The sequence below is a fragment of the Enterobacter sp. PL_is514 genome, from assembly GCF_055816715.1.
Genome location: NZ_JBVPGN010000036.1, coordinates 287,063 through 517,748, shown reverse-complemented (window position 1 = coordinate 517,748; position 230,686 = coordinate 287,063). Strand labels below are relative to the sequence as shown.

Sequence of the window (230,686 nt, the reverse complement as noted above, 5' to 3'; positions counted from 1 at the left end):
ACAATCCAGGTGATGACGCTGGCGATAAGCCCGTGCGCCCCGGCCAATAGCCCCACGAGCGCCACGCCGATGCAGAGGGTGATGACCGTCTCTTTGCCGCTGATATGGCCAAGATAGGCGTTTGCCATTCCAGCCCCTTCGCGCGCATAGCGCTGCCGGTACATGGCCAACACCATTGCCGTTCGCCCGACGATCGGCGCGCAGACCAGCAGCGCAAACAGGGTATTAACCGGAAGGTGGGCCAGGGAAATTACCGCAGCGACTTTGATAAGGATGCAGAATACGATGGCCAGACCGCCGTAGGTTCCCAACCGGCTGTCGCGCATAATCTCCAGCATCCGTTCGCGGGTGCGGGCAGAAAAGACGCCATCGCAGGTGTCCGCCAGACCGTCCAGATGAAACCCGCCGGTCAGCAGCACCAGCGCCAGAACCCAGGCGACCGCGCCGATAGAGATCCCCCCGCCGGTCTGGCTCACCGCCAGATAGCCCAGGGCAGCCAGCACGCCAACGATCAGGCCCACTACCGGGAACCAGGGGACGCCACGGCCATACTGCGAAAATTCAACGCCGTCGCTCCACTTTTGCGGCACCGGAATGCGGGTAATGAATCCCAGCGTCGCCCACAACATTTTTAACGGCATTTAATCTTTACTCCAATTCCCGAGACAACCAGCCACACTTCCTGCGCCGCCTGCGCCAGCCTTTGGTTCGCGCGCCCGGCAATATCGACAAAATGACGCGCCAGCCGATTCTCTGGCGTGATGCTCATGCCCAGCTCATTGGTCACAATATAAACCGGCGCCGCCGACTGCTGGCAGGCCGCAATCAGGTCGTCCACCTGCTGTTGCAGCACCGCCTCAAGCGCGGAAAAATCGAGGGTCTCCGGCGACGCGCCGCCGCTGGCGTCATAGAGCAGGTTTGACAGCAGGGTGGTGACGCATTCCAGAACCACACCTTCGCCCGGCTGCACCTGGTGGCGAATCACGTCGCCCAGATCGCGATACCCTTCCCAGGTTCGCCAGTGCGCAGGACGCTGGGCGCGGTGCTTGTCAACGCGCAGCGCCATCTCTTCATCGGTAATCACCGACGTCGCGATATACAGCACGCGCTCGCACTGCTGCGCCGCCAGCTGTTCGACGTGCGCACTTTTCCCGCTGCGCGCGCCTCCGGTGACCAAAATCATGCGCCTTCCTCCTGATGCTCCCGCATTATTTGATAGATCTTTTTAATATCAATATGTTCTCTCATCGCGCTCGCCAGGATATCAAACTGTTGCGCTTTCCAGGCGGCGTAATCTACCGCAACGTCTAAGGGCGCCAGTCCTTTGCGCTGGCGCAAGCCGTCCACCATCGCGCGCGTGAAGGCATCATTATCGAATAGCCCGTGGAGATAGGTCCCTATCACCTGCCCGTCAGCGCTGATGGCACCGTCCGCGATGCGCTCGCCCTCTTTTTCCAGAAACAGCGCCGGGCTACCGTCGGATGTCAGTTGGGTCTCTCCCATATGGATCTCGTAGCCCTGCACCTTAATGCCCGCTGCCGACTTAAGCCACGCCGGGAGCGCCGACGCCATCTGCGCCGAGACCTGCGTCGTGGTTTTTCGCTGCGCGAAGCGGGTCACGGTATGGAGTAGACCCAGCCCCGGCTGGGTTCCCAGCCCCGACTCCACCTCATCAATGATGGTGTCGCCAAGCATCTGGTAGCCGCCGCAAATGCCCATGACGGGCACGTTCTGCTGGTGGGACTGGAGCACCGCGTGCGCCATGCCGCTTTCCCGCAGCCAGGCCAGATCGCCAAGCGTATTTTTACTGCCGGGGAGAATCACGAGATCGGCCCCCGCCAGCTCCTGGGGATAACGGACATAGCGCACGCGAACATCGGGCTGCGCCGCCAGGGCGTTAAAATCGGTGAAGTTGGAGATATGCGGTACCTGCACCACGGCAATGTCGATATCGCGCTGGGCGGTTCGCAGGTATTTTCCCTTTTGCAGCGCCACGCCGTCTTCATCTTCCAGATCCACATCCAGCCATGGCATCACGCCCAGCACCGGCACGCCGGTCAGGTTTTCTATCTGCTCAATACCCGAGTAAAGCAGCGCAACATCGCCACGAAATTTATTGATGATGACCCCTTTCACCCGCGCCCGCTCGCGATCGTGCAAAAGCGCCAGCGTGCCGTAGATGGCGGCAAACACGCCGCCTCTGTCAATGTCCGCCACGAGGATCACCGGGCACTGCGCCATTTCGGCCATCCCCATGTTGACGATATCGCGATCGCGCAGGTTAATCTCCGCCGGGCTGCCCGCGCCTTCCAGCACCACCACGTCATACTCTCCGGCCAGGCTGTTATAGACGTCGCGGATCTGCTCCCGCAGGCGCGGTTTGTACTCGTGGTAGCTGACCGCGTCCATATCGGTTGCCACCTGCCCCATCAGCACCACCTGCGCTTTACGATCGCTGGTCGGTTTTAACAGCACCGGATTCATCCGTACGTCCGGCGTTATCCCCGCCGCCTGAGCCTGAAATATCTGCGCGCGGCCCATCTCTTTTCCCTCCGGCGTAATACCGGAGTTGAGCGCCATATTCTGCGACTTAAACGGTGCGGTACGCAGGCCATCCTGATAAAAAATCCGGCACAGCCCCGCCACCAGGACGCTTTTACCCACGTCAGAAGCGGTGCCCTGCAACATAATTGCCTGCGTCATGAGACCTCCTTCATTGCGTTTTTTTGTCGCATACGGCTGAAAAATTCATCTTCAGTTTTACATAACGGCAGGCCAAGCTGCGCGTGCAGCTTGACGAGCCAGGGCTGCGTTAATCCGGCCCGTTCAATCAGTTCGCCGCGGGCAAAAACCTCACCCGGCGCGCCGTGCGCCAGCACTTCTCCCTGACGCAGCACGTAAACGGCATCGCTCACTTCGTAAATCAGGTCAATATCATGACTGGAGATCACCACGTGGTTCCCCTGCGCCACAATGCGCCTGATGATCTCGATCATCTGCGTGCGTCCTGAAGGATCAAGCCCGGCCGTGGGCTCGTCCAGCAGAAGATAGCGGGCGCCCAGCACCAGCGCCCCGGCAATGGCGACGCGCTTCTTTTGCCCGTGGCTCAGGCACTGGATCGGCTGCTGGCGAAAACGCTGCGCGTCAACCAGCGTCAGCGCATCGTCGACGCGCCGTGCAATCTCCGGTTCCGCCACGCCCAGATTGCGCAGGCTGAAGGCGATGTCGCTATCAATATCGGTATAAAAGATCTGCTGATCGGGATCCTGAAACACCGTTGCCACCTGCTGACGGAGCGCCAGCAGTCCGCGCTTGCTGTAGTCCAGCGGCTTCCCCTGCCACAGCACCGCACCCTGCTGCGGCTTCAGCAGGCCGCTCAGGTTCATAAATAACGTCGACTTTCCGCAGCCGTTAGCTCCGACCAGCCCGGTGACCGGATGGGTCGAAAAATCCAGCGTCAGCCCTTTGAGCACCTGCGCCTCCTGATAGCGAAACCAGAGATCGGCGGTGGTAAGCATGGTGCGATTCCTTACAGGGGAAAATCACCCTGGTAGAGTTTAATATCCAGCGTGGTCGCCATCTGCTGATAGCGAATCAGCACCCGGGTAAACAGCAAACCAACCAGCATCGCCAGCGAGCGATAGCCCTTTGGCAGGCTACGATAGCCAAAACGCAGCGTCTGCGCGCGGTGAATTGCCAGCGCTTCGTCTAACAGAATAAAAATAAAGCGCCAGGTCAGCAGGATCTGCTCGGTAAGCAGGCGCGGCACGCGCGCCCGCTTAAGCAGCACAATCAGCTGCGGAAACGGCAGGTTCAGCACCAGCCAGAAGGTCGCCGCCAGCGCGGCAAGGCTGCGCCAGAAGGTTTCATTGGCGGCAGTCAGCCCGGACGCGGTTATCCCCAGCCAGTAGTGCCCCACCGGGACGCCTGCCGCCAGCGTGTTCGGGTCACGGGTGACGCTAAAGAGGATCGTCAGCACGCCGACCAGCAGAAAGCCAAACGGCAGCGCCATCCAGCGGCACCAGCGCCAGAAGGTCATCCGCAGCAGCCAGCAGGTCAGTCCCGCCGTCAACGCCAGGACGATCCCCTGCCCCAGCGGCGGCAGCGCAAACGCCAGCGTCATCAGCGCCAGCCAGAGCAGAAACTTGCGTTCCGGCGCAACGTGAGCCCAGCGGCTCTGATAGCTTAGCCTGTCAAGCCCGGTCATCACGGCGCTGTCTGCCTTTGGTGTAGCCCAAAATATAGAAAATCACCGCTGCGCCAATGGAGCCCTGGAGCGTAAACAGCAGGCTTTCAATTTCGCCGCTGGCGGGTTCATAGAGCGGCGTGAACCACGGCGTGTAATGCGGCGCCACAACCTGAATTTGATTTTCGGCTTCACCATCCGAGCCGCCAAACTCCCCCCCGTGATCGATAAAAAATGGCAGTACGATCAGAGCAAGCACCATCGCCAACAGCATCAGCGTCTTTTTCATCTCAGTGTCCTTGTGCGGTAATCAGCTGACGTTTGGTCAACTGGTCATAAATCATGACGGTTAACAGTCCCTCCGCGATGGCGATGGGGATCTGCGTCAGGCAGAAAATGCCCATGAATTTCACAATCGAGCCCGCGGCACCCGTCGCCGGGTCCGGGAACGCCGCGCCAAGCTGGACTGAGGTGACAAAATAGGTCACCAGATCCGCCAGCATCGCGCACAAAAATACCCCGACATCACGACGGAGCCCGGCACGGCAGGCCATTTTCCACACCATGTACCCGACAACCGGCCCAATCACCGCCATCGACATGCCGTTCGCGCCAAGCGTGGTTAACCCGCCGTGCGCCAGCAGCAGCGCCTGAAACAGCAGCACGATGGCGCCGAGAATGGCGACGACGCCCGGCCCGAACAGAATCACGGCGAGCCCCACGCCGGTCGGATGCGAGCAACTGCCGGTCACCGAGGGGATCTTCAGCGCCGACAGCACGAAAATAAACGCCCCGCACAGCGCCAGCAGGACTTTCTGGTGGCTATCCTCCTGCACGATACGGCGCAGGCGCACCAGTCCATACCACAGACACGGTAAGAAGATCAGCCACCACGCCAGCGCCCACATGGGCGGTAAAAAGCCTTCCATGATGTGCATCGCGAACGCCTGCTCCGGCACCACCATCAGCAATAGCGCCGCCGCCAGGCCACTTAATGACAGCTGTTTAAGCTGTTGTTCGAGTTTCATTGCGCATACTCCCACTGTTTGTTGACCAGAATGGTCGAGAAATAGGGTAACGGCTGGTCGTCAGCAACCTCATCCAGATGCCGCCAGCACTGCTCGCCGGGGAGCGTGGCTTCTGACATCATCAGCGCGCAGTTCAGCAGCCCGGCCTGCGTCAGCAGCGCTTTGATGCGCGCAAACCGGCCATAGACCTTCATCAGCACCAGGCTGTCGTGCTGCTGCAGCGCCTGCGCAATCTCCGCTTCCGGCGCGGTGCATGCGATCACCGCCAGCGACTGCTGTTCCATCGCCAGCGGCGTTTTGGACCGCGCGGCAATCGCGGCAAACGACGTCACGCCGGGCACAATCTCCAGCCAGTCCGGGCTGCCGATGCGCTGAAGTAAGAACACCCAGGTACTGAACAGCATCGCGTCGCCCAGGGTGATAAAGCCAACCTGTTTTCCATCGTTCACCTCCGTCACTAACGCGTCGGCCACCGCATCCCACACCGCCTCCTTTTCAGCGCTGTCGGCGCTCATGGGAAAGTGGCAGCAGCGGATTTCAGTCTGCTCACCGACATATTCACGAACGATAGAAAGCGCCAGACTGTCGCCCCCTTTTCGTCCCGCCGGGGCGTAGAGAATATCCAGCGAACCGAGGATCCGTGAGGCGCGCACGGTGATAAGGTCCGACGCGCCCGGCCCGGTACTGAGGGCGTACAGTTTGCCGCTCATGCTGCCTCCTCCATCGCCACGCTCAGCGCCTGCTGTAAATGGGCGACGAACATCGCGCGCACCGCCGGGTTTTCGCCCAACCCGCTCAGCCACGGCGTTGCCGGGATCCCGGCAGCGTTAAACAGCGTCTTCCAGGAGTCCTCGTCATCAGAGGCCATATCGTTAATGGCGTGATCGCCCGCCACCAGCATCAGCGGCATCAGATGCACGGCGGTGACGCCTTGTTTACAGAGGCTCTCAATCAGGATGTCGACTTCCGGATAGCTCTCCACCGCGCCGACGCGGGCCGGGAAGCCCTGGGCCATCATCATGTGGTCGAGACAGGCATAGGCCGCAAAGGCGTGATGGCTGGCGCCGTGGCCCATAAATACCACTTTTTCCGTGGCCCCAAGCGTCGGCATCTGCTGTTGTAAGGCGCACATTAGCTGCGCGTAATCGTCGTGGCTGCTCAACAGCGGTACCCCCAGCGTCAGGCGGGTAAAGAGCGGGCGCAGGCTCTGCACTTCACGGACGATTTTCTCGTACTCATCGCCGTTGATGATGTGCAGGGACTGGATCGCCACGTCCTGATATCCCTGAGCCGCAAGCTTTTTCAGCGCCTGCAGCGGCGTATCGATCTCAATGCCGTCACGCTGTTTGAGCTTGCGAATGATCATCCCGGAGGTGAATGCCCGAAACAGCTCGCGGTCAGGGCAGCTTTCCGCCAGCGCACGCTCGCAGGCCACAATGTTTTTCTCGCAGGTATCGTGGTAGCTGGTACCAAAGCTGACCACCAGAAGCGCCTTTTTCATCTCTAACTCCTTAAGCAGCGGCCAGCCAGCGGGCTAAGCGCCCGGCGAATGCGGCCTGACTTTCCAGTAACTCTTCTCCCGTCACCAGCGGCGCCGGGCGTGTAATCACGATGCAGGGGATGCCCGCATCCAGACAGGGTTGAACCTTTTCCCGATAGCCGCCTTCCGCACCGGACGCTTTGGTGATCATCACGTCAGCCCGGCACTGGCGATAAAACGCCGCGTTAAACTCAGCGCTGAATGGCCCGCACATCGCGAAGATCTCGGTAACGCCAAAGCCAAGCCCGGCGCATTGCTCAAGGACCTCGGGCACCGGCAGCACCCGGGCCAGCAGCGTTTTCTCCGGCAGCCCGGCGCGCCAGCGCGCCAGATCTTTACTGCCGGTGGTCAACAGCACGCGTTCGCCCAGCCGCCGCGCGATGTCGCAGGCCTCTTCTATGCCCGGCACGCTGTAGAGCAGCGGATGCGTCAGCTCGCTGAGCTGTTCGGGGCGCTGATAGCGGCTAAGCAACACGCCCACCGTTTCACAGGCCGCCAGGATGTTGCGGCTGACCACCTCAGCGTAGGGATGCGAAGCGTCAATCACCCAGCGGGTCCGGTTTTGCGCAAGCCAGTCAACCATCTGCTGCGGCTCCAGGCGGCCACAGCGCACCCGGCCGTTAATGTCGCCCGCCAGCCGCTGCCCGGTGGCCGTCGCCACCGACAGGGTGTAGGCCACGCCGGCCGCATCCAGCTGCTGGCAGATCGCGCGGGCATCGCTGGTGCCGCCCATGACCAGCACGTCGCCATAGTTCACAGCACATAGCCCCGGGGTGTGATCATCAGCCCCTCCTGAACGTAAGTGGCCTTATTTCCGACGATCACCAGGCTTGTCATATCGACCGGCTCAAAGTCCATGTCGCCCAGCGTGGTCAGCCACTTCTCCTGCTTTTTGCGCCCGGCAGACTTCACTACCCCTACCGGCGTTTGCGGGCTTTTGCTGGCGGACAGCAGCTCAAACGCCCGTGCCAGATGGCCCTCGCGCCCCCGGCTGCGCGGGTTATAGAAACAGATGACGAAGTCCGCTTCTCCCGCAGCAACAATGCGTTTTTCAATGACCGGCCACGGCGTCAGCAGATCGCTTAAGCTGATGTGGCAAAAATCGTGCATCAGCGGCGCGCCAAGCAGAGACGCGGCGGCGATACTGGCCGTCATCCCGGGGATCAGGCGAACCTCAACGTCCAGCTTCTGTTTGCTGACCAGTTCCAGCACCAGCCCCGCCATGCCATAAATACCGGCGTCGCCGCTGCTGATAAGCGCGACGTTATGCCCGGCCTGCGCCAGCTCGATCGCCGCCTGACAGCGTTCAATCTCTTTGCACATCCCGGTTTTGATCACCTGTTTGTCGCCGGTGAAGGCCTTCACCAGATGGGTATAGGTTTTGTAGCCAACGATGATTTCTGCCGCCTGCAGCGCGTCTACGGCTTCCACGGTCATCATGGCCTGCGAGCCCGGGCCGATTCCAATTACGGTTAACATCAGTGTGAAACTCCCAAAGTGATAGTGACGCCCTGTTCGCGCAGGGTTTCTCCTCGTAGTTGCCCATGGCTCAGCAGCCACGCTGCCGGTCCCGAGACGCTCCCCACCCCAACCGTCTGGCGTACAAACGGTGAAGCCGGAAAGCGGTGTTCGTGCTCACGCAGCGCGTCAGCGGTAAAGGTTTCAAACGGCACACCCCAGCAGGCGGCAAGCTGAAGCAGGCCCGCTTCGTCTTTTTTAAGGGAGACGCTGCCAATCGCTTTCAGCGCCAGCGGGTCGAACTGCTGCGCTGCAAGCTGGCGCATCAATAGGGTCGCCAGCAGCGGATACGGCGTGTCGCGTCGACAGCCGATGCCCGCCACGACCCGCTGGGGAACCAGCGTCCAGTGCGGTAACGGCAGTTCCGGCAGCGTGTTGCGCAGCGTAATACACACCAGCGCATCCATTTCCGGGAGGTGCTGCAGGTCGCTCACGGTGATAAACCCGCGCCGATCGCACTGACTGACGTCGTCGTCGAGTTCCGCATCCCACCACAGCCCTACCCGCTGATGGCTCACCAGCATCTGGTTGACGATTTTCACCGTCGTTCGGAAATCGCGCATTCGGGCATTCAGCTGGAAGGCAAGGGTATCCAGCGCGGCCATCTCGTTGACGTCCGTGGCGGTGGTAATCACCGGGTCCGCCCCCAGCATTTCCGCCAGATAGCGGGTCAGCGCATTCGCCCCGCCAGCATGGCCGGAAAGCAGGCTAATCACGTGCTGCCCACGCTCGTCGATCACCACCACCGCCGGGTCGCTCAGCTTGTCGTGGATGAGGGGTGCCAAAACGCGCACCGCAATGCCGGTGGCGCCGATAAAAATCAGCGCCGGATAGCGCGTGAACGCCTCGCGCACCGCCGGGGCAAAGCCGCCATCGAAGGAGATAAAGCCCTCTTCCCGCAGGCCCTCGCTGGTAAAGCAGGTGACCGGCAGCATTGCCGCCAGACGCTTCGCCAGCCGCACGCCGCCCGGCGTCAGGCAAAACAGCGCGATGGGCTCAGGCTTTACGGTATTCATGGCTAAAATCCGCGGCATAGAGTTTTGAGTAGTGATACTCCTCGCCCAGGAACTTCCCAACCAGAATGAGCGCCGTTTTGCGGATCCCCGCCTCGCGTACTTTGTCGGCGATATCCGCCAGCGTGCCGCGGACGGTGTGGCTTTCCGGCCAGGTCGCTTTATAAATGACGGCAACGGGCGTGGTGGCCGGATAACCGCCTTCAATCAGGCGTTCCGCCACCCGGTGAATACGCTGGACCGAGAGATAAATCGCCATCGAGGTCTGATGGCTGGCAAATGACTCCAGCTGTTCACGTTCCGGCACCGGCGTGCGGCCTTCGAGGCGGGTAATAATCAGGCTCTGCGAGACTTCAGGGACGGTGTATTCCACCCCAAGCTCCGCCGCGGCGCCGAGGAAAGCGCTGACGCCGGGCACCACCTGCCAGGCAATGCCGCGTTTGGTCAGCTCTTCGCCCTGCTCGCGAACGGAGCCGTAGAGCGAGACATCGCCGGTCTGTAAACGTACCACCGTTTTTCCGGCCTTCACGCCCGCCGCCATCAGGTCGATTATCTGTTCTAAATGGAGTTCCGCGCTGTCGTGGCATTCGGCTCCCTGCGGGCAATACGCCAGCAGCTCGGTATTGATCAGCGAACCGGCATAGATAACCACCTGCGCCTGCTGCAGCAGCCGGTAGCCCTTGAGCGTGATGAGCTCACGGTCACCAGGACCGGCACCGACAAACCACACGCAACGGGAATCAAACGTCTCAGACATGGTGTTCTTCCTTCTGACAGGCGATAACAAAAACGGGATTATTCGGTTTGAAATAGTGACCGCTGCCGAGCGGGGTCAGCGCGGAGACCTGCATTTGCAGGCAATCAATGTTCTGGACGCCGATCTGCTGCAGATGGGCCAGTGCGGTAGTGAGGTTTTCCTGCAGGATAAACGTCATCACCAGACGTCCACCCGGATGTAGCTGGCGCAGGGACCAGTCGATAAGCGAGGTCAGATGGCCGCCGCTGCCGCCCATAAAGACCGCATCGGCCTTATCCGCCACGGGTAAGGGCGCAACGCCCGGCAAAATCGCGATATTGCGACAGGCAAAATGCTGGCGATTTTCCGCAAGCAGCTGCAGAGCTGCAGGGTTACGCTCTATGGCCGTCACGTGCAGCGAGGGAAACAGCAGCGCCGCCTCTATCGACACGCTCCCGGTTCCCGCACCGACGTCAATCAGGTGGCTGGCGCGATGCAGCTCGAGCTTCGTGAGGGCCAGCGCGCGTACCGCCTCTTTGGTCATCGGCACCGTTTCGCCGCGCAGAAACAGTTCATCTTTCATCGAGGATCACCACCGCATTCATCTCATAGTCGGCACTGACCTCACTGACGGGCAGCCAGTGGATCCGTTCATTTTCCATCGCCAGGTTTTCACCAATCACCATCCAGCGATGGCCCTTCCCGCGCGCCACCAGCTGCGCGGCAATCTCTTTCGGCCCATACTGGCTATCGGTGACCATCGCCACTTTGCGATGCCGTGCCAGCTCGTCAACGTTCACGTTGCGGCCATGGCTGCTGGTGAGCCACATCTCATTCATATCAATGCCCGCCTGCGCGCACAGGTACTGCACCGCGCTGATACCGGGAATAATGCGCACGCGCGCCATACCGAAATGCGCCACCATCCGCGATCCGATGCCGTAAAAGAGCGGATCGCCGGAGGCCACAATCACCACCTTTTTCTCCTGACGTGCCTCAACCCAGGCCAGCAGCGCCGGAATGTTGGCCCCCAGGACAAACGTCTCGCCGCAAAACGCCGGGAACTGCAGCAGATGGCGTTTTCCGCCGACCAGCGCATCGGCGCGATCGATCGCTTCACGCGCGGCGGGCGTCATCAGGCGCAATCCCGCAGGCCCCATTCCCACGACCGTTAACATTGCAGCGCCCGGGCAATCGCCTCGACCGGGCGGTTGCTGCCCAGCACCTGGTTATCAAAGGAAAACAGAATGGCGTCACAGGTCGGCGGATTTTTGGTAAAGCGCAGCATCTGCATTACGCGCAGGCAGATCCGTTCGGCGAGATGGCTGTAAAGCGCCTGAAAACCCCAGGTTTCGATGTGTTCCATCGCCGCTTCGGTGGTATCGCACTCGCTGACGACGGTGAGTAATTCCAGCGGCGCACCGAGCAGCGCCAGATGCGCCACCAGCGTTTCCATGCGCGCATCGGCGATATGGCTGTGGGTGTGGAATATCCCGGCGGCAATTTTGATGAGCTTGCCGGGATGGCCGACCAGCACTATCTGGCGAAACCCCAGCCGCACCGCCTCTTCGATCATGTAGCCGACAAAGTTGCTCATGGTGACCACGACATCTTGATCAATGCCCATCTGCTCGCGCACAAAGCGCTCGCCATGATTGCCCGGCACCAGCACGACCCGCTCCAGCCCGGCCGCGCGTTTAATCTCCAGCTCCAGAGAAAGCGAGCGTTTCCAGCTCTCCTCTGACATCGGCGTGACAATGCCGGTGGTGCCGATGATCGAAATACCGCCCAGGATCCCGAGGCGTGAGTTGTAGGTTTTCTGCGCACGCTCTTCGCCTTCAGGGGCGAAGATTTCCACGTTGGCCCCGCGCGTCGGGCCAATCGCCTCGCGCACGGCGGACTCAATGGTGTGACGCGGCGTGCGGTTGATCGCCGCGCTGCCGATGGGCAGGCCGATGCCTTTGCGCGTCACGGTCCCCACGCCCTCGCCGCCCGCCAGCGTAATCTCGCCGCTGTCGTTGAGCGTCACGCGGGCGAAAATCAGCATGCCGTGGGTGGCGTCAACGTCATCACCGCCGTCTTTGCGGATGGCCGCAATCGCCTGCTGCCCTTCAATGTGCGGCGATTCCACGTTCAGACACAGCGAGACGCCGGAGGGTGTCACAATGGAGACCTGATGAATGAGGTGCTGGCGCAGCACCATCAGTGCGGCGACTTTCGCTGCCGCGGTCGCGCAGGAGCCGGTGGTGTAGCCTTTACGTAATGCCTTCCCGTTATGCCATACCGGGGCATCGAAGGTGGAATCGCTCATCGCGCCCCCTGCAGGTAATAGAGCATGGCGTTTACAATCGCCGCCGCCACATTGCTGCCGCCTTTGCGCCCGAGTGCCGCAATCGCGGGCAAATGGCTGTGCGTCAGCGCCTCTTTCGATTCCGCCGCCCCCACAAACCCCACCGGGACGCCCACCACGCCGCTGACGGCAACATCATGCTCAAGCAGGCGAAACAGCGCCGTGGGCGCATTGCCAAAGACAAAGATCTTCTCGCTCTCTTCCGTCACGGCGATATCCACGGCCGCCATCGAGCGGGTGATTCCCTGGGCCTTTGCCTGCGCCACCACCCGCGGGTCGCTGATATAGCAGCGGCATTCGCCCCCGAACGTGGCCAGCAGCGTTTTGTTGATCCCGGAGAGCGCCATCGTGGTATCGGTATAGATAACGGACGGGCGACGGAGCGCCGCGCAAAGCTGATCCAGCGCGTCATCTGAAAACCAGAGAATATCCAGCCAGTCAAAATCTGCGGTGGTATGGATCACCCGCTTGACGATCGCCTCATGCAGCGGGCTGGCGAACCGGTACTCCGGCCGCGTTTCGCGAATGATTTCGCCAATGATGTCGAAACTTTTGGCTTCAATCGCCTGGGGTTGCTGGATGTATTGCATTGTCTTTTGTCCTCAGGCCGCGCCAGCCATCAGCCAGCGTGCTGCGATAAACAGCGCCAGCGCCAGGGTGGAGGAAACCCACATCAGTCGAATCGTTCGGGAAATGTCGTCTACCGCAATCGGGCGCAGCGCGTCGCCGATCCACGGCTTTTCCACGCGCTGGCCAAAATAGGTGTTGGGTCCGCCAAGCCGGATGCCCAGCGCACCGGCAACCGTCGCTTCAGCCCACGCGCAGTTGGGGCTGCTGTGGTTGTAGCGGTCGCGCCAGCCGACGCGCAGCGCGCGGGAGGGATCCTCGCGGCATAGCCACGCCGCAACGCTCAGCAAGAGCCAGCTCAGGCGCGCGGGGATAGCGTTCGCCACGTCATCCATACGGGCGCTGACCATGCCGATCGCGCGGTATTTTTCATGCTTGTAGCCCACCATTGAATCGAGGGTATTCACCGCCTTATAGGCCATCGCCAGCGGCGCGCCGCCCAGCAGGAGGAAGAACAGCGGGGCGATAACGCCGTCGACCGTGTTCTCCGCGACGGTCTCCACCACCGCCCGGTTGATCTGTTCCGGCTGAAGCTGAGAGGTATCGCGCCCCACTATCCAGGAGAGCTTTTCGCGGCTTTCATCAAGGTCGCCTGCCCGCAGCGGGCGTTCAACGTCCCGCGCGGCGTTTGCCAGACTGCGCCCGGCCAGCACGGTAAATATCATCCACACCTCAATCGCCCAGCCCAGCCAGGGATGCACCCACCGTCCGAACGCCAGCACGCCCCAGGCTATGCCCCAGGTCAGCCCCACGACGGCCAGCCACATGACGCCGCCGCCAATGCGTAACGCCGCGTCGCTATGGCAGCAGCGGCGAACACCCCGCTGCACCGCATTGATCAGGTTGCCTATCCAGCGCACCGGATGCGGCCAGCGTTGCGGGTCGCCGATGATGACATCGAGCAGCCACGCGACGCACCATGCCATCAGGGTCATAGCGCCCCCCTCGCCGCCGTCAGCCAGCGGCTGAGCATCGTGGGGCGTTGGGCAAAGTGGAGGTGCAGGTAGCTTGCGAACGTGTTGCCAACCTGCCAGCCACCCGCCCATTCCTGCATCGTCACGCCATCACGCACTTTGCGGCACGCCAGTACCGCAGGGGTTTGGGGGGAGAAGTCGGAATAGTGAAACTCATGCCCACGCAGCACCTCCCCGCTATCGGCCAGCAGCGTGGGCTGGCGCGCCTGCGCCTCACAATAGCCAAAACGGGTCAGCCGTTTACCCATCCTGCTGTGGCCGGGGATAATATTGGCCATCCGGTGGGTGACCCCCTCGCTATCTTCCAGCGTGCTGCCGAGGTACATCAGCCCACCGCACTCGGCGTAGATCGCCACCCCGCGCCGATGCGCCTCCCGCAGGCTGGCGAGCATCGCGGTGTTTTCCGCAAGCCGTGCCGCATGCAGCTCCGGGTAACCGCCCCCGAGCCAGACCATCTGGCAGTCAGGTAAGCGGCTATCACGCAGCGGGCTAAAGCGGATAATGTCGACCCCGGTACGTTCAAGCAGCGTGATGTTATCCGGGTAATAGAAGTTGAAGGCCTCGTCATCGGCCATCGCGAGCGTTAAACCGCGCCCGGCGTCCCCGTCAGGGCGCGCGGGCCAGGCGCCCTGCGGTAGCGACGCCATCTGGCTGAGCGCGAGAAGTTGTTCGATATCCAGCGTACGTTCAAGAATGGAGGCAAAATTTTGCCAGGTCTGCGGGTCCGCGGCCGACTCCCGGGCGGTGACCAACCCAAGATGGCGTTCGGGCAACCCGACGCCCTCAACGTGCGGCACATAGCCCAGGACGGGTAGCGTGCAGTAGTGCTCAATGGCCGTTTTGAGCAGCTGATAATGTGATTCGCTGTTGACGCGATTGACAATCACCCCGGCAATATTGAGGGTAGAATCGAACCGCTGAAAGCCCATTACGGTCGCGGCAATCGACGTAGAAACCGCCTTGCCGTCCACCAGCAGAACCACCGGACAGCCCAGCTGTTTTGCCATCGCGGCGGTGCTGCAATAGTTCGGATCGGTGCCGTAGCCGTCATACAGCCCCATCACGCCTTCAATGACCGCGATATCCGCCTGCTGCATATGCTCGCAAAACAGCGCGTTGAGTATTGGCTCAGGAAGCATGAAGCTGTCGAGGTTGCGGGAGGAGGTGCCGCTGACTTTGGTATGCCAGCCGGTATCAAGATAGTCAGGGCCCACTTTATACGGCTGGACGCGTAATCCACGCTGTTTTAACAGACTCAACAGGCCAAGCGTCACCGTGGTTTTACCACAACCGCTTCCGGTACCTGCCAGAACAAACGCGTACTGCTTTGCCGCCATGACCCCGATCCTGTCCAGGGTGGTTGGGAGGTATAGATACACGTCGTCCCAGTCTTTCGACTGTATGATGCATCAGTACAACCCACTTCCCACCGAAGTTGTTGAACGTTCCCGACAGGCAGGTCTTCTGGCTTAGCGTCCTCCTCGCCCGTCCTTCCCAATCTCGCGATCAGTGGTCATTACGGGGTCGTCAGCATCACAGCAGCGGGGGCTGCGGGGGATTGTCACCCCCTTCCCTGCCACAAATGTGGCAAAACCTGTCGGCTTACATTATGAGAAAGAGTTCGTTCTCAAAACAGCAATGCTATTTACGGCGTTTCAATTCACCTTAGGCAATTACTTAACCGCAAATGAAAACCATGCTGAGTAAAACGTGGCGCCAGAATAATTGACGCCTTTCTCAATAACTCAACGTTTTATCACAAAAAATAAAAAGCAAAGATAATCACGCTTAAAATCTCAATATTTATTGTTCTATGACAAGTTATTGCACTACTTGATATTTTTTCATTTTATTGTGATCAAAATTCATCAGGATATTAAAGCCCGGCAAAAACATAATATTGCTGCCCAACGTAAGTCAGTGTGATTTCATTGATGCATTACGCGTTCAGCAGGATCGCAAAATAATATGGAGACTATCCAGGTCGGAATTTGCGGTATATCAAGGTAAGAGGAATATCCTCATGACACTATGCTCCAGAAATTTCTGACCAGTAAGGTGGAAACGTGGCTGTTGCGCAATGCCCCGCGTCGTGCGGTGAGCTTATCCAGGGCTGGATTTTGGGCAGTGAGAAGCTGGTCTCCTGCCCTGTCGAATGGTACAGCACCGTTGAGGTGAGCCACGGCTCACCCGTGGCGGATGAACGCCCGCTGTCGCGCGCGATGGTCGAGCGATTGTTGCAGCACTGGCATTATCCGGCGCAGCTAAGCCAGGATATCCGCATTGACGTGCACTCGACCATCCCGGTTGCCAAAGGGATGGCCAGCAGCACCGCGGATATCGCCGCCACCGCCGTCGCCACCGCCCACCATCTGGGGCGTCAGCTCGACGAAAGCACGCTGGCAATGCTTTGTGTTTCGCTCGAACCCACCGACAGCACCGTGTTTCGCCAGTTGACCCTTTTCGATCATAACGACGCTTCCACGCAGATCGCCTGCCACGCCCAGCCCGCTCTCGACCTGCTCGTTCTGGAAAGTCCGCAAACGCTGCGTACGGCAGATTACCACCGCATCCCGCGTCAGGCGGGGCTACTGGCCGGTGCGCCAGCGCTGGAACGCGCGTGGGGTAAAGTCCAGGAGTCCTGCATAACGCAAAACCCTTATCGGATGGGCGAAGCGGCCACCCTCAGCGCCATCGCCAGCCAGACGCTGTTGCCTAAACCGGATTTTGACGCACTGCTCTCACTGGTGGAGGAGTGCGATATTTACGGGGTGAACGTGGCGCACAGCGGCAGCGTCGTGGGTCTGATGCTGGACAGAAATAAAGACGATGTCGATTATGTGAAATGGCTGCTGGTAAAAAAACAGCTCACCCGCCACTGGCCTGAACAACACCTGCTGCGGATGGTAAAAGGCGGCGTGACGCTACTCTGACAGCAGCCTGTGCTGAATGAGCCACTCGACCTGCTGCCTGACCTCTTGCTCGTGCTCCTGCGCTAAAGCCTGCTGCAGCGGAGCATGCCGGAAGAACGCGGCCCAAAATGCACGCTTGCGCTCCCGGTCACCGCATGCGCGATTAATCCGTTCACGAAGCGTCCCCGCCAGCTGCACGCTTTCCCGCATGCCCGGAGGAAGGTGGGCGGCGACATGCGCTTTGAGGATCTTGCTGTACACCGGCGCGTTGCCCCCGCAGCTCAGCGCAATAATGACCGGCGAATGGTCGATTATGGCCGGTGAGATAAAGGTGGCAGCCGAAGGGTCGTCCGTGACATTGCAAAAGATACGCTCCGCGCTGGCGGCCGCGGCGACCTGACGGTTCACCTGCGGATCGCTGGTCGCGGCAATGACCAGCCAGCACGACTGCAGATACTGCGGCGAAAACGTCGCCGGAAACCACTCGATGTCACCGCTCGCGTGCAGGCTGGCGAGTTCCGGCGTCAGGGTGGGCGCAACCAGATGCAGCACCGCCCCGGCCGCCAGCAGCCCCTTCGCCTTATGCGTCGCCACCTGCCCGCCACCGACGATCAGGCAGCGTTTCCCCTTCAGGTTGCAAAAAATCGGGAAATAGTCCATCGCCTTAGCCTTGTAAAACGTGAGTCAGCGCGGCAATAAACCGGCGGTTCTCCGCCTCGGTACGCACGGCAATCCGGTAGTAGTCGCGATCGAGCCCTGGATAGTTTTCGCAGTGGCGGATAAGAATGTGATGGCCGAGCAGCGCCGCCTTCAGGTCGAAACCCGGACGCAGACAGCGGAAGAAAATAAAGTTGGCCTGCGGATTCCAGACCGCCAGCGATGAAAAGCGCGCCATCGCCTGCCACAGGAAATCCCGCTCCCGGGCGATAAAGGCGTGGCTGCGAGCAATATAGTCCTCATCCGACAGCAAATGTTGCCCCACAAGCGCCGAGAAGGCATTCACGGACCAGGGCTCACGGGTGCGTTTCAGCTGGTGAATGGTTTGCGTATTGCCGCTCAGCAGATACCCAAGGCGCAGCCCGGGAATAGCAAAAAACTTGGTCAGGGATCGCAGCAGGTAAAGATAGCGTGACTCCGCCAGCCGCGGCGCCAGCGTGGAGCCCTGCGGCAGAAAATCGATGAACGCCTCATCCACAATCAGCGCAATCTGCAGCGATTCGCACAGCGAGGCCAGCCGGTCGAGAAGACCGGCATCAGGCATGAGTCCGGTAGGGTTGTTTGGCGTCGCGATGAACAGGCAATCGGGCCTGTGCGCGCGAACGGCGTCCAGTATGGAAACATCCACCTGGAACCCGTTCTGCTCACTCAGCGCATGGTCAATTATCTCGCAACCCTGCTGCTGTAATGCCCGGCGATATTCGGCAAAGCCCGGTACCAGCAGCATCGCCCGGCGAGGGGCAAGCGTTCGCACCAGGCCATAGATCAGCTCCGTTTCGCCATTCCCGGCAACCGTCTGGTCATAGTCACACCGGCTGGCGGTGGCCAGCGCCTGATGAAGATGGCGGTATTCAACGTCCGGGTACTGCATGATGATATCCAGATGGGACACAATGAGCGACCTGACGCGATCGGGGAGCCCTAACGGATTGATGTTCGCGCTAAAGTCCAACAGCAGCTCGGGATCGATCCCCAACTGCAGCCCCGTTTCCAGAACGTTACCACCATGCTCACTCATTCGTTTCACTCGTCCATTTCGAAAATGTCAGGATAACATCAGACAACAACCTGATTCAGCGCGATATGTGATGCGGTAAACGCCAGTATCTCCTGCAGGCTGACCACCTCACCGATGACGATAAGCGCTGGAGCATGCAGTTTTTGACGTTCAACCTCGAGGTGAATATCGGTCAGCGTGCCTTTGGCGATCTGCTGACGAGACTGGCTGGCATACATCACCACCGCTACCGGCGTTTCAGCGGACATGCCTCCCTCGATGAGCTGCTGGCAGATTTCCGTCAGCCGCGTCATTCCCATCAGAACGATCAGCGTTCCGTTGATTTGCGCCAGGGCATGCCAGTTTTGCGGGTCGTTCCCCTGGCACATATGACCGGTCACAATATGAAAGCTGGAGGCGTAATGACGGTGCGTGACCGGGATCCCGGCATAGGCCAGTCCGCCAATCGCGGAACTGATCCCCGGCACAATTTCGAACGTCATGCCGGCTTTCGCCAGCTGCTCGGCCTCTTCGCCCCCGCGGCCAAAAACGTAGGGGTCCCCGCCTTTCAGGCGCACCACCTGGCGCCCTTCCCCGGCATGCTTGACCAGCAGGGCATTGATTTGTTCCTGAGGCACCGGATGATGGCTTGGGGTTTTACCGACATCAATAATCAGACAGCCTGCCGGAGCCTGAGCCAGAAGTTCAGGGTTTACCAGGCGATCGTGAACAATCACCTCCGCATGGCGGATGCAGTGCAAACCTTTTACCGTAATCAAAGACGCATCGCCAGGCCCTGCCCCTACAAGCCAAACCTTCCCTTTACTCATCGTTATATCCTCAGATTAATATTTAAAGACGCAAGAAAGCGGGTAATTAAAATTAGTGCTGAATTATACATCCCCTCCACTCATCAAAAATTTGATGTATTTATCACTCTTTCTTAATTTTACGAATGGCGTTTATGACCAATATCAATAAAACAGTGAATACCGCCTTCCCTCTGCCATTACGACATTATTGCTTTGGTCATCATGCTTAAAAAAACATATAAATCGCCTTCAGCAATAAAACAGGCGCGCGATCACAAATATTAAAATGGTTTTGTCAGCGACGTTTACAGATAAATATCAACCCTAAAATAAAGCACGCACAAGCAATTGATACAAAACACTTTTCAATGCAACACCATTACCATCATCATTTTTGGAAGGATTTTTTGAAAATAGATCAATTGCATCCCTTTCGTCTTCAAAACACACTCCAACACCATTAACAGACCCAATGTACATTAACCGTTTTTAATACCCATTTTATTTTCACTATCAGCCCTACAGAGGATTACCCATGAAGAAATCAACACTTGTTATTGGCGTCATTGGTGCTGACTGCCATGCGGTAGGCAATAAAGTTCTGGATCGTGTTTTTACTTCCCATGATTTTCACGTCATCAATCTTGGTGTGATGGTGAGCCAGGATGAATATATTGATGCGGCCATCGAAACGGGTGCTGATGCTATTGTCGTTTCATCCATCTACGGCCATGGCGACATCGACTGCCTGGGGCTGCGCGAGCGCTGCATCGAACGCGGTATCGGCGACATTCTGCTTTTTGTTGGCGGTAACCTGGTCGTGGGTAAGCACGATTTCGCCGATGTCGAAGCCAAATTCAAAGAGATGGGTTTCAACCGCGTGTTCGCTCCGAGCCACGACCTGGAGGACGTCTGTCAGCTGATGGCGAACGATATACAACAGCGTCAGCGCGTTGAAGAGCTCTGTCTTGAAGAGGGCTTCTGATGCAAATCGTCTCAGTCGACATTGGCTCGACGTGGACCAAAGCCGCACTCTTCACGCCGGAGGGTGATGCGCTAACGTTGGTCAACCACGTTCTGACCCCGACGACGACCCACCATCTGGCGGAGGGTTTCTTTACCAGCCTGAACCAGGTGCTAAACGTTGCCGATGCGCGACCGTTGCTGAACAGCGGGGACGTTACGCTGAAATACTCGTCGTCGGCAAAAGGCGGGCTCGCCGTTGCCGCAATGGGTCTGGTGCCGTCAATAACCCTGGAATCAGCCAAAGTCACCGCCCATTCAGCGGGTGCCAAAATTGCCCAGTACTACTCGTACAAACTGAACCGTCACGATATCCAGGCGCTGGAGGACTCCCCGCCGGACATCCTGCTGTTCACGGGCGGTACGGACGGCGGCGAAGAGAGCTACGGACTGGCCAATGCCCGCGCGCTGGCAGCGTCAACGCTGGACTGCGCCATTATTTACGCCGGAAATCGCGATATTCAGGACGACGTGCAGGCCATTCTTGGCCACAAAGATCTGATCGTGGTCGACAACGTTTTGCCTGACCTCGATCACCCGAATCCGTATGCCGCCCGCAAGGCTATCTGCGATGTCTTTCTCTCCCGCATCGTGAAGGGGAAAGGGCTGGACGTTATCGTCGGGGAAACCGGCGAAGAGCCGATGCCTACGCCGTGGACCGTCTACGAGCTGGTGAAAGCGATAAGCGACATCGACAGCGCGTGGAAAGAATTCATGCTGATCGACATGGGCGGAGCCACCACCGACGTCTATTCCGCCAGCGCTAACATGCTCTCCCCGGATACCGTCCTGCACGGCGTGCCTGAGCCGTTTGTGAAACGTACCGTAGAGGGCGACCTCGGCATGCGCGTCTCGGCGGTGGTGGTTGGCGAAAGTACGCAGGAACTGGTGAACGCGGTGTTCGCCCACCAGCCTCAGCGCAGGGAAGCGTTCTATGGCTATCTGCGCCATCTGGTCGCGCATCCGGACTACCTCCCTGCTACCGAAGAAGAAAAGCATTTCGACACGCTGCTGGCCGGGCTGTGCGTGGGGTACGCCAGCGAGCGCCATGCCGGCACCAAAAAACAGGTCTGTACCTGCGTAGGCAACGTCGATTTGCAGATGGGGCGCGATCTGACCACCGTGCGCAAAGTGGTGGGTTCCGGAGGATGGCTCTCCCGCGCCAGCCAGTTCGACATTCACCGCTGGCTGAAGTACCGCGAGCTGGACGACAGCAGCAGACGCGTTCTTTTACCCGGGCAGTTTGACTATTACCGCGATGCAAAAGGTCTGCTTCCTCTGCTGGCGAACGTCGCCAGGCTGGACCCGCAGGCGGCGGCTCGCACCAGTATTCAATGTTTAACCCTATAAAACCTAAGGCAGCAACGAATGGAACTTCGAAATAAAAAGCTAACCCATGACGAATTCATGACTGAGCGGCAACAGGTCTTGCAGACCTGGCAAACCGGCAAGGACGTTGAGAACTTCGAAGATGGCGTGAAGTACCAGCAAACCATTCCTGAGCAAAAACGCTTTTCTCACGCCCTACTGAAGGCGGACCAGGAAGGTAAAACCCTGAGCCAGCCGCGCGCAGGCGTAGCGCTGATGGATGAACATATCGCCCTGCTCAAAACGCTGCAGGAAGATTGCGATTTGCTGCCCAGCACCATCGATGCCTACACCCGTCTGAATCGCTATGAAGAGGCGGCGGTAGGGATCCAAAAATCCATCGAAGCGGGCACCTCCAAACTTAACGGCTTACCGGTCGTCAACCACGGCGTCGCCGCCTGCCGCCGCATGACTGAAGCGCTGGAGAAACCGATTCAGGTACGTCACGGCACGCCGGATGCGCGCCTGCTGGCGGAGATCGCGATGGCCAGCGGCTTTACCAGCTATGAAGGCGGCGGTATCTCCTACAACATTCCGTACGCCAAGCGCGTCACTCTGGAAAAATCTATCCGCGACTGGCAGTACTGCGACCGCCTGATGGGCCTGTACGAGGAGAACGGCATTCGCATTAACCGTGAACCGTTTGGCCCGCTGACCGGCACCCTGATCCCGCCGTTTGTGTCCCACTCGGTGGCGATTATCGAAGGTCTGCTGGCGCTGGAACAGGGCGTGAAGTCAATTACCGTCGGCTACGGCCAGGTCGGTAGCCTGACGCAGGATATCGCCGCGATTCAGGCTCTGCGCGAGCTGTCCCACGAATATTTCCATAACCACGGCTTTGACGATTACGAGCTGAGTACTGTCTTCCACCAGTGGATGGGCGGCTTCCCGGAAGATGAGTCGAAAGCGTTTGCCATTATCTCCTGGGGCGCAGCGGTTGCCGGTATGTCCGGGGCGACCAAAGTGATCACCAAGAGCCCGCACGAGGCGTTCGGTATTCCGACCGCTGCCGCAAACGCCCAGGGGCTGAAAGCCTCGCGTCAGATGCTCAACATGGTCAGCGATCAGAAATTCCCGCCGTGCGCCGCCGTCGAGCAGGAAGTCGAGCTCATTAAGAGCGAAGTCCGCGCCGTGCTGAAGAAAGTCTTCGAACTGGGCAACGGCGATGTCGCACGCGGGACGGTGCTGGCGTTTGAAGCGGGCGTGCTGGACGTACCGTTCGCCCCTGCCTCCTGCAACGCAGGCAAAATTCTGCCGGTGCGTGATAACGCCGGTGCCATTCGCGTGCTGGAAGCCGGTGCGGTTCCGCTGCCGAAAGATATCCTCGCCCTGCATCACGATTACGTCGCCGAGCGCGCGCGTTTTGAAGGCCGTAAGCCCTCATTCCAGATGGTTGTTGATGACATCAACGCGGTATCCCACAGTAAATTAATAGGAAGACCATAATGAAAATTAAGCAGGCCCTTTTCACCGCAGGCTACTCCTCGTTCTATTTCGACGATCAGCAGGCCATCAAAAACGGCGCCGGTCATGACGGGTTTATCTATACCGGCAATCCGGTAACGCCTGGATTTACGTCCGTTCGTCAGGCGGGTGAATGCGTATCCGTACAGCTGATTCTGGAAAACGGCGCGGTGGCGGTGGGCGATTGTGCAGCGGTGCAATATTCAGGGGCAGGCGGTCGTGATCCGCTGTTCCTGGCTGAACACTTCATTCCGTTTCTCAACGATCACATCAAGCCGCTGCTGGAAGGCCGTGACGTTGACCGGTTCCTGACGAATGCCCGTTTCTTTGACGAACTGCGTATAGACGGCCATCTGCTGCATACCGCCGTACGCTATGGTCTGTCGCAGGCGCTGCTCGACGCGGCGGCACTGGCGACCGGCCGCCTGAAAACGGAAGTCGTGTGTGATGAATGGCAGCTGCCGTGCGTTCCGGAGGCCATTCCGTTATTTGGTCAGAGCGGCGACGACCGCTATATCGCCGTCGACAAGATGATCCTCAAAGGCGTTGACGTACTGCCACACGCGCTTATCAACAACGTGGAAGAGAAGCTGGGCCTGAAAGGGGAAAAACTGCGGGAGTATGTGCGCTGGTTATCCGACCGCATCCTGAGCCTGCGCACCAGCCCGCGCTATCGCCCGACGCTGCACATTGACGTGTACGGCACCATCGGTCTGATTTTCGATATGGATCCGGTACGTTGCGCCGCCTATATCGCCAGCCTCGAAAAAGAGGCCCAGGGCCTGCCGCTGTACATTGAAGGGCCGGTGGATGCGGGTAACAAGCCGGATCAGATCCGCCTGCTGACCGCCATCACCCACGAGCTGATGCGTCTGCGTTCCGGCGTAAAAATCGTTGCCGATGAGTGGTGTAACACCTATCAGGACATTGTGGACTTCACCGATGCGGGCAGCTGCCACATGGTGCAGATTAAAACCCCGGACCTGGGCGGTATTCACAACATCGTTGATGCGGTGCTGTATTGCAACAAGCACGGCATGGAAGCCTATCAGGGCGGTACCTGTAACGAAACGGAAATCAGCGCCCGCACCTGCGTGCACGTGGCCCTCGCCGCTCGCCCGATGCGCATGCTGATCAAACCGGGCATGGGCTTCGATGAAGGTCTTAACATCGTGTTTAACGAAATGAACCGCACCATCGCACTGTTGCAGACTAAGGATTAAAAGATGGCACGTACATTTAAGATCTTATCGCCAACGGCTATCCTGGGCTATGGCTTCCCGGAAGAGAGCTTCCGGAAGGCCATGGAAGCGTCGCCGGATCTTATTGCGGTCGACGCAGGCTCTTCCGACCCTGGCCCCCACTACCTGGGGGCAGGTAAGCCTTTCACCGACCGGGCGGGGGTAAAACGCGATCTACGCTATATGATCGTGGCTGGCGTTAAGCACAACATTCCGGTGGTGATCGGTACCGCTGGTGGGTCCGGCGCCGCGCCTCATCTGGAGTGGTGCCGCCAGATAATCCTTGAGATTGCTCAGGAAGAGAAACTCTCATTCTCCATGGCGCTGATCCCGTCGGATGTCGATAAAGCCACCGTGCATCAGGCGCTGGATGACGGGAAAATCACCGCCCTGGATTTCGTCCCGGAACTGACCCACGAGGCTATCGAAGAGAGCACCTATATCGTGGCGCAGATGGGTATCGAGCCTTTCCAGCGGGCGCTGGCGGCCGGGGCGCAGGTGGTGCTGGGCGGACGGGCGTACGATCCGGCCTGCTTTGCCGCGCTGCCCATCATGCAGGGCTTCGATGAAGGTCTGGCGCTGCACTGCGGTAAGATCCTCGAGTGCGCGGCGATTGCCGCTACGCCGGGGTCCGGCTCCGACTGCGCGATGGGCATCATTGACGATAACGGCTTTACGCTGAAAACGTTTAATCCGAAGCGTAAATTCACCGAAACGTCGGCGGCGGCGCACACCCTGTACGAGAAATCTGACCCGTACTTCCTGCCGGGGCCGGGCGGCGTTCTGAACCTGAAAGGGTGCAGCTTCAAAGCGGTCAACGAGGGCGAAGTGTACGTCAGCGGTTCCCGCCACGAAGAAACGCCGTACGCGCTGAAGCTGGAAGGCGCCCGCCGGGTCGGCTTCCGCTGCCTGACCATTGCCGGTACGCGCGACCCGATCATGATTGCCGGGATCGATAATATCCTCGAAGAAGTGCAGGTCAGCGTGAAGCGCAACCTCTCGCTGAATGACGACAGCATCCGCATGACGTTCCACCTGTACGGAAAGAATGGCGTGATGGGCAACCATGAGCCGATGCAGTCCGCCGGGCACGAACTGGGTATTTTGCTGGACGTAGTGGCCCCCACCCAGGATATCGCCAACAGCGTCTGTTCGCTGGTGCGCTCTACCCTGCTGCACTACGGCTATGAAAACCGGATCGCAACAGCGGGCAACCTCGCGTTCCCGTTCTCCCCTTCCGACATTCAGAGCGGCCCGGTGTATGAGTTCTCAATCTACCACCTGATCGAAGCGAGCGACGCGCTGCGTTTTGATTTCCACCTCGAGCAGGTCACGCCAGAAGGAGTTCAGTTATGAAACAGGGTATTTGCTCACTGGCGCAGGTCATTCGTTCTAAAAACGCCGGACCGTATGAGCTGGTTCTGGATATTTTATTTAAAACGCGTGAAGACTATCAGCGGGTAAAAGCCTCGGAGCAATTAACGCCGCAGCTTATTGCCCGTTTATATAACGTTAAGCCTGACTTTATTCATCGCATTATCTGGTTCGATCCGGCCAATGCGGTCAAAATCGTCATGCCTCGCGATATTATCTCCGGCAACGTCGGTGACAATGATGTCTATGGTGCCCAGCAGCATGCACCGTTATTAAGTATCGAGTTTGATCTGTAACACTACAAATACAACAACGTCCATTGGGATATAGATATTTGCTGTATCACTGTATTCCAGATAATTCATGCGGTTGGTCACAACAAACGTGCGTCTGAGCGGTTCATCAGGGCTCAGGCGCACGCGACCCTACACATTAACCAACCTTTATCCGATGGAGTAAACATGAAAAAAATAAGCTTAACGAAAATGATCATATTAGGTTTGATACTCGGCATGATTGCCGGGGTGGTCATTAATAATATGGCATCAGCAGATACAGCAAAAACGTACGCACAGGATATCTCTATTTTCACCACCATATTCTTACGCATGGTGAAAATGATTATCGCCCCGCTGGTCATTTCCACCCTGGTGGTCGGCATAGCCAAAATGGGTGATGCTAAAACGCTTGGCCGTATATTCTCCAAAACCTTTTTCCTCTTTATTTGCGCCTCGCTGCTGTCCATCGCCCTGGGGCTGGTTATCGTCAATATCTTCCAGCCTGGCGCAGGCATTAACTTTGTTCCCCATGACGCCGGGGCCGTTGCGGCCGTTCAGTCCGAGCCGTTCACGCTGAAAGTGTTTATTTCTCACGCGGTACCGACCAGCATCGTTGATGCGATGGCCCGCAACGAGATTCTGCAAATCGTGGTGTTCTCGATTTTCCTCGGCTGCAGCCTGGCAGCTATTGGTGAGAAAGCCGACCCCATCATTAAGGTGCTCGACTCTCTGGTGCACGTGATGCTGAAGCTGACGGGTTACGTCATGCTGTTTGCCCCGCTGACCGTATTTGCCGCGATCTCCGGACTGATTGCCGAACGCGGCCTGGGCGTGATGGTCAGCGCCGGTATTTTCATGGGCGAGTTCTACATGACGCTCGGCCTGCTGTGGGCGATTCTGATTGGCCTGTCCACGATGATTGTCGGTCCGTGCATCAGTCGTCTGACTAAAGCGATTCTCGAACCTGCGCTGCTGGCCTTTACGACCTCAAGTTCAGAAGCGGCTTTCCCGGGCACGCTGAACAAACTGGAAAAATTCGGCGTCTCCTCCAGGATTGCCAGCTTTGTCCTGCCCATCGGCTACTCCTTTAACCTGGTCGGCTCAATGGCCTACTGCTCGTTTGCGACCGTGTTTATCGCCCAGGCGTGCAACATCGAACTGAGCATTGGCGAGCAGATCACTATGCTGCTGATCCTGATGCTGACCTCTAAAGGGATGGCGGGCGTGCCGCGCGCATCGATGGTGGTTATTGCCGCCACCCTCAACCAGTTCAACATTCCGGAAGCGGGTCTGATTCTGCTGATGGGCGTCGATCCGTTCCTCGACATGGGCCGTTCCGCTACCAACGTGATGAGTAACGCAATGGGTGCCGCTATCGTCGGTCGCTGGGAAGGCGAGCACTTCGGCGCCGGCTGCCGCGGCAAGGTTCCGGCCAAAGAAAGCACTGCTTCAGAAACTGAAATCGCCATGTATTGATTACAAAGGCCAACCGTGGTTGGCCTTTCGTCTTCCGATGTACAGGAAAGCCCCATGAAGATAAACATTTTCGGCGTCAGCCTCTTATCCGTCAGCCTGATGTTTAGCGCTGCCACGCTGGCGCAAACCGCGCCGGACTATGCGCAGCTGCTTGAACAGGCTCACCAAAAATTCAAAGGTAATCATGAGGGGAAGGTCGCCGACTACATCCCTGCCCTGGCGACCTATAGCCCCGACAATTTCGCCATCACCCTCGCCACGGTCGACGGCAAGATTTACCAGGTTGGCGACGTGAAAAAAGCGTTTCCAATGGAGTCGCTGAGCAAGGTTTTCACCCTGGCGCTGGCGATGGAGCAGCGCGGTCCGCAGGAGGTGCTGGATAAACTCGGCGCCAGTGCGACCGGTCTGCCCTTCAACTCCGGTTTAGCCATTGAGCTGACCAAAGGTGCGCCGGAAAACCCGCTGGTGAATGCGGGGGCGATGAGCACGGTTAGCCTGATTGAGGCGAAAGATAAGACCGACCGCTGGAACACGATCCTCAATAACCTGAACGCGTGGGCGGATGCCTCGCTGACCGTCAACGAGCCGGTGTTCAAATCGGAAATGGAAACCAATCAGCATAACCAGGCGCTGGCGATGCTGATGGCCTCCTACAACAGCTTTTATGGCGATACCCGTGAAGCCGTCGAAATCTACACCCGCCAGTGTTCCGTAGACATCACCGTTGAGCAGCTCGCCAAAATGGGCGCGGTGCTGGCGAACAAGGGCAAATCGCCTTTCAACGGTAAGCAACTGCTGAATGAACGCTACGTGCCGCAGGTTCTGGCGGAAATGGCGATTGCCGGGCTGTACGACGGCAGCGGCAAATGGCTGTACACCGTTGGGATCCCGGCGAAGAGCGGCGTCGGCGGCGGCATGGTTGCCATCGTGCCCGGTCAATACGCCATCGCGGTCTACTCGCCACCGCTGGATGCCGCCGGGAATAGCGTCCGCGCCCAGCAGACGATTGCGTATGTTGCCGGGGCGACGCAGGCCAGCCTCTTTTTAGCCCATTGACTGTGATTTTGTCAGCCGGGCGCGGCAACTGCGCCAGCGCCCGGCAAAAACAACCACAAAGTGAGAAGTACTATGTCTAAACCATTTGTCTGGCAGGAACTGTTTGTTCAGAGTAACGATACGACGGAATATGAACTCCTCAGCACGCAACACGTTACGGTGACGGAGTTAGAGGGCGAAGAGGTCATCAAGGTGGCGCCTGAGGCATTGACCCTGTTGGCCCAGCAGGCCTTTTATGAAGCCTCATTCTTCCTGCGCGCCGGACATTTAACGCAGATAGCCAGCATTCTGCACGACCCGCAGGCCAGCAGTAACGATAAGTATGTCGCCCTGCAGCTGCTGCGCAACGCCGAAGTGTCGGCAAAAGGCGTCCTGCCAAACTGTCAGGATACCGGCACGGCCACCGTTGTGGCGAGCAAAGGCCAGCACGTCTGGACCGGCGGTGATGATGCCGAAGCGCTGAGCAAAGGGATTTATACCACCTTTAGCGAGTGTAACCTGCGCTACTCGCAAAACGCACCGCTGGACATGTATACCGAGGTTAATACCCAAACCAACCTGCCGGCGCAGATAGACATCAGCGCGACGCCGGGGAGCGAATATCGCTTCCTGTTTGTCAATAAAGGCGGCGGATCGGCTAACAAAGCCGCGCTGTTCCAGGAAACGAAATCGATTCTGCAGCCGGAGAAGCTCACCGCGTTCCTGATCGAGAAGATGAAGTCGCTCGGTACCGCGGCCTGCCCACCGTATCACATTGCCTTTGTGGTCGGCGGCCTCTCTGCCGACCAGGCGCTGAAGGTGGCGAAGCTGGCCTCAACAAAATATTATGACAACCTGCCCACCAGCGGGAACGAGCTGGGCCAGGCGTTCCGCGATACGGCGCTGGAAGCCACGCTGCTCAACGCCAGCCGCGAATTCGGCATCGGTGCCCAGTTTGGCGGCAAGTATTTCGCGCACGATATTCGCGTCATCCGCCTGCCGCGTCACGGCGGCTCCTGCCCTGTCGCCATGGCGCTCTCCTGCTCCGCCGACCGCAATATCAAAGCGAAAATCAACAAGCACGGTATCTGGCTGGAGAAGCTGGAACATAACCCAGGGAAATACATCCCCGACGCCAGCCGTGAGGAACACGACGCCAGAACCGTACAGATCAACCTGAACCGCCCGCTGCGCGAGATCCTGCGCGATATGTCTGCCCTGCCGATCGGCACCCGGCTGTCGTTAAGCGGCCCGATCGTGGTCGCACGCGATATTGTTCACGCAAAAATCAAAGCCCGGCTGGATAACGGCGAGCCGATGCCGGAGTACATGAAAAACCATATCGTCTATTACGCCGGTCCGGCGAAAACACCGGAGAATCAGGCCTGCGGCTCCCTCGGTCCGACCACCGGCGGGCGCATGGACGGCTACGTCGATGCTTTCCAGGCCGCAGGCGGAAGCCTGATCATGCTTTCCAAGGGCAACCGCAGCCAGCAGGTTACCGATGCCTGCCATAAGCACGGCGGCTTCAACCTCGGCAGCATCGGCGGTGCGGCGGCGCTGCTGGCGCAGCAGTATGTGAAAAGCCTGCGCTGCCTTGAGTATCCCGAACTGGGAATGGAGGCGGTATGGATGATGGAGGTCGAGAATCTGCCCGCCTTTGTGCTGGTTGACGACAAAGGGAATAATTTCTTCAGCCAGTTTGAGCAGCAGCATCGCTGTGCATCCTGCCCTGCCGGACATTAAGGAGCCACTATGGAAGCGCGAGCTAACGCAGAAAAACACCGCCAACGACAGCAAAAGCGCAAAGAGCAGGTTGATATCCGCGTGGCGGCGGCAACAGAGAAGAAAGGCATTCTGATCGTCTTCACCGGCAACGGAAAAGGCAAGTCCACCGCCGCCTTCGGTACGGCGACGCGTGCCGTCGGCCACGGTAAAACCGTTGGCGTCGCGCAGTTTATTAAAGGCCAGTGGGATAATGGTGAATACAACACCCTGCATCCGCTCGGCGTCGAGTTTCACATTATGGGCACCGGCTTTACCTGGGAGACACAAAACCGGGAGACGGATATTCAGGCCGCAGCGGCGGTGTGGCAGGAGAGCAAGCGCATGCTGGCTGACCCGAGCTACGACCTGGTGGTTCTGGATGAGCTCACCTATATGCTGGCTTATCACTATCTGGATACTCAGGAGGTGATCGCGGCAGTTGAGAACCGTCCGGTGCAGCAGACTGTGATCGTCACCGGACGCGGCTGTCACTCGCAGTTACTGGCGCTTGCCGACACGGTCAGCGAAATGCGCCCGGTAAAACACGCATTTGACAGCGGTATTCAGGCGCAGGAGGGCATTGACTGGTAAGCATGTCGGTACCGGATGGCGCGCCGCACTGCCGCCATCCGGTGTTATTACGCGGCCGGCGATACCACTGATTTTTGTAATAGCCACTCGCGGAAGGTTTGTAACGGCAGGGACTGAGCCTTTTCCTCCCGCCACGTCATGATGAAGCGGTTGCCGGTGCGGATAGGAACATCACAGGGGATCACCATCTCGCCGCAGTCCAGGTCATGCTGGATGGCGAAGCGGGGAAGCAGCGCGACCCCAAGATTCGATCGTACTGCAGCAATCAGCATCGAGAGGAGGTCAAAACGCGGGCCAAGATTCACGTCCGGACTGGTGATACCGGACAGCGCAAACCACTCCTGCCAGCCATTGATGCGAGTGCTTTGGTGTAACAGCGGAAACTCACTGAGCAGCTCCTCAACCCCCAGCTTCTGCTCCGCGCTGGGGAGCAAGCTTCGGCTGCAGACCGGCAGGATCTCCTCTTCAAATAAATAATCGACTTCCGACCACGGGGGACAAAAATCGGCACGCATAATAGCTGCATCGTATTCGCGATTTAAAAAATCGCCGATATTGGCCAGCGAGTGAATGTTAACAATAATATCAGGATTTAATTTATTAAACTCCCATAAATTAGGGATCAGCCAATGCGTACTGAAGGTGGGATTTACCGCCAGCTCCACAACCTGAACGGCAGGCTGCCAGGACATTATCATATTTGTATCGCGTTCCAGCTTATTAAGCGTCTCTTTGACGATATTCAAATAATGCTTGCCTGCTGCATTCAGAAAAATCCGCTTTTTGGCATGATTGAATAATGAGGTGTGTAAAAACTCCTCCAGGGCCGTCACCTGTCTGAACACTGCACTCTGCGTTAACGCCAGCTCTTCTGCCGCGCGGGTATAGCTTTCGTGACGCGCCACAACTTCGAACGTCACCAGCAACTCGCTCTTGGGGATTTTTCCTCTCATCATGTCTTCCATTCATGGTGGGTAACAGTAATTTTTTGAAGCGAATAAACCCTGCTTCAGAACGATACCGCCATTATATTTTAGTTATGCTCTGTCGGCAGTGATCCACACCATGATTTAATGAGTTTTGCGCGTCAGGCCAAACTACTTGCAGAAAATGAAATGAAACATGAAAGATTATTAAGAACCTGTTCTCTTTTGTGCCTCGTGTAATGGAGACAGCGTCTTATTATATGAAAAATCATATGGCCATTAAAAACAGGAATAGCATAGGGCTGGACGTTAAAAAATATAAAACAAAACGTTGTGCTAAAAATAGAACAGGGTTCTGTGTACGTCTTTTGATCAGCGGCGCACCCGCGTGACGGATGCCAGAGCACCGTTCCAGCGCCTCTTCAGCACGCAAGCAGAAACCGGCTCAAAACAAAAAACCCAGATCGCATAACGATCTGGGTTTCGAATTTGGCGGAAGCGTAGAGATTCGAACTCTAGAACCCTTTCGGGTCGCCGGTTTTCAAGACCGGTGCCTTCAACCGCTCGGCCACGCTTCCAAAGTGAGGCGCACTATAAACATCTATTAGCGCCTTGTAAAGCAGGAATTTTTCTATTTTTAGCCACCGGCGTTTGACTGCGCAAAAATCACCCAGACGCTTGCCGCGCATCGGTCTCTGCTCCCTTGTACATACCGTTACACAGCAACGCTCATCCTTTTAAATCGCTCTGGTATAGAATGCCACAAAAATAGACGGCCATTTGTTGTGTAATTGTTATAAATCTGAGTACCGACAGATTTTAGAAATTACTGCCATGCAGTGTTACTGGTTGATGATGAAAATCAAAAATACGCTTTGCTTACATATCCTGATGGCGACCCTGGCCATTTTGTTCCTGTGTGTTCACCCGCTGGTGACGAGCTTCGATCCGCCCCTCACCTTCCAGCCGCTGATTAAATCAATGGAGGGCACGCCGAAAGAACAAGCGGAAAAAATTGCGACTATTTCCCATGCCTTACAAGGTAATGCGATTTTCTTCATTGGCGCGTCTGAGGTTGCCACCTCAGAAGATGAACATTACGCTGTATATAATTACTTTAATAAGCAATTGCACACACCCGTTGTGGCGTATGGCGATGCGTTTGTCGATGACGAAACGCAGTTTTTACTGTTCTCGCGTTTTAAAAATAGCCTTAACGCAAACAGTAAAGTTGTTTTACTTCTGGCACCTGACAGCTTTTACTCAAAAGGGCTGCCACCGGCTATCTATGCCGATAATTTCCCCGGTTCTATTTTTAATCCGCTGATGAAGGACCCGCAGGCGCGCCCGCTGCTGGTTAATTATTTAAAGCATATTAATAGTAAAGAGATAAGCCATTTAACCTTTGGCCAAATGCGCGTCTTTGGCTGGCACCCCGATCTGATGTGGGACGAGCTGAGCTTCCAGTTTGCGAACGTCTGCACAATGATAAAAAACGACTGGCTGGCGCTGCTCAACGTCACGCCCCAGACGGTACAGCCGTGGCCGCAGCAGCCCAGCGCCCACATTACCCCTGACTGGGATAAAGAGCTGGCGAACGCGCGCGAGTTAAATAAAAAACGCCAGCAAAGCGCGGCCACGCTGTGGATGGACAAAACGATTTACGAAGAGGACGGTACGCGGCAGCAGTGGGATGACACGCCGGTCGTGCCTGCGCAAATCGCCGCGTTCAGTAAAACCGTCCAGCTGCTGAAGGAACGTCACGTGCAGGTAATTGCTATCGTCGACCCGGTTAACCCCTGGGCGCTTTACAATACCGATACCTTCCGCCCGGTTGATAAGCAAATTAAAACCATTCTGGAAAAGAACCAGATCCCTTATTTAGATATGTACGCCATGCCTTATCAGAATGGCTGGAACTGGGATCGTTTGCACCCTTCCGAACTGGCCTGGGTTCCTATGATTCGCTTTATTGCACAGAGCTTTAAATAATGAAAATCGCGATCCGTCTTTTTTTCCTTTATCTCCTGCTGGCGATCACTATCGTCGCGTGGACCTCTGTCGATGACAGCATGAGTATGCAGCTGCATTTTGAATATCAAAAGTTCTGAGGCCGAATGATGTATAGCTCAGGAATGTTTTTTGTCTATTTGTTTTCATCCGCTCTGGTGTTTGCGCTGGTCAATCGCGTATTACGTCATCGCCTGACTTATTTATCGGCCTTATCTGTCCTGGCTGCATTAGGCTGGGGCTATATTTTTCAGGGTGATTACCGTGTTCCCGCGGTCGTTTTTATCAGTTTTTACCTTGTCGCCGCGTTAAAAGAAAAAGGATGGTTAAAAACCTGGCAAGCTATTGTATTAACGCTGCTTCCTTTATTTTTAGTGAAATTACACGTTAATCATCATCTCGGCATGATCGGCCTCTCTTTTATGACGTTCCGCGCAGTGGACGTGCTGCTCTATCGCAGTAAAAAAGAAGGCCAGAATTTCCTGCACTATTTCTGCTATCTGTTTATGCCCTTTATCATCCTGGCAGGCCCGATGTACCGCTGGCGGACATGGATGAGTGACGTCAGCAAGCCCGTGTTTGCCCTTAACCGTGAACAGTTTTTGGTCGCGTTAGAGCAAATCATTACCGGCATTATCCAGAAGTTCCTGTTTGCCATGCTGGTTGATTCACTTGTCGTCCAGCCCTGGAGCCATAAGCCGTTTACGCTGACCGTGGGCGTGGTGATGTCGATTGCCTATAGCGCCTACCTCTACTTTGATTTTGCGGGCTACAGCAATATGGCCATCGGTACGGGCCGCCTGTTTGGGTTGAACATTCCGGCAAACTTCAATATGCCCCTTCTGGCAAAGAACCCGCAGGACTTCTGGCGCCGCTTCCACATCAGTTTGTCTGAATGGCTGCGCGATGTGGTCTTTATGCCCGTCTATATGAACCTGATGAAGTTCAACTTTTTCCGTCAGAACAAAACGCTGGCGCAAAATATCGGTATTTTTTGCACCCTGTTCTGCATGGGGGCATGGAATGGCCTGGAACGCCATTACGTCATCAGCGGCGCGCTGTTTGGCGCGATTTCCGTTACTCATAACATGCTGCTGTGGTCAGCCAAGCGCAGCCCGGCATTGCACCGCGGTTTGCAGTATCCGGCCGTTGCGTTTTTAGGGAGAATTCTGACGCTGGGAAGCGCCGCGGGATCCCTTTACATCTTTAGTGGAATGTCACCTCTATGAAAAATCACTCCGATCTTCAGGAACTGCAGGATTTCTTACGTACGGCATTATGCGATCCCGCCTCCCCGCAGCAACTGGCCATCAGCGGCAGCGACGAAGCCTTAAGCTGGCTACAGCTTTCTGCTGCCGTGACGGACTGGGCACAGCGCTATCAGCGTTGCCAGCCTGATGCCGGTACGCCGGTCGTCTTGTACGGACACCAGCAGGCCGAGTTCGCCGTGGCGATTTATAGCTGTCTGCTGCACAACATTCCGTACATCCCGGTGGACTGCATCTACCCACAGGAGCGCCTGCGGGAGATCTGCCATCTGGCCAATGCCCCTTACTATTACGACGTCGCGACCCGGCAGTTCATCGCCACGGGTGAACCAGGCAAGGTGCTGGAGGAGCAGGATCTGGCCTATATCATGTTTACCTCAGGCAGCACCGGCAAGCCTAAAGGGGTGCAGATTGGGCGTGAAAGCGTATGGCACTTCATGAAATGGGTCAGCCAGGACTTTTCGCTGCCGGAAAAACCGGTGCTGATGAACCACGCGGTGTTCAGTTTTGACCTCTCCCTGATCCCTTTGCTGGCGAATCTGGCGATGGGCGGACACATTGTGCTGAACGCCAAAGAGGATATTCAGAAAGAGAACTGGCTGGAGCGACTGAAAAGCAACGCGGTCTCCGCCTGGGTTTCCACCCCCTCTTTTGCATACCAGCAGCTGCTTTCCCCGCAGTTCAACAGCGAGTATTTGCCTGCGCTCAACGTCTTTATCTTTATTGGTGAAGTGTTAAATAAGGCGCTGGTTAAACAGCTCCGCCGCCGTTTCCCGCAGGCCAAAATCATCAACTCCTATGGCCCGACGGAAGCGACCATCGCGACGACCGTGGTTGAAATCACGGATGAGATCCTGAACAGCGACAGCGCCGTGCTGCCGGTGGGGGTCATGATGCCTGAGAGCAGAATGGAAATTTCCTCTGAGGGCGAGCTGATTATCTGGGGTAAAAACGTCATGCGCGGCTACCTCGGCCTGCCGCAGGAGAATGCAGAAAAATTACTCCGTCGGGAAAATGAAGCATTTCGCGGCTACCGGACAGGCGATCTGGGCTATGAAGCGGGGCTTATCTATTGCCAGGGCCGCAACGATAGCCAGGTCAAACTGAATGGCTACCGTATTGAAATCAATGAGATTGAAAACCGCCTGCTGGCGATGTCCGGCATCAACGAAGCGGTGGTTCTGCCGCTGATGAAATCCTGCGGCAGCGTGCTGCGCATTGCCGCATTCTGCGTGACGGAGTTGGCGCCGGATACCATCAAAACCTCGCTGTCAAAGGTGGTTCCCCACTATATGGTGCCTTCACAAATTATCGTAAAAGACGCTTTGCCGCTGAATCCTAACGGCAAAATTGACCGCAAGCTGCTGGACGCTTACGCCCGCACAAATTAATGACTCCAGGAAAAATTATGGAACAAGAAATTCTCGCCCTGTTCGAAAAAGTGTTATCCCGTAAGGTGGGCTTTCACGATGAACTGATTGAATCCGACATTCTCGACTCCATCCTGGCAGTCGATATGGTGCTGGAAGTGCAGGACGTTTACGGCTGCATGATCCCGCCAACTGACGTGGCGACAGTGCTGAAAACCCCGGCGGACCTGGCCCGCTATATTGAAGAAAACCGTTAAACGCCCCTGCTGTTAATCCTGTCCTGAAGGCTCTGGCGCATCGCGCCAGAGCCCAGACGCAAAATGAATATCCATCACCGGAATTAAACCAACCGCTTTTGTGATTTCTCCTACACTTTAGGGGGCGTGTTGTTCTTAACAGAGGAGTCTGCGGTATGGCATTCGTAACCACAAAAGACGGCGTCAATATTTACTACAAAGACTGGGGCCCAAAAGAGGCCCAGCCTATTGTCTTCCACCACGGCTGGCCGTTGAGTGCCGATGACTGGGATAACCAGATGCTCTTCTTCCTTGCAGAAGGCTATCGCGTTATCGCTATCGATCGCCGTGGTCATGGGCGTTCGGACCAGGTGAGTGAAGGCCACGATATGGATCATTATGCGGCCGATGCGTCAGCCGTGGTTGAAAGCCTGGATCTGCGTAATGCCGTGCACGTCGGTCACTCTACCGGCGGCGGCCAGGTCGCCCGCTATGTTGCGCGGTATGGCCAACCGCAGGGGCGCGTCGCCAAAGCGGTGCTCGTCAGCGCCGTTCCCCCTCTGATGGTAAAAACCGAAACTAACCCCGGCGGCACGCCTATTGAGGTTTTCGACGGCTTCCGCAAAGCGCTGGCGGCTAACCGCGCCCAGTTTTACCTCGACGTTGCCAGCGGTCCTTTCTACGGTTTTAATCGCGATGGCGCGGACGTTTCACAGGGCACGATCCAGAACTGGTGGCGTCAGGGGATGATCGGGAGCGCTAAGGCCCACTACGAGGGGATTAAGGCGTTTTCAGAGACCGACCAGACGGAAGATTTGAAAACCATCACGGTTCCCGTTCTGGTGTTGCAGGGCGATGACGATCAGGTCGTGCCTTATAAAAATGCTGCCCTGCTGCAGGACAAGCTGCTGGCGAACAGCGTGCTGAAAATTTATCCGGGCTTCCCGCACGGGATGCATACCACCCATGCGGATACCATCAACGCGGACATTCTGGCTTTTATTCGCTCATAACGCCGCGTTTCTTGCCGGGTGGCGCTGCGCTTACCCGGCCTACATTCCTCCACGATATCCCGTTCAATGCATGAACGCCACCCGAGGGTGGCGTTATTTATTCTGCTCAGCGATTATCCAGCTGGGCACGAACGTTGTTCAGCCCGGTGGTGTTGATTCGGTAAGGCTGCCCGTTCACGGAACGGATCAGCTTTTTGGTGCGGAGTTTTTTAAAGACGCTGAGCGTACAGTCGCTCAGCACCAGCCCTTCGCGGGTGTAGCACTCAACGGACGTGACGCGGCCAGAACTGTCGCGGACGTGCACAATACGTCCACCTTTGGCGAGAACGTGTAAGGTACGTTGTTCCTGACGGGATAAATTCATACTGGAAAACCTGTGTAATCATCATGCGTAAAAACGAGCCCACACCCGCAGGTGCGTGCGTAAGGTTTAAGCGCAGCGATAACCAGTCCGTCCTGAAAAGGGCGGGAAGCTGATTATCTGATGAAAACATTCTCCAGCATCAAAGCCTCGGTAAGAGATAAAAAGGTATTTACGGGGTGAATGATAACGCCTGTTTTTTACAGGGGAATAGCGGGAAGTTAAAAGTGTGAACGGGATCGGTCCGTAAAATCGTCTTTCGTCAATTTTACTGCCAGACTGAAACCCTTTACTGAACACCGACTGGAGCTCCTCTTATGCCTGATAACTATACCGTGGTTGAAACCGTCCCCACTGCAGAAGCGTTTTGCCGGCTGCGCGAGATCTCGGGTCTTAGCCCTCGCCCGCTGGAAGCGGCACAAAAAGCGCTGCCCGGCAGCTGCTATGGCATGCATATAGTGTTTCAGGGAAAACCGGTCGGTATGGGGCGCATCGTGGGGGATGGTGCGTTGAATTTTGATATTGTCGACGTCGCGGTTGATCCGCTTCATCAGGGGAAAGGGCTGGGCAGAATCATTATGGAAACGCTTGTTGCCTGGCTGGATAACCACGCCTGTAAAGGAGCGTACGTTTGCTTAATGGCCGATGTTCCTGAGCTTTATGCAAAATTTGGTTTTACGCTCGTTCGCCCGGCAAGCGAAGGGATGGCCAGAGTCTGGTGAAGGGCAAATCCGCGTTAAGACAAAAATAAAAACCCCAGGTTAACGAGTAACCTGGGGTTTATATCTGGCGGAAGCGCAGAGATTCGAACTCTGGAACCCTTTCGGGTCGCCGGTTTTCAAGACCGGTGCCTTCAACCGCTCGGCCACACTTCCTAAGTGAGGCGAACTATAAACACCTCACCGCGTGCTGTAAAGAGTGGTGGCACTCGTTCGCTGTAAAAATAGTCAAAACGTGTTTAATCGGTTGAACTGACGACACATCGACGATTTTATCAGCACAGGCTTAGTGTTTTTTGATGTACATGTCTTTCGTGTAATAGTATCCGAGCTTATCCGGCGTAAATCCACCGACCCACGGTTTAACCAGGTGCGTGCGGACATAGTGATAAACCGGAATGGCAGGCACATCACGACCCAGCAGATCTTCCGCCTGCTGGTAGTACTTACCCCGCTCTTCCGCAGTTTTGGCTTTTGCGGCATTGAGCAGCGCCTGGTCGTATTCCGGATTGCTGTACTGACTGGTGTTTTCGCTGTCGCCGGTGCGGAAGTTGTTCAGGAAGGTCGCCGCATCGTCGTAATCGGCAATCCACGCGTACCGCACCGCGTCAAAATTGTGGGTGTGCATGGTATCCAGCATGGTTTTCCACTCCTGATTTTGCAGCTTCGCGTCCACGCCGAGGTTTTTCTTCCACATGGAGCTGGCCGCAATCGCGATGCGCTGGTGCGATTCAGAGGTGTTATAGAGCAGGTTGAAGCTCAGAGGATGGCTGGCATTATATCCGGCCTCGTTCAGCAGCTTTTTCGCCTCCGCGATGCGCTTGTCCAGCGGCCAGCTGGCGTAATCCTGGTTCTGGAGCTTAACGCCGCCAATATCCGGCTGGCTGATGAGCCACGCCGGGCGCTGCCCCTGCCCTAATACTTTTCCGGCAATGATGTCTTTATCGAGCGCCATGTTCAGCGCCTTGCGCACGCGCGCGTCGTTGAACGGCGGACGGGTGGTATTGAATTCGTAGTAATAGGTCGCAAGCTGAGGTGAAACGTCCAGCTGGCTGCCCAGGGTTTTCTTGAGCTGGGCAAACTGGTTAATCGGCACCGTGTAGACAATGTCAATTTCGCCCGCTTTATAGCGGTTCACATCTGCGGCCTCGGAGGTGATAGGCAGATAGGTGACCTTATTAATCACGGTATGCGCGTTATCCCAGTAGCGCGGGTTACGCTCCGCCACGATGCGTTCGTTGACAACCCACTGGGATAGCTTATAGGCCCCACTGGTGACGATATGTTCAGGCTTGGTCCACTTGTCGCCAAAGCGGCCAATCAGCACTTTATCCACTGGCACCAGCGACGGGTGCGCCAGCATCGCGAGGAACGCCGCGTTAGGCTGCGTCAATGTCACTTCCAGGGTGGTGTCGTTAATGGCTTTCACGCCCAGCGTATCGGGGGCTTTTTTCCCCTGCGCGATGTCCGCACCATTTACGATGTGCATGTTGCCTGGATAGCTGGCATACGGTGAAGCGGTTTTAGGATCAACCAGACGCTGCCAGCTCCAGACCACATCTTCCGCGGTAATGGCAGTGCCGTCGCTCCAGGTGATGCCCGGACGCAAATGGAACGTCCAGACGGTGTTGTCCTTGTTCTCCCATTTTTCCGCCAGCCGTGGCTGAATGTCCCCCGACGGGGAAACGCTGACCAGTCCGTCGAATAAATCACTGATAATATTGAATTCGACGTCGCTTTCGACTTTATGCGGGTCGAGCGAAGCGGGCTCATTACCGTTGTTCCTGACCAGTTCCTGCTTATCGGCCAGCTGCGTTCCTGCCGGCACGTTAGCCGCCCAGGCTGTCGTGCTGGCGCACAGGATCCCGGCGGTTAACAAAGAGAGCGTAAAGCGCGTGCGTGTTTGTGGTTTCATTTCCTTCGCCTTATTGTCTGTTTTTGTGACGATCCGGAAATAACTCTTAGCGGCCTTATGGTAATAACGCAATAATTTTCAGTAACCTATAAGAGGTTGATCTGATTAATCGCGTCAAACCGCTGTTCATACTGGTGAAACGTATTTATGCAGAAGAAACAACCAGCTCCCGCGCTAACCTGCTGAGTAAAGATGGGTAAAACCACTTTGAGAGTGACGCGCCGTTTCCTATTCTTTCCGTTAATTACATCTGTCATAAGAGAGTGACTCATGGATCGTATAATTACTTCCTCACGCGACCGCACATCGCTACTCAGCACCCACAAGGTGCTGCGCAATACCTATTTCATGCTCAGCCTGACGCTGGCGTTTTCCGCGATCACCGCCACCGCCAGCACCGTGCTGATGCTGCCGTCTCCGGGGCTGATCCTGACCCTGGTGGGTATGTATGGTTTGATGTTCCTGACCTACAAAACCGCTGACAAACCGGTCGGTATTCTGTCCGCGTTTGCCTTCACCGGCTTCCTGGGCTACATCCTGGGGCCGATGCTGAACGCATATCTGTCTGCCGGTATGGGCGATCTTATCGGCATGGCGCTGGGCGGTACTGCACTGGTGTTCTTCTGCTGTTCGGCCTACGTGCTGACCACCCGTAAGGACATGTCCTTCCTCGGCGGCATGCTGATGGCGGGTGTTGTGGTGGTGCTGGTGGGTATGGTGGCCAACATCTTCCTGCAACTGCCTGCCCTGCATCTGGCGATCAGCGCCGTGTTTATTCTGATTTCTTCCGGCGCGATCCTGTTTGAAACCAGCAACATCATTCGCGGCGGTGAGACGAACTATATTCGCGCCACCGTGAGCCTGTATGTGTCGCTGTACAACATCTTCGTCAGCCTGTTGAGCATCCTGGGCTTCGCCAGCCGCGATTAAGCCGACCTGCTGAAAGAAAAAGGAGAATGCCCCTGGCATTCTCCTTTTTTTATGCCTTAATCTTCGCGGCAAATATAGGTGGGATAAAGTCGATCCTGAATAAGCCACACAGAAGGGGAAAGTTTAGAGAGGGTAATATAGTAACGCGCTCCCGGACGCGCAAAGCTTCCCCACAGCGCATCGGGCGTATTGTCATTATGTCGACGCAAAGTGTTCTTATAGGTTAACATAATAACATGGTCATTCGTTCGACGCTTCCAGGTAAAATTCACGTCGCGATCCACAATCATCTCTTTCCCTTTTATCTTTGAAGCGCCTTTATAGGTTGTTAAGCCGGTACCATCCGCGCGTACATAGAACTGAGCTATGGCATTTACCTTCACTTCGCTTGGTTTTCCCTCATTTCGGGTAAAATTAAATTCGGTAGTACAAGCCAGGACATCTTGCGTATCGTTTTGGGAAGGAGAGAAAGCCACCACCATTAAGCTTCCGACCATAGCCCCCCCGAGCCCAAACAGGAGTTTTATTTTCATTCTTCGGGACCACTTTTATAACGAATACTTTTGCACGGGCTGCTTTTATTTACCGGACACGCCCCAATAAAAATCTCATCCGCAGCAGAAAGTGTAAGTCGTTCACTAAAATAATAAATATCGTATTCCTCCTGTTGGCACATGACATTATTTTCCTCAAGCATCCTTGATATTTTTGACATTTTTAATGGCCGATCCTGTTCGTTGATAAACCAGAATCTACAGCTTCCGATTTTTTCATTAATTGCTTTAAGTTCTACGGGCGCGATGACGTAATGTAAACGATATAATAAAAACCCAATTCCTATAGTTGCAGCAGTGAGCACGAAAAGACCTGCCCGTCTTGTGAGACGAGCCCGATTCCATATTTTCGATATTTTACTGTTGAACGATACGGGAACCGGTGTAGGCTCCGGGTTGGGTTCGCAAAAAAGCAGCTTTGGGTGGCTAACAACTTCCGCATCAAAACGAAAACCAAAACGAGGCAAGGTAACGATCATCTCCTGACACTCACCCAAAACCTGAAAACTCTTACGTAGTTCACTCACCGCCTTATTAAGATTATTGCCTGATGGGGTAAAGCCATATGCTTCCCAGACACGTGTGATTAACACCTCCCGGCTGAGATCGCATCCTTTATTACGAATGAACTCCTGTAAAAGCCGGGCAGCGGGAGCCGAGAGAATTAATACCGACTCTGGTTGTCCGACCAGGCTAATTGCATGTGTCTCTGGATTAAATAATAACGAATTATTGCATATAAAAAACATATTTAGTTCTCAGGTTATGCCACCTGTCTTTGTTCCACTCGAAAGTACAAAAGACATAAAAACAGCCCTGATTCGATTAATTTTTGAGCAGGTGCGTTTTTTTCCAATATTCACGATGGCGGCATTTAATATTAACTATACATCCTTTAGACCAGAAAATCAGGATAAAAAACTGTATATATCGAGTTAACTAATACAAATTTTCTCAAGATATTGTTCTGGTTAAAGTTTCTCTGCCCTGAAGCGATTCACAAGCAGACGGCCACTGGCAATAAACCACTCAGTAACCAGAGCAGACAGATGTTGAAATTAAAATTTGTAAAGAAAAGGCCCTATGCTTTTTACGCCATTGTACTCTCACTGTCTTTTTTCTCACAAATTTCAGTGGCTAATATGAGCGTGTACCCGATGGAACTTAATGTAGATAGCTCCGGAACGGCGCAAATAACAGTGGCGTCGAAGAGCGATGATATTCAGTTCATTCGGGTGAAGCAAAAGAAAATTCTTAATCCCGGCACAGCCCAGGAAAAAGAGATTGATGTGGCCTCGTGGAAAGAAGGTGGCGTGGTTGTCACGCCGGAAAAATTCGCCCTTGCGGCAGGCGCAATGCGCGTGGTTCGCCTGGTATCGCTTACGCCCCCGGAAAAAGAGACGACCTGGCGCGTCTATTTTGAAGGGGTCAAGCAGCCTGACAGCATTATTCCGGGCAAGGCCGAAAGCCCTGCTGCGATGGCAAGACTGGGCGTCAATGTGATCTGGGGCGCCCTGATCCATCTCGCACCGGAAAAAAGCGTGGTTTCGCTGTCGATTGACCCTCAGAGGGGAACGTTAAAAAACAACGGCACGTTGCGCGTGCCGCTGAGAGAGATCGGTATTTGTGATGCGGATTCGTCGTGCAGATGGATTAAAGAAGACGCGACGATTTATCCGGATACCGAACGGAAATTAAAAACGCTCGCGAAGGCACAAGGCCAGAAATATAAATTCCGCTACTTCAACTGGCTGAATAAAACCGCTGAAGAAGCTGATTTACCCGTCGTGCAATAACACGACGTTACCGTAAAGACCCCAAAGGGTTTGTTTAAAGAGCCAGGGTGCTCATTTGTAAATATGGAGATATCAATGCGTAAGTATTTTAAACCTCTCATGATTGTTGCAGCGATGACCACGTCCGTTAGCGCGCTGGCGATTCAAAAAGATATTACCGTCAACGCCAGCGTTGATTCACAGCTGGATATGACCCAGGCTGATAACACGCCGCTGCCGGCAAGCATCGATATGCAGTACCTGCCTGGCCGTGGCCTGGAAAGCTACCGCCTGAATACCAAGGTGTGGTCTAACTCCGCGACCAGCAACGTAAAAGTCCGTCTGGTTAGCGCCGCGAAGCTGGCGAATGCCGACGGTGCTGAGACCATCCCAATGACGGTGAAGCTGGGCGATAAAACCCTCTCTACCGCAGATGTTGAATACACCGGTACAGAACTGTTCCCGGGGAGCATTGAAAACGGTTCTGCGGTACTGCCGCTGACCATTTCCCAGACCACCAAAGGCATTCTGAAAACCGGTCAGTACAGCGGCGTTGTCAGCCTGATGCTGACGCAGGCGACGACCACGGAAGGCGGTGCGTAACACCACAGCACCTAAGGAATAACGTCAGAGGGTGCTCACCCTCTGACGTCAGGATGATGTCGAGGCTCGTTCATGGCGTTTCACAGAAATACCCTCCTCTTTGTTGCTTTGTTACCCGCTTCCATCCAACTCGCCTGCGCAGGGATGGCCGTCCCGCCAGGTTTTGAAGACCTGGCGAAGACGCAGCGCCTGTGGACAGAGGTGAACCTCTACGGCGAGGCGCTGGGCCTTTTTGAAACGGATATCACGCTTGAAACGGTCAGCTTTGTCGCACCTGAAACCGTGGTAGCGGCCATCAAACGCCGGTTTAATGACGACCCATCCCTCGTTGCCACCGTGTCTGCCGCGCTGGCCGTTCCGCTTGCCCGTAACGGCAACCTGGCCTGCAGCAGCAACGGCTCCGCAACGGGCTGTGATTACATCAATACCGACCGCGCGGCCATTATTTATGACGAGAATAACGCCCGCATTAACCTGTTCCTGGACAAGAAATTTCTGCCTAAGCAGACGGCAGAGAATCAATGGTATCAGCCCACTCAGGGCACCGAAAATGCGCTGATCCATCAGCAGAACATTAACTTCGTTGCCGACAGGGATTATCAGTCGGCAACCGTGCAGGGCAACGGCGCGCTGGCGCTCACCCAGGACGGCTATGTAAATCTCGACTGGACCTGGCTGGGACAGCGTTCACGGCACCAGCAGCAGCAGGAGGTCACCGTCAACAACGCCTGGTTCCGCCAGGATATCCTGCGTCAGTACTATGTCCAGTTAGGTGAGATGGATACCCGCGATCTGTTCAGTAACGCTGGCGGAAATATCAACCTCAGCCAGCTGCCGCTGGGCAAAATTCGTGGCCTGCGCACGGGTTCAACACGGGTATGGATGAACCCGGTTCAGCAGTCGAAGGGAACCCCTGTTACCGTGCTGCTTTCCCATGACGCGCGTATCGATGCCCGCCGGGGAAATCATCTGCTGGCGAGCTTTTATCTGAATGCCGGGGCGCAAACCCTGGACACGCGTTCGTTCCCGGACGGGAGCTACACCGTGACGCTCTCCATCTATGAAAATAACCGGCTGACGCGCACCGAGCAGGTGCCGTTTACCCGAACCGGCATTACGCCATTCGACCGCGTCGAGTGGTTCCTGCAGGCGGGCGAAACCGATAATAGCGATCAAAACGAAGAACGCCGCGCGGTTGCGCAGGCGGGCGTTCGTCTGCCCGTCACCCCCACGCTGGCGCTGACCAGCGGGGCAACGTTCAAGAAAAACCAGCGTTTTCTGGAAAACGCGATCGACTGGAGCCGGGGCTTCAACGCGGGCCCGATCGATGGCGTGCTGAGTACCCGGTTTAGCTACCTCTACGGCAGCGAAGGCCAGCGCGGCAATATTCAGCAAATCAGCTACAACGACGGTTTTTCTTTGAGCGTCTATCGCAACGCGTTATCCGCTGAAAACTGCAACACCCAAAGCGCGGGATTTGATGCCGTGAACGGCTGTTATCGCACCCTCTCGGTGATGTTCTCCGTCCCGGTCGGCGCCTGGTATGCAAGCCTGGGGTATTCGGATAACCGCAACGAAGGCCGGTACGTTTCACGCCGGGAGCTGCCGGACAGTGACGATCGCCACGATGCGGGTCTGCCGTGGGAATCGGTCTATATGACCCGCTCGCGCACGCGGGCCTGGCAGGCTGGCCTGAGCAATGCCTTCAGCACCCATGGCCTGAACATTAACAGCAGCATTAACCTGTTTATGCGTAACGATGACGCCCGCGACGGCAGGGATAAAGGCGGCTACCTGAGCGTGAGCCTGTCCATGGCGCATAACCGTCAGGGTGATGCCTCAAGCTACACCTCTCTGGGCGCGACATGGCAGCACCAGCAGCGTGAAAAAAACCAGCTGAGCTACAGCGTGGCGCATAACTGGTATGCCGATGCCCGCGGTGAAAATGAGTATGGCCTCAGCGCGTCGGGCATTAACAGCGACTCGCTGAATACCTCAGCCTATACGCGCCAGGGCGGGCGATATGGCAACGGAAGCCTGACGGTCAGCGACGCCTGGGATCGTCAGGACCGCCGCCATACGCTGAGCAGCAGCGGCAACTACAGCTCAACGCTCGCGCTGTCCCGTTCTGGCCTGTGGCTGGGCCGCTGGAGCGACGGTCGCCCTGCTTCCGCCGTCGCGGTGAACGTGGCGACGCCGGAAGATGCTCAGGCTTCGCGCGTCGCCGTGTCGCTGGATAATAGCGGGAGCGCAGACATTCCGGGCAATAGCCGCGCCCTCTTCGCGGTACCGGGCTATCAGCAGACGACGTTGACGATTAACGAATCGCTGGACGTTTCCCGGGGAGCCAGCAGTGAAATCACGCAAGGGTCAGGCAGCAGAACGCTGTTTATGGTGCCAGGCAAACTGCTGCGCCGGGACGTGCAAACGACCGCAAGCTACACCTGGCTTGGCCAGTTAACCGACGAGCACCATTCGCCGTTTATCGGCGGCGTGCCGCTGAACGTGAACGGCTGGAGCGACCTTGGCAACGGCGGGTTTAGCGCCCAAAGCGACGCCCTGCTGCATAACCTCTACCTGGTGCGTCAGCAGCAATTTTATCAGTGCGCGCTGAGCGTGAAGAGTATGCGCGACGTCGTGCGTTACGTCGGTTCGATTCCCTGTAAGGAATTAACCTTCTCCGCTCTGCCGGATGCAGTCCAGCAGCAGGCGCAGCTGATGCTGGCCGGACGGTCGGTCCCTGCTGGCCCGACAGCCATGAATACCGATAGCCTCACTAAAGGGAAATGATGTGATTAAACGCCTCTTTATTTTACTGTTATTAAGCCTGTGGGCCGGCCAGACGCTGGCGGGCGCCCCCGCGGGACGAAACTCCAGCGTTGGGATCAGCTTCGATCGTATGGCACCGCCTGCGCGTTTTGACATCTGGTTTCATGAATCGGGTGGTTATGACCCCGCCGATCCTCAAAAGTGGGGACGTAACACCCTGACCTGTGAGTCCCGGACTGACACCACGAACGGCGCCTGCATGAACGCCCCGGTCTGGTGGACGAGTAACCCGGCCGCACCCTATGCCATCAATTTACGTTTTACGCATGCCCTCACCAGCAAGACGGTGGATATCAAGGTGTATGGCGATCATTACATATTTATCAAAAACATAGTGTTTACCTCTGCCAGCTTCGTAGCAAGGGGATCGGACACAATCGCTGACTGGAACAGAGAGCCTTATTTCGATTTCTATATCGTAAAAAGCGAACTGGATAAGCTCGCCCTGCCGGGGATCTGGACCGCCACGCTGAAGCAAAACCTGCGCCAATGGGATAGCGCCGACTGCGGCGGAAACTGGGGTGACGTGAATGTCGGATGTCCGGGTTATCTCACCATCGCCAAATGGCAGGCCAATATTCGCATTGAGGTGGTCGATCCGGGTAATCAGCAGATCTATCTGCCGGCCTTTCCGCACTCCACGCCTATCGTTAACCTCAACCTGACCAACTTCCCGGGGCGCCCCGGGGGGAGCGAGATCCAGGGGGAAAACACGCTGGATATGTGCCTGTACGACGGCAAAAACAGTACCAGCACCCGCGCCTATCTTCGCTTTGAGGACGACGGACTGACGTCAGCGGACCGTGCCGAAGGCGCATTTTCTATCCGGCGGCGCGGCGGTAGCCAGACCGATGCGCGGGACCGTCTCGATTATCGGGTCTCCGTCACCAACCCAATCACAGGCGCAACCGAAACGGTCGCGAACGGTAAAACCGTGGTCTGGCAGGGCACTAACGATCCGCAGTATCTGCGTCAGGTCGTGCTGCCCGGCGGACGCGAGAGCGTACTGTGCATTCCTGCGCCGATTATCCTGAAAACGCCTGCATTTGCTGCCAGCAGCAAAAACGCAGGCGACTATACCGGCACGCTGCGCGTTATCTATACGCCCAGCACGTTATAACGAGGTCACCGTGAGTTACGCCATTCTCGACAATAATCGATTTTACGCCGAAGGGTTGCGCTATGCGCTGCTGCGTCGGGGCGTCCAGCCAGAGGTCATAAGCGATACCGTACAATGGCAGCCAACGCTGCTTACCCGCCGCGTGGTGGTCGTCCGCTGCCGTTTTTCCGTGGCGGCGACGCATCAGGCGCTGATCAACATTTTGCTCAGGCTTGAAGCCGCCCGCTGGAAAGGCAGCCTTTATCTGGTCTGTAACGAAAAGGGGTGGGCGCTGGCGACGCATTTACGCAAGCGTTTCGGTACGCTAACGCTTTATATCATCGACGACAGGATCGCCGTTGCCGATGCGGCGTATTTACTGGCAAAAGAGCCGCGTCGCGTTCGAAGCCTGGACTGTTGCCTGACCGTTCCTGAATTCAACGTGCTCGATCTGATGCTGACCGGGTTGCCGGTCCGCCACATTGCCATCGTGACGCACATGTCGGAGAAACAGGTTTCAACCCATAAATGTAACGCGCTGAAGAAGCTCAATGCCAACAACCTGCTTCAGTTGCTCCTGTAGGTCACGGTTTATCCTGAGCCCGCTTTTTTGCTACACTGTCGCTGATTTTTTACCTACGACAGAAGATTATGTTCATTTTTGCAGGCCAGGAAATTGAGACCGATAGCGAAGGCTATCTGAAAGATACGACGCTCTGGAGCGAACCGCTGGCGGAGAAAATTGCGGAAAACGAAGGGATTACCCTCTCCCCCGAACACTGGGAGGTGGTGCGTTTTGTCCGCGAGTTTTACCTTGAATTCAACACCTCTCCGGCCATCCGCATGCTGGTCAAGGCGATGGCCAATAAGTTCGGTGAAGAGAAAGGCAACAGCCGCTATCTCTATCGTCTGTTCCCGAAAGGCCCGGCAAAACAGGCCACCAAAATTGCCGGCCTGCCAAAACCGGTGAAGTGCATTTAGTAGCGAATACCGAAGTTCATATATTCCCGCCCGGGCTGATGCGGTTCTGTTAAGACCTTATCAACCCGTGCGCTACGCGGCCCACCCGCTTTCAGCCACGCCACCAGCTTGTCGACCTGCTCCGCTTCGCCGCAGGCGACCACCTCAACGCTGCCGTCGTCCATGTTTCGCGCGTATCCCGTTAGCCCAAGCTGAACGGCCTCGCGCTGGGTGCTGTAGCGGAACCCCACGCCCTGAACAACGCCGTGAACCCAGGCAATGGTGCAGACTTTAGACATTTTTCTTCTCCTTAACGTAGCGTTTTCGGCAAACAGCCGTAGTGTTGCCGGAAACGGGCGGTGAAACGAGAGCTGGAAAGATACCCACATTGTAATGCGATTTCGCCAATTGGTAATCGGGTTGACTGTAGCTGTGACAAAGCAACGGCCATCCTCACCTCCTCCACAATCTGGCGAAAACTCTGTGACTCCTCGCGTAACCGCCTGCGCAGCGTCGGTACGCTTAAGGCCAGACGGCTGGCGACGTCCTGCGCGCTCCAGGCTCTGGCGGGCGACAGCATAATGAACTGCCGCACCTGCTCGGTCAGGTTACTGTTTCGCTCAATAAGCAGCGGACCTGCCACGCCGTCATGCAGCAAGGCCAGCAACAGACCGAAGGCCTGATGCTTTTGTAGCGCCTCCGGTAAATCCTGACGCACGGCGTGCAGCAGGTTATCCCACATAAACGCCAGCCCCTCGCTCAGCGGCGCGCAGAGCGAATGCAACGTCGTGCGCGGCCAGGATTTCAGGTAATGCGCTTTAAACTCGGCAACGATCTCCGGAGATAACATGAGCAAGTCCGATCGAAACATGCCGTTCGCGGGCTGATTGATAATCTCCATCACCGTATTGGCAGGGATAATGATGAGTTGATCCCGTGTCGCCTCCAGGCGGTTATCGTCCTGAACAATCACCTTACTGCCGTGAGTGATATGACAAATAGCCGGAAAGAAGAGTTTAACCTGGTGCAGGCGATGCATTTTGCTGGCAGTCACTTCACCCGCAGTAAGATGTTTATGTCGAAAATGGAACTCCTGCACCCTGTCATCCTTATCTGCTGTAGGTTGCTGTTAACTGAGCCTTTGCCAGAGTGTGACTATTGATCATAAAACCGACCAGCGCGCCGCTGGCATTTTTGTCGACGGGCAGTGTATCCACGTCCAGCGCCCAGACTGTAACCTGATAGCGATGAGGTTTATCCCCGGCGGGTGGACATGCGCCGCCGAATCCAGAATAGCCGAAATCATTGCGCCCCTGCACCACGCCGGCAGGTAATTTCTCGCCGTTCGGGTTACCGGCATCAGCGGGCAGCGTCATTGTATTCGCCGGTATATTGGCTACGGTCCAGTGCCACCAGCCACTGCCGGTGGGCGCATCAGGGTCATAGACCGTAACGGCAAAACTTTTTGTACCGGCGGGCGGATTTTTCCATGCCAGCTGGGGAGAGGTATTCCCACCATGGCAGCCAAATCCCTCAAATACCTGCTGCTGCGCCAACCGCCGATCGCCGGAAATATCCTGGCTGGTGATGCCAAAAGGCGTTGCCGCGAAAACCTGAAAACTTATCGCCGCCAGAGCGGCTATTGTGATGACACTGCGCTTTTTCATGGGTGCTTCCTCTGCTGAACTGGAGGCCCTACTGTAAAGCCTGCTGCAATGCCGTAATGTGCCTAAGCGATTCGATTTTGTGCCGAAACGCTCAACGGCATCCGCAGATGATTGCGCCTTGCTGAATGTGGTAATCTACGCGCCATTTCCCTGAAATCGACAGAACAGCAAATTATGAGTGTACGTTTAGTGTTAGCCAAAGGGCGCGAGAAATCATTACTGCGCCGTCATCCCTGGGTCTTTTCCGGCGCGGTTGCCCGTATGGAAGGCAAAGCCAGCCTCGGTGAAACCATTGATATCGTTGACCATCAGGGGAAATGGTTAGCGCGAGGCGCTTACTCGCCAGCGTCCCAAATCCGCGCGCGCGTCTGGACCTTCGATAAAGACGAAACCATCGACATCGACTTCTTCGTGCATCGTCTGCAGCAGGCGCAGCAGTGGCGTGAGTGGCTGGCAAAACGCGACGGGCTGGACAGCTACCGCCTGATTGCTGGTGAGTCCGACGGTCTGCCGGGCGTGACCATCGATCGTTTCGGTAACTTCCTGGTGCTGCAGCTCCTGAGCGCCGGAGCGGAATACCAGCGTGCCGCGCTGATTAGCGCGCTGCAAACGCTGTTCCCACAGTGCGCCATTTACGACCGCAGCGATGTGGCGGTGCGCAAAAAAGAGGGCATGGAGCTGACGCAGGGTCCGGTCACGGGTGAACTGCCGCCTGCCCTGCTGCCGATTGAAGAGCACGGCATGAAGCTGCTGGTGGATATTCAGGGCGGGCACAAAACCGGTTACTACCTCGACCAGCGCGACAGCCGTCTGGCTACGCGTCAGTACGTTGCCGACAAACGCGTGCTGAACTGCTTCTCCTATACCGGCGGTTTTGCCGTTTCGGCACTGATGGGCGGCTGTGCCCAGGTGGTGAGCGTGGACACCTCACAGGAAGCGCTCGACGTGGCAAAACAGAACGTCGAGCTGAATAAGCTGGATCTGAGCAAAGCGGAGTTTGTACGCGATGACGTGTTCAAGCTGCTGCGTAAATATCGCGATCAGGGCGAAAAGTTCGACGTTATCGTGATGGATCCGCCAAAGTTTGTGGAAAACAAAAGCCAGCTGATGGGCGCGTGCCGTGGATATAAAGATATCAACATGCTGGCTATCCAGCTGCTGAACCCGGGCGGGATTCTCCTCACCTTCTCTTGCTCAGGCCTGATGACCACAGATTTATTTCAGAAAATCATCGCCGATGCCGCAATAGATGCTGGCCGTGATGTACAATTTATAGAGCAGTTCCGTCAGGCAGCCGATCACCCCGTGATTGCTACCTACCCGGAAGGACTGTATCTGAAAGGGTTTGCCTGTCGCGTCATGTAACTTGAAAAGAGAAATATTGCCCGCACATAACGTGTAAGTCGTATTTCCCGGGAGGTGACTATGATTGCCAGCAAATTCGGTATCGGCCAGCAGGTCCGCCACACTTTGCTCGGGTATTTGGGTGTGGTCGTGGATATCGACCCGGAGTATTCCCTTGATGAACCGTCAGCAGACGAGCTGGCGGTGAATGCAGAGCTTCGCGCCGCGCCCTGGTACCATGTGGTGATGGAAGGTGATGATGGACAGCCCGTTCACACCTATCTTGCTGAAGCGCAGCTGAGCAGCGAGCTGCAGGAAGAGCATCCGGAGCAACCCACTATGGATGAACTTGCTCAGACTATCCGCAAACAGTTACAGGCTCCGCGCCTGCGGAACTAAGCGTGTAAAAAAAGCCCGATGAACGGGCTTTTTTTTATTATTTCGCCAGCCCCAGACGGGGGATGTCGATCGCCGGACAGCGATCCATGACGACGTTTAACCCCGCATCCCGCGCCAGCACCGCAGCCTGCTCGTTAATCACGCCCAGCTGCATCCACAGCGTTTTCGCCCCGACGGCGATAGCGTCCTGCGCCACTTCCCACGCCGCCTCGGAATTACGAAAGACGTCGACCATATCAATTTTTTCCGGCACGTCAGCGAGCGTGGCGTAACCCTGCTGGCCCAGTAAGGTTTTCCCCGCCACTTTTGGCGAGACCGGGATGACGTGGTAGCCCTGATCGAGAAGGTATTTCATCACCCGATAGCTTGGACGATCGGGTTTATCGCTCGCGCCCACCAGCGCAATGGTACGCGTGGATGTCAGAATCTCGGCAATATCGTTCTCTTTCATGGTTTTTCTCCTGGCTTTTTTAAAAGTGTACGCCAAACCGCACATCTCAACCATCCATCCCATACCGACGCATGAGGGCAAAACGGCGAAATATGTCTATATGTTAGTAAACATGATTCTCGAAAAATTTAGATACATTAATGCGGCGACAGGATTTCTGACGGGAGCCTTCTATGAAAACCGGTATTGCCACTGCTCTGATTGCGTTAGTGATGCCGGTCTGCGTTTTTGCGACCACGCTCCGGCTCTCTACCGATATTGATCTCCTGGTACTGGACGGAAAAAAGGTTTCCAGTTCGTTATTGCGCGGTGCGGACAGCATCGAGCTGGATAACGGGCCGCATCAGCTGGTATTCCGGGTGGAAAAATCGATCGGTCTGGCGAATCACGAGCAAAGGATGTATATCTCCCCGCCGCTGATCGTCAGCTTTAATACCCGGCAAATCAGTCAGGTCAACATTACCCTGCCTCGTATTGAAACGGAGAAAGAATCGGCGGCCTTCGACGCATCTCCCCGCATTGAACTGCTGGACGGAGATGCGATGCCGATTCCGGTGAAGCTGGATATTCTGGCGCTGACGACCTCACCAAAAGGTCCGGATTACGAGGCCGCGACCCAGACCTATAACAAAGCGGGTAAACGCGCGTCGCTTCCTCAGTTTGCCACCATGATGGCTGACGACAGTACGCTGCTTTCCGGCGTCTCTGAACTGGACGTCATTCCTCCCCAGTCACAGACCCTGACGGAACAGCGCCTAAAATTCTGGTTCCAGCAGGCCGATCCCGACACGCGGGCCCGGTTTTTACAGTGGGCAAAACAACAACCTTCATCATAAGCCACATTTTTTACGCCTTTCTCTTGCAGCGTCAGACGGTTCCCGTCATCGTGTAGGCAGTTAACCTGATGGATATGATTATGGAACTGACAACACGCACGCTACCTGAACGCAAACACATTGCGCTGGTGGCGCACGATCACTGTAAACAAATGCTGCTTAACTGGGTTCGCCGCCATCAGTCTTCGCTGGAAAAGCACGATCTGTCGGCGACCGGTACTACCGGTAACCTGATCCAGCGCGAAACGGGTCTGCAGGTGAATGCCATGCTGAGCGGCCCGATGGGCGGCGATCAGCAGGTCGGCGCGCAGATCTCCGAAGGGAAGATTGATGTGCTGATCTTCTTCTGGGACCCGCTGAACGCGGTTCCGCACGACCCGGATGTCAAAGCCCTGCTGCGTCTGGCGACGGTGTGGAATATTCCGGTGGCGACAAACCTGTCGACGGCGGATTTCATCATCGAATCGCCGCAGTTTAATTCGCCGGTTGATATCCTCATTCCGGACTATCAGCGTTATCTTTCCGACAGATTGAAGTAGCTTTTTTGCCGGGTGGCGGCTACGCCTTACCCGGCCTACAAAACCTTCCCTGACGTCGTTATGGTTTACGCGCTACCGGCACATCAATACTCTTCAGGATATCGACAAACACGGATGGCTCCTCTTTATTGAACAGCAGCCACACGCGATGGCGCGCGCGGGTGATAGCCACATACAGCAAACGCCGCTCTTCGGCATCCGGGAAGTCTTCCGGCACCGGCAGCAAGGCCTGTTCCATTACCGACTCGCGGGCCGGAGCCGGGAAACCGTCGCTGCCCTCTTTCAGCCCCATGACAATCACATAGTCGGCCTGCTGCCCTTTGCTGGCGTGAATCGTCATAAATTCAAGCTGCAGCTTCGGCCAGCGGGTGGCCGCCTTTTCCAGCGCCTCGGGTTTGAGGTGATGGTAACGCGCCAGCACCAGGATACGCTCATCGGGCTTCGCATAGCCGCTGAGCTTGTCCAGCAGCGGTTCCAGCTGATCGTCCGCCAGCAGGGTCACGGCTTTTTTATCCCCTGCCCGCAGGCTATTGAGCGGTTTTGCCAGCTGATGCGGGTTCTGCTGGATAAAGCGGTTGGCGATTTCGCCAATCCGTGAATTGAAGCGGTAGGTCGTGTCCAGATCGCTGCGATCGCCTTCGCCAAAATAGTGGTGGAATGCGGTTGTCAGGGAGAGCTGCGCCCCGCTGAAGCGATAGATGGCCTGCCAGTCGTCCCCCACCGCAAACAGCGAGGTATGCTTATTTTGCGCCCGCAGCGCTGAGAGCAACGCTGCACGCTGCGGAGAGATGTCCTGGAACTCATCCACCAGAATATGCTTCCACGGGCTGACAAAACGCCCCTTCTCAAGAATGATGATGGCCTGATGGATCAGGCCGGAGAAATCAACGGCATTTTCCTCTTTCAGCGCGGTTTTCCAGGCTTTCAGTAGCGGAGCCATCAGCTTGACCCGCTTCGAAAACAGATCGCGGATCGCCTCCGGCGCGCTTTCAATCATCTCTGCCTGCGATCCACCGTGCATTCGCATCAGGCTGACCCAGCGGTCAAGTCGCGAACCCAGCCGACGCGCCAGCTTATCATCCTGCCAGAAGCTACCCTCTGGCACTTCCCAGCTGAGCTCCTCCTCCAGCCACTGACGCCACCCTTTTGCCTGCGCCTTTTTCTCACTGCACTGCTGGCGCCACGTTTTGATGAACAGCGCCTGACGCGCCTGCGCGTCGTTTTCCAGCTTACTGATGGAAGGCACTTTTTTACTGCCCTGCTGAATAATATGCAGCGCAAGGGCATGGAAGGTTCTGGCCGTGATATCCCGGGTGTGCAGGCGTTCCTGGATACGTTCGTCCATCTCCTGGGCAGCCTTGCGGCCAAAGGCCAGAAGCAGAATTTGATCGGCTACCGCTTCCCCGGTCGTCAGCAGCCAGCCGGCACGCGCCACCAGCACCGACGTTTTACCGCTACCGGCCCCCGCCAGCACCAGCAGCGACTGCTCGCCGTTAACCACCGCGCGCGCCTGGGCCGGATTGAGCGGTGACGATTCCACCGTACTGAAAAAGTCGGCATATTGGGTGAGCATGGCGTCCGTCCAGGCCTGATTATGGGCGAGACGGCTTTTATCCTTATCATTCAGCCAGGCCTGACACTGGCGCCAGGCGTCGCGACAGTTGTCAAACTCGTCGAGACGCGTCGCGGAGAGCGGCAGCGCCGCGAGTGCCTGTCGGATCTTTTGCTGCAGCCCGGCGGTCTGCTGACGGGTCAGCCACGCGTGTTGCGCGTTGCTTTGCGCGATATCGTCCAGCACCTGCTGGAGCACCTGGGCGGCAATCACGCTCATATCCTGGCTCCACTGCTGCCAGAGCGCGTTCAGGTGATGGTGGAAACGCTGAGTTTCCGCCCACTCGGTGCCGTGAAGACGCACGACTTTATCGTCAGGGAGAACGAACTCCAGCTCGCCCCACACCAGCCCGCGTTTGCAGTGGATAGCCAGAAGCTGATTAAACGGAATAAGGTATTCGTGGCGTTCCCCGGAGACTTTCACCCCGGCATTAAGGAGAACAACCCTGTCGTAAGGGTGTTGCGCCAGGCGTTTGCCTAACGACGTTGCTTTCAGTTCCATGTTCCGCCAAATCCACGAAGAGATAATTTACCTGACAGTTTAACTGCCAGTTTTAAGGTGCTCCAGCCTAAAAAAACGTTACAATCATTGGGCGTTAATTTTATCGAAAGGAAGTGAGGGTTTATGCGTACCGTTCTGAATGTGTTGAATTTTGTGCTGGGCGGTTTTGCCACCACCCTTTCCTGGCTTTTTGCCACGCTGGTGAGCATCGTCCTGATTTTCACGCTTCCCCTGACCCGTTCCTGCTGGGAAATCACAAAACTCTCCTTAATCCCCTACGGGAATGAAGCCATCCACGTTGACGAGCTGAATCCGGAGAACAAAAACGCCCTGATGAATACGGGCGGAACCCTGCTGAACATTCTGTGGCTCATTTTCTTCGGCTGGTGGCTGTGCATCATGCATATTTTTGCCGGTATTGCACAGTGCATCACGATTATTGGTATTCCGGTGGGGATCGCGAACTTTAAGATCGCCGCTATCGCCCTTTGGCCCGTCGGTCGCAGGGTTGTTCCGGTAGAAGTGGCCCAGGCGGCGCGTGAAGCAAACGCTCGTCGTCGTTTTCAGTAAATAAGGACTGGCCGCGTTTATGCTAAGCCCACTGCTTCGCCGTTATACCTGGAACAGCACCTGGCTTTATAACGTCAGGATATTCATCGCGCTTTGCGGCACGGTTGCTCTGCCCTGGTGGCTGAATGATGTCAAACTCACTATTCCGCTCACGCTGGGAGTGGTGGCCGGGGCGCTGGCGGACCTGGACGATCGTCTGGCCGGGCGTTTGCGTAATCTGGTCATTACGCTTGTCTGCTTTTTTATTGCGTCAGCGTCCGTTGAGCTGCTTTTCCCGTGGCCCTGGCTGTTTGCCCTGGGTCTTACCCTCTCAACCAGCGGGTTTATTTTGCTGGGTGGCCTTGGGCAGCGCTATGCCACCATCGCTTTTGGTGCATTGCTGATCGCCATCTACACCATGCTGGGCGTTTCCCTGTACGACCAGTGGTACCAGCAGCCGGTTCTGCTGTTGCTGGGCGCCATCTGGTATAACCTGCTGACGCTAACCGGTCATCTGATCTTCCCGGTTCGCCCTCTACAGGATAACCTTGCCCGCAGCTTTGAGCAGTTAGCCCACTATCTGGAACTGAAATCCCGGCGGTTCGACCCGGATATCGAGGAAGAAAGCCAGGCTCCGCTCTACGATCTGGCGCTGGCAAACGGCCAGCTGGTTGCCACCCTTAACCAGACAAAAGCCTCTCTGCTGACCCGTCTGCGCGGCGATCGCGGTCAGCGCGGAACGCGAAGGACCTTACACTACTATTTTGCCGCCCAGGATATTCATGAACGTGCGAGCTCCTCGCACGTTCAGTATGCCGCCCTGCGCGAGAGGTTCCGCTACAGCGACGTGATGTTCCGCTTCCAGCGCCTGCTCTCCATGCAGTCTCAGGCGTGTCAGCGGCTCTCGCGCTCCATTCTGCTGCGCACGCCCTATCAGCATGATCCCCGCTTTGAACGCGTATTCAGCCACCTTGATGCGGCGCTCGACCGCGTTCAGGCCAGCGGAACGTCACCGGAACACATCAAAGCGCTGGGCTTTCTGCTGAACAACCTGCGGGCTATTGATGCACAGCTGGCAACCATTGAGTCCGAACAGGCGATGGCACTGCCGGGCAGTGAGGTGGAAAACCAGCTTGCTGATGACAGCGTGCACGGCGTTAGCGATATGTGGCTACGCCTGAGCCGCAACTTTACGCCGGAGTCGGCTCTCTTTCGCCACGCGGTGAGAATGTCGCTGGTGCTGTGCGTGGGGTATGCCTTTATCCAGATAACCGGGCTGCACCACGGCTACTGGATCCTGCTCACCAGCCTGTTTGTCTGCCAGCCGAACTATAACGCCACCCGACATCGTCTTGCGCTGCGTATTATCGGTACGCTGGTTGGCGTCGCGATCGGCCTTCCGGTGCTCTATTTCGTGCCTTCCGTCGAAGGTCAATTGATTCTGATCGTGATCACCGGCGTGCTGTTCTTCGCGTTTCGCAACGTGCAGTATGCCCACGCCACCATGTTCATCACGCTGCTGGTGCTGCTCTGCTTTAACCTGCTGGGTGAAGGCTTTGAAGTCGCCCTGCCCCGCGTGATCGATACCCTGATTGGCTGCGCAATTGCCTGGGCCGCGGTCAGCTTTATCTGGCCGGACTGGCGTTTCCGTAATTTACCGCGCGTGGTCGACAGGGCGATGAATGCCAACTGTCGATACCTTGACGCTATCCTGGAGCAGTACCACCAGGGGCGCGATAACCGCCTGGCTTACCGGATAGCACGTCGTGATGCGCACAACAGTGATGCAGAACTGGCCTCCGTTGTCTCTAACATGTCAACGGAGCCTCGCGCCACGGCGGAAATTCGTGAGACTGCGTTCCGCCTGCTCTGCCTGAACCATACGTTTACCAGCTATATTTCGACGCTGGGTGCCCACCGTGAGAAGCTCACCAACCCGGGTATTCTCAACCTGCTCGATGACGCCGTCTGTTATGTCGATGACGCGCTTCATCACCGCCCAGCCGATGAGCCACGCGTGCAACAGGCGCTGAATGAACTGGCGCAACGCATTGCGCATCTTGACCCGGGAAACGACAGCAAAGCGCCGCTGGTCCTTCAGCAGATAGGCCTGCTTATCGCTCTGCTGCCTGAAATTTGCCGGCTGCAACAGCAAATCGCTACCTGGAGGAGTGATTCTCCTGTGGCTCAGGCAGCGCATTAAACCACTCCGTCAGCTCCCGGCGAATGCCTGCCGGGAGTGCCGCCTCATGCAGCCCCTCAATAGCCCCTTCGAGCGCGAAGAGAACTTTAATACTGAGCGCTTTATTTTTCGCCCGCATCTTCAGCCAGCTGGCTCTGGCACCCAGCGCCCGGAGTGTTTCTTCATTGGTAATACCAGCTTCAAAAAGCAAGACTTCAAGCTGAAAGGTCAGGTTTGGCAGATCCTTGAGTCGGTTTCGTTGATGGCGCTGATAGCGCTCTTTTCTTGCCGCACTGAGCGCAAACGAGGAGAGCTGAAGCAACCGCTCCCTGTCCTGCCATAATCCGTCATCCACACGATAATAGTTGAGCAGCACCGGGCGGCCTCGCTTTATCAATGTCAAAAATGAGGAGGCATTCTTTACGCAGTATTTCGCACTCTCCTCACAAGCCCGAAGATAAAGCTCGCCATCAGACACCATGGCAAAAACCGCATCATCCACCGCCAGGGTGTAGCCTCCAAACAGCGCACGATGATGAATCTCACCCAACGGGGAGAGGTATTCCTGGGATTTATAAATCCGTTCATAAGATATCTTTTTCATGATATTTCCCTTCAAAATCATAAAATAACAACGAAATTTCTTACTAGCGGATCCGTTAGCAGGAAAATAGGCAACTTATCGCCGTTGAGCAAGATGATTTTTCCAGGGGCATCAAGATTGAATGAATTTTGCGAGTCGCTTTCCGAAAATGAGGTTGATCTTTATGCATACAGGGGTTACTGTATATCCATACAGTAACTACAGGGCTGGAATGAATATGCACACTTCAGGCTATGCAAATCGCGCAATCTCTCTCTCTTCTGCCGCAGGCAATGTCGCGCAGAATTCCGTCGAGCGTGTTTCCACAGGGCTTATCAGTGAAGTGGTTTATCGTGAAGACCAGCCCCTGTTGACGCAACTTCTGCTGTTGCCGTTATTACAACAGCTTGGTCAGCAATCGCGCTGGCAGCTTTGGCTCACGCCTCAACAAAAACTGAGCCGTGAGTGGGTTCAGTCCGCTGGCCTTCCGCTGACCAAGGTCATGCAGATTAATCAGCTCTCGCCGTGCGATACCGTTGAGTCGATGATCCGCGCGTTACGCACCGGAAATTACAGCGTGGTAATTGGATGGTTACCCGAAGAATTGACGGAAGAGGAACATTTCCGTCTGACTGAAGCCGCTGAAGAAGGGAGTGCGATCGGGTTCATTATGCGTCCGGTTCGATCGGATTCTTACCGCAGAGGACAACTTTCTGGGCTAAAAATTCACTCAAATTTGTATCATTGAGTGAAATTAAGATTTTTCCTGGAATTTTTTTCGACCACAAGATGGCATTAAAGTTCCCGGTCTGAAAATTGCGGCAAGGCTTGTCTGGTGCGGTTCTCCTTCATTTTATTGCACAAAATTCGTTCTAAAAATGTTAAATAATCGGTATACGGAACTTTTTTTTTCATATGCCTGACAGACTTCACACTTGTAAGTTTTCAGCTACGTTGTAGACTTTACATCGCCAGGGGTGCTCGGCCTAAGCCGAAGATATCGGTAGATTTATATTTGACCACGCCCCCCGGTGAAGGATTTAACCGTGATTCTCTCTTGAGACTTTCATGGCGAATTTTGGATGATAACGAGGCGCAAAAAATGAAAAAGACAGCTATCGCGATTGCAGTGGCACTGGCTGGCTTCGCTACCGTAGCGCAGGCCGCTCCGAAAGATAATACCTGGTATGCAGGTGGTAAACTGGGCTGGTCTCAGTTCCACGACACCGGCTGGTACAACAAAGACCTGAACAACGATGGCCCGACTCACGAGAGCCAGCTTGGTGCAGGTGCGTTCGGTGGCTATCAGGTTAACCCGTATGTTGGTTTTGAAATGGGTTACGACTGGTTAGGTCGTATGCCATACAAAGGCGACACCGTAAACGGCGCTTTCAAAGCACAGGGCGTTCAGCTGACCGCTAAACTGGGTTACCCAGTAACTGACGATCTGGACGTGTACACCCGTCTGGGCGGCATGGTATGGCGCGCTGACTCCAGCAACAACCAGGTTGGTAGCGACCATGACACCGGTGTTTCCCCAGTATTCGCTGGTGGCGTTGAGTGGGCTATGACCCGTGACATCGCTACCCGTCTGGAATACCAGTGGGTTAACAACATCGGCGACGGCAACACCGTTGGTGTTCGTCCAGACAACGGCATGCTGAGCGTAGGTGTTTCCTACCGTTTCGGCCAGCAGGAAGAAGCAGCACCAGTTGTTGCTCCAGCGCCGGCTCCAGCTCCAGAAGTACAGACCAAGCACTTCACTCTGAAGTCTGACGTTCTGTTCAACTTCAACAAAGCAACTCTGAAACCAGAAGGTCAGCAGGCACTGGATCAGCTGTACTCTCAGCTGAGCAACCTGGATCCTAAAGACGGTTCTGTAGTGGTTCTGGGCTTCACCGACCGTATCGGTTCTGACGCTTACAACCAGAAACTGTCTGAGAAACGTGCTCAGTCTGTTGTTGATTACCTGATCTCTAAAGGTATCCCAGCTAACAAGATCTCCCCACGTGGTATGGGCGAATCTAACCCAGTTACTGGCAACACCTGTGACAACGTGAAAGCTCGCGCTGCACTGATCGACTGCCTGGCTCCAGATCGTCGCGTAGAGATCGAAGTTAAAGGCATCAAAGACGTTGTAACTCAGCCAGCGGCATAAGTTATCGTCTTATAAAAAAACCCCGCCATGCGGGGTTTTTTATTGTCTGAAGAAAAGTAAAAAATCTACTTTTTACCCAACAACGCCTGAAGGTCGTTCTTCAGCGTCGACATCTGGTTGGCGTATTTCTCTTTATGTTCGGCATCCTCAATCAACTGCACGATGGTTTCCGAAAGCGTTTTACCCCGTCGTTGTGCCAGCCCAGCCAGACGTTGCCAGACAACGAACTCCAGGTCGATTGATTTTTTTCGAGTGTGCTGATGCTCAGCATTAAAATGCCGTTTGCGTCGCGCGCGGATAGTTTGCTTCATCCGGTTTAACAAGGCAGGATTGATGTGTTTCTCAATCCAGCCGTTAACCTGTACCGGTTCATTTTCGAGGGTCAGCAAAATATCCACGGCTTCTTGTGCAGCGCTGGCTTCGATGTAGCAGGTGATCAGCTCCCCTTCACGGTGCTTTTTGACCAGGTACTTCCATTTCCAGCCGCTTTCGAGATTTTCCAGTTGTTGATATTTCATTGCGATCTCAGTGTTACCACGTAACTCTGTTCAGAATATCAGTTTTTTAGCAATCTGCTGAAAAGAAATCATATCCTGTGAGTGAATGCAGCCAATCACCCTGTCGAAATCCCCAATCCTGCTTGGGTACAGCCCCCCGCTTACGGTATACTCCACGCTTTTACATCTGACTAAAAAACATCAACTTTGACCATTACGAAACTTGCATGGCGTGACCTTGTTCCGGATACCGAAAGTTATCAGGAACTGTTTGCACAGCCCGAACTCGCAAAAGAACACGAATTCATCCTTAGCGATACGCAGCCCCGTTTGCATTACGCGCTGGAGCAGGTCTTAAGCCCATGGGCAACTGCGCCTTTCATGCTGCTCAAAGCCCCGGAAGAAGCGGAATACCTGACGTTGTTCGGGGATGCCGTGCGTCAGTTAAAGCCGGAAGCTAACGCCGTTTTTGGCGGCCAGTATCGTATCGCGGGACACGATGTCACTTTCGAACCGGCGGCACAGGCCGACGGCCATTTTGCCGCTAAGGGTGAGGTGATTACCGCTAACTGGGTCGAGGCTGAACAACTCTTTGGTTGTCTGCGCCAGTTTAACGGCGAGCTTTCGCTGCAGCCTGGGCTGGTACATCGCGCAAATGGCGGTGTTCTGATCATCTCACTGCGCACCCTGCTCTCGCAGCCGCTGCTGTGGATGCGTCTGAAAACCATCGTGCACCAGCAGCGTTTCGACTGGGTCGGCTACGATGAGTCTCGTCCTCTGCCCGTCTCTGTTCCCTCTATGCCGCTGTCGCTGACCGTCGTGCTGACGGGCGACCGTGAATCGCTGGCGGACTTCCAGGAAATGGAGCCGGAACTGGCTGAGCAGGCCGTGTATAGCGAATACGAAGACAACATCCAGATTGCTGACGCCGACGATATGGCGCAGTGGTGCCAGTGGGTGATGGCTGTAGCAGAACGTTCTGCGCTGCCAACCCCTGCGGCTGACGCGTGGCCGGGCTTAATCCGCGAAGCGGTACGCTACACCGGTGACCAGGAAACGCTGCCGCTTTGCCCGCTCTGGATCGGCAAACAGCTGCGTGAAGTGGGTGTGATTAGCGGTGACGGGGCGTTCACCGGCGAACAGCTCACTCAGATGCTGGCTCAGCGTGAGTGGCGAGAAGGCTATCTTGCTGACCGCATGCAGGATGAAATTCTGCTCGAACAAATTCTGGTGGAAACCGAAGGCGAACGCGTCGGGCAGATTAACGCCCTGTCTGTGATTGAATTTCCTGGCCATCCGCGCGCATTCGGGGAGCCGTCCCGTATCAGCTGCGTTGTGCACATTGGCGATGGCGAGTTCACCGATATTGAACGGAAAGCCGAGCTGGGCGGAAACATTCACGCCAAAGGCATGATGATCATGCAGGCGTTTTTGATGTCAGAGCTGCAGCTTGAGCAACAGATCCCCTTCTCCGCCTCGCTGACGTTTGAGCAATCCTACAGCGAAGTGGATGGCGACAGCGCCTCTATGGCCGAGCTGTGCGCCTTAATCAGCGCCCTGGCGGAAGTGCCCATCAATCAGAACATCGCGATCACCGGTTCGGTGGACCAGTTCGGCCGCGCCCAGCCAGTGGGAGGCCTCAACGAGAAAATTGAAGGCTTCTTCTCTATCTGTCAGCAGCGCGGTTTAAACGGCAAGCAGGGTGTGATTATCCCGGCTCCCAACGCACGCCATTTAAGCCTCAGTCAGGAGATTCTGGATGCGGTTGAACAAGAGCAGTTCGCTATCTGGGCCATCGAAGGGATTGAGGATGCACTACCCTTACTGACAAACCTGGTATGGGACGGCGAAGGGCAAACCACCCTGATGCAAACTATCCAGGAGCGCATTGCTCAGGCGACACAGCAGGATGCTCGTCATCGTTATCCATGGCCGTTACGCTGGCTGGGCTGGTTTAGTTCGAACTGATCGGACTTGTTCAGCGTACACGTGTTAGCTATCCTGCGTCCTTCACTAAAATAAGGCTTACTGAGAACATGGTAGATAAACGCGAATCCTATACAAAAGAAGATCTTCTTGCCTCTGGTCGCGGTGAACTGTTTGGCGCAAAAGGCCCACAGTTACCGGCCCCGAACATGCTGATGATGGACCGTGTCGTGAAAATGACCGAAACCGGCGGCAACTTCGATAAGGGTTACGTAGAAGCAGAACTCGATATCAACCCGGACCTGTGGTTCTTCGGTTGCCACTTTATTGGCGATCCGGTAATGCCTGGCTGTCTGGGCCTGGATGCGATGTGGCAGCTGGTTGGCTTCTATCTGGGCTGGCTGGGCGGCGAAGGTAAAGGCCGCGCACTGGGCGTGGGCGAAGTCAAATTCACTGGCCAGGTTCTGCCTACAGCGAAGAAAGTGACCTATCGTATTCACTTCAAGCGCATCGTTAACCGCCGCCTGATTATGGGCCTGGCAGATGGCGAAGTGCTGGTAGACGGGCGTCTGATCTATAGCGCAAGCGACCTGAAAGTTGGCCTGTTCCAGGATACTTCTGCGTTCTGATCGTGCTTTTCGCACTCCCGGAAAGGCGAAACCTCCGCATTGCGGAGGTTTCTTTTTTGAAAGAGACGTTATCAGGCTATGAGTGCCCTGTCGCCGATGGCTTCTCGCCAGCCTCCAAGCCATTGTGACCTTTGATTTATCGTCTGATAAGGACACATTTCTTTAGAACGTCCAGCGATGCCGGCCTGATAACCACGTTGATGAGCCCGTTCCAGGCGATCTCGTTTCTGTCTCTTCATGCCTCGTTTCCCTCATTCTTTTGTCTGGTGGAAAGAAAACAGTGTCTGCACTCAATGTACAGGCACAGATAACGAATACCCCGAATTAGCCCCATCGTCAATGTTCAAAATTCATACGGGTGTCATATTTGTGAGCTACCTGGAAGTTCATTTGTACAAAAATTGTGACGCAGCACAAGTAACAAACTGAAGTGAAAACGAAAAAAAAACCGCAATCAGCGAGAGGCCAACTGCGGTTTTTGATGATGAATTTTACTTATGGCAGCCGGGAGATTTCCCTCGCGATGCTGGCCGACTCCTGCGCCCAACCCTGAGCCAGGACTTTCACCATTTCGTCATAGCCATCTTTCTGCTGCTTCAGCTCCAGATGGAAAGGACGCTTAATCAGCTGTCCCTGATGATTCAGCAACCACTCCCCGCTGATCACCACCGCACCATCATAACGACCGTGGAAGCCCGTTACGGTAACGTTCAGCGTATCCTGGTCGTTACCCAACGGCTGCGACGCGACAACCCAACCCGGTAGCTGACTGCCCAGATTGGCCACCAGCGTGTTGCGCAGCTGTTGATCCAACGGGCTGGCCCACAGGTTGTTCGTCGCAATCACGTATTTAACGTCGCTGGTCTGATAGACCACGCCGTTTCCTGCCAGATAATCCGGCACCGCAACCTGCTCAACCCACAGCTGACGGTTTCCCTGGCTGGCCGTGCTTTGCCCACCGCTGTGGGTCGCCACAGGCAGCTGATAGTAGCTTTTATTATCTACTCCTGAACTGCACGCCGTTAACAGCAGAGCACCAACCATCAATAGCCACTTTTTCATTCTTTTGCCCTCTTCGGCTCAGGATCCTTTTTATCTTTCGCTTCGAACACCAGCGCATTGCTCTTCTCGTTGAGCGTTTTCAGCACCGGCTGCAGTTCACGTAAGACCTGATCAAGACGCTGCATATCTGCCACCATCTTGTTGTAGGCCGCTGAACCCGGCTGGAAGCCCTGCATACTGCGGTTCAGCTCACGCAGCGTTTTCTGCATGTCCTGCGGAAGCTGCTGCATGCTCTGGCTCGCCGTAATCTTGTTGATGTTATCCAGCGTGGTTTGCAGACGACGCATCGTTGCCTGGCTTTCGCTCAAAGAGTTCGTCGCCGCTTCAATCATCGGATTCAGTGGCAGATTGTTGATCTTATCCAGCGTCTCCATCAGACGCTGCTGGATCTGCGCCAGGCCGCTACTCACCGTTGGGATGATCTTATATCCACCGAATTCACGGATACCGGTAATCGGCGGTGCTTTCGGGTAGAAGTCCATATCCACATACAGCGCACCGGTCACCAGGTTACCCGTCTTCAACGATCCACGCAGGCCGCGTTCCATCAGTTGAGAGATATGGGCAGCAATATCCTGATTTTCGCCAATCTGGTTTAGCAGACGCTCCGGTTCGATGCGGATCAGCACCGGAATACGATAGTCATCATCCAGCATCTGGCTCAGGCCCGGGACGAAGAACGGAACTTGTCCAACCGTACCGAGACGAATACCGCGGAACTCAACAGGTGCCCCCGGCTGCAGACCGCGGACAGAATCTTTGAAGAACATCAGGAAGTCGACGTGATCGGTATAGAGCGCATCCTGAATACTTTTTTGATCGTCAAAGAGACGGAAAGCGGTGTTCTCTGCGACCGGCTGCCCTAAATCCAGGCCTTCCGGCACGTCAAAACTTACGCCGCCGCCAAACAGCGTGGTCAGCGACCCCATTTCAACGCGCATACCTGCCGAGGTCAGATCCACCGCGATCCCGCTGTCTTTCCAGAAACGGACATTGCTGGTGACCAGCCGATCGTTTGGCGCATTGATAAAGAGCTGATAGCTGATCGCGCGTTTCTGCGGATCAAACGTGCTTTTCTCAACCGATCCCACGCGGTAGCCGCGGAACAGGACCGGGTCGCCCGCCGTAAGCTGACCTGCTTTTTTACTGTCGAGGATCACGCGGATACCCTTGGCATCAGGTGGTGCAAGCGGCGGTGAATCCAGAAGCTGGTATTTGGCTGGCTGGTTACCCTTAGCGCCAGGCTGCAGCTCAATGTAGGCGCCCGAAAGCAACGTCCCTAAGCCGCTGATTCCCTCACGCCCCACCTGCGGCTTAACGACCCAGAAAACGGAATCGCCGTGCAGCAGTTTTTCCATGCCGGCATTAAGGCGCGCCTTGATCTCCACATGGGTTAAATCGTCGGTCAGGGTTGCACTTTCCACCACGCCCACATCCACGCTTCGGCTTTTGATAGTCGTTTTACCGCCCTCAATCCCCTCGGCATTGGTGGTTATCAGCGTGACTTCCGGTCCCTGATGGCTGTAATGATAAAACAGGATCCATGCACCGATCAGCGCAGTCACGATGGGAAAAATCCACACCGGCGACCAGTTTTTGACCTTCTGCACTTTCGCCTCTCCACTCTTATTTTCCATGCTCTTACTCTTCCTCATGGCTTGATTCAGGCTCACGATCCCACGATAAACGAGGGTCGAAGGTCATGGCCGCAAACATGGTCATAATCACGACCAGTGCAAACATTAAAGCCCCCATCGCGGGATAAATACTCATCAAACCGCCCATCCGCACCAGTGCAGAGAGAACGGCGATGACAAACACGTCAATCATTGACCAGCGTCCGACAAACTCGACCACTTCATAAATCAGGTGCATGCGTTCGCTATCGCGTTTTCCATGCCCTTTCGCATCCCAACAGAGCCAGGCAATGGCAATCATTTTTAAGGTGGGCACCATAATACTGGCGATAAAGATGACGCCGGCGACCGGATAAGAACCTTCGCCCCAGAGCAGTATCACCCCGGCGAGGATCGTCGAGGGCATTTTGTCACCGAGCAAATCGGTGATCATGATCGGCAGAATATTGGCTGGCAGATACAGCATGATGGATGTGACCAGCAGCGCCATCGTCCACTGAAGGCTATTTTTACGGCGTACGTGCCCTTTCGTTTCGCAGCGCGGACAAACGTCGAGATCGGCGGGCAGCACGGCGGTGCAGCATGGGCAAGAACGCAGCCCCTGACGAATACCGGGTACGCCGACCTTCACCGTCTGTGCAAGCGTCGGCGCTGGCGCGATATCGTCCCACGCCCAGCGCCTGTCCACGCACTGGAAGGCGCGCAGCTGCAGAACGCAGTACAGACACCAGGGAATAAAGCTGCTGCCAATCCCCACGTCGCCGTATGCCATGAGCTTCACGAAGCTGACCAGAATCCCCGCCAGAAAGATCTCGGCCATCCCCCAGCTTTTGAGCTGAAAAAGGATACGCGCCAGTCGGATTTTCAGCGGTGCCGGCATCCTGACGCGGTTGACCAGCAAAAGGATAACGACCAGGCAAAAAGCCGGGACTATCTGGACAAACAGGAGAAAAAAGGTACCGAGGCTGGCGTAATCTTCCGAGAACATCACGCCCGGAATTTCAAGCAAATCTACCTGGCTGGTGATCCCCCCCACCTTCATATAGATGAAGGGGAAGAGATTGGAGAGCAGCAGCATGAACAATGCTGCCAGAGCGTAAGCAGTGGGACGCTGCCGCGGCGCGTCCCACTCGGTTGTCAACGTCGCACCGCAACGTGGACACAGGGCTTTATGTCCGTGACCAAGCTCTGGCAACGCCACGAGCATATCGCATTGCGAGCATAAAATATGCCTGTCGGCATGGTGCTGGTCACACATATGTTATCCCTGTTTATGCGCCGTTTTTCAGAGACTCAAGGTACTCCCAGCGCTCAAATGCTTCTTCCAGGGCTTTTTCAGCCGCGGACATTTCTGACAGTACTTTCTGAGTATAGTCATGCGATTGAGTAAAGAATGACGCATCAGCAACCTGTTTTTGCAAATCCTCAAGCGCGGCTTCCAGCTCTTCAAGACGCTGCGGTAGCCCCTCCAGTTCGCGCTGCAGGTTATAGCTTAGTTTAGCCGAGGTTTTCTTGACAGTTTCTGCTTTTGTTACAGCAGGTTCAGAACTTATTTTGGACTTTGACTGTTTCTGCGCCTGAGACTGCAATTGCTGCCCTTTTGCATCATGATAACCGCCTACGTATTGTCCAATTCGCCCTTCACCTTCGAAGATCCAGCACTCGGTCACGGTGTTGTCCACGAACTGACGATCGTGGCTGACCAGCATCACGGTACCCTGATAGCCGTCAATCAGCTCTTCAAGCAATTCCAGCGTTTCGACGTCCAGGTCGTTCGTCGGTTCATCGAGGATAAGCAGGTTGCTTGGCTTCAGGAACAGGCGCGCCAGCAGAAGGCGGTTTCGCTCTCCGCCGGACAGCGCGCGCACCGGCGTCATGGCGCGTTTCGGATGGAACAGGAAGTCCTGCAGGTAGCCCAGCACGTGACGCGGCTTACCGTTTACCATCACCTCCTGCTTACCTTCGGCGAGGTTGTCCATCACCGTACGGTCCGGATCCAGCTCCGCGCGGTGCTGGTCGAAGTAGGCGACCTCCAGCTTGGTCCCGCAGTGAATACGTCCGCTGTCGGCCTGCAGCTGGCCCAGCATCAGTTTCAGCAGCGTGGTTTTACCGCAGCCGTTCGGGCCGATGAGCGCAATTTTGTCGCCTCGCTGTACCTGCGCGGAGAAATCGTTCACCAGCACTTTACCGTCGACCTGATAGTTGACGTTTTCCATTTCGAAGACAATCTTGCCGGAACGGGACGCCTCTTCCACCTGCATTTTGGCGCTGCCCATCACTTCACGGCGTTCGCTGCGCTCGCGACGCATCGCCTTCAGGGCACGCACGCGGCCTTCGTTACGGGTACGGCGGGCTTTGATGCCCTGGCGGATCCAGACCTCTTCCTGCGCCAGCTTGCGGTCGAACTCGGCATTCTGCAGCTCTTCCACGCGCAGGTTTTCTTCTTTCTCCAGCAGATACGTATCGTAATCGCCGGGATAGGTCACCAGCTTGCCGCGGTCGAGGTCGACAATGCGCGTCGCCATGTTGCGAATAAACGAACGGTCATGCGAGATAAAGATGATGGTGCCGCTGAAGGTTTTCAGGAAACCTTCCAGCCAGTCGATCGCTTCGATATCCAGGTGGTTGGTCGGTTCGTCCAGCAGCAGCACCTTCGGCCCGCTGACCAGCGCTCGGCCCAGGGCCGCTTTACGCAGCCAGCCGCCGGAGAGCGCCGACAGTTCCATATCGGGTTCCAGACCGAGCTGCGCCAGTACTTCATTAATGCGGTTTTCAAGCTGCCACAGACCGTGGTGATCGAGCATCTCCTGCACTTTCGCCAGTTCGTTGAGATTTTTGTCGCTCGGATCGGTCATCACCAGATGCGAAATCTCGTGATAGCGCTTCAGGTATTCAGCCTGCTCGGAGATCCCTTCCGCCACGAAATCATAAACGCTGCCGGTCACGTGACGCGGTGGATCCTGCTGCAGGCGGGAGACAATCAGATCCTGCTCGTAAACAATACGCCCGTCATCCAGCCCCTGTTCACGGTTAAGGATTTTCATCAGCGTGGATTTACCCGCGCCGTTACGGCCCACCAGACAGACGCGCTCGTTATCTTCGATGTGCAGTTCTGCATTATCGAGAAGCGGTGAGTCGCTGAAAGAGAGCCACGCGCCGTGCATACTAATTAAAGACATTTATTTTTCCTTTCAGACCGCGGTAATCAACCAGCAGTTATGGATTTGACGGTTACGGGCAAAGTCCTGAGACAGCGTTTTTTGGCTGATTTCTTGTGCTTTCAGTCCCAGGGCTGCTAAGCCGTCATGATCCATACGGAAGCCGCGTTTGTTGTTCGAGAACATAATGGTGCCGCCTTTGCGCAGCAGGCGCTTCAGGTCGGTCATCAGGCGCAGGTGATCGCGTTGTACATCAAAGCTATCTTCCATACGCTTGGAGTTGGAGAAGGTCGGCGGATCGATAAAGATCAGATCAAACTGCTCGTCGGTATCGCGCAGCCAGCCCAGCACGTCAGCCTGCATCAGGCGATGCTGACGTCCGGTTAAGCCGTTAAGACGCAGGTTGCGCTCCGCCCACTCCAGATAGGTACGGGACATATCCACCGTGGTGGTGCTGCGCGCGCCGCCCAGACCGGCATGCACGCTGGCGCTGCCGGTATAGGAGAACAGGTTGAGGAAATCTTTGCCTTTACTCATCTGGCCCAGCATGCGGCGGGCGATACGGTGGTCGAGGAACAGACCGGTATCCAGATAGTCGGTCAGGTTGACCCACAGGCGCGCGTTGTATTCGCCCACTTCGATGAAGTCACCCTTCTCGCCCATCTTCTGATACTGGTTTTTCCCTTTCTGACGCTCGCGGGTTTTCAGCACCAGCTTGTTCGGCGCGATACCCAGCACGGCGATGGTGGCGGCAATGACGTCCAGCATGCGCTGACGCGCTTTTTGCGCATCAATGGTTTTCGGTGGCGCATATTCCTGAATCACCACCCAGTCCGCGTAGCGGTCAACCGCCACGTTGTATTCCGGCAGGTCGGCATCGTACAGGCGATAGCATTCAATGCCCTCCTGCTTCGCCCACTTCTCAAATTTCTTCAGGTTCTTGCGAAGGCGGTTGGCGTAATCTTCCGCCACGCCGGACGGCTTGCTGTCGGCCGCCTTCTCCGCCAGATGGTAGTTCTTCTGCACGCAGTCCAGCGGGCCGTTTTTGGCCTTAAACTGGCGATCGGCGCGCAGCTGGAGGCAGCTCAGCAGCTCCGGCGAGGCGCTAAACAGAGACAGGTTCCAGCCGCCGAAGTGGTCCTTCATATTGCGGCCCAACAGGCTGTGCAGGGCAATCAGCGCCGGCTCGCTGTCGAGACGCTCGCCGTATGGCGGGTTGCTGATCACGGTACCGTACGGGCCTTTTGGCAACGGGTTGGTCAGGTTCGCCACGTCTTTCACTTCGAAGGTGACCAGCTCGCCGATACCGGCGCGACGGGCGTTGCTGCGCGCGCGTTCAATGACGCGCGGGTCGCTGTCCGAACCATAAAAGTGGGAGGTGTACTCTGCCAGGCCTTTGCGTGCGCGGGTTTGCGCGTCGTCTTTGACCTCTTTCCAGAGCGCTTCATCGTGCTGTGCCCAGCCTTTAAAGCCCCAGTGACCGCGATGCAGGCCCGGCGCGCGATCGGTTGCCAGCATGGCCGCCTCAATCAGCAACGTACCGGAACCACACATCGGATCGAGCAGCGGCGTACCCGGCTGCCAGCCGGAGCGCATGACAATGGCGGCCGCCAGCGTTTCTTTAATTGGCGCCATACCGGTACGATCGCGGTAGCCGCGAAGATGCAGGCCTGCACCGCTCAGATCAAGAGAAATGCTCGCCGTGTCACCGTTCAGCCAGACGTTAATACGCAGATCGGGGTTTTCACGATCGACGTTCGGACGTTCCTTATTTTTACGCGTGAAGCAGTCCACAATGGCGTCTTTTACGCGCAGGGCACCGTACTGGCTGTTGCGGATCTCGTCGTTCACGCCGTTAAAATGCACCGCAAAGGTGGCATTCGGGGTGAAGATCTCTGTCCAGTCGATCATCTGTACGCCGGTATAGAGGTCAAGGTCGCTATAAACCTTGCACTCCTTCATCGGCAGCATGATGCGCGACGCCAGACGGCTCCACATCAGGCTCTGGTAAATAAGCCGTGTGTCGCCCTCAAAATGGACACCACCCTGAACCACCTGGCACTCTTGTGCGCCCAGGCTTTCCAGTTCAGTTTTTAACAGCTCTTCCAGCCCACGGGCCGTACTGGCAAACAGAGAATTCATATCGTCACTTTTACTCTTAGAAAATTGTCGCGCATTATAGCTAATATGGCGTGTATGTCATAAAGTTGAAGGCTTATTTTCATTTGTGGGAGTGTGCAGTGGCGACGTTATCCAGGCTTTTTATTCATCCGGTGAAATCCATGCGCGGCATCGGCGTCTCTCACGCGCTGGCCGACATGAGCGGATTCGCCTTCGATCGTATTTTTATGGTCACCGAGCCTGACGGTACGTTCATTACCGCACGTCAGTTCCCGCAGATGGTTCGCTTTACCCCTTCCCCACTTCATGACGGTTTGCACCTGACCGCGCCGGACGGTTCCAGCGCGGTGATTCGCTTTGCTGATTTTGCGCTCGTCGATGCGCCAACGGAAGTGTGGGGTAACCATTTTACCGCGCGCATCGCCCCGGATGAGATTAACCGCTGGCTGAGCGGCTTCTTCTCCCGCGACGTTCAACTACGCTGGGTTGGGCCTGAACTGACGCGTCGCGTGAAGCGCCACGACGCCGTTCCCCTCTCCTTCGCCGATGGCTTCCCGTTCCTGCTGACTAACGAAGCCTCGCTGCGTGATTTACAACGCCGCTGCAAAGCCAGCGTTCAGATGGAACAGTTTCGTCCGAACCTGGTGGTGACCGGTGTTGACGCCTGGGACGAAGACACCTGGAAAGTGATCCGCATTGGCAGCGTCATCTTTGATGTCGTAAAACCCTGTAGCCGCTGCATTTTCACCACGGTGAGCCCGGAGAAAGGCCAGAAGCACCCTTCCGGCGAACCGCTGAAGACGCTGCAGTCATTCCGCACCGCGCAGGACAACGGCGATGTGGATTTCGGCCAGAACCTGATCCCGCGCTCCAGCGGTGCAATCCGCGTTGGTGATGAGGTAGAGATCCTTGCCCGAGGGCCTGCAAGAGTGTACGGCTCAGGTCAGGAAGAAGAAATGGTCGACGTTGTGACGAATGTCGCCTCTGCGGTAGATATTCACTGGCAGGGAAACATCATCCGTGGCAACAACCAGCAGGTATTACTGGAGCAACTGGAGCAGGCAGGTATTCGCGTCCCCTATTCCTGTCGCGCAGGCATTTGCGGATGCTGCCGCATCAGGCTGGTGGATGGCGAAGTAAGTGCGTTGAAAAAATCGGCAATTGGAAATGATGGCACAATTCTGTGCTGTAGCTGCATACCGAAAACGTCCGTACAGCTGGAAGCTTAAACCGCCTGTTCGAGGCTGAAAGAATCTACGCGCAGCTGTGGCTTCAGCCTGTCGTTCATCACTTTAATGGCATCGCCAAGCTGCATCGTCCGCCCGGCAATGGTTACGCCGGGCTGGGCCAGCAGGCAGAGCGCAGCATTTTCACCAGGCTCAACCACCAGCAGGCTTACCTCTTCTGCGGTATCGCTCAGATTGACGCTCGCCGCATCACCCGTTGCCGGGGTCCAGCTCATACCGTGCGCAAGAAAATGCCAGCTTTTTGGCATTTGCGGTTTCAGGAAGCGGATAGCCACCAGCGCATTTAATACCAGCTCGGCACGCTGCTCTTTAGAAAGCACCAGATCGCGGCATTTTTCCTCAAAGGAGAAATAAAGCGCCGCATCGTCAACGCAAAAGCCCGACGGGGAAAACGCGTCCGGGGTTAACATTCGGCGGGCGAAACGAGAGCGAAACAACATGCCATTGGCTAAATCGAGCATCATTCGATCATGCTCGTCGCAAAAATACCAGCGCCAGTTATCGTCAGGTTTAATTCGCATGTTTCTCTCCCGTCCCCGAAACGTCCTGTACTAAAAATGTCCTGATCGCCGCTTCGTTTATAACACCATTAATAAAAGACTATAATGTCTAAATAAGCAACAGTGACGGAATATAAAACAACCAGGGCTGGAAATAAAGCCCTGGTTGTCTGATTAAGAGAAAAGATTAGATATGAGTAACGATTTCTTTAATCAGCGGTGGTCCTTTAAAAATAAAGCCGGAATAGATTTGCACCAGTGACGCACCCGCCGCCATCTTCTCGCGCGCAGCAATCACGGAGTCGATGCCACCGACGCCAATAATCGGCAGGCGTCCTTTTAATTCCGCAGACAGGGCGCGAATAATCTCGGTGCTTTTTAATTGTACCGGACGTCCGCTTAACCCACCCGCTTCGTCACAGTTTTTCATTCCCTGCACGAGGGAGCGATCGAGGGTGGTATTGGTTGCAATCACACCATCAATATTATGGCGAACTAAACTGTCGGCAACCTGGATCAATTCTTCGACAGAAAGATCCGGGGCGATCTTAACCGCGACCGGAACATATTTATGGTGGACCGTCTGGAGTTCATTTTGCTTATTTTTAATGGCGCTCAGAAGATCGTCCAGCGCTTCGCCATATTGTAAGGAGCGCAACCCCGGAGTATTGGGTGAAGAAATATTCACCGCAATATAACCGGCATAGGCGTAGACTTTTTCCATACAAATCAGATAGTCATCTTTACCCTGCTCGACCGGTGTGTCTTTATTTTTGCCGATATTGATGCCCAGAATTCCGTCAAAGTGGGCTTTTTTAACGTTCTCAACAAGGTGATCAACGCCAAGGTTATTAAAGCCCATGCGGTTGATCAGCCCTTCGGCTTCAACCAGGCGGAACAGGCGCGGCTTGTCATTTCCCGGCTGCGGGCGCGGCGTGACGGTCCCGATTTCAATAGAGCCAAAGCCCATCGCGCCCAGGGCATCGATACACTCGCCATTTTTGTCCAGACCAGCCGCCAGACCCAGCGGGTTTTTAAAGGTCAGACCCATGCACTGCACAGGTTTTACCGGGACATTCTGACGCACCAGCGCGGCCAGCGGCGTTCCGGTAATACGACGTAATTGCTGCATTGTAAATTCATGAGCGCGCTCAGGGTCGAGCTGGAAAAGAGCTTTACGAACGAAGGGGTAGTACATGAACTCTCCTGGATTCCCGGTGTGCAAACCGGGAGGGGATTATGGGCGATCCACGCGCGAAAGGGAATTGACCTGCGGCAAAAAATCAGCGTAAAACGCAATCGTTTACCTCCCTGTCTATTTCTTATGCACTTTTTCGCATTTTAATTGCAGATAAATCATTTAGTGGAATAACCGCGCGGTGTCACACTCCTGAAAATTGTTATGAATGTTAGATAAAAGCAAACAATTAGTTATAAGGAGGAAGTATGCGCGTCATTACCCTGGCCGGAAGTCCACGATTCCCTTCGCGCTCCAGCGCCCTGCTGGAATATGCCCGCGAAAAACTCAATGCCCTGGATGTGGAAGTGTGCCACTGGAACCTGCATAACTTCGAACCTGAAGATCTGCTTTATGCCCGTTTCGACAGCCCTGCGCTTAAAACGCTCATCGAGCAGCTTAACGGCGCTGACGGCCTAATTGTGGCAACGCCCATTTATAAAGCCTCTTTTTCCGGGGCGCTGAAAACCCTGCTCGATCTGCTTCCGGAACGTGCCCTGGACGGCAAAGTCGTACTGCCGCTGGCAACGGGCGGTACGGTTGCCCATCTACTGGCCGTGGATTATGCCCTGAAGCCGGTGCTGAACGCGCTGAAAGCGCAGGAGATCCTCCACGGCGTTTTCGCCGATGACTCCCAGGTTATCGATTATCAACATAAACCTCATTTTACGCCGAACCTGCAAACCCGCCTCGATACTGCCCTGGAAACCTTCTGGCATGCTCTGCACCGCAGGGATATCCAGGCGCCGGCGTTTGGTCAGGCTCAAGGAGTCGCACATGTTTAAAACATTAACCCGTATCGGCCTGGCAGGTCTGATGGCGCTTTCCTCGCTGGCCCATGCCGCAGAAACGGCTCCGGAAAGTTTACGCATTGGCTATCAGAAAGGCAGCGTCAGCATGGTGCTGGCGAAAAGCCACCAGCTTCTGGAAAAACGCTTCCCGGACACCAAATTCTCCTGGGTGGAGTTCCCGGCTGGCCCGCAGATGCTGGAGGCCCTGAACGTCGGCAGTATCGATCTCGGCAGTACGGGTGATATTCCGCCGATATTCGCCCAGGCGGCGGGAGCGGATCTCATCTATGTTGGCGTTGAGCCGCCCAAGCCGAAGGCCGAGGTGATCCTGGTGCCTGAAAACAGCGATATCAAAAGCGTCGCCGATCTTAAAGGGCATAAGGTCGCATTCCAGAAGGGTTCCAGCTCACACAACCTGCTGCTGCGTGCCCTGCAAGAAGCCGGACTCAAGTTCACTGACATTCAACCTGTTTACCTGACGCCTGCCGACGCGCGCGCCGCGTTCCAGCAGAAGAACGTTGATGCCTGGGCCATCTGGGATCCGTACTACTCCGCCGCATTGCTGCAGGGCGGCGTTCGCGTGCTGAAAGACGGCACCACGCTGAAGCAGACCGGTTCGTTCTATCTGGCCGCGCGTCCTTATGCGGAAAAGAACGGCGCATTTATTCAGGGCGTACTGGATACCTTTACCCAGGCCGATGCGCTGACCCAGACCCAGCGCCAGGAGAGCATTACCCTGCTGGCGAAAACCATGGGCTTACCTGAACCGGTGATCGCGAGCTATCTCAACCACCGTCCACCGACCACCATCACGCCCGTGGACGCCCACGTCGCCGCGCTTCAGCAACAAACGGCTGACCTTTTCTATCAAAACCACCTGGTGCCGAAACAGGTCACTATTCGCGAACGCATCTGGCAGCCCGCAGGCAAAGAAGGAGCTAAATCATGAGTCTGAATCTTTTCTGGTTTTTACCCACCCACGGTGACGGACACTATCTTGGTACAGAAGAGGGTTCGCGCCCGGTTGACCACGGCTACCTGCAGCAGATTGCGCAGGCGGCGGACCGAATCGGTTTCACCGGAGTGCTTATCCCGACCGGACGTTCATGTGAAGATGCCTGGCTCGTGGCCGCGTCGATGATCCCGGTCACCCAGCGTCTGAAGTTCCTGGTTGCGTTACGCCCGAGCGTTGTCTCCCCCACCGTGGCGGCGCGTCAGGCGGCAACGCTGGACAGACTGTCCAACGGCCGCGCCCTGTTTAACCTGGTGACGGGCAGCGATCCGCAGGAGCTGGCGGGCGATGGGGTATTTCTCGACCATACCGAGCGCTATGAAGCCTCCGCCGAGTTCACCCGCGTCTGGCGACGTCTGCTGGAAGGTGAAACCGTTACCTTTGAAGGAAAGCATATTCACGTTCGCGACGCGAAACTCTACTTCCCGCCGGTGCAGCAGCCGCGCCCGCCGCTCTATTTTGGCGGATCGTCGGATGTGGCCCAGGATCTGGCGGCAGAGCAGGTCGATCTCTATCTGACCTGGGGCGAACCGCCTGCGCTGGTGAAAGAAAAAATTGCCCAGGTACGCGCTAAGGCGGCCGCCCATGGCCGCAAGGTGCGCTTCGGCATTCGCCTGCATGTGATTGTTCGCGAAACCAATGAAGAAGCCTGGCAGGCGGCGGACCGCCTGATCTCGCATCTGGATGATGAAACGATCGCCAGAGCCCAGGCCGCATTTGCCAAAACCGACTCCGTCGGGCAGCACCGAATGGCGTCCCTGCACAACGGCAAGCGCGAGAACCTGGAGATCAGCCCGAACCTGTGGGCAGGCGTCGGTCTGGTGCGCGGCGGTGCAGGCACAGCGCTGGTCGGCGACGGACCGACCGTGGCCGCGCGGATTAATGAATACGCCGAGCTGGGCATCGATAGCTTTATTCTCTCCGGCTATCCGCATCTGGAAGAGGCGTACAAGGTGGGCGAGCTGTTATTCCCGCATCTGGATGTCGCCATTCCGGAAATTCCACAGCCGCAGCGGCTTCAGCTTCAGGGCGAAGCCGTGGCGAACGAGTTTATTCCACGCAAAGCCGCACAGAGCTAAGGAGTGACCATGTCTGCCACCTCACATAAATGGCTGCTGCGCGCCGCGCCGTGGTTTTTACCCGTCGGCATTGTGGCACTCTGGCAGCTCGCGTCGTCCACCGGCTGGCTGTCGAGCCGTATTCTGCCCTCCCCGGAGGGCGTCGTAGAAGCGTTCTGGTCGCTGAGCGTGAGCGGTGAGCTGTGGCAGCATCTGGCGATCAGCTCCTGGCGCGCCGTGATTGGGTTTTCCATCGGCGGCGGCATCGGTCTGGTTCTGGGCCTGATCAGTGGCCTTTCCCGCTGGGGCGAGCGGCTGCTGGATACCTCTATTCAGATGCTGCGCAACGTGCCGCATCTGGCGCTGATCCCGCTGGTTATCCTGTGGTTTGGGATTGATGAGAGCGCCAAGATCTTCCTCGTGGCGTTGGGCACATTGTTCCCGATCTACATCAACACCTGGCACGGGATCCGCAATATCGATCGCGGTCTGGTGGAGATGGCGCGCAGCTACGGCTTATCGGGTTTTTCTCTTTTTATACACGTGATCCTGCCGGGCGCCCTGCCCTCCATTATGGTCGGGGTGCGTTTTGCGCTCGGCCTGATGTGGCTGACGCTGATTGTAGCGGAGACTATCTCGGCCAATTCAGGCATTGGTTACCTGGCGATGAACGCCCGCGAATTCCTGCAAACGGACGTGGTGGTGGTTGCCATCATTCTGTATGCCCTGCTCGGCAAACTCGCCGACGTTAGCGCCCAGTGGCTGGAGCGCAGCTGGCTGCGCTGGAACCCGGCCTACACTCTTCAGGAGGCGAAAGCATGAATACTGCACGACTGAACCAGGGAACACCGTTACTGCTGAACGGCGTAACCAAACGCTACGGCGAAAACATCATTCTTAACGGGCTGGATCTGCATATTCCCGCCGGACAATTTGTGGCCGTTGTCGGGCGCAGCGGCGGCGGCAAGAGTACCCTGCTAAGGCTGCTGGCCGGACTGGAAGCCCCTAACGGCGGCGACATTCTGGCAGGAACAACGCCGCTTTCGAATATTCAGGACGATACCCGCATGATGTTTCAGGACGCGCGGCTGCTGCCGTGGAAAACGGTTATCGACAATGTCGGGCTCGGTCTTAAGGGCAGCTGGCGGGATGAAGCCCGCCAGGCACTGGCCGCCGTTGGGCTGGAAAATCGAGCCGATGAATGGCCTGCCGCCCTCTCGGGTGGGCAGAAGCAGCGCGTGGCGCTGGCGCGGGCGTTGATTCACCGTCCTGGCCTGCTGCTGCTTGATGAACCGCTCGGCGCGCTGGACGCCCTGACGCGAATCGAAATGCAGGATTTGATTGGATCCCTGTGGCAGGCGCACGGCTTTACGGTACTGCTGGTGACGCATGACGTGAGCGAAGCCGTCGCGATGGCGGACCGGGTGCTGTTAATAGAGGACGGGAAAATAGGTCTGGATCTGACGGTGGATCTTCCGCGGCCTCGTCGCGTGGGCTCAGCAAGACTGGCGGAGCTCGAAGCTGAGGTATTAGATCGAGTGATGAAGCGCGGGAGCATAGAGTTACAGCGAGCTAAGGCTAATGCCTGATGCCCTCACCCGGCCCTCTCCCACGGGGAGAGGGAGGGTTAACTTATTTTACGCTAACGCTTTGGCGATCTTCTCGTACAAATCACCAGACAGATTTTCCAGCCCTTTCAGCTGCTCAAGCGCGGCACGCATCTTCGCCTGACGCTTCGCATCGTAACGCTTCAGACGGATCAGCGGCTCAATCAGACGCGACGCCACCTGCGGGTTACGGCTGTTCAGCTCGGTCAGCATTTCCACCATGAACTGATAACCGCTACCGTCTTCGGCGTGGAACGCCGCCGGGTTGCTGCTGGCAAACGCGCCAATCAGCGAACGCACGCGGTTTGGGTTGCTCAGGGTGAAAGAACGATGCTTCAGCAGGCTGCGTACGTTGCTGAGTGCATCGGCCGCCGGGCTGGTCGCCTGCAGGATGAACCACTTGTCCATCACCAGGCCATCCTGATGCCACTTGTCGTCGTACTCCTGCATCAGCGCATCGCGGCACGGCAGTTCGGCGGCAACGCTTGCGCCCAGCGCGGCCAGGGCGTCGGTCATGTTATCCGCCTCGTGATACTGCTTGCTCACCAGGGTGTTCGCCAGCTCGGTTTCACCAAACGCCAGATAGCGCAGGCAGGTGTTGCGCAGAGAACGTTTACCAATGTCCGCGTGCTCAACGCGATAAGCGTCAAGCTTGTTGGCGTTATAAATGGCGAGGAACTCGTCCGCCAGTTCAGCAGCCAGCGTACGGGTCAGCGCTTCACGCACCGCCACGATCGCGATCGGATCGATAATCTCGAACAACTCGGCGATTTCAGTCGCTGACGGCAGGGTCAGAATTTCAGCGGCCAATGCAGGGTCAATCTTCTCATCCAGCAGGATCGCGCGGAACGCGTCAGCTACGTGAACAGGCAGCGACAGCGGCTGGCCCTGCTGATGGCGGTTTACGTTGAGCTTGATGTAGGTTGCCAGCAGGCTTTGTGCGGCATCCCAGCGGGAGAAGTCGTTACGCGCGTGACGCATCAGGAACGTCAGCTGCTGATCGCTCCACTTGTACTCCAGCTTCACCGGCGCGGAGAATTCACACAGCAGCGCAGGCACCGGCTGGAAGTAGACGTTATCGAAGATAAAGGTCTGCTCGGCCTGGGTCACGTTCAGCACGTTGTGTACCGGGTGGCCGCCCTTCTGCAGCGGGATGACTTTGCCTTCGTTATCGTACAGCTCAATGCTGAACGGAATATGCAGCGGGTATTTCTCTTCCTGCTCTGCCGTCGGCGGCGTGCGCTGGCTGATGGTCAGCGTGTACTGCTCGGTTTCCGGATTGTAGTCGTCTTTGACGGTAACAATCGGCGTACCGGCCTGGCTGTACCAGCGGCGGAAGTGAGAGAGATCGACATTAGAGGCATCTTCCATTGCCTGCACAAAATCGTCGCAGGTGGCCGCGCTGCCGTCATGACGCTCGAAGTAGAGCTGCATCCCTTTCTGGAAGTTCTCTTCCCCCAGCAGGGTGTGGATCATGCGGATAATTTCGGCGCCCTTCTCGTACACCGTCAGGGTGTAGAAGTTGTTCATTTCGATGACTTTATCCGGACGGATCGGGTGCGCCATTGGGCTGGCATCTTCCGCAAACTGCAGGCCGCGCATGGTACGCACGTTGTTGATGCGGTTTACCGCGCGTGAACCCAGATCGGAGCTGAACTCCTGGTCACGGAAGACGGTCAGTCCCTCTTTCAGGCTCAGCTGGAACCAGTCGCGGCAGGTGACGCGGTTGCCGGTCCAGTTGTGAAAATATTCGTGGCCGATGACGCGTTCGATATCGAGGTAGTCTTTGTCCGTTGCGGTATCGGTACGCGCCAGCACGTATTTGGAGTTAAAGACGTTCAGGCCTTTATTCTCCATTGCGCCCATGTTGAAGAAATCGACGGCGACGATCATATAGATGTCGAGGTCATATTCGAGGCCGAAGCGCTCCTCGTCCCACTTCATGGAGTTGATGAGGGAAGTCATCGCCCACGGCGCGCGGTCAAGGTTGCCGCGGTCAACAAACAGCTCCAGCGCCACCTCGCGGCCTGAGCGCGTTTTGAAGGTGTCGCGCAGCACGTCGAAGTCCCCCGCCACCAGCGCAAACAGGTAGCACGGTTTCGGGAAGGGATCCTGCCACTGTACCCAGTGACGGCCATTCTCCAGCTCGCCTTCACCTACGCGGTTACCGTTGGAGAGCAGGAAGGGATAGAGGGTTTTATCGGCGATGATTTTGGTGGTGAAGCGCGCCAGGACGTCCGGACGGTCGAGATACCACGTAATGTGGCGGAACCCTTCCGCTTCACACTGGGTACACAGCGCCACGCCTGACTGATAAAGCCCTTCCAGCGCGGTGTTGGCAGCCGGGCTGATTTCATTCACGATGCGCAGCGTAAACTGATCCGGCAGGTTGTCGATGACCAGCTGGTTGTTTTCTTCTTTATAGTCCGACCAGGCTTCATCATTAATATGCAGGGAGACCAGCGTCAGGTCTTCGCCATCCAGACGCAGCGGCACCGCAGTTGCGCTGTGGCGCGTCACCTGACTCACCGCCGTGACAACGGTTTTAGTGGCATCCAGGTCAAAAGTCAGATCGATTTCGCTAATCAGGTAATCCGGCGCACGGTAGTCGTGGCGGTATTTGGCTTGTGGCTGTTGTGTCATAGAAAACCTTATGCATCGTTTGTCGAGTAACGTTTCAATATATTCCTGTTGCGCAAAACGCGCTATGCAGAATGTTCATCTTTTCAGGGTCAAAACCTTTTTTTGCTACATTTGTATAACACGGGGCACAAAATGCCCTCGACCATAAAACGCGCTTATGTTGTGATCGGGGTTCAATAAATCACTAAACAAGGTATACTCCGGAGTTGTTTATTGTACTAAACGCTCCTGTGAGAGGATGCTACTGCGCACCTATGACTCAATTCGCTTCTCCAGTTCTGCATACGTTGCTGGATACCGACGCGTATAAACTGCATATGCAGCAAGCCGTTTTCCACCATTACTATGACGTTCATGTCGCGGCGGAATTCCGCTGCCGTGGCGACGACTTGCTCGGTATCTACGCAGACGCCATCCGTGAACAGGTCAATGCTATGCAGCATCTGACGCTGCAGGACGAGGAATTTCAGTGGCTTTCTGGCCTGCCTTTCTTCAAAGCCGACTACCTGAACTGGCTGCGCGATTTCCGCTATAAGCCGGAGCAGGTCACCGTGCTTAACGATAACGGCAAGCTGGATATTCGCCTTGAAGGTCCATGGCGGGAAGTGATCATGTGGGAAGTGCCGCTTCTGGCGGTGATCAGCGAACTGGCTCACCGCTACCGTTCGCCGGAAACGGGCGTCGAGCAGGCGGTCGCCGCGCTGGAAAATAAACTCGCTGCCTTCTCCACGCTGACCGAAGGGTTAGAAATGTCCCGCTTCCGCCTGATGGACTTTGGCACCCGTCGTCGTTTCTCGCGCGACGTTCAGGAGGCCATCGTTAAACGTCTTCAGCAGGAGCCGTGGTTTGTAGGCACCAGTAACTACGATCTGGCACGTCGCCTTAGCCTGACGCCAATGGGTACCCAGGCGCACGAGTGGTTCCAGGCGCATCAGCAGATCAGCCCCGATCTGGCTAACAGCCAGCGCGCGGCACTGGCCGCATGGCTTGAGGAGTACCCGAATCAACTCGGGATCGCCCTCACCGACTGTATTACGATGGATGCCTTCCTGCGCGACTTTGGTCCCGAGTTCGCTGAACGTTACCAGGGATTACGCCACGACTCCGGGGATCCGGTTGAATGGGGCGAGAAGGCCATTGCCCATTACGAGAAACTCGGCATTGATCCGATGAGCAAGGTGCTGGTCTTCTCCGATAATCTCGACCTGGCGAAAGCGGTCGAACTCTATCGCCATTTCAACACCCGGGTGAACCTGAGCTTCGGCATTGGTACCCGTTTGACCTGCGATATTCCTCAGGTAAAACCTCTGAATATTGTCATCAAACTGGTGGAATGTAACGGCAAGCCGGTGGCGAAGCTCTCCGACAGCCCGGGCAAAACCATCTGCCATGACAAAGCGTTTGTTCGCGCGTTGCGCAAAGCCTTCGATCTTCCTCAGATCAAAAAAGCCAGTTAAGCGCTTACGGGAGCCTTTATGGCTCCCCTCTTCTTATTTATTTCTTAATTCTTCTCTTTTGACTGCGAAATTTACTTGTCTGATAGCGGATGGCAGGTAACATAGATATCCCCCCATAAGGGTGGACAAGTGTTTATTTTTTCCGACTATTAACAGAGAGAATATTATGAGCGTTGTGCCTGTAGCCGACGTACTCCAGGGCCGTGTCGCCGTTGACCAACAGGTCACCGTGCGCGGATGGGTGCGTACCCGCCGAGATTCTAAAGCTGGCATCTCCTTCCTTGCCGTCTATGACGGTTCCTGCTTTGATCCTGTACAGGCCGTCATTAATAATTCTCTGCCCAATTACAATGATGACGTTCTGCGCCTGACGACGGGCTGTTCCGTTATTGTCACCGGCGTGGTTGTGGCATCCCCGGGCCAGGGCCAGAGTTTCGAAATTCAGGCCTCAGCCATTGAAGTCACCGGCTGGGTTGAAGATCCGGATACCTACCCGATGGCAGCAAAACGTCACAGCATTGAATACCTGCGTGAAGTGGCGCACCTGCGTCCACGTACCAACCTGATTGGTGCGGTGGCGCGCGTGCGTCATACGCTGGCGCAGGCGCTGCATCGTTTCTTCGACGAGCAGGGTTACTTCTGGGTGTCTACCCCGCTGATCACCGCGTCCGATACAGAAGGTGCGGGTGAGATGTTCCGCGTCTCGACGCTGGACATGGAAAACCTGCCGCGCACGCCGGAAGGTAAAGTGGACTATGACAAAGACTTCTTTGGTAAAGAAGCTTTCCTGACGGTATCCGGTCAGCTCAACGGCGAAACGTACGCCTGTGCGCTGTCTAAGATCTACACCTTTGGCCCAACCTTCCGTGCCGAAAACTCCAACACCAGCCGTCACCTGGCGGAATTCTGGATGCTGGAGCCGGAAGTGGCGTTCGCCGACCTGGACGATGTTGCGGGTCTGGCGGAAGCGATGCTGAAGTATGTATTCAAAGCGGTGCTGGAAGAGCGTCCTGACGACATGAAATTCTTCGCAGAACGCGTAGACAGCGATGCTGTGGCGCGTCTGGAGCGTTTTGTGTCTGCCGACTTTGCGCAGGTGGACTATACCGACGCGGTGGCGATCCTCGAGAAATGCGGTGAGACGTTCGAGAACCCGGTTTACTGGGGCGTTGACCTGGCGTCTGAACACGAACGCTATTTGGCCGAGAAACATTTCAAAGCGCCGGTTGTCGTTAAAAACTACCCGAAAGACATTAAGGCCTTCTATATGCGCCTTAACGAAGACGGTAAAACCGTGGCAGCGATGGACGTACTGGCGCCGGGCATCGGTGAAATCATCGGTGGCTCTCAGCGTGAAGAGCGTCTTGACGTGCTGGACGCGCGTATGGAAGAGATGGGGCTCAACCCAGCGGACTACAGCTGGTACCGCGATCTGCGTCGTTACGGTACCGTACCGCACGCCGGTTTTGGTCTCGGCTTCGAGCGTCTGATCGCCTACGTTACCGGAGTTCAGAACGTTCGCGACGTGATTCCATTCCCACGTACACCACGTAACGCCAGCTTCTAATCGGTAAAAAACTAAAATGGCCAGCTTGTGCTGGCCATTATTTTATTCTGCATTGTCAGTTTTCGTCAGCGCAAAGTCAGCTTCTTTAAACCATCACCCCGTCACAACCACTACCTGTTACGTTTTGTTTCCGCGAAATATTCAGCCACAAAAAATAAACCCCATTCTTATTGCGATTATTACATCCTCAAGCGTTAGCACAAATTTCAACCACTTTTACAGCCATCCAGAAGGCTTTCTGGGGTCATAAGAAAAACTGAGTCGTTTAGCCTCTGTTTATATGAATCGCCGTTATCTCAATTAATCATAAGGAATTCATATATATAGGATATGCCCTGTCGCTTAATTCGCCAGGGCACTCTGAAGTTTGAGGTGGTTCACAAAGTTCCCAGAAATAAATATTTAGTTACATATATTTTCTTTCAGTTACTTAATCTTGAGAATTGTAGCACTTTCAGGCTAGCGAAACGCTTCGCCGAATGGAAAGATGCCTGTCAGATACATAAAGACACCAAACTCTCATCAATAGTTCCGGAAATATTTATTGACAGAATTTATTGACGGCAGTGGCGAGTGTCATAAAAAAACCAATGAGGGTAATAAATAATGATGAAGCGCAATATTCTGGCAGTGGTTATCCCTGCTCTGCTGGTAGCTGGTGCAGCTAACGCTGCAGAAATCTATAACAAAAACGCTAACAAGCTGGACTTCTACGGTAAAGCTGTAGGTGAGCATCAATGGACTACTAACGGTGCATCTAATAACAACGATACCACCTATGCCCGTATCGGTTTCAAAGGTGAAACCCAGGTTAACGACCAACTGGTAGGTTACGGCCAGTGGGAATACAACATGGACGCTTCCTCTCAGGAAGGTGCTCAGGGTACCAAAACCCGTCTGGCTTTCGCGGGTCTGAAAGCGGGTGAATACGGTTCATTTGATTACGGCCGTAACTACGGTGTGTTCTATGATGCGCTGGCTTCAACCGATATGCTGGTTATCTGGGGTGGCGACTCTCTGGCCGCAACTGATAACTTCATGACCTCACGTAGCACCGGTTTAGCTACCTACCGTAACTCTAACTTCTTCGGTCTGGTTGATGGTCTGGCACTGGGCCTGCAGTACCAGGGTAAAAATGAAAACGGCCACACCACTTCTCGCCAGAACGGCGATGGCGGCAGCTACTCTCTGGGTTATGACTTCGCAGACGGCTTCAACGTAACCGCGGCATACACCAACTCTGACCGTTCCACTAAGCAGACTGCCGATGGTAAAGGTGAACGTGCTGAAGGTTGGGCAACGTCACTGAAATATGATGCGAACAGCGTATATGCATCTGTTATGTACGGTGAATCCCGTAACATGACTCGTGAAAACGATGACGAATTCGCGAACAAAACGCAGAACTTCGAAGCTGTGGTTCAATACCAGTTCGACTTTGGTCTGCGTCCATCCATTGGCTATGTGCAGTCTAAGGGTAAAGACCTGACAGGCCGTACTGCTAACGGTGCTACTTTCGCAGGTGGCGATGCTGATCTGGTTAAATACATCGAAGTGGGTACCTGGTACTACTTCAACAAGAACATGAACGTTTATGCTGCGTACAAGTTCAACTTGCTGGATGAGAATGATTACACCCGTGCAACAGCTCTGTCTACCGACGACCAGGCTGGTGTTGGTATCGTTTACCAGTTCTAATCAGAACACCACTTTGTTATATGCTTAATGAACAGGGCTTCGGCCCTGTTTTTTTATGCGTGACAGAAAATAATGGCGACTTTTGAAAAGCCGCACGCTTTTCGTCGCAAACGGTTGGCATTTTGTAAATCTACCGTTAACCTGATAGCGGATTTCACTTCTGTAATCACAATGGAACTTCGTCATGTTTGAGAACATTACCGCCGCTCCTGCCGACCCGATTCTGGGCCTGGCCGATCTGTTTCGTGCCGACGACCGCCCTGGCAAAATCAACCTGGGTATTGGTGTATATAAAGATGAAACCGGCAAAACTCCGGTACTGACCAGCGTCAAGAAAGCTGAGCAGTATCTGCTGGAAAACGAAACCACCAAAAACTACCTCGGTATTGATGGTATCCCTGAATTTGGTCGCTGTACCCAGGAGCTGCTGTTCGGTAAAGGCAGCGCAATTGTGAGTGACAAACGTGCCCGTACAGCACAGACTCCGGGCGGTACCGGTGCGCTGCGCGTGGCGGCGGATTTCCTTGCGAAAAACACCTCTGTTAAGCGTGTCTGGGTAAGCAACCCAAGCTGGCCTAACCACAAGAGCGTGTTTAACTCTGCGGGTCTGGAAGTGCGTGAATACGCCTACTACGACGCGGCAAACCACTCTCTCGACTTTGACGGCCTGCTGGCGAGCCTCGGCGAAGCGCAGGCAGGTGACGTGGTGCTGTTCCACGGCTGCTGCCACAACCCAACCGGTATCGATCCCACGCTTGAGCAGTGGCAACACCTGGCGAAGCTGTCCGTAGAGAAAGGCTGGCTGCCGCTGTTTGACTTTGCCTACCAGGGCTTCGCCCGTGGTCTGGAAGAAGATGCCGAAGGCCTGCGCGCGTTCGCAGCCGTGCATCAGGAGCTGATTGTCGCCAGCTCTTATTCCAAGAACTTCGGTCTGTACAATGAGCGTGTGGGTGCCTGTACGCTGGTTGCTGCTAACGAAGAGACCGTCGATCGTGCGTTCAGCCAGATGAAATCGGTTATCCGCGCTAACTACTCTAACCCACCGGCACACGGTGCGTCTGTTGTTGCCACTATCCTGAGCAACGATGCGCTGCGCGCTATCTGGGAACAAGAGCTGAACGATATGCGTCAGCGTATTCAGCGCATGCGCCTGCTGTTTGTGAACACCCTGGCTGAGAAAGGCGCGGACCGCGACTTCAGCTTTATCATCAAACAGAACGGCATGTTCTCGTTCAGCGGCCTGACCAAAGAGCAGGTTCTGCGTCTGCGTGAAGAGTTTGGCGTGTACGCCGTGGCCTCTGGCCGCGTGAACGTTGCAGGCATGACGCCTGACAACATGGCTCCACTGTGCGAAGCGATTGTCGCCGTACTGTAATTTGCGCCCATAAAAAAAGCCTGCGTTATGCAGGCTTTTTTTTATTCGGGTTACCAGACAGGCATTTCATCCTGAAGGAACGGGTTATGGAGCCGTTCATAGCCCAGCGTCGACATCGGACCGTGGCCAGGGATAAACGTCACATCATCACCCAGCGGCAATAACTTCTGTTTAATCGACTGAATCAGCTGCCCGTGATCGCCGCGCGGAAAATCGCTGCGTCCTACGCCACCTTTGAAGATCACATCGCCGGAAATCAGCAGACGAGACTGGTCATCAAAGAAGACGATATGGCCTGGCGTATGCCCAGGACAATGCAACACCTGTAAAGTCACATTCCCTACGTTAACGCGCTCTCCCTCGTTCAGCCAGCGATCGGGCGTCAGGGGCTGACACTCATCAAGGCCAAACATGCGGCTTTGGGCGGGTAACCCCTGCAGCCAGAACTCATCTTCTTTTTCCGGGCCGATCACCGGCACACCGTAGTGTTCAGCCAGTTCAGCGGCAGCACCTACATGGTCAAGATGACCATGCGTCAGCAATATTTGCATCAGCGTGACACCGCTGTCAGCGACTTCCTGCTTGATTTTCTCAGCGTCACCGCCGGGATCGACAAGCGCGGCCAGTTTAGTCTGTTCGCACCAGATCAATGAACAATTCTGGGAGAACGCGGTAACCGGAATAATACGATAGTTCATACTGCTCCTGTGTTTCGTTATTACCAGTGCCGAACCGGACCGGTATCAATATGTACAAAGTTGCTGCTGGGGTAATATCCTACACCACCTGCGCGCATAGATAACGCAGCTTTGCGAATATTGGCTAACGAAACGCCTTCAATATGGAAATCCATTGCCTGTCCCTTCGTGTGATAGCTTTTTTTCGCTACCCCGCGACTGTGGGCGCGCAATTCATTGTTGGTATCAATCGAGCGATAGCCAGAAATGAGCTGCACCGGCTTGCTGGTGCCCAGCAGGCCCTGAAGGCGGAAAATCTGATCAAACAGTCCTGGATCGATGGCTTTTATTTTATTCGCGCGGAAATCACGGAAAAAATGGTTAAGTCTTGCTAATTCATCCTGAATATAGCCTCTGCCATCGAAAAACTCCGCTTTTAGCGACTCACCGGTATGAAGATTGTTGAGCGTTAAAACTCGCGGACGAGGTGTCGAGAGGGTGGCAAATGCTGGCGTCGGCAGGATGGCCGCTGCGCCGAGCGCAACGCCACCTAACGCCAGCAGTTTGCGGCGATTAGCGTCAAATTTGTCCATGATAATCAGGTCTACAGGTAAAAGAAATCGTAATATGCTTAGCGCACGAAGGGCACCATAACTGGCAAAACCAGGTACGTCAAGGCGCCCAACCCCAGTGAATACGCGGCTTGCAGCGATATAGCCCCTTATTCACCATAACTTACGACAATCATTTTTCCCGAACTGCTTCATTTACCTGATTAATTGTTCCGCTTTTGGCAAAATTTGTGCGCCGGATCGCGCGGTGAGATCATAATTGTAAATATCTGTACGATACTGGGTACGCCCGTCCTCGCCCACAAACGCCGTCAGATAGTAAAGATTGACCGGAATATTGTGGCGAATATTAACGTAACGCGTATCCCCCTGCTTCAGGGCATCCGAAATACGCGTATCGTTCCAGCCCGCATCCTGAAGCAGCATATTGGCCAGCTCCGAGGCTTTGTTCACGCGCACGCAGCCAGAACTCAGCGCGCGGGTATCTTTCTGGAACAGGTTGTGGTTCGGCGTATCGTGCAGATAGATAGCTTCTGAACTCGGCATATTGAATTTGTAGCGCCCTAAAGAGTTATGCGCCCCGGGAGCCTGCTGGAAACGGAACGGCAGATTTGACGCTGTGATCGTCGACCAGTCGACCATATAAGGATCGATGGCCTCTTTACTGTTCCATCCACGCATCACCGTATAGCCATGACGTTCCAGATAACCCGGGTCGTTCCACACCTTCGGCAGAATGTCTTTTCGCGCCAGAGTCGGCGGTACGTTCCACGGCGGGTTTACCACCACGTTATTCAGCGCGCTGCTCATCATCGGTGTTTTGCGATCCGGACGCCCGACAATCACGCGCGACGCCAGTTTTTCGCTACCGTCCTGGTAATAGACCAGGGAATACGCCGGGATGTTAACCATAATCCCGGTAGAGAGCGTTCCCGGCAGCAGGCGCAAACGCTGGATATTGAGCGCCAGCACCCCTGCCCGCTGCGCAGGCGATACGTTCAGCCAGTCGCGCGTCGTCTGGCCAATGACGCCATCGGCCCCCAGCCCCTGAGCGGCCTGGAATTGCTTAACGGCCGCAACCAGCTCGCGATCGTAAGCCGCGGGTTTGTCGCTCAGGACAACGGCTTTCTTCTCTTTCACGGGAGCTGACGGGCTGACGGCGACGTTTTGTGGATCATCACCCGGGAGAGCAATCTTTGGCCCGCCTTCCAGAATACCGGAACGCACCAGGATCTCGCGCAGGGCGGGCACATCGCTGCTCCACTGCCCCGGACGCAGCGTCGCGGTACCGCGCATTTGCGGCCACGGACGCGTGTCCCCCACCAGCGCGAGGAGCGACTGGTGCAGAGTGGCATATTGTGGGTGCGTCGGTGCCAGGCTGGCGATAAAGCGCGGCAGTTCGCCATTATCCAGCGCTAGCTGCCATTGATTAATCACCGACAGCGCTGGCGTCGCCAGTTTGTAAGGTTTATCGCTGTACAGCCAGCGGTTGCCATTGACAGGAATACCCGCCACGAACTGCAGGTAGCCCATCATGGCATCGGAAAGCACCACGTCCCGCGCCTGCCCGGTGACAGCAGGATCGGTTAACAGCTCAACCCATTTTGTAAACTGCGGCTGAAACCCTGCAATCGCGACCTCCGCCAGCTGTTGCTGGAAGGCGCGCACGGCATCGCGGTTTTCCCACATCGGTTTCATATCGCGGGCAGCATAGAGGAGCGTGAGCTGATTGATATAGACAGGCGTGTAGCCTGACGGCAGCCCCGACTGCAGCTGCTGACTGAGCGATTCGGCGTCGATGCCTTCCGGCAGCGGTTTAATACCGGCCATGACAGCCGTCGCCGGAGACTGGTCCAGCGGCTGGGACAACGACGTTGGCTGCGCGCCTGTCGTTGCCGAGCTGTCAGTCGGCACAATTTCAGGCTCGTCGGCCTGGGCGGTTAACAGCGGAGCAAACATCACTGCCAGGCACAAACTCAGCGCAGACAGCTGACGACCACATTCTTTCTTAAGCAACATCCCTTGCCCCCTGTTTTCACGACATGCCCATCACGTTGGGGCTTTCTTTCATTATAGGTAGACGGCTAAGCTGTTGCCTTACCTTATGTAAAGAAGTTTAAAGATAACGCAGCCCTAAGCACAAGTTAAGTTTAAAAAAAAAGCGGCGCCAGGGCGCCGCTTTGGGTCAGAAGATACTTCAGGAAGCGTCGGCTGTGGTTTCCGGCAATGACTCTGGCGGCTGCGGCGCAAAGCCACGCAGCCCCACAACGTGAACGTGTTCGCTGTTCTGGAACACTTTACGCACCAGCTTGTAGGTAGTGCCTTTCTCGGGGCTGATGTTCTCCGGCGCCGCAATAATGAGCTGCATATCGAGACGTTCGCAAAGCTCGAACAGCGTGGCAATGGAGCGGGCATCAAGACGCGCTGCCTCATCCAGGAACAGCAGTCGGCATGGCGAGATGTCTTTGCCGCGCAGACGGCGCGCTTCATCTTCCCAGCTCTGGACAACCATCACCAGAATTGACATCCCGGTACCGATCGCTTCACCGGTTGAGAGCGCCCCGGATTCCGCACGCAGCCAGCCGTCTGAGCCACGGTTTACCTCAACCTCCATTTCCAGGTAGTTACGGTAATCCAGCAGCTCTTCACCGATGGTTTGCGGCGTACGCTGGCCCATATCAATCTGCGGGTTCAGGCGCTGATACAGCTTCGCCAGCGCTTCGGAGAAGGTCAGACGGTTGCTGTTGAACAGATCCTGATGCTGCTCGTGCTGCTCAGACAGCACTTCCAGCAGCGTCGCGTGGGCTTCACGCACGTTGACGTTGAGGCGCACGCTGTTCACCTGGCCAAACGACACGCTCTGCAGACCCTGGTTCAGCTGGCGGATACGGTTCTGCTCGCGCTGAATGGTTTTACGAATGATGTTCGCCACGCTGCGGGAGCTGATAGCCAGCTTCTGCTCGCGGGAGGTCAGCTCCTCCGTCAGGCGACCCAGCTCGATTTCCATCTGTTCGATAGCCTCGACCGGATCGTCAGTACGGATGATGTCCTGACGAATACGTTCGCGCAGGTGCTGGTAAACCGCCACGAAGAACTGGATTTTACGTTCCGGACGTTTTGGATCTTCCGACATACGCAGCACGTCGCGCAGGTGTTCGTTATCCGCCACCGCCAGACGCAGCGCACCCAACGCCTTATCCGACATGGAACGCAGTTCGTCGGCTGAGAGATATGCCAGTTCACGGCGGTGCAGACGACGCTCAACGTTATTGTCTTTCACCATGCGCATCACCGCGCACCAGCCCGCCTTCGCGGTCACAACCTGCTCACGCATCTCAAAGTAGTCGCGCTCGAGCTTGCGCAGGCGACGGGTCAGGTTATCCATTTCCGCTTCGCAGAAGGTCAGCGCTTTTTCCAGCTGATTACGACGCGCACGGTTATTGCTGAGCTGTGCATGCAGCTCGTCACGACGAATACGCGCGCGCTCTTCTGCCCCGCTGTCGGCACGTACGCCGATGTCCTGAAGCTCTTTCTGCAGATCGTTTAACAGCTCTTTCTTGGTGTCGAAGGAGCTTTTCAGCGAGGCCAGCACCTGGTTGTACTGGTTCAGTTGAGCGGAGTGGCTGCGCATTGCTTCACGGGCGCGAGTACGTTCCGCTTCCGCCTGCTCAAGGCGTTGACGCAGTTTTTCGTTCAGGTCGCTGTTACCGCTCAGCATTTCAGCCGAATCGGAGTAGCCGAAGTGGGCGCGACGCTGCACCACCTCCGTCAGGGCAAACGCCTGCTGACGCGCCTCGCGCTGCACCTGCTGTGACCAGGCATAATCTTCTTTTAACTGCTCGAACTGTTCCGGGTCGCTCTGCAGTACAGATACGACGGGCTCCAGCTTCGCCAGCTGATTGCCGTGCTGCTGAACGAAACGCGCGGCTTCCTGCGCTTCATCCAGGCGCTCCTGGATCTCGTCCACGCGATCGGCCAGCGTGTCATCCGCCAGCAGATTCAGGCGCGGCAGAATGCGGTTAAGGGCCGCGACGCCCTCTTTCGCCTGTTCAAACTGCACGCGACTCTGCTGGTTATCACTTTCATGACTGGCAATCGCCCGCTCCAGCTCGCCACGGCGGGTATTGAGCTTGCGAATTTCCGCTTCCGGGTCAGCTTCAAAGGCCACGGCCAGATGGCTGCCGATAAAGCGGCTGAACGCCTGGTGCAGACGCTGGGTTTTCTGCACGTCAAACGACAGGGTCGCGAAACGTTCAGACAGCGTTTCACGCTCGGCGTGCAGGCTTTCGATGCGGCTTTCGCGCGCGGCGCGGCCAAACAGCGGCAGCTCAGGGAAGCGGGAATAACGCCACTGACGGTCGGCGATTTTCACCACCACCGCTTTTTCCAGCTCGTCGACGCTGAAGACGCTGTCATCGAACGACTGCGGATCCCCTTCGATCAGATAGAGGTCTTCCGGGCAATCTTCCAGGCCGGCAAGCTGCTCAGAAATCAGCGACAGATCCGGGACCACAATCGCGTTACGGGATGGACCGTACAGCGCGGAGAAGTACGGCGCGTCGTCCAGACCGACATCATCGTAAATCTCGGACAGCAGCACGCCGCCAAAACGCTCCGCCAGGGCATTGAGGCGCGGGTCTTCCGCACCGCCCGGCTGGCTTAAGCGTTCAATTTCTTCGTCGACTTCACGCTTGCGCGTGCCGACTTCGTCACGCTCAACAATGGCTTCGCGCTCGCGCTCCAGCAGTTGCTGCAGGTATTCGGTCACTTCCTGACTGGATTCAAACTGCTCGCCGCACTGTTCGCTAAGCTGATTCAGGCTGCTTTGAGCCGCCAGCCAGACCGGCGCTCGTTGCAAGAGCGTCTTCGAACGGGACTGAATCTGCTCCAGCTCCTGACGCAGGGCCATACGCTGTTCGCTGGCGTTTGATACCGTATCGGACAGGGCCGCAATACGCGCTTCCAGCTCCTGATGCAGGGCCTCAAGCTCGTCGAAATCGTAATTTTTCCCCTGACGCTTGCAGAATTCCGCCAGAAGACGCTCGGCCTCCTGCTGCTCTCGCAGGCGCTGTTCCAGCTCGTTCAAACGCATGCGCAGCGGCTGAACCTGTTCGGCCAGATGGCGCTGGTTCACACCGTCGCGCAGCAGTTCACGGGCAACGTCCCAGGCTTCGTTACGCGCCAGCGGGCCGTTAATCGCGACGACCAGCTGATAAGCCTGCTCAAACTGGCTGTGCGCCGTTTGCGCGACGCTCATTTTCTGTTCGAGGGAGAGCAGCTTCTCGGTGGCTTCCTGTTCTTTGGCCTGGAAGGTATCCAGCCACTCGTCGGCGCTATCCGGCGTCAGGTCAGGCAGATGACACAGCTCTTTCGCACGCTGTAATGCCTGCAATGCCTGGGTGTACTGAATCGCTCGTGTCTGCTGCACGTCAAGTGCCTGCTGGTAATCGGCAAGCTGGCTTTTCAGCTCATCCACTTCCAGCTCGGCCGCTTCGGCGCGAGCTTCGTTCTCTTCCTGCATGTCGGCGGCTTCGGCCACCACTTCATTTTGTTCTTCGAGACGAATTTGCAGCTCGTCGAGATCCGCTTCATAGCGCTCGATTTTTTCCTGCTGACGCAGCGCGGTCTGCACCAGGTTCAGGTGATCGCTGGCGGCCTGGTAATCGGCTTCCAGGTCGCCTTCGGCACCGTTGTGCTCACCCAGCTCGCGCGCCATTTCGACGTGCTTGTACTGCTCGGCCACCAGCTGTTTACGGGAGGTAAACAGCTCGCGGCGATATTCTAATGCCTGATCGAGATGCACGCGTCGCTCGTTGGCGTGGCGCATGTAGTCCGCCGCCACGTAGTTGGTGGCTTCGCTGATCAGGTGTTTAAACAGGTCGCGGTCGGACTGGGTAACGCGAATCGCTTCCAGCGTCATGCGGTTTTCACGCAGCGCCGCTTCCATATCCTGGAAAGCCTTACGTACGCCGCTGTTTTCCGGCAGCAGGTAGTCGCGCAGGGAGCGGGTGATGGCGCTGGAGATACCGCCATAAAGGGACGCTTCGATCAGGCGATAGTATTTGCTACGGTCTGATGCCGAGCGCAGACGACGCGCCACCACGCCCAGATCGAACATCAGCGCATGGTAGTCGGTAATCGAGTTGAACTGTTTGAACTGTACGCCTTCGATCGCTTCGAGCTTATCTTTCAGCTCCTGCAGCGTCAGCACACGCGCCTGACGTTCGTTCAGGGTTTCCGTCAGCAGCGCCGTTGGCTGCACGGACGTTGGCAGCCCCTGGATCGCAAACGGTTTGATATCCACTTTACGGTCGCGACCGGCAACCTGCTGCAGGCGTACGCCCACCACCACACGCTGATGACGGGAGTTAATGACGTCCAGAACCGAATAACAGACGCCGGCCTTCAGCTTCCCGTGCAAACCTTTATCACGGGAACCGCTTGTGGCCCCCGCTTCGGTGGTGTTACGGAAGTGAAGCAGCGTCAGGTCAGGGATCAGCGCCGTGACAAAGGCCGCCATGGTGGTGGATTTACCCGCTCCGTTACCGCCGGAGAGCGTCGTGACCAGCTCATCCAGATCGAACGTTCGGGCAAAGAAGCCGTTCCAGTTAATCAGCGTCAGTGAGCGAAATTTACCGCGTTCAATCATTACTCTTCCTCCCCGCTATCCGGCAGATTCTCTTCATGCTCATCATTGAGCTGCAAATGGTTCTCCACCGGCATCGCTTCACCGTCGCGGATCATGCGAAGCTGCGCTTCACGCGCGTCATCACCCGCACGCACGTCGGCGCCAAAGCGGAAGACAGATTCCGTGATGCGGAATTTGCTGCTGTCGTGGCCCATAAACCAGACCATCCCCAGACGACGCAGACGGTTCAGGGAAGAGCGAACCTTTTCCTGTAATTTCTGACGGTCAAGATCCGACCCCGTGGAGCGGTTGTTCACCAGCTTGAGCAGTTTGCTCTCATCTGCCAGCGTCAACAGCTCGTCGTAAAGTTCCTGCTGGGTGAAGATCCCTTCATTCGCCAGACGTTCCGGGCTGAGATAGAGGTAGCAAAGAATTTTGCCGACCATCATATCCAGCTCCGAGAGCACGGAACGCGGAATCAGCGTCGTGGAGCGTGGACGCAGGTAGAAAAACCCTTCCGGCGCGCGAATAAGCTCCACGTTGTAGCGTGCGTAAAACTCTTCCAGGTACTCCTGGAAGTCCATCAAAAAGGCGTGATTATCCAGCTCGTCTAAGCCAATGTGACGACCGGCACGCAGCTGGCTGTCCAGCGCCGGAAATAACGGATTCGCCAGCGCCTGTGCCAGCTTAACCGGCATCACTTGTTCAATATTTGTCAATGACATGCGCCTGTACCTTGGCTCCGTAATCGTTAATTGGCTGCCACTTCGGCGGCAGTCCGGTGAAATCTGCTTGTGCGACGCCCAGGCGCACCGCCTGGTCTACCACAATGCGGGCAACGTCGAAGTGGCGCGCGCGCGGATATTGCGCCAGATAGTCGCGCACCACGAGCCCAAGATCCAGCGGCACTTGTCTGGTTTTGTAGACAGCGAGCTGTTCTTCGATCATCGCCGCAAGCTGCTCGCGAATTTCGTTAAATTCTTCGTATTCCAGATCCGGTGGCAGTTCACCGGTCACCTCTTCATCGCGCAGCGCCATCTCTTCGTCGCGCATATCCAGCAGACGATCGGCATTGGCGTAGGTCAGCGCCCACGGTGCATCGAAATAGGTCTGCACCGACTGACGCAGACGCTGGGCAAAGACGCGGTTTTTATCCATATCAATCGCGGTACGGATAAATTTATGCACGTGTCGGTCGTAGCCGATCCACAGGTCGATCGACTGCTGGCCCCAGCTGATAATGCGGTCGAGTTTGCTCTGCAGATCGAATACCAGACGGTCGATAAAATGCAGATCGTCATGCGCCAGCGTTGCGTCCTGGATGCGCAGCAGGTTAGCCTGCAGCTTGTCCCCTGCGGCTTCCAGCGTATCCTGGAGTTCGCGCAGCGTGCCGGAGGTTTCTGACAGCAGAAGTTCACAGCTGGAGATAGCCGCTCGCCAGTCTTTATTCAGCAACTGCGCGATATCGTCTTTCACCTGCTGCTGCTGTTCGTCCATAAGGCGCTGGGTGAGATCGATACTGTCGAAGATTTCCGCCACCGAATATTTCAGCGGCGCGTAGACGTTACGGTGCCAGTGGAATTCGTCACCGTCTTCATCCGCCGCGTCGGCGGCGCGCTTAAGCTCACCCGCCACGATCGAGAGCTGCATGGAAAGACGCAGCGTGGAAAATTCACGCTGGCGAATATAGTAATCGGTGATGCCGATGCCCAGCGGCGTCAGGCGATAGATGGCGTTTCCTTCCGCCTGCTCGCTGGTAAAGCGGTTCAGCAGACGTTGACGCACCATATCGTTGATCGCGTTGTTGGCACGCACGCTAATGGTTTCGCTGGTTTGCTCAAACGCATCACTGACGTGGCGGAACGCATCCACCAGTTCACCCTCGCTCATTTCACCATCCAGCCGCTCGCCGTTCAGCGTGGCGACCGCCAGCAGGAAAGAGAGTCTGTCTACCGGCAGCGAGATGGAGAAATCGTTTTTCCTGGCCCAGGCAACCAGTTCGGGGACTGTCTGGGAAAATTCACTCATAGGTTATCCTTGCATCTGCGGCTTGTGCGCGGTGACGTGAATATAGCGGCCAAGGCTGACAAAAGGCTCCTGACGGCAATACCGCGTTTCCAATTCTGTTAAGGTGTCAAAACAGTCACGCTGTTTGTGTTTTTCACGCAGATAATCATGAAACACCCTGACGCCCGTCTTCCCGACAATCTGCCAGCCAATCGCTTCCAGCCAGCCATAAACCTGCTGTGGATCGCGCGGATAGTCCGGGGAAAGCGTGCGCTTTTTCTTTTTGGGCATCCCGACCTGAACATAGTCGAAGTTTCCCGCAACCATGTTGTGCATCAGGAAGCCGTTAGCATTGTAGAACATCAGCGACAGCGTGCCGCCCGGGCGCAACATCGACCACAGGGTTTGTAACACGCTTTGCGGATCGGCAACCCACTCCAGCACCGCATGAAACAATATCAGATCAACCTGGGTTTCCAAATGCTGCGCGATGTCCTGAGCGGCGCATTGTATAAAATGCATGTTGTCGCTCACACCTTTCTCTTCTGCCGCACGCGTCGCGCGGGCGACCATTTCCGCAGAAAGATCGCAAAGCGTGACGTGATGGCCGCGCTCGGCCATTTTTATCGCCGTCTGCCCTTCACCGCCACCGGCGTCCAGCACGCGCAACGTTTGACCGCCAAAGGTAGCCAGAATGGTGTCCAGATCCTGCCAGAGGATCGTCTGACGGAGCTGCCCTTTCGTGGTGCCATAAATGTTGCGCGAAAACTTTTCCGCGATGTCATCAAAATTGCGATCCCGCATTGGGAGAGTTCCACTCGCTAACTGCAAAACCGCTATTTTGTCACACCCGCGCGGAGAATGAACCTCTCTGGTGTAATATCACCGTTATTCACCTGCTATATGGTCAAAAAAGGAACCAAAAAGGATGCTTTTTACCCTTAAGAAATACATTGGAGGGATGATGCTTCCCCTTCCGCTGCTGCTCATCATCATCGCGCTGGGGCTGGCGCTGGTGTGGTTCAGTCGCTTTCAGAAGAGTGGCAAAACGCTTATCACGCTCGGCTGGTTTATCCTGCTGCTGTTGAGCCTGCAACCGGTCGCGGATGGTTTGTTACGCCCCATCGAAAACAAGTACCCGACATGGCAGGGAAATCAGAGAGTGGCGTACATCGTGGTACTGGGAGGCGGATATACCTGGGATCCTGACTGGGCCCCCAGTTCAAACCTGATCAACAACAGCCTGCCACGGCTAAACGAAGGCATTCGCCTGTGGCTGGCGAATCCGGGATCAAAAATGATCTTCACCGGCGCGGCGGCCAAAACGAACCCGGTGAGTACAGCTGAAGCGGGCGCCAGAGTCGCGGAATCGCTCGGCGTACCGCGTTCCTCCATCATCACCCTGGACAGCCCAAAAGATACCGAAGAAGAGGCTGCCGCAGTGAAGCAGGCGATTGGCGATGTCCCGTTCTTGCTGGTGACCTCCGCCTCGCACCTGCCACGCGCGATGATTTTCTTTGAGAAGCAAGGCCTGCACCCGCTTCCCGCACCGGCAAACCAGATGTCTATCGACGCGCCGCTCAACCCGTGGGAACGGGCGATACCGTCCCCGGCGTGGCTAATGCATAGCGATCGCGTCGGTTATGAAACGCTCGGACGCCTCTGGCAGTGGCTGAAAGGATCGTCAGGCGAGCCAGGGCAGGAGTGATTTTGTTGCCAGATCGAAGTTTGCGCGATTAAAACGTCCGGTATTGACCAGCTGCGCAACTTCGTCCCAGAGCAGATAAAGCCAGCGCCGCCAGAGAAACGCTTCTGCAACGGGCGCGCGTTGAAGGTAATGCCACAGTAAACCTTCCGCCGCCCCGCTGTCGCTGAGCCTGAAAAGCTCGTATTCGCGCGGAGCCCAGAGCATGATCCCCGGCCCCAGCATCGCCAGAAGCTGATCGCTGCGGGAGTCTTTGAGCATGCTGCGCAGGGTGAAATTACCGTGGATTAGCACGCAGTTGTCATTAAAACCGTCGAACAGCGCCGGTAAACACTCGCGGGTGCGAAACAGAATTCGCTTATCCTGCATGGTTAAACCGGTATTGTTGAACTGGTTAAGCGTCCCCCACAGAACCTCAACCCGCTGGCGATACCACAGCGGCCACAGGTTTTCCTGAGTGCTGTCGACCGGACCGACAAGTCCGCGGCTATCCTGACGGTGCCAGGCCAGCAGCGCCTCAACAATCTGGTCTTTTAACTGCTCCCAGCGCTCCGGCGTGCGCGCGGGCGCTTCAACGGGCACGCCGCGCAAGCGCTCAATCAGCAGCACGTCCGGGCCGGGATGTTCCTCATGGGTCATCACGCCGTACACCGTCGGCATACGGACGGTTCCCTCCCGCGCCAGCATCGACATTTTCCAGGCAAGCTGCCTGGCCACACCCGGTGAGGTGAAACTTCTGGCCATCAGAGGCATTGGGTTGCCCTGACTGTCATACAACGACCAAAGCGCGGTATCGGCCTTTTCACTCACGCATTCGACACGGCTTAATTTCTCACCCAGCAGATGGCTAAGTTCGGCACGCAGCTGTTCCATATGAGATTACCCCCATTAAGACTACTGCTTTTATAATGAGCGTCCTGAAGGAAGATGTCACCCGGAAGAGATCAATTAGGGAAAAGAAAGGGAAATTAACGGGGAGAGGAACATCCCCCCGTCAGGAGGGATGCAGGCGGTATTAGCGCAACTCAGCGCGAACGCGCTCAAGATCTTCCGGCGTGTCAACGCCCGTACCAGGCACTTCGCTGGCAACGGCAACGTGAATTTTTTCGCCATACCAGAGCACGCGAAGCTGCTCCAGCATTTCGATATGCTCCAGCGGACTCGGCGCCCAGGTCACATATCGACGAATAAAACCGGCCCGATAGCCGTAGATCCCAATATGACGCAGGAAGGTATCGCCGATGGTCTCTTTAGAGAGCGCAAAGCGATCGCGGTCCCACGGGATCGTGGCGCGGGAGAAATAGAGCGCATAGCCTTCGGCATCCATGACCACCTTCACCGCATTCGGATTGAATGCCTCTTCAGCGTGGTGAATGGGCACCGCGAGCGTCGCCATACCGACCTGGCGCTGCGCCAGGTTTTCTGCCACCTGACGGATAATCACCGCCGGGATCATCGGCTCGTCACCCTGCACGTTAACGATGACCGTATCATCACTAAAACCGCATTTCTCAACCACTTCCGCCAGACGCTCGGTGCCGGACTGGTGATCGGCGCGGGTCATGCATACCTCACCGCCTGCCGCCTCAACCGCACGGGCGACGTCGGGATGATCGGTTGCAACAATCACGCGGTCGGCACCGGATTCCCATGCACGCTCAAGGACATGCACAATCATTGGCTTGCCGTTGATATCCACCAGCGGTTTACCCGGCAGACGCGTAGACGCGTAGCGCGCAGGAATAATGACAACAAAACTCATGGTTTGCTCTCTTCTGCCACCAGGGAACGCGCTTCATTTTCCAGCAGTACCGGAATGCCGTCACGCAGCGGGAAAGCCAGGCTGTCCAGCTTGCAAATCAGCTCCTGTTTGTCCTGGCTGTAGTAGAGTTTGCCGTTGCATACCGGGCAGGCAATAATTTCAAGTAAACGGTGATCCATAGTTCCTCCGTATGGGTAATCGCTAAAGCTTAACACATTCCCTTTTCAGGGCGTGCCTGTTTCCCAGCCACTTCGACAGGATGTAAACAGTCCGTCGGGTACCCGGCCCAGCGTCACGTCGTCGGCACCCTGCCAGCGCGCGAATTCGCTAATGGCGGACGTTAACCCTTTTTCCAGGCTCGCCGTCACCCTGACGCCCTCTTGCAGATAAAGCGCAATGATTTCAAGCGTGCCGGTCTTGCGGTGCATTTTGGCGTCCATGCGCCCGACCAGCTGTCCCTTATGCAGCAGCGGTAAAACAAAGTAACCATACTGGCGCTTTGGGGCCGGGGTATAACATTCCAGCCGGTAGCTGAAATCAAAGAGCTGCTCGGCGCGTTTTCTGTCCCAGACAACCGGGTCGAAAGGCGACAATACCGCGCTGTGGGTTGCCTGAAGTTTCCCCTCCAGAGCCTGAGGCAATAACGGGAGGAGATCCGCATGCAGCCACATTTCGCCCAGCGTTTCCACGGTAACGGGAATGACGCGCTGTTCGCGTTGCCACATGTCCAGCAGCGGTTTTAGCGCGGGCTGACGCAGGCGATAATAATCTGCCAGCCACTGCGCGCGAAAAATCCCCAGGCTACGGGCGCTGTTCTCCAGCATAACGGCCTCGGCCGCCTCCTGGGTAAGCAGGTCGCGCTCGTCGTCCCAGTGCGGCATCACGCGATGCGTCAGGTCGTAGACGCGCTGAAAATTACGCCGTTCAATCACCATGACTTTGCCAGAGGTAAACAGCCCTTCGAGATGACGTTTGTGCGGCTTCCACTCCCACCAGCCGCTTGTACCCTTGCGCGGGTGTTCAAAATCGGCGGAGCGTACGGGACCGTTTTCCTGAATATGCGCGATAAGCTGCTCAATTTCGGCCGCATGTTCCAGCATCCACGCCTGTCGGTATTTCCAGCCCATCTTTTCAGGGGCAAGCATACGGTGGCGAACCAGGGCAAAATCGCTGCGGGGCAGAAAGCAGGCTTCGTGCGCCCAGTACTCCATTAATTCCCCCTTGCTGAGCGCCTCATCCAGCCACTGAGAAGGATAACTCCCCAGGCGGCTAAACAGGACAAGGTAAGGGCTGCGGGCCACAATGTTAATGGTGTCGATTTGAAGTAGCGACATGCGCTGAACGGTCGAGAGAATATCGGCAGGCTGCGCGCGGCGGCGGGGCTTTTTGAGCAGCCCCTGCGCGGCAAGGTGTAAATGACGTGCAGCTGAAAGCGAGAGTTGCGGTAAAGACATGCGTTTTCCTGTCAGTCAAAGCGCCACCAGAACCGCGTAAGCCTTTACTGCACCAACGCAATCAGTTCCTTGAGCAATTGTTCCGGCTGCTCGCCGCTGAGTTCAGCGTCAACCGGCAGATACCACCAGTTATCTTTCGCAAAGGTACGGCATTTCACCGCATCTTTTTCGGTCATGATCAGCGCCTGTCCGGGTACGGTCAGGGCGTCTACCTGCCCTTCCACCAGCGCCTGATGGTCGGCCAGCGGAACGCGTTTTTCCAGCCGGGCACCACACTGTTCCAGCGTCGCGAAGAAGCGTGGCGGATGGCCAATCCCCGCCATCGCCACCAGTGAAGGCAGCTCCGCAACCGACCGACGTTCCCCCGTCACCAGGTTGATCGCCAGACCCGGCTGAAGGTACATCGGGATTTCACCCGTTTTCGCCTCCCCCCCGTTCACGATCACCGCATCAACGGACTTAAGACGCGAAGCGCGTTCGCGCATGGGCCCTGCAGGTAACCACCAGCCGTTACCAAAACGGCGAACGCCGTCGATGACCACAATCTCTTTATCACGCGCCAGGGCGTAATGCTGCAGGCCATCGTCAGTGATAATGATTTGCACCGCGTGTTCGGCAAGCAGTGCCTGAACGGCGTCGCTGCGCACCGGGGAGACCGCAACCGGTGCGCCGGTACGCTGGAAAATCAATACCGGTTCATCACCCGCTTCGGCGGTCGTGGTTTCCGCCGTCAGCAGCAGCGGATAACGCGCCGCTTTACCACCATATCCGCGCGATACCACCCCCGGGCGGATGCCGCGTTTTTGCAATTGCTCCACCAGCCAGATCACCACCGGCGTTTTACCGTTGCCACCCGCCGTAAGATTACCGACAACCACAACCGGAACCGGCGCGCGCCAGGCACGCTTCAGCCCCAGACGGTAAAGCAGACGGATTGTGCCGCTCACCAGGCCGTATAGCCAGGAGAGCGGCAAAAGCAGCAGCCACAGCGGGGATTCACCGGACCAGATGCGTGCAATCATTCGCCAAACTGCATCTTATGAAGCTGGGCGTAAACGCCGCGGTGTTCCAGCAAATCAGCATGGCTTCCGCGTTCAACAATGATGCCGTCCTCAACCACGACGATTTCGTCAGCCTGCTCGATAGTCGACAGGCGGTGCGCAATCACCAGCGAGGTACGGTTCTTTTGCAGTTCATCCAGTGCCGACTGAATAGCGCGTTCAGATTCCGTATCCAGCGCCGAAGTCGCTTCGTCCAGAATCAGAATCGGGCTGTCACGCAGCAGCGCACGCGCAATGGCGATACGCTGACGCTGACCACCGGAGAGCAGTACCCCATTCTCACCGATTATCGTATCCAGACCGTTATCCATCTTGTTGATAAAGTCCATTGCGTAGGCCATCCGCGCGGCGTTCTCAATCTGCTCGCGGCTGTACTCATCCGTGCGCGCATAGGCAATGTTGTTAGCCACGGTATCGTTGAACAGGTGCACGTTCTGGGAAACCAGCGCCACCTGATTACGCAGCGACTGCAGGGTATATTCCCGCAGGTCATGACCGTCTAACAGGATCTCACCTTCGTTAATATCGTAGAAACGGGTGATCAGGCTGGCAATGGTCGATTTACCCGAGCCGGAACGCCCCACCAGCGCCACAGTTTTACCCGCCGGAATGGACAGATTGATATTACGCAGCGCCGGCGTTTCACGACCAGGGTAGGCGAAGGTAACGTTGCGGAATTCGACATCGCCACGGGCGCGCTCAATTTCGCGTGTACCTTCGTCTTTTTCCTGCTCGGAATCCAGAATGCTGAACAACGTCTGGCAGGCGGCCATCCCGCGCTGGAACTGGGCGTTGACGTTCGTCAGTGATTTCAGCGGACGCATCAGGGCAATCATAGAGGAGAAGACCACTGTGATGGTACCCGCCGTCAGCGTCTCCATGACGCTCGGGAAGCTTGCTGCATACAGGACGAATGCCAGTGCCAGGGAGGCAATCAGCTGAATAATCGGATCTGAGATGGAAGAGGCCGAGACCATTTTCATCCCCTGCAGACGCATTTTATTGCTGACTTTGTCAAAGCGGTGGGTTTCGACTTCCTGACCGCCAAAAATCAGGACTTCTTTGTGTCCTTTCAGCATCTGTTCCGCGCTGGTCGTTACCTGTCCCATCGTATTCTGCATATTCTTACTGATATTGCGGAAGCGCTTTGAAACGACACGGATGGCAATAGAAACCACCGGCGCCAGCACGATAAGGATGATTGACAGCTGCCAGCTGTAATAGAACATCATTGCGAACAGGCCAATGATCGACGCGCCCTCACGCACGACGGTGATCAGTGCGCTTGATGACGAGGAGGCAACCTGCTCTGAGTCGTAGGTAATACGGGACAGCAGCGTCCCGGTAGACTGCTTATCAAAGAATGAGACCGGCATCCCCATCATGTGACTGAACAGGCGACGGCGCATGGTCATCACCACTTTCCCGGATACCCAGGAAATACAGTAGCTGGAGATATAGCTGGTGATGCCGCGCAAGATCATCAGTCCGATAACCACCAGAGGCATCCATAGCAACACTGAGCGATCCGTTTTACCAAAACCGTCGTCCAGTAACGGTTTGAGAAGCGATAGCATAAAAGTATCGCTGGCTGCGTTGAGGATTAACGCTACTCCCGCCACGATCAGGCCTGTTTTAAAGGGCGCAATCATCGGCCAGAGTCGGCGGAAGGTTTGCCACGTGGAGAGATCTTTGTCGTTATGCATTCAAAAAACCAGCATTCGTTGAAATAGCCGCATATTCTACCCGTTATCGACGGGCGCGCCAAACCACTGATGATACCAAACGGGTAAATATTGTTCTCGCAAGCGCCGGATTTGCCAGTGATGTTGCGAGAATGTCACCGATATTTGTCCAGAATGAGGAGTATCATGCCAGATATACCCCTCTTTTCGATAACGTCGGACAACTTTTGTCGACGGGAATCGCCATGCGTTATAGCGGGCTGCTGAATCCAGGGCGATCTGACCTTCTACCCGCTGGACCAGCGGCAATGAAGACGAAGTGTTGCTGCCATGATGAGGCACCTGGATTAGCGTGGACGTCAGATAACGCCAGTAATGGCTAAGCATAGCCTGTTCCGCTTGTGCTTCAATATCCCCTGTTAGCAGCACGCTCTGCTTGCCGTCGCCCACCTTTACCACGCAGGAACGGTTGTTTCCCTGAGCCGGGTAATTTTCAGGGGGCCAGTGGACGCTGAAGGTAAGTCCCTGCCATTGCCATCTCTGCCCGCGAAAACAGGGGCGATGTCCCGCCTGGCGCAAGGGGCTTCTTACCCACACGTCAGGCCACGTTTTTTGCAACGATGCGAGGCCTCCCGCATGGTCGAGGTGTTCATGACTGAGAATTACGCCTTCAGGCCGCAGGTGATGCCAGCGCAGCCAGGGAATAATTAACCGCTGCGCGCTATCCCCGCCCGGCCAGGCGAGTCCGGTATCATAAAGAATGGCTTTTCCCTGTCGTTCAATGACCATGGCCAGCCCCTGCCCCACGTCCAGCATATGCAGCGTCCAGCTCTCGCTTTTTGCCGTTCGCCAGAGAGGAAATGCCAGTAAGACGCTTCCTGCAAGACAAACGGCAGGAAGGGTTTTCCATGCGCGAAAACGCCAGGCAATGATGCTCAACCACGGCAGTAATGTCATGTATTGCCAGCGTTGGTCGACATTCTGCCAGCCGTCAGGCAGGCGCATGAGGAGCCAGAACAACCCCGCTAGTGACTTATCTGCTGCGAACCAGACGACGCTTTCCAGTGCCGCCAGCGGCAGCAGATGAAGCAGCATACCGAGCAGGATCAGCGGCACGGAGACAAACGTCACCAGGGGAACGGCGAAGAGATTCGCGACCAGGGAGGAGATACTGAAGCCATGGAAAATCAGGACCTGTAACGGCATGAGCAGCATCAGCATGCCGACCTGCAGATGGAGCAGATTCAGTAGTGGCCTTATAGGTCGAGCTCGTTGCCAGTCAGGAAGAGGCAGCCACTGAAACCAGAAAATGAGCGCGGCGACGGCAAATGCGGACAGGGCCAGACTCTGCGAAAGTACGGCTAGGGGATCGCTTATGAGGATCGCCGCGATACAGCACCCCCATACCTGCCAGGGAGACCATTGACGGGCCGCGATCCGCAATATGGCAAGCACAGCAAGCGCGATGGCCGTTCGTAGCGCAGGAGGTTGCAGACCGGTAAGCCAGGCGTAGAAAGCGGCAAAGCACAACCCGGCCAGGAGAGGCATCTGCCAGTGGACCCGGTGGCTGGGTAATAAAAACTGGAGCCCACGTGCGAGTAACCAGACGAGGGATGCTGCCAGCGCGATATGCAGACCCGAAATCGCCATCAAATGCAGCGTGCCAGTTTCACGCATCAGGTCTTTTATTTCCCGGGGCACATCCAGACGTTCCCCCATTCCCAGTCCGAGGATAACCGCCCCCCAGCGGTAAGCCGAAAGTCGGTTTTGCAGTGACATCAGGTATTGCGCTCGCAGGCTGCAGCGCCCATCGACGAGTTCAGCACGGGTGAAGCGCCCGCTTAGGGTTTGATGTTGGGCAAAAGCGCTGCGCTGAGAATCATATCCGCCGTCGTTCAGTTCGCCATGGGCAGGCCTGAGCCTGAGCGTCATGGTCCAGCGCTGACCGGCGCACGATTTCTGGGGCAGATAATTGCCATACAGCGTTACGCCGGTGGAGGCCCACCAGCGCTTGCCATCGACGCGGCGAATGTTTCCCTGATGCAGAGTGGCGCCGTCGGTCGCGGTGAGCTCTACCTCGGCCTGCACGGCCCCCGTTGTTAAATGCTGCATCGGCCAGACGCTCTCCTGTGCGGCCAGAATGCCCCACGCACAAAATAACAGCGTAATACCAGCATACTTCACTCGATGGTTTTGCCATGCAGCAATCACTATCCCGCCAGCCACCATGACCCACACGGTGTAAGGTGATGGCAGTTCAGGTAACCAGAGTAACGGAACTATCGCCAGAATGGCGCAGACGCTAAGCGCGGGAATTCCCATTGCTACCTCCCTGTTTCAGGGTGGCAGTATGCAAGCAGGTTGAGCGGGTCGTCAGGTGTGAAGGATGCGATTTACAGCAAGCGCAGCAAGGTATTTAACGGGTTGCAGAAAACGAAACGAAAAATGCGGGGCACCTTCAGAATGAAAGCGACAGAGACAAAAAAAGCACCCGCAGGTGCTTTCTTTCGAACCCAGTTTAACCGGCTGGCTAAACTCAGTTGCCGTAAATATTGGCGCGATCGCGCAGTTCTTTACCCGGCTTAAAGTGTGGAACGTACTTACCTTCCAGCTCGACTTTATCGCCAGTTTTCGGGTTACGCCCGGTACGTGGAGCACGATAGTGCAGAGAAAAACTACCGAAACCGCGGATTTCAATGCGCTCGCCCTGGGCAAGAGTGGAGGCCATATGCTCCAGCATCTCTTTTACGGCATCTTCCACTGCCTTGGCAGGGATATGCGGTTGCTGACTGGCAAGTCTTTCAATCAATTCTGACTTGGTCATGATTCCTCCGGTTCCTTTCAAACCAATTAGCTGAACAGCTCATTAAACAAGGGCGGCCGTAGCCGCCCTTTGTTATTGATTACAGGACGAATCCTGCAATCTGTCAAGTTTGCTCCTCATCCTTCGCGCTGTAAATGCGTTACAGCGCAACTGATGCTGAGAACCTGATATTACTCGCCTTTAGCTGCTTTGAAAGCTTCAGCCATTGCGTTGTTAGAGAAGTTTGCATCTTCCTGTTTGTTAACAGTTGCGATTGCATCTTTCTCATCAGCTTCGTCTTTAGCACGAACAGACAGGCTGATTGCACGGTTCTTACGGTCAACACCGGTGAACTTAGCTTCAACGTCGTCGCCTACGTTCAGAACCAGAGTGGCATCTTCAACGCGGTCACGTGAAGCTTCAGAAGCGCGCAGGTAACCTTCAACGCCGTCAGCCAGTTCTACGGTTGCGCCTTTAGCGTCAACTGCAGTCACTTTACCGTTTACGATTGCGCCTTTCTTGTTCAGTGCAACCCAGTTGTTGAACGGATCTTCTGCGAGCTGTTTAACGCCCAGGGAGATACGCTCACGCTCTGCGTCAACCTGCAGAACAACTGCAGCGATTTCGTCGCCTTTTTTGTATTCACGAACTGCTTCTTCGCCTGCAACGTTCCAGGAGATGTCAGACAGGTGAACCAGGCCATCGATGCCGCCGTCCAGGCCGATGAAGATACCGAAGTCAGTGATAGACTTGATTTTACCTTCAACACGGTCGCCCTTGTTGTGGGTTTCCGCGAACTGCTGCCATGGGTTGTTTTTGCACTGTTTCAGGCCCAGGGAGATACGACGACGTTCTTCGTCGATATCCAGAACCATCACTTCCACTACATCACCAACGTTAACAACTTTGGATGGGTGGATGTTTTTGTTGGTCCAGTCCATTTCGGAAACGTGCACCAGACCTTCAACGCCTTCTTCGATTTCAACGAAGCAGCCGTAGTCAGTCAGGTTGGTTACGCGACCAGTCAGTTTAGTACCTTCTGGGTAACGCTTAGCGATAGCTACCCATGGATCTTCGCCCAGCTGTTTCAGGCCGAGGGATACACGAGTACGCTCGCGGTCGAACTTCAGCACTTTAACAGTGATTTCGTCGCCCACGTTCACGATTTCGCTTGGGTGCTTAACGCGTTTCCACGCCATGTCGGTGATGTGCAGCAGGCCATCAACGCCGCCCAGGTCAACGAATGCGCCGTAGTCAGTGAGGTTCTTAACGATACCTTTGACTTCCATGCCTTCCTGCAGGTTTTCCAGCAGCTGATCGCGTTCTGCGCTGTTTTCGGATTCGATAACGGCACGACGGGAAACAACAACGTTGTTACGCTTCTGGTCCAGCTTGATTACTTTGAACTCAAGCTCTTTGCCTTCCAGGTGCAGAGTGTCACGAACTGGACGAACGTCTACCAGAGAACCTGGCAGGAACGCACGAATACCATTCAGCTCAACAGTGAAGCCACCTTTAACTTTGCCGTTGATAACACCGACCACAGTTTCAGCTTCTTCGTAAGCTTTTTCCAGCGTGATCCATGCTTCGTGACGTTTCGCTTTCTCACGAGAAAGCAGGGTTTCACCGAAGCCGTCTTCTACTGCGTCCAGAGCAACGTCAACTTCGTCGCCAACCTGGATTTCCAGCTCGCCCTGGGCGTTTTTGAACTGCTCTGCCGGAATGGCGGACTCAGATTTCAGACCGGCGTCAACCAGTACTACGTCTTTGTCGATAGCAACAACAACACCGCGAACGATGGAACCCGGGCGGGTTTCGATTTCTTTTAAGGATTCTTCAAACAGTTGAGCAAAAGATTCAGTCATGTTTAATCTTCAGGTTAATATTAACGTCCACCTGGCTCCGTGCCGGATGGGGTTGTTTCACATACCCGCCGTCAATCCCTTGCAGCGGGGGTACTGCTAAATCGGTCGCGATTACGCGAGTGCCAGTTTTTGGCGCGCATATTGTAGCGCTTTTTCAATCACTTGCTCAATAGTTAAACTGGTTGAATCCAGAACTAATGCATCTTCTGCTGGAACAAGTGGGGCGACGGCGCGGTTACGATCGCGGTCATCGCGCTCTTTTATCTCGGATAAAAGGCGATCAAAGTTAACACTAAACCCCTTTTCCTGCAACTGAAGCATGCGGCGTTGCGCACGTTCTTCCGAAGAGGCGTCAAGGAAAATTTTCACAGGTGCATCAGGGAAGACCACGGTTCCCATATCACGTCCGTCCGCGATCAGACCCGGGGCTTCACGAAACGCGCGCTGACGACGCAACAGCGCCTCGCGAACGCGCGGGAAGGCCGCGACCTGCGAGGCCGCATTCGCCACTTCCTGAGTACGGATTTCCCCGCTCACGTCTTCCCCTTCAAGGATGACTTCCAGGTTGCCATCGGTTGACACGAAGCGCACATCCAGATGCGCAGCCAGCGGAACCAGCGCCTCTTCAGACGCGACATCCACGTGATGATGCAGCGCGGCCAGCGCCAGCACGCGATAGATTGCTCCCGAATCTAAAAGATGCCATTGCAATGCTTCCGCCATCGCTTTGCACAGAGTCCCTTTCCCTGCGCCACTCGGCCCATCAATGGTGATTACCGGGGCAATTGCCGTCATCTTTTTCTCCTTAAATAAGGCATACCGTTTACATGAACGCCGCGCATTATACGCGCCAACGTGCGCAACTGTTACCTTTGCGTGCAAATTACGGAATGATTGAAGCAGAGTGTAGAAGAAATGAGCGGAGGTGTTCGTAATGAAGCGTAAGCAAATGCCGCATCGGGTGATGCGGCAAGGCGTTATCAGGCCAGCGTGCTAATGCGTGCCAACTGTTCGAAGTAGTCCGGGAAGGTTTTCGCGGTACATTTCGGGTCAAGGATCGTGACAGGCGTATCTGACAGCGCCACCAGCGAGAAGCACATCGCCATACGGTGATCGTTGTAGGTTCCGATTTCCGCAAACTGCAGTTTTGCAGGAGGCGTGACGCGAATGTAGTCTTCGCCCTCTTCCACCTCGGCACCGACTTTTCGCAGCTCTGTCGCCATCGCGAACAGGCGGTCCGTCTCTTTTACGCGCCAGTTGTAGATGTTACGCAGCGTGGTCGTGCCTTTGGCGAACAGCGCCGCCGTGGCAATGGTCATCGCCGCATCCGGGATATGGTTCATGTCCATGTCGATGGCGTTCAGCTCACCGTGGGTACAGGAGATAAAGTCATCGCCCCAGGTGACAATGGCGCCCATTTTTTCCAGCACGTCCGCAAAACGGATGTCGCCCTGCACGCTGTTACGGCCAATACCGGTCACTTTTACCGTTCCGCCTTTAATCGCACCTGCGGCCAGGAAGTAGGACGCGGATGACGCATCCCCTTCAACCAGGTAGTTGCCCGGAGACTGGTACTGCTGTGCCCCGCGCACCACGAAGCGCTGATAAGACTGGTTTTCCACCTCAACGCCGAAAGTTTTCATCAGGTGCAGCGTGATATCAATGTACGGTTTGGAGACCAGCTCGCCTTTAATCGTGATAACTGTATCCTGCGGGGCCAGCGGCGCGGTCATCAGCAGTGCCGTCAGGAACTGGCTGGAGACGCTGCCGTCAACCTCGACGTGACCTCCGGTAAAACCGCCGCGCAGACGCAGTGGCGGATAGTTTTCCTGCTCCAGATAGTCAATCTGCGCGCCGCCCTGACGCAGGGCATCCACCAGGTGACCAATCGGGCGCTCTTTCATGCGCGGCTCGCCGGTCAGCACAACATTGTTGCTTCCCAGGCACAGGGCCGCCGCCAGCGGGCGCATAGCGGTACCCGCGTTGCCCAGAAAAAGCTCAAGCTCTTCACCCGAGCGCAGCGCGCCGCCGTTGCCGGTCACTTCGCAGCGGGTACGATCGTCGGAGAGAGTGTAATGAACGCCCAACGCTTTCAGCGCATTGAGCATATGGCGCACGTCATCGCTGTCCAGCAGGTTTGTGAGGACGGTGGTGCCGTTTGCCAGAGCTGCCAGCAGCAGAGCGCGGTTCGAGACACTTTTTGAACCAGGCAGATTGATGGTGCCATCTACCCGCGCGATAGGTTGTAACGTCAGGGATTCCATGAAAACTAAACTCTCAACTCAACATAATAAAAACCCCGCAGGGGCGCTGCGGGGGTGAAAAACAGCAAATTAACCGTGACGACGTTCGAAGTCGATCATGAAATCCGTCAGGGCTTTAACGCCTTCCAGCGGCATCGCGTTATAGATGGAGGCACGCATGCCGCCCACGACACGGTGACCTTTGAGCGCGTGCAGACCTGCCGCGAAGGACTCTTCCAGGAACACTTTGTCCAGGTTGCTGTCCGCCAGCTGGAACGGTACGTTCATGCGGGAACGGTTAGCGTTTGCTACATCGTTGCGGTAGAAATCGCTCTTGTCGATCACGCCATACAGCAGTTCAGCTTTCAGCTGATTCACCTTGTCCATCTGCGCCACGCCGCCGTTTTGCTTCAGCCATTTGAAGACCAGGCCGGAGAGATACCAGGCAAACGTGGGTGGGGTGTTGAACATAGAATCGTTATCGTTCAGCACGGTGTAATCGAGAATCGACGGGCAGGATGTATGTGCTTTACCCAGCAGGTCTTCACGCACGATAACAATCGTCAGGCCTGCAGGGCCGATATTTTTCTGTGCGCCCGCGTAGATCACGCCATAACGGCTGACGTCAATTGGCGCAGACAGAATGGTGGAGGAGAAGTCAGCGGCAACCGCGACATCGCTGCCGAAGTTTGGCGTCTCGTCGATGGCAATCCCGTCAATGGTTTCGTTCGGGCAGTAGTGCAGATACGCTGCATTATCAGAAAGCTGCCACTCGCGCATTGGCTTCACGGCGCGCAGACCGTCAACGGTCACTTTGGCGTCGATCACATTCGGCGTGCAGTATTTATGCGCTTCTTTGATGGCGCTTGCTGCCCAGTAACCCGCATCAACGTAGTCAGCCGTCGTTTTGTCACCGAGGATATTCAGCGGAATACCCGCAAACTGGCCGCGTCCACCGCCGTGACAGAACAATACTTTGTAGTTCGAGGGAATATTCAGCAGATCGCGAAAATCCTTTTCTGCCTCTTCCGCCACCTGAATAAACTCTTTACCCCGGTGGCTGATTTCCATCACCGACGTACCGAGACCGTTCCAGTCACAAAGTTCCTGTTGAGCCTGTTTAAGCACGTCTGCCGGCAACATTGCCGGACCTGAACTGAAATTAAAGACTTGAGCCATTTCCCCTCACCACGCTAAAAGCCATAAGTTATAACTGTGGATATCGGTTTTATCATTCAGTGACACGCGCCGCAATGTCTAAAACTTATGACCCGTGAAATGTGCCCCGCGTCACACAAAACAATCTGCCGCCTCGTTAAGACAAAACCGACAAAATGGCTGTCAGGTGATGCGTTTGGCCCGGCTAACCTTCGTCCATTCCGGATTTGCACAGCGAGGGCATAATTGACGATCCCCCGGCTGCATCGCCACAACATGGCTACATCTTACGCAAGCATACTCGCCTGATTCAGGCACCGTTCTGAAACGCTCAATGAGCATATCCGGCAGGATACACAGCCCCGGCTTCACCTCGTCGTCAGAATAGTAATAAACGCTGATCTGCCCGTTAGTTTCCATGATCGCCAGACGCACCTGCCCGAGCTGTTCAACGCTATTCAGGCGTAGCTCCATAAAGAACTCAAACTCGGTCATATTGGCGCTTTGTACATTTTCCCAGGCCAGCTGTCCGTCCTCGACGATAACGACCGGCTTCCCTTCAAGCAGATCTTCCAGCTTTTCGCTTTTCGACATCAGCCACATGACAAGACGATAAAGTAGCGCCAGTGAGACAAAAACGATAAACACCGGCACCATCGGCACATCATCATAGAAGGCGACGTCCCCCGCCGCTGAACCCAGCGTCAGAATAATCAACACCTCAAAGAGCGACATCTGCCGTACGCCGCGACGGCCGGTGATTTTAAGAAACAGGAAGACAAGTACGAAGGTATACAGGCTGCGCAGCGCCACTTCGCCCAGAAATTCAGGAGGAACTTTATCAAACGCCATCCGCTGGAGATCAAATGCTTTCATTTTTCTATGCCTTAACAGTCAGTTACTGCCACTAAGCATAGTCCAGCCATTTATTTTCGCCGAAGATAGCACCCGTCACGCAAAACCCGTATCATTGCGCGCTTTACGTACGATAAAAGTGACCGCCATGACTCAAACGTTTATCCCCGGCAAAGACGCCGCCCTGGAAGATTCCATCGCTCGCTTCCAGCAGAAACTGACCGACCTGGGTTTTAACATCGAAGAAGCCTCCTGGCTCAATCCGGTGCCTCATGTCTGGTCCGTGCATATTCGCGACAAAGAGTGTGCCCTGTGCTTTACCAACGGTAAAGGCGCGACAAAAAAAGCGGCACTGGCCTCCGCGCTGGGTGAGTATTTTGAGCGTCTGTCCACCAACTATTTCTTCGCTGACTTCTGGCTGGGCGAGACCATCGCTAACGGCCCGTTCGTTCACTATCCGAATGAAAAATGGTTCCCGCTGACCGAAGATGACGAACTGCCGACAGGTATTCTCGACGCGCGCCTGCGTGCCTTCTACGATCCGGACAACGAACTGACCGCCAGCATGCTGATCGATCTGCAGTCCGGTAACGAGGATCGCGGTATCTGCGCCCTGCCGTTTACCCGTCAGTCTGACGAGCAGACCGTCTATATCCCGATGAACATCGTCGGCAACCTGTATGTGTCCAACGGTATGTCCGCCGGTAATACCCGCAATGAAGCGCGCGTGCAGGGTCTGTCTGAAGTCTTTGAACGCCACATCAAAAACCGCATCATCGCTGAATCCATCAGCCTGCCTGAAATTCCGGCAGAGGTGCTGGCGCGCTACCCGGGCGTGGTGGAATCCATCGCCAAACTGGAAGCAGAAGGTTTCCCAATCTTTGCCTATGACGGCTCTCTGGGCGGTAAGTACCCGGTCATCTGCGTCGTGCTGTTTAACCCAACCAACGGCACCTGCTTCGCCTCCTTCGGCGCGCACCCTGACTTCGGCGTGGCGCTGGAGCGTACCGTTACCGAACTGCTGCAGGGCCGTAGCCTGAAAGATCTCGACGTGTTTACGCCGCCAACGTTTGACGACGAAGAAGTGGCCGAGCATACCAACCTCGAAACCCACTTCATCGATTCCAGCGGCTTAATTTCCTGGGATATGTTCAAGCAGGACGCCGACTATCCGTTCGTGGACTGGAGCTTTGCCGGAACCACGGAAGAAGAGTTCGCCACGCTGATGGCGATCTTCAACTCGGAAGATCAGGAAGTGTATATTGCCGACTACGAACATCTTGGCGTCTACGCGTGCCGCATTATTGTTCCGGGCATGTCCGACATCTACCCTGCTGAAGATCTGTGGCTGGCGAATAACAGCATGGGTGCGCACCTGCGCGAAACGCTGCTGGCACTGCCGGGCAGCGAATGGGAGAAAGAAGATTACCTGAACCTGATCGCCCAACTGGACGAAGAAGGCCACGATGACTTCACCCGCGTACGCGAACTGCTGGGTCTGGCGACCGGTAAAGACAACGGCTGGTATACCCTGCGTATTGGTGAGCTGAAAGCAATGCTGGCCCTGGCGGGTGGCGATTTGGATCAGGCTCTGGCCTGGACCGAGTGGACCATGGAATTCAACCAGTCGGTCTTCTCTGCCGAGCGCACCAACTATTACCGTTGCCTGCAAACCCTGCTGCTGCTTGCACAGGAAGAGGATCGCGAACCGCTGCAATACCTGAATGCTTTCGTGCGTATGTACGGTGCTGAAGCCGTAGAAGCAGCCAGCGCGGCCCTGAGCGGCGAAGCGCCGTTCTATGGCCTGCAGGCTGTTGATAGCGATCTGAAAGCCTTCCCGGCGCATCAGTCACTTCTGAAGGCCTACGAAAAGCTGCAGAAAGCAAAAGCCGCTTACTGGTCAAAATAAGCGCACATAACATTACCAGTAGTAGGCGTATTCAATCGTCTGGGCTATATTACGGGGCAATTTCATTGCCCCGTTTTTTATTTTCTTCGGCAATGATTGTTGATTGTAATAATAAAGTTAAATACGGGTAAATATAATAATATTGATCTGGGCTTTACTGTTACTTTTTATGGTTAATACTCCATATTAATTAACTGCTTCAGAGGTGGCTGAACGAAAAAATTCAACTCTTTTCATAACTTTTAAAATTTATTTTTATACGGATAATCAAATACTTACTCCGCATTTGTCGTAAAACCATACACACTGCGGGCCTATAAGCCAGGCGAGATATGATCTATATCAATTTCTCTTCTATAATGCTTTGTTAGTATCTCGTCGCCGACTTAATAAAGAGAGAGTTAGTGTGAAAGCTGACAACCCTTTTGATCTTTTACTCCCCGCTGCAATGGCTAAAGTTGCCGAAGAAGCGGGTGTCTATAAAGCAACGAAACACCCGATGAAGACGTTCTATCTGGCGATCACGGCTGGTGTGTTCATCTCTATCGCTTTCGTCTTCTACATCACCGCCACCACCGGTACAGCCGGAATGCCTTTCGGCATGGCCAAACTGATTGGCGGCATTTGCTTCTCTCTGGGTCTGATTCTCTGCGTCATCTGCGGCGCCGACCTCTTCACCTCAACGGTGCTGATTGTCGTGGCCAAGGCCAGCGGAAGAATTACCTGGGGTCAGCTGGCACGTAACTGGCTTAACGTCTACGTGGGTAACCTGGTTGGCTGTCTGCTCTTTGTTTTGTTGATGTGGCTTTCTGGCGAGTACATGACCGCCAACGGTGGCTGGGGCCTTAACGTCCTGCAAACCGCCGACCACAAAATGCACCACACATTTATCGAAGCCGTTGCTCTCGGCATCCTCGCTAACCTGATGGTCTGCCTGGCTGTATGGATGAGCTACTCGGGTCGTAGCCTGATGGACAAAGCCTTAATTATGGTTCTGCCGGTTGCGATGTTCGTTGCCAGCGGCTTTGAGCACAGTATCGCGAATATGTTCATGATCCCAATGGGCATTGTTATCCGCGACTTTGCGAGCCCGGAGTTCTGGACCGCAGTTGGTTCATCCCCGGAAAGTTTCTCTCACCTGACTATTATGAATTTCATTACTGATAACCTGATCCCTGTCACTATCGGGAACATTATCGGTGGGGGTCTGTTAGTTGGGTTGACATACTGGGTCATTTACCTGCGTGGCGACGATCATCATTGATGGTTTTCTCAGGCAGTAAATAAAAAATCCACTTAAGAAGGTAGGTGTTACATGTCCGAGCTTAATGAAAAGTTAGCCACAGCCTGGGAAGGTTTTGCGAAAGGTGACTGGCAGAATGAAGTAAACGTACGTGACTTCATTCAGAAAAACTATACCCCGTATGAAGGTGACGAATCCTTCCTGGCTGGCGCAACTGACGCGACCACCAAGCTGTGGGACAGCGTAATGGAAGGCGTTAAACTGGAAAACCGCACTCACGCGCCAGTTGATTTTGACACCTCCGTTGCTTCCACCATCACTTCTCACGATGCTGGCTATATCAACAAAGCCCTTGAGAAAATCGTTGGTCTGCAGACTGAAGCACCACTGAAACGCGCAATCATCCCGTTCGGTGGTATTAAAATGGTTGAAGGTTCCTGCAAAGCGTATAACCGCGAGCTGGACCCAATGCTGAAAAAAATCTTCACCGAATACCGCAAAACCCACAACCAGGGTGTATTCGATGTTTACACCAAAGACATTCTGAACTGCCGTAAATCTGGCGTTCTGACTGGTCTGCCAGATGCGTATGGCCGTGGCCGTATCATCGGTGACTACCGTCGCGTTGCGCTGTACGGTATCGACTTCCTGATGAAAGACAAATACGCTCAGTTCGTGTCTCTGCAGTCCGATCTGGAAAACGGCGTAAACCTGGAAGCGACTATCCGTCTGCGTGAAGAAATCGCTGAACAGCACCGCGCGCTGGGTCAGATCAAAGAGATGGCGGCTAAATATGGCTGCGATATCTCTGGTCCTGCTACCAACGCTCAGGAAGCTATCCAGTGGACCTACTTCGGCTACCTGGCCGCAGTTAAGTCTCAGAACGGTGCAGCAATGTCCTTCGGTCGCGTATCCACCTTCCTGGATGCGTACATCGAACGTGATATCAAAGCAGGCAAAATCACCGAGCAAGACGCTCAGGAAATGATTGACCACCTGGTCATGAAACTGCGTATGGTTCGCTTCCTGCGTACTCCAGAATACGATGAGCTGTTCTCCGGTGACCCAATCTGGGCAACAGAATCCATCGGTGGTATGGGCGTTGACGGCCGTACTCTGGTAACCAAAAACAGCTTCCGCTTCCTGAACACCCTGTACACCATGGGTCCTTCTCCGGAGCCAAACATCACCGTTCTGTGGTCTGAAAAACTGCCTCTGAACTTCAAGAAATTCGCCGCTAAAGTGTCCATCGACACCTCTTCTCTGCAGTACGAGAACGATGACCTGATGCGTCCGGACTTCAACAACGACGATTACGCTATCGCTTGCTGCGTAAGCCCAATGGTTGTTGGTAAACAAATGCAGTTCTTCGGTGCGCGTGCAAACCTGGCGAAAACCATGCTGTACGCAATCAACGGCGGCGTTGATGAAAAACTGAAAATGCAGGTTGGTCCTAAGTCTGAGCCGATCAAAGGCGACGTTCTGAACTTCGATGAAGTCATGGACCGCATGGATCACTTCATGGACTGGCTGGCTAAACAGTACGTCACTGCGCTGAACGTTATCCACTACATGCACGACAAGTACAGCTACGAAGCCTCTCTGATGGCGCTGCACGACCGTGACGTTATCCGCACCATGGCGTGTGGTATCGCTGGTCTGTCCGTTGCTGCTGACTCCCTGTCTGCAATCAAATATGCGAAAGTTAAACCAATTCGTGACGAAGACGGCCTGGCTGTAGACTTCGAAATCGAGGGTGAATATCCGCAGTTTGGTAACAACGACTCTCGCGTTGATGACATGGCGGTTGACCTGGTAGAACGTTTCATGAAGAAAATTCAGAAACTGACTACCTACCGTAACGCTATCCCGACTCAGTCTGTTCTGACCATCACCTCTAACGTTGTGTATGGTAAGAAAACCGGTAACACCCCAGACGGTCGTCGTGCTGGCGCGCCATTCGGCCCAGGTGCTAACCCAATGCACGGTCGTGACCAGAAAGGTGCGGTTGCCTCTCTGACCTCCGTTGCTAAACTGCCGTTTGCTTACGCGAAAGATGGTATCTCTTACACCTTCTCTATCGTGCCAAACGCACTGGGTAAAGACGACGAAGTGCGTAAAACTAACCTCGCGGGTCTGATGGATGGTTACTTCCACCACGAAGCGTCCATCGAAGGTGGTCAGCACCTGAACGTGAACGTTATGAACCGTGAAATGCTGCTCGACGCGATGGAACACCCTGAGAAATATCCTCAGTTGACCATCCGCGTATCTGGCTACGCAGTACGTTTTAACTCCCTGACTAAAGAACAGCAGCAGGACGTTATCACCCGTACTTTCACTCAGTCCATGTAAGTGGAATTGACTGAAATCACGCGTTAACAAGCGTACAATAAAGGCTCCACGTCAGTGGGGCCTTTTTAGCACCCTCTCCACCTCAGTCTCTTTTGTCCGCTATCTATACTGAATGGATAACAGCCAAAACAGACTTAACACAGCCGGCTTTGAGCTGTGCATACACAGGCCCGGGACGGGCCGATGATGGAGATATCACCGCAATGTCAACTATTGGTCGTATTCACTCCTTTGAATCCTGTGGCACCGTCGATGGCCCGGGTATCCGCTTTATCACTTTTTTCCAGGGCTGCCTGATGCGCTGCCTGTACTGCCATAACCGCGACACCTGGGACACGCACGGCGGTAAAGAAGTCACCGTCGACGATCTGATGAAAGAGGTGGTGACCTATCGCCACTTTATGAACGCCTCCGGCGGCGGCGTCACCGCATCCGGCGGTGAAGCCATTCTGCAGGCTGAATTTGTCCGCGACTGGTTCCGCGCCTGCCGCAAAGAAGGCATTCATACCTGTCTCGATACCAACGGCTTTGTACGTCGCTACGATCCGGTTATCGACGAGTTGCTCGAAGTGACCGATCTGGTGATGCTCGATCTCAAACAGATGAACGATGAGATCCACCAGAACCTCGTTGGTGTTTCAAACCACCGCACGCTGGAATTTGCCAAATACATTGCCGATAAAGGCATTAAAACCTGGATCCGCTACGTGGTGGTGCCTGGCTGGTCAGACGACGACGACTCCGCGCACCGCCTCGGGGAATTTACTCGCGATATGGGCAACGTCGAGAAAATCGAGCTTCTGCCCTATCACGAGCTGGGTAAACATAAGTGGGTGGCAATGGGTGAAGAGTACAAACTCGATGGCGTGAAGCCGCCGAAGAAAGAGACGATGGAACGCGTCAAAGGTATTCTTGAACAGTACGGCCACAAGGTAATGTATTAAAGAAAGGCCCGGTGAGAACCGGGCCTTTTTATATTCTATTTAAAGACGCCGTTAATAACGGACGTCACAATAGCTGTACTCAGCGCAATTAAGACCAGGTCGTCACCCACTACCCGCCACTCATAGCCTGGATAGGAAGGAAGCTGACCCAGCATTGAGGCTGGCACGGCCTTCTTCGCAATACCTGGAGGCAGTGGTTTACCGCGCGCCAGGTTTTTTGCGATCCCCGGAGGCAGTGACTTATAGCCCGTTAAGCCGTAATTCACGGCCAGATGGCGGGCATGATCGAAACTCACGCGAGCGTCGACATCGCTACCGACATCTTTACTGCTTTTAACGCTCTTATCCGATTTTCCAGGATTATCCTGACCGTTATTTTGCTTATTGCCATGGTTACCAGAATTCCCGTTACCATGACTGCCGCTGTTACCCTGTCCGCCACCGTTTCCGTGACCATTGCCATTCCCGTTTCCAGGATTAGCCATGACCGGAGCCGTTGCAAACGTTAAAGACAACACTACGGCAAGTGCGGTAGTGGAAAAACGACGAGTAGACATGATTGATGCCTTATAGTGGTAGGACTCACATGAATTATCGTCTGGCGCAATAAACAAACAATAAGTAAAACTCTGAGTTGTGACAGGGACAAAAAAGCCTGTCATCGACAGGCTTTTAATTCATCAGGCATGAGCCACAGGCGTTGGGTGTTCGCCCACTTTGCGCAGCAGCATTAAGAGATAAATAAACGATACGCTGGCGATCATGATAAACAATAAATTATCAGAGTAATTCTGCATCAGCATCGCGGTAAACGTCGGCCCTAATAAACTGCCGATGGTATAGCTCAGTAACAGCGCCTGGTTCATTGCCACCAGCTGGTGATGTTCTACTTTCTCACAGGCCCAGGCCATCGCAACCGGATAGAGCGTAAAGCCGGCGGCCCCGAGAATAAACAGCGCAGGCGCCATCGCGGCGTTGCTGAGCATGGCAAGGCATCCCATGATAACCACGAAGACCTGAACGCGCAGCACCAGCAGACGACCGAAACGATCCGCCAGACGGCCAATCGGCCACTGCCCGACAATACCCGCGCTTACCATGACCGCCATCCAGAAGCCAATTCCGGAATCGCTGACGCCCTGATGATTCAGATAGAGCGGCATCAGGCCATAGAGCGAGCCCAGTACAATCCCCGAGATAATGCAGCCGTTAACGCCCAGACGCGCCTGACGGAGTCTGAGCATTGGCCAGACGTGTGTCGCTTCCTGATGCTCGCTGTTCTGGTTCACAATGCGCGTGAAGAGCAGCGGCAGGATCGCGGCCAGCACCATGCCCGTTACCCACGGCAGAACGCTCATCAGGTCGGTTGGCAGCTTGCTGACCATCAGTTGTCCCAGCACGGTGCCGACGTAGTAAACCATCATATAGGCCGCCAGCAGGCGTCCGCGGTTGCGGGAGGTGCCGCTGCACATCAGCGCACTTTCAACCACCACCCAAATCATCGCGCAGCCTACGCCAGCGATAAAGCGCCATGCCATCCAGCTCCAGAAGCCGACCATCAGGCCCAGCCCGGCACACCCGGCGGCGAAAATCAGCGAGGCCAGATAATAGCTGCGGTTAAAGCCAAAGCGCTTAATCAGGCTCCCGGTCACCAGCGTACCAAGCAGGTTCCCGGTAAAAAAGGACGAGCTGACCATACCCACCTGCCAGGTCGGTAAGTTTTCATGGGCGAGCCAAAGCGGGACGAGCGTATTTAACACTGCGATCGCCAGGGTCAACAGAAGCAGGCCACAGAGCAACAGCAGCACTGGCCGGGTATAGGTGGTCATGGATTAAAAACCGTGAGGAAGTTCAGATTTCGTGCGCATCATGCCACTGGCAAAAACAAAGTCAATCCACTGATTTAGCCGCCTCGCACAATATGTTCCCTGTCGATTTAAAAAACTTATCCTGCTAATGCCACGCCTGCTATAGATATTAATTATGTCTCTGTTTTCATTTATTAATGGGCAAAATTAAAACAACACGACAGTCGAAAAATTTCATGATCGAAAAAAGAAAAAGCCGGGCACTCTGGCCCGGCTTGATATAACCAAATGCAACGTTAGCTGGCGACAGCCATACCAACGGTCATATGCAATCCATAGAACACGCCGCGACCAATCAGTTCACCCACCAGTACCAGCACAAAAGCCAGTGACAGCAGCGGCAGCGCAGGCTGATAGCCTTTGAGCTGAGGGGCAATCCAGAATACCAGCGCGGCGACCAGCAGAACGATACGCCAGGCCATCAGAGAACCGTAGTCCGGGACCAGGGCAGAGGCCTGCTGGATAGAGCTGTGAATGGTTGCCAGTTCAGAACCCTGCATCAGGGCGACCATCGCACTCACTACCAGCGCCAGCAGCGAAACAGCGGGCAGCAAACGCATTGCCCACCCGTCTACGCCCGCCACGCGCAGCAGCAGGTAGCCCAGCAGCGGCCCGCCGATAAACATCGTCAGGAAGAAGCTCATCGGCGTCCAGACGTTGTACCAGGTGGGAACGGTATCGATAGTGTTATAAACACGCACCATCATCCACACGAACACCACGCCCAGCACCATGGTCACGATCAGCCACAGGCTGCGCAGACCCGCAGGTAATTTCTTAAGCACGGCCAGCAGCCAGCCCAGACCACCGACGGCAAAGAAAATTGCGCCACTGGCAATCTCGTTACTCAGTGATGAGGCCCCCACGCGGTTCAGGGAGTTAAACGCGCGCATCGGCGAGCCCAGGTGCAGCGTTGAGGCAATAAAGCCAAGTCCCATCAGCACCCACAGGCCAAACATGCTCAACACCAGACGCTGCTGCTGTTCAGCATTGAGGTTCCCTTTTAACAACGCCAGCGCGAGCACAATGAAACCGCCCGCCACGCACTGACCAAAGACCGTGAAGATCATCAGCGGCCATTCATGCCATCCACTTCCCATCTCACACCTCCTTCGGATTTGCCAGGTAGCCGGTGGTGTCACCTGTAGGACGGCTGTTGGCGTTAGGTTTAATCACAATACTTGGCTTCGTGAAGTGCGCAGACGGCAGCGGCGCCACGGCGGCAAGCTGACCATGTTTTTGACGCAGCTCTTCAATGGGACCAAAGTCCAGCGCGCGCAGCGGACAGGACTCGACGCAAATCGGCTTTTTGCCATCCGCCACGCGGGTGTGGCAGCCGTCGCATTTGGTCATATGGCCTTTAGCGGCATTGTACTGTGGCGCACCGTACGGACAGGCCATATGGCAGTAGCGGCAGCCGATACAGACATCTTCATCCACCACCACAAAACCGTCTTCACGCTTATGCATCGCTCCGCTCGGGCAGACCTTGGTACATGCCGGATCTTCACAGTGGTTACAGGCAATCGACAGGTAGTACGCAAAGACGTTCTGATGCCAGACGCCGTTATCTTCCTGCCAGTCACCTCCGGCGTATTCGTAGATGCGGCGGAAACTGACGTCCGGGGTCAGGTCTTTGTAATCTTTACAGGCCAGCTCGCAGGTTTTGCACCCGGTGCAACGGCTGGAATCAATAAAAAATCCATACTGGGTTGTCATCGGCTACTCCTTAAACCTTTTCAACCTGGACAAGGTTTGTGTGGGATGGGTTGCCCTTCGCCAGCGGCGACGGACGCTGCGTGGTCAGCACGTTAATACTGCCCGCCTGGTCGATGCGGTTGGCATCAGGGCTGTACCAGGCCCCTTCCCCTAGCGCCACCACGCCTGGCATCATGCGCGGCGTCACTTTGGCCTCAATGTGCACCTCGCCGCGACCGTTGAAGATGCGTACGCGATCGCCATTGCTGATGCCGCGTGCTTTAGCATCCATCGGGTTGATCCACATCTCCTGACGGCAGGCGGCTTTCAGCACGTCGACGTTGCCGTAGGTGGAGTGCACGCGCGCTTTGTAGTGGAAACCGGTCAGCTGCAGCGGGAATTTCGCCGTCAGAGGATCGTTGTAGTTTTCGAAACCTGGCGTGTAGATCGGCAGCGGATCGATAACGTCCCCTTCCGGCAGCTCCCAGGTCGACGCGATTTTTGCCAGCTCTTCGGAGTAGATTTCGATTTTGCCCGACGGCGTGGTCAGCGGGTTCGCCTGTGGATCTTCACGGAACGCTTTGTACGCCACGTGGTGCCCTTCCGGATCGCGCTGTTTGTACATCCCCTGCTTGCGGAAGGTATCAAAGTCAGGGAGGTCCGGGATCGCCTTGCGGGAGAGTTCATGCAGATGGCGCATCCACCCTTCCTGAGTACGTCCCTCGGTAAACTGCTGCTCAACGCCAAGACGTTTCGCCAGCTCAGAGGTCATCTCATAGATGGTTTTGCACTCGAAGCGCGGTTTAATAGCCTGGTCAGTAAAGATCACGTAGGACATGTTGCCGCAGGAGGCGTCCAGCGCGAAATCCATCTGCTCAGAGGCGGTGCAGTCCGGTAGCAGGATATCGGCATATTTCGCCGAGGAGGTCATGTGGCAGTCGATCACTACAATCATCTCGCACTTCTTGTCATCCTGCAGGATTTCATGGGTGCGGTTGATTTCTGAATGCTGGTTAATGAGACAGTTACCGGCATAGTTCCAGATCATCTTGATCGGCACGTCCAGCTTGTCTTTGCCGCGTACGCCGTCGCGCAGGGCGGTCATTTCCGGACCCCGTTCGATCGCATCGGTCCACATAAACATGGAGATGCTGGTCTGAACCGGGTTATCCAGCGTCGGCATACGTTCGAACGGCACTTCATATGAGCCTTCACGCGCGCCGGTGTTACCGCCGTGAATGCCGACGTTGCCGGTCAGAATGGAGAGCATGGAGATGGCTCGGGTCGCGATTTCACCGTTCGCATGACGCTGCGGCCCCCAGCCCTGGCTGATGTAGGCCGGTTTGGCTGAGCCAATCTCACGCGCCAGCTGAACGATACGCTCTGGCGGGATGCCGGTGATGGTGGACGCCCATTCCGGCGTTTTTGCTACACCATCGCTGCCCTGACCGAGGATATACGCCTTGTAGTGACCGTTTGCCGGCGCACTGGCTGGCAGAGTTTTCTCGTCATAGCCAACGCAGTATTTATCCAGGAAAGGCTGATCGACAAGGTTCTCTGTGATCATCACCCACGCCAGGGCGGAGACCAGCGCCGCATCGGTACCCGGACGAATGGGGATCCACTCATCTTCGCGTCCGGCACCGGTGTCGGTATAGCGCGGATCGATGATGATCATGCGGGCATTGGATTTAGCGCGGGCCTGTTCGAGGTAGTAGGTCACCCCGCCGCCGCTCATGCGGGTTTCACCCGGGTTGTTACCGAACAGGACGACCAGCTTACTGTTTTCGATATCGGACGGGCTGTTGCCGTCAGCCCAGCCGCCGTAGGTGTAGTTCAGCCCTGCCGCGATCTGCGCCGAGGAGTAGTCGCCATAGTGATTGAGATAACCGCCGCAGCAGTTCATCAGGCGCGCCACCAGCGTTTTTCCCGGTGGCCAGGAGCGGGTCAGCGTGCCGCCAAGCGTCCCGGTACCGTAGTTAAGGTAGATAGATTCGTTACCGTACTCTTTGATAAGGCGCTGCATATTGGTGGCGATGATGTCGTAGGCTTCATCCCAGCTAATTCGCTCGAACTTCCCTTCCCCGCGCTTACCGACGCGCTTCATCGGGTATTTCAGGCGGTCCGGATTATAGACACGACGACGCATGGAGCGACCACGCAGGCAGGCACGGACCTGATGTAACCCTTCGTAGTTATCGTCCCCGGTATTGTCGGTTTCGACATATTTAATTTCACCATCCACCACATGCATACGTAGCGGACAACGGCTACCGCAGTTGACGGTACAGGCACTCCACACCACTTTTTCCGGCGAAGTGGCCGGAGACAGAGCCTCTGCCGCCGACGCCAGTCGGGTAAAGGGGAGCGTGAAGGCACTGCTGGCTACGGCCAGGCCACCTATGGCCGTGGTTTTCATCAACCCACGGCGAGTGACCTCTGCAGCCATTAATGCTTCAGGCGCGTTGATTTTCATAGAGACTCACTTTGGTTGCTCACAAAGAAAAGAGAGGCGGCGCATACCGCTATGTAGTTTTATATATAACGAATATCTTCGTTATCAGCTTTTTGTGCTGACTTTCATTCGGAGGAGTATTACTACTTTAGAGGGAGAGGTTATTGCTTCGTATCAAATCAAAGGCATAAAAAAAGCGCCCTGAGGCGCTTTTTTGTTTTAAGACAAATATTAGCCGATGTACTGCTGGCCTTTCATGTATGGACGCAGCACTTCAGGGATCTCAATACGACCGTCTGCCTGCTGGTAGTTTTCCAGCACGGCAACCAGCGTACGGCCTACAGCCAGACCAGAACCGTTCAGGGTATGCACCAGACGGGTTTTCTTGTCAGATTTGCTGCGGCAGCGAGCCTGCATGCGGCGCGCCTGGAAATCCCAGACGTTAGAGCAGGAGGAGATTTCACGGTAGGTGTTCTGCGCAGGCACCCACACTTCCAGATCGAAGGTCTTGCAGGCGCCAAAGCCCATATCACCGGTACACAGCGCCATACGACGGTACGGCAGACCCAGCAGCTCCAGCACTTTCTCAGCGTGGCCGGTCATCTCTTCCAGCGCGTCCATGGATTCTTCAGGACGAACGATCTGCACCATCTCAACCTTGTCGAACTGGTGCATACGGATCAGACCGCGCGTGTCGCGACCGTAAGAACCGGCTTCAGAACGGAAGCACGGAGAGTGCGCCGTCAGTTTGATTGGCAGGTCGTCTTCGTCAATGATCTCATCACGCACGAGGTTAGTCAGCGGCACTTCAGCGGTTGGGATCAGCGCGTAGTTGCTGCTGTCTGCTTCTTCGTCCAGCGGACGGGTATGGAACAGATCGCCGGCAAATTTCGGCAGCTGGCCCGTACCGTAAAGCGTATCGTGGTTAACCAGATACGGTACGTAGGTTTCGCTGTAACCGTGCTGCTCGGTGTGCAGATCCAGCATGAACTGCGCCAGCGCACGGTGCAGATGGGCAATCTGGCCTTTCATCACCACGAAGCGAGAGCCGGTCAGCTTAACCGCTGCCGCAAAGTCCAGGCCCGCGTGCATTTCGCCCAGCGTCACGTGATCGCGCACCTCGAAGTCAAACTCACGAGGCGTGCCCCAGCGTTTCACTTCAACGTTGTCGTTTTCATCTTTGCCGACAGGCACGCTGTCGTCAGGAATATTCGGGATAGCCAGGGCAATATCACGAATTTCGGCCTGAAGAACGTCCAGCTCAGCTTTCGCCTGATCCAGTTCTTCACCCAGTTTGTTCACTTCCAGGCGTAATGGCTCAATATCTTCCCCGCGCGCTTTCGCCTGGCCGATGGATTTCGATCGAGAGTTACGCTCTGCCTGCAGATTTTCAGTTTGTACCTGCAGAACTTTACGACGCTCTTCAAGAGCGCGCAGCTTATCTACATCCAGCTTAAAGCCCCGGCGTGCCAGTTTTTCAGCGACTGCGTCTGGCTCATTACGCAGCAGATTGGGATCGAGCATGCTTATCCTGTGCTTATCGAATTAAAATAGGAAAATGTGACCACAGCCTGCGGCCACAAGGATACATTGCCAACATTACCGCAACGATTGAACTAACGGTAGCGTTTTATAGGGCTATTTTGATCCTGTCCGGCGAGCCAGGTGAGCTTTTCACCAATCTTGCCCTCAAGACCTCTGTTTGTGGGGTGATAATAGCGCGTTTGTGCCATCTCCTGCGGGAAATATTCCTCCCCGGCAGCGTAGGCATTGGGTTCGTCGTGAGCGTAGCGATACTCCTGCCCGTAACCCATCTCTTTCATCAGCCTGGTCGGCGCGTTACGCAGATGAACCGGCACATCGTAGTCCGGCCTTTCGCGCGCGTCGGACATCGCCGCTTTGAAGGCGGTATAAACCGCATTGCTTTTCGGCGCGCAGGCCAGATAGACAATCGCCTGCGCTATGGCACGTTCGCCTTCCGCGGGTCCAACGCGGGTGAAGCAGTCCCAGGCCGAAAGCGCGACCTGCATGGCGCGAGGATCGGCATTGCCGACATCTTCTGACGCAATCGCCAGGCAGCGACGCGCGACGTATAACGGATCGCCGCCCGCAGTGATAATGCGCGCGTACCAGTAAAGCGCCGCATCCGGCGCGCTGCCGCGCACGGACTTATGCAGCGCCGAGATCAGGTCGTAAAAACGGTCGCCTTTGTTATCGAAACGCGCGCTGCGCTCCCCGGCAATTTCGGTGAGCAGCTCCTGCTTCAGCACCCGCTTTCCGGCATCGTCGACTTCGGCCATATCGGCCATCATTTCCAGCGTATTCAGCGCCCGACGCGCATCGCCGTTGACCAGCTCGGCAATCGCACGACGCGTGTCGTCAGGCAGAACGATATCCTGCCCGCCGTAGCCCCGCGCTTTGTCGTCCATCGCCTGAGTAAGAACCTTTTCGATATCCTCTGTCGTCAGCGATTTGAGCAGGTAAACGCGCGCGCGGGAAAGCAGCGCCGAGTTCAGCTCAAACGACGGGTTTTCGGTGGTCGCGCCGATGAAGAAGATCGTGCCGTCTTCAATATGCGGCAGGAAGGCATCCTGCTGGCTCTTGTTGAAGCGGTGGACTTCATCCACGAAGAGGATGGTGCGCCGCCCGGCATTGCGGTTCTGCCGCGCACGCTCGATCGCTTCGCGGATCTCTTTCACGCCGGAGGTGACCGCCGAGATACGTTCGACGTCCGCGTTGGCATAGCGGGCGATCACTTCTGCAAGCGTGGTCTTGCCGGTACCAGGGGGGCCCCAGAGGATCATGGAGTGAAGATGCCCGGCCTCAATAGCGCGCGGCAATGGCTTACCGGCAGCCAGCAGGTGCTGCTGGCCGATGTACTGCGCTAAATTTTCTGGCCGCATGCGAGCGGCCAGAGGTTGAAACGCGTTATCTGAAAAATCGAGCGACAGATTGCCCACTCACGCCTCTTACTTATTGCGTTGGTCGTCCACCGTTACGCCCTGCGGCGGGGTAAAGGTGAATTTCGATGCATCAACGGCGCCGTTCTGCTGAGATTTAAGCTGGTAGCTGCTGCGCTGATCGTCCTGCTCAACCGCGCCGAACTGATTAATGGTACCGTTGGTGCTTACGTTAATGGTGAACTGCTTCAGGTTGCCGTTGCTACCTTTCGGCGTCAGGACAAACTCGTCACCCGTTTGTTTAATATTGTACTGCTGCCAGTCGCTGGCCTGGTTACGGGCAATCAGCATAAACGGCGTATTACTGGTGGCATCCTTCAGCCAGGTCGCCGTAGCCTGCTCAACGAACGGGTTGAAGAACCATAAGGTTTTGCCGTCAGACACCAGGATGCTCTCATCCGGCTGGGTCATGTGCCAGTTGAACAGATTCGGGCGTTTTACCCACAAATCTCCCTGGCCTTCCTGCACCGCGTTGCCGCTGCCGTCAGTCACTTTTTGCGTGAAGCTGGCGTGGAAGCTGCTTACTTTATCCAGTCGGCTTTTAAGGTCGCTGGCTGCATCAGCCCAGACGCTGCTGGCGACAAAACTGGTGAGTAATGCACAGGCGATGGCGATTTTTTTCATTGTTATTCCTTAAAATACGTCTTCCCGATATGGGGTTTCCGTCTTCTATTCTGGACCTGCCCGAAGGCAGGCGACAGAAGAAAATGCTTAATTTTGGCTGATTTACCCTTCTTTGCAATCGCTGAAGGTTAATCAAACGGCGGCGGTGCCAGCACCTCGCGGTTACCGTTATGCCCCTGCTCGCTCACAATGCCCTGTGCTTCCATCTGCTCGATGATACGCGCCGCGCGGTTATAGCCGATGCGGAACTGACGCTGCACCCCAGAGATGGACGCTTTGCGTTTTTCGGTAACGAAGCTAACCGCCTGATCGAATAACGGATCCAGCTCTTCGCCTCCGTCGAAGCCACCGCCACCGCCTTCGCTTTCCGTATCGCTGGTAATGCCGTCAACATATTGTGGACGACCGCGCGCTTTCCAGTCCTGCACGACGGCGTGAACTTCCTCATCGCGGACGAACGCACCGTGGACACGCACCGGAGAGGTGGAGTTCGGGCCGGAATAGAGCATGTCACCCATACCCAGCAGCGACTCTGCGCCGCCCTGGTCAAGAATGGTACGGGAGTCAATTTTACTTGATACGGTAAAGGCGATACGCGTCGGAATGTTCGCTTTGATAAGGCCGGTAATAACGTCAACGGAAGGACGCTGGGTCGCCAGCACAAGGTGAATACCGGCCGCACGCGCTTTCTGCGCCAGACGGGCAATCAACTCTTCCACTTTCTTACCGACGGTCATCATCAGGTCAGCGAATTCATCGACCAGCACGACGATATAAGGCAGTTTTTCCAGCACCGGATGCTGGGCATCCATGCTGTCACCCGGTTTCCAGTAAGGATCCGGAATCGGACGTCCCATGCGCACCGCCTGGGCGATTTTCTCGTTATAACCGGCCAGGTTACGCACGCCCAGCGCAGACATCAGCTTGTAGCGGCGTTCCATCTCATTGACGCTCCAGCGCAGGGCGTTGGCGGCGTCCTTCATGTCGGTCACAACTTCGGTCAGCAGATGCGGGATGCCTTCGTAGACCGACAGTTCGAGCATTTTCGGGTCGATCATGATGAAACGCACATCTTCCGGCTGCGCTTTATACAGCATGCTGAGGATCATGGCGTTCACACCGACAGACTTACCGGAACCGGTAGTACCCGCGACCAGCAGGTGAGGCATTTTCGCGAGATCCGCCACCACCGGATCGCCCGCGATATCTTTACCCAGCACCACGGTCAGCGGAGATGGGTTATCGCGGAATTTGGTGTTATCCAGCACTTCACGCAGGTAGACGGTCTGACGTTTCTTGTTCGGCAGCTCAAGGCCAACGTAAGGTTTACCCGGAATTACTTCCACCACACGTACCGCCACGGTCGACAGAGAACGCGCCAGGTCGCGGGACAGGTTGGAAATGCGCGCGGCCTTAACGCCAGGCGCCAGATTCAGTTCAAAACGGGTGATAACAGGACCCGGCGAGTAGTTCACCACGTCCGCCTTGATGCGGAAGTCAGCCAGACGGGCTTCGACCAGACGCGCCATTTGTTCGAGCGCGAAGGTATCGACCGGTTCCACTTCTGACGGCGGCGGCGTTAACAGATCCAGAGACGGCAGCGGCGTGCTTGGACGCTGCAGCGGACGACTGTCACCGTTACGCATCAGCAGCGGGTGAATCAGGCTCTCCTGCGGCGGCTGTGGTGCCTGCTGCGGTTGAGCATACGGCTGCTGAACAGGTTGTTGAGGCTGCGAGTATGTCTGTGGTGCTGGCTGCTGGCGCAGAGGCGCTGCTTCCGGCATCACGCTCGGGGTAAATAAAGGCTCGCTCGGGCCATCATCCACCAGATCCTTCATCGGCGAGAATTCAAAATCAGACAGCGAGAACGGGTTTGCACCCGCCGGTTGCTCACCGGAATAGCGCTGCTGCTGGGTGGCGGCAAACTGGCGCGCCAGTTCTGCTTCTGCCGCGTCCTCTTCATCTTCCAGCACCGGTTCATCGTGCTGGTATTCTTCACCGTAGCGCTGATTCTGCTGCGCAGCGAACTGGCGCGCCAGCTCGTCCTGCTGCATTTCATCGGCGTCATCTTCGTAGTCAGACTCGCGCGCTTTCTCTTCAGCCATACGCTGGGAAGGCAGCTTGATACCGTAGGAGGCAAGCTCTCGGCGGGTTGGAACGCGAACGCGGTTAGGGCGAGGCAGTTGCGGACCAATCCCCTCCTTCACCTGAGGGCGTGGCGCGCCCCCTGTTGCCAGACTAAATACAGGTGCAGCTGCGGCAGCCGCCGCGGTAGCCTGCTTCACGCTTTCCGCTACCGGTGCGACTGCAGGCGTCGGGTCGATCGGTGGAACGGAAACAGAAGGCGCTTTCGTCACCGGCTCCTGCACCGGTTCAGGCACCGGCTGGTACCAGGCAGCCAGCTGCTCGCGTTCACGCGCACGTCGCTCTTCGACTTCTTCGAAATAGTACAGCGGTGGACGGGCGGGCTTCACCTCTTCCACGATTTCAGGTTCAGGCTGCGGCTCAACATAAGGCTGCACAGGTTCAACCGGTTCAGGCACATACTCCTGATAAGGTTGGGCCACCGGCTGTTCATAGTGCGGGTAATCTTGCGGTTCATACGCAGGCTGCGGCGGCTGATAAGGCTGCTGCCACTGCTCCTGCTGCACAGGGACGTAGCTTTCAGGTTCAGGTGCGATAACGGGCTCCGGCGTGTGAACACCGGGCGCAGTCTGCCAGTCAACCTGCGGCTGCTGAATAACGGATTCCGGCGGCGAAACCGGCGCGGATGGCATCACAGCGTCGACCGGCGCGGCATACGCCTGCGCAGCGGTCGTCGCGGCTGCTGCTGCCGCAACCGGCTCGGTAACCGAGTGGCCATTTAACAGCGGATCGTATTCGTCGAAGTCACCCGGCATGGCCCGGCTGCCGGAGAAGAGCACATCGTCAGGATCGACGGCGACACCCGCCGCGCGATACGCCACCTGCTCGTCTTCATCCATGCGTTTACCGGAGAAGAGCGCCGCATCGGTTTTACGGCCAAGCGGGTTGGCAAATTTCTCAGCAACACGCTGACGACGCGCCAGCGCGCCGCGCAGGATACGCGCACGACGAGACTCGCGACGCTGCACAGGCGCGTCATCTTCCTCTTCCTCTTCGTACTCGTCTTCATCAACCCACGTATCGTCACGACGGGTACGGTTGCTGGCGAAGGTCAGAATAGTGAGGATAAAACTGCCGATTTTCTCGGCAATGCTCACCCAGGACCAGCCGGTAAACAATGTCAGCCCGGCCGCCCAGATGCAGAGCAATGCGAGCGTGCCGCCGCTGCTGTGCAGCATCGGCTGTAGCGCAGAGCTCAACAAACTGCCGATCACCCCGCCAGAGGCGAAGTACCAGATATCATCCGCATTAATCGCTGCCAGCCCGCACGAGGTGAGGATCAGCGCCAGCGCGCCAATCAGGCGCAGCGACACGGCGAAATAGTCGATGTAATCATCGTTCTGACGATGACGCCACGCAAACCAGCATCCGCCAATGATAATGACGGGAAGGGTATAGGCCATCACACCGAAAATGAAAAACAGCGTGTCCGCAAGCCAGGCACCGGGGACACCGCCTAAATTATGGATAGGCTCATGCCATGCAGTTTGTGACCAGCTGGGATCCGAGGGGTTGAAACTGAGTAAGGCTGCCATCAGCCAGACGGCAAAAAGGGCAATAACAATCAGCAAAGCCTCGAGGAGACGACGTCCGCTGCTTAGCTTCGATAGTGTGACTTCTTTGTCTTCAGTGTATTCCTGGCTCAAGAAAGGCTCTCCAGGTATCAGGCATATCCTGCCTGTTTGCTAAAACGGACAACAGTGCCGGGACTCCCCGGCACTGTTGCTGTATGGATTAACAGGAGTGTAATCAAACTACGCTGATTTTGCACCTGTTCCGTGTTAGCGCGTCTTAATAACCAGACGATTGCTCTGTTTGACCTCTTCCATCACCACATAGGTACGGGTGTCGTTCACGCCTGGCAGACGCAGCAGGGTTTCACCCAGCAGCTTACGGTAGGCGGACATATCAGGCACACGGGTTTTCAACAGGTAGTCGAAATCACCGGATACCAGGTGACACTCTTGAATTTCTTCAAGTTTCTGTACAGCGGCGTTAAATTGCTCAAACACATCCGGCGCACCACGATTCAGAGTAATCTCAACAAATACCAGAAGTGAGGCATCCAGATAATGCGGGTTCAGCAGAGCAGTATAGCCCTGAATGAAACCCTGTCTTTCCAGTCGGCGCACACGCTCAAGGCACGGCGTCGGGGAAAGTCCCACACGTTTTGAAAGCTCGACGTTGGAAATACGCCCATCCTTTTGCAATTCATTAAGAATGTTACGATCGATACGGTCGAGATCTTTGCCAGGGCGCTTCTTGCTATCTACCATTATTATTGTCTCTCTGTATTCCTTCCCTACTCCTGCCTGGACCCTGTGCACATCACTGTTCAGAGCCTGTACCCGTTAGTCATCACATCGCCTGATTATGTATTAGACGCGATGCGGATTCGGGTTCTGTTGGTAAGAAGACCGTTGCCCGAAGGCAGTCACCGACATCACGTATGGCGTCTGTCCACGCCATGCGTAGATTTCACTGACCCGGTAAAAATGGCATTTACGTGCATGCCTATGCGGCATACGGTTAACACGGTTTTTTCTTCTTCCTTGAATGTTTTCGCAAAAGCGCAGGGGATTGTCAAAGCAAAACATCGTTTTTTAGTACAACATGCCGGATATTCATTGCGGCAGGGTATTAATCCTCATTTTATTGCCTTACAAACGACCGGTTTTCAGGAGAAAGCGTGATGTTATCGCGCGCTATTCATCGTCCGTGGCTATTACACAGATTGATATCAAAATTGCTGCGCTCTTTTTTTACGACAACAAATTCCCTACAATCCAGCCAAATGTCTGCCAACAACAATGGGGATCTCATGGGCACGGCCAAACACAGTAAGCTGCTAATCCTTGGTTCTGGACCTGCGGGATATACCGCGGCGGTCTATGCTGCACGCGCTAACCTGCACCCGGTACTCATCACCGGCATGGAAAAAGGCGGTCAGCTGACCACCACCACCGAAGTGGAAAACTGGCCAGGGGACCCGAACGACCTGACCGGGCCGCTGCTGATGGAGCGTATGCACGAGCATGCTGCTAAATTCGAAACCGAAATTTTGTTCGATCACATCAATAAGGTCGATCTGCAGAACCGTCCGTTCCGCCTGACGGGCGACAGCGGCGAATACACCTGTGATGCGCTGATCATCGCCACCGGTGCCTCTGCCCGTTACCTCGGTCTGCCATCCGAAGAAGCGTTCAAAGGCCGCGGCGTTTCTGCCTGCGCAACCTGCGACGGTTTCTTCTACCGCAATCAGAAAGTCGCGGTCATCGGCGGCGGCAACACCGCCGTGGAAGAAGCGCTTTACCTGGCGAACATTGCCTCTGAGGTGCACCTGATCCACCGTCGCGACACCTTCCGCGCGGAGAAGATCCTGATCAATCGCCTGATGGATAAAGTGGCAAGCGGCAACATCGTGCTGCACACCAACCGTACCCTGGAAGAGGTGACGGGCGACCAGATGGGCGTTGCCGGTCTGCGTATCCGTGATACCCAGAACACCGATAACGTCGAAACGCTGGAAGTGGCGGGTCTGTTTGTGGCGATCGGTCACAGCCCGAACACCGCGATCTTCGACGGTCAACTGGAGCTGGAAAATGGCTACATCAAAGTGCAGTCCGGCATTCACGGTAACGCGACCCAGACCAGCATCCCGGGCGTGTTCGCGGCCGGCGACGTGATGGACCATATTTACCGTCAGGCGATCACCTCTGCGGGCACCGGCTGTATGGCCGCGCTGGACGCTGAACGCTACCTCGATGGACTGGCTGAACAAGGTAAATAATCTTTACAAGTCAGTAACAAACGTAAATAAAGGCGGCGATAAGTCGCCTTTATTGTCTCCCCGTTGTAACATTGCGCTGCCCAATTTCTAATAACGTCACCTGCAAAGTACGCAATGGAAAAAACCCGTCAACAAGAGTTAACACGCTGGCTGAAACAGCAAAGCGTTATTTCCCGCCGCTGGCTTACGATTTCCCGTCTCCTGGGATTCGTTAGCGGCCTGTTGATTGTTGCCCAGGCATGGCTGCTGGCCCGCATTCTTAATCACATGATCATGGAGAACATTCCACGCGAAGCGCTCCTGCTGCCCTTTATTGTCCTGATCCTGATTTTTATCCTGCGCGCCTGGGTGGTATGGCTGCGTGAGCGCGTCGGTTTCCACGCCGGACAGCACATCCGCTACGAGATCCGCCGTCAGGTGCTCGACAGGCTTCAGGAAGCCGGGCCCGCGTGGATCCAGGGTAAACCAGCCGGTAGCTGGGCGACGCTGATCCTTGAGCAGATTGACGATATGCACGACTACTATGCGCGCTATCTGCCGCAGATGGCCCTTGCCGTCTTCGTTCCGCTGCTGATCGTGATCGCCATCTTCCCGGTGAACTGGATGGCTGCGCTGATTCTGATGGGCACCGCCCCGCTGATCCCGCTGTTTATGGCGCTGGTCGGCATGGGGGCAGCGGATGCCAACCGCCGTAACTTCCTGGCACTGGGTCGCCTGAGCGGCCATTTCCTCGATCGTCTGCGCGGCATGGAGACGTTACGCATTTTTGGCCGCGGTGAAGCGGAAACCGAAAACATTCGCCAGGCGTCACAGGACTTCCGTCAGCGCACCATGGAAGTGTTACGCCTCGCCTTCCTGTCTTCCGGCGTACTGGAATTCTTTACCTCTCTGTCGATTGCCCTCGTGGCGGTCTACTTCGGCTTCTCCTACCTCGGCGCGCTGGATTTTGGCCATTACGGCACGGCGGTGACCCTTTCTGCCGGGTTCCTGGCGCTGATCCTGGCCCCGGAGTTTTTCCAGCCGCTTCGCGATCTGGGGACCTTCTATCACGCCAAAGCCCAGGCGGTTGGCGCAGCCGATAGCCTGAAAACGTTCCTGGAAACGCCGCTGGCACACCCGGAGCGCGGTGACGTGACGCTGAATGCTAAAGAGCCCGTGACCATCGAAGCGCAGGACTTTTCCATTCTGTCACCCGAAGGCAAAGTGCTTGCGGGTCCACTGAACTTTACCTTACCTGCCGGACAGCGCGTGGTGCTCGTCGGCACCAGCGGTTCCGGCAAAAGTTCTCTGCTGAATGCGCTATCCGGATTTATGGCCTATACGGGTTCACTGCGGATCAACAGAACCGAACTGCGTAACCTCGATCCTGACGCCTGGCGTAAACAGCTCAGCTGGGTGGGCCAAAACCCGCAGCTTCCCGCCGCTACGCTGCGTGAAAACGTCCTGCTGGCGCGCCCGGATGCGCGTGAAGATGAACTGCAATCGGTTCTCGACCGCGCCTGGGTCAGCGAGTTTCTGCCTCTGCTCCCGCAAGGGGTAGATAGCGTGGTCGGTGACCAGTCCGCCGGGCTGTCAGTCGGACAGGCGCAGCGTGTGGCCGTTGCCCGCGCGTTGTTGAATCCTTGCCAGCTGATGCTGCTGGATGAACCCGCCGCCAGCCTGGATGCCCACAGCGAGCAGCGCGTAATGGAAGCCCTGAACGCCGCCTCCCGGCAGCAAAGCACCCTGATGGTCACCCATCAGCTGGAAGGCATTGCCGACTGGGACCAGATCTGGGTCATGGAGAACGGCCGTATTGTTGAGCAAGGCGATTACGCCTCTCTCGTTGCCGCGCAGGGACCGTTTGCCGCCCTGCTGGCGAACCGTCAGGAGGACATCTGATGCGTGCTCTGCTGCCTTATCTTGCGCTCTATAAACGCCACAAATGGATGCTGACGCTGGGGATTGTGCTGGCAATTGTCACGCTGCTCGCCAGCATCGGACTGCTCACGCTTTCCGGCTGGTTCCTGTCGGCCTCGGCCGTCGCAGGGTTCGCCGGATTATACAGCTTCAACTATATGCTTCCGGCTGCCGGGGTTCGCGGTACCGCCATCACCCGTACTGCCGGACGCTATTTCGAACGGCTGGTCAGCCACGACGCCACTTTCCGCGTGCTGCAGCACCTGCGCATCTACACCTTCAGCAAGCTGCTGCCCCTCTCCCCTGCCGGGCTGGCGCGTTTTCGTCAGGGTGAGCTACTCAACCGTGTCGTTGCGGATGTCGACACACTGGATCACCTGTACCTGCGCGTGATCTCCCCGATCGTGGGCGCATTTGTGGTGATTGTGGTGGTCACGCTGGGGCTGTCTGTTCTGGATGTTCCCGTGGCGCTGACGCTGGGCGGGATCATGCTGCTGACGCTCATCATTCTGCCGCCGCTGTTTTACCGCGCCGGGAAATCCACCGGAGAAAACCTGACGCGTCTACGCGGAGACTACCGCCAGCAGCTAACCTCCTGGCTTCAGGGGCAGGCTGAGCTGACCATTTTTGGTGCCAGCAAGCGCTACCGCGCGCGGATGGAAAGTACGGAGCTGAACTGGCATGAGGCCCAGCGCCGCCAGTCGGAGCTGACGGCCTTCTCTCAGGCACTGATGATGTTAATCGGCGGCGTGGCGGTGATTGCCATGCTGTGGCTGGCCTCCGGCGATGTCGGGGGAAATTCACAGCCGGGTCCGCTTATTGCCCTTTTCGTCTTCTGCGCGCTGGCGGCGTTTGAAGCGCTGGCCCCGGTGACGGGCGCCTTCCAGCATCTGGGTCAGGTCATCGCCTCTGCCCTGCGCATCACCCAGATTGCGGAGCAGGAGCCTGAAGTTACGTTCAGTGCCGGGCAAACCGCTGTTCCAGAGCAGGTTGCGCTAACGCTTGAAGATGTCACCTTCGCCTACGACAAACAGGCGCAGAACGCGCTGGACGGTATCAACCTTTCTGTTGAGGCAGGTCAGCGGATTGCGATCCTCGGCCGTACCGGCTGCGGTAAATCGACGCTGCTGCAGCTGCTGACCCGCGCCTGGGATCCGCAGCGCGGTCAGATTCGTTTTAATAACACGTCGCTGACTGATTTTAGCGAGCAGGCCCTGCGCAAGACCGTGAGCGTCGTTCCACAGCGCGTGCATCTGTTTAGCGCCACGCTGCGCGATAACCTGCTGCTGGCCGCGCCAGAGGCGTCTGATGATGCGCTTCGCGCCGTGCTGGAGCAGGTCGGACTGCAAAAGCTGCTTGAGGACGAGGGGTTGAACAGCTGGCTGGGCGAAGGTGGCCGTCAGCTCTCCGGCGGTGAGCTGCGCCGTCTGGCCATTGCGCGCGCGCTGCTGCACGATGCGCCGCTGATGCTGCTCGACGAGCCCACCGAAGGGCTGGACGCCACAACCGAAAGCCAAATCCTTGATTTACTGGCGAATGTTATGACCGGCAAAACCGTGCTGATGGTCACGCACCGCCTGCGCGGACTGGCGAGCTTTGATCGGATAATTGTGATGGACAACGGACACATTATTGAGCAAGGTAGTCACGCAGAGCTGTTGGCGAAACAGGGTCGCTACTACCAGTTTAAACAGCGTCTGTAGACTATATTTGTAGCGTCCTCACTCGCGTACTGGAGTTTTGCTGTCATGCGCCTGGTCCAGCTTTCTCGTCATAACATCGCGTTCCCTTCTCCGGAAGGGGCGCTGCGTGAGCCCAACGGGCTGCTGGCCCTTGGCGGTGACCTCAGTCCCGCTCGACTATTAATGGCGTACCAGCGCGGAATATTCCCCTGGTTTTCCCCTGGCGATCCGATTTTATGGTGGTCTCCCGATCCGCGTGCCGTGCTGTGGCCAGGGCAGTTTCACGTGAGCCGCAGCATGAAGCGTTTCCATGCGAAATCACCTTACCGCGTCACCCTCAACCACGCCTTTGGTCAGGTCATTGAAGGCTGTGCTGAAGACCGTTATGAAGGGACATGGATAACCCGCGATATTATTACCGCCTACCACCAGCTCCATGAGCTTGGCTACGCCCACTCCATCGAGGTGTGGGAAGGCGGAGCACTCGTTGGCGGCATGTACGGCGTGGCGCAGGGGACGCTGTTCTGCGGTGAGTCGATGTTCTCTCGTGCTGTTAACGCCTCGAAAACTGCACTGCTGGTCTTCTGCGAGGCGTTTGCCCAGCGCGGCGGACGCCTGATCGATTGTCAGGTGCTCAACGAGCACACGGCCTCCCTGGGTGCTGTTGAAATTCCGCGACGCCAGTACATCGAACAGCTGGATGCCAGCCGTCAGGAGAAGCTCCCGCGCGACTTCTGGATACCGAGAACGCTCTTTATGCCCAATGCCTAAATGTTTTCCGCATATTTTTTGTGAGGGTGTTATAATTACGCCGCAGAGTAGCTTCTGCCTGTTGCCCCGCCGCCGTTTGGGACCCTCGCTTCAGATAACGTCCTGACGTTTATCCTGTCGTCTCCCCTTTACGAATGCGCTTCCTGTTCGGTTGTACCGTGACGCTTGGGCAATGCGCCGAAACTGTTTTGCTGCGTTTTAATCGCGCAATTCTTTACTTAATTGATGAATTTCGGCATTATCTTGCCGGTTCAAAACTTGGTAGTGATACCCCAGAGGATTAGATGGCCAAAGAAGACAATATTGAAATGCAGGGTACCGTACTTGATACGTTACCTAATACCATGTTTCGCGTAGAGCTGGAAAACGGTCACGTGGTAACTGCGCACATCTCCGGTAAAATGCGCAAAAACTACATCCGCATTTTGACGGGCGACAAAGTGACTGTTGAACTGACCCCGTACGACCTGAGCAAAGGCCGCATTGTCTTCCGTAGTCGCTAATTGTTTTCGCCTGTAATGGCAGATGAATATTTAAAAGGTCGGGATTATCCCGGCCTTTTTTATTTATGGCTTTAGTGTTGCTGCGTCGGAAGATGTATTGTCATCCATGGTTGTACAGGAGCGATTAAATCTCCTGCCATAGAATGCGCCATGTCGTGAAGTAATCCCGTAAGATGCGGCAGCATATCGCGGTCAAAATGCGACACCAGCAGCACGTGGTTTAACGCCCGGCAGTATTCACATTTCGTTTCTGTATCTTCCAGCAGCCACTCCTTTTGTCGTGGTTGTTCCGCTTCTTCCTCAAATTCCACTATCTGAAAATCACGCATGGATTCCGTGAGGCCGGTTTTCACCTCTTCCAGATAAGCCCCCAGGCAACGGCATACGGGCTGCGTTTGAGGGAATGATTTGCAGTCGAGGAGGATTTCGGTGAGCAGTTTGCAGCGCTCGGCGAGGGTGGGGAGATCGGGGTTGAGGGAGAGTTCGGTGTAAAGTTGGGCGAAATTATTAATATCAGTCATATGTGATCCTTTATGCACGTAAGATTGTTTGTGCACACTTTCAGGACGCCAATCCCGGCACCTGATTTTGCAGGTGCGCCGCTATTTTATTACTGTATATTTACCCAGCAACTAACTTCGAAAGAAACTGGAAAGCGCCTCGCAAAATTCCCCTGCGGCCTGTTGCCCTCACCCCAACCCTCTCCCACAGGGAGAGGGAGAAAACACTAAAAACGACAACACTGTTGTCGTTTTGCTTTTACCTTGGCAGACATAAAAAAACCGGGCTATTGCCCGGTTTTTAAGACCTACGTTACAACTCAGTGAGCCGCTTCCGGCTTGTGCTTCGCCGCACTCTGGAAATCGTACGTCAGTTCGTTCTTCGCCTGGTCCAGCGCCACGGTCACCTGGCCGCCGTCCACCAGCGAGCCAAACAGCAGCTCGTTCGCCAGCGGTTTCTTCAGGTTGTCCTGAATCACGCGCGCCATCGGACGGGCACCCATCGCACGGTCGTAGCCTTTCTCGGCCAGCCAGTTGCGGGCCTCCTGGCTCACTTCCAGCGACACGCCTTTCTGATCCAGCTGAACCTGCAGCTCGACGATGAACTTGTCCACTACCTGATGGATCACGTCGGTAGACAGGTGATCGAACCAGATAATGTTGTCCAGACGGTTACGGAACTCCGGCGTGAAGATCTTCTTGATCTCCTCCATCGCATCGGTGCTGTTATCCTGGTGGATCAGGCCGATGGATTTACGCTCGGTTTCACGCACCCCGGCGTTGGTGGTCATCACCAGCACCACGTTGCGGAAGTCCGCCTTGCGCCCGTTGTTGTCGGTCAGCGTCCCGTTGTCCATCACCTGCAGCAGGATGTTGAACACGTCCGGGTGCGCCTTCTCGATTTCATCGAGCAGCAGGACCGCGTGCGGATGCTTGATCACCGCGTCGGTGAGCAGACCGCCCTGGTCAAAGCCCACGTAGCCCGGAGGCGCACCAATCAAACGGCTGACGGTGTGACGCTCCATATACTCGGACATATCAAAGCGCAGCAGCTCAATGCCCAGCGCTTTGGAGAGCTGAACCGTCACCTCGGTTTTCCCCACGCCAGTCGGGCCAGCGAACAGGAAGGAACCGACAGGCTTGTGGTCATGCCCCAGTCCGGCACGGGCCATCTTGATCGCTTCGGTTAAGGCCTCGATGGCTTTATCCTGACCAAAGACCAGCATTTTCAGGCGATTGCCGAGGGTGCGCAGCGTGTCGCGGTCGCTCTGAGAGACGCTCTTCTCAGGGATACGCGCGATGCGGGCCACCACGGACTCAATATCCGCCACGTTAACGGTTTTCTTACGCTTGCTGGCCGGCATCAGACGCGCACGCGCCCCCGCCTCGTCAATCACGTCAATCGCCTTATCCGGCAGATGACGGTCGTTGATGTATTTCACCGCCAGCTCCACCGCCGCACGGACCGCTTTTGCGGTGTAACGCACGTCGTGGTGCGCTTCGTACTTCGGCTTCAGGCCGTTGATGATCTGCACCGTTTCCTCGACGGACGGTTCGGTCACGTCGATTTTCTGGAAGCGGCGCGCCAGCGCACGGTCTTTCTCAAAGATGTTGCTGAACTCCTGGTAGGTCGTGGAGCCAATCACGCGGATCTTGCCGCTGGAGAGCAGCGGTTTGATCAGGTTAGCCGCATCCACCTGGCCACCGGAGGCCGCACCCGCGCCGATGATGGTGTGGATCTCATCGATAAACAGGATGCTGTTGGTGTCCTGCTCCAGCTGTTTTAACAGCGCCTTGAAGCGTTTTTCAAAATCACCGCGGTATTTGGTGCCCGCCAGCAGCGAGCCGATATCCAGCGAGTAGATGGTGCAGTCGGCAATCACTTCCGGCACGTCGCCCTGCACAATGCGCCAGGCAAGCCCTTCGGCAATCGCGGTTTTACCCACGCCTGATTCCCCCACCAGCAGCGGGTTATTCTTGCGGCGACGGCACAGCACCTGGATCGCGCGCTCCAGCTCTTTATCGCGACCAATCAGCGGGTCGATACCGCCAACGCGAGCAAGCTGGTTAAGGTTGGTGGTGAAGTTTTCCATACGATCCTCCCCGCCTGCTTGCTCTTCATTGTTATTGACCTGATTGCTGGAGTCCGATGCCTGGTTAGGCTCGTCTTTGCGCGTTCCGTGAGAAATAAAGTTAACCACGTCGAGGCGGCTGACTTCGTGTTTACGCAGCAGGTAGGCAGCCTGTGACTCCTGCTCGCTGAAGATGGCGACTAAGACGTTTGCGCCAGTCACTTCGCTACGTCCGGAAGACTGGACGTGGAAAACCGCGCGCTGCAGCACGCGCTGGAAGCTGAGCGTCGGCTGCGTGTCGCGCTCTTCTTCACTGGCTGGCAGCACCGGTGTGGTTTGTTCGATGAAGGCTTCGAGTTCCTGACGTAGCGCCACCAGATCCACGGAGCAGGCTTCCAGCGCTTCGCGGGCAGATGGGTTGCTAAGCAGTGCGAGCAGTAAATGCTCGACGGTCATAAACTCATGTCGGTGCTCACGCGCTCTGGCGAAAGCCATGTTTAAACTGAGTTCCAGTTCTTGATTGAGCATAGGCACCTCCCCCAATTTTATGCCTTATCAGGCCTTTTCCAGCGTACACAGCAACGGATGCTCGTTCTCCCTCGCATAGTCGTTCACCATCGCTACTTTGGTTTCCGCCACTTCGGCTGTGAAGATGCCGCAGATAGCTTTGCCACGATAATGAACGGTAAGCATCAGTTGCGTTGCACGTTCTACATCATAAGAAAAGAACTTTTGTAGCACGTCAATAACAAATTCCATCGGCGTGTAATCATCGTTCATTAACATAACTTTATACATAGATGGCGGTTTTAGCGCGTCGCGCACTTTATCTTCCGCCAGCTGGTCAAAATCCAGCCAATCGTTGGTCTTACCCATTATGCATAACCACTTTGAATCTACCTCAGATGTTAGATAACAATCATCTATTACTGTCATCCGCGATGTCTGTCACAAACTATTGCAATAGCGTTAACTGCTTCAAACTTTGGTTGATTATTGTCCCATCTCCAGCGCCAAACGCTTGACGACTTCTTTCGTTTCTCTAAATTGTACAAGCGTGAGATGGCGAGGTTTTGAACAGCCCCCACTCCACCACCGGTTCATTCCATCTTAACTTATAAGATTTACGAAGGATGTCGAAGCATGGAAATGGGTACTGTTAAGTGGTTCAACAACGCCAAAGGGTTTGGCTTCATCTGCCCCGAAGGCGGCGGCGAGGATATCTTCGCTCACTATTCCACCATTCAGATGGATGGTTACAGAACGCTCAAAGCCGGGCAGTCCGTCCGGTTCGATGTACACCAGGGACCAAAAGGCAATCATGCAAGCCTAATCGTACCCGTTGAAGCAGAGACGGTTGCATAGCTCTCTGTTTTATTGTGTACATCCCGCAGTCAAAATGCCAGCCCGATCGGCTGGCATTTTTATTTTCGGGTTATTCCCGAGCCAGCGCGTCCACCGGATCCAGCCGCGCCGCATTGCGGGCGGGCAACCAGCCAAACAAAATGCCGGTAAAGGTCGAACACAAAAATGCGGTAATAATGGCAACCGGCGAGAAGCCAATCTCCCAGCCGGGTAAAAAGAGCTGGAGTGCAAACGCGATCATCATCGAGAGCGCAATCCCCATCGCCCCGCCGACCAGACACACCAGCACGGCTTCAATCAAAAACTGCTGCAGCACGTCGCTGGCGCGGGCCCCGACCGCCATGCGGATGCCAATCTCCCGGGTGCGCTCGGTTACCGACACCAGCATGATGTTCATCACCCCGATGCCGCCGACGACCAGCGAAATCACCGCCACCAGCGTGAGGAACAGCTGAAGAGTACGTGTGGTCTTTTCCGCCGTTTTCAAGAGGCCGTCCATATTCCAGGTGAAGAAATCTTTCTTCCCGTGGCGCAGGATTAACAGCCGCTCAAGCTGCTGTTCGGCGAGCGCGCTGTCGTAGCCCTCCTTCACGCGCACGGTGATGGAGTTGAGCCAGGACTGCCCCATAATCCGCCCGGAGATGGTGGTGTAGGGCAGCCAGACGCGCAGGATCTTGCTGCTGCCAAACATCGACTGCTTCTCTTCCGCCACGCCGATGACCGTGGCAGGCATGTTGCCGACCAGGATCACTTCGCCTACCACGTTGACTTTATTGGGGAAGAGCTGCCTGCGCGAGTTCGCGTCCAGCACCACCACCTGCGCCCTGCCCGCCAGCTGTTCGGCGTTAAAGGTAGCGCCTTCACTGAAGGTCATGCCGTAGACGTTGAAATAGTCTCCGCTAACGCCGTTCGCACTGGCGGCAACGTCGACATTGCCCACGCGCAGGCGCAGGTTCTGCGACACCGCAGGCGTGGCGGAGTTGACCCACGGCTGCTTCTGAATGGCCGCCAGATCGTCGTATTTCAGCGCCTGCTGATACTGCGGCTCGTCGTCGCCAAAGTCTTTGCCGGGATAGACGTCAATGGTATTGGTACCGATGGCGCGGATATCGGCCAGCACCAGCTGCTTGGCCGCGTCGCCCACCACCACAATCGACACCACCGAGGCGATACCGATGATGATGCCGAGCATCGTCAACAGGGTACGCATTTTGTTGGCCGCCATCGCCAGCCAGGCCATGGTCAACGCTTCACGAAAGCCGCTGGAAAACTGTCCCCAGCCGGTTGATGCCGGAAGCGCTTCTTTCGGCGCCGCTGCTCTGGACTCACGCGGCGGCGGATTGCTGACCAGCTCGCCGTCGTGGATCGCAATAATGCGTTCCGCCTGCGCCGCCACCTGCGGATCGTGGGTAACAATGATGGCCGTGTGCCCCTGATCGCGAAGCTGATGGAGGATCGCCATCACCTCTTCGCCGGAATGGCTGTCGAGCGCGCCGGTCGGCTCATCCGCGAGGATCACCTGCCCGCCGTTCATCAGGGCGCGGGCAATACTCACGCGCTGCTGCTGGCCGCCGGAAAGCTGCGAGGGCAGGTACTCCACCCGCTCTGCCAGCCCCAGACGCGTCAGCAGCATCTGCGCGCGCTCGAGGCGTTTTTTACGCTCGACGCCCGCATAGACCGCAGGTACTTCCACGTTCTGCGCGGCATTGAGGTGAGAAAGCAGATGGTAACGCTGGAAGATAAAGCCGAAGTGTTCCCGGCGCAGCTTCGCCAGCGCGTCGCCATCCAGCGTGGAGACATCCGTCCCGGCCACGCGATAGGTACCGCTGGTGGGTTTATCCAGGCAGCCGAGAATGTTCATCAGCGTCGATTTACCGGAACCCGATGCGCCGACAATCGCCACCATCTCGCCCGCTTCCACGCGCAGGGAGATGCCTTTCAGCACCTCCACCGGACCGTCGCCGGAGGGATAGCTGCGACGAATGTTATTCAGCTCAAGCAGCGCCGTCATTTGGCGGCTCCGGGCAGGCTTTCGCTGACAACAACCTCCTCGCCCTCTTCCAGCCCTTTCACCACCACCACGTCAGTGTCGTTGCGCGCGCCAATCACAACCTCGCGCTCGCGCGTTTCGCCGTTGCGCAGCACTTTCACTTTATAACGGCTATCCCCGGCGGATTCGCCGAGCGCAGAGAGCGGAATGGTCAGCACGTTCTTCACGCCGGTCAGCTGGATATGCACCTGTGCGGTCATGTCCAGACGCAGCACGCCCTGCGGGTTTGGCACTTCAAAACGAGCATAGTAGAAAATAGCGTCGTTCACTTTTTCCGGCGTCGGCAGAATGTCTTTCAGCACGCCTTCGTAGCGCGTCTGCGGATCGCCCAGCACCGTAAACCAGGCGTTCTGCCCCGGCTTAAGATGGATCACATCCGCCTCTGAGACCTGGGCTTTGACCAGCATGGTGCTCATGTCCGCCAGCGTCAGAATGTTTGGCGCCTGCTGTGCGGCAATCACCGTCTGCCCCTGGAGCGTGGTGATCTGGGTCACTTCGCCCGCCATCGGTGCCACAATTTGGGTGTAGTCGAGGTTGGTTTTCGCCGTATCCAGCGAAGCCTGATTGCGTTTGATTTGCGCGTCAATCGTGCCAATCTGCGCCTGTTTCACCGCCAGTTCAGTGGTGGCGGTATCTAAATCTTGTTTTGAAATAGCCTGAGTTTTAGCCAGCGCCTGCTGACGGGTTAGCGTCACCTGGGCCAGGTTACGTTCTGCCAGCGCCTGCGCACGCTGCGCGCGCAGTTCCATCAGCGTGGCTTCCACCTCGCGGATCTGGTTCTCAGCCTGTTCTGGATCGATAACGCCGAGCAGCTGGCCTTTTTTCACCTTGTCACCAATCTCAACCGACAGCGTTTTCAACTGGCCGCTGACCTGAGCGCCGACGTCAACCTTGCGCAGCGCGTCAAGCTTGCCCGTCGCGAGGACGTTTTGCTGCAGTTCGCCCGGGCGAACAATCAGTGTCTGATACTGCGGCACCGGCGCGTTCAGCACCTGCCATAGCCAGTATCCACCGGCTAAAACCACGACCGCCAGCAGCAGAAACAGCGTTCTGCGTTTTCCCTTGAGGTTCATAAATAATCCAAATAAATGTTCTGGCAATGATAAGTGTTGATTCTATCTAAACGACTCCTCAACGAAACCCCTTCTTCTTGAAATCGTCACAATTTGTTTACGAGACGTTGAACGTTCGCCTGCTGAAATGGAGATCTTCATCAAGAAGCAGGATCTATCATGTCTTCCATCGTCGATACACCTTTTTCAAACTTGCCTCAGCCTAAATCTGGCTGGCAGCTCTTTAAAAATCTGGCTTTCGGTAAGCTCAAACCAGGACTGGCGTGGCAAAACCCCGCCTATCGACGTAAATTCATGTTACGTTCACTGGCGACACCCATTAGCACTGCGCGCCTGTTAACAAGTCTTGCAAAACAACCACGTCTGATGCAGATGCTGCAGGTACAACCAGGGCTACCGTGTCGGTTGCATCGTCCCTGGTTGACGGTGAATATGGATCGACAGCATGCGCTGGAATCCCTCAACTGGCACTATCAGACGATGAGCCGCCAGCTTCCGGTGACGCTGCTAACGGGTTATTTATCGAAGAAGGGCTTCACCCTGCTGACCTTAACCGGCAAAGATGAACAGCAATTTACCGTCCGTCTGTGCGCCGATGCGTTTCTGGATAAAGAAGGGGAAGCCACCCTCGCCTTCTGCGACCATCAGAATACGGTGCTGGCCGAGATGACCTTCACCCTGTGCCAGTTTGAGGGAAAATCGACGCTGTTCATTGGCGGTTTGCAAGGGGCAAAAGCGCATGTTCCCCATGAGCTGATCCAGGGTGCGACGAAAGCCTGCCATGGTCTGTTCCCGAAACGTCTGTTGGTCGAGGCCGCCATGACCCTCGGCACCGCCTTCCCGGTAGAACAGATTATCGCCGTCAGTAACGATACCCATATTTATCGCAGCTGGCGCTACCGCAAGAAAAAAGAGGGGAAGCTGTTGGCCGATTACGACAGTTTCTGGATCTCTATCGGCGGTGAAAAACAGGATAACGGTAACTTTATGCTGCCGCTCGTCATGCCGCGTAAACCGATGGAAGAGATCGCCAGCAAAAAACGCTCCGAATATCGCCGCCGCTACGAGCTGCTGGATAGCCTGATTCAGCAGGTGAAACAGGCGACCCAACGCTAATCCGCTTTCCCGCGTGCCAGCCACAGCACGCGGGAAAACATCTTCCGCAGCAGGGTCGGTACCGCCTCTACGCCCCGCCTTCCCGCTTCCGTCGCCACTTCAATGGCTAAATCCGGTTTTGACGAACGATGAATGGCTTTGGCGATCACGCGCCGCATGTTCATCGGGACATCGACCGGCACCATGGCAATGCGGTGGAAGACGTCATCGAACCCCTGACGGTACATAAAGTGTTCCATGTCCATCGCAGGGAGCATGGTTAAATGGTCGCGCTCTTCCTCACGCTCGTTATTCAGCAGGCTGCGTACGGTCGAGGCATATTTTTTGCCCGCCTCATCACCGTCGACCAGAACGTGCCACTCGATCCCCATCCGGCGAGCAAATTTTATCAGCGGCTTTAGTCCCGACTGGGCGAATTCAATCACCTTAATGCCTTCCGCATCAAAATGGTGGCCGCACTGGCGCGCCAGTTCGTTGATAACCCAGGTTTCCGTTTCCCCCTCCACCAGCAGCCAGCAGCGGGCAAAGAGCGACGACGCGCGGTTAAAGCGAATATGAAACGCGATGCGCCGCCCGTCTTCCGCGTTCAAACCACCCGGACCAAGCCGGAAAGCGGAGACGCGGGAGGACTCACGGACCAGACGGCAGACGTGTTCTACCGGCGTCAGCGATAATAATTCACCGGAATTGGTGGTCGTAATGCGCTGGAGCGGCAGAAGATTCAGCAGATGCCATGCCACGGAGAGCATGATGGGATGCAGCCGCGTTTCCGGGTCTTCCACCAGCAGCAGCGGCCGGGCGTCCCGGTCAAGACGAACGGTGCCTTTGGCCTGCAGAAGCGTTGAAAACAGCCCCAGCAAAATCACCCGATGGGTACGACCGCCGGGCCGGTCGATCATTCGGTTAATGATGTCGAGGTAACGCCAGCTTCGCTGCTCATCATGAGAACGGCGGCGCATCAGACGATGACGCGACTCAGAGGTTCCCTGCTCGGAAAAATAGTGCTCCAGGAGTTGCACCATTGCGGACAACCCCTGACGGATTTGACCATCGGTCAGATTTTGCGGACGCGACACCAGTTCTCTTGCCAGAAAATCCAGCTCGCGGGCGGTGACTTCCACGTCCGGCATATTGGGTACGGTACCGTTACGAATACGCCGCATAAAACGCGCATCGCGCAGGCGTAACACCGGCGTCAGGCGAATCAGGTGGCGGGCCAAATCGTCGATATTCTCAAGCGGGATCGGGTTGGCTTTCTCATCGAGAAAATCACGCAGGGTGAGTACCCCCTCGTTCTCCGCCATCTCCCCTTCCAGCCGATAGAAAATCCGGTGGAAACCGTCATCACACGGCACCCAGCAGGGTGACAGCGGGCGGAAGCGACGCACGCGATGACGTCCGGGCTCGGATTCGCGGAAGGTCAGGATGATATGCAGGTGCTTCTCGCGCCCCGTCACGTCGCCGGGCGGGAACCAGAAATCGTCGCGAACGAAGTGATACAGATCGTCTTCGGGCGAAAGCAGTAACGTCAGCGCATCCAGCAGGCTGGACTTACCCCACGCGTTCTCGCCGATCAGGACGTTGTTCTGTTCCAGCTGCAGCGACAGGCGGTTAATACCGCGAAACCCGACAATTTCCACACGTTCGAGAAGCATAAATCCCCCGCGCAATGAACACTTTTTCCTTTAAGTTATCAGCAGTATAGCGGGAGGCGTTCTGTCACGACAGCACAACGTTCACCCTTGCGAGAATTAGTCTATGCTCTATTTACCGCTAATTTGAACAAGGATTGACATCGCATTGCCTAAAATCAAACCAACAGAATTTATTTAAGTGGCGAAGGGGTGTTGTTATTTTTTAGAATAGAGACTCTTTGAGTCGTCATCCCTTTATGACGATATATCCCGCGCGCGGGAAAGCGTGCGGATAATTATTTTGAGGTGGTTATGTTTAGAAAATTAGCGGCAGAATGCTTTGGTACATTCTGGCTGGTATTTGGTGGCTGCGGTAGCGCCGTTCTGGCAGCAGCATTCCCGGAATTGGGTATTGGTTTTGTCGGCGTCGCGCTGGCGTTTGGTTTAACCGTATTAACCATGGCGTTTGCCGTGGGACATATTTCCGGCGGTCATTTTAACCCGGCAGTGACATTAGGTTTATGGGCAGGCGGCCGTTTCCCGGCAAAAGACGTGATTGGCTACATTGTGGCGCAGGTGGTTGGCGGTATTATTGCAGCTGGCGTTCTGTACGTGATTGCCAGCGGTAAAGCCGGGTTCGACGCGGCGGCCAGCGGCTTTGCCTCTAACGGCTTCGGCGAACACTCTCCGGGCGGTTACTCCATGCTGTCTGCCATCGTGATTGAAATTGTGCTGACCGCCGGCTTCCTGCTGGTGATCCACGGCGCAACGGACAAACACGCGCCAGCCGGTTTTGCCCCGATTGCGATTGGCCTGGCGCTGACGCTTATCCATCTGATTTCGATTCCGGTCACCAACACCTCCGTTAACCCGGCACGCAGCACCGCCGTCGCCATCTTCCAGGGCGGCTGGGCGCTTCAACAGCTGTGGCTGTTCTGGGTGATGCCAATTATCGGCGGTATCCTGGGCGGCGTGCTGTACCGCACCCTGCTGGAAAAACGCGATTAATCGAGCGCGGTGTAGGGTGGCGCTAACGCTTACCCGACCTACGTTAGAGTGCACTTTGTAGGCCGGGTAAGGCGTAGCCGCCACCCGGCTTTTTTATTGCTCCTTTACCTGACAGCCTTTATTGGGTAGTGTCTCTGGCGCTCAACAGATACTCAAAAGGACCGGCTGTTCATGTTTTCAGGACTCCTCATTATTCTGCTGCCCCTGATTGTGGGCTATCTTATCCCGCTGCATCAGGAATCTGCATTACGGCTTATCAACCGTTTTCTCAGCTGGATTGTTTACGTTATTCTTTTCTTTATGGGGATAAGCCTGGCATTCCTGGATAACCTGTCGGCGAATTTACTCTCCATCCTCCATTATTCTGTCGTCACCGTGGTGGTTATTTTACTGTGCAATATTGCCGCGCTGCTGTGGCTGGAACGCACTATTCCATGGAAAAATCACCATCATCAGGAAAAACTCCCTTCACGAATTGCCATGGCGCTGGAATCATTAAAACTGTGCGGCGTCGTGGTGCTCGGTTTTCTTCTTGGGCTGACCGGTTGGGCATTTTTACAGCACGCGACAGAGGCCAGCGAATATACGCTTATCTTCCTGCTGTTCCTGATCGGTATTCAGCTGCGAAATAATGGCATGACCCTGAAGCAAATTGTCCTCAACCGTCGGGGAATGATGGTTGCCGTGATTGTTGTCGCCAGTTCAATGGTCGCGGGCGTCATTAACGCCTTTATTCTCGATCTGCCGCTGAAAACCGGCCTGGCGATGGCGTCAGGTTTTGGCTGGTACTCCCTCTCCGGTATTCTGCTGACCGAATCATTCGGCCCGGTGATCGGCAGCGCCGCCTTCTTTAACGATCTGGCGCGAGAGCTGATTGCCATCATGCTGATCCCAAGCCTGGTTCGCCGCAGTCGTTCTACCGCGCTGGGCCTGTGCGGCGCAACGTCGATGGACTTTACCCTGCCGGTACTACAGCGCTCCGGGGGGCTGGAGATGGTGCCCGCCGCCATCGTGCACGGCTTTATTTTAAGCCTGCTGGTTCCGGTCCTGATGGCCTTCTTCTCTGCCTGATACTTCTTTGGCGGTAGATTTCCTGCCGCCAAAATTGCGCTAAATCAATCTCCCTCTATTTTGTAGCAGAAAGCCCTTTTCACCGTTCTGGCACAAGCATAATCTTAAACATGTATATCAAATATAACTTTAACAGGTGTGATTATGTTTTGTGTGCAATGTGAACAAACCATCCGTACCCCGGCAGGCAATGGCTGCTCTTACGCACAGGGTATGTGCGGCAAAACCGCAGAAACATCTGACCTGCAGGACCTGCTGATTGCGGCCCTGCAAGGCCTTTCCGCCTGGGCGTTCAAGGCCCGTGAATACGGCATTGTCGACCACTACGTCGACAGCTTCGCCCCGCGCGCCTTCTTCTCCACGCTGACCAACGTTAACTTCGACTCTCCGCGCATTGTCGGCTATGCCCGCGAAGCGATTGCCCTGCGTGAAGCGCTGAAGGCACAGTGCCTGAAGGCGGACGCCAGCGCCCACGTGGAAAATCCGATGTCAGAACTTCAGCTGATCAGCGACGATCTGGGCGACCTCCAGCGTCAGGCGGCAGAATTCACCCCGAATAAAGACAAGGCGGCGATTGGCGAGAACATTCTCGGCCTGCGCCTGCTGTGCCTGTACGGCCTGAAGGGCGCGGCGGCCTATATGGAACACGCGCACGTGCTCGGTCAGTACGACAACGACATCTACGCCCAGTACCACAAAATCATGGCGTGGCTGGGCACCTGGCCTGCTAATATGAATGCCCTGCTTGAGTGCTCAATGGAAATCGGCCAGATGAACTTCCGCGTGATGAGCATTCTGGATGCCGGTGAAACCAGCACCTACGGCCACCCGACGCCGACGCAGGTCAACGTTAAAGCGACCGAAGGCAAGTGCATCCTGATTTCCGGTCACGACCTGAAAGATCTCTACAATCTGCTCAAGCAAACCGAAGGCACCGGCGTTAACGTCTATACCCACGGTGAAATGCTCCCGGCGCACGGCTACCCGGAGCTGCGCAAGTTTAAACATCTGATAGGTAACTACGGCAGCGGCTGGCAGAACCAGCAGGTGGAGTTTGCCCGCTTCCCGGGCCCTATCGTGATGACCTCCAACTGCATCATCGACCCTACCGTCGGCGCGTATGACGACCGCATCTGGACCCGCAGCATCGTCGGCTGGCCGGGCGTGAGCCACCTCGAAGGCGACGATTTCGGTCCGGTTATCACCCAGGCGCAGCAGATGGCGGGCTTCCCGTACAGCGAGATCCCACACCTGATCACCGTCGGCTTTGGTCGTGAAACCCTACTGGGTGCCGCTGATTCGCTGATCGACCTCGTCAGCCGTGAAAAGCTGCGCCACATCTTCCTCGTTGGCGGCTGCGACGGCGCGCGCGGCGAGCGTAACTACTTCACCGATTTCGCCACCCGCGTGCCGGAAGACTGCCTGATCCTGACCCTGGCGTGCGGCAAATACCGTTTCAACAAGCTGGACTTCGGCGACATCGAAGGCCTGCCGCGCCTGATCGATGCGGGCCAGTGTAACGATGCTTACTCGGCCATCATTCTGGCGGTCACGCTGGCGGAGAAACTGGGCTGCGGCGTGAACGACCTGCCGCTGTCGCTGGTGCTCTCATGGTTTGAGCAGAAGGCGATTGTCATCCTGCTGACCCTGCTCTCTCTCGGCGTCACCAACATCGTGACCGGCCCGACCGCGCCTGGCTTCCTGACGCCGGACCTGCTGGCGGTGCTGAACGAGAAATTCGGTCTGCGTTCCGTGACCAACGTTGAAGATGATATGAAGCAGCTGCTGAGCGCGTAAGGAGTAACTCATGACCATGCCAACCCCACAATGTCCGTGGCGGATGCAGGTTCATCACATCCATCAGGAGACGCCGGATGTGTGGACGCTGTCGCTGCTGTGCCATGACTACTATCCGTACCGTGCGGGTCAGTATGCGCTGGTCAGCGTTCGCAACTCGGCTGACACCCTGCGCGCCTACACCCTTTCTTCAACGCCGGGCGTGAGCGAGTACATTACGCTCACCGTCCGCCGTATTGATGACGGCGCGGGCTCGCAGTGGCTGACGCGGGACGTGAAGCGCGGGGATTATATCTGGCTGTCTGACGCGCAGGGTGATTTCACCTGCGACGACAAAGCAGACGATAAATTCCTGCTGCTGGCGGCGGGCTGTGGCGTGACGCCGATCATGTCGATGCGCCGCTGGCTGGCGAAGAACCGCCCGCAGGCCGACGTGCAGGCGATCTTCAGCGTGCGCTCTCCGGAAGATGTGATTTTTGCCGATGAGTGGCGTGATTATCCGGTGACGCTGGTGGCGGAGCACAACGCGACCCACGGCTTTGTGCCCGGTCGCCTGAGCCGCGAGCTGCTGCAAAGCGTGCCGGATATGGCAAACCGTACCGTGATGACCTGCGGCCCGGCGCCGTACATGGATAGCGTGGAAAAAGAGGTGAAAGCGCTTGGCGTGACCCGCTTCTTCAAAGAGCAGTTCTTCACGCCGGTGGCGGAAGCGGCAACCAGCGGCGTTAAGTTCACCAAACTTCAGCCTGCGCAGACCTTCTTTGGCCGCGTGGGGACCACGCTGCTGGAGGCGCTGGAAAGCAATAAGGTGCCGATAGTGGCTGCCTGCCGTGCGGGCGTGTGCGGCTGCTGTAAGACGAAGGTGGTTTCGGGAGAGTATACCGTCACCAGCACCATGACGCTGTCCGACGCGGAAATTGCCGAGGGTTACGTGCTGGCATGTTCGTGCCATCCACAGGGGGATTTGGTCCTCGCATAAACAATAAACGTTCGTAGGCCCGGTAAGCGTCAGCGCCACCGGGCTTTTTGTCGGGTGGCACTGCGTTTACCCGACCTACAACAACCCTACCGCCACGCCGGACCTTTCCCTACCGCAAAGCGCCCTGCCCCTAAAAACGCGACAGCCAGCGAGCCGATAAAGAAGTACACCAGGCTTTCAATCGCCCATGCGCCTACCTTATCAAGGGCGAGCGTTTCCCCCATTCCAACCATCAGCCACGCTACGATCATCGTAAACGCCAGCACCAGCGCGGCCGGGCGCGTAAAGAGCCCGGCAATAATCAGGATCGGCGCCACCACTTCGCCAACCAACACGCCGTAGGCGATAAATCCCGGCAACCCTTTTTCCACCAGCATGCCGCTGATAAAGCCCACGCCGCCAAAAAGCTTGTGCAAACCGTGAAAAAGCATCAGCCCGCCGACGGCAAGTCGTAACAAGAGTTTGCCAAGATCGTCGCACGATAGCTTTTCATTAACAGCAATTAACAATGATTTAACCATTTGAAATGATTCCTGTTTTCACCGAGGTATTGCCAGATTATGCCGAATAATTGCGCGTGAAAAGCACCTTTTAATTAGGGGGAAATGACGGGCAATACGGAGACTTTCTTCTAAGCTTGTAAGCGATATCACAAAAAGGAGACGGACAACCATGAAACAAACCGTGGCTGCATATATTGCGAAAACGCTCGAACAGGCTGGCGTGAAACGTATCTGGGGCGTAACCGGCGATTCCCTGAACGGACTTAGCGACAGCCTCAACAAGATGAAGACCATCGAATGGATGCCCACCCGCCATGAAGAGGTTGCCGCCTTCGCCGCAGGCGCTGAAGCACAGCTCACGGGAGAACTGGCCGTGTGTGCCGGATCGTGCGGGCCGGGTAACCTGCACCTGATCAACGGGCTGTTCGACTGTCACCGCAATCACGTGCCGGTGCTGGCGATTGCCGCCCATATCCCCTCTTCCGAAATCGGCAGCGGCTATTTTCAGGAGACGCATCCGCAGGAGCTGTTCCGTGAATGCAGCCACTATTGCGAGCTGGTTTCATCCCCGGAGCAGATCCCGCAGGTGCTGGCGATCGCCATGCGCAAGGCCGTGCTGAACCGCGGCGTTTCGGTGGTTGTTATCCCGGGCGATGTAGCCCTCAAGGCCGCACCGGAAGGTGCCAGCACCCACTGGTATCACGCGCCGCAGCCGGTGGTGACGCCAGCCGAGGAGGAGCTGAAAAAGCTGGCACAGCTGCTGCGTTACTCCAGCAATATCGCCCTGATGTGCGGCAGCGGCTGCGCGGGGGCGCACAAGGAGCTGCTTGAATTTGCCGGTAAGCTGAAATCGCCCATTGTCCACGCCCTGCGCGGCAAAGAGCACGTCGAGTACGACAACCCTTACGATGTGGGGATGACCGGTCTGATCGGTTTTTCCAGCGGCTTCCACACCATGATGAACGCCGACACGCTGATCCTGCTCGGCACCCAGTTCCCGTACCGCGCGTTCTACCCGACGGATGCGAAAATCATCCAGATTGATATCAACCCGGCCAGCATCGGCGCACACAGCAAGGTCGATATGGCGCTGGTGGGCGACATTAAATCCACCCTTGCCGCCCTGCTGCCGCTGCTGGAAGAGAAAACCGATCGCAAGTTCCTCGATAAAGCGCTAAGTGACTATCGCGATGCGCGCAAGGGGCTGGACGATCTCGCCAAACCGAGCGACAAAGCCATTCACCCGCAGTATCTGGCGCAGCAGATCAGCCATTTCGCGGACGACGATGCCATCTTTACCTGCGACGTGGGCACGCCAACCGTCTGGGCCGCTCGCTATCTGAAGATGAACGGCAAGCGCCGCCTGCTCGGCTCGTTCAACCACGGCTCGATGGCCAACGCCATGCCGCAGGCGCTGGGCGCAAAAGCGACAGCGCCGGAGCGTCAGGTAGTGGCGATGTGCGGCGACGGCGGGTTCAGCATGCTGATGGGGGATTTTCTGTCGGTGGTACAGATGAAGCTCCCGCTGAAAATTGTGGTCTTCAACAACAGCGTGCTGGGCTTCGTGGCGATGGAGATGAAGGCTGGCGGCTATCTGACGGACGGCACCGAGCTGCACGACACCAACTTTGCCCGCATCGCCGAGGCCTGCGGTATCACCGGTATCCGCGTGGAGAAAGCCTCCGAGGTGGATGAAGCCCTGCAGCGCGCCTTTTCCATCGACGGTCCGGTGCTGGTGGATGTCGTCGTCGCCAAAGAGGAGCTGGCGATCCCACCGCAGATCAAGCTTGAGCAGGCCAAAGGCTTTAGCCTCTATATGCTGCGCGCGATCATCAGCGGGCGCGGTGACGAGGTGATCGAACTGGCAAAAACCAACTGGCTCAGGTAAAACATCTGGCATCGCCTTTTTAATAATAAGGACATGCCATGATCGATTTACGCAGTGATACCGTAACCCGCCCGAGCCGCGCCATGCTCGAAGAGATGATGGCCGCCCCGGTCGGGGACGACGTCTACGGTGACGATCCGACGGTAAACGAACTGCAGCGCTATGCCGCAGAGCTCAGCGGAAAAGAGGCCGCCCTGTTCATGCCAACCGGTACGCAGGCTAACCTCGTGGCGCTGCTCAGCCACTGCGAGCGCGGTGAAGAGTACATCGTGGGCCAGGGCGCGCATAACTACCTCTACGAAGCCGGCGGTGCCGCGGTGCTCGGCAGCATTCAGCCGCAGCCGATTGACGCCGCGCCGGACGGCACCCTGCCGCTCGATAAGGTCGCGGCGAAAATCAAAGCCGACGATATTCACTTCGCCCGCACCCGGCTGCTCAGCCTTGAAAACACCCACAACGGCAAAGTGCTGCCGCGCGAATACCTGAAAGCCGCATGGGAATTTACCCGCGAGCGCAGGCTCGGCCTGCACGTGGACGGCGCGCGCATCTTCAACGCCGTGGTGGCGTACGGCTGCGATCTGAAAGAGATTACGCAATACTGCGACTCGTTCACCATCTGCCTCTCTAAAGGGCTGGGTACGCCAGTGGGTTCCCTGCTGGTGGGCAATGCGGACTACATCAAACGCGCGAACCGCTGGCGCAAAATGACCGGCGGCGGCATGCGTCAGGCGGGTATTCTGGCGGCAGCGGGGCTGTATGCCCTGAAAAACAACGTGGCGCGCCTGAAGGACGATCACGACAACGCCGCGTGGATGGCGGCTCAGCTGCGCGAGATTGGCGCCGACGTGATGCGCCACGACACCAACATGCTGTTCGTCCGCGTGGGCGAGGATCGCACCGATGCGCTGGGGGAATTTATGAAAGCCCGTGGCGTGCTGATCAACGCCTCACCCGTCGTGCGTCTGGTCATGCATCTTGACGTCAGCCGCGAGCAGCTGGCGGACGTGGTGAAACACTGGCAGGCGTTTTTACAGCGATAAGGAGCATCACGTGCCGCAACGCATTCTGGTGCTCGGCGCCAGCGGATATATCGGTCAGCATCTCACCGCGGCGTTAAGCCAGCAGGGACACCGGGTGCTGGCAGCGGCACGCAACACGGAGCGCCTGCAAAAGCTCAGTTTACCTGGCGTCTCCTGCCACAACGTTGATCTCAACTGGCCGAAGGAGCTTCCCGCGCTGCTGGACGGGGTCGACACGCTTTACTTCCTGGTGCACAGCATGGGCGAAGGCGGGGATTTTATCGCCCACGAGCGTCAGGTGGCGATGAACGTCCGCGATGCTCTGCTGCAAACGCCGGTGAAACAGGTGATTTTTTTAAGCTCGCTCCAGGCGCCCGAACACGAGCAGTCCGATCACCTGCGCGCCCGCCAGCTGACGGCTGACACCCTGCGCGGCGCTGCTATTCCCGTCACCGAACTGCGCGCCGGAATTATCGTCGGCGCGGGCTCCGCCGCCTTCGAAGTGATGCGTGATATGGTGTATAACCTGCCGGTGCTCACGCCGCCGCGCTGGGTCCGTTCTCGCACCACGCCGATTGCGCTGGAGAACCTGCTGCATTATCTGGTGGCATTGCTGGATCACCCAACCGACCAGCACCGCGTGCTGGAGGCCGCCGGGCCTGAAGTCCTGAGCTATCAGGAGCAGTTCGAACATTTCATGCGCGTCAGCGGCCGCCGCCGCTGGCTGATCCCCATCCCCTTTCCAACCCGCTGGATCTCGGTGTGGTTTTTGAATGTGATCACCTCCGTGCCGCCGACGACCGCCAAAGCGCTGATCCAGGGGCTGAAGCACGATCTGCTGGCGGACGATCGCGAGCTGCGGGCACTCATACCCCAGGACCTGATCCGCTTTGACGATGCCGTGCGTAATACGCTGAAAGAGGAAGAGCAACTGGTGAACTCCAGCGACTGGGGCTACGACGCCCAGGCGTTTGCCCGCTGGCGCCCGGAGTATGGCTATTACCCGAAACAGGCGGGCTGCACGGTGAAGACTTCTGCCAGCCTCGCAGATCTGTGGGAGGTGGTGAACCAGATTGGCGGCAACGACGGTTATTTCTTCGGCAATATCCTCTGGCAAACGCGCGGGGCAATGGATCTGCTGGTGGGGCACAGGCTGGCAAAAGGCCGCCCGGCACGCCCGTATCTTGAGGTGGGCGATGCGGTCGACAGCTGGAAGGTGATCATCGTCGAGCCGGAAAAACAGCTGGCGCTGCTGTTCGGCATGAAAGCGCCGGGGTTGGGACGACTCTGCTTTACGCTGAAGGACAAAGGCGACCATCGGGAGCTGGACGTCCGCGCCTGGTGGCATCCGCACGGAATGCCGGGGCTGTTCTACTGGCTGTTGATGATCCCTGCCCACCTGTTTATCTTCCGCGGAATGGCGAAACGCATTGCGCAACGGGCAGAACAAAAGACGGAAAAGATATAAATAAAACTCTCTTTCTTTCACCTTTCCCATTGCATAGCGCCGTAATTCACGAAAGAATGCGCACGAAATTCTTTTCAACACAGTGGATAGCTATGAAGGTACTGGTTACCGGGGCGACCAGCGGCTTAGGCCGAAATGCGGTCGAATTTCTGCGCAATAAAGGCATCAGCGTCAGGGCTACCGGTCGCAACGAAGCGATGGGTAAACTGCTGCAAAAAATGGGCGCAGAGTTCGTCCATGCTGACCTGACGGAGCTGGTCTCCTCTCAGGCAAAGGTGATGCTCGCCGGTATCGACACGCTATGGCACTGTTCCAGTTTTACCTCCCCGTGGGGGACCCAGGAAGCCTTCGATCTCGCCAACGTGCGCGCCACCCGTCGTCTGGGTGAATGGGCCGTTGCCTGGGGCGTGCGTAACTTTATTCATATCTCGTCACCGTCACTCTATTTCGACTATCACCACCATCGCGACGTGCAGGAAGATTTCCGCCCTGCTCGCTTTGCCTGTGAATTTGCCCGCAGCAAGGCGGCCAGCGAAGAGGTGATTGACCTGCTGGCGCAGTCAAACCCGCATACCCGCTTTACGGTCCTGCGTCCGCAGAGCCTGTTCGGGCCGCACGACAAGGTGTTTATTCCGCGTCTGGCGCAGATGATGCACCACTACGGCAGCGTGCTGCTGCCGCGCGGCGGCGATGCGCTGGTGGATATGACCTATTACGAAAACGCCGTTCACGCTATGTGGCTGGCAAGCCAGCCGGACTGCGATAAGCTGATCTCCGGTCGCGCCTACAACATCACTAACGGCGAACCGTGCACGCTGCGCAGCATTGTGCAGCGGTTGATCGACGAGTTGCAGATCGACTGCCGTATCCGTTCCGTGCCCTACCCGATGCTGGATATGATTGCCCGCAGCATGGAGCGTTTTGGCAGTAAATCGGCCAAAGAGCCTGCGCTGACGCATTACGGCGTCTCTAAACTCAACTTTGACTTCACGCTGGATATTTCGCGTGCGGAGAATGAGCTGGGGTATAAACCGGTTGTGACGCTGGATGAAGGGATTATGCGCACCGCGGCGTGGCTGCGGGATCACGGGAAGCTTCATCGCTAGCCTTTCTGCCCGGTGGCGGCTTCGCCTTACCGGGCCTACAACTGCACCGTATTGTTCCCTCGCCCCTTTGGGGAGAGGGTTAGGGTGAGGGGAAAGAGCAAATACTAAAACGGCAACCTTTCGGTTGCCGTTTGCTTTTACAGTGCCGTCCAGGCATCAGCCCATGCCAGACCTGCGCCTGGCTCGTAGTATGCCGGGGCGTTGTTACACCAGCCGCTGTACGGGAACGGTTTGCACTGGAACAGTTTACCGTGGTTGTTCACGATATCACCTGCCTTGTACTTGCTGTTCGCGCTCCACGCGGCGTAAGAGCCGGAAGTGCCTTCGTCCTGAGACGGTGCCGCTTTCGCCTTCACGTTCAGAAGGTAAGAGGTGGTGCTGCTCAGTTCGCCATCGCTAACGGTCAGACTCACTTCAATCTGCTGTGCTGTGGCGGATTCTGGCGCCCTGAAGGTCACAACCGCTTTGTCCTGACCGGTCACGGTCTGACCATCCTGTGAACGCCAGGTGTAGGTCAGCTTGTTACCGTCGGCGTCTGTGGAACCTTCCGCGCTCAGAGAAACCTGCGCACCGGCTTCAACGGCGCCAATTGGACCCGCAATATGCGCGACCGGGGCGTGGTTCACCACCACCGGCTCAGCCGGGGTTTCATCCGGCGTCGGCGCTGGCGTCACCGGGGTTTCGTCCGGGGTGGTGGCAGAGCCATCGTCGTTCACGATGTTGACGTTAAAGAACTTCTGCACGCACTTGCTGTAGTCACCCTCTTTAAAGGCGCTGAACGGCGTCTGGTAGCCCACCAGCTGGCAGGAGTAGGTCTGGCCAGTTGGGGTATCCGCGCTCCATCCCCAGTCCTGTTCCCAGTAAATCTTCAGGGCACCAGCACCGCCTTCATCGAACTGCTTCATGTTAGCGCAGCCCAGCACTTCGTTCGCCGGAACGGGCACTTTCAGGTAGTTCGCGAACTCTTTGTAGTACTTGATACGGTTTTGCGACTGGGCAATTTCAGTTGGGCCGCCGCACTCAACGCCGCCGTTGATGATCTGGGTGGTCACGCCGAAGCCAGGGACCAGACCGTTGGCTTTATCGTGAGCGTTCGGCTGCCAGGTGCCGTCGATAACCTGCAGCATGCTTGGTTTTGGCGGCTGCGGGTAGGCGAAGAAGAAGATCGCGCTCGCCAGGTTCAGCCAGGTGTCCGCCACCAGCTCAGGTTTTTCGAGTAGGGTACGCACGTCGCCGTACATCGCCTCAGAGAACGGACCGTAGTTGTAGTTGTAGGACAGCTGCTTCGCACCGCGACCGAAGTAGCTCAGGAAGTCGCCGTCTTTATCTTTCCCGCACGGCCAGGTCTGCCCCTGCCAGACGTCAGGGTTACATTCGCCGTTATAGCCGCCCTTCTGGCCTTCGCTCCAGCCCATTTCACGCACGTGAACCAGCGCCTGACGCCATTCGGCCTCCGGACGCCAGCTCTCGTGGCCGCCGGTTTCCTGGGCAAAGTGGGCAAACATGGTAGCCAGCTCTTTACGACAGATGGCGTCGCTGTCGCGACCGTCGTTATAGGTCTTACACAGCGCCGGGAATTTACCTACCGCCTTCAGGAAGTTGCTGTAGGTGTACGCCTGCGCGCGCAGTGGGAAGAGATATTCCCAGTCGCTGGCCTTCACGATCCCTTCCACGCGCTTCACGTTTTCAGGGTTCGCCGCGCGGCCTGGCTCAATCATTTCTACCTGAGCATTGTCCAGCGTCTGAATAGTCTCTTTTACGGAGGCCATCAGCGGGAAGCTGGTCAGTTCTTTTTCCTTCTTCGCCAGATCGCTGGCTTTCATGGTGTACGGCTCGCTGGGGGTTGCTTGCAGCGAGGCAGCCTGCGCCATAAACGGGGCGACGCATGCGCCGGCAACGAGTACACTCAGTAACGTCCTTTTGTTCATTTCTGTATTCCTGTTAATAGAAGTTAAATTATAAAATCCCGGCTTATGTATTAATCCGTTAATAAATAAACCACAGACATCTGTTTTCATTTTTCGAAGAACACCCTCGGGAATTCTTCAAAAATAAAAAACCTTAATAACGTGCCGCTAATTTCAATTGCTGATATTTCGCCCAGACTTTATGGGCATATTTCATGCGTTGCGGATAATTTTCTTTTTTTAACCCGGCGTTATACGCACCTACCGCCTCCCAGTTATAGCCATAGACCTTAATCATCCCGGACAGGATGGAAGCGCCAACCATGATGGAGGTACAGGGCTCGGTCATCAGCCGGTATTCATCGATCCCCCTGCTCTCAAGCTGCGCAAAATGGGAGCTGTTAATTTGCATTAGCCCGACATCACGCGTGCCGTCATGGTTTTGACCAACCGCGTACGGGTTCATGCCGGATTCAACGTTGGCGATGGCATATAATAAGTACGGATCGACATGATAATAATGCGCCGCTTTATCCCAACAGTTTGCCAGCGCGCTTTGGCTTATTATCAATAACAACAACATTACCTTTTTCATGTTTACCTGCTGTAAGCGTCAGTGATTTCTCCTTAGCAACATCCTGTAAAATGAATTTTGAATCACTCACCACCCCAAAAGGGTGGTGAGTGATTACTGGGCTATATTATTTGCAGTCTGTTGATGGGCCTTCTTTCACCCATACATCGCTCTTAGCCGGGTTATCACCGCGGGTCCACCATTTGGCACGGTAAACATTGCCCTGGTAGGTTGTGGTTTCGCCGCCGTTGTAGACCAGGTCAGATCGCCAGTTCATCTTCACATTGCTGACCAGCTCCCAGGCATCAACACCGAAGCCGGGCTGGTTGCCCTGGGTCCAGTACTTCGCTTTCCACACCAGATGGTCGAAGCTTACGGTATCGCCATTGTTGTAGATTTTGCTGGCATCCCACGCGGCATATTTGCTGGCGTTAGCATCGACAGGCGCGTCGCAGCTACCGGCTGCAGAGCCTTCATCAGATGGCGGAATCACCTCATCAGCCGGAGGGGTAACCTCGTCAGCAGGTGGGGTCACGTCATCAGCCGGCGGCGTAACCTCAGCCGGTTTCGGATTCACGGTAACCTGCACGTTAGACTGCACGCTGGTTTTACCATCACCGACAACGACGCTCAGCGTGTAAGTAGACGTTGAAGTCACCTCTGGCGCAGTGATGGTCACGTTCGCGCTATCGGTTCCGGTTGCGTGCATATCCGCCGGAATGCTCCAGGCGTAGGTCAGCGCGTCGCCGTCAGGATCCGCCGCCTGGGCATGCAGAGCATAGGTTTCACCCGCCTGCAGCGTTACCGCTTCCATCTGATTGACTACCGGCGCCTGGTTCGCTTTTGGCGCTTTGTTCACGACCTGCACATCAATTGCGTTGCTCAGGCCTTTCGCATCCGTTACCGTCAGGCGGAACGCCAGGGTCTGGTCGCTGGTCACGGCCGCAACGTTGAAGGTCGCTTTGGCTTTGGTGCTGTTGGTGAGGGTCACCGATGGACCAGAAATCTGGGTCCACTTGTAGGTGATAGCATCGCCATCCGGGTCGGTAGAGGCAGAGCCATCCAGCGTAACGGTTGCCGGGCCTGAGACGTTCTGATCGGAAGATGACGCGATTGGCGCATGGTTAGTCACCACCGGATCAACCGGGGTAGTGCTGCCCAGCAGGCTTTCGTTCATCGCGTTCAGGATATCGCCGTTGTCAGCATCAATAGACCAAGAGAACAGACCACCCAGTTTGTTGGCCAGGACGTATTTGCCTTTCGCGGCCGCGGAGTGGGCATCTTCATAGGAGATCAGATCGCCCGTTGATTTGTTGAAGACGTAAGGCGCTTCTGCAGTCGCGTCGTAGCCATACTCCCAACCCGGCTTGCCTTTGTACTCATTTACGATCTGGCGATAGTCGACAACACCCGGTTCCCAGGTGCCTTTCACCATGCCGGTTGCAGTACCGGTGAATGGATTATCGCCGGTGTAGCCGTGCACACCGGTCCAGCCACGGCCATACATACCTGTACCCACGACGATCTTACCTGGCTGTACACCCTGCTGAAGCAGCGCATTCACGCCGTTTTCGGTGGTGTAGTTGGTATCTGGTCGCCATGACGGTGCACGCAGTGCGGCCTGGTGGCCCAGGTCGGTGTTGCTCCAGCCGCCGTAGAAGTCATAGCTCATCAGGAAGATATGATCGAGATACTGCTGAGCGGTGGTGTAATCCACATCCTCAACTTTATCTTTACCGGCGCCAATGGCGCTGGTCAGCTCGTAGGAACGGCCCGTTTCGCTTGACAGTTCATTGAGCATCGCACGGAGATCGTGCATCAGCGCAGTGTAGGTCGCTTTATCCTGCTGCGGATTACCGAGGTTTTCATTCACACCGCCGCCGCCTGGGAATTCCCAGTCGATATCCACACCGTCAAAGAACTTCCAGGTTTGCAGGAAATCTTTTACAGACGATACAAAGCGAGCGCGGATCGCAGGATCGCCCATGTGGAAGAACGGATCGGACAAGGTCCAGCCACCGATGGATGGCAGGACTTTCAGGCCGGGATGCGCTTTTTTCAGCGCCATCAGCTGGCCGAAGTTCCCTTTGTAGGGGTCATCCCATCCAGACACGCCAGCCTGCGGTTTTTGCAGGGCAGCCCATGGGTCGTGGATAGCCACGGTATAGTCCGGGCGGCCTGCACAATCACGCTGCAATACGGCGAAGCTGTTACCACCTTCAACGGTTTTCAGACCATCGTTGATGCCATCGCCACCGCAGATTGGAATAAAGCCGTAGAGGATGTGGTTCAGGTTAGCGGCAGGGATTTTATCAACCGGGAAGTTACGGCCGTATACGCCCCACTCAGGGAAATAGGCCCCGACGACCTTATCGGTATGCTCAGAGAAGGTTTTATTGTTCTCTTTCATGGTTGTATTCAGCGGCAGCAGATGGCTGCCGTCGGTGTCCGCCACAATAATCAGCTTGCTGGCACTTTTGGTACAGCCGCTGGCGTTACACAACTCAACCTGTTCCTGGTAACGGCCACCTTTTTTCACTTTAAACGTCGCGGAGCCGGAAGCGCTACCGGCCCCGGTCCAGACAGGGGTGCCATCAAGCAGAACCTTTGCAGACGTTGGCGCAGCGCCACTCCAGACATTCCACTCAACTTTCACATCCACGCCATCTTTATGCACTTTGACAAGGCTGTTGTAGTCCTGAGCCGCCTGGTCTACCTCTACCAGCGCAAATTTATCATTGCCGCTGCTGATAGTCGGTGTACCCGGTGCTGCTGCAAATGCGGAGCCGGATGCCGCCGCAATGAAGAGCGCCAGATATTTAGGCTTCATAAATTTCATTTTTATTTCCTGATAAATTTATTCGTGACGTTAATAATCCATGTCTTCCTTGAGAGCATGGAATCTATTTGCATAATGCGTATTTAACTGACCTTACAACCGTGACAAGAAAATATTTTTCTGCGTTGTATTCCCCCATAAAAAGATACAAGCCAAAATTCCGTATAGCTTATATCCCTTACGATACACTGGGCGCAAAGAGACGTCCTGCTCTTACACCGTCGAAAAAATTGACAAAAAAACTTGACCGAAATATTTAAAATATGAAAGCAAACTGCTGCCCAATAAACACCACTATTCCAGCAAATGAGAGATAGGGTCCGAAAGCAATAATGAGGTTATTTTTATTTAAGATATTCAGGATGAAATAACCGACAATACCGCTTAAGGCGGCGACTAATACCAGCATGGGTAATGCCTGCCAGCCGCACCAGGCCCCCAAAGCCGCCAGCAGCTTAAAATCGCCATAGCCCAGCCCTTCCCGCCCGGTACAAAGCCGAAATGCCCAGTAGAGCAGCCAAAGAGAGAGATAACCTGCCACGGCGCCAAAAAGCGCATCGCGTAGCGGCATCGTATGGTCAAACGTATGGAGCAACAGGCCAGCCCACAGCAGAGGCTGCGTCAGGCAATCCGGCAGCAGCTGATGCCGCCAGTCGATCAAGGCCAGAGGCAACAAGAACGCCGCCAGTACCCACAGGGAGAACAAGACCTGTACGTTTGGCATACACCAGGCGGTGACGCCAAAAAACAGCGCGGAAAAAAGTTCGATCAAAAATATTCTCAATGGGATACCCACGCCGCAGCGGCTACAACGTCCACGCAGGAGAAGCCAGCTGACCAGCGGAATATTCTCCCAGGCGGCCAGGGTGTGCTGACACGCCGGGCAGTGCGACGCCGGAAAGAGCAAATTACCGCCGTCCTCTTCCTCCATCACCATGCCCGGTACGCGCTCGGCGACGACGCCCAGAAAGCTCCCCACAATGCCGCCCAGAATCGCACTCATCAGCGGGAACCCCACCGGGTAAACCTCCCGCATCAGCGCGAAGGTGTTCATGCGGCTTTGCTCCAGGTGAGCTGGACTTCCGCTTTTACATCACTGAGGCGATCGACCGGCGTGAGGTTCATTTTTTGCAGCCTGACGCCGGAGGTCTGGTTTATTTCCCGCAGCCAGTTCTTTAATTCGTAGACGTTAACGCGATTTACGACGAACGATAAGGTTTGTCCATCCTGACGCACATCCGTCAGAGGAAGATTAATTTCCTGTGCGCTACTCTCCACCACCTTACGCGGATTATCTGTTTTGACAATCTGGACCTGGATATGGTTTTTATCTATTTCACTGCGCATCCAGTTCAGCGTCTCTTTTTGTCTGCTCAGCGTGGCTTTACTGTTCAGAATCATATTATCCAGCGGGATCATGCCTGCGTAATAAACGGCCACCCCCGCCAGGGCTACGGCACATATTTTTATAATGACTTTTTCCCTGGCGCTGTAATTCTGATAACGAGACTTAAGCTGCGCGATTCGCTCTTTCATTTATATTTCCCTGCGATCATGGCGGTATAAGGTGCAGCGGTAGAAACAGGCTGCAGGGTAAAATCAAAATTTTCCCCCGCCTGATCCACAAACGTCTGCAACGCGGTTTGGTTTTGCGCACTGACGCTCAGCGTCAGCGTGTTCTGTTGGGCGTCGTATTCCAGCAGATCGATTTCCATCGCCGGCACGGCCTGCCTGGCCTTCTCCAGCGCTTCAAGCTGCAAAAATACCCCTTTGGTCTGCTTTTTCATGTTTTGATCAAAGTGGTATTTGATGTTGGTCTTCTGGCGCATACTCGGAAAATGGTGCTGAAAAACCTGAGCGATCTCCTGCTGATTAGCATTCTCCTGCTGCACCAGCATCCAGGCCATGGCGACGCGCGGGCCGAGCAACAGGCCGAGAGACAGCAGACCCGCTGCGGCCATTGCCGCTTTGATGCCTTTCGGGGCTTTACCCGAGCCCGCTTTCGCGCTGAATTCACCGTGCATAATATTCACGCGGCAGGTTTGCCACTGCGGCTGGATCAGTACCAGCGGATGCTGCCAGGGCTGCAGGAGGTCAACGTCAACCCCTTCAGGCTGCGCGCCGTAGCAGCACACCTCGCCCTCGCCCGCTTTTTGCATCAGCAGCGGCAGCAGGCTGGCCTCCATCTCCCCGGCGGTGTGGGGGGATAAACGCAGCCAGTAGCTTTCATCCTGCTTAACCAGCGTGCTTCCTCCCTCTGCCACCGGCAGTAGCCAGGCATCCGGCAACGCCTGGATCACCTTCATTCCGGCGGCCTGAAAACGGGTTAACCATCCGCGCAGCAGGTCGGCATCAATCGCCACCGCATCGACCTCGGCGCCCTTTTTGTTGAGCACCGTCCAGTGAAGATTATCCACGTCACCAATCAGCGTCTCTTCCGCCATCCACGAGAATGCCGTCGCCTGAGAGGCAACTTTCTTCGGCAGCGTAAAGTGGCGGAAGATCATGTTGCTGGCAGGCAGCAGCAGGCAAACGCGTGCCGCCTGGGGATGGTTTATCAGCGCATCCAGGCTATCCAGCGTCTCAACCTGCTGGCTACCGGATTCACACCACATTATTTTCCCGCCCTCGCGGCTGTCGGGACGCACAAAAAGGACCTGTTTCATAGCGTTCTACTTTTCTTATTCAATCATTCGGTAACGGCGCTGCCACGTCACGATCTCACCGGCTTCGTTATTGACCTGAAGCTGGCTCACCACGCGAAGCGTTAATTCATCGGTATTGCCGGTATAATTGACGCGGAAATACCGGCTGTTAATGGAGAGATAGTCGGCCACCTGTGGAAGGTCGTCTTTCAACTGCGGGAAGGCCTGCTCCAGCGCTTTGCTGAAGGTTTCCATACTTTCCCAGCCGGTTTCAGGACGCGATTCAATCAGGCGAACGGCATCATCTTCATTGAGTTTTCCCGGGAACAGCGCGGCCAGTAAGGCGGCCTGCTCCGGTTTCAGGGTATTCACATCCACCTTGCTGGCGGCGTCCGGCAGCGCGCACAGCAGCTTGCTCACCTTCGGGTAAGCGGCAGCCGGGAATGCGGGCAGCAGCGTGATCTCCGCAATGGTGCGCATCATCTGGTTCGCCGGTTGGCGAGCGGGCACCACGCCAGCCCAGGCATCGGTCTCAGCGCCCTCTTTGGCCGTCGTCGTGTCGCCATCGAGATAGTCCACCAGCTGCAGATACACCTCTTCCGCGTTGGTCTGGCTCAGACCGCTCTGCGTCAGAAGCTGTTCAACAATCTGCTCTCTGCGGGGCTTTTCCGGCACCGCCGGGGGGTTTTGCCCCTGGGCAACTTTCTCGACCGCCAGCAGGTTGTTGACGTTAAAGCAGTCCTGCGCGTCTTCCACCTGGCCGACCACCGTGTAGTCTTCGCCCCGGGTTTCCAGCGGCTGATGCCAGTCGCCGTCGGGGGAGAGCGCTTTGCTTTCCCCGCTGGCGTCGGCCTGCAGCCGGTCCTTCGCCACCTTTTCCTGGGCCTGCATCGCCCAGCGCAGCTGCTGCTGGCTTACCTGGTAATGCGTTTTTTGCAGGTTGCGGCAGAACTGCTGGCTGATTTTGGCAGCCAGCGCCGACATCATCACCAGCAGGATCAGCACCACCAGCAGAGCTACGCCTTTCTGTTTACGCAATGCACTCATGATTTTGCTTCCGGTGGCGGTACGGGGGCGTTTTCAGGTGCAGCCGCTTCAGGCAGATCGCCCGGCGTCGTAAAGACCCAGCGCCAGGTATCGCCATTTTCCATGGTCAACGTCAGCTCCACGCCGTCCGGCAGATGCGCCGGGTCGCTCCAGCTTTTCTGCCAGCCCTGACGGTAAAAACGCCACTGCAGGGATTTCACGTCGCTGACAATCGGCACCTCGTCGGGTTTCGCGTCCGCCGGGCCGTCAATCACCGGCCAGACGTCGCGATACAGATGCCCTTGTTCCAGCCGCCAGCGCACGCGCTCCAGCTGGATCGTGCCGCTCACGCCGTTCAGCGTGGTCAGCTCAAGCGCATCGTCCGCCTGACGGAACAGATCCGGCTCGTTGCGCGGCGCGCGCGCCTGCAGCTGGTAGAAATCACGCTCCATCAGGTTCCATGCGCGCTGCAGCTGATTGAGCTTCGCCGCGCTGGCGTCGGTGGCCGAACTGGTGCGCATCGCCCCGTCCAGAATTTGCCAGGCCAGCGTGCCGATCACCGCAAAGATGGTCAGGGCAATCATGATCTCCAGCAGGGTAAAACCGCGCTGGCGTCGGGTTCTCTTCACTGGCTCTCTCCTGGCCCAACGATCTGCAGCGAAATAACCGGCTGGCTGTCGTCACCTTCGGCATACACGCGAATCGCGTTAGCCCAGCCGTTGTCGGAGGTTTTGACCCGCTGCTTGCGCCAGTTCCAGCCGCGCCCGCCCATGATTTCCGTTCCCTGCTCCTCAGCATCCGGGAAGTCGGTTTTCGCGAGCTGCGCTTCCGCCAGCTGGTTCTCGGCCACCCAACTGGCCTGCAGCGTGTCGGCCAGCCCGTGGGTGAAGCGCACGTTCAGAGAGACCGAGTTCATCAGCGCCAGCGCGGCGGTGGAGAAGATGACCAGCGCGACCATCACCTCCAGCAGCGTCATCCCGTTCTGCTTAACCTTACCTTTAGTCATCGTTCTCTACCGATACCGGGGCCGCGCCCTGCGACACCACGCGGAAATAGTGCTGTTTGTCGTAGCGTTGCAGCGTAAGCGTAAAGCGGCCAATCTCGCCGTCCGGCAGAAAGAGGATCTGCGGATCAGCCTCGACGGTGGCCGCCAGACGCTGGGGCGACAGCGATACATGCATCTCCTGCGGAAAATCGCCTTTGGTGGTAATTCGTCCGGCAGATAAAGGCACCCAGTGACGCACGCCATTTTTATCGTCTAGCGTGACCAGCTGATATTTATCGGTGGTGATTACCAGCCCAACGATATTTCCGTCCATTACCGCACGGTCTGAACCATAATCAACGAGGGCTTTTAATTGCTGGCCAAATATATCCGCACCACTGCGTGAGGGTATTGTTGACACCACCATCATGGCGCAGCTGGCAAATATCACCAGCGCCAGAATAATTTCCAGCAACGTAAAGCCGCGTTGATTTTTCATTATTTCTCTTTCTTATCCAGAGACCAGTTCGTAATATCATCGGCGGTATTGGCTTCGCCGTCTGGACCGGCAGAAAAGACGTCTACGGCGCCGTGTTCGCCCGGGCTGACGAGCAGATAATCGTTTCCCCACGGGTCCTGCGGCAGGCGGCGAATATAGCCGTCAGCGCGGTAGCCGTTCGGGATGGGTGCGATTTCAGGCTTGGTCACCAGCGCCTGCAGGCCCTGCTCTGTTGTCGGGTAGCGGTGGTTATCGAGCTTATACATATCCAGCGAGCCTTCGAGCGCGACAATATCGCTGGTCGCTTTTTGCGTATCCGCTTTTTCTTTATTTCCCATTAAGTTTGGTACCACCATACTCGCTAAAACGCCGAGAATAACGATCACCACCATTAATTCGAGCAAGGTGAAGCCCGCCTGGCGAGCCAGGTTTTTACGTTTTATAGCCATGATTTAACCTACCATATTATTAAGTTGCAGAAGCGGCTGTAATATTGACAGCACGATAAATAAAACCATCGTCGCCATGGAGACCACCAGCGCCGGTTCAAATACCGACAGCGTTAACGTAATTCGATGCTGTAATGCCGACTCCTGGTTTTCCGCCGCGCGGTCCATTAAATTGCCGAGCTCCCCGCTCTCTTCGCCGGAGGCAATCATGTACAGCATGGTCGGCGGGAATAATTTCGCCTGTTCAAGCGCGGCATATAAAGATGCCCCCTGGCGCACGGTATCGGCGGCCTGCTCCAACACCTGCCGGGCGTAGAGGTTTTCGATACCGTCCATCGCGATATACATCCCTTCAAGCAGCGGCACGCTGCTGGCCTGCAGAATACTCAGGGTTCGGATATAGCGGGCGCTGTTGATGGCGCACACCAGCTTTTTAATCGGCGAGCCGTTCACCAGCCAGCTGTGCCAGCGAAAGCGGTTTTTGGCATTTCTGAGCCAGGTCTTAAAGCCGATAAACCCACCGGCCATGATCCCGACAATATAGATGCCGTACGCCTGCAGGAAATCGCTCACCGCGATCAGCGTGCGGGTGGTGATCGGCAGCTGTTGCTTCATGTGGGTGAACTGCTCGATCACCTGCGGGACTACCGCCACCAGCAGAATGCCGATCACCGCGATGGCCACCACCGTCAGGGTAATCGGGTAGACCATCGCCTGCGTCAGCTTGCTTTTCATCTTCTGACGCTGCTCGTTGTACTCCGCCAGCTTCTCCAGCACGTCGCCCAGGTGACCGGTCTTTTCACCGGCCATCACCAGGGTGCAGTAGAGCTTGTCGAAGGTGCGCGGGAACTGGCTGAAGGCGTCAAACAGCGTGTGCCCTTCCACCACCTTTTCACGGATCTCCACCACCATCGCCGCCAGCTTTTTGTCTTCCGTCTGCTTCGAGATGGCCTTCAGCGCACTTTCCAGCGGCAGCGCGGCGTTGACCAGCGTGGAAAGCTGGCGGGTAAACATCGACAGCACCGGCGTGGAGAGCTTAGCCCCGGTCTTTGCTTTCCCGGACACCGCCGCTTCGCGGGTTTCGGTGATGCTGACAGGCATTAGCTTTTGTTCGCGAAGCCACTGGCGAACCTGTTTTTGCCCCTCGACCTGCAGCGTGCCGCGCCGGGTTTTGCCCGCCGCATCCGTTGCCGTCCAGGCGTAGAAGGCCATTACTCATCCCCTCCACGCTCGGCGGTGACGCGCATCACCTCTTCCAGAGAGGTGATGCCGCTAATCACCTTCAGCAGCCCGTTTTCGCGCAGGCTGTAGGCCTGCTTAAAGAGCTGCGTTTCGATGGACATTTCGTCCTTATCTTCATGGATGGCGCGGCGCATGGTGCTGTCCACCACCAGAAATTCATGAATACCGGCACGGCCCTGATAGCCGCTCTGGCGGCAGTGTTCACACCCCACCGCGCGGTAAATCGCTTTCGGCGGCGTCTCCATAAAGCTGAATAGCGCTTTTTCATTGGCGTCCAGCGGACTGGTGGTGCGGCAGTGCGTACACAGCCGACGCACCAGACGCTGGGCAATGACACCGAGCAACGATGAACCGATTAAAAACGACTCCAGCCCCATATCCCGCAGGCGGGTAATCGCCCCGGCGGCGCTGTTGGTGTGCAGCGTAGACATGACCAGGTGACCGGTAAGCGAGGCCTGTACCGCAATTTGCGCGGTTTCGCCGTCGCGAATTTCCCCGATCATCACCACGTCCGGGTCCTGACGCAGAATGGCGCGCAGCCCGCGGGCAAAGGTCATGTCCACGCGCGGGTTAACCTGCGTCTGCCCCACCCCTTCCAGCTCGTATTCAATCGGGTCTTCAACGGTCAGGATGTTGCGCTCATGGCCGTTCAGCGCCGAGAGAATGGCGTACAGGGTGGTACTTTTACCGGAACCTGTCGGCCCGGTGACCAGGATAATGCCGTGCGGGCGGTCAATCAGCCCTTTTAACTTCTCCAGCTCTTCATCAATCAGGCCCAGCTTGTTGATGTCGGGCTTCAGGTTGCTTTTATCGAGCAGGCGCATGACCACGCGCTCGCCGTACTGGGACGGAATGGTCGAGACGCGCACGTCGATGGCCTTGCGGCCGATGCGCAGAGAGATACGGCCATCCTGCGGCAGGCGCTTCTCGGCGATGTCCAGTTTCGACATGACCTTGATGCGCGACACCAGCAGCGGTGCCAGCTTGCGCGCCGGCTGCAGCACCGGGCGCAGCACGCCGTCAACGCGGAAGCGAATACTCAGCGTGCGCTCGAAGGTTTCGATATGAATATCCGACGCGCCGTCCTTCACCGCCTCGCCGAGAATGGCGTTGATCAGGCGGATCACCGGCGAGTTCTCGTCGTTATCAAGCAGGTCTTCGTTATCCGGGATCTCCTCGGTTAACGCCATCAGGTCGATATCCGCGTCCATATCATCCACCAGCTGCTGCGAAACGCCGCTGCTCTGCTGCCAGATCTTGGCCAGCAGCTCGTCAAAGGCTTCAGATGTCAGGGTCACCGGGACGAACGCGCGTCCCAGCACCCGGCGCACTTCCAGCAGTGCTAACGCCGGGGTGTTATCACGGATATAGACGTCGTTGTTGTAAAACAGAACGCCGTTATCTTTTGCGTAGCTGCTGCTACACAGGGTTTTAGTCAGTTCGTCCACGGTGCCCTCGCCGCCTTAGTGTTTAAACGGATTGCGCGGTGTGCTGGCGCTGGTTTTTACCGGCGCGGCGCTGGCGTCGACGGGAAACGCGGGCAGTACCGCGTTATCCGTTGGTTCGATAATGCCGAGCTTTTTCTCTTCCACGCGCTGCTGCTGGCGGGCGCGGATCTGGTCATATTTCTCTTTCGACGCCGCGCTGTAGTTGTCGTCGTCGCGCAGCACGGTGGTATGGATAAACACCATCAGATTGCGTTTCGACGTATCCTGCGAGGTATAGCGGAACAGCTGGCCGACCAGCGGGATATCGCCCAGCAGCGGCACTTTGGAGACCGATTGTTTGGTGACGTTCTCCATCAGGCCGCCGAGCACCACCGTCTGCCCGCTGTGCACCATCACTTCGTTGTTGATGGTACGGGTGTTGAAGGTTGGGCCGAGGCTGGCATCTTCCGTCGCGCTGTTGTCGACGCTGGAGACTTCCTGCTCAATCTTCAGGTGGATCATGTCGCCATCGTTGATTTGCGGCACAATTTTCAGCTTGGTCCCGACCGTCTTGCGCTCAACGGAGTTAAAGACGTTGTCGCCACTGGTGGTCTGGGAGCCGGAAAGCACCGGCACGTCCTGACCGACGTTGAACGACGCCTCTTTGTTATCCAGCGTGACCACGCTTGGCGTGGAGAGAATATCGTTTTTGCCGTCGGTGGAGAGCGCGGTCATCAGCGCCCCGAAATCGCCGTTAAAGAAGCCGGTCGCAAGGCCGGTGAAGCTCGCCCCCTTCATGGTGCCGTTTTTAATCTGGCTGATTGGCAGGCCGGTGGAGCCGAACTGCACGCCGCCGTGCTTGCTGGTCCACTGCACGCCGAGATCCAGGCCGTTACCGTCCTGCACTTCAGCAATGATGGCTTCCACCAGCACCTGTGGACGACGGATGTCGAGCTTGTCGATCACCTTCTCAAGGGAGTTCATCACGTTAGGCTGGGCGGTGATCACCAGCGAGTTGGTGGCCTCGTCGGCGGTAATGTTCAGATCGCTGGACGCGGTGGCGGTTTTCGCCTTCGGCGTACTGGCCTTGTCCTTCAGCTGTTCACCTATCCCGGTCAGCACCGGAACCACCTTCGTGGCGCTGGCATATTTGAGGTAGAAGACGCGGGTATTCCCCTCGTTGTTCTGCTCGCGGTCCAGCTGATGGATCAGAGAGCGGGTACGCATGCGCGCATCTTCCGAGCCGCTGATCACCAGGCTGTTGGTTTCGTCATCCGCCACCACTTTAGTGGCCAGCTGCGGCGCGTTCTGCCCCTTCTGCTCTTCATTGTTGAGGTTGTTCAACATGTCGGAGAGCTCTTTGGCGGAGGCAAAGCGCAGCGGCACGATCTCGCGGCGCTGAATCCCGTCTTTGTCCACGCGCTGAACCAGATCCACCAGGCGGTTCACCACCGAGGCTTTACCGGTCAACAGCAGCACGTTGGACGGTTCAAAGTGCACCACGTTGCCGATGCCGGTGGCATCGTTGAGCTGGCGCAGCAGCGGGGCAAGTTCACGTACCGGCACATTTTCCATGCGCACGACGCGGGTGATGATCTCATCACCTTTACCCGGGTTTTTGCTGTCTGCCAGCGGCGCGCCGGCGGTACGGGCCACGCTGGAACGCACTACTTTAATCATGCCGTTGTCCATCGGGATCACCGACAGGCCGTACAAATCCAGCACGCTCAGGAAGAACTGGTAATACTCATCTTCCGTCAGCACGTTGTAGGTTCGCACCGACACCGAGCCCTGCACGGACGGATCGACGAGTATGGTTTTATTCAGATTGCGGCCTACCGTATCGATAAACTCGCGGATATCGGTATTTTTAAAGCTCGCGCTAAAGTTGGCTGCAAGCAGCGAACTTGAATATAACGACAATGCGGTCAGCGCCACGCACGCCCAGGGAAATTTCTTCATGTCTGTACACTTGTTAATTGTTTAGAACATTAACCCGAATATTTTCAAGGTGAGCGTGACGTCTGACGACGACCTCCGCCTCTTTCATTTTCGACCAGTTGGCAATAATACTTTTTGCCTGTGCTTCATCGGTCATATCGACAGAATTCACTTTTACCGCCACATCACCTTTTTCGAGCCCTGAATGGCTGTAGAAGGAAGAGGCATTCCTTGGATTAATGTTGTAGCCTTCCAGCTGGCCTTTTTCGATTAACGGCTTTAACACCAGATAATCATTCAGATGCACGCTTTCCGCGCCTGCATCTTTCGTCGATTTGCTTACCGGGCCGCTGTCAACGCCGCCCTTAAAATAATCAGGTTTATTTAATGCCAGTACCTGCGTAGCACCTTCGTAATTAACCACCACATTGTCTTTGTTAATTTCCTGAATATAGGCATCGTTAAAACCGGTCAGCGGCTCGCCTTCACGGTAGCTCTTCTGACCACCCGGCGTTTTGATCACGGCGAAAGAAAGCCAGGCGTCATCGCTGCGCACAATACCTTCGATCTCCGCTGCCAGCGGGGCTTTCGCGGCGGCTGGCAGGTTGTCCTGACGCACGGCCGCCGTGAAAAGGGTGAATGTCTTTTCATCACGACGCGTTTTCAGCGGCTGCGCATCAGCGTTAGCCAACTTATTCGTAACTTTTTTATAATCTTTAAACGTCAGATACCCTTGCTGGCCGCAAAAAATTAACAGCACAAACATAATGCAAGGCGTTATCCACCGTGACAGAAATGAGAACCTCATTTTTCATCTGGCCTTTAGCAAAGCGAAAATAAGCAGCGTCGCGCTGCGCCAATATGTGAGTAAAGCGTAATTTCCCGCTGTAAAAACGACCACTCACTTTGCCGCTAACTTTCATACAGAAAAATATTGACCGCATAAAATCCAGATGTTAGGCCTCACCGGCAGGATATTTTTACCCTGTGCGCAAATTGACCACCCTATAGCGTTGCTTTACTTTCTCGTCCTGTTGCTATTCCTAATCAGAGACGGTAAGTCGTTATGTATCAAAGCCACTTTAATTTTAAAAATCCGCCCTTTCGGAAAATAACCGGGTTATCCGGGGATTTTCTGGTGCCTTATCATCAGGACGTGTTCAACCTGCTGAAAGAGAATACCCAACAGGCGGGGATTATTGGGCTCTTTGCTGACGATGCCCCGCTGCTGGGCCAGTTCAGCGACGCCCTGAAATCCGCTAATCCTGACGTTTTTGCCATCAACGCGTTTCCAAAACTGAGTGCCAGTAGCCTGCTGTATAAACTCAACCCGGGAACGAAAGAGAGCAAAAACCGGCTTCAGGCGGTGGATACCATCCTGCACCAGTGGCAAGGGGGAAAAACCAGGACGAAAGTGCTGGTGATTAGCCACACCGAAGCCATGAAGGACACCTGTCAGGAGGTGCTGGCTATGCTGCTGACGCGCGCCCAGGAGCTGGGGTTTTGCCTCTCCATCGTGCTGATGGGCGCAGCGGGTCAGGAAGCCGTCCTGATGCAGCAGCCCGAGCTGCGTGAATATACACATACCCGTCACAGCCTGCGTCCTCTTACCTGCCGGGAATCTCTCCGCTACGTTGAGGCGCAGTGTGAAGAGCACGGGTGCGAGAGCTCACCGTTAACCCCGGCGCGCGTGCGCAAGATGCATACGCTGACCAGGGGGAATATCAGCAAGCTGAACGAGCTGGCCCACCTGTCGATGCTCGCCGCCTGGACCGAGCGTGCGCATCAGGTCAGTCCGCGTCATTTACGTCTGGCCTCCGGCGAGACGCTGCCTGCGAAAAAACACGGTAAGCGCCTGGCTACCGTCGGTTTATTCGCATCCGTGCTGTTTGCCGCCTGCGGCTGGTATATGACCTCCTCGATCGGTGCAAAACTTCCGGTTCAGCTCCCGGTGCCTGCCAGCTGGAAACAGCAGACGCCACATGTTCAGGCCCCGGTGGTGCCGGTTATCGACAATGAAATGGTCAATCAGCCGGATGCCATGCATCAGCTCTATCTGATGTGGGGATATGACGCCTCAGCGGACGATGCCCTGTGTCAAAACGCCGCAAAGGTGAACCTGATGTGCAGGCAGGGTAACGCCTCACCGGACGCGCTGGCGCAGGAAGGGTATCCGTGGGTAAGTGAACTGAAAACCGGCAACCACCTCAATTATGCCGTGGTCGCCCGCGTCGGGGATAACTCACTCGACCTGCTGATGAACAACCGTACCTGGCAGGTAAGCCGCAGCTGGTTTAACCAGCATGCCACCGGCAACTTTACCCAATTGCACCGCCTGACGCCGGAAGGTAAAGACGTCATCAGTGCCGCCAGCGATGCGAAGGACATGGGTTGGCTTGACCAGCAGCTGAGCGTAGCCCTTAACCAGCCGGAAACCCATTCCCGGACCTGGACGGCGGAGATGATGAAACGCACCCGTGAGTTCCAGCAAAAAATGCATCTGCATGTGGATGGCATTCCAGGGGAAGATACATTGATGCAGTTAATGCGTGAAACCCATTCCACGCCGAGCGTGCTGATCCAGACCACCCCGAAAATGCAGGAGAAGAAAGCCTGATGTCTACCCTCTGTCTTGCGGCCCAGCGCAGCTACGCTACCGGGGAGGCGGTCTGGTTTTCGTATCGCCTCCCTAGCCTGAGTAAAATCGTCGGCAACGCCTTTTTATGGATGTTGGGTCTGTGCGTCATGTTGACGGCGGGCGTGTACGCGCATACTTACTGGAATCTGCGTCATCCTGCGCCGGAACCGGTAACAAAAGCGAGCGTCGCGAAACCTGAAACGCAGCTTTCTGATATGCACTACGTGTATGTGAGCAAGCCGTTCCCGCATCCACATCCGAAACCCGCACCGGTGCAGGCTGACATCCCTGCCATGCAGGATCTGCCGATTAACAGCGACGATGCCGACTGGCAGCAAGCGCCCGACGGCGCGGAACCGCACGATACGTCGCGGGATACGTTACCCGGCACCGAAGCGCATGATGTCGCGCCCTCCAGTACAGGCAGTGAGGATACTTCTTTAACCGAGTTGTTTAAGCAGGCGTTAAAAGAACAGGAGCAAGATTATTCGCAAGGCAAAATTCCCGCGCCACCGGTGGATGAAGCGCAGGATAATTCGCAGACGAGAGTGCAACATAACGTGGGATCCCGATCTCCTTTGAGTGAAAAAGGAGATCGGCTGGAATAGTTAGTATTTTTCAGGCAATGTGGTCAGATTAAGGAGTCGACCTTTTTCCACCACAATATATTGACCTTTTTTGAGGTCGGAGAGGATTTTAATGATGGTACTGCGCGCCAGATTGGTATATTCCTGAATATAATCGTAAATATTGATATCACGCTGATGATGAACAATCAGCTCATTAATCTCGTATAAAAACTCGCGCACTACAGAATAAGCGCTGCGGGCAACCAGTACATCGTCACGTTTGCTCAGCATGCAGATGTACCAGGCCAGCACTTTGGTGAGTTCAGGCCATAAATTGTTATCGGTCATCAGCTGCGCGAAGACCTCTTTTTTGATTGAGCGCACCACAGTGTTAGCGCGAACAAGGCCGTACATATGGGTTGCGTTATAGTACATCGACGAGAGGCCAAAAATGCACTGGCCCGTTACCGTGAACATACACAGTTCGTCGGATTCGCGTCGGAATTCAACTTCACCGCTGACGATAATATGAATATATTGTGAATCGGACGTGGAGAGTTTCTGCCATTTCTTTAAGGTTTTCTCTTCAAAGCCTGATGTAGCAGAAATAATGGCTTCCATTTCATATTGCGGACGTAATTTTTTTGCATAGATGCTTAACATTGTTATACCCGATTTAAGATGTGAAATTTAAAAATGCAGGCATAGGGCAAAAAAGCCTTAAGCCCTGAATATGTTCCTGTGAAATTCTCAATGAGAGAAATAAAGAATAAATGCGATATATTTATTTGCTATATTAATTAGCAAGCTATGTGTCTATCTTAAATCCGGATAATTTTAAGTCAATTAACTAAAAATGAATTGAGTTTGTACTTAAGATTAATCTGAAGAAAATCAGAATGCGTTAAGGCATTCGGGGTAGTCCGAAGGATTACCCCTGCCCGTACTTCTCCAGAAGCGCTTCGGCAATGGCCATCGTTTCGACGTCCGCAATACCGTTCCACAGGTCAGGCCGGAAATGCATCTGGAACGCCGTGATGATGCGCTTTTGCTGCGCAGGGGTACTGTCAACCGGCACCTCATAGCCATACCGCGCGAGGAGATCGAGTAATGCCCCGGTCGCCACCTGCTGATAGCGCGGACGCCCGTTAATATAGAACGCGACGCGCGCCGGATCGGGCCATGCGCCAATGCCCTGCTGAGCAAGCTGTCGCCACGGGAACAGCGGGCCGGGATCGTCTTTGCGCTGCGGCGCGATGTCCGAATGGGCCACCACGTTTTCAGGTTTGATGTTGTAGCGGGTAATAATATCTTTGGCGAGTGGCACCAGCGCCGCAATTTGCGCAGGCTCAAACGGGGTAAAGCGCTTAACGCCCGACGTTTTTTGCCAGCCGCGGTTCTCCAGCTCAATGCCGACAGACGTATCATTGATGCGGTTTGTGCCGCGCCAGAAGCTAATGCCCGCATGCCAGGCCAGTTCGCTCTCGGGCACCAGCTGCCAGATGCGCGGCTTACCGTCCGGTGCCGGGGGTTTAGCCGGGATCAAATAGTGAGAGCTGACATTCTTATCCGTCAGCGTGGCCAGCGAGCTGTCAAAATCATCCGCGGTGTAGTGGATAACCAGCACCTTGATGCGCGGGTAAGCCGCCTGAGCCTGATGACGCGTATCCAGCTCGTAGGCACCTTTATCGATGATTCCCTTTTCCGCGGCACACCCTGCCAGCAGCAGCGCCAGCAGGATTGTGGCAAACGAACGCCTCATCGGAGGGTTTTCACCGCCGTACCGCTCACGCTCACCATCAGCATGCTGGCATCTTTACCGACCGTTTCGTAGTCGATATCAATCCCTACGACCGCATCGGCGCCGAGGGCTTCCGCCTGTTCGCCGAGCTCTTTAAAGGCGATTTCGCGCGCTTTGCGCAGCTCTTTTTCGTATGCACCCGAGCGGCCGCCCACGATATCGCGGATACCGGCAAAAAAGTCACGGAAGATATTGGCGCCGAGAATCGCTTCGCCGGTGACCACGCCGCAGTACTCGGTTATTGTCTGCCCTTCCAGGGTTGGCGTTGTTGAAAACTGCATGGTTTCTCTCCTTCTTTAGCGTTCAATGCCTTAGGCACAGCATTATCGGTTCGTTACGCTATGATTGAAAGGATAGTTAATAAATAAGGAAATCAACATGCGCTATTCTGCTTTAACACTTTTAGTGCCCTGCGCGCTGGTGCTCAGCGCCTGTACCACCACGGTCACGCCAGCCTTTAAGGATATCGGTACCCGCAGCGGCCCCTGCATAGAGGGCGGCCCGGACACTGTGGCGCAGCAGTTCTATGATTATCGCATTCAGCACCGCAGCAACGACCTCACCGGGCTACGCCCGTATCTGAGCGATGGCCTGGCAAAACTGCTTAACGACGCCACCCGCGATCCACAGCATAACGCCCTGCTGAAATCCGATCCATTCTCCAGCCGCACCACGCTACCGGACAGCGCCGAAGTGGCGAGCGCGTCAACCATCCCGAATACGGACGCCCGTAATATTCCGCTGCGCGTGAAGCTGACGCAGGGAACCCAAACCTGGCAGGATGAAGTGCTGATGATCCGTGAAGGTCAATGCTGGGCAGTGGACGACGTACGCTACGTGGGCGGCAGCGTTCATGCCCCGGCAGGCACGCTTCGCCAGTCGATTGAGAATCGCTAAATCCGCCGATATTCCCTGGTAACCCCCGTAAAATGTGCGGCATTTCATGCGGAATGCCGACATTTATACTCGCCGACCTTGCCGTTCGCTATTTTGTGCTATGTTTAAGAGGAAATACGGGTTATATTTAACTTTTAACGCAGAAATATTGCATAACTATTCTGTCAACGGTACTATCTGCGGCCTCAATTGCTATAGATTGCCTGGATGAGTAAAGACTGCCCCGATGAGTATTAAACTAAACGGCATTAACTGCTTCTACGGCGCACACCAGGCGCTGTTTGACATCACGCTGAACTGCCCGGAAGGCGAAACGCTGGTTTTGCTTGGCCCAAGCGGTGCAGGCAAAAGCTCCCTTCTGCGTGTCCTTAATCTGCTTGAAATGCCCCGTTCAGGTACGCTGGCGATTGCCGGTAACCATTTTGATTTCGCGAAGACGCCGTCTGATAAAGCGATTCGTGAGCTGCGTCAAAACGTCGGCATGGTCTTCCAGCAATACAATCTCTGGCCGCACCTGACCGTCCTGCAAAACCTGATTGAAGCCCCGTGCCGCGTGCTGGGGTTAAGCAAGGATCAGGCGATCGCGCGCGCCGAAAAGCTGCTGGACCGCCTGCGTCTTAAGCCCTACAGCGACCGCTATCCGCTGCATCTTTCTGGTGGTCAGCAGCAGCGTGTGGCCATTGCCCGTGCGCTGATGATGGAGCCTGCGGTGCTGCTGTTTGATGAACCCACCGCGGCGCTGGATCCGGAAATCACCGCCCAGATCGTGAGCATCATCCGCGAGCTGGCGGAAACCAACATTACGCAGGTCATCGTCACCCATGAAGTGGAAGTGGCGCGTAAAACCGCCAGCCGTGTGGTCTACATGGAAAACGGCTATATCGTTGAGCAAGGTGATGCGAGCTGCTTCGCGAACCCGCAAACCGATGCCTTCAAAAACTATTTATCTCATTGATTGTGTCAGGGGAAATATAATGAAAAAAGTATTACTTGCCGTGCTGCTTGCTGGCGTTACCCTTTCCGCTACCGCAGCCCAGACCATTCGTTTTGCCACGGAAGCCTCTTACCCTCCGTTTGAGTCCATCGACGCGAACAACAAAATTGTGGGCTTCGACGTGGACCTGGCTAACGCCCTGTGTAAAGAGATCGATGCGACCTGTACCTTCAGCAACCAGGCGTTTGACAGCCTGATCCCAAGCCTGAAGTTCCGCCGTATCGACGCCGTGATGGCCGGTATGGATATCACCCCGGAACGTGAAAAGCAGGTGCTGTTCACCACCCCTTACTACGACAACTCCGCCCTGTTCATTGGTCAGAAAGGTAAATTCACCTCTGTCGATCAGCTGAAAGGCAAAAAAGTCGGCGTGCAGAACGGCACCACGCACCAGAAATTCATTACGGATAAGCATCCGGAAATCACCACCGTTCCATATGACAGCTACCAGAACGCGAAGCTGGATCTGCAAAATGGCCGTATCGACGGCGTTTTCGGTGATACCGCGGTCGTGACCGAGTGGCTGAAAGCCAACGACAAGCTGGCGCCAGTGGGCGACAAAGTGACCGATAAGGATTACTTCGGTACCGGTCTGGGGATTGCCGTTCGTCAGGGCAACACTGAGCTGCAGCAGAAATTCAACGCTGCGCTGGAAAAAGTGAAGAAAGACGGCACCTACGAAACCATCTACAAAAAATGGTTCCAGAAGTAATTCCTGATGAATGAAATTTTTCCTTTAGCAAGTGCCGCCGGGATGACCGTCGGCCTTGCCGTTTGCGCACTGATTATCGGCCTCGTGCTGGCGATGTTCTTTGCGGTGTGGGAATCCGCGAAATGGTTCCCCGTCGCCTGGACAGGCTCCGCGCTGGTCACCGTGCTGCGTGGGCTACCGGAAATTCTGGTGGTCCTGTTTATCTATTTCGGCTCTTCGCAGCTGCTGCTCACGTTGTCTGACGGCTTCACCCTCAATCTCGGTTTTGCGCAGATCCCGGTGCAGATGCAGATTGATAACTTCGACGTTAGCCCGTTCCTGTGCGGCGTGATTGCCCTTTCCCTGCTCTACTCCGCGTACGCGTCGCAAACCCTGCGCGGTGCGCTGAAAGCCGTGCCGCAGGGACAATGGGAGTCGGGTCAGGCGTTAGGGTTGTCGAAATCCGCCATCTTTTTCCGTCTGGTGATGCCGCAGATGTGGCGTCATGCCCTGCCGGGGCTCGGCAACCAGTGGCTGGTGCTGCTGAAAGATACCGCGCTGGTGAGCCTGATCAGCGTTAACGATTTGATGCTGCAAACCAAAAGCATCGCCACCCGTACCCAGGAGCCGTTTACCTGGTACATTGTGGCTGCGGCGATCTACCTGGTGATCACGTTGCTCAGTCAGTACATCCTCAAGCGTATTGACCTGCGTGCGACGCGCTTTGAACGGAGACCAGGCTGATGCTTGAATACTTTCCCGAGTTGATGAAAGGGCTGCACACCAGCCTGACGCTGACCGTGGCGTCCATTATCGTGGCGCTGATCCTGGCCCTTATCTTCACCATCATCCTGACGCTGAAAACGCCGGTGCTGGTGTGGATTGTGCGCGGTTACATCACCCTGTTCACCGGTACGCCGCTGCTGGTGCAGATCTTCCTGATTTACTACGGCCCGGGCCAGTTCCCGTCGCTGCAGGAGTATCCGGTTATCTGGCATCTGCTCTCTGAGCCGTGGCTGTGTGCCCTGATTGCCCTTTCGCTGAACAGCGCGGCCTATACCACCCAGCTGTTCTACGGGGCGATCCGCGCCATTCCGGAAGGCCAGTGGCAGTCCTGCGGGGCGCTGGGCATGAGCAAGAAAGACACGCTGGCGATCCTGCTGCCGTACGCCTTTAAGCGCGCCCTCTCCTCCTATTCCAACGAAGTGGTGCTGGTGTTCAAAAGTACCTCGCTGGCCTACACCATCACCCTGATGGAAGTAATGGGTCACGGACAGCTGCTGTATGGACGCACCTATGACGTAATGGTGTTCGGCGCGGCGGGCGTGGTGTACCTGGTGGTGAACGGTCTGCTGACGCTGATGATGCGCCTGATCGAGCGTAAAGCGTTAGCGTTTGAGCGCAGAAATTAACCACGCGAATGCATAAAACGGTATTCATAAAGCGGGTAACCTGATGGGTTATCCGCTTTTTTTTGTAACAAACACAATATTTAATCATTTTTATTGCATATAAATTCATTAACTGGCATTGTACATCCAGGCCGCAGACACGGCGCATCAATAAGACAGACGGGAGCATTACAATGAAAAAGTTAGTTCTGGCCGCATTACTCGCCACCTTCGCCGCTGGCGCATCCGCTGCGGATAAAATCAATTTCGGCGTCTCCGCCACCTATCCACCGTTTGAATCGCTGGATGCCAGCAACCAGATCGTTGGTTTCGATATCGACCTGGCGAAAGCGCTGTGCAAACAAATGCAGGCTGACTGCACCTTTACCAACCATGCCTTCGACAGCCTGATCCCGTCGCTGAAGTTCAAAAAATACGATGCGGTGATCTCCGGGATGGACATCACGCCTGAGCGCAGCAAGCAGGTCGCGTTCACCGACCCGTACTACGCCAACTCGGCGGTGGTGATTGCGAAGAAAGGCGCTTATACCTCTTTCGATCAGCTGAAAGGCAAACGCATCGGGATGGAAAACGGCACCACGCATCAGAAATACCTGCAGGACAAACATCCGGAAGTGAAAACCGTGGCCTATGACAGCTACCAGAACGCGATTATCGACCTGAAAAATGGCCGTATCGACGGCGTCTTCGGCGATACCGCCGTGGTGAACGAGTGGCTGAAAACCAATCCGCAGCTGGGCACCGCAACGGAAAAAGTGACCGATCCACAGTACTTCGGTACGGGCCTCGGCATCGCGGTACGTCCGGATAACAAAGCCCTGCTGGAAAAACTGAACGGCGCGCTGAAAGCGATTAAAGCGGACGGTACGTACCAGAAAATTAGCGAGCAGTGGTTCCCGCAGTAATCTCAGAATGCTGAGTTAACAATCACCTATAAAGGCTATTCCAGAGGCGTAGCCTTTTTAATTCGCTAACGGGCTGTTTTCAACACAGCGAAAACCTGTTGAGCGCGAGGGGGGCCCCTGAACCGTATCAGGTTTAAGGGAGTCTCGGGTCACGGTGAGTGAATCCGATGGGGCTCCCAGCCAGCCTCTAATCACCTTTTTTACCCCAGTCGCTGGTCCCTGAGGATCCTTTTCCCGGGAGTGACGGTAATAATCTGCAGCATACCAGTCCATAACCCAGTCAGTACCATTTCCCAGCATATCGTATAATCCTTGTGAATTCGGATCATAGCTTCCCACTGGTCGATTCTCTGCCGACGGGGCAAAATTACTGGCTTTATTATCTTCGTAATACCAGTGGTTATCGCTGTTCGCCAGAATCAGGAACTGACCTCTGCTGCGTGCCGCGTACTCCCACTGCGCTGCCGTTGGCAGGTCGATGTGACGCTTGCTGACTTGACCCAGCCACCGGCAGTAGGCCTGCGCATCCTGCCAGTTAGCCGATGCCGGATAATTGTCACCAAGCGCATCCCGACCACTTTTCCAGGTGTATTTGTTGTCTCGTGTATCTTTATAAAAACCCGTTAAATCCCGCCCCTGGATCTCCAGCCAGCGGTTAAATTCTCCCCACGTCACCCGGTACTTACTGATACGGAAATCAGACAATATCACCCAGTGAAGCGGTTTATTATCCGTATCTGCGCTAAATGGCAGTTTCTCTCCCGTAAGAGAGCCAAAATCCCCCATCTGAAAACGCCCGCCCTTTACCGTGACCAAGTCCTCTAGCGCGCGATTAACAAGTACATCCTGCTCTGCATGTATCTTCTGTTCATCCCGGCAACCAGTGAGTATCAGCAACACTCAAACACCCGTTACGCCATAACCTGTCAGCCTCATGCATAGTCCTTTACTTGATCAGTTCGATTTTTATAAACGTGCTGACAGATTGCTTTCAACACAGCGAAAACCTGTTGAGCGTGAGGGTGGCCCCTGAACGGTTTCAGGTCTCATACTTCCTCTGGTAATGGTGTAACCCTCTCCGGCATCTCTGGGTAGTCCCCGGATAACCCGTTTATCACCTTTCTCTGGCCCCTGAGGATCTTGCTCAGGAGAATGACTGTAATAATCCGCCGCATACCAATCTTTGACCCAGTCAGCCCCATTTCCCTGAATATCATATACACCGAGCGGATTCGGGGCATAACTTCCTACCGGACGGTTTTCCGTTGAGGGAGCGATATTGCGTGCAATGTCATTTTCATAGTGATACCAGTTATCACTGTTGCCAAAAATCAGAAACTGACCTCTGCTGCGTGCCGCGTACTCCCATTGGGCTTCTGTTGGCAGGTCGATATGGCGCTTGCTGGCCTGCCCGAGCCAATGGCAGTAAGCCTGCGCATCCTGCCAGTTAGCCGATGCCGGAAAATTATCACCAAGCGCAATTTTTAGTGAGGCATAATCTGGATCGCTATCATTGGCCGTCTTCCGAAAATAATCGTTCGGCTCCCTCCCCTGGATCTCCAGCCAGCTGTTAAATTCTCCCCACGTCACCCGGTACTTACTGATACGGAAATCAGACAACGTCACCCAGTGTAGCGGTTTATTATCCGCATCTGCGCTGTACGGCAGTTTCTCACCAATAAGAGCACCAAAATCACCCATCTGAAAACGGCCACCTTTTACTGTGACCATATTTTCCAGCGCCCTGTTAACCAGATCTGTCTGCTCAGCCTTCATTTTTTGATCATCCCGGCAGCCAGTCAGCACCAGAGTAATCAGTAATCCTGTCACACCATAGCCTGTATACGTCATGCTGTATCTCCATGCATGGAGTAAATCAGCCGCGTACAGCTATGGAGATACGTCGGCAGCACTTCTCTTAATGGTAAGGTAGACATATTGATGTGCCCTGGAGGGATAGCGGGGGCTTCAGGCAGGTGGAGGTAAAGGTTTCTCAGATTATCGGCATAATGACTGGGTTCAATCGTGATGTTCCGCGCTGCGGGGACCAACGAACCAGCAAAACCATAGGTTTTGGGTGTCTCACCTTGTGCCAGAAAAGCAATGACCCTTTGTTCATTAATACGCCAGTTGCTTTTTTCCTCTCCAGGCATTTTTGAAAGATGCTGCATAACATTTTCATATTCTCGCTGCGACTGTACCCAGCGAAGAGCATAAATAATGGCTCGTTTACGAGCGCTAAAAACAGCTCCGCCCTCACAGGTCGTCTCTCCATGACTCACTGGACTGGCGACATTATCCCAAAGGTTTGTTTCAATCAGTGAGGCAATGGCTGCGCCTTTGCTCTCCGGCGGAGTAAACTTTAAACAATCCCCTTTTGTATTCAGTATGTTAGTCATTAGCGCCACGCGGGATTCTTTTTTATCCCAACTGTTTTTAAGTTCAGCGGCTATATTTCCCCCAGCATCAATCACACGATTGATCCCATACATTCCCACCAATAACGGAATGGCGCAGAAAGCATAATAATCGTCCGCCATCATAATCTGCATCAGCCGGATATAATCCGCATTTCGCAGCATATAGGTCAGGCAGGGCATAAACTCAGACATGATTGCGGGACCGTCAACCTCAAAGCTCATCGATCCTTTACCCCCTGTCCCCCAGCACAACCCACCGCTAACCTCTATACGCACCTTACCATCTTGCCATCTGAACTTAAGCTGCCCGCTAAGACCGCCACCAGCCTGAGCAGCCCCCCCCACCCCAACCTTCGCCAACGTACTGTATTTTTCGTCGTGATCAGGATTGAGCCAGACCAGTGCACCAGACACATTCGCCCCGGCTTCTGCCCCGACAAATACGCCTAGCTCTGCCCCACCGCCTAAGGGCATATGCTCTTCTTTAGTGACGTCTATCTGCCGCCAAAATCCGTAGCCTTCATCCGGCATAGCTTTTACAGGCAACCCTTTTGCCAGATCGCCAGTAATATTGACCCCCGCCTCTATACCCAGACTTGCCCCAACGCTCCCCGACAATGTCAGCTCAATATCAAAACGAAACGTACCCAGAATCCCCATACCACCGCCGGGTATTTTTGCCGGATCTAACGGATAACAAATTTTTACGCCGACATTATCCGGCAGATGAAGCTTGCCGCTGCTTTTTGCCTCTGCAAGTGCAAGGTTGGCATAAACGCTGGTCTTACCGTGCAGCTCTGCTTTTGGCCTGTATCGTCCGGTGCGGATATCAATTTCAAACGGATTAAATACCCCCTTCATGCTCGCGCCATACGCCCAACGTAATAGCTGAGCCTGTGCATCAAATGCCATGCCGGAACCTTCATAAGGTGAATGTTCCAGGCTTTGGTTAAATTCTTGTGCCCATACGCTCCAGACGCCAGAGTTATCATCGAGCAGTTTCACTTCCCAGGCTTTCATTGACGGCTTAAGTTTTGCCAGTTGCCCCTTCAGCTTCTCCGGGTCAATTTGATGGCGGGTATGCGTATGGCCATCTTTGCCGGTATATTCAACCGCCCTCAAAAAGCTTTTACCGCCGCTTTTCTTTTCCGCGCTGTTCAACCTGTATCGACGCCAGTGGCTACGAATTTTATCTGAACGGACGTAGACATATTTGGTTCCGTTTTTCCCACCCATAACGTCTATAAGTTCCATCAGCCCTAGTGCGTTCTTTTTACTATTTTCATCCAGTAATGTTGCGGCGGGGAGGTTTTCTGTAGGGGTCAATGCTGCAAGTTCGGCCCGTAAGGTCTGACAGGCTTCATCAAGATGTCGATACTCATCCTTCAACAGATTCTGAAAGCGATTACGCTCTGGTACATCGACCCAGCCCAGAGTAGTCACGTCTTTCTGAAGTTGCTCAATACGCTGTAACGCGTCCGCTCTCTGCGCCAGACAGTAGGTGAGTCGGTTACTTTCCTGCTCAAGATCGTGCCAGTCGCATTGGTCAACTGCCAAAAGGGTTTCACTGTCGGGATGAAAATAAAGACGGGGATAAGAGGGGACAACGACTTCTTTGCAGACCCCGCCAGGGCGTGTCATCACGCTGTAGCATCCATCCCAGGGTATGACTTTTACAGTCATCACTAAGTCCTTTTAGTTTGAGTGGTTATTCTCTTCTATCATACTTCCAACGAACACCATCTCAAAGCGGTACATAAAAACGAAAAATCGCTCCCTTTTGTGCCTCCATCAGCCTGATCCCGCCCCCGTGCAGCTCCAGCATCCTTTTCACAATCAGCAGCCCTAACCCGCCGCGATTCTCCCGCGATGCCTGGGTATTCAACGCTGATGGCCGCTGGAACAGATCGTCGCGCAGCGAGGCATCCACGCCCGTTCCGCTGTCCGCCACTTCGACCTGCAGCCGTTCATTCTCCTGCCAGACAGCCAGACGAATTTCCCCGCCGCCTGGCGTATGGCGCATCGCGTTATCGAGGAGGTTGGTCACCACGCGTTCGATCATCGACACATCGGCGTTAATCAGCGGCAGCGGTCCCGGCACGTCAATATGCAGATTCACCTTGCGCGTGCGGGCGGTGAGCTCAAACTTCTGCGCCACGTCGGAAATCAGCTCCCCCATCGCGAAACGCTCGCGCTGGGGTTTAATGCCGCCGTGCTCAAGGCGCGCCAGCTCAAACAGCTGCTGCGAAAGATGACGGACTTTTTGCCCCTGACGCAGCGCGGTGGCGAGATACTGCTGGTGCTCCTGTGGCGTCAGGGTGGCGGATTTGAGCGACAGGGTTTCCAGATACCCCAGCAGCGAGGTCAGCGGGGTGCGGAGATCGTGCGAAATGTTGGCGATAAACTCCCGGCGCTGGCGATCGCTGTCGGCCAGCTGATCCCACTGGCGGGTGATTTTGCGCGCCAGCTCGATAAAGCTGTTGCGCAGGATTGCCACTTCATCTTTTGCCGCCGCGTCCGGCGTCTGTACCGCCAGCAGCCTGATTGCGCTTATGCTGTCCTGCTCCAGCCCGGCCACTTCCACCGTCAGCTGTTTGACCGGACGCGTAACCCAGTACCAGACCAGCAGCCCTGCCAGCAGCCCAAACAGCGCGACCCACAGCAGTGACCACAGGACGGTACTCCACAACGCCTTGTGCCAGGCCATTTCTGCCAGGGCGTTTGACTCCTCGCCCTGCAAGATAATGTACAGATAGCCTTTCAGCTCGCCGTCCTGCCGCAGCGGCGTGGCGCTAAAGACTTTTTGATTTTGACTGCGCGGATCGTCGCCCAGTACCGGCATGGCGGTGCCGCTCAGGAAGCTTTGCACCGGCGCCAGGTCGATTTTTTGCCGCTGAATATGACCCGGCGGTGCGGCATCGGCGAGGATATCGCCGTCAGGAGAGATAACGTAGAGCTCAACGCTCGGATTAAAGGTCATCAGCCGGCCAAACAGCGGTTTCAGCGCGCTGCGGTCGACCCGGCCCTGCGCGCCCAGAATCGGTTCGCGCTGGACGATCTGCTGCGCCAGCCCACCCGACAAACGCTGCACCATCGCGTTACCGTACTGCATGCTGCTGTAGAGCTGTACCGCGCAGGCGACGGTGGCGCAGAGCATCATCAGCAGGATGAACAACAGCGTCAGGCGCTGGCTCAGGCTAAAGCGACGCATCATGCTGCGGCTCCGCAAATTTGTAGCCCTTGCCCCAGACGGTGCGAATGATCTCCGGCTCGGCGGCGTCCTTCTCAATCTTGATGCGCAGGCGGTTGATATGGGTGTTAACGGTGTGTTCGTAGCCCTCGTGCTGGTAGCCCCAGACCTGCTCCAGCAGCGCCAGACGGGAAAACACCTCACCTGGATGACGGGCAAAGAAGTACAGCAGCTCGAACTCGCGCGGGGTGAGGTCCACCACCTGGCCGTGAAGCAGCACGCTGCGCGCCAGCGGATCGATGGTCAGTCCGTGGGCCTGAATGTGTCCGTCGGTTTGCGCCTGCCCCATCGCCTGCTGACGACGAAACAGCGCTTTGATGCGCGCAATCAGCTCCTGCACTGAGAACGGCTTAGCCAGATAGTCGTCGGCGCCGGTTTCCAGCCCTGTGATGCGGTCAGTTTCGCTGCTGCGGGCGCTAATGATGATCACCGGCAGGTAGCGCGTCATCTGACGGATGCGGCAGCAAATCTCCAGACCGTCAACGTTGGGCAGCATCAGGTCGAGGATCACCGCATCCCATGGCTGTTTTTCAAGACGCTGCAGGGCGTTGCCCCCGTCGGGCTCGTGGGTGATGGCGTAGCCTTCGTCTTCTAAATTGAGTTGCAGAAGCGCCGCGATATCGTGGTCGTCTTCCACCAGCAGGATCTGCTTCATGGGTAAGCCTTCAATCATTTCTTATGACGTAAGCTTACCTGATTTCGAGCGGGGGAAGAGTTCACATTTTGTTGAAGATTGTGCGGGGTTCATGCCGGGTGGCGGCTACGCCTTACCCGGCCTACGGGTTAACAACGTCAACACTTCATAATGCGCGGTATGCGGGAACATATCAAAAAGCTGAACGCGTTCAATGCGATAGCCCGGTAGTTGCGCAATGTCTTTCGCCATGGTCTGCGCGTTGCAGCTGGAATAGATGATGTACTCTGGCGCCATCTGGCTCAGGTAGTCGCACAGCGCATTGCCGATGCCGCGGCGCGGCGGGTTGACCAGCACCAGCTCAGGCACGTTGCCCTGGCCGGTCGCGAACTGCGTGGAGTCCAGCGCCTGGAAGTGCAGATTCGTTAACCCCAGTTCGGCGGCAGACTGTTTCGCGCAGGCAATCGCTTCGGCAGAGATCTCAATCCCGGTGAGCTGCATCTCCGGCGTCGCGCAGTGCAGGCCAAACCCGCCCACGCCGCAGAACAGATCCCACATGTGGTGAACGTTCAACGCTCGAACCCAGTCGCGGGCGGTAGCGTACAGGCCGCTTGCCACGGTCGGGTTCGTCTGGAAGAAGCTTTGCGGGCGGATCCACAGCGGCACGCCGTTGAAGCTCTCCGCCAGCGCGTGCTGGTCGGTGAAGAAAATCTCTTTTTCCCCTTCCATGATCGCCATATGCACCGGCTGAATGTTCGCCGTAATGACCTTTAGCTGCGGGAGCTGCGCCTGCAGCCACGGCAGCGCCACGCGAAGCTGCGCCAGCTTGGTTTCAGAGCGCAGCACGAAGCGCAGCATCATGCCGCCGTCGATCTGGCTTTCGGTCAGCAGAAGGTACTTCAGCTCGCCGCGCTTGCGGGCCACGCTGTAGGGCGTTAACCCCGCCCGCACGATAAACGGCTTAAGCGCCGCAAAGACCGGCGCAAAGGAGGCGGGATACAGCGGGCAGTCGGTTAAGTCTTCCGGCGTGCCGTCGCGGTGCAGCATCCCCAGCAGCGGTTTTTCTACGCTGCCGCTGACCACCATTTTGGCTTTATTGCGAAAGCCCTGCTCAGGGCCGCTGACGGGTGCGCACCACTCGCCCACCGCGTGTTCTGCCAGCAGCTGTTGCAGGTCGGCCATTTTGGCGGTGAGTTGTTGAGAGACCGGCTGTTCTATCCACTGACAGGAGCGGCAGCGTCCGGCGTCATAGAGTGCGCACTGCATATGAAAACCTTAAGAATCACGAGGGCTGCGATTATACACATTATTGCAGGCGGAAGAACCGCCGACTGGAAGCCGGAACGAAGAGTAGAAAGAGCACCAGCATGTCCGGCAGTTTTTGCATAAACAGCGCGCGCAGGATCTCGCGTTTGGATTCACCGGCAATGCTGAACAGCTCCGGGTAGCCATACCCCAGCGAGGCGGCCCACAGATAGCTCGCCGCGGTAATCTGCGTCAGCAGATAGACCCAGCGCGCCCAGTTGCGCCCTTTGACCAGCGAAAACGCGCAGTAGATCTCGATAAACACCAGCACCAGACTGCTCAAAAAGACCAGCGTCAGATTCCACGTCTGCACGCTGCGGTGAATGAATTCACCAATGCCGCGCACGCCCAGGGTATTCAGAATCATCAGCACGTCCAGGCAGCGGATCATAATAATGGCGAGCGCCGCCACCTGAACCAGTGCAGGTACGTTAGGACGCGCGTGCGTAATACGTGATTTTTTTAATAATCCCAATGTTTTACTTCCCTGAAAAACAGTGCCGCGTCATGCGCGGCACATCACTGGAAATTTTAAATCCTTCAGCCGCGTCTTGCACGCTGGATATCGCGCACGCGCTGTTTTTCCGCGCGCGCCATCAAATACCAGGCGATAAATCCGACAATTCCGACCACGCCGAGGATGATAGAGGCCAGGGCGTTGATCTCCGGGTTGACCCCCATACGCACGCTGGAGAAGACCAGCATCGGCAGCGTCGTCGCCCCCGGTCCGGAGACAAAGCTGGCGATAACCAGATCGTCCAGCGACAGCGTAAACGCCAGCAGCCAGCCGGAGATCACCGCCGGCATAATCATCGGCAGGGTGATGATGAAAAAGACCTTCAGCGGCGTCGCGCCAAGATCCATCGCCGCCTCTTCAATGGAGCGATCCAGCTCGCGCAGGCGCGAGGAGATCACCACCGCCACGTAGGCCGTACAGAAGGTGACGTGCGCCAGCCAGATGGTGAGCATGCCGCGATCCGCAGGCCAGCCTATGGCGTGCGCCAGGGCCACGAACAGCAGCAGCAGCGCGAGACCGGTGATCACGTCCGGCATGACCAGCGGCGCGGTGATCATAAAGGCGAAGCCGTTTGAACCGCGAAAACGCCCGAAGCGCACCATCACCAGCGCGGCGATCGTGCCCAGCACGGACGCCATGGTCGCCGCCAGCGCCGCAATGGTCAGGCTCAGCCCCACCGCGCTCATCATCGCATCATCGTGGAACAGCTCGCTGTACCAGCGCGTCGACCAGCCTGCCCATACCGTCACCAGCTTGGAGCTGTTAAACGAGTAGATCACCAGCATCAGCATCGGCGCATACAGGAAGGTAAAGCCGATGACCAGGATCGCAATTCGCCACGGGGAGCGCACTACCGGTAAGTTGTTCATCCGTGATCTCCCATCTGTTTCTGCTGATGCTTGTGGAACCACATGATCGGCACGATCAGCAGCAGTAGCATCACGATCGCCACCGCCGACGCCACCGGCCAGTCGCGGTTATTGAAGAACTCCTGCCACAGCACGCGGCCAATCATGATGCTGTCCGGGCCGCCGAGCAGTTCCGGGATCACAAACTCCCCCACCGCCGGGATAAAGACCAGCATCGACCCGGCGATGATGCCGCCTTTGGTCAGCGGGACAATGACGCTGAAGAAGGTTTTTAACGGGCGCGCGCCGAGATCGAGCGACGCTTCCACCAGCGAATAATCAATACGCGTCAGCGCCGTGTAGATCGGCAGCACCATAAACGGCAGATAGGCGTACACAATGCCGATATAGACCGCGAGGTTGGTGTGCAGGATCGTCAGCGGCTGATCGATAACCCCGAGCCACATGAGAAAGTTATTCAGCACGCCGTTGTTTTTCAGGATCCCCATCCAGGCGTAAACGCGGATCAGGAACGAGGTCCACGACGGCAAAATTACCAGCAGCAGCAGGATGTTACGCGTCGACGGCTTGCTGTGCGCCACCGCCCACGCCAGCGGGTAGCCCATCACCAGACAGCAGAGCGTCGAGATCGCCGCCACCTGCAGCGACTGCAGATAGGCTTCGAAATAGAGCGGGTCGTCGGTGAGCTGCAGGAAGTTGCCGAGATTAAGCGTCAGCGTCAGCTGCCCGTCGGCCCAGTCCAGCAGGTTGGTATAGGGCGGTATCGCCCGCGCCATTTCCGCCAGGCTTATCTTGAAAACAATCAGGAACGGCAGCAGGAACAGCAGAATCAGCCACACGTACGGCATGGCGATCACCAGCTTGCGGCCGTGTTTCATCTGCATGCGCGTCAGTAAACCGGCAATGGCACCCGGCTTTTCTACGCGGGCTGGAGGTTCAAGTGTGCTCATGATCGCTCCTTATACCGTCAGCACGACGCAACTGTCAGCGTCCCAGCACAGGCGCACTTCGTCGCCCCAGGTCGGCTGCCCCTTGCGATAGCGATGTTCGTTCTGCAGCTGCGCGCTGAGCATCTGCCCACTTTTCAGGCGCACGTGGTAGATGGACAGATCGCCCAAATAGGCAATGTGCACCACTTCACCCACGGCAAAGTTATAGCCATCGGCAGGCGGATCCTCACAGAGCATGATTTTCTCCGGACGCAGCGCGACGTAGACCGGCACGTTATCCACCACCGAGTTATCAGGATCGACCTTAAGCGGATGCTGCAGCCCCGGCGATTCGATAACCAGGCCATCCTCCTGACGATCTTTCAGCAGCCCTTCGAAGACGTTAACCGAGCCAATGAACTCCGCACTGTAGCGGGTGGTCGGATGCTCATAAATCTCTTCCGGCTCGCCAATCTGCACGAACTTGCCGCGGTTCATGATCGCGATACGTCCGGCCATGGTCATGGCTTCTTCCTGGTCGTGGGTCACCATCACGCAGGTCACCCCCACGCGCTCGAGGATATCGACCACTTCGAGCTGCATACGGTCGCGCAGTTTTTTATCCAGCGCGCCCATCGGTTCATCAAGCAGCAAGAGTTTCGGGCGTTTTGCCAGACTGCGGGCCAGGGCCACGCGCTGGCGCTGGCCGCCGGAGAGCTGGTGCGGCTTACGCTTCGCGAACTCCTGCATGTGCACCAGGCTCAGCATCTCGGCCACGCGCGCGGTAATTTCCGCTTTCGGCAGTTTGTCCTGCTTCAGGCCAAAGGCGATGTTCTGCTCCACCGTCATGTGCGGGAACAGCGCGTAAGACTGGAACATCATGTTGATCGGGCGCTGATACGGCGGCACGCTGGAGAGATCCACGCCATCAAGCATGATCTGCCCGGCAGTGGGCTGTTCAAAACCGGCCAGCATACGCAGCAGGGTCGATTTACCGCAGCCAGAGGCCCCCAGAAGGGCAAAAATTTCGCCTTTAAAGATCGTCAGGCTGACGTCGTCCACGGCATGCTGGCCATCGAAAGATTTGGTGAGGTTACGTATTTCAAGAAGCGGGGTCAGCGCTTTACGGACTTTCGCCTGCGGGCGGGGGATCGCGTCATTCACGGGGTGTTCTCCGGTAGAGATCAAATCATGGTGCAGGCGCACCAGAACGGTGCGCCTGTTGCCGGGCGCGCTTCGCTTGCCCGGCCTGTGACTCACGGTAACTTATTTACCGCTTTTCACCTTGGTCCACGCGCGGGTACGCACGCGGTCGATTTTAGGATCCTGTACTTTCAGGGTGAAGAGCTTGGCGAACACATCCGCTGGCGGATAGATAGCCGGGTTATTGCGGATCTCTTCGCTCACCAGCGGCACGGAGGCCTTGTTACCGTTCGCGTAGTAAACGTGGTCGCTGATGTGGGCGATCACGTCAGGACGCATCAGGTAGTTGAGGAACTGATACGCTTCGTCTTTGTTTTTAGCGTCAGTCGGCATCGCGAAGACGTCAAAGAAGGCCAGCGCCCCCTCCTTCGGAATGAAGTAAGAGACGTTCACGCCGTTTTTCGCCTCTTTCGCGCGGTTAGCCGCCTGCCATACGTCCCCTGCCCAGCCGATCGCGACGCAGATGTCGCCGTTTGCCAGGTCGTTAATGTACTGGGACGAGTGGAAGTAACGAATGTTTGGACGCAGCTTCAGCAGCAGATCGGTCGCCGGACCGGTGTAATCATCGGCTTTACTGCTGTTCGGGTCTTTGCCCAGGTAGTTCAGCACGGTGGCGAAAATCTCTTCCGGCGCATCGAGGAAGGAGACGCCGCAGCTTTTCAGCTTCTCAAGGTTTTCCGGCTTCAGCACCACGTCCCAGCTGTCCAGCTTAACGTCCGGGCCCAGCACCGCTTTGACTTTATCAACGTTGTAGCCGATACCGGTAGTCGCCCACAGGTAAGGCATGGCGTATTTGTTGTCCGGGTCATGCTTAGCCACCAGCTTCAGCACCTCCGGATCGAGGTTTTTCCAGTTCGGTAACTTGCTCTTGTCCAGCGGCTGGAAGACGCCTGCCGTCAGCTGACGCTCCAGGAAGCTTGCGGAAGGCACCACGAGGTCAAACCCGGTGCTGCCCGCCATCAGTTTTCCTTCCAGCACTTCGTTGGAATCGAACACGTCATAGACCACTTTAATGCCGGTCTCTTTTTCAAAATTTGCCACCGTGTCCGGCGCAATATAGTCAGACCAGTTATAAACGTGCAGCGTTTTTTGTTCCGCAGCGAGCGTGCCGGCAGAGACGGCCATCAGAGCACCCGCAACCAGACCCGATAACCATTTTTTATTCAAGGCGATCATAGTGTTATTCCTTCTGAAAGCTCGTTAACAAACGAACTAAAACTGTGCAATCTGAAGATATGCAATAATCATGCATAGTTTGTCGCTCTGCCCAAAATAAAAAGAAACCTCTTTACCCGGCAGTTTCCGCTCGCTTTTTGAAGCATCGCAAGAATAACTGTAGCCCGTGTCCCCGGCTATAGCCCAGACGAAAAAACGCCTTTTATCAATTTTTTATGCAGGTTATGTCTACGTGATAAGCCGAAACGGCCTTCAGGGAGGTGAATAATTCTTTAAAGAAAGGTTAAAAGCAGCAGAAAAAATGGCCTTCTGCAGCCGCCATGGCAGCGACTGCGCAAAAGTCAGACAGGCTTAGTGAAGAAAATTGGGAGATGCATCATTATTCTCTGCATCATCTTCCGCGCTATACAGCAGATGGTGTGCATTGGCTTCCATCATCACCATCGAAATTTGCTCTTCGCTCAAGCGCATAAACCAGGCGAACTGCTTGAACGACAGCCCTGCCCCGGAGAATAAAGACTGGCAAACGACCAGTTTTGGCAGATTATCATCCTGTATGTCGAGAAATGCCTTCACCGTCAAAGAACTGGCATTGATGGCCGACAGGTCGGAGGCCAGCGCCAGCAGCGCGGACGGCTTCACTTCGGCCAGCGCGGAGAAAAGGATCACGTCGTTAATGAGATCGATTTTGGCATCGAAAATGCCGTCGAAATTCTGCATATGAGGCAGATGCAGCGCCTGGCAGGAATCGCATTCGAAGAACGTAATTCCGGCATCATCAAGCCATTGACGTAACGTATCCAGTGTAGGTACGACCTGTAAATCCATCGCGATGCAGCCTCTTTAATAAAAACTTCGCATAGGGTACTCAAAAAGCGCGCGGTAATCCATTTAACCACCCGTTTTCAGACAGTAGCCCGGCGTGGCATGACGCTCGATCCATGAGATCATTTTACCCGCAATATCGACCCCGGTGGTTTTTTCCACGCCTTCCAGCCCCGGCGAGGCGTTCACCTCCATCACCAGCGGCCCGCGCGTCGCGCGCAGAAGATCTACACCCGCCACGTCCAGCCCCAGGGTTTGCGCGGCTTTCACCGCAATTTCCCGCTCGCGGTCGCTGATATCGGCTACACGCGCGACGCCGCCGCGGTGAAGATTAGAGCGGAAATCGCCCTCTTTCGCCTGACGCTCAATGGCTGCCACCACCTCGTTTCCCACGACGAAGCAGCGGATGTCGCGCCCTTTGGCCTCTTCAATATACTCCTGCACCAGAATGTGGGCATTCAGCCCGCGGAAGGCGTCAATCACGCTCTCCGCTGCCTGACGCGTCTCCGCCAGCACCACGCCAATGCCCTGGGTGCCTTCCACCAGCTTGATCACCAAAGGGGCGCCGCCCACCATGTCGATCAGATCGCTGGTGTCGTCCGGTGAATGGGCAATCCCCGTGACGGGGAGATCGATCCCCTGACGAGCAAGGAGCTGCAGCGAGCGCAGCTTGTCGCGGGCGCGGGAAATAGCAACGGATTCGTTGAGAGGATAGCTGCCCAGCATCTCGAACTGGCGCAGCGCGGCGGTGCCGTAGTAGGTAATCTGGGAGCCGATGCGGGGGATGACCGCATCGAAATGCGGCAGCTTGCGGCCTTTGTAGTGAATCGACGAGGCGGCCGGGTCGATGTTCATGTAGCAGGACATCGGGTCGAGGATCTCAACCTGATGCCCGCGTTTCGCCGCCGCTTCTCTCAGGCGCTTACATGAATAGAGCGTTCCATCCCGGGACAATATGGCAATTTTCACCCTGCACCTCTCTGAAGACATGGAAAAAGCCTGCGTATCATATACGCAGGCAGGCACAGGATAAATGGACTATCGCGTCGCCCAGCCCTGTTTGTGCAGATAATCAAGAATAAACGGGCGATTTTCTTTAATGATGGTGCGACGAATATGGTCGGTCCAGGTATCACGACGGTTATTGCTGCCGCGCGTCATGTAGTAGTTCGCCAGCTCTTCATCGTATTGATTCAGGACATCCTGATCGACCGGCTGGTAGTGGTTTTCGTGCACCAGCATCGCCGCAGGAATGCGCGGCTTCAGATCCGGGTTATCCGCCGGCCAGCCGAGGCACAGGCCAAACAGCGGCAGCACGTGTTTTGGCAGCTTCAGCAGCTCGGTCACGCTTTCGATGTTATTACGCAGGCCGCCGATGTAGACACCGCCTAACCCCAGCGACTCCGCCGCCGTGAAGGCGTTTTGCGCCATCAGCGCGGTGTCCACCACGCCCAACAGCAGCTGTTCGGCCAGCCCCAGCTCGGCCTCAGGGCAGATCTGCAGATGACGGTTAAAGTCGGCGCAGAACACCCAGAACTCCGCTGCCTGCGCCACATGCTTCTGCCCGCCGGTCAGCGTCACCAGCTGTTCACGCATGGCAGGGTCGGTGATGCGGATAATGGAGCTGCACTGCAGGAAGCTCGAGCTCGAGGTCGCCCTGGCGCTGTCGATGATCGCGTTACGCTGCGCCTCGGTAATCGGCTCATCGGTAAAGTGGCGAATGGAACGGTGGGAACGGAGCAGGTCAATCGTGGGTGTCATCTTGTCTCTCTTTGTCGTGCTTAATACGTATTGCAGCCAGTATAGGCAATGATTTGCGCGATGTAATTGGCGAAACATAGCCTGACTGTATCAAAGCGACAGGCGAAACCTTCTTTAATGGCGGCAGGTTATCGGGCACTATATGTCCTATTCGCCGTCAGGCTTGTTTTTTGAGGAGAGAGAAATGTTTGCAGTAATTTTTGGTCGTCCAGGGTGCCCTTACTGTGTGCGCGCGAAAGAGCTGGCTGAGAAACTGACCGAAGAGCGCGATGACTTCAACTTCCGCTACGTGGATATCCACGCGGAAGGCATCACCAAAGCGGATCTCGAAAAAACCGTCGGCAAGCCGGTTGAAACCGTACCGCAGATCTTCCTAGATCAGAAACACATCGGCGGCTGCACTGACTTTGAAGCTTACGCCAAAGAGCATCTGGGCCTGTTTGCTGCCCAGTAATAAAATGAAAGGACGCCCTCACCGAGAGGGCGTTTTTATTTGTGGTGCCGTCGGTGCCGAAGCAGACTGCGCACAAATAAGTAGCAGAGCGCGCCAAGGGCGCACCAGAATACGGCGCTCATCAGCCATGCCAGTTCCTGCCAGAAACTCCGCGTTGATATATATAGCAAGCGCATCAGCAGCAAACAGAGCGGCGCGGCCAGCATGGCGCCCAGCAGCGGCTTCACCACCTCCCCTTTACGGGAGAGAAAACTGGCAGCAGCCCCCGGCAGCGTAAAAAAGAGCAGCCCCAGCTCCGGATGACCCGACGCCCTGAATGCACCTTTCACGTTAAAAGCAAGCGACATGCATACTACCGTGAACAGCAAAAAGCAGCTGATCACCCCCGCCCAGTTTCGTTTAATGTTCAAACTATCCTCCTGACTTATCTCTATCAAATACACTTTCGTCGGGTAGACGCCCAGTCAGATAAAGCAATGCGGCAATCCTTGCCAAAGTACGCACAGGGTGATGCGATAATCAGTAGCTGTCAGTAGCTAATGCGATTAAACTACACGCCAGCTAATGTTTTAGGGAATAAAGCAGGAAACAGGGAGCGTTAACGCCTTTCCCTGACCCAGAAAACAGTAGCCCAAAAAGTCCTTTCATTCAACAACTTACTGGTAAACAAGAAGTTAGCCTCCGTGAATATAAACGTCGCAGACTTGTTAAATGGGAATTACATCCTGTTATTATTTGTGGTACTGGCGCTGGGCCTTTGCCTGGGTAAATTGCGCCTGGGTTCAGTTCAACTTGGTAATTCCATTGGCGTTTTAGTCGTCTCCTTATTATTAGGCCAGCAGCACTTCAGCATTAACACGGACGCGCTCAACTTAGGTTTTATGCTGTTTATTTTTTGTGTTGGCGTGGAAGCGGGACCGAACTTTTTTTCAATTTTCTTCCGCGACGGCAAAAATTATCTGATGCTGGCGCTGGTGATGGTCGGCAGCGCGCTGCTGATCGCGTTAGGGCTGGGTAAACTGTTTGGCTGGGATATCGGGTTAACGGCCGGTATGCTGGCAGGCTCCATGACGTCCACCCCTGTGCTCGTGGGCGCCGGTGATACCCTGCGCCATTCCGGCATGGCCGGCGCGCAGCTTTCTACCGCACTCGACCACCTGAGCCTCGGCTATGCCCTGACCTATCTGATTGGTCTGGTGAGCCTGATTGTCGGCGCACGCTATCTGCCAAAACTGCAGCACCAGGATCTGCAGACCAGCGCCCAGCAAATCGCCCGCGAACGCGGTCTGGATACCGATTCCAAACGTAAAGTCTATCTCCCGGTGATCCGCGCCTATCGCGTCGGGCCAGAGCTGGTGGCATGGGCTGACGGTAAAAATCTGCGCGAGCTGGGGATTTACCGCCAGACGGGCTGCTACATCGAACGTATCCGCCGCAACGGCATTCTGGCGAACCCGGACGGCGACGCGGTGCTGCAGATGGGCGACGACATCGCGCTGGTGGGTTACCCGGACGCCCACGCCCGTCTCGACCCGAGCTTCCGTAATGGCAAAGAGGTGTTCGACCGCGACCTGCTCGACATGCGTATCGTCACCGAAGAGATCGTTGTGAAAAACCATAACGCCGTTGGCCGCCGCCTGGCGCAGCTGAAACTGACCGACCACGGCTGCTTCCTCAACCGCGTGATCCGCAGCCAGATTGAGATGCCTATCGACGACAACGTGGTGCTCAACAAAGGCGACGTGCTGCAGGTCAGCGGCGACGCCCGCCGCGTGAAAACCGTGGCCGACCGCATCGGCTTTATCTCGATTCACAGCCAGGTCACCGACCTGCTGGCCTTCTGCGCCTTCTTTATCGTTGGCCTGATGATCGGGATGATCACCTTCCAGTTCAGCAACTTTAGTTTCGGCATCGGTAACGCCGCCGGTCTGCTTTTCGCCGGGATCATGCTGGGCTTCCTGCGAGCCAACCACCCGACCTTCGGCTACATTCCGCAGGGCGCGCTGAACATGGTTAAAGAGTTCGGTCTGATGGTCTTTATGGCAGGCGTCGGCTTAAGCGCGGGCAGCGGGATTGGTCACAGCCTCGGTGCCGTCGGCTGGCAGATGTTGGTTTCCGGACTTATCGTCAGCCTGGTACCGGTCGTTATCTGTTTCCTGTTCGGTGCCTACGTGCTGCGCATGAACCGCGCCCTGCTCTTCGGGGCGATGATGGGGGCGCGTACCTGTGCTCCAGCGATGGAAATCATCAGCGATACCGCGCGCAGCAACATCCCGGCGCTGGGCTATGCGGGCACGTATGCTATCGCTAACGTGCTGCTGACGCTGGCGGGTACGCTGATTATCATCATCTGGCCCGGACTCGGATAACTCCTAAGAATGCGCGTGGCGGAAAATATTTTCGTTACGCGCAGAACTTTTTTATCAGGGGGCAGTCATAACTAGTGCCACTGCTTTTCTTTGATGTCCCCAATTTGTGGAGCCCATCAACCCCGCCGTTTTGGTTCAAGGTTGATGGGTTTTTTGTTGCCATGAAAATAAAAACATTAAAATCAATCAGTTACATCATAACCTTTAGCTCTATGGCGACAAATTGGCGGCAGATAATTAGCTCTTAAAGATTTCCACGAGTTTTACGATAGAAGGTAGTGCCTGAGCGACTACAGGTAATCCGGCAAGAAGTGTCTTGATAACTGGCTTGGACGGAGTTTCAGATTTTATTTGACCCTCAACAATGTCTAAGGTCGCTTTGGTGGTCTGCGAATCAATAGGTTCCATTGCGGAAGTTTCTATGTCTTTTCTTGCTGCATGCAGTATAGCCATCGCCTGACGGATACTCTCATCGCTACCCGTGAAGTTGTTCGAGTTATCAATTGAGCTATTGTTAACCCTGCTATTATCACCATAAAAGTTATAGTTTGTGGTATGTGATGCTACCGTGCCAACTTGAGGCTGCTGATTACCTTTTCTCTTAACCTCTGTTTGATAATGCGCGGGAATCCCATGCACCCCTTGATAGAAATTGGGTTCAACAACAACATACTCTTCGAATCTTCCTGCAGGCATTTCACGATGTAATTCATCGCCGGGTTCTATCGAAATATCTCCCCTCATTATGTAAATTTTACCCTTTTGGACACTTCCTTTTAGGTCAGTTACTCGACTTCCATCCGTCTTGACCAAGGTCAATCTATCCCGCATTAATTGAGCAAAAGGCATATTTAACTCCGTTAATTAATCTAAGCAATCCGAATTACGCTCTAAGCGTCCTTTATTATTTCCCAGTTTTTGGGGCTGCACAGTCACCAATGAACAATCCATACAACAATGTGTTTACAGTTCCAATTCATTCTCTTCGGCCAGGATCATTGGGTTTGAGACGAAACAAGGAGCGAAGTACATGCTGTAAATAACCTTTTCAAGACAAGCTAAAGCAACTGCACTTCAACAACAGTTAACCTGTTTTCAAGAGTAACCACTGGAGAAGAACAACAAGAATGTACACGAAGCTTACTGAACCAAGGAAAATCAGGAACCTAAGGGCATTGATAAATGCGGGATGAAAGACTCTTTGCGGCATCAGCACTATGTTCTGAGCGACACCTTCTTTACACCTTACAGATAAGAGCACTGGTATTTGCGCATTGATGGCCAACACTTCGCAGCGTATGGTTTCTTTAGGTGCAAGGTAATCAAATACCATGACATACCTACGAGATGAGTCATTTTTTTCTGTAAAAAGGCGTGATGGCCAAACATTGAGGTACATTGGCGCATAGTTAAAGATAAGTTCTACATTCGTAGCAGGCTCTTTTCCATCATTCCTGAAAATATATGACTGAGTATGGACAGTTTGCGTATGCTGGAGCACCTCACCTTCCTTGTCCAAGAGAGGTTCATTAAGTAAATAGGTGAACTGATGCAGCTCGCCATAGCTAATTTTTGCGCTATTTTTGAAGTATTTATTGATAATCAACGTAAAGACAGGAACGATAAACGCAAAAATCTCTTTTCCATACTGGGCGAATATATTCATCCGTTATTGTCCAAAAATGTTACGTGAGTTTAATTCTCATTTTAACAAAATCTCTCTAAATGTAGTCAATATCTTGCCGCAGCTATTTCATCAATTTTCAAAAAAACTGGTACCCCGAACAAACTAACCAATTGAAATAAATAAGCTAACACAAAAATTGTCAATTCTCCTCCCTGGTTAACAATCACTCACACCTTTCATATAAAAAACAAGAAAAACATTATTTATCAATTAATTATCGACAACATCATCCCCCTAACAGATCTATAAAAGTGAAAAACACTGAAAATTCTTTTCAATGTTTTCAGTTTCGGTTTTCCGCAAAGCCGCCAGCACTGATGCGATCTGGCGATGCGGTTTGAAGAAAAATAAAACTGAAAAATATTTATGATCCAAAAACCGCAGGCGGGTGCGGTGTAGTGCGATTTTTGTCTGCGAAAGATTTTTTTGCCATGCTGTGACGCGCCAGCGCCCTGCTGAGGCTACGATCTGCTTTAAGGTTGACGCTGACTGCCTGAAAGGCTGCAACACGCCAGAGCGCTACTGATTGCGCGTGGCAAAGTCTGTTTGTGAGGATCGAGAAGAGACACCCCGCAGGGGATGAAGGGCATAAAAAAACCCGCTTGCGCGGGCTCAGGTCTTAAACGGCTTATTTGCCAATCACCGGGAAGTATTTGCCGTTCAGCGTGTCCGCTTTCGTTCCGGTGTTCCGGATAGCTCCCGCGTTGGTCGGTGAGCCAAATAATCATCCGCCTCTGATTTTTGCCGCTCCATACGAAAGCACATAACCAACGATTAATGCCCCCATACAGCCAACCAACTTCATCCATGTACTTTCAAACCAGAAGAAAGACCCCATCGCAAAAATCACAGCCAGAAAGGTGATGGTTCCCTCAATTGCGTGGGACATTAACGATTTTACAAATTTCATTCTGTATTCCTTTGCAATCAATAGGATGCCCTTCAATGAACACGAGGTAAGGCTCTAGCTGTTGTTCAACGAGGAAGTAGACCATATCCAGGTTCTCTTTTGACACCATGGCGTACGTAGTTGGATATTTGGTTTGCATCCTTCTTGATGCTCTGGCTGACTCTTCAATAATCCCCTGGAACATCACGACGTTTAATGCAGCTGAAGCACTGAACCGAATAAAATGTTTGTACGCCTGATCAATTGCCAGACGATTTAACATCAGACTCGCGGTTGTCTGTGCCAGTACGATTTGTCCAGCTGTTCGCCCACCAACACTTCCGGCACCATAACCCAATTTATTGTTTACAGCCTCTTTACCTTCATCATTGAGTTTCTTATAGAAGGATGTGAAAACAATAGTAATTAGTCTGCGTAAAGGTGACTCAGCATTACCCAGACTTTTGAGCATATAGAAAAAACGCTCTGTCTCGGCCTGGTTTCTTTGTTTGGCGCTATCACCGGCAAGTCCGCTCCCCTCCCAGCTTCTTACAACCCCCATGTAAGCTGTATTTGGTATGGAGGAGATCCCATCGAGAATCCCTAATGCAACCTGTTTAGCATCCATATCTCGTCCTTAGTAACCCTGCCCCGCACAAAGAATAACCAAAGCTCATTTGCGATTCCAGCCGATTTTTTACAGTTTAACAGCAGCCTGGTCTCCTCCCCTCTTCCATCCCCCACATTTAACATATATGATTTATCGAATATGTATTAACTACCCGAAGGTTTGATCATGCTCCACCCACTCCAGCTCTTCAAAACCCTCTCCGACGAAACGCGGCTCGCCATCGTCATGCTGCTCCGCGAAGCGGGAGAATTGTGCGTCTGCGATCTCTGCGCCGCCACCGCCGAATCTCAGCCGAAGGTTTCCCGCCATATGGCGCTGCTCCGCGAGTCCGGGCTGGTTATCGACCGCCGTGAGGGGAAGTGGGTCCATTACCGTCTCTCTCCCAACATGCCTGCATGGGCGGCAGCCGTTATCGACACCAGTTGGAACTGCCTGCGGGAAGAGACGCGCCTGAAGCTGAAAAATCGACTTCCGGGCTCGTGCTAAGCACAACACATTCACAAAAACAGATATAACGGAGTAAGCGATGTTTCTGGCAGGGACTATTTTTCTGTTTACGCTGGTACTGGTCATCTGGCAGCCCAAAGGGCTCAGTATCGGCTGGAGCGCCAGCATTGGCGCCGTGCTGGCGCTGGCCAGCGGCGTGATTAACATTAACGATATTCCGGTCGTGTGGGATATCGTCTGGAACGCCACGGCAACGTTCATTGCCGTCATCATCATCAGCCTGCTGCTGGATGAGTCCGGCTTTTTCGAGTGGGCGGCGCTGCACGTCGCCCGCTGGGGGAACGGTCGCGGGCGATTGCTGTTTACCTGGATTATCCTTCTGGGCGCAGCCGTCGCGGCGCTGTTTGCCAATGACGGCGCAGCGCTGATCCTGACGCCTATCGTTATCGCCATGCTGCTGGCGCTGGGGTTCAGCAAGCAGGCTACGCTGGCATTTGTGATGGCGGCAGGTTTTATCGCCGATACCGCCAGCCTGCCGCTGATTGTGTCCAACCTGGTCAACATCGTCTCGGCAGATTTCTTTAAGCTGGGGTTCAGCGAATATGCTTCGGTGATGATCCCGGTAGATATCGCCGCGATTGCCGCAACGCTGGTGATGCTCCATCTGTTCTTTCGCAAGGAAATTCCGCCGGAATATGACCTGGCAAAACTCCGCGAACCCGCGCGGGCCATTCACGATCTCCCCACGTTCAGAACCGGCTGGATCGTGCTGCTCCTTCTTCTCGTCGGTTTTTTTGTGCTGGAGCCGCTGGGTATTCCGGTCAGCGCCATTGCGACTGCGGGCGCGCTGGTTTTGTTTGCCGTTGCAAAACGCGGACATGCGATAAACACCGGAAAAGTGCTGCGCGGCGCACCGTGGCAGATCGTCATCTTCTCGCTGGGGATGTATCTGGTGGTGTATGGCCTGCGCAATGCCGGGCTGACGGAATATCTCTCAGGCGTACTGAATAGCCTGGCCGGACACGGATTATGGGCCGCCACGCTGGGAACCGGGTTCATCACCGCGTTCCTGTCTTCCATAATGAACAATATGCCCACGGTGCTGATTGGCGCGCTCTCCATTGACGGCAGCACAGCAACGGGGTTGATCAAGGAGGCGATGATTTACGCCAACGTGATTGGCTGCGATCTGGGCCCGAAAATCACGCCTATCGGCAGCCTCGCCACCCTGCTCTGGCTCCACGTGCTGGCGCAGAAAAACATGACGATTACCTGGGGCTACTATTTCCGGACGGGCATCATTATGACGCTGCCGGTTCTGTTTGTGACGCTCGCCGCGCTGGCGCTACGTCTCTCCTTCACACTGTAATGAGCCACTGCTATGAGCCACATCACCATTTACCACAACCCCGCCTGCGGCACCTCGCGCAACACGCTGGAGATGATCCGCAACAGCGGCATGGAGCCAGAGATTATCCTCTATCTGGAAACCCCGCCGTCGCGCGATACGCTGACCGCCCTGATTGCCGAGATGGGCATTTCGGTGCGGGACCTGCTGCGTAAAAACGTGGAGCCCTATGAACAGCTCGGCCTTGCCAAAGATAACTTCACCGACGACCAGCTTATCGATTTTATGCTGCAATACCCGATTCTGATTAACCGTCCGATCGTGGTCACACCGCTGGGCACCCGCCTGTGCCGCCCGTCTGAAGTTGTCCTTGATATTCTGCCGGACGCGCAAAAAGGAGCGTTTACGAAAGAGGATGGCGAAGCGGTGGTGGACGCCAGCGGGAAAAAAATCTCGCCAAAGTAACCCATTGATAATGGTGCAGTAAGGCCTGCCAACCGCATGCCCCACCCAACGGCTGAGTTGCATCAGCCGAAACCCGGCACATACTTTTGAGGGTTAAGTCTGGTGAGGGTATGCGGGTATGGGCTTTAAAAACAAAACCGCCGTCATCTTCGGCGGCAGCGGCGCCATCGGCAGTTCAGTGGCACACGCTCTGGCGCGTGAAGGAGCGGATGTATACCTCGCCGCACGTGGCCACACCAGGCTGGAGCAGGTCGCCAGCCGTATTCGCGCAGCGGGCGGTTCTGCCAGCACGTTTATTTTCGATGCGCTTGAGGAGTCCTCGCAACTCCCGGACCTTGCCCGCATTGATATCGTCGTCAACGCCACGGGCTTTATGCACGATCAGGGTAAACGCCTTGAGGCGTTAACGCTCGGCGAGTTCAGGCAGGGTTTCGACCCTTTCCTGGCCGCGTACTTTAACATTGCGAAAGCCGTGTCATCCCGCATGGGCGGCGAGCATGGCGGGACCATAATTACCGTCGTCGCCCCCGCCGCAAACATGGCGATGGCGGGCCACCTCGGGCATATCGTCGGCTGCGCGGGAACGGAAGCCTTGACCCGGGCGCTTGCGGCTGAGCTGGGGACACACAATATTCGCGTGCTGTGTCTTCGCTCGCACGCGATAGACGATGCGGTGCAGGCGGGTTCGTATGTGGGGGCCATTTTTGCCGCCAAGGCGCAGGCGATGGGGATAACGATTGAGCAATTTCTCGGCGGTGCCGCGCAAAGTACCCTGACGCATCGCCTGCCGACGCTGGCGCAGGTAGCAGACACGATTACGTTTCTGGCCTCAGATGCGGCAGGTGCCATCACGGGAACTACCGTCAATATGACCGCGGGCGCAACCTAGCCTTTGCCCTCGCCCGCAATCCTCCCCACCATCGCCCGAATCTCCTCCCGGGTTAACGGCGTCCGGTCGGTGACATAGTGCAGCGTCATCCCTTCGATAAACGCATCCAGCGCGCGGGTGGTGACCGGGTCGAACCACTGCTCCAGCGTGGTCTGGCTCATCTTCATCCAGTCCTGCATCACCGTTTTGAGCGCCGCGCTGCGGTGCATAAAGGCGTAGAGCTGGTACATCAGCGCCATGTTGTGCGGCGTGGTCACCTGCGAGCTGTGGATCAGGGTAGTGATGGATTCGCACGCCATCTCCGGCCCGGTGACGCCGGCAAAGAAATCCCGGTACTGCTGCGACATCTGGCGGGTAAACCACGTGAAGGCCTCCTCCAGCAGCGGCTCCATGCCGTCGAAATAGTAGGTCATCGACCCCAGCGGCACGCCCGCGCAGGTAGCGATTTTACGGTGCGTGACGGCGTGGATCCCGTGCTCGGCAATGGTATCGAGCGTTGCCTGCAGGATCTTCTCCCGGCGATGCGGATCGTTTGGTGGTCTGCTCATAAATTCCTCACGTGGTTTGTGTACAAATGTACACAAACTTGCTAGTGTTGTCGCTATTGTTGTACTTCTGGTGCTACCCCAATGACGCTGACCTCTCCCCGCAAAGCCCTGCAGCTCCGCCTGTGGGCGCTGTTTATGTTCTTCTTCATTCCCGGCCTGCTGATGGCCTCCTGGGCCACGCGCACCCCCGCCATTCGCGATATTTTGTCCGTTTCTACCGCTGAGATGGGCATCGTGCTGTTTGGCCTGTCGATAGGCTCCATGAGCGGCATTCTCTGCTCTGCCTGGCTGGTTAAGCGCTTCGGTACGCGGGCGGTGATCCGCACTACCATGTGCTTCGCGGTGTTCGGGATGATCGTGCTGAGCGTGGCGCTGTGGTTTGCCTCACCGGTGCTCTTCGCCCTGGGCCTGACGGTATTTGGCGGTAGCTTCGGTTCTGCAGAAGTTGCCATCAACGTTGAAGGGGCGGCGGTCGAACGTGAGATGAACAAGACCGTGTTGCCGATGATGCACGGTTTTTACAGCCTCGGCACGCTGGCCGGTGCCGGCGTGGGGATGGCGCTGACCGCCACCGGCGTGAGCGCCAATCTGCATATTCTGCTGGCGGCGCTGGTGTGCATTATTCCGATTCTGACCGGCATCCGGGCCATCCCGGACGGTACCGGCAAAAACTCCGCTGACGAACAGCACTCGGCCGAAAAAGGGCTGCCCTTCTACCGCGACTTCCAGCTGATGCTGATCGGCGTGGTGGTGCTGGCGATGGCGTTCGCGGAAGGGTCTGCCAACGACTGGCTGCCGCTGCTGATGGTGGACGGCCACGGCTTTAGCCCGACCTCCGGCTCGCTGATCTACGCCGGGTTTACGCTGGGGATGACCGTGGGTCGCTTCACCGGCGGCTGGTTTATCGACCGCTACAGCCGCGTGGCGGTGGTGCGCGCCAGCGCCCTGCTGGGCGGCCTGGGTATTGCGATGATCATCTTTGTCGATGTGGACTGGATTGCCGGCGTCTCGGTGATCCTCTGGGGGCTGGGCGCGTCCCTCGGCTTCCCGCTGACCATCTCCGCCGCCAGCGACACCGGCCCGGATGCCCCGACGCGCGTCAGCGTGGTGGCGACTACCGGCTATCTCGCCTTCCTGGTCGGGCCGCCGCTGCTCGGCTTCCTCGGGGAGCACTACGGGCTGCGCAGCGCCATGCTGGTGGTATTAGGGTTGGTGATCGTCGCGGCGCTGGTGGCGCGCGCGGTGGCAAAGCCGGAAACGAAACACACGACACTGGAGAAGGGATATGAGCGTTAAACTGATCGCCGTCGACATGGATGGCACATTCCTGAATGATGCCAAGACCTACAATCGCCCGCGCTTTCTGGCGCAGTACGCGCGCATGAAGGCGCAAGGCATTCGCTTCGTGGTCGCCAGCGGCAACCAGTACTACCAGCTGATCTCCTTTTTCCCGGAGATTGCGCATGAAATTTCATTCGTCGCCGAAAACGGCGGCTGGGTCGTGAGTGAGGGTGAAGACGTCTTCAACGGTGAACTGTCGAAAGCCCATTTCGAGACCGTCGCGAACGTGTTAAACGACGTGCCGGGCATCGAGATCATCGCCTGCGGGAAGAGCAGCGCCTACACGCTCAAGTGCTATGACGAGGGCTTTAAGGCCATCGCGGCAAAGTACTATCACCGTCTGGAAATGGTCAGCGATTTCGGCAACCTGAACGATACTTTCTTCAAGTTCGGGCTTAACGTATCCGATGATGAAATTCCGCGTATTCAGGCGCTGCTGCATGAAAAACTCAGCGACATCATGGTGCCCGTCACCACCGGTCACGGCAGTATCGACCTGATTATCCCCGGCGTGCATAAGGCCAACGGCCTGCGGATCCTGCAAAAGCGCTGGGGCATTGACGACAGCGACGTGGTGGCCTTTGGGGACAGCGGCAACGACGTGGAGATGCTGCGTCAGTCCGGGTTCAGCTTTGCGATGGCGAATGCCAGACCGCATATTAAAGCGGCGGCGCGTTTTGAAGCACCGCATAATAACGATGAAGGCGTGCTGGATGTGATTGATAAGGTGCTGGATGGGGAGGCGCCGTTTAATTGACCGCGTGCGGTCTGGTGCCCTCTCCCCTCACCCTGGCCCTCTCCCCAAAGGGGAGAGGGAAAAAAGATTATGGTTGCAGGGCGTTCCCGACGCGTTTGTCCTTCAGGAACACCACCATCAGGCCAACCCACAGCACGCCGTTGGCGAGGTTAAACAGGCTGAACAGCCCGTTGCCGCCCATCGCGTAGGCATGCTTGCTCACCTCGATACCGACGGTAAAAATCAGCATCTGCAGCATCCCCATCGCCGCTGACACCGTGCCTTTACTCATCTCGCTGGCAAACAGCGTCAGGCGCACCAGCCCGGCGTTCGCCACGCCAATTCCGAAGGCGTAAATGCTCAGCCCTGCAGTCATCCATAGGTAAGCGTGGGATGACGCGACGGTCGCCACCGCTGCCAGAATCAGCCCTGCCGCAATCGGCCAGCCACCCATGATAATCAGTGAACGCACGGTGCGTCGTGACGTCAGACGTGCCAGCACCAGGTTGCCGATAATCAGCGCGCCAAAGATCGGCACCTGCAGCAGACCATACTCATAGCTGCTGAGCTTTTCACCGCTGATGATAATAACCGGAGACTGCGCGATCCACGCCAGCAGCGGCAGGCTAACGAACCCGGTCGCCAGCGCGCCCGCCACAAAGCGGCCATTCTTCAGCACTTCTTTGTAATCCCGACCCAGTTCTTTCAGCGAGAGTTTCTCGCCGATGCGGGTGGCCGTTTCCGGCATCGCCCGGTGCAGGCCAAAGAACGCGAAGGCGGCGAGAAGCGCAAAGAGCACAAACATCCCTTCCCACGGCGCAACGTGCACCCACGCGGCCCCCACCAGCGGCCCGAGTAAGGGGGCGATAAGCGCCACGTTCGCCATCAGCGCGGTAATTTTGATGCACACCGCCTCTTCAAACGACTCCTGAATGGCGGCATACCCCACGGCGCCGATAAAGCACAGGCTCACCCCCTGCAGGAAGCGCAGCAGGGTAAATTGTTCAATGTTTTGCGCCAGCAGCGTGGCAAGACAGGTGACGATAAACCACACCACGCCCGTCAGCATCACCGGACGACGGCCAATACGATCCGACAGCGGGCCTAACAGCCACTGCAAAAACATGCCGCCGGCCAGATAGGCGGTCATGGAGGTCGGTACCCACTCGATTCCCGCGTTGTACTGCGCCACTACGGCCAGCATACCGGGCTGGATCATATCGTTGCCGATATAGGTAGAAAATTCGTAGAGCACCAGACACAGAGGGAAAAGCAACGCCTGACGACCCAGACGTGAACCAGAAGAAGAACGGTTTAACATGCAATCTCTTTATAATGACAAAATCGCGACGAGTTTAATGAAATGCCGCAGCCCGAGATAGTGATTTATCGAGGATAAACAGAAATAAAGCACATATCGTCTTCGTTTAAGGTTTCCTTAAGTTGACAGATTTATGATAGCCCCATTACTCGTCAACGACCCCAAATTATGGCACTCACTTCCAGCCGTTCAGAATTGTCTAACTTACAGACAAATAAGACAAAACGACTTTACCGCTTGCCGGGCCGCTTTTATGGTTATCAGCTTTTCGTACTGGTCGTCCTTGCCGTGCTTTTCACGTGGTTATCACGCAATGAAGCGCTCGACAGATGGATCACCGGTTTTTGGTATGACGCGGCAACGCAGAGCTTTCCACTGCAGAAAGATCATCTGCTGGATCTGCTGAACCACCGTCTGGCGAAGTACATTGCCATCGCCTTAGGTGCCGTGGCGCTGTTTTACGGCGCTTACAAGCGTAACGCAAGGCTGGTCACGGCGGCGCTGCTGATGGGCGTTGGCGCGCTGGTGGTGGGCGTGCTGAAAAGCGTGAGCCATCACAGCTGCCCGTGGGATCTGGTGGAATATGGCGGTAAGGCCGTCTCTTATCCCCTGTTCAGCGCCGTCCCTGCTGACAGCGGTCCGGGGCGCTGCTTCCCCGGCGGTCACGCCTCCAGCGGCTTTATGGTGATGGGGCTGTTTTTTGCCTTCTGGCGCGAGCGTCCGCGTCTCGCCTGGTCCTTCGTCGCGCTGGGCGTGGTGTTAGGCCTGGTGATGGGCTACGGCCAGATCATGCGCGGGGCGCATTTTTTCTCTCACAACCTGTGGGCTGGGTGGTGGGTCTGGTTTTCTCAGGTGGTGGTCTACGGCCTTGTTTCCACCCGGTTTGCTAAAGAGTGATAACGCTATGCTAGAGAATCTGAATTATCAGCTGTTTTATCTGATCAACGCCACCCCGGCCTCGCCTGAGTGGATGATCGACTTTGCCACCTTCCTGGCAAAAGATCTGATCAGCATCGTGCCCGCGCTGGCCGCCATCCTCTGGCTGTGGGGACCTCGTAGCCAGGTGAAAGCACACCGCCAGCTGGTGATCAAAGTGGCGATGGCGCTGGGCGTGAGCGTTCTGGTGAGCTTCGCACTGGGTCATGTGTTCCCGCACCCCCGTCCTTTTGTGGCTCACGTGGGCTATACCTTCCTGCACCACGCGCCGGATGACTCGTTCCCGAGCGATCACGGTACGGTGATCTTCACCTTCGCACTGGCTTTCCTGTTCTGGCATCGCCTGTGGTCTGGTGCGGTCCTGATGGTGGCAGCCCTGGCAATCGCCTGGTCTCGCATTTACCTGGGCGTTCACTGGCCGCTGGATATGGTGGGCGGTTTCCTGGTCGGGCTGATTGGCTGCGTGAGCGCGGCTATCCTGTGGAGTCTCTTCGGTGAAGCGCTCTACCGCACGCTGTCTTCACTCTATCGTGCCATTTTCGCTATCCCGATCCGCAAAGGCTGGATACGTGACTAACCCCAACCTGACAGGTTACACTTGAACCCCCGCCCTGCGGGGGTTCACTTTTTTATCCCGAGGAACTATGGAAACACGTCGCGATGACCGCATTGCTCAGCTGCTACAGGCGCTGAAGCGCAGCGATAAGCTGCATCTTAAGGAAGCCGCCAACCTCCTCGGCGTCTCAGAGATGACCATTCGTCGGGATCTGAATAGCGAGAGCGCGCCCGTCGTGCTGCTGGGCGGGTATATTGTGCTTGAGCCGCGCAGCGCCAGCCATTATCTGATCAGCGACCAGAAGACGCGCCTGGTGGAAGAGAAACGCAAAGCCGCGCGGCTTGCGGCCTCACTGGTACAGCCGCACCAGACGCTGTTTTTTGACTGCGGTACCACTACGCCGTGGATTATCGAGGCCATCGACAGCAGCATTCCGTTCACCGCCGTCTGCTACTCCCTGAACACCTTTCTGGCGCTTCAGGAGAAACCCGAGTGCCGGGTGATCCTATGCGGCGGCGAGTTTCACGCCAGCAACGCCATCTTTAAGCCGCTTAACCTGCAGGACACGCTCAGCAATCTCTGCCCGGATATCGCGTTTTATTCCGCCGCCGGCGTTAATGTGCGCCAGGGCGCGACCTGCTTTAATCTGGAAGAGCTGCCGGTGAAGCACTGGGCGTTGAGCGCCGCGCAGTACCATGTGCTGGTAGTCGATCACAGCAAGTTTGGTAAGGTACGTTCGGCAAGAATGGGCGAGCTTGCGCAGTTCGATGCCATCGTCAGCGATTGCCGCCCGGACGACGAGATCGTGGCCCACGCGAAGGCGCAGCAGGTGAAGTTGATGTATTAAACGGGGTGCGGTCTGATGCCCTCACCCCGGCCCTCTCCCTGTGGGAGAGGGAGAAAACGCATCGAGTTTAGCTAAACCAGCTGCCAAACCACCCGTGGAATTTCATCATCACGAAATCCCACATCCGGCTGAAGAAACCGCCCTCTTCCACCGCTTCCATCACAATCAGCGGACGCTGTTCAATCGACTTACCGTTGAGCTGGAAATCAATGGTTCCGACCACCTGACCTTTTTTCAGCGGCGCGGTGAGCTGCGGGTCGGTCAGAGTGTAGCTGGCTTTCAGGTTTTTCAGCTGGCCGCGCGGAATGGTCACCGAGCCCGCCTCACCCGCGCCCAGGTTCACTTCGCTCTTGTCACCAAACCAGACGCGCTGGCTGACGAACGTGGCATCCGGTTTAATCGGCGTCACGGTTTCATAGAAGCGGAAGCCCCAGGTAAGCAGTTTTTCTGACTCATTAAAGCGAATACGGTCGGTTTTGGTGCCCAGCACCACCGAAATCAGGCGCATGTCGCCCTGGGTCGCGGAGGCCACCAGGTTATAACCTGCACCCGCCGTGGTGCCGGTTTTCATCCCGTCCACATTGACGTTGCTGCTCCACAGCAGGCGGTTGCGGTTCGGCTGGCGGATTTTGTTGAAGGTAAACTCTTTCTCTTTGTGGATTGCGTATTCATCCGGCACGTCGTGGATCAGCGCTTTCCCCAGCAGCGCCATGTCGCGCGCGGTACTGAACTGCCCCGGCGAATCCAGACCGTGAACCGTTTTAAAGGTCGTATTGGTCAGGCCCAGCTTTTGCGCGTAGCCATTCATCAAACCAATGAAAGAATCCTGGCTGCCGGCAACGTAATCGGCCAGCGCGATGCACGCATCATTTCCCGACTGAATAATTACCCCTTTGTTCAGATCGGAAACGGAAACCTGATCGCCCGGCTTCAGGAACATCACCGATGATCCGCGCAGCGCCGGGTTGCCGGTCGCCCACGCGTCCTTACCGATGGTTACCATATCGTCCAGCTTGATCTTGCCCGCTTTTAACGCCTGACCCACCACATAGCTGGTCATGATTTTGGTCAGGCTTGCCGGATCGAGTTTCTCATCCGCATTCCCTTCCGCCAGCACTTTACCGCTGGAATAATCCATCAGGATCCAGGCGCGCGCATCCACAGGCGGCGCTTCGGGCGCAGCCTGTTCAGCTGCGTAGAGCGTTGGTGCAAACAGGAAAAGAAGCGCAGAGCCGGTCGCCAGGCTGCGCAGAGAAGTCATTTTACGCGTCATAAATGCCACCCGAGTGTCCATTCAAAAATTACGTCACATCACCGTGTCGCAAGAAGCGATGAGTAATAGCGCACTAAAACGGTTAAAGAAACCCAACGAGGGTAAAGTTATTAAAGTTTATGCAATAACATTCAGATACGCTTTGATTAAGACGATTTTTTTGTCTTCTGTTGCGTAATTGTTAGGTTTATCTCACCATGGCGAAAGGCTGACTCGGATTCACATCTCATCGGGAGTAAATATGATTACGCTGTGGGGCAGAAATAATTCGACCAACGTTAAGAAAGTGCTCTGGACGCTGGAAGAGCTGGATTTACCGTTCAATCAAATCATGGCTGGCATGTCGTTCGGCGTAAACAAAGAGGCCGACTATCTGGCCATGAACCCGAACGGCCTGGTGCCGCTGCTGCGCGATGATGAAACAGACGCGACGCTTTGGGAGTCCAACACCATTGTGCGTTACCTCGCCGCGCAGTACGGTCAGGGCCGCCTGTGGGTTGAAAACCCCGCCCGACGCGCTCAGGGCGAAAAGTGGATGGACTGGGCAAACCAGACGTTATCCCCGACCCACCGCGTGATCCTGATGGGGCTTATCCGCACGCCGGAAGCTGAACGCGACTATCCCGCAATTCACGCCGCGCAGGATGCCTGCGAAAATCTGTTTGCGATGATGGATGACGAGCTGGCGAAGCACGCCTGGTTCTCCGGCGAGGCGTTCGGCACAGGCGATATCGCCGTGGCGCCGTTCGTCTGGAACCTGACCAACATGGGTCTGAAGTGGACGCCGCGCCCTCACCTTGAGCGCTGGCTTAAACAGCTGAGCGATCGCCCGGCGTACCGCAACGTGGTGATGATCCCGGTCACCTGATTACGCTCCGGACGGGCTGACTTTCAACAGCTGCCCGTCCGTCTCGTCGGTCAGGACATACAGATACCCATCCGGCCCGACCCGCACATCGCGAATACGCTGGTCCCGGTCTCCCAGAATGCGCCCGTCCTCCGTCACCTTGTTTCCCTCCACGCTCAGCACGATCACGTCCTTCTCCTTCAGCGCCCCAATAAACAGCTTGTTTTTCCACTGCGGAAAAACGTCGCTGTTGTAGAACGCCATGCCGCTCACCGCGGGTGAGACTTTCCAGACGAACAGCGGCTTCTCGGTGCCCTCAACGTGCTCGCCTTTGGCTTCCGGTATTTTCAGGCCGCTGTAGTTAATGCCGTGCGTCGCCAGCGGCCAGCCGTAGTTCTTACCCTTCTCCGGGATGTTGATCTCATCCCCGCCGCGCGGGCCGTGCTCGTTTAGCCAGAGCGTGTCGCTCCAGGGGTTCATCGCCATCCCCTGCGGGTTGCGAATGCCGTAAGACCAGATTTCGGGCCGCGCGCCGGGGGTATTCACAAAGGGGTTATCCGACGGGACTTTCCCGTCTTCGGTGAGGCGCACCACTTTACCCTGCAATTTATCCAGATCCTGCGCCGTCGGACGCTGATTGTTCTCGCCGAGTCCGATAAAGAGAGAACCTTTGCCGTCAAACACCAGTCGTCCACCAAAATGGTTCCCGGTGGAGAGTTTCGGCATCTGGCGGAACACCACCTGGAAGGCTTCAATGCGCGTAAGATCGTCGCTCAATCGGCCATAGCCCACCGCCGTCCCGGCTTTGCCGTCACTCCCTGCTTCGGCGAAGCTCAGCCAGATGCGGCGTGATTTTTCAAAATCCGGGGCGAGGACCACGTCCAGCAATCCTCCCTGACCGTTTGCCCAGACCTTCGGCACGCCGATAATCGGATCGGAGAGCCCTTTTCCTGCCTGCCAGCGTTTGAGCTGACCGTCCTTCAGGGTTACCAGCAGGCCTTTATTGTGCGGAAGAAACGCCAGAGACCAGGGATGATCGAGTTTATTTTGCAGCACCTCGACCTTGACCGCCTCTGGTGCAGCAAGAAGCGAAAACGGAATGAACAACGCAGGCAGGAAAATCAGCGAGGATCGAGGCATAACGCGCTCCTTTATCGGCATATGGCATAAAGGTTAGCCACTGCATCCGGGCGCGTTACCACTTTTACAAAAGCTTAATCAGAAGGGGGAGTTGCCTCCCCCGGGATCAGTGCTGCTCAAGCTGTTTGTGCTCGTTCAGACACATGATGCATAGAGAGAGCGTTGTCAGGCAGTTTTCAAGCTTCTCCGCGTTTACGGCGATAAAGTTCGGGCAGTCGTGGCGTCCGTTCATCAGACACACCCCTGCAATGGAGAGCACCTCAGCGGCGCGGCGCAGCGCTATTTCTTCACTTTCGCCGCCGTTCGCCTTCAGGGTCGGTGCTTTTTCACGCATGAAATTACACAGTTCAAACAGATTATCACGCAGATGTTCGCTTTCGCTGACTGACATATACCCTTTTGCCTTCCTCAACTGCAGGTACGCGGCCAGGTCGATTCGGGCGTTGATCAGCTTGTTCAGCAGATCGCGTTTAAGTCTGTCAACGGTCATGCTCTTTCCTCCTCTGTCAGCCATGGTGCATAGTCAGGATAAGTTCATTTTTTGTACAGTTTAATGCCTGGGATCAATTTTTATTAACTGATTAACATAATTTACAATGTTACAACCTCACGCGCAGCGAAGCGCGCTACGGGGAGCTATGCTACTTTTTTATTAGGCTGAATGGCTTGCAAAATCGCACTCGCAGAGGTGAGTATGGCAGCACTCCCGGTGTCTGAAAAAATATGTTCGCTCTCTAAGGTAGACCTGAATCTTCTCACCATCTTTTGCTTAATCTATAGCGTAGGAAGCATTTCTAAGGTTGCCGATATGCTGGGCATATCCGCTTCTGCTGTCAGCCAGTCGCTGCGAAAACTGCGTGAAATGATGGGGGACAACCTCTTTGTCCGCAGCGGCAACATCCTGCTGCCGACGGTGTTTTCAGATGAGCTTTACGATAATACAATCTCGATAATCGATAGGCTCTCCACCCTTCTGCCTGACTCAGCCCCCTCACGTAAGAAGCGCGTGACGCTTTATACGGAATCCTTTATTTCTCCGCTGGTGGTGCCGGAATTAACGGAAAAGCTCCTTGAAACGAATTCAGACATTAGTCTGCTGCATCGCACTGAAGACCTGAATGAACAAAAAACCACTGAACTGCTGAACATGCATCAGGCTGATGTGGTGTTCTCTACATTCTCAGTGGAAAACAGCAACATCCGATGTCAGAAGGTGTGCGATATAGACCTGGTGCTTGTCGCCGCGCAGGATAACCCGCTTTATGGCAGTACTATCGATGAAGAGCTGTTCAGAAATGCCAGCCTGGTGGGCTATAACACTAAAAACGAAAAAATTATTTATTACCGCAGCATCGCTGATAAAAAATTCCGCTCCAGCGAACGCTGTTTACTCACCACCTCGTTTGCTTCCATTCTGATCATTATCGCCAAAACTCCATGTCTGGGGATTATTCCCGAGCGCGCCTTTGCCACTTACTCAGAGATGTACAAGCTCAGACGAGTTGGCACCCCGTTCCCGTTACCGAAATTCAGCATTTACTCCTCATACCGAAAAGAGAGCAATAAATTGCTCTCTACTGTGCTGGATGACCTGCTGGTTCCGACAACTTAGCGGCGCGTTTCAGTTCTGATTTAATTTTTCGCGGATTTAGCCCTGTTGCGACAGCAATATCGGTTAGCTTGACGCCGTGCGCATAAAGGGTTTTAGCCATAGCGACTTTGGACTGGACATACATATCTTTCATTAAGGATCTCACAAGTCATGTTGACAGGGTGAAAGATATCTTTTGATGATTTTTTAGCCAATTAGCATCGCTTAAAGCCGGGATAAGTAATTCTAAACAGTGTTGCTAAGCAAAGCGGTTGATCCAAACCTGCTGAGATCGCCACAGACCTGTATAAATCCCCCGCGATACGCTGTAAAATCCCGCCCTGACAACTCCATAATTGATGAATTTTTAACCTATGAGCAATGTTACGCACCAGCCGAAAATCGGCTTCGTCTCCCTGGGCTGCCCGAAAAACCTGGTGGATTCAGAACGCATCCTGACCGAACTGCGCACCGAGGGCTATGACGTGGTGCCAAGCTACGACAACGCCGATATGGTGATCGTTAACACCTGCGGGTTTATCGACAGCGCGGTTCAGGAGTCACTGGAAGCCATCGGTGAAGCCCTGACGGAAAACGGCAAAGTGATCGTGACCGGCTGTCTGGGCGCGAAAGAAGACCAGATCCGCGAAGTGCACCCGAAGGTGCTGGAGATCACCGGCCCGCACAGCTACGAGCAGGTGCTGCAACATGTTCATCACTACGTGCCAAAACCCAAGCACAACCCGTTCCTCAGCCTCGTGCCGGAACAGGGCGTGAAGCTGACGCCGCGTCACTACGCGTACCTGAAAATTTCCGAAGGCTGCAACCATCGCTGCACCTTCTGCATCATCCCGTCCATGCGTGGCGATCTGGTGAGCCGTCCCATTGGTGAAGTGCTGGCGGAAGCTAAACGTCTGGCCGACGCGGGCGTGAAGGAGCTGCTGGTCATCTCCCAGGACACCTCGGCCTACGGTGTAGACGTTAAACACCGCTCCGGTTTCCACAACGGCGAGCCGGTGAAAACCAGCATGGTGGGCCTGTGTGAGCAGCTGTCCAAACTCGGTATCTGGACGCGTCTGCACTACGTCTACCCGTACCCGCACGTTGACGACGTGATCCCGCTGATGGCGGAAGGCAAAATTCTGCCGTACCTGGATATCCCACTGCAGCACGCCAGCCCGCGCATTCTGAAGCTGATGAAGCGCCCTGGCTCCGTTGACCGCCAGCTGGCGCGCATCAAGCAGTGGCGCGAGACCTGCCCGGATCTGACCCTGCGCTCCACCTTCATCGTCGGCTTCCCGGGTGAAACCGAAGAAGACTTCCAGATGCTGCTCGACTTCCTGAAAGAAGCGCGTCTGGACCGCGTTGGCTGCTTCAAGTACAGCCCGGTAGAAGGCGCAACCGCCAACGAGCTGGCGGACCAGGTGCCGGAAGAGGTGAAAGAAGAGCGCTGGAACCGCTTCATGCAGCTGCAGCAGCAGATCTCTGCTGAGCGTCTGCAGGAAAAAGTGGGCCGCGAGATCATGGTTATCATCGACGAAGTGGATGAAGAAGGCGCGATTGGCCGCAGCATGGCGGATGCCCCTGAAATCGACGGTGCGGTGTACCTGAACGGCGAAACCAGCGTTAAGCCGGGTGATATTATTCGCGTGAAGGTTGAAAACGCGGATGAGTATGACCTGTGGGGTAGCCGGGTTTAATCTCCCCCTCTGTAGTAGGCCGGGTAAGGCGTAGCCGCCACCCGGCACATTTCACAGCACTACCCCTTAATCCTCGGATCCAGCGCGTCGCGCAGCCCGTCACCTAACAAGTTAAACGCCAGCACGGTCAGGAAAATCGCCAGACTCGGGAAGATCGCCACGTGCGGCGCAATCACCATATCTGCCCTCGCCTCGTTCAGCATCGCGCCCCACTCCGGGGTCGGAGGCTGTGCGCCTAACCCCAGAAATGACAGGCTGGCGGCCGAGATAATCGACACGCCGATACGCATGGTGAAATAGACCACGATGGACGACACCGTCCCCGGCAGAATATGGCTGAAGAGAATGGTGGCGTCGCTGGCCCCCATACTGCGGGCCGACTCGATAAAGGTCTGCTGTTTCAGCACCAGCGTGTTGCCGCGCACAAGACGAGCAAAGGCCGGAATCGAAAACACCGCGACCGCAATGATGACGTTTGCCATGCCGCTGCCCATGATCGCCACCACGGCAATTGCCAGCAAAATGCCGGGAAAAGCAAACAGCACGTCACAGATGCGCATGATGATGCGATCCCACCAGCCTTCGTAATACCCGGCAACGAGACCCAGCACGGTACCGATGGCCGCGCCGATCAGCACCGCGAACACCCCGGCGGCAAGCGAGATCTGCGCCCCCACCAGCACGCGGCTAAAGATATCGCGCCCGAGGGAGTCCACGCCGAACCAGTGCAGCATCGACGGTCCGTCGTTCAGACGGTCGTAGTCAAAATAGTTTTCCGCATCAAACGGCGCCACCCACGGCGCAATCACCGCCACCGCAATCAGCAGCAGCACAAACAGCCCCGCGGTCATCGCGACCGGCTGACGGCGAAAACGCCGCCAGAATTCAGACCACGGGGTGCGGACGTGGTCCGGTTTTAGCCCCGGCATCGCGTTTAAAACGGCCTGACGTCGCCAGTTCAACAATCGCATCTTACTTGTACCTGATGGCCGGGTTAATGGCGGCATAGAGCACGTCCACCACTAAGTTGATAAGAATAAACTCCAGCGAGAAAAGCAGGACTTCCGCCTGAATCACCGGGTAGTCGCGCATCTCGACGGAATCGACCAGCAGGCGTCCCAGCCCCGGCCAGTTGAAGACCTTTTCCACGACGATAGAGCCGCCCAGCAGGAAGCCAAACTGCAGTCCCATCATCGTCACCACCGGGATCATCGCATTGCGGAACCCGTGCTTGAGAATGACCCACTTCTCGCTGACCCCTTTCGCCCGCGCGGTGCGAATATAATCTTCGCTCAGCACGTCAACGAACGAGGCGCGGGTAAAGCGGGCCATCACCGCCGACACGGCAGCTCCCAGCGTCATGGAAGGCAGAATGTAATGCTTCCAGGTATCGGCCCCGACGGTCGGCAGCCAGCCCAGTTCGACGGAGAAGATCTGCATCAGCAGCATCCCCAGCGCGAATGCCGGGAAGGAGATGCCGGTCACCGCCAGCGCCATGCCGAGCTTGTCCGGCCAGCGGTTGCGCCAGACGGCCGCGATAATCCCGGCGCCCAGCCCAAACACGACCGCCCAGCTCATGCTGGCAATCGTTAACCAGAACGTCGGCATAAAGCGGCTGGCAATCTCCTCCGACACCGGACGGCGCGATACCATCGAGATACCAAAATCGCCCTGCAGAACGTTGCAAATATAATGGATGAACTGCATATACAGCGGCTGGTCGAGGCCAAGCTGCTTACGCACTAGCTCAATGACGGTGGCATCCGCTTCAGGCCCGGCAACCAGACGCGCCGGATCGCCCGGCAGCATATGGACAAACAGAAACACCAGGATCGCCACAATCAGCAGCGTCGGGATAAGCCCCAGCAGGCGTTTACACACATAATTCAGCATGAGGTTTATTTTAAATCCGCATCGTCAAAGCTAAAGCCCGTATCCGGCATGATGTAGAACCCGGTCAACGCTTTATTATGGGCTGACACCAGTTTCTCCACCACCAGCGGCACCCACGGCGACTCTTTCCAGATGATGTCCTGCGCGTCCTTGTAGAGACGCGCTTTCTCTTCCGGCTTGGTGGTTTTCAGGGCATCGGCCAGGTCTTTGTCCACCTGCGGGTTGCTGTAAAACGCGGTGTTGAACAGGGTTGGCGGCCAGTTCTGCGAGGCAAACAGCGGCGACAGCGCCCAGTCTGCTTCACCGGTCGAGGCCGACCAGCCGGTATAGAACATCCGCACCCCGCTCTCTTTCTGCCCTTTGCCCTCCACCTCTGCCGCACGCTGTCCGGCATCCATCGCGGTCACCTGCGCCTTGATGCCGACCTGCGCCAGCTGCTGCTGGGTAAACTGCAGCACCTTCTGAGCGGTACTGTGATTATGCGAGGACCACAGCGTGGTGCTGAAGCCGTTCGGGAAGCCCGCCTCTTTCAGCAACTCGCGCGCTTTGGCCGGATCGTACGGCCACGGCTGATAGCTTTGCGCATAGGCGATAGCCGGCGGCAGCACGCCGGTGGCCGGAGTGGCATAGCCCGCAAAGGCGACCTTCACCAGCGCCTGACGGTTAATGGCGTAGTTGATGGCCTCACGCACCTTCGGGTTATCGAACGGCTTTTGCGTGACGTTCATGCTGATGTAACGCTGCATGATCGACGGGCTGGCGACCAGCTCCAGCTTGCTGTTTTTCTGCAGAATGGCGGCCTGCTCATACGGGATCGGGAAGGCAAACTGCGCCTCGCCGGTTTGCAGCATCGCCGCACGGGTGTTGTTATCCACTACCGGACGCCAGGTGATGGTGTCCAGCTTCGGCAGCCCTTTCTGCCAGTATCCCGCGTATTTCTTCACCTTCACAAAATCGGTCTGATTCCAGGTGACCAGCTCGTACGGACCGGTACCGACCGGGTGGAAGCCAATCTCCTTGCCGTATTTCTTCAGCGCGGCAGGGGAAATCATCGCCGTCGCCGGATGCGCCAGAATATTGATAAACGCGGAGAACGGCTCTTTCAGGGTGATTTTTACCGTCGTCGGGTCAACCACCTCGGTTTTGGCGATGTTTTTATAGAGGTTATAACGCTTGAGGCTGTTTTCAGGATTGCTGGCGCGATCGAGGTTAACCTTCACCGCGTCTGCATTAAAGTCGGTGCCGTCCTGGAACTTCACCCCGGTTTTGAGCTTAATGGTGTACACCAGCCCGTCGTCGGACACGGTGTACCCCTCCGCCAACACGTTTTTGAGCTTCATCTCTTTATCCAGGCCAAACAGGCCCTGGTAGAACGATTTCGCCACCGCCTGGGAGAGCGTGTCGTTAGCGTCATACGGATCCAGCGTGGTGAAGTTAGAGCCGACAGCGACCACCACATCTTTGGCAGCGAACGCGGGGGCAGCGGCCAGGGCTGCCGTCACGCTCGCGGCTAACAACCATCTACGCGCTACAAATGTAACCATTGTGTTCTCCTGCCTGTTGAAAGTTATAACCGCGAAAAGGCATTGTCCTGACGCGGGGGAGCAACGAAATGACCCGGACTGACCTCGCGCAACGCCACGCGCTCTACGGCCTCGCCGCGTTTACGAATATTGCTCGGCATTTCATCCTGCAGCAGCACGCGCTGGCCGTGACGATGCGCCGGGTCGGCGACCGGGACCGCCGCGATGAGCTTGCGGGTATACGGGTGCTGTGGGTTCTCGAATACCGCTCTTCGCGGACCGATTTCCACAATTTGCCCCATAAACATCACCGCCACGCGATGGCTGATGCGCTCAACCACCGCCATGTCGTGCGAGATAAACAGGAAGGCGATCCCCATATCCCGCTGTAAATCCAGCAATAAGTTGATGATCTGCGCCCGGATAGAGACATCCAGCGCCGAGACGGACTCATCGGCAATCACCACTTTCGGGTTTAGCGCCAGCGCGCGGGCGATGCAGATACGCTGCCGCTGTCCGCCGGAAAACTCGTGCGGATAACGCCAGGCATGCTCCGGCTTCAGGCCGACGCGCTCCAGCAGCCAGGCCACGCGACGCTGTGCCGCTTCGCCGTCGAGCAGGTTATGTACCCGCAGCGGCTCCATGATCGAATACCCCACCGTATGGCGCGGGTCGAGGGAGGCATAGGGATCCTGGAAAATAAACTGAATATCCCGCCGCACCGCCTGCAGCCTGCTGTCCGGAAGGCTATCAATGCGCTCGCCGTTAAAGGTAATGCTGCCTTCCTGTGATTCCACCAGACGGAGCAACGCGCGCCCGGTGGTGGATTTACCGCAGCCGGACTCCCCCACCAGCGCCAGCGTTTCACCCGGCCAGAGATCGAAACTGACGTTTTCCACCGCGTGCACTTCGCGCTTCACCCGGTTCAGTACGCCGCTGCGCAGCGGAAAGCGGGTGACCAGATCGCGCACTTCCAGAATGGGCTTACCCGGCACCACGGTGTCCTGCTCGCGCTCATCCTCCTGCTGCTCAGACGCCTCGAGAGAAATCAGGGGGAAGCGGCGCGGCAAATCGCTGCCGTTCATCGCCCCCAGACGCGGAACCGCCGCCAGCAGCGCTTTGGTGTAAGGATGCACGGGCGCGTGAAAAATCTGCTCAACCGGGCCGGTTTCCACCGCGCTGCCCTTGTGCATCACCAGTACGCGATCGGCGATATCGGCGACCACGCCCATATCGTGGGTGATGAAAATCACCCCCATCTCCATCTCCTGCTGCAGGACTTTGATGAGCTGCAGGATCTGCGCCTGAATCGTCACG

At 55.9% G+C, this 230,686-nt stretch carries 213 protein-coding genes, 2 tRNA genes and 1 riboswitch (2 of these 216 cut by a window edge); of the genes, 86 read left to right on the top strand and 129 right to left on the bottom strand.

Annotation, left to right across the window (positions count from 1 at the left end):
* The 19 genes in view from cobS to AC0TNG_RS22665 are tightly spaced (at most 12 nt apart) and all read right to left on the bottom strand, a layout consistent with a single transcriptional unit that may run on beyond the window.
* Window positions 1-641, bottom strand: the 5' portion of a protein-coding gene (gene cobS, locus AC0TNG_RS22755) for an adenosylcobinamide-GDP ribazoletransferase (protein WP_473713127.1). It extends 118 nt beyond the left edge of the window; 641 of the gene's 759 nt are visible here — the first part of the coding sequence; it begins with the start codon at window positions 639-641; its stop codon lies off the left edge, out of view.
* A complete protein-coding gene (cobU, locus tag AC0TNG_RS22750) occupies window positions 632-1,183 on the bottom strand; it encodes a bifunctional adenosylcobinamide kinase/adenosylcobinamide-phosphate guanylyltransferase (RefSeq protein WP_024908230.1) in 552 nt (183 codons plus the stop codon). Before cobU ends, cobS begins: the two co-directional genes overlap by 10 nt.
* Entirely contained in the window at window positions 1,180-2,703 is a 1,524-nt protein-coding gene (locus AC0TNG_RS22745; RefSeq protein WP_316498442.1) for a cobyric acid synthase, read from the bottom strand. Before AC0TNG_RS22745 ends, cobU begins: the two co-directional genes overlap by 4 nt.
* Window positions 2,700-3,518 (bottom strand): energy-coupling factor ABC transporter ATP-binding protein, encoded by an 819-nt coding sequence (locus AC0TNG_RS22740; protein WP_473713126.1) that lies wholly within the window; start codon window positions 3,516-3,518, stop codon window positions 2,700-2,702. Before AC0TNG_RS22740 ends, AC0TNG_RS22745 begins: the two co-directional genes overlap by 4 nt.
* A gap of 11 nt (window positions 3,519-3,529) precedes the next feature.
* Window positions 3,530-4,207: an energy-coupling factor ABC transporter transmembrane protein gene (locus AC0TNG_RS22735; protein WP_024908227.1), complete on the bottom strand. Its 678-nt coding sequence runs from the start codon at window positions 4,205-4,207 to the stop codon at window positions 3,530-3,532.
* A complete protein-coding gene (locus AC0TNG_RS22730) occupies window positions 4,194-4,475 on the bottom strand; it encodes an energy-coupling factor ABC transporter substrate-binding protein (protein ID WP_024908226.1) in 282 nt (93 codons plus the stop codon). The genes AC0TNG_RS22735 and AC0TNG_RS22730 overlap by 14 nt, the downstream gene beginning before the upstream one ends.
* Window position 4,476: 1 nt before the next feature.
* Window positions 4,477-5,214, bottom strand: a complete 738-nt coding sequence (gene cbiM, locus AC0TNG_RS22725) for a cobalt ECF transporter S component CbiM (RefSeq protein ID WP_048989904.1) — start codon at window positions 5,212-5,214, stop codon at window positions 4,477-4,479.
* Entirely contained in the window at window positions 5,211-5,924 is a 714-nt protein-coding gene (locus AC0TNG_RS22720; RefSeq protein WP_024908224.1) for a cobalt-factor II C(20)-methyltransferase, read from the bottom strand. Before AC0TNG_RS22720 ends, cbiM begins: the two co-directional genes overlap by 4 nt.
* Complete coding sequence (gene cbiK / locus AC0TNG_RS22715) at window positions 5,921-6,715, bottom strand: sirohydrochlorin cobaltochelatase (RefSeq protein ID WP_032649053.1); 795 nt, start codon at window positions 6,713-6,715, stop codon at window positions 5,921-5,923. The genes AC0TNG_RS22720 and cbiK overlap by 4 nt, the downstream gene beginning before the upstream one ends.
* 10 nt (window positions 6,716-6,725) lie before the next feature.
* Window positions 6,726-7,511 (bottom strand): cobalt-precorrin-6A reductase, encoded by a 786-nt coding sequence (locus AC0TNG_RS22710; protein WP_024908222.1) that lies wholly within the window; start codon window positions 7,509-7,511, stop codon window positions 6,726-6,728.
* On the bottom strand, window positions 7,508-8,233 hold the full coding sequence (locus AC0TNG_RS22705) for a precorrin-3B C(17)-methyltransferase (RefSeq protein WP_417927185.1): 726 nt from the start codon (window positions 8,231-8,233) through the stop codon (window positions 7,508-7,510). The genes AC0TNG_RS22710 and AC0TNG_RS22705 overlap by 4 nt, the downstream gene beginning before the upstream one ends.
* Window positions 8,233-9,288 carry a cobalt-precorrin 5A hydrolase gene (gene cbiG / locus AC0TNG_RS22700; protein ID WP_248273048.1) on the bottom strand — a complete coding sequence of 352 codons (1,056 nt, stop codon included), beginning with the start codon at window positions 9,286-9,288 and terminating at the stop codon, window positions 8,233-8,235. Before cbiG ends, AC0TNG_RS22705 begins: the two co-directional genes overlap by 1 nt.
* A complete protein-coding gene (locus AC0TNG_RS22695; protein WP_024907721.1) occupies window positions 9,269-10,042 on the bottom strand; it encodes a cobalt-precorrin-4 methyltransferase in 774 nt (257 codons plus the stop codon). The genes cbiG and AC0TNG_RS22695 overlap by 20 nt, the downstream gene beginning before the upstream one ends.
* Window positions 10,035-10,604 (bottom strand): decarboxylating cobalt-precorrin-6B (C(15))-methyltransferase, encoded by a 570-nt coding sequence (locus tag AC0TNG_RS22690; RefSeq protein ID WP_024907722.1) that lies wholly within the window; start codon window positions 10,602-10,604, stop codon window positions 10,035-10,037. Before AC0TNG_RS22690 ends, AC0TNG_RS22695 begins: the two co-directional genes overlap by 8 nt.
* The gene (locus AC0TNG_RS22685; protein WP_024907723.1) at window positions 10,594-11,199 is read right to left on the bottom strand and encodes a cobalt-precorrin-7 (C(5))-methyltransferase; all 606 of its coding nucleotides are present in this window, start codon (window positions 11,197-11,199) and stop codon (window positions 10,594-10,596) included. Before AC0TNG_RS22685 ends, AC0TNG_RS22690 begins: the two co-directional genes overlap by 11 nt.
* Window positions 11,193-12,332, bottom strand: a complete 1,140-nt coding sequence (cbiD, locus tag AC0TNG_RS22680; protein ID WP_463726885.1) for a cobalt-precorrin-5B (C(1))-methyltransferase CbiD — start codon at window positions 12,330-12,332, stop codon at window positions 11,193-11,195. The genes AC0TNG_RS22685 and cbiD overlap by 7 nt, the downstream gene beginning before the upstream one ends.
* Window positions 12,329-12,961 (bottom strand): cobalt-precorrin-8 methylmutase, encoded by a 633-nt coding sequence (locus AC0TNG_RS22675; protein ID WP_417927183.1) that lies wholly within the window; start codon window positions 12,959-12,961, stop codon window positions 12,329-12,331. Before AC0TNG_RS22675 ends, cbiD begins: the two co-directional genes overlap by 4 nt.
* 12 nt (window positions 12,962-12,973) lie before the next feature.
* Window positions 12,974-13,933 (bottom strand): adenosylcobinamide-phosphate synthase CbiB, encoded by a 960-nt coding sequence (cbiB, locus tag AC0TNG_RS22670; RefSeq protein WP_208763715.1) that lies wholly within the window; start codon window positions 13,931-13,933, stop codon window positions 12,974-12,976.
* Complete coding sequence (locus tag AC0TNG_RS22665; RefSeq protein ID WP_473713125.1) at window positions 13,930-15,309, bottom strand: cobyrinate a,c-diamide synthase; 1,380 nt, start codon at window positions 15,307-15,309, stop codon at window positions 13,930-13,932. The genes cbiB and AC0TNG_RS22665 overlap by 4 nt, the downstream gene beginning before the upstream one ends.
* A gap of 100 nt (window positions 15,310-15,409) precedes the next feature.
* A riboswitch (cobalamin riboswitch) is annotated at window positions 15,410-15,585 on the bottom strand.
* Window positions 15,586-16,038: 453 nt separating this feature from the next.
* Here AC0TNG_RS22665 and AC0TNG_RS22660 point away from each other — a divergent pair.
* Window positions 16,039-16,905, top strand: a complete 867-nt coding sequence (locus AC0TNG_RS22660; RefSeq protein ID WP_473713124.1) for an L-threonine kinase — start codon at window positions 16,039-16,041, stop codon at window positions 16,903-16,905.
* Here the strand turns inward: AC0TNG_RS22660 and AC0TNG_RS22655 are convergent.
* The 3 genes from AC0TNG_RS22655 to cobA are packed head-to-tail and all read right to left on the bottom strand — an operon-like array spanning window position 16,897 to window position 19,428.
* Window positions 16,897-17,544, bottom strand: coding sequence for a precorrin-2 dehydrogenase/sirohydrochlorin ferrochelatase family protein (locus AC0TNG_RS22655; RefSeq protein WP_248163810.1), 648 nt, complete (start codon window positions 17,542-17,544; stop codon window positions 16,897-16,899). The genes AC0TNG_RS22660 and AC0TNG_RS22655 overlap by 9 nt on opposite strands.
* 4 nt (window positions 17,545-17,548) lie before the next feature.
* Window positions 17,549-18,619, bottom strand: coding sequence for a threonine-phosphate decarboxylase CobD (gene cobD / locus AC0TNG_RS22650; RefSeq protein ID WP_267216752.1), 1,071 nt, complete (start codon window positions 18,617-18,619; stop codon window positions 17,549-17,551).
* A 38-nt stretch (window positions 18,620-18,657) separates the two neighbouring features.
* Window positions 18,658-19,428, bottom strand: coding sequence for a uroporphyrinogen-III C-methyltransferase (gene cobA, locus AC0TNG_RS22645; protein ID WP_473713123.1), 771 nt, complete (start codon window positions 19,426-19,428; stop codon window positions 18,658-18,660).
* Window positions 19,429-19,945: 517 nt separating this feature from the next.
* Here cobA and glmS point away from each other — a divergent pair.
* The 10 genes from glmS to cobO all read left to right on the top strand — a co-directional run bounded on the left by glmS (window position 19,946) and on the right by cobO (window position 31,027).
* The gene (glmS, locus tag AC0TNG_RS22640; protein WP_024907732.1) at window positions 19,946-20,395 is read left to right on the top strand and encodes a methylaspartate mutase subunit S; all 450 of its coding nucleotides are present in this window, start codon (window positions 19,946-19,948) and stop codon (window positions 20,393-20,395) included.
* Complete coding sequence (gene glmL / locus AC0TNG_RS22635; protein ID WP_024907733.1) at window positions 20,395-21,783, top strand: methylaspartate mutase accessory protein GlmL; 1,389 nt, start codon at window positions 20,395-20,397, stop codon at window positions 21,781-21,783. The genes glmS and glmL overlap by 1 nt, the downstream gene beginning before the upstream one ends.
* A gap of 18 nt (window positions 21,784-21,801) precedes the next feature.
* Entirely contained in the window at window positions 21,802-23,247 is a 1,446-nt protein-coding gene (locus tag AC0TNG_RS22630) for a methylaspartate mutase subunit E (protein ID WP_024907734.1), read from the top strand.
* Complete coding sequence (locus AC0TNG_RS22625) at window positions 23,247-24,488, top strand: methylaspartate ammonia-lyase (RefSeq protein ID WP_473713122.1); 1,242 nt, start codon at window positions 23,247-23,249, stop codon at window positions 24,486-24,488. The genes AC0TNG_RS22630 and AC0TNG_RS22625 overlap by 1 nt, the downstream gene beginning before the upstream one ends.
* 3 nt (window positions 24,489-24,491) lie before the next feature.
* Window positions 24,492-25,862 (top strand): acyclic terpene utilization AtuA family protein, encoded by a 1,371-nt coding sequence (locus AC0TNG_RS22620; protein WP_048989929.1) that lies wholly within the window; start codon window positions 24,492-24,494, stop codon window positions 25,860-25,862.
* A complete protein-coding gene (locus tag AC0TNG_RS22615; RefSeq protein ID WP_024907737.1) occupies window positions 25,859-26,176 on the top strand; it encodes a DUF4387 domain-containing protein in 318 nt (105 codons plus the stop codon). The genes AC0TNG_RS22620 and AC0TNG_RS22615 overlap by 4 nt, the downstream gene beginning before the upstream one ends.
* A gap of 165 nt (window positions 26,177-26,341) precedes the next feature.
* Window positions 26,342-27,634 carry a dicarboxylate/amino acid:cation symporter gene (locus tag AC0TNG_RS22610; RefSeq protein WP_024907738.1) on the top strand — a complete coding sequence of 431 codons (1,293 nt, stop codon included), beginning with the start codon at window positions 26,342-26,344 and terminating at the stop codon, window positions 27,632-27,634.
* 54 nt (window positions 27,635-27,688) lie between these two features.
* Window positions 27,689-28,690, top strand: coding sequence for a glutaminase A (gene glsA / locus AC0TNG_RS22605; RefSeq protein WP_024907739.1), 1,002 nt, complete (start codon window positions 27,689-27,691; stop codon window positions 28,688-28,690).
* 72 nt (window positions 28,691-28,762) lie between these two features.
* Entirely contained in the window at window positions 28,763-30,415 is a 1,653-nt protein-coding gene (locus tag AC0TNG_RS22600) for a class I fumarate hydratase (protein WP_048989936.1), read from the top strand.
* 9 nt (window positions 30,416-30,424) lie between these two features.
* Window positions 30,425-31,027: a cob(I)yrinic acid a,c-diamide adenosyltransferase gene (gene cobO / locus AC0TNG_RS22595; RefSeq protein WP_024907741.1), complete on the top strand. Its 603-nt coding sequence runs from the start codon at window positions 30,425-30,427 to the stop codon at window positions 31,025-31,027.
* Window positions 31,028-31,074: 47 nt separating this feature from the next.
* On the opposite strand, the gene AC0TNG_RS22590 is transcribed toward cobO, so the two are convergent.
* Both AC0TNG_RS22590 and AC0TNG_RS22585 read right to left on the bottom strand, forming a co-directional pair.
* On the bottom strand, window positions 31,075-31,980 hold the full coding sequence (locus AC0TNG_RS22590) for a LysR substrate-binding domain-containing protein (RefSeq protein ID WP_048989940.1): 906 nt from the start codon (window positions 31,978-31,980) through the stop codon (window positions 31,075-31,077).
* Window positions 31,981-32,443: 463 nt separating this feature from the next.
* Window positions 32,444-32,531 (bottom strand) — tRNA-Ser (locus AC0TNG_RS22585).
* A gap of 277 nt (window positions 32,532-32,808) precedes the next feature.
* On the opposite strand from AC0TNG_RS22585, the gene AC0TNG_RS22580 reads away from it, so the two are divergent.
* The 5 genes from AC0TNG_RS22580 (at window position 32,809) to AC0TNG_RS22560 (ending at window position 37,850) form a co-directional block, all read left to right on the top strand.
* Complete coding sequence (locus tag AC0TNG_RS22580) at window positions 32,809-33,945, top strand: D-alanyl-lipoteichoic acid biosynthesis protein DltD (RefSeq protein WP_473713187.1); 1,137 nt, start codon at window positions 32,809-32,811, stop codon at window positions 33,943-33,945.
* A 128-nt stretch (window positions 33,946-34,073) separates the two neighbouring features.
* Window positions 34,074-35,192, top strand: a complete 1,119-nt coding sequence (locus AC0TNG_RS22575; RefSeq protein WP_473713186.1) for an MBOAT family O-acyltransferase — start codon at window positions 34,074-34,076, stop codon at window positions 35,190-35,192.
* Window positions 35,189-36,622, top strand: a complete 1,434-nt coding sequence (locus AC0TNG_RS22570) for an AMP-binding protein (RefSeq protein ID WP_473713121.1) — start codon at window positions 35,189-35,191, stop codon at window positions 36,620-36,622. Before AC0TNG_RS22575 ends, AC0TNG_RS22570 begins: the two co-directional genes overlap by 4 nt.
* A gap of 17 nt (window positions 36,623-36,639) precedes the next feature.
* Window positions 36,640-36,858 (top strand): acyl carrier protein, encoded by a 219-nt coding sequence (locus AC0TNG_RS22565; RefSeq protein WP_008499867.1) that lies wholly within the window; start codon window positions 36,640-36,642, stop codon window positions 36,856-36,858.
* Between the two features lie 155 nt (window positions 36,859-37,013).
* Window positions 37,014-37,850: an alpha/beta fold hydrolase gene (locus AC0TNG_RS22560; protein ID WP_024907746.1), complete on the top strand. Its 837-nt coding sequence runs from the start codon at window positions 37,014-37,016 to the stop codon at window positions 37,848-37,850.
* A 106-nt stretch (window positions 37,851-37,956) separates the two neighbouring features.
* On the opposite strand, the gene AC0TNG_RS22555 is transcribed toward AC0TNG_RS22560, so the two are convergent.
* Complete coding sequence (locus tag AC0TNG_RS22555; protein ID WP_021240841.1) at window positions 37,957-38,214, bottom strand: YjhX family toxin; 258 nt, start codon at window positions 38,212-38,214, stop codon at window positions 37,957-37,959.
* Between the two features lie 314 nt (window positions 38,215-38,528).
* On the opposite strand from AC0TNG_RS22555, the gene AC0TNG_RS22550 reads away from it, so the two are divergent.
* On the top strand, window positions 38,529-38,933 hold the full coding sequence (locus AC0TNG_RS22550; RefSeq protein WP_024907748.1) for a GNAT family N-acetyltransferase: 405 nt from the start codon (window positions 38,529-38,531) through the stop codon (window positions 38,931-38,933).
* Window positions 38,934-38,998: 65 nt separating this feature from the next.
* Here the strand turns inward: AC0TNG_RS22550 and AC0TNG_RS22545 are convergent.
* Together AC0TNG_RS22545 and AC0TNG_RS22540 are read right to left on the bottom strand one after the other, a co-directional pair.
* Window positions 38,999-39,086: transfer RNA gene (locus AC0TNG_RS22545), tRNA-Ser, on the bottom strand.
* A gap of 130 nt (window positions 39,087-39,216) precedes the next feature.
* Window positions 39,217-40,845 carry an ABC transporter substrate-binding protein gene (locus tag AC0TNG_RS22540; RefSeq protein WP_473713120.1) on the bottom strand — a complete coding sequence of 543 codons (1,629 nt, stop codon included), beginning with the start codon at window positions 40,843-40,845 and terminating at the stop codon, window positions 39,217-39,219.
* A gap of 270 nt (window positions 40,846-41,115) precedes the next feature.
* Here AC0TNG_RS22540 and yccA point away from each other — a divergent pair, with 270 nt between their 5' ends.
* Window positions 41,116-41,775 carry an FtsH protease modulator YccA gene (yccA, locus tag AC0TNG_RS22535; protein ID WP_023335168.1) on the top strand — a complete coding sequence of 220 codons (660 nt, stop codon included), beginning with the start codon at window positions 41,116-41,118 and terminating at the stop codon, window positions 41,773-41,775.
* Window positions 41,776-41,831: 56 nt separating this feature from the next.
* Here yccA and AC0TNG_RS22530 read toward each other — a convergent pair whose 3' ends face one another.
* Both AC0TNG_RS22530 and AC0TNG_RS22525 read right to left on the bottom strand, forming a co-directional pair.
* Window positions 41,832-42,308: a hypothetical protein gene (locus tag AC0TNG_RS22530; protein ID WP_024907750.1), complete on the bottom strand. Its 477-nt coding sequence runs from the start codon at window positions 42,306-42,308 to the stop codon at window positions 41,832-41,834.
* Window positions 42,305-43,078, bottom strand: a complete 774-nt coding sequence (locus AC0TNG_RS22525; RefSeq protein ID WP_024907751.1) for a winged helix-turn-helix domain-containing protein — start codon at window positions 43,076-43,078, stop codon at window positions 42,305-42,307. The genes AC0TNG_RS22530 and AC0TNG_RS22525 overlap by 4 nt, the downstream gene beginning before the upstream one ends.
* 300 nt (window positions 43,079-43,378) lie before the next feature.
* On the opposite strand from AC0TNG_RS22525, the gene AC0TNG_RS22520 reads away from it, so the two are divergent.
* The 6 genes from AC0TNG_RS22520 (at window position 43,379) to tusE (ending at window position 49,616) form a co-directional block, all read left to right on the top strand.
* A complete protein-coding gene (locus AC0TNG_RS22520) occupies window positions 43,379-44,125 on the top strand; it encodes a fimbrial protein (protein ID WP_050597748.1) in 747 nt (248 codons plus the stop codon).
* Window positions 44,126-44,200: 75 nt separating this feature from the next.
* On the top strand, window positions 44,201-44,707 hold the full coding sequence (locus tag AC0TNG_RS22515; protein WP_021240847.1) for a CS1 type fimbrial major subunit: 507 nt from the start codon (window positions 44,201-44,203) through the stop codon (window positions 44,705-44,707).
* A 72-nt stretch (window positions 44,708-44,779) separates the two neighbouring features.
* Window positions 44,780-47,497, top strand: a complete 2,718-nt coding sequence (locus tag AC0TNG_RS22510) for a TcfC E-set like domain-containing protein (protein ID WP_473713119.1) — start codon at window positions 44,780-44,782, stop codon at window positions 47,495-47,497.
* A gap of 1 nt (window position 47,498) precedes the next feature.
* Window positions 47,499-48,656: a CfaE/CblD family pilus tip adhesin gene (locus AC0TNG_RS22505; RefSeq protein WP_417927173.1), complete on the top strand. Its 1,158-nt coding sequence runs from the start codon at window positions 47,499-47,501 to the stop codon at window positions 48,654-48,656.
* Window positions 48,657-48,666: 10 nt separating this feature from the next.
* On the top strand, window positions 48,667-49,218 hold the full coding sequence (locus tag AC0TNG_RS22500) for a LuxR C-terminal-related transcriptional regulator (RefSeq protein ID WP_023617861.1): 552 nt from the start codon (window positions 48,667-48,669) through the stop codon (window positions 49,216-49,218).
* A gap of 68 nt (window positions 49,219-49,286) precedes the next feature.
* Window positions 49,287-49,616 (top strand): sulfurtransferase TusE, encoded by a 330-nt coding sequence (gene tusE / locus AC0TNG_RS22495; RefSeq protein ID WP_008499913.1) that lies wholly within the window; start codon window positions 49,287-49,289, stop codon window positions 49,614-49,616.
* On the opposite strand, the gene yccX is transcribed toward tusE, so the two are convergent.
* From yccX to AC0TNG_RS22480, 3 genes are read right to left on the bottom strand one after another with little or no spacing between them, the layout of a single operon-like run.
* The gene (gene yccX, locus AC0TNG_RS22490) at window positions 49,613-49,894 is read right to left on the bottom strand and encodes an acylphosphatase (RefSeq protein WP_024907755.1); all 282 of its coding nucleotides are present in this window, start codon (window positions 49,892-49,894) and stop codon (window positions 49,613-49,615) included. The genes tusE and yccX overlap by 4 nt on opposite strands.
* An 11-nt stretch (window positions 49,895-49,905) precedes the next feature.
* Complete coding sequence (locus tag AC0TNG_RS22485; protein WP_024907756.1) at window positions 49,906-50,694, bottom strand: AraC family transcriptional regulator; 789 nt, start codon at window positions 50,692-50,694, stop codon at window positions 49,906-49,908.
* A 10-nt stretch (window positions 50,695-50,704) separates the two neighbouring features.
* A complete protein-coding gene (locus AC0TNG_RS22480; RefSeq protein WP_473713118.1) occupies window positions 50,705-51,262 on the bottom strand; it encodes a kinase inhibitor in 558 nt (185 codons plus the stop codon).
* A 174-nt stretch (window positions 51,263-51,436) separates the two neighbouring features.
* Here AC0TNG_RS22480 and rlmI point away from each other — a divergent pair, with 174 nt between their 5' ends.
* Together rlmI and hspQ are read left to right on the top strand one after the other, a co-directional pair.
* Window positions 51,437-52,627, top strand: coding sequence for a 23S rRNA (cytosine(1962)-C(5))-methyltransferase RlmI (rlmI, locus tag AC0TNG_RS22475; RefSeq protein ID WP_248163791.1), 1,191 nt, complete (start codon window positions 51,437-51,439; stop codon window positions 52,625-52,627).
* A 60-nt stretch (window positions 52,628-52,687) separates the two neighbouring features.
* Window positions 52,688-53,005 carry a heat shock protein HspQ gene (gene hspQ, locus AC0TNG_RS22470; RefSeq protein ID WP_008499919.1) on the top strand — a complete coding sequence of 106 codons (318 nt, stop codon included), beginning with the start codon at window positions 52,688-52,690 and terminating at the stop codon, window positions 53,003-53,005.
* 37 nt (window positions 53,006-53,042) lie between these two features.
* Here hspQ and AC0TNG_RS22465 read toward each other — a convergent pair whose 3' ends face one another.
* Window positions 53,043-53,456, bottom strand: coding sequence for a CoA-binding protein (locus AC0TNG_RS22465; RefSeq protein ID WP_008499920.1), 414 nt, complete (start codon window positions 53,454-53,456; stop codon window positions 53,043-53,045).
* Window positions 53,457-53,629: 173 nt separating this feature from the next.
* On the opposite strand from AC0TNG_RS22465, the gene csgI reads away from it, so the two are divergent.
* Window positions 53,630-54,292: a curli synthesis inhibitor gene (gene csgI, locus AC0TNG_RS22460; protein ID WP_061715624.1), complete on the top strand. Its 663-nt coding sequence runs from the start codon at window positions 53,630-53,632 to the stop codon at window positions 54,290-54,292.
* Window positions 54,293-54,372: 80 nt separating this feature from the next.
* Window positions 54,373-54,831 carry a methylglyoxal synthase gene (gene mgsA / locus AC0TNG_RS22455; protein WP_024907760.1) on the top strand — a complete coding sequence of 153 codons (459 nt, stop codon included), beginning with the start codon at window positions 54,373-54,375 and terminating at the stop codon, window positions 54,829-54,831.
* A gap of 58 nt (window positions 54,832-54,889) precedes the next feature.
* On the opposite strand, the gene helD is transcribed toward mgsA, so the two are convergent.
* Entirely contained in the window at window positions 54,890-56,944 is a 2,055-nt protein-coding gene (helD, locus tag AC0TNG_RS22450) for a DNA helicase IV (protein WP_473713117.1), read from the bottom strand.
* Window positions 56,945-57,067: 123 nt separating this feature from the next.
* Between helD and AC0TNG_RS22445 the strand changes: the two genes are divergently transcribed.
* Together AC0TNG_RS22445 and yccS are read left to right on the top strand one after the other, a co-directional pair.
* The gene (locus AC0TNG_RS22445) at window positions 57,068-57,514 is read left to right on the top strand and encodes a YccF domain-containing protein (RefSeq protein ID WP_032649128.1); all 447 of its coding nucleotides are present in this window, start codon (window positions 57,068-57,070) and stop codon (window positions 57,512-57,514) included.
* Window positions 57,515-57,533: 19 nt separating this feature from the next.
* Complete coding sequence (yccS, locus tag AC0TNG_RS22440; RefSeq protein ID WP_473713116.1) at window positions 57,534-59,696, top strand: YccS family putative transporter; 2,163 nt, start codon at window positions 57,534-57,536, stop codon at window positions 59,694-59,696.
* Here yccS and AC0TNG_RS22435 read toward each other — a convergent pair.
* Entirely contained in the window at window positions 59,653-60,279 is a 627-nt protein-coding gene (locus AC0TNG_RS22435) for a TfoX/Sxy family DNA transformation protein (protein WP_473713115.1), read from the bottom strand. The genes yccS and AC0TNG_RS22435 overlap by 44 nt on opposite strands.
* Window positions 60,280-60,496: 217 nt before the next feature.
* Between AC0TNG_RS22435 and sulA the strand changes: the two genes are divergently transcribed.
* Both sulA and ompA read left to right on the top strand, forming a co-directional pair.
* Window positions 60,497-61,006 (top strand): SOS-induced cell division inhibitor SulA, encoded by a 510-nt coding sequence (gene sulA, locus AC0TNG_RS22430; protein ID WP_024907764.1) that lies wholly within the window; start codon window positions 60,497-60,499, stop codon window positions 61,004-61,006.
* A gap of 354 nt (window positions 61,007-61,360) precedes the next feature.
* Window positions 61,361-62,416 (top strand): porin OmpA, encoded by a 1,056-nt coding sequence (gene ompA / locus AC0TNG_RS22425; RefSeq protein WP_024907765.1) that lies wholly within the window; start codon window positions 61,361-61,363, stop codon window positions 62,414-62,416.
* Between the two features lie 65 nt (window positions 62,417-62,481).
* Here the strand turns inward: ompA and matP are convergent, their stop codons facing one another.
* Window positions 62,482-62,934, bottom strand: coding sequence for a macrodomain Ter protein MatP (matP, locus tag AC0TNG_RS22420; protein WP_008499929.1), 453 nt, complete (start codon window positions 62,932-62,934; stop codon window positions 62,482-62,484).
* 186 nt (window positions 62,935-63,120) lie between these two features.
* Between matP and AC0TNG_RS22415 the strand changes: the two genes are divergently transcribed.
* Together AC0TNG_RS22415 and fabA are read left to right on the top strand one after the other, a co-directional pair.
* Complete coding sequence (locus AC0TNG_RS22415; protein WP_090417501.1) at window positions 63,121-64,881, top strand: AAA family ATPase; 1,761 nt, start codon at window positions 63,121-63,123, stop codon at window positions 64,879-64,881.
* A 68-nt stretch (window positions 64,882-64,949) separates the two neighbouring features.
* Window positions 64,950-65,468, top strand: coding sequence for a 3-hydroxyacyl-[acyl-carrier-protein] dehydratase FabA (fabA, locus tag AC0TNG_RS22410; RefSeq protein ID WP_008499931.1), 519 nt, complete (start codon window positions 64,950-64,952; stop codon window positions 65,466-65,468).
* 71 nt (window positions 65,469-65,539) lie between these two features.
* Here the strand turns inward: fabA and rmf are convergent, their stop codons facing one another.
* The 6 genes from rmf to rlmKL all read right to left on the bottom strand — a co-directional run bounded on the left by rmf (window position 65,540) and on the right by rlmKL (window position 73,467).
* The gene (gene rmf / locus AC0TNG_RS22405) at window positions 65,540-65,707 is read right to left on the bottom strand and encodes a ribosome modulation factor (RefSeq protein ID WP_013097261.1); all 168 of its coding nucleotides are present in this window, start codon (window positions 65,705-65,707) and stop codon (window positions 65,540-65,542) included.
* 256 nt (window positions 65,708-65,963) lie between these two features.
* Window positions 65,964-66,530 carry a membrane integrity-associated transporter subunit PqiC gene (gene pqiC / locus AC0TNG_RS22400; RefSeq protein WP_024907767.1) on the bottom strand — a complete coding sequence of 189 codons (567 nt, stop codon included), beginning with the start codon at window positions 66,528-66,530 and terminating at the stop codon, window positions 65,964-65,966.
* On the bottom strand, window positions 66,527-68,167 hold the full coding sequence (pqiB, locus tag AC0TNG_RS22395; protein ID WP_061715628.1) for an intermembrane transport protein PqiB: 1,641 nt from the start codon (window positions 68,165-68,167) through the stop codon (window positions 66,527-66,529). The genes pqiC and pqiB overlap by 4 nt, the downstream gene beginning before the upstream one ends.
* A gap of 4 nt (window positions 68,168-68,171) precedes the next feature.
* Window positions 68,172-69,425 (bottom strand): membrane integrity-associated transporter subunit PqiA, encoded by a 1,254-nt coding sequence (gene pqiA, locus AC0TNG_RS22390; RefSeq protein WP_024907769.1) that lies wholly within the window; start codon window positions 69,423-69,425, stop codon window positions 68,172-68,174.
* 13 nt (window positions 69,426-69,438) lie between these two features.
* The gene (locus AC0TNG_RS22385; protein WP_061715629.1) at window positions 69,439-71,346 is read right to left on the bottom strand and encodes an ABC transporter ATP-binding protein; all 1,908 of its coding nucleotides are present in this window, start codon (window positions 71,344-71,346) and stop codon (window positions 69,439-69,441) included.
* A gap of 12 nt (window positions 71,347-71,358) precedes the next feature.
* The gene (gene rlmKL / locus AC0TNG_RS22380) at window positions 71,359-73,467 is read right to left on the bottom strand and encodes a bifunctional 23S rRNA (guanine(2069)-N(7))-methyltransferase RlmK/23S rRNA (guanine(2445)-N(2))-methyltransferase RlmL (protein ID WP_008499936.1); all 2,109 of its coding nucleotides are present in this window, start codon (window positions 73,465-73,467) and stop codon (window positions 71,359-71,361) included.
* A 98-nt stretch (window positions 73,468-73,565) separates the two neighbouring features.
* Here rlmKL and AC0TNG_RS22375 point away from each other — a divergent pair, with 98 nt between their 5' ends.
* Window positions 73,566-74,675 carry a YcbX family protein gene (locus AC0TNG_RS22375; protein ID WP_463726894.1) on the top strand — a complete coding sequence of 370 codons (1,110 nt, stop codon included), beginning with the start codon at window positions 73,566-73,568 and terminating at the stop codon, window positions 74,673-74,675.
* On the opposite strand, the gene zapC is transcribed toward AC0TNG_RS22375, so the two are convergent.
* Together zapC and pyrD are read right to left on the bottom strand one after the other, a co-directional pair.
* On the bottom strand, window positions 74,672-75,214 hold the full coding sequence (gene zapC / locus AC0TNG_RS22370) for a cell division protein ZapC (RefSeq protein WP_023311020.1): 543 nt from the start codon (window positions 75,212-75,214) through the stop codon (window positions 74,672-74,674). The genes AC0TNG_RS22375 and zapC overlap by 4 nt on opposite strands.
* 166 nt (window positions 75,215-75,380) lie before the next feature.
* Window positions 75,381-76,391: a quinone-dependent dihydroorotate dehydrogenase gene (pyrD, locus tag AC0TNG_RS22365; protein ID WP_024907773.1), complete on the bottom strand. Its 1,011-nt coding sequence runs from the start codon at window positions 76,389-76,391 to the stop codon at window positions 75,381-75,383.
* A gap of 248 nt (window positions 76,392-76,639) precedes the next feature.
* On the opposite strand from pyrD, the gene ssuE reads away from it, so the two are divergent.
* The 5 genes from ssuE to ssuB are packed head-to-tail and all read left to right on the top strand — an operon-like array spanning window position 76,640 to window position 80,880.
* Window positions 76,640-77,215 carry an NADPH-dependent FMN reductase gene (ssuE, locus tag AC0TNG_RS22360; protein ID WP_024907774.1) on the top strand — a complete coding sequence of 192 codons (576 nt, stop codon included), beginning with the start codon at window positions 76,640-76,642 and terminating at the stop codon, window positions 77,213-77,215.
* Window positions 77,208-78,170, top strand: coding sequence for an aliphatic sulfonate ABC transporter substrate-binding protein (locus tag AC0TNG_RS22355; RefSeq protein WP_473713114.1), 963 nt, complete (start codon window positions 77,208-77,210; stop codon window positions 78,168-78,170). Before ssuE ends, AC0TNG_RS22355 begins: the two co-directional genes overlap by 8 nt.
* Window positions 78,167-79,312 carry an FMNH2-dependent alkanesulfonate monooxygenase gene (gene ssuD, locus AC0TNG_RS22350; RefSeq protein WP_024907776.1) on the top strand — a complete coding sequence of 382 codons (1,146 nt, stop codon included), beginning with the start codon at window positions 78,167-78,169 and terminating at the stop codon, window positions 79,310-79,312. Before AC0TNG_RS22355 ends, ssuD begins: the two co-directional genes overlap by 4 nt.
* A gap of 9 nt (window positions 79,313-79,321) precedes the next feature.
* Window positions 79,322-80,113, top strand: coding sequence for an aliphatic sulfonate ABC transporter permease SsuC (gene ssuC, locus AC0TNG_RS22345; protein ID WP_290094685.1), 792 nt, complete (start codon window positions 79,322-79,324; stop codon window positions 80,111-80,113).
* A complete protein-coding gene (gene ssuB, locus AC0TNG_RS22340) occupies window positions 80,110-80,880 on the top strand; it encodes an aliphatic sulfonates ABC transporter ATP-binding protein (RefSeq protein WP_473713113.1) in 771 nt (256 codons plus the stop codon). Before ssuC ends, ssuB begins: the two co-directional genes overlap by 4 nt.
* A gap of 48 nt (window positions 80,881-80,928) precedes the next feature.
* Here ssuB and pepN read toward each other — a convergent pair whose 3' ends face one another.
* Window positions 80,929-83,541 (bottom strand): aminopeptidase N, encoded by a 2,613-nt coding sequence (pepN, locus tag AC0TNG_RS22335; protein WP_157188861.1) that lies wholly within the window; start codon window positions 83,539-83,541, stop codon window positions 80,929-80,931.
* 254 nt (window positions 83,542-83,795) lie between these two features.
* Between pepN and pncB the strand changes: the two genes are divergently transcribed.
* From pncB to aspC, 4 genes are all read left to right on the top strand, one after another.
* Entirely contained in the window at window positions 83,796-84,998 is a 1,203-nt protein-coding gene (pncB, locus tag AC0TNG_RS22330) for a nicotinate phosphoribosyltransferase (protein ID WP_024907780.1), read from the top strand.
* A gap of 166 nt (window positions 84,999-85,164) precedes the next feature.
* Entirely contained in the window at window positions 85,165-86,565 is a 1,401-nt protein-coding gene (gene asnS / locus AC0TNG_RS22325; RefSeq protein ID WP_024907781.1) for an asparagine--tRNA ligase, read from the top strand.
* Window positions 86,566-87,171: 606 nt separating this feature from the next.
* Complete coding sequence (locus tag AC0TNG_RS22320) at window positions 87,172-88,263, top strand: porin (protein ID WP_023615888.1); 1,092 nt, start codon at window positions 87,172-87,174, stop codon at window positions 88,261-88,263.
* Between the two features lie 184 nt (window positions 88,264-88,447).
* Window positions 88,448-89,638, top strand: coding sequence for an amino acid aminotransferase (gene aspC, locus AC0TNG_RS22315; RefSeq protein WP_248273083.1), 1,191 nt, complete (start codon window positions 88,448-88,450; stop codon window positions 89,636-89,638).
* Between the two features lie 50 nt (window positions 89,639-89,688).
* Here aspC and AC0TNG_RS22310 read toward each other — a convergent pair whose 3' ends face one another.
* From AC0TNG_RS22310 to cmoM, 7 genes are all read right to left on the bottom strand, one after another.
* Complete coding sequence (locus AC0TNG_RS22310; RefSeq protein WP_473713112.1) at window positions 89,689-90,336, bottom strand: MBL fold metallo-hydrolase; 648 nt, start codon at window positions 90,334-90,336, stop codon at window positions 89,689-89,691.
* A gap of 20 nt (window positions 90,337-90,356) precedes the next feature.
* On the bottom strand, window positions 90,357-90,908 hold the full coding sequence (mepK, locus tag AC0TNG_RS22305; RefSeq protein WP_023335137.1) for a peptidoglycan L,D-endopeptidase MepK: 552 nt from the start codon (window positions 90,906-90,908) through the stop codon (window positions 90,357-90,359).
* A 174-nt stretch (window positions 90,909-91,082) separates the two neighbouring features.
* Window positions 91,083-92,906, bottom strand: a complete 1,824-nt coding sequence (gene ldtD / locus AC0TNG_RS22300) for a L,D-transpeptidase (RefSeq protein ID WP_090417519.1) — start codon at window positions 92,904-92,906, stop codon at window positions 91,083-91,085.
* A gap of 178 nt (window positions 92,907-93,084) precedes the next feature.
* A complete protein-coding gene (gene mukB, locus AC0TNG_RS22295; RefSeq protein ID WP_473713111.1) occupies window positions 93,085-97,536 on the bottom strand; it encodes a chromosome partition protein MukB in 4,452 nt (1,483 codons plus the stop codon).
* Window positions 97,536-98,240 (bottom strand): chromosome partition protein MukE, encoded by a 705-nt coding sequence (mukE, locus tag AC0TNG_RS22290; protein ID WP_008499954.1) that lies wholly within the window; start codon window positions 98,238-98,240, stop codon window positions 97,536-97,538. The genes mukB and mukE overlap by 1 nt, the downstream gene beginning before the upstream one ends.
* On the bottom strand, window positions 98,221-99,543 hold the full coding sequence (gene mukF / locus AC0TNG_RS22285; protein ID WP_208763692.1) for a chromosome partition protein MukF: 1,323 nt from the start codon (window positions 99,541-99,543) through the stop codon (window positions 98,221-98,223). The genes mukE and mukF overlap by 20 nt, the downstream gene beginning before the upstream one ends.
* 3 nt (window positions 99,544-99,546) lie before the next feature.
* On the bottom strand, window positions 99,547-100,326 hold the full coding sequence (cmoM, locus tag AC0TNG_RS22280; protein WP_032649174.1) for a tRNA uridine 5-oxyacetic acid(34) methyltransferase CmoM: 780 nt from the start codon (window positions 100,324-100,326) through the stop codon (window positions 99,547-99,549).
* Window positions 100,327-100,450: 124 nt separating this feature from the next.
* On the opposite strand from cmoM, the gene elyC reads away from it, so the two are divergent.
* A complete protein-coding gene (elyC, locus tag AC0TNG_RS22275; protein ID WP_267216778.1) occupies window positions 100,451-101,230 on the top strand; it encodes an envelope biogenesis factor ElyC in 780 nt (259 codons plus the stop codon).
* Here the strand turns inward: elyC and AC0TNG_RS22270 are convergent.
* The 13 genes from AC0TNG_RS22270 to AC0TNG_RS22210 form a co-directional block, all read right to left on the bottom strand.
* Window positions 101,207-102,100: a YcbJ family phosphotransferase gene (locus tag AC0TNG_RS22270; protein ID WP_023311002.1), complete on the bottom strand. Its 894-nt coding sequence runs from the start codon at window positions 102,098-102,100 to the stop codon at window positions 101,207-101,209. The genes elyC and AC0TNG_RS22270 overlap by 24 nt on opposite strands.
* 142 nt (window positions 102,101-102,242) lie before the next feature.
* Window positions 102,243-102,989: a 3-deoxy-manno-octulosonate cytidylyltransferase gene (kdsB, locus tag AC0TNG_RS22265; RefSeq protein WP_473713110.1), complete on the bottom strand. Its 747-nt coding sequence runs from the start codon at window positions 102,987-102,989 to the stop codon at window positions 102,243-102,245.
* Window positions 102,986-103,168 carry a protein YcaR gene (gene ycaR, locus AC0TNG_RS22260; protein ID WP_006174474.1) on the bottom strand — a complete coding sequence of 61 codons (183 nt, stop codon included), beginning with the start codon at window positions 103,166-103,168 and terminating at the stop codon, window positions 102,986-102,988. Before ycaR ends, kdsB begins: the two co-directional genes overlap by 4 nt.
* A gap of 45 nt (window positions 103,169-103,213) precedes the next feature.
* The gene (locus AC0TNG_RS22255; protein WP_024907790.1) at window positions 103,214-104,443 is read right to left on the bottom strand and encodes a winged helix-turn-helix domain-containing protein; all 1,230 of its coding nucleotides are present in this window, start codon (window positions 104,441-104,443) and stop codon (window positions 103,214-103,216) included.
* A gap of 44 nt (window positions 104,444-104,487) precedes the next feature.
* Complete coding sequence (lpxK, locus tag AC0TNG_RS22250; RefSeq protein ID WP_024907791.1) at window positions 104,488-105,465, bottom strand: tetraacyldisaccharide 4'-kinase; 978 nt, start codon at window positions 105,463-105,465, stop codon at window positions 104,488-104,490.
* Window positions 105,462-107,210, bottom strand: coding sequence for a lipid A ABC transporter ATP-binding protein/permease MsbA (gene msbA / locus AC0TNG_RS22245; RefSeq protein ID WP_024907792.1), 1,749 nt, complete (start codon window positions 107,208-107,210; stop codon window positions 105,462-105,464). Before msbA ends, lpxK begins: the two co-directional genes overlap by 4 nt.
* A gap of 36 nt (window positions 107,211-107,246) precedes the next feature.
* A complete protein-coding gene (locus tag AC0TNG_RS22240) occupies window positions 107,247-109,511 on the bottom strand; it encodes a ComEC family protein (RefSeq protein ID WP_473713109.1) in 2,265 nt (754 codons plus the stop codon).
* A gap of 214 nt (window positions 109,512-109,725) precedes the next feature.
* Window positions 109,726-110,013, bottom strand: a complete 288-nt coding sequence (ihfB, locus tag AC0TNG_RS22235) for an integration host factor subunit beta (RefSeq protein WP_008499965.1) — start codon at window positions 110,011-110,013, stop codon at window positions 109,726-109,728.
* 170 nt (window positions 110,014-110,183) lie between these two features.
* A complete protein-coding gene (rpsA, locus tag AC0TNG_RS22230; RefSeq protein ID WP_008499966.1) occupies window positions 110,184-111,857 on the bottom strand; it encodes a 30S ribosomal protein S1 in 1,674 nt (557 codons plus the stop codon).
* A 111-nt stretch (window positions 111,858-111,968) separates the two neighbouring features.
* Entirely contained in the window at window positions 111,969-112,652 is a 684-nt protein-coding gene (cmk, locus tag AC0TNG_RS22225) for a (d)CMP kinase (protein WP_024907794.1), read from the bottom strand.
* Between the two features lie 185 nt (window positions 112,653-112,837).
* Window positions 112,838-114,121 carry a 3-phosphoshikimate 1-carboxyvinyltransferase gene (gene aroA, locus AC0TNG_RS22220; protein ID WP_473713108.1) on the bottom strand — a complete coding sequence of 428 codons (1,284 nt, stop codon included), beginning with the start codon at window positions 114,119-114,121 and terminating at the stop codon, window positions 112,838-112,840.
* 69 nt (window positions 114,122-114,190) lie between these two features.
* Window positions 114,191-115,279 carry a 3-phosphoserine/phosphohydroxythreonine transaminase gene (gene serC, locus AC0TNG_RS22215; protein ID WP_473713107.1) on the bottom strand — a complete coding sequence of 363 codons (1,089 nt, stop codon included), beginning with the start codon at window positions 115,277-115,279 and terminating at the stop codon, window positions 114,191-114,193.
* 162 nt (window positions 115,280-115,441) lie between these two features.
* The gene (locus tag AC0TNG_RS22210) at window positions 115,442-116,134 is read right to left on the bottom strand and encodes a DUF421 domain-containing protein (protein ID WP_023310994.1); all 693 of its coding nucleotides are present in this window, start codon (window positions 116,132-116,134) and stop codon (window positions 115,442-115,444) included.
* Between the two features lie 127 nt (window positions 116,135-116,261).
* On the opposite strand from AC0TNG_RS22210, the gene ycaO reads away from it, so the two are divergent.
* The 4 genes from ycaO to pflA all read left to right on the top strand — a co-directional run bounded on the left by ycaO (window position 116,262) and on the right by pflA (window position 122,564).
* On the top strand, window positions 116,262-118,022 hold the full coding sequence (gene ycaO, locus AC0TNG_RS22205; protein WP_473713106.1) for a 30S ribosomal protein S12 methylthiotransferase accessory factor YcaO: 1,761 nt from the start codon (window positions 116,262-116,264) through the stop codon (window positions 118,020-118,022).
* Between the two features lie 406 nt (window positions 118,023-118,428).
* Window positions 118,429-119,286: a formate transporter FocA gene (focA, locus tag AC0TNG_RS22200; RefSeq protein ID WP_008499974.1), complete on the top strand. Its 858-nt coding sequence runs from the start codon at window positions 118,429-118,431 to the stop codon at window positions 119,284-119,286.
* 51 nt (window positions 119,287-119,337) lie between these two features.
* Window positions 119,338-121,620 carry a formate C-acetyltransferase gene (gene pflB / locus AC0TNG_RS22195; protein ID WP_024907798.1) on the top strand — a complete coding sequence of 761 codons (2,283 nt, stop codon included), beginning with the start codon at window positions 119,338-119,340 and terminating at the stop codon, window positions 121,618-121,620.
* 203 nt (window positions 121,621-121,823) lie between these two features.
* Window positions 121,824-122,564 (top strand): pyruvate formate lyase 1-activating protein, encoded by a 741-nt coding sequence (gene pflA / locus AC0TNG_RS22190; RefSeq protein ID WP_024907799.1) that lies wholly within the window; start codon window positions 121,824-121,826, stop codon window positions 122,562-122,564.
* Between the two features lie 35 nt (window positions 122,565-122,599).
* Here the strand turns inward: pflA and AC0TNG_RS22185 are convergent, their stop codons facing one another.
* The 10 genes from AC0TNG_RS22185 to lrp form a co-directional block, all read right to left on the bottom strand.
* Window positions 122,600-123,121 (bottom strand): anti-virulence regulator CigR family protein, encoded by a 522-nt coding sequence (locus tag AC0TNG_RS22185; RefSeq protein ID WP_090417534.1) that lies wholly within the window; start codon window positions 123,119-123,121, stop codon window positions 122,600-122,602.
* A 123-nt stretch (window positions 123,122-123,244) separates the two neighbouring features.
* Window positions 123,245-124,393, bottom strand: a complete 1,149-nt coding sequence (locus AC0TNG_RS22180; RefSeq protein ID WP_023335120.1) for an MFS transporter — start codon at window positions 124,391-124,393, stop codon at window positions 123,245-123,247.
* 275 nt (window positions 124,394-124,668) lie between these two features.
* Complete coding sequence (locus AC0TNG_RS22175; protein ID WP_473713105.1) at window positions 124,669-125,532, bottom strand: dimethyl sulfoxide reductase anchor subunit family protein; 864 nt, start codon at window positions 125,530-125,532, stop codon at window positions 124,669-124,671.
* A gap of 1 nt (window position 125,533) precedes the next feature.
* Window positions 125,534-126,151 carry a DMSO/selenate family reductase complex B subunit gene (locus AC0TNG_RS22170; protein ID WP_021240882.1) on the bottom strand — a complete coding sequence of 206 codons (618 nt, stop codon included), beginning with the start codon at window positions 126,149-126,151 and terminating at the stop codon, window positions 125,534-125,536.
* Between the two features lie 10 nt (window positions 126,152-126,161).
* Window positions 126,162-128,606: a dimethylsulfoxide reductase subunit A gene (gene dmsA / locus AC0TNG_RS22165; protein WP_420277987.1), complete on the bottom strand. Its 2,445-nt coding sequence runs from the start codon at window positions 128,604-128,606 to the stop codon at window positions 126,162-126,164.
* A 210-nt stretch (window positions 128,607-128,816) separates the two neighbouring features.
* Window positions 128,817-130,109 carry a serine--tRNA ligase gene (gene serS, locus AC0TNG_RS22160; protein WP_008499983.1) on the bottom strand — a complete coding sequence of 431 codons (1,293 nt, stop codon included), beginning with the start codon at window positions 130,107-130,109 and terminating at the stop codon, window positions 128,817-128,819.
* A gap of 92 nt (window positions 130,110-130,201) precedes the next feature.
* On the bottom strand, window positions 130,202-131,545 hold the full coding sequence (rarA, locus tag AC0TNG_RS22155; protein WP_024907805.1) for a replication-associated recombination protein RarA: 1,344 nt from the start codon (window positions 131,543-131,545) through the stop codon (window positions 130,202-130,204).
* A gap of 9 nt (window positions 131,546-131,554) precedes the next feature.
* Window positions 131,555-132,169 (bottom strand): outer membrane lipoprotein periplasmic chaperone LolA, encoded by a 615-nt coding sequence (gene lolA, locus AC0TNG_RS22150; protein ID WP_032639238.1) that lies wholly within the window; start codon window positions 132,167-132,169, stop codon window positions 131,555-131,557.
* Between the two features lie 128 nt (window positions 132,170-132,297).
* Window positions 132,298-135,960: a DNA translocase FtsK 4TM domain-containing protein gene (locus AC0TNG_RS22145; RefSeq protein ID WP_024907807.1), complete on the bottom strand. Its 3,663-nt coding sequence runs from the start codon at window positions 135,958-135,960 to the stop codon at window positions 132,298-132,300.
* Window positions 135,961-136,095: 135 nt separating this feature from the next.
* Window positions 136,096-136,590 carry a leucine-responsive transcriptional regulator Lrp gene (gene lrp / locus AC0TNG_RS22140; protein WP_000228469.1) on the bottom strand — a complete coding sequence of 165 codons (495 nt, stop codon included), beginning with the start codon at window positions 136,588-136,590 and terminating at the stop codon, window positions 136,096-136,098.
* A gap of 545 nt (window positions 136,591-137,135) precedes the next feature.
* On the opposite strand from lrp, the gene trxB reads away from it, so the two are divergent.
* The 5 genes from trxB (at window position 137,136) to infA (ending at window position 142,959) form a co-directional block, all read left to right on the top strand.
* Window positions 137,136-138,104 (top strand): thioredoxin-disulfide reductase, encoded by a 969-nt coding sequence (trxB, locus tag AC0TNG_RS22135; RefSeq protein ID WP_473713104.1) that lies wholly within the window; start codon window positions 137,136-137,138, stop codon window positions 138,102-138,104.
* A 114-nt stretch (window positions 138,105-138,218) separates the two neighbouring features.
* Window positions 138,219-139,985, top strand: coding sequence for a heme ABC transporter permease/ATP-binding protein CydD (cydD, locus tag AC0TNG_RS22130; protein WP_417927165.1), 1,767 nt, complete (start codon window positions 138,219-138,221; stop codon window positions 139,983-139,985).
* Window positions 139,985-141,706 carry a heme ABC transporter ATP-binding protein/permease CydC gene (cydC, locus tag AC0TNG_RS22125; RefSeq protein WP_417927164.1) on the top strand — a complete coding sequence of 574 codons (1,722 nt, stop codon included), beginning with the start codon at window positions 139,985-139,987 and terminating at the stop codon, window positions 141,704-141,706. The genes cydD and cydC overlap by 1 nt, the downstream gene beginning before the upstream one ends.
* A gap of 45 nt (window positions 141,707-141,751) precedes the next feature.
* Entirely contained in the window at window positions 141,752-142,456 is a 705-nt protein-coding gene (gene aat / locus AC0TNG_RS22120; RefSeq protein WP_032649215.1) for a leucyl/phenylalanyl-tRNA--protein transferase, read from the top strand.
* Between the two features lie 284 nt (window positions 142,457-142,740).
* The gene (gene infA / locus AC0TNG_RS22115; protein WP_002211347.1) at window positions 142,741-142,959 is read left to right on the top strand and encodes a translation initiation factor IF-1; all 219 of its coding nucleotides are present in this window, start codon (window positions 142,741-142,743) and stop codon (window positions 142,957-142,959) included.
* A 71-nt stretch (window positions 142,960-143,030) separates the two neighbouring features.
* On the opposite strand, the gene AC0TNG_RS22110 is transcribed toward infA, so the two are convergent.
* The 3 genes from AC0TNG_RS22110 to clpS all read right to left on the bottom strand — a co-directional run bounded on the left by AC0TNG_RS22110 (window position 143,031) and on the right by clpS (window position 146,407).
* Entirely contained in the window at window positions 143,031-143,480 is a 450-nt protein-coding gene (locus AC0TNG_RS22110; protein ID WP_417927163.1) for a hypothetical protein, read from the bottom strand.
* Window positions 143,481-143,779: 299 nt separating this feature from the next.
* Entirely contained in the window at window positions 143,780-146,059 is a 2,280-nt protein-coding gene (gene clpA, locus AC0TNG_RS22105) for an ATP-dependent Clp protease ATP-binding subunit ClpA (protein WP_023335109.1), read from the bottom strand.
* 27 nt (window positions 146,060-146,086) lie between these two features.
* A complete protein-coding gene (clpS, locus tag AC0TNG_RS22100) occupies window positions 146,087-146,407 on the bottom strand; it encodes an ATP-dependent Clp protease adapter ClpS (protein WP_006174393.1) in 321 nt (106 codons plus the stop codon).
* Between the two features lie 267 nt (window positions 146,408-146,674).
* On the opposite strand from clpS, the gene cspD reads away from it, so the two are divergent.
* Complete coding sequence (gene cspD / locus AC0TNG_RS22095; RefSeq protein ID WP_006809408.1) at window positions 146,675-146,896, top strand: cold shock-like protein CspD; 222 nt, start codon at window positions 146,675-146,677, stop codon at window positions 146,894-146,896.
* Between the two features lie 70 nt (window positions 146,897-146,966).
* On the opposite strand, the gene macB is transcribed toward cspD, so the two are convergent.
* Both macB and macA read right to left on the bottom strand, forming a co-directional pair.
* Window positions 146,967-148,907: a macrolide ABC transporter ATP-binding protein/permease MacB gene (macB, locus tag AC0TNG_RS22090; RefSeq protein WP_473713103.1), complete on the bottom strand. Its 1,941-nt coding sequence runs from the start codon at window positions 148,905-148,907 to the stop codon at window positions 146,967-146,969.
* Window positions 148,904-150,019: a macrolide transporter subunit MacA gene (gene macA, locus AC0TNG_RS22085; protein ID WP_032649222.1), complete on the bottom strand. Its 1,116-nt coding sequence runs from the start codon at window positions 150,017-150,019 to the stop codon at window positions 148,904-148,906. The genes macB and macA overlap by 4 nt, the downstream gene beginning before the upstream one ends.
* Window positions 150,020-150,178: 159 nt before the next feature.
* Here macA and AC0TNG_RS22080 point away from each other — a divergent pair, with 159 nt between their 5' ends.
* Entirely contained in the window at window positions 150,179-151,135 is a 957-nt protein-coding gene (locus AC0TNG_RS22080) for a VirK/YbjX family protein (RefSeq protein WP_267216788.1), read from the top strand.
* Here AC0TNG_RS22080 and AC0TNG_RS22075 read toward each other — a convergent pair.
* Entirely contained in the window at window positions 151,132-152,790 is a 1,659-nt protein-coding gene (locus AC0TNG_RS22075; RefSeq protein WP_024907817.1) for an ATP-dependent endonuclease, read from the bottom strand. The two genes, AC0TNG_RS22080 and AC0TNG_RS22075, sit on opposite strands and share 4 nt — an antisense overlap.
* A gap of 291 nt (window positions 152,791-153,081) precedes the next feature.
* Here AC0TNG_RS22075 and aqpZ point away from each other — a divergent pair, with 291 nt between their 5' ends.
* The 4 genes from aqpZ (at window position 153,082) to hcr (ending at window position 157,624) form a co-directional block, all read left to right on the top strand.
* Window positions 153,082-153,777: an aquaporin Z gene (gene aqpZ, locus AC0TNG_RS22070; RefSeq protein ID WP_023335104.1), complete on the top strand. Its 696-nt coding sequence runs from the start codon at window positions 153,082-153,084 to the stop codon at window positions 153,775-153,777.
* A 171-nt stretch (window positions 153,778-153,948) separates the two neighbouring features.
* The gene (locus tag AC0TNG_RS22065; RefSeq protein WP_024907818.1) at window positions 153,949-154,848 is read left to right on the top strand and encodes a LysO family transporter; all 900 of its coding nucleotides are present in this window, start codon (window positions 153,949-153,951) and stop codon (window positions 154,846-154,848) included.
* Window positions 154,849-154,992: 144 nt separating this feature from the next.
* A complete protein-coding gene (gene hcp / locus AC0TNG_RS22060; protein ID WP_473713102.1) occupies window positions 154,993-156,645 on the top strand; it encodes a hydroxylamine reductase in 1,653 nt (550 codons plus the stop codon).
* A gap of 10 nt (window positions 156,646-156,655) precedes the next feature.
* Window positions 156,656-157,624 (top strand): NADH oxidoreductase, encoded by a 969-nt coding sequence (gene hcr / locus AC0TNG_RS22055; RefSeq protein WP_248163749.1) that lies wholly within the window; start codon window positions 156,656-156,658, stop codon window positions 157,622-157,624.
* Between the two features lie 86 nt (window positions 157,625-157,710).
* On the opposite strand, the gene AC0TNG_RS22050 is transcribed toward hcr, so the two are convergent.
* Window positions 157,711-158,145 carry a DoxX family protein gene (locus tag AC0TNG_RS22050; RefSeq protein ID WP_061715655.1) on the bottom strand — a complete coding sequence of 145 codons (435 nt, stop codon included), beginning with the start codon at window positions 158,143-158,145 and terminating at the stop codon, window positions 157,711-157,713.
* A gap of 151 nt (window positions 158,146-158,296) precedes the next feature.
* Here AC0TNG_RS22050 and poxB point away from each other — a divergent pair, with 151 nt between their 5' ends.
* The 4 genes from poxB (at window position 158,297) to AC0TNG_RS22030 (ending at window position 163,608) form a co-directional block, all read left to right on the top strand.
* Window positions 158,297-160,015, top strand: coding sequence for a ubiquinone-dependent pyruvate dehydrogenase (gene poxB / locus AC0TNG_RS22045; RefSeq protein ID WP_024907822.1), 1,719 nt, complete (start codon window positions 158,297-158,299; stop codon window positions 160,013-160,015).
* 38 nt (window positions 160,016-160,053) lie between these two features.
* Window positions 160,054-161,055, top strand: coding sequence for a low-specificity L-threonine aldolase (gene ltaE, locus AC0TNG_RS22040; protein WP_473713101.1), 1,002 nt, complete (start codon window positions 160,054-160,056; stop codon window positions 161,053-161,055).
* 10 nt (window positions 161,056-161,065) lie between these two features.
* Entirely contained in the window at window positions 161,066-162,502 is a 1,437-nt protein-coding gene (locus AC0TNG_RS22035; protein WP_417927159.1) for an SDR family oxidoreductase, read from the top strand.
* A gap of 92 nt (window positions 162,503-162,594) precedes the next feature.
* Window positions 162,595-163,608 (top strand): NAD-dependent epimerase/dehydratase family protein, encoded by a 1,014-nt coding sequence (locus AC0TNG_RS22030; RefSeq protein ID WP_024907825.1) that lies wholly within the window; start codon window positions 162,595-162,597, stop codon window positions 163,606-163,608.
* Between the two features lie 137 nt (window positions 163,609-163,745).
* On the opposite strand, the gene AC0TNG_RS22025 is transcribed toward AC0TNG_RS22030, so the two are convergent.
* From AC0TNG_RS22025 to gspC, 15 genes are all read right to left on the bottom strand, one after another.
* The gene (locus AC0TNG_RS22025) at window positions 163,746-165,536 is read right to left on the bottom strand and encodes a glycoside hydrolase family 19 protein (RefSeq protein ID WP_473713100.1); all 1,791 of its coding nucleotides are present in this window, start codon (window positions 165,534-165,536) and stop codon (window positions 163,746-163,748) included.
* 133 nt (window positions 165,537-165,669) lie between these two features.
* Window positions 165,670-166,110 (bottom strand): type III secretion system invasion protein IagB, encoded by a 441-nt coding sequence (gene iagB, locus AC0TNG_RS22020; protein WP_024907827.1) that lies wholly within the window; start codon window positions 166,108-166,110, stop codon window positions 165,670-165,672.
* 106 nt (window positions 166,111-166,216) lie between these two features.
* The gene (locus AC0TNG_RS22015) at window positions 166,217-168,928 is read right to left on the bottom strand and encodes a glycosyl hydrolase family 18 protein (protein WP_420277977.1); all 2,712 of its coding nucleotides are present in this window, start codon (window positions 168,926-168,928) and stop codon (window positions 166,217-166,219) included.
* 256 nt (window positions 168,929-169,184) lie between these two features.
* Complete coding sequence (locus AC0TNG_RS22010; protein ID WP_290094664.1) at window positions 169,185-169,982, bottom strand: prepilin peptidase; 798 nt, start codon at window positions 169,980-169,982, stop codon at window positions 169,185-169,187.
* A complete protein-coding gene (gene gspM / locus AC0TNG_RS22005) occupies window positions 169,979-170,464 on the bottom strand; it encodes a type II secretion system protein GspM (RefSeq protein WP_417927156.1) in 486 nt (161 codons plus the stop codon). Before gspM ends, AC0TNG_RS22010 begins: the two co-directional genes overlap by 4 nt.
* Entirely contained in the window at window positions 170,461-171,594 is a 1,134-nt protein-coding gene (gspL, locus tag AC0TNG_RS22000; protein ID WP_473713099.1) for a type II secretion system protein GspL, read from the bottom strand. Before gspL ends, gspM begins: the two co-directional genes overlap by 4 nt.
* Window positions 171,595-171,609: 15 nt before the next feature.
* Window positions 171,610-172,620 carry a type II secretion system minor pseudopilin GspK gene (gspK, locus tag AC0TNG_RS21995; RefSeq protein WP_208763675.1) on the bottom strand — a complete coding sequence of 337 codons (1,011 nt, stop codon included), beginning with the start codon at window positions 172,618-172,620 and terminating at the stop codon, window positions 171,610-171,612.
* A complete protein-coding gene (gene gspJ, locus AC0TNG_RS21990) occupies window positions 172,617-173,228 on the bottom strand; it encodes a type II secretion system minor pseudopilin GspJ (protein WP_417927153.1) in 612 nt (203 codons plus the stop codon). Before gspJ ends, gspK begins: the two co-directional genes overlap by 4 nt.
* Window positions 173,225-173,605, bottom strand: a complete 381-nt coding sequence (gspI, locus tag AC0TNG_RS21985) for a type II secretion system minor pseudopilin GspI (RefSeq protein ID WP_048990951.1) — start codon at window positions 173,603-173,605, stop codon at window positions 173,225-173,227. Before gspI ends, gspJ begins: the two co-directional genes overlap by 4 nt.
* Complete coding sequence (gspH, locus tag AC0TNG_RS21980) at window positions 173,598-174,083, bottom strand: type II secretion system minor pseudopilin GspH (RefSeq protein ID WP_267216799.1); 486 nt, start codon at window positions 174,081-174,083, stop codon at window positions 173,598-173,600. The genes gspI and gspH overlap by 8 nt, the downstream gene beginning before the upstream one ends.
* Entirely contained in the window at window positions 174,083-174,532 is a 450-nt protein-coding gene (gene gspG / locus AC0TNG_RS21975) for a type II secretion system major pseudopilin GspG (RefSeq protein WP_024907836.1), read from the bottom strand. Before gspG ends, gspH begins: the two co-directional genes overlap by 1 nt.
* A 3-nt stretch (window positions 174,533-174,535) precedes the next feature.
* Entirely contained in the window at window positions 174,536-175,744 is a 1,209-nt protein-coding gene (gene gspF / locus AC0TNG_RS21970) for a type II secretion system inner membrane protein GspF (protein ID WP_417927152.1), read from the bottom strand.
* Window positions 175,744-177,222 (bottom strand): type II secretion system ATPase GspE, encoded by a 1,479-nt coding sequence (gspE, locus tag AC0TNG_RS21965; RefSeq protein ID WP_090417574.1) that lies wholly within the window; start codon window positions 177,220-177,222, stop codon window positions 175,744-175,746. Before gspE ends, gspF begins: the two co-directional genes overlap by 1 nt.
* A gap of 15 nt (window positions 177,223-177,237) precedes the next feature.
* Window positions 177,238-179,163, bottom strand: coding sequence for a type II secretion system secretin GspD (gene gspD, locus AC0TNG_RS21960; protein ID WP_024907839.1), 1,926 nt, complete (start codon window positions 179,161-179,163; stop codon window positions 177,238-177,240).
* 13 nt (window positions 179,164-179,176) lie between these two features.
* Window positions 179,177-179,908, bottom strand: a complete 732-nt coding sequence (gene gspC / locus AC0TNG_RS21955; protein WP_463726922.1) for a type II secretion system protein GspC — start codon at window positions 179,906-179,908, stop codon at window positions 179,177-179,179.
* A 300-nt stretch (window positions 179,909-180,208) separates the two neighbouring features.
* On the opposite strand from gspC, the gene AC0TNG_RS21950 reads away from it, so the two are divergent.
* Together AC0TNG_RS21950 and AC0TNG_RS21945 are read left to right on the top strand one after the other, a co-directional pair.
* Window positions 180,209-181,759, top strand: coding sequence for an ExeA family protein (locus tag AC0TNG_RS21950; protein WP_473702325.1), 1,551 nt, complete (start codon window positions 180,209-180,211; stop codon window positions 181,757-181,759).
* Window positions 181,759-182,388: a hypothetical protein gene (locus AC0TNG_RS21945; RefSeq protein ID WP_473702324.1), complete on the top strand. Its 630-nt coding sequence runs from the start codon at window positions 181,759-181,761 to the stop codon at window positions 182,386-182,388. Before AC0TNG_RS21950 ends, AC0TNG_RS21945 begins: the two co-directional genes overlap by 1 nt.
* On the opposite strand, the gene AC0TNG_RS21940 is transcribed toward AC0TNG_RS21945, so the two are convergent.
* The 3 genes from AC0TNG_RS21940 to AC0TNG_RS21930 form a co-directional block, all read right to left on the bottom strand.
* Window positions 182,389-183,012: a helix-turn-helix domain-containing protein gene (locus tag AC0TNG_RS21940; protein ID WP_473702323.1), complete on the bottom strand. Its 624-nt coding sequence runs from the start codon at window positions 183,010-183,012 to the stop codon at window positions 182,389-182,391.
* 268 nt (window positions 183,013-183,280) lie between these two features.
* Entirely contained in the window at window positions 183,281-184,111 is an 831-nt protein-coding gene (locus AC0TNG_RS21935) for an N-acetylmuramoyl-L-alanine amidase (protein WP_048990936.1), read from the bottom strand.
* A complete protein-coding gene (locus AC0TNG_RS21930; RefSeq protein ID WP_023310944.1) occupies window positions 184,108-184,431 on the bottom strand; it encodes a heavy metal-binding domain-containing protein in 324 nt (107 codons plus the stop codon). The genes AC0TNG_RS21935 and AC0TNG_RS21930 overlap by 4 nt, the downstream gene beginning before the upstream one ends.
* A 97-nt stretch (window positions 184,432-184,528) precedes the next feature.
* Here AC0TNG_RS21930 and AC0TNG_RS21925 point away from each other — a divergent pair, with 97 nt between their 5' ends.
* The 6 genes from AC0TNG_RS21925 to artJ all read left to right on the top strand — a co-directional run bounded on the left by AC0TNG_RS21925 (window position 184,529) and on the right by artJ (window position 189,049).
* Window positions 184,529-185,047, top strand: coding sequence for a lipoprotein (locus AC0TNG_RS21925; RefSeq protein WP_023335076.1), 519 nt, complete (start codon window positions 184,529-184,531; stop codon window positions 185,045-185,047).
* A gap of 226 nt (window positions 185,048-185,273) precedes the next feature.
* A complete protein-coding gene (gene artP, locus AC0TNG_RS21920) occupies window positions 185,274-186,002 on the top strand; it encodes an arginine ABC transporter ATP-binding protein ArtP (RefSeq protein ID WP_023310942.1) in 729 nt (242 codons plus the stop codon).
* Window positions 186,003-186,021: 19 nt separating this feature from the next.
* Complete coding sequence (gene artI, locus AC0TNG_RS21915) at window positions 186,022-186,753, top strand: arginine ABC transporter substrate-binding protein ArtI (RefSeq protein ID WP_048990934.1); 732 nt, start codon at window positions 186,022-186,024, stop codon at window positions 186,751-186,753.
* 6 nt (window positions 186,754-186,759) lie between these two features.
* Window positions 186,760-187,476 (top strand): arginine ABC transporter permease ArtQ, encoded by a 717-nt coding sequence (gene artQ, locus AC0TNG_RS21910; protein ID WP_024907846.1) that lies wholly within the window; start codon window positions 186,760-186,762, stop codon window positions 187,474-187,476.
* Complete coding sequence (gene artM, locus AC0TNG_RS21905) at window positions 187,476-188,144, top strand: arginine ABC transporter permease ArtM (RefSeq protein ID WP_023310940.1); 669 nt, start codon at window positions 187,476-187,478, stop codon at window positions 188,142-188,144. The genes artQ and artM overlap by 1 nt, the downstream gene beginning before the upstream one ends.
* Window positions 188,145-188,317: 173 nt before the next feature.
* Complete coding sequence (gene artJ / locus AC0TNG_RS21900; protein WP_021240923.1) at window positions 188,318-189,049, top strand: arginine ABC transporter substrate-binding protein ArtJ; 732 nt, start codon at window positions 188,318-188,320, stop codon at window positions 189,047-189,049.
* Between the two features lie 57 nt (window positions 189,050-189,106).
* Here the strand turns inward: artJ and AC0TNG_RS21895 are convergent, their stop codons facing one another.
* The 14 genes from AC0TNG_RS21895 to nfsA form a co-directional block, all read right to left on the bottom strand.
* Complete coding sequence (locus tag AC0TNG_RS21895; RefSeq protein ID WP_267216806.1) at window positions 189,107-189,949, bottom strand: formylglycine-generating enzyme family protein; 843 nt, start codon at window positions 189,947-189,949, stop codon at window positions 189,107-189,109.
* Between the two features lie 66 nt (window positions 189,950-190,015).
* Window positions 190,016-190,900, bottom strand: coding sequence for a formylglycine-generating enzyme family protein (locus AC0TNG_RS21890; protein WP_024907848.1), 885 nt, complete (start codon window positions 190,898-190,900; stop codon window positions 190,016-190,018).
* Complete coding sequence (locus AC0TNG_RS21885) at window positions 190,897-193,152, bottom strand: hypothetical protein (protein WP_024907849.1); 2,256 nt, start codon at window positions 193,150-193,152, stop codon at window positions 190,897-190,899. Before AC0TNG_RS21885 ends, AC0TNG_RS21890 begins: the two co-directional genes overlap by 4 nt.
* Before the next feature lie 61 nt (window positions 193,153-193,213).
* Complete coding sequence (locus AC0TNG_RS21880) at window positions 193,214-194,683, bottom strand: sensor histidine kinase (protein ID WP_024907850.1); 1,470 nt, start codon at window positions 194,681-194,683, stop codon at window positions 193,214-193,216.
* Entirely contained in the window at window positions 194,667-195,374 is a 708-nt protein-coding gene (locus tag AC0TNG_RS21875) for a response regulator transcription factor (RefSeq protein ID WP_417927147.1), read from the bottom strand. Before AC0TNG_RS21875 ends, AC0TNG_RS21880 begins: the two co-directional genes overlap by 17 nt.
* A gap of 105 nt (window positions 195,375-195,479) precedes the next feature.
* Window positions 195,480-196,619 carry a 23S rRNA (uracil(747)-C(5))-methyltransferase RlmC gene (rlmC, locus tag AC0TNG_RS21870; protein WP_473713098.1) on the bottom strand — a complete coding sequence of 380 codons (1,140 nt, stop codon included), beginning with the start codon at window positions 196,617-196,619 and terminating at the stop codon, window positions 195,480-195,482.
* 40 nt (window positions 196,620-196,659) lie between these two features.
* The gene (locus AC0TNG_RS21865) at window positions 196,660-197,133 is read right to left on the bottom strand and encodes a YbjO family protein (protein ID WP_024907853.1); all 474 of its coding nucleotides are present in this window, start codon (window positions 197,131-197,133) and stop codon (window positions 196,660-196,662) included.
* Window positions 197,134-197,198: 65 nt separating this feature from the next.
* Window positions 197,199-198,044, bottom strand: coding sequence for a putrescine ABC transporter permease PotI (gene potI, locus AC0TNG_RS21860; RefSeq protein ID WP_023310934.1), 846 nt, complete (start codon window positions 198,042-198,044; stop codon window positions 197,199-197,201).
* Entirely contained in the window at window positions 198,041-198,994 is a 954-nt protein-coding gene (gene potH, locus AC0TNG_RS21855; protein WP_061715675.1) for a putrescine ABC transporter permease PotH, read from the bottom strand. The genes potI and potH overlap by 4 nt, the downstream gene beginning before the upstream one ends.
* Window positions 198,995-199,003: 9 nt before the next feature.
* Window positions 199,004-200,137, bottom strand: a complete 1,134-nt coding sequence (gene potG, locus AC0TNG_RS21850; RefSeq protein WP_148768830.1) for a putrescine ABC transporter ATP-binding subunit PotG — start codon at window positions 200,135-200,137, stop codon at window positions 199,004-199,006.
* Between the two features lie 102 nt (window positions 200,138-200,239).
* Window positions 200,240-201,352, bottom strand: a complete 1,113-nt coding sequence (gene potF, locus AC0TNG_RS21845) for a spermidine/putrescine ABC transporter substrate-binding protein PotF (RefSeq protein WP_024907856.1) — start codon at window positions 201,350-201,352, stop codon at window positions 200,240-200,242.
* 351 nt (window positions 201,353-201,703) lie between these two features.
* The gene (locus AC0TNG_RS21840; RefSeq protein ID WP_003858385.1) at window positions 201,704-202,180 is read right to left on the bottom strand and encodes a YbjN domain-containing protein; all 477 of its coding nucleotides are present in this window, start codon (window positions 202,178-202,180) and stop codon (window positions 201,704-201,706) included.
* A gap of 63 nt (window positions 202,181-202,243) precedes the next feature.
* Window positions 202,244-203,146 carry a 30S ribosomal protein S6--L-glutamate ligase gene (gene rimK / locus AC0TNG_RS21835; RefSeq protein WP_048990925.1) on the bottom strand — a complete coding sequence of 301 codons (903 nt, stop codon included), beginning with the start codon at window positions 203,144-203,146 and terminating at the stop codon, window positions 202,244-202,246.
* 69 nt (window positions 203,147-203,215) lie between these two features.
* Entirely contained in the window at window positions 203,216-203,938 is a 723-nt protein-coding gene (gene nfsA, locus AC0TNG_RS21830) for an oxygen-insensitive NADPH nitroreductase (protein ID WP_248163699.1), read from the bottom strand.
* Window positions 203,939-204,122: 184 nt separating this feature from the next.
* Here nfsA and AC0TNG_RS21825 point away from each other — a divergent pair, with 184 nt between their 5' ends.
* Window positions 204,123-204,392 (top strand): GrxA family glutaredoxin, encoded by a 270-nt coding sequence (locus tag AC0TNG_RS21825; protein ID WP_006809455.1) that lies wholly within the window; start codon window positions 204,123-204,125, stop codon window positions 204,390-204,392.
* Between the two features lie 35 nt (window positions 204,393-204,427).
* Here the strand turns inward: AC0TNG_RS21825 and AC0TNG_RS21820 are convergent, their stop codons facing one another.
* Window positions 204,428-204,802 carry an inner membrane protein YbjM gene (locus AC0TNG_RS21820; protein WP_024907859.1) on the bottom strand — a complete coding sequence of 125 codons (375 nt, stop codon included), beginning with the start codon at window positions 204,800-204,802 and terminating at the stop codon, window positions 204,428-204,430.
* A 273-nt stretch (window positions 204,803-205,075) separates the two neighbouring features.
* On the opposite strand from AC0TNG_RS21820, the gene AC0TNG_RS21815 reads away from it, so the two are divergent.
* Window positions 205,076-206,761, top strand: coding sequence for an aspartate:alanine antiporter (locus AC0TNG_RS21815; protein ID WP_014169303.1), 1,686 nt, complete (start codon window positions 205,076-205,078; stop codon window positions 206,759-206,761).
* Between the two features lie 237 nt (window positions 206,762-206,998).
* On the opposite strand, the gene AC0TNG_RS21810 is transcribed toward AC0TNG_RS21815, so the two are convergent.
* From AC0TNG_RS21810 to AC0TNG_RS21790, 5 genes are all read right to left on the bottom strand, one after another.
* A complete protein-coding gene (locus tag AC0TNG_RS21810; protein ID WP_024907860.1) occupies window positions 206,999-207,610 on the bottom strand; it encodes a hypothetical protein in 612 nt (203 codons plus the stop codon).
* A gap of 235 nt (window positions 207,611-207,845) precedes the next feature.
* Window positions 207,846-208,427, bottom strand: coding sequence for a hypothetical protein (locus tag AC0TNG_RS21805; protein ID WP_024907861.1), 582 nt, complete (start codon window positions 208,425-208,427; stop codon window positions 207,846-207,848).
* Window positions 208,428-208,691: 264 nt separating this feature from the next.
* Complete coding sequence (locus AC0TNG_RS21800; RefSeq protein WP_417927144.1) at window positions 208,692-208,958, bottom strand: hypothetical protein; 267 nt, start codon at window positions 208,956-208,958, stop codon at window positions 208,692-208,694.
* 214 nt (window positions 208,959-209,172) lie between these two features.
* On the bottom strand, window positions 209,173-209,358 hold the full coding sequence (locus AC0TNG_RS21795; RefSeq protein WP_155267934.1) for a hypothetical protein: 186 nt from the start codon (window positions 209,356-209,358) through the stop codon (window positions 209,173-209,175).
* On the bottom strand, window positions 209,321-209,965 hold the full coding sequence (locus tag AC0TNG_RS21790; RefSeq protein WP_024907862.1) for a hypothetical protein: 645 nt from the start codon (window positions 209,963-209,965) through the stop codon (window positions 209,321-209,323). Before AC0TNG_RS21790 ends, AC0TNG_RS21795 begins: the two co-directional genes overlap by 38 nt.
* 168 nt (window positions 209,966-210,133) lie before the next feature.
* Between AC0TNG_RS21790 and AC0TNG_RS21785 the strand changes: the two genes are divergently transcribed.
* From AC0TNG_RS21785 to AC0TNG_RS21770, 4 genes are all read left to right on the top strand, one after another.
* Window positions 210,134-210,454: a metalloregulator ArsR/SmtB family transcription factor gene (locus AC0TNG_RS21785; RefSeq protein ID WP_417927143.1), complete on the top strand. Its 321-nt coding sequence runs from the start codon at window positions 210,134-210,136 to the stop codon at window positions 210,452-210,454.
* A 40-nt stretch (window positions 210,455-210,494) separates the two neighbouring features.
* Window positions 210,495-211,784 (top strand): arsenic transporter, encoded by a 1,290-nt coding sequence (locus tag AC0TNG_RS21780; protein WP_473713097.1) that lies wholly within the window; start codon window positions 210,495-210,497, stop codon window positions 211,782-211,784.
* 12 nt (window positions 211,785-211,796) lie between these two features.
* A complete protein-coding gene (gene arsC, locus AC0TNG_RS21775; protein WP_473713096.1) occupies window positions 211,797-212,228 on the top strand; it encodes a glutaredoxin-dependent arsenate reductase in 432 nt (143 codons plus the stop codon).
* Between the two features lie 118 nt (window positions 212,229-212,346).
* On the top strand, window positions 212,347-213,117 hold the full coding sequence (locus AC0TNG_RS21770) for an SDR family NAD(P)-dependent oxidoreductase (protein ID WP_473713095.1): 771 nt from the start codon (window positions 212,347-212,349) through the stop codon (window positions 213,115-213,117).
* Here the strand turns inward: AC0TNG_RS21770 and AC0TNG_RS21765 are convergent.
* Complete coding sequence (locus tag AC0TNG_RS21765) at window positions 213,114-213,665, bottom strand: TetR/AcrR family transcriptional regulator (protein ID WP_061715684.1); 552 nt, start codon at window positions 213,663-213,665, stop codon at window positions 213,114-213,116. The two genes, AC0TNG_RS21770 and AC0TNG_RS21765, sit on opposite strands and share 4 nt — an antisense overlap.
* A gap of 81 nt (window positions 213,666-213,746) precedes the next feature.
* On the opposite strand from AC0TNG_RS21765, the gene AC0TNG_RS21760 reads away from it, so the two are divergent.
* Window positions 213,747-214,961, top strand: coding sequence for an MFS transporter (locus AC0TNG_RS21760; protein WP_473713094.1), 1,215 nt, complete (start codon window positions 213,747-213,749; stop codon window positions 214,959-214,961).
* A complete protein-coding gene (locus AC0TNG_RS21755) occupies window positions 214,951-215,763 on the top strand; it encodes a Cof-type HAD-IIB family hydrolase (protein ID WP_473713093.1) in 813 nt (270 codons plus the stop codon). The genes AC0TNG_RS21760 and AC0TNG_RS21755 overlap by 11 nt, the downstream gene beginning before the upstream one ends.
* A gap of 67 nt (window positions 215,764-215,830) precedes the next feature.
* On the opposite strand, the gene AC0TNG_RS21750 is transcribed toward AC0TNG_RS21755, so the two are convergent.
* On the bottom strand, window positions 215,831-217,063 hold the full coding sequence (locus AC0TNG_RS21750) for an MFS transporter (protein ID WP_032649341.1): 1,233 nt from the start codon (window positions 217,061-217,063) through the stop codon (window positions 215,831-215,833).
* Window positions 217,064-217,231: 168 nt separating this feature from the next.
* On the opposite strand from AC0TNG_RS21750, the gene AC0TNG_RS21745 reads away from it, so the two are divergent.
* From AC0TNG_RS21745 to deoR, 3 genes are all read left to right on the top strand, one after another.
* Window positions 217,232-217,960, top strand: a complete 729-nt coding sequence (locus AC0TNG_RS21745) for a phosphatase PAP2 family protein (protein WP_024908674.1) — start codon at window positions 217,232-217,234, stop codon at window positions 217,958-217,960.
* A 7-nt stretch (window positions 217,961-217,967) separates the two neighbouring features.
* Window positions 217,968-218,576: an undecaprenyl-diphosphate phosphatase gene (gene ybjG, locus AC0TNG_RS21740; protein ID WP_032649343.1), complete on the top strand. Its 609-nt coding sequence runs from the start codon at window positions 217,968-217,970 to the stop codon at window positions 218,574-218,576.
* Between the two features lie 67 nt (window positions 218,577-218,643).
* Entirely contained in the window at window positions 218,644-219,402 is a 759-nt protein-coding gene (deoR, locus tag AC0TNG_RS21735) for a DNA-binding transcriptional repressor DeoR (protein ID WP_008503427.1), read from the top strand.
* Window positions 219,403-219,469: 67 nt separating this feature from the next.
* Here the strand turns inward: deoR and dacC are convergent, their stop codons facing one another.
* Window positions 219,470-220,675: a serine-type D-Ala-D-Ala carboxypeptidase gene (gene dacC, locus AC0TNG_RS21730; protein ID WP_047653218.1), complete on the bottom strand. Its 1,206-nt coding sequence runs from the start codon at window positions 220,673-220,675 to the stop codon at window positions 219,470-219,472.
* A gap of 241 nt (window positions 220,676-220,916) precedes the next feature.
* Here dacC and AC0TNG_RS21725 point away from each other — a divergent pair, with 241 nt between their 5' ends.
* Window positions 220,917-221,543: a glutathione S-transferase family protein gene (locus AC0TNG_RS21725; protein ID WP_024908678.1), complete on the top strand. Its 627-nt coding sequence runs from the start codon at window positions 220,917-220,919 to the stop codon at window positions 221,541-221,543.
* Here the strand turns inward: AC0TNG_RS21725 and AC0TNG_RS21720 are convergent, their stop codons facing one another.
* On the bottom strand, window positions 221,544-222,662 hold the full coding sequence (locus tag AC0TNG_RS21720; RefSeq protein WP_473713092.1) for a PQQ-dependent sugar dehydrogenase: 1,119 nt from the start codon (window positions 222,660-222,662) through the stop codon (window positions 221,544-221,546). It abuts the gene before it with no gap.
* 106 nt (window positions 222,663-222,768) lie between these two features.
* Entirely contained in the window at window positions 222,769-223,152 is a 384-nt protein-coding gene (gene bssR / locus AC0TNG_RS21715) for a biofilm formation regulator BssR (RefSeq protein ID WP_024908680.1), read from the bottom strand.
* 204 nt (window positions 223,153-223,356) lie between these two features.
* Here bssR and AC0TNG_RS21710 point away from each other — a divergent pair, with 204 nt between their 5' ends.
* Complete coding sequence (locus AC0TNG_RS21710) at window positions 223,357-224,274, top strand: LysR family transcriptional regulator (protein WP_024908681.1); 918 nt, start codon at window positions 223,357-223,359, stop codon at window positions 224,272-224,274.
* A gap of 353 nt (window positions 224,275-224,627) precedes the next feature.
* Window positions 224,628-225,953, top strand: coding sequence for a 30S ribosomal protein S12 methylthiotransferase RimO (gene rimO, locus AC0TNG_RS21705; protein WP_473713091.1), 1,326 nt, complete (start codon window positions 224,628-224,630; stop codon window positions 225,951-225,953).
* 59 nt (window positions 225,954-226,012) lie between these two features.
* On the opposite strand, the gene gsiD is transcribed toward rimO, so the two are convergent.
* The 4 genes in view from gsiD to gsiA are tightly spaced (at most 23 nt apart) and all read right to left on the bottom strand, a layout consistent with a single transcriptional unit that may run on beyond the window.
* Window positions 226,013-226,924, bottom strand: coding sequence for a glutathione ABC transporter permease GsiD (gene gsiD, locus AC0TNG_RS21700; RefSeq protein ID WP_024908682.1), 912 nt, complete (start codon window positions 226,922-226,924; stop codon window positions 226,013-226,015).
* Between the two features lies 1 nt (window position 226,925).
* Window positions 226,926-227,846, bottom strand: a complete 921-nt coding sequence (gsiC, locus tag AC0TNG_RS21695; protein ID WP_048990345.1) for a glutathione ABC transporter permease GsiC — start codon at window positions 227,844-227,846, stop codon at window positions 226,926-226,928.
* A gap of 5 nt (window positions 227,847-227,851) precedes the next feature.
* Window positions 227,852-229,390, bottom strand: a complete 1,539-nt coding sequence (gsiB, locus tag AC0TNG_RS21690; protein ID WP_473713090.1) for a glutathione ABC transporter substrate-binding protein GsiB — start codon at window positions 229,388-229,390, stop codon at window positions 227,852-227,854.
* A gap of 23 nt (window positions 229,391-229,413) precedes the next feature.
* Window positions 229,414-230,686, bottom strand: the 3' portion of a protein-coding gene (gene gsiA, locus AC0TNG_RS21685; RefSeq protein WP_473713089.1) for a glutathione ABC transporter ATP-binding protein GsiA. The gene runs 599 nt beyond the window's last position; 1,273 of the gene's 1,872 nt are visible here — the last part of the coding sequence; its start codon lies off the right edge, out of view — the gene reads right to left on this strand; the stop codon is at window positions 229,414-229,416.

Coding starts and splice junctions, on each gene's coding strand:
- hcr (WP_248163749.1), top strand. CDS start 156,656: ATGACCATGCCAACCCCACAATGTCCGTGGCGGATGCAGGTTCATCAC.
- mgsA (WP_024907760.1), top strand. CDS start 54,373: ATGGAACTGACAACACGCACGCTACCTGAACGCAAACACATTGCGCTG.
- pflA (WP_024907799.1), top strand. CDS start 121,824: ATGTCAACTATTGGTCGTATTCACTCCTTTGAATCCTGTGGCACCGTC.
- cbiG (WP_248273048.1), bottom strand. CDS start 9,288: ATGAATACCGTAAAGCCTGAGCCCATCGCGCTGTTTTGCCTGACGCCG.
- gsiD (WP_024908682.1), bottom strand. CDS start 226,924: ATGCGATTGTTGAACTGGCGACGTCAGGCCGTTTTAAACGCGATGCCG.
- mukB (WP_473713111.1), bottom strand. CDS start 97,536: ATGATTGAACGCGGTAAATTTCGCTCACTGACGCTGATTAACTGGAAC.
- cbiM (WP_048989904.1), bottom strand. CDS start 5,214: ATGAAACTCGAACAACAGCTTAAACAGCTGTCATTAAGTGGCCTGGCG.
- infA (WP_002211347.1), top strand. CDS start 142,741: ATGGCCAAAGAAGACAATATTGAAATGCAGGGTACCGTACTTGATACG.
- yccA (WP_023335168.1), top strand. CDS start 41,116: ATGGATCGTATAATTACTTCCTCACGCGACCGCACATCGCTACTCAGC.
- gspI (WP_048990951.1), bottom strand. CDS start 173,605: ATGACTAAAGGTAAGGTTAAGCAGAACGGGATGACGCTGCTGGAGGTG.
- AC0TNG_RS22530 (WP_024907750.1), bottom strand. CDS start 42,308: ATGAAAATAAAACTCCTGTTTGGGCTCGGGGGGGCTATGGTCGGAAGC.
- gsiC (WP_048990345.1), bottom strand. CDS start 227,846: ATGCTGAATTATGTGTGTAAACGCCTGCTGGGGCTTATCCCGACGCTG.
- gspL (WP_473713099.1), bottom strand. CDS start 171,594: ATGAAACAGGTCCTTTTTGTGCGTCCCGACAGCCGCGAGGGCGGGAAA.
- cobO (WP_024907741.1), top strand. CDS start 30,425: ATGGAAGCGCGAGCTAACGCAGAAAAACACCGCCAACGACAGCAAAAG.
- helD (WP_473713117.1), bottom strand. CDS start 56,944: ATGGAACTGAAAGCAACGTCGTTAGGCAAACGCCTGGCGCAACACCCT.
- hcp (WP_473713102.1), top strand. CDS start 154,993: ATGTTTTGTGTGCAATGTGAACAAACCATCCGTACCCCGGCAGGCAAT.
- cobU (WP_024908230.1), bottom strand. CDS start 1,183: ATGATTTTGGTCACCGGAGGCGCGCGCAGCGGGAAAAGTGCGCACGTC.
- ssuD (WP_024907776.1), top strand. CDS start 78,167: ATGAGTCTGAATCTTTTCTGGTTTTTACCCACCCACGGTGACGGACAC.
- AC0TNG_RS21890 (WP_024907848.1), bottom strand. CDS start 190,900: ATGACGTATACAGGCTATGGTGTGACAGGATTACTGATTACTCTGGTG.
- AC0TNG_RS22550 (WP_024907748.1), top strand. CDS start 38,529: ATGCCTGATAACTATACCGTGGTTGAAACCGTCCCCACTGCAGAAGCG.
- clpS (WP_006174393.1), bottom strand. CDS start 146,407: ATGGGTAAGACCAACGATTGGCTGGATTTTGACCAGCTGGCGGAAGAT.
- glmL (WP_024907733.1), top strand. CDS start 20,395: ATGCAAATCGTCTCAGTCGACATTGGCTCGACGTGGACCAAAGCCGCA.
- AC0TNG_RS21745 (WP_024908674.1), top strand. CDS start 217,232: ATGGCACTCACTTCCAGCCGTTCAGAATTGTCTAACTTACAGACAAAT.
- AC0TNG_RS22620 (WP_048989929.1), top strand. CDS start 24,492: ATGGCACGTACATTTAAGATCTTATCGCCAACGGCTATCCTGGGCTAT.
- ltaE (WP_473713101.1), top strand. CDS start 160,054: ATGATCGATTTACGCAGTGATACCGTAACCCGCCCGAGCCGCGCCATG.
- glmS (WP_024907732.1), top strand. CDS start 19,946: ATGAAGAAATCAACACTTGTTATTGGCGTCATTGGTGCTGACTGCCAT.
- cbiK (WP_032649053.1), bottom strand. CDS start 6,715: ATGAAAAAGGCGCTTCTGGTGGTCAGCTTTGGTACCAGCTACCACGAT.
- rimO (WP_473713091.1), top strand. CDS start 224,628: ATGAGCAATGTTACGCACCAGCCGAAAATCGGCTTCGTCTCCCTGGGC.
- potI (WP_023310934.1), bottom strand. CDS start 198,044: ATGAACAACTTACCGGTAGTGCGCTCCCCGTGGCGAATTGCGATCCTG.
- macA (WP_032649222.1), bottom strand. CDS start 150,019: ATGAACCTCAAGGGAAAACGCAGAACGCTGTTTCTGCTGCTGGCGGTC.
- ycaO (WP_473713106.1), top strand. CDS start 116,262: ATGACTCAAACGTTTATCCCCGGCAAAGACGCCGCCCTGGAAGATTCC.
- dmsA (WP_420277987.1), bottom strand. CDS start 128,606: ATGAAAATCAACGCGCCTGAAGCATTAATGGCTGCAGAGGTCACTCGC.
- aspC (WP_248273083.1), top strand. CDS start 88,448: ATGTTTGAGAACATTACCGCCGCTCCTGCCGACCCGATTCTGGGCCTG.
- potF (WP_024907856.1), bottom strand. CDS start 201,352: ATGATCGCCTTGAATAAAAAATGGTTATCGGGTCTGGTTGCGGGTGCT.
- lolA (WP_032639238.1), bottom strand. CDS start 132,169: ATGAAAAAAATCGCCATCGCCTGTGCATTACTCACCAGTTTTGTCGCC.
- AC0TNG_RS22015 (WP_420277977.1), bottom strand. CDS start 168,928: ATGAAATTTATGAAGCCTAAATATCTGGCGCTCTTCATTGCGGCGGCA.
- AC0TNG_RS21770 (WP_473713095.1), top strand. CDS start 212,347: ATGGGCTTTAAAAACAAAACCGCCGTCATCTTCGGCGGCAGCGGCGCC.
- matP (WP_008499929.1), bottom strand. CDS start 62,934: ATGAAATATCAACAACTGGAAAATCTCGAAAGCGGCTGGAAATGGAAG.
- AC0TNG_RS21790 (WP_024907862.1), bottom strand. CDS start 209,965: ATGGATGCTAAACAGGTTGCATTAGGGATTCTCGATGGGATCTCCTCC.
- pqiB (WP_061715628.1), bottom strand. CDS start 68,167: ATGGAAAATAAGAGTGGAGAGGCGAAAGTGCAGAAGGTCAAAAACTGG.
- cspD (WP_006809408.1), top strand. CDS start 146,675: ATGGAAATGGGTACTGTTAAGTGGTTCAACAACGCCAAAGGGTTTGGC.
- gspD (WP_024907839.1), bottom strand. CDS start 179,163: ATGAAGAAATTTCCCTGGGCGTGCGTGGCGCTGACCGCATTGTCGTTA.
- AC0TNG_RS22555 (WP_021240841.1), bottom strand. CDS start 38,214: ATGAATTTATCCCGTCAGGAACAACGTACCTTACACGTTCTCGCCAAA.
- AC0TNG_RS21885 (WP_024907849.1), bottom strand. CDS start 193,152: ATGACTGTAAAAGTCATACCCTGGGATGGATGCTACAGCGTGATGACA.
- AC0TNG_RS22735 (WP_024908227.1), bottom strand. CDS start 4,207: ATGACCGGGCTTGACAGGCTAAGCTATCAGAGCCGCTGGGCTCACGTT.
- aqpZ (WP_023335104.1), top strand. CDS start 153,082: ATGTTTAGAAAATTAGCGGCAGAATGCTTTGGTACATTCTGGCTGGTA.
- artI (WP_048990934.1), top strand. CDS start 186,022: ATGAAAAAAGTATTACTTGCCGTGCTGCTTGCTGGCGTTACCCTTTCC.
- bssR (WP_024908680.1), bottom strand. CDS start 223,152: ATGACCGTTGACAGACTTAAACGCGATCTGCTGAACAAGCTGATCAAC.
- AC0TNG_RS22030 (WP_024907825.1), top strand. CDS start 162,595: ATGAAGGTACTGGTTACCGGGGCGACCAGCGGCTTAGGCCGAAATGCG.
- AC0TNG_RS22705 (WP_417927185.1), bottom strand. CDS start 8,233: ATGTTAACCGTAATTGGAATCGGCCCGGGCTCGCAGGCCATGATGACC.
- elyC (WP_267216778.1), top strand. CDS start 100,451: ATGCTTTTTACCCTTAAGAAATACATTGGAGGGATGATGCTTCCCCTT.
- cydC (WP_417927164.1), top strand. CDS start 139,985: ATGCGTGCTCTGCTGCCTTATCTTGCGCTCTATAAACGCCACAAATGG.
- AC0TNG_RS22625 (WP_473713122.1), top strand. CDS start 23,247: ATGAAAATTAAGCAGGCCCTTTTCACCGCAGGCTACTCCTCGTTCTAT.
- AC0TNG_RS22695 (WP_024907721.1), bottom strand. CDS start 10,042: ATGTCTGAGACGTTTGATTCCCGTTGCGTGTGGTTTGTCGGTGCCGGT.
- pepN (WP_157188861.1), bottom strand. CDS start 83,541: ATGACACAACAGCCACAAGCCAAATACCGCCACGACTACCGTGCGCCG.
- AC0TNG_RS21930 (WP_023310944.1), bottom strand. CDS start 184,431: ATGCAGTTTTCAACAACGCCAACCCTGGAAGGGCAGACAATAACCGAG.
- kdsB (WP_473713110.1), bottom strand. CDS start 102,989: ATGAGTTTTGTTGTCATTATTCCTGCGCGCTACGCGTCTACGCGTCTG.
- AC0TNG_RS22480 (WP_473713118.1), bottom strand. CDS start 51,262: ATGAAAAAGCGCAGTGTCATCACAATAGCCGCTCTGGCGGCGATAAGT.
- yccX (WP_024907755.1), bottom strand. CDS start 49,894: ATGTCTAAAGTCTGCACCATTGCCTGGGTTCACGGCGTTGTTCAGGGC.
- clpA (WP_023335109.1), bottom strand. CDS start 146,059: ATGCTCAATCAAGAACTGGAACTCAGTTTAAACATGGCTTTCGCCAGA.
- csgI (WP_061715624.1), top strand. CDS start 53,630: ATGAAAACCGGTATTGCCACTGCTCTGATTGCGTTAGTGATGCCGGTC.
- AC0TNG_RS22610 (WP_024907738.1), top strand. CDS start 26,342: ATGAAAAAAATAAGCTTAACGAAAATGATCATATTAGGTTTGATACTC.
- serS (WP_008499983.1), bottom strand. CDS start 130,109: ATGCTCGATCCCAATCTGCTGCGTAATGAGCCAGACGCAGTCGCTGAA.
- AC0TNG_RS22580 (WP_473713187.1), top strand. CDS start 32,809: ATGAAAATCAAAAATACGCTTTGCTTACATATCCTGATGGCGACCCTG.
- asnS (WP_024907781.1), top strand. CDS start 85,165: ATGAGCGTTGTGCCTGTAGCCGACGTACTCCAGGGCCGTGTCGCCGTT.
- gsiB (WP_473713090.1), bottom strand. CDS start 229,390: ATGGTTACATTTGTAGCGCGTAGATGGTTGTTAGCCGCGAGCGTGACG.
- pyrD (WP_024907773.1), bottom strand. CDS start 76,391: ATGTACTACCCCTTCGTTCGTAAAGCTCTTTTCCAGCTCGACCCTGAG.
- gspC (WP_463726922.1), bottom strand. CDS start 179,908: ATGTTTGTGCTGTTAATTTTTTGCGGCCAGCAAGGGTATCTGACGTTT.
- lpxK (WP_024907791.1), bottom strand. CDS start 105,465: ATGATTGCACGCATCTGGTCCGGTGAATCCCCGCTGTGGCTGCTGCTT.
- trxB (WP_473713104.1), top strand. CDS start 137,136: ATGGGCACGGCCAAACACAGTAAGCTGCTAATCCTTGGTTCTGGACCT.
- ihfB (WP_008499965.1), bottom strand. CDS start 110,013: ATGACCAAGTCAGAATTGATTGAAAGACTTGCCAGTCAGCAACCGCAT.
- AC0TNG_RS22740 (WP_473713126.1), bottom strand. CDS start 3,518: ATGCTTACCACCGCCGATCTCTGGTTTCGCTATCAGGAGGCGCAGGTG.
- nfsA (WP_248163699.1), bottom strand. CDS start 203,938: ATGACACCCACGATTGACCTGCTCCGTTCCCACCGTTCCATTCGCCAC.
- pncB (WP_024907780.1), top strand. CDS start 83,796: ATGACTCAATTCGCTTCTCCAGTTCTGCATACGTTGCTGGATACCGAC.
- zapC (WP_023311020.1), bottom strand. CDS start 75,214: ATGCGAATTAAACCTGACGATAACTGGCGCTGGTATTTTTGCGACGAG.
- gspH (WP_267216799.1), bottom strand. CDS start 174,083: ATGAAAAATCAACGCGGCTTTACGTTGCTGGAAATTATTCTGGCGCTG.
- AC0TNG_RS22590 (WP_048989940.1), bottom strand. CDS start 31,980: ATGAGAGGAAAAATCCCCAAGAGCGAGTTGCTGGTGACGTTCGAAGTT.
- aroA (WP_473713108.1), bottom strand. CDS start 114,121: ATGGAATCCCTGACGTTACAACCTATCGCGCGGGTAGATGGCACCATC.
- AC0TNG_RS22180 (WP_023335120.1), bottom strand. CDS start 124,393: ATGACCACCTATACCCGGCCAGTGCTGCTGTTGCTCTGTGGCCTGCTT.
- AC0TNG_RS21935 (WP_048990936.1), bottom strand. CDS start 184,111: ATGAGGCGTTCGTTTGCCACAATCCTGCTGGCGCTGCTGCTGGCAGGG.
- cydD (WP_417927165.1), top strand. CDS start 138,219: ATGGAAAAAACCCGTCAACAAGAGTTAACACGCTGGCTGAAACAGCAA.
- AC0TNG_RS22065 (WP_024907818.1), top strand. CDS start 153,949: ATGTTTTCAGGACTCCTCATTATTCTGCTGCCCCTGATTGTGGGCTAT.
- AC0TNG_RS21795 (WP_155267934.1), bottom strand. CDS start 209,358: ATGAAATTTGTAAAATCGTTAATGTCCCACGCAATTGAGGGAACCATC.
- rlmI (WP_248163791.1), top strand. CDS start 51,437: ATGAGTGTACGTTTAGTGTTAGCCAAAGGGCGCGAGAAATCATTACTG.
- glsA (WP_024907739.1), top strand. CDS start 27,689: ATGAAGATAAACATTTTCGGCGTCAGCCTCTTATCCGTCAGCCTGATG.
- ompA (WP_024907765.1), top strand. CDS start 61,361: ATGAAAAAGACAGCTATCGCGATTGCAGTGGCACTGGCTGGCTTCGCT.
- AC0TNG_RS21940 (WP_473702323.1), bottom strand. CDS start 183,012: ATGTTAAGCATCTATGCAAAAAAATTACGTCCGCAATATGAAATGGAA.
- lrp (WP_000228469.1), bottom strand. CDS start 136,590: ATGGTAGATAGCAAGAAGCGCCCTGGCAAAGATCTCGACCGTATCGAT.
- AC0TNG_RS21755 (WP_473713093.1), top strand. CDS start 214,951: ATGAGCGTTAAACTGATCGCCGTCGACATGGATGGCACATTCCTGAAT.
- AC0TNG_RS22600 (WP_048989936.1), top strand. CDS start 28,763: ATGTCTAAACCATTTGTCTGGCAGGAACTGTTTGTTCAGAGTAACGAT.
- deoR (WP_008503427.1), top strand. CDS start 218,644: ATGGAAACACGTCGCGATGACCGCATTGCTCAGCTGCTACAGGCGCTG.
- AC0TNG_RS22075 (WP_024907817.1), bottom strand. CDS start 152,790: ATGCTTCTCGAACGTGTGGAAATTGTCGGGTTTCGCGGTATTAACCGC.
- AC0TNG_RS22175 (WP_473713105.1), bottom strand. CDS start 125,532: ATGGGAAGTGGATGGCATGAATGGCCGCTGATGATCTTCACGGTCTTT.
- gspK (WP_208763675.1), bottom strand. CDS start 172,620: ATGAGTGCATTGCGTAAACAGAAAGGCGTAGCTCTGCTGGTGGTGCTG.
- AC0TNG_RS22355 (WP_473713114.1), top strand. CDS start 77,208: ATGTTTAAAACATTAACCCGTATCGGCCTGGCAGGTCTGATGGCGCTT.
- AC0TNG_RS22435 (WP_473713115.1), bottom strand. CDS start 60,279: ATGAAAAAGATATCTTATGAACGGATTTATAAATCCCAGGAATACCTC.
- yccS (WP_473713116.1), top strand. CDS start 57,534: ATGCTAAGCCCACTGCTTCGCCGTTATACCTGGAACAGCACCTGGCTT.
- ybjG (WP_032649343.1), top strand. CDS start 217,968: ATGCTAGAGAATCTGAATTATCAGCTGTTTTATCTGATCAACGCCACC.
- cbiD (WP_463726885.1), bottom strand. CDS start 12,332: ATGAGCGATTCCACCTTCGATGCCCCGGTATGGCATAACGGGAAGGCA.
- AC0TNG_RS22745 (WP_316498442.1), bottom strand. CDS start 2,703: ATGACGCAGGCAATTATGTTGCAGGGCACCGCTTCTGACGTGGGTAAA.
- AC0TNG_RS22520 (WP_050597748.1), top strand. CDS start 43,379: ATGTTGAAATTAAAATTTGTAAAGAAAAGGCCCTATGCTTTTTACGCC.
- AC0TNG_RS22565 (WP_008499867.1), top strand. CDS start 36,640: ATGGAACAAGAAATTCTCGCCCTGTTCGAAAAAGTGTTATCCCGTAAG.
- pqiC (WP_024907767.1), bottom strand. CDS start 66,530: ATGAAAAAGTGGCTATTGATGGTTGGTGCTCTGCTGTTAACGGCGTGC.
- AC0TNG_RS21945 (WP_473702324.1), top strand. CDS start 181,759: ATGTCTACCCTCTGTCTTGCGGCCCAGCGCAGCTACGCTACCGGGGAG.
- AC0TNG_RS21825 (WP_006809455.1), top strand. CDS start 204,123: ATGTTTGCAGTAATTTTTGGTCGTCCAGGGTGCCCTTACTGTGTGCGC.
- AC0TNG_RS22570 (WP_473713121.1), top strand. CDS start 35,189: ATGAAAAATCACTCCGATCTTCAGGAACTGCAGGATTTCTTACGTACG.
- gspM (WP_417927156.1), bottom strand. CDS start 170,464: ATGAAAGAGCGAATCGCGCAGCTTAAGTCTCGTTATCAGAATTACAGC.
- AC0TNG_RS21710 (WP_024908681.1), top strand. CDS start 223,357: ATGGCAGCACTCCCGGTGTCTGAAAAAATATGTTCGCTCTCTAAGGTA.
- iagB (WP_024907827.1), bottom strand. CDS start 166,110: ATGAAAAAGGTAATGTTGTTGTTATTGATAATAAGCCAAAGCGCGCTG.
- cmoM (WP_032649174.1), bottom strand. CDS start 100,326: ATGCGGGATCGCAATTTTGATGACATCGCGGAAAAGTTTTCGCGCAAC.
- AC0TNG_RS21925 (WP_023335076.1), top strand. CDS start 184,529: ATGCGCTATTCTGCTTTAACACTTTTAGTGCCCTGCGCGCTGGTGCTC.
- cobA (WP_473713123.1), bottom strand. CDS start 19,428: ATGAGTAAAGGGAAGGTTTGGCTTGTAGGGGCAGGGCCTGGCGATGCG.
- AC0TNG_RS22665 (WP_473713125.1), bottom strand. CDS start 15,309: ATGGCGGCAAAGCAGTACGCGTTTGTTCTGGCAGGTACCGGAAGCGGT.
- AC0TNG_RS22510 (WP_473713119.1), top strand. CDS start 44,780: ATGGCGTTTCACAGAAATACCCTCCTCTTTGTTGCTTTGTTACCCGCT.
- AC0TNG_RS21725 (WP_024908678.1), top strand. CDS start 220,917: ATGATTACGCTGTGGGGCAGAAATAATTCGACCAACGTTAAGAAAGTG.
- AC0TNG_RS22185 (WP_090417534.1), bottom strand. CDS start 123,121: ATGTCTACTCGTCGTTTTTCCACTACCGCACTTGCCGTAGTGTTGTCT.
- AC0TNG_RS22270 (WP_023311002.1), bottom strand. CDS start 102,100: ATGGAACAGCTGCGTGCCGAACTTAGCCATCTGCTGGGTGAGAAATTA.
- AC0TNG_RS22655 (WP_248163810.1), bottom strand. CDS start 17,544: ATGGACTATTTCCCGATTTTTTGCAACCTGAAGGGGAAACGCTGCCTG.
- AC0TNG_RS21780 (WP_473713097.1), top strand. CDS start 210,495: ATGTTTCTGGCAGGGACTATTTTTCTGTTTACGCTGGTACTGGTCATC.
- AC0TNG_RS22720 (WP_024908224.1), bottom strand. CDS start 5,924: ATGAGCGGCAAACTGTACGCCCTCAGTACCGGGCCGGGCGCGTCGGAC.
- AC0TNG_RS21785 (WP_417927143.1), top strand. CDS start 210,134: ATGCTCCACCCACTCCAGCTCTTCAAAACCCTCTCCGACGAAACGCGG.
- AC0TNG_RS22560 (WP_024907746.1), top strand. CDS start 37,014: ATGGCATTCGTAACCACAAAAGACGGCGTCAATATTTACTACAAAGAC.
- AC0TNG_RS21720 (WP_473713092.1), bottom strand. CDS start 222,662: ATGCCTCGATCCTCGCTGATTTTCCTGCCTGCGTTGTTCATTCCGTTT.
- AC0TNG_RS21750 (WP_032649341.1), bottom strand. CDS start 217,063: ATGTTAAACCGTTCTTCTTCTGGTTCACGTCTGGGTCGTCAGGCGTTG.
- AC0TNG_RS22080 (WP_267216788.1), top strand. CDS start 150,179: ATGTCTTCCATCGTCGATACACCTTTTTCAAACTTGCCTCAGCCTAAA.
- AC0TNG_RS21875 (WP_417927147.1), bottom strand. CDS start 195,374: ATGAAGCAGATCCTGCTGGTGGAAGACGACCACGATATCGCGGCGCTT.
- arsC (WP_473713096.1), top strand. CDS start 211,797: ATGAGCCACATCACCATTTACCACAACCCCGCCTGCGGCACCTCGCGC.
- AC0TNG_RS22025 (WP_473713100.1), bottom strand. CDS start 165,536: ATGAACAAAAGGACGTTACTGAGTGTACTCGTTGCCGGCGCATGCGTC.
- AC0TNG_RS21765 (WP_061715684.1), bottom strand. CDS start 213,665: ATGAGCAGACCACCAAACGATCCGCATCGCCGGGAGAAGATCCTGCAG.
- rpsA (WP_008499966.1), bottom strand. CDS start 111,857: ATGACTGAATCTTTTGCTCAACTGTTTGAAGAATCCTTAAAAGAAATC.
- tusE (WP_008499913.1), top strand. CDS start 49,287: ATGTTCATTTTTGCAGGCCAGGAAATTGAGACCGATAGCGAAGGCTAT.
- artJ (WP_021240923.1), top strand. CDS start 188,318: ATGAAAAAGTTAGTTCTGGCCGCATTACTCGCCACCTTCGCCGCTGGC.
- AC0TNG_RS22110 (WP_417927163.1), bottom strand. CDS start 143,480: ATGACTGATATTAATAATTTCGCCCAACTTTACACCGAACTCTCCCTC.
- AC0TNG_RS22240 (WP_473713109.1), bottom strand. CDS start 109,511: ATGGGAATTCCCGCGCTTAGCGTCTGCGCCATTCTGGCGATAGTTCCG.
- hspQ (WP_008499919.1), top strand. CDS start 52,688: ATGATTGCCAGCAAATTCGGTATCGGCCAGCAGGTCCGCCACACTTTG.
- ssuE (WP_024907774.1), top strand. CDS start 76,640: ATGCGCGTCATTACCCTGGCCGGAAGTCCACGATTCCCTTCGCGCTCC.
- pqiA (WP_024907769.1), bottom strand. CDS start 69,425: ATGTGTGACCAGCACCATGCCGACAGGCATATTTTATGCTCGCAATGC.
- AC0TNG_RS22050 (WP_061715655.1), bottom strand. CDS start 158,145: ATGGTTAAATCATTGTTAATTGCTGTTAATGAAAAGCTATCGTGCGAC.
- AC0TNG_RS22685 (WP_024907723.1), bottom strand. CDS start 11,199: ATGTTAACGGTCGTGGGAATGGGGCCTGCGGGATTGCGCCTGATGACG.
- AC0TNG_RS22255 (WP_024907790.1), bottom strand. CDS start 104,443: ATGTCTTTACCGCAACTCTCGCTTTCAGCTGCACGTCATTTACACCTT.
- mepK (WP_023335137.1), bottom strand. CDS start 90,908: ATGGACAAATTTGACGCTAATCGCCGCAAACTGCTGGCGTTAGGTGGC.
- artQ (WP_024907846.1), top strand. CDS start 186,760: ATGAATGAAATTTTTCCTTTAGCAAGTGCCGCCGGGATGACCGTCGGC.
- gspF (WP_417927152.1), bottom strand. CDS start 175,744: ATGGCCTTCTACGCCTGGACGGCAACGGATGCGGCGGGCAAAACCCGG.
- AC0TNG_RS22575 (WP_473713186.1), top strand. CDS start 34,074: ATGTATAGCTCAGGAATGTTTTTTGTCTATTTGTTTTCATCCGCTCTG.
- AC0TNG_RS22170 (WP_021240882.1), bottom strand. CDS start 126,151: ATGACAACCCAGTATGGATTTTTTATTGATTCCAGCCGTTGCACCGGG.
- ssuC (WP_290094685.1), top strand. CDS start 79,322: ATGTCTGCCACCTCACATAAATGGCTGCTGCGCGCCGCGCCGTGGTTT.
- cmk (WP_024907794.1), bottom strand. CDS start 112,652: ATGACGGCAATTGCCCCGGTAATCACCATTGATGGGCCGAGTGGCGCA.
- cbiB (WP_208763715.1), bottom strand. CDS start 13,933: ATGACCCTGATGGCATGGTGCGTCGCGTGGCTGCTCGATGTCATCATC.
- gspG (WP_024907836.1), bottom strand. CDS start 174,532: ATGGCTATAAAACGTAAAAACCTGGCTCGCCAGGCGGGCTTCACCTTG.
- mukE (WP_008499954.1), bottom strand. CDS start 98,240: ATGTCATTGACAAATATTGAACAAGTGATGCCGGTTAAGCTGGCACAG.
- AC0TNG_RS22445 (WP_032649128.1), top strand. CDS start 57,068: ATGCGTACCGTTCTGAATGTGTTGAATTTTGTGCTGGGCGGTTTTGCC.
- AC0TNG_RS22675 (WP_417927183.1), bottom strand. CDS start 12,961: ATGCAATACATCCAGCAACCCCAGGCGATTGAAGCCAAAAGTTTCGAC.
- AC0TNG_RS22615 (WP_024907737.1), top strand. CDS start 25,859: ATGAAACAGGGTATTTGCTCACTGGCGCAGGTCATTCGTTCTAAAAAC.
- AC0TNG_RS21810 (WP_024907860.1), bottom strand. CDS start 207,610: ATGCCTTTTGCTCAATTAATGCGGGATAGATTGACCTTGGTCAAGACG.
- ycaR (WP_006174474.1), bottom strand. CDS start 103,168: ATGGATCACCGTTTACTTGAAATTATTGCCTGCCCGGTATGCAACGGC.
- AC0TNG_RS21880 (WP_024907850.1), bottom strand. CDS start 194,683: ATGATGCGTCGCTTTAGCCTGAGCCAGCGCCTGACGCTGTTGTTCATC.
- AC0TNG_RS21760 (WP_473713094.1), top strand. CDS start 213,747: ATGACGCTGACCTCTCCCCGCAAAGCCCTGCAGCTCCGCCTGTGGGCG.
- AC0TNG_RS22010 (WP_290094664.1), bottom strand. CDS start 169,982: ATGAACACCTTCGCGCTGATGCGGGAGGTTTACCCGGTGGGGTTCCCG.
- fabA (WP_008499931.1), top strand. CDS start 64,950: ATGGTAGATAAACGCGAATCCTATACAAAAGAAGATCTTCTTGCCTCT.
- AC0TNG_RS22730 (WP_024908226.1), bottom strand. CDS start 4,475: ATGAAAAAGACGCTGATGCTGTTGGCGATGGTGCTTGCTCTGATCGTA.
- AC0TNG_RS22690 (WP_024907722.1), bottom strand. CDS start 10,604: ATGAAAGATGAACTGTTTCTGCGCGGCGAAACGGTGCCGATGACCAAA.
- serC (WP_473713107.1), bottom strand. CDS start 115,279: ATGGCTCAAGTCTTTAATTTCAGTTCAGGTCCGGCAATGTTGCCGGCA.
- msbA (WP_024907792.1), bottom strand. CDS start 107,210: ATGCATAACGACAAAGATCTCTCCACGTGGCAAACCTTCCGCCGACTC.
- AC0TNG_RS22385 (WP_061715629.1), bottom strand. CDS start 71,346: ATGTCTTTAATTAGTATGCACGGCGCGTGGCTCTCTTTCAGCGACTCA.
- AC0TNG_RS22210 (WP_023310994.1), bottom strand. CDS start 116,134: ATGAAAGCATTTGATCTCCAGCGGATGGCGTTTGATAAAGTTCCTCCT.
- AC0TNG_RS22465 (WP_008499920.1), bottom strand. CDS start 53,456: ATGAAAGAGAACGATATTGCCGAGATTCTGACATCCACGCGTACCATT.
- dacC (WP_047653218.1), bottom strand. CDS start 220,675: ATGACGCGTAAAATGACTTCTCTGCGCAGCCTGGCGACCGGCTCTGCG.
- cobD (WP_267216752.1), bottom strand. CDS start 18,619: ATGAGTGAGCATGGTGGTAACGTTCTGGAAACGGGGCTGCAGTTGGGG.
- AC0TNG_RS21950 (WP_473702325.1), top strand. CDS start 180,209: ATGTATCAAAGCCACTTTAATTTTAAAAATCCGCCCTTTCGGAAAATA.
- rlmC (WP_473713098.1), bottom strand. CDS start 196,619: ATGCAGTGCGCACTCTATGACGCCGGACGCTGCCGCTCCTGTCAGTGG.
- artP (WP_023310942.1), top strand. CDS start 185,274: ATGAGTATTAAACTAAACGGCATTAACTGCTTCTACGGCGCACACCAG.
- ssuB (WP_473713113.1), top strand. CDS start 80,110: ATGAATACTGCACGACTGAACCAGGGAACACCGTTACTGCTGAACGGC.
- AC0TNG_RS21805 (WP_024907861.1), bottom strand. CDS start 208,427: ATGAATATATTCGCCCAGTATGGAAAAGAGATTTTTGCGTTTATCGTT.
- AC0TNG_RS21840 (WP_003858385.1), bottom strand. CDS start 202,180: ATGGATTTACAGGTCGTACCTACACTGGATACGTTACGTCAATGGCTT.
- mukF (WP_208763692.1), bottom strand. CDS start 99,543: ATGAGTGAATTTTCCCAGACAGTCCCCGAACTGGTTGCCTGGGCCAGG.
- rlmKL (WP_008499936.1), bottom strand. CDS start 73,467: ATGAATTCTCTGTTTGCCAGTACGGCCCGTGGGCTGGAAGAGCTGTTA.
- potH (WP_061715675.1), bottom strand. CDS start 198,994: ATGAGCACACTTGAACCTCCAGCCCGCGTAGAAAAGCCGGGTGCCATT.
- AC0TNG_RS22630 (WP_024907734.1), top strand. CDS start 21,802: ATGGAACTTCGAAATAAAAAGCTAACCCATGACGAATTCATGACTGAG.
- AC0TNG_RS22310 (WP_473713112.1), bottom strand. CDS start 90,336: ATGAACTATCGTATTATTCCGGTTACCGCGTTCTCCCAGAATTGTTCA.
- AC0TNG_RS22320 (WP_023615888.1), top strand. CDS start 87,172: ATGATGAAGCGCAATATTCTGGCAGTGGTTATCCCTGCTCTGCTGGTA.
- macB (WP_473713103.1), bottom strand. CDS start 148,907: ATGACGGCGCTGCTTGAGCTGAATAACATTCGTCGCAGCTATCCCTCC.
- rmf (WP_013097261.1), bottom strand. CDS start 65,707: ATGAAGAGACAGAAACGAGATCGCCTGGAACGGGCTCATCAACGTGGT.
- poxB (WP_024907822.1), top strand. CDS start 158,297: ATGAAACAAACCGTGGCTGCATATATTGCGAAAACGCTCGAACAGGCT.
- AC0TNG_RS22525 (WP_024907751.1), bottom strand. CDS start 43,078: ATGTTTTTTATATGCAATAATTCGTTATTATTTAATCCAGAGACACAT.
- pflB (WP_024907798.1), top strand. CDS start 119,338: ATGTCCGAGCTTAATGAAAAGTTAGCCACAGCCTGGGAAGGTTTTGCG.
- sulA (WP_024907764.1), top strand. CDS start 60,497: ATGCACACTTCAGGCTATGCAAATCGCGCAATCTCTCTCTCTTCTGCC.
- aat (WP_032649215.1), top strand. CDS start 141,752: ATGCGCCTGGTCCAGCTTTCTCGTCATAACATCGCGTTCCCTTCTCCG.
- artM (WP_023310940.1), top strand. CDS start 187,476: ATGCTTGAATACTTTCCCGAGTTGATGAAAGGGCTGCACACCAGCCTG.
- AC0TNG_RS22515 (WP_021240847.1), top strand. CDS start 44,201: ATGCGTAAGTATTTTAAACCTCTCATGATTGTTGCAGCGATGACCACG.
- AC0TNG_RS22540 (WP_473713120.1), bottom strand. CDS start 40,845: ATGAAACCACAAACACGCACGCGCTTTACGCTCTCTTTGTTAACCGCC.
- ldtD (WP_090417519.1), bottom strand. CDS start 92,906: ATGTTGCTTAAGAAAGAATGTGGTCGTCAGCTGTCTGCGCTGAGTTTG.